At 67.2% G+C, this 228,727-nt stretch carries 190 protein-coding genes, 1 pseudogene and 1 riboswitch (1 of these 192 cut by a window edge); of the genes and pseudogenes, 113 read left to right on the top strand and 78 right to left on the bottom strand.

The genetic code is table 11. From position 1 onward, the window contains the following. The 3 genes from IAE24_RS00950 to IAE24_RS00940 all read left to right on the top strand — a co-directional run. Positions 1-747: the 3' portion of an efflux RND transporter periplasmic adaptor subunit gene (locus IAE24_RS00950; RefSeq protein WP_199959856.1), read on the top strand. It extends 537 nt beyond the left edge of the window; the window shows 747 of its 1,284 coding nt (coding positions 538-1,284); its start codon lies beyond the left edge, outside the window; it ends in the stop codon at positions 745-747. An 86-nt stretch (positions 748-833) separates the two neighbouring features. Continuing rightward, positions 834-4,085 (top strand): efflux RND transporter permease subunit, encoded by a 3,252-nt coding sequence (locus IAE24_RS00945; protein ID WP_013801083.1) that lies wholly within the window; start codon positions 834-836, stop codon positions 4,083-4,085. Between the two features lie 28 nt (positions 4,086-4,113). Beyond that, complete coding sequence (locus IAE24_RS00940) at positions 4,114-5,571, top strand: efflux transporter outer membrane subunit (protein ID WP_199959854.1); 1,458 nt, start codon at positions 4,114-4,116, stop codon at positions 5,569-5,571. Between the two features lie 7 nt (positions 5,572-5,578). Here the strand turns inward: IAE24_RS00940 and IAE24_RS00935 are convergent, their stop codons facing one another. Then, positions 5,579-6,598 (bottom strand): LysR family transcriptional regulator, encoded by a 1,020-nt coding sequence (locus IAE24_RS00935; RefSeq protein WP_063328582.1) that lies wholly within the window; start codon positions 6,596-6,598, stop codon positions 5,579-5,581. Positions 6,599-6,714: 116 nt separating this feature from the next. On the opposite strand from IAE24_RS00935, the gene IAE24_RS00930 reads away from it, so the two are divergent. Together IAE24_RS00930 and IAE24_RS00925 are read left to right on the top strand one after the other, a co-directional pair. Further along, positions 6,715-7,938 (top strand): M20 aminoacylase family protein, encoded by a 1,224-nt coding sequence (locus IAE24_RS00930; protein WP_199959852.1) that lies wholly within the window; start codon positions 6,715-6,717, stop codon positions 7,936-7,938. Between the two features lie 52 nt (positions 7,939-7,990). Next, complete coding sequence (locus tag IAE24_RS00925) at positions 7,991-8,995, top strand: Bug family tripartite tricarboxylate transporter substrate binding protein (protein WP_199959851.1); 1,005 nt, start codon at positions 7,991-7,993, stop codon at positions 8,993-8,995. Between the two features lie 53 nt (positions 8,996-9,048). Here the strand turns inward: IAE24_RS00925 and mutL are convergent, their stop codons facing one another. Then, positions 9,049-11,085, bottom strand: a complete 2,037-nt coding sequence (gene mutL, locus IAE24_RS00920) for a DNA mismatch repair endonuclease MutL (RefSeq protein WP_192366307.1) — start codon at positions 11,083-11,085, stop codon at positions 9,049-9,051. A gap of 164 nt (positions 11,086-11,249) precedes the next feature. Beyond that, positions 11,250-11,540 (bottom strand): glycine zipper 2TM domain-containing protein, encoded by a 291-nt coding sequence (locus tag IAE24_RS00915; RefSeq protein WP_013801089.1) that lies wholly within the window; start codon positions 11,538-11,540, stop codon positions 11,250-11,252. 273 nt (positions 11,541-11,813) lie between these two features. On the opposite strand from IAE24_RS00915, the gene IAE24_RS00910 reads away from it, so the two are divergent. Next, positions 11,814-12,464: a DedA family protein gene (locus tag IAE24_RS00910; RefSeq protein ID WP_043782650.1), complete on the top strand. Its 651-nt coding sequence runs from the start codon at positions 11,814-11,816 to the stop codon at positions 12,462-12,464. A 73-nt stretch (positions 12,465-12,537) separates the two neighbouring features. Here IAE24_RS00910 and IAE24_RS00905 read toward each other — a convergent pair whose 3' ends face one another. The 3 genes and pseudogenes from IAE24_RS00905 to tsaE all read right to left on the bottom strand — a co-directional run bounded on the left by IAE24_RS00905 (position 12,538) and on the right by tsaE (position 14,873). Then, entirely contained in the window at positions 12,538-12,762 is a 225-nt protein-coding gene (locus IAE24_RS00905; protein ID WP_012206927.1) for a glycine zipper domain-containing protein, read from the bottom strand. Positions 12,763-12,991: 229 nt separating this feature from the next. Then, positions 12,992-14,349: pseudogene (locus tag IAE24_RS00900) on the bottom strand (N-acetylmuramoyl-L-alanine amidase). Beyond that, complete coding sequence (gene tsaE / locus IAE24_RS00895) at positions 14,346-14,873, bottom strand: tRNA (adenosine(37)-N6)-threonylcarbamoyltransferase complex ATPase subunit type 1 TsaE (RefSeq protein ID WP_034396474.1); 528 nt, start codon at positions 14,871-14,873, stop codon at positions 14,346-14,348. The pseudogene IAE24_RS00900 and the gene tsaE overlap by 4 nt, the downstream one beginning before the upstream one ends. 12 nt (positions 14,874-14,885) lie before the next feature. On the opposite strand from tsaE, the gene queG reads away from it, so the two are divergent. The 3 genes from queG to IAE24_RS00880 all read left to right on the top strand — a co-directional run bounded on the left by queG (position 14,886) and on the right by IAE24_RS00880 (position 20,358). Continuing rightward, positions 14,886-15,941, top strand: a complete 1,056-nt coding sequence (gene queG / locus IAE24_RS00890; protein ID WP_199960108.1) for a tRNA epoxyqueuosine(34) reductase QueG — start codon at positions 14,886-14,888, stop codon at positions 15,939-15,941. 115 nt (positions 15,942-16,056) lie between these two features. Next, positions 16,057-19,104, top strand: coding sequence for a diguanylate cyclase (locus tag IAE24_RS00885; protein WP_199960107.1), 3,048 nt, complete (start codon positions 16,057-16,059; stop codon positions 19,102-19,104). 225 nt (positions 19,105-19,329) lie between these two features. Continuing rightward, positions 19,330-20,358: a helix-turn-helix transcriptional regulator gene (locus IAE24_RS00880; RefSeq protein WP_199960106.1), complete on the top strand. Its 1,029-nt coding sequence runs from the start codon at positions 19,330-19,332 to the stop codon at positions 20,356-20,358. On the opposite strand, the gene speB is transcribed toward IAE24_RS00880, so the two are convergent. After that, positions 20,355-21,425, bottom strand: coding sequence for an agmatinase (speB, locus tag IAE24_RS00875; RefSeq protein ID WP_199960105.1), 1,071 nt, complete (start codon positions 21,423-21,425; stop codon positions 20,355-20,357). The two genes, IAE24_RS00880 and speB, sit on opposite strands and share 4 nt — an antisense overlap. Positions 21,426-21,449: 24 nt before the next feature. Next, positions 21,450-22,838, bottom strand: a complete 1,389-nt coding sequence (locus IAE24_RS00870; protein WP_199960104.1) for a sodium:solute symporter — start codon at positions 22,836-22,838, stop codon at positions 21,450-21,452. 229 nt (positions 22,839-23,067) lie between these two features. Here IAE24_RS00870 and IAE24_RS00865 point away from each other — a divergent pair, with 229 nt between their 5' ends. Then, on the top strand, positions 23,068-23,961 hold the full coding sequence (locus IAE24_RS00865) for a LysR family transcriptional regulator (protein WP_012206919.1): 894 nt from the start codon (positions 23,068-23,070) through the stop codon (positions 23,959-23,961). Positions 23,962-23,982: 21 nt separating this feature from the next. Here IAE24_RS00865 and IAE24_RS00860 read toward each other — a convergent pair whose 3' ends face one another. Further along, a complete protein-coding gene (locus IAE24_RS00860) occupies positions 23,983-24,891 on the bottom strand; it encodes an AEC family transporter (protein ID WP_179217842.1) in 909 nt (302 codons plus the stop codon). A gap of 327 nt (positions 24,892-25,218) precedes the next feature. On the opposite strand from IAE24_RS00860, the gene IAE24_RS00855 reads away from it, so the two are divergent. The 3 genes from IAE24_RS00855 (at position 25,219) to IAE24_RS00845 (ending at position 28,371) form a co-directional block, all read left to right on the top strand. Further along, on the top strand, positions 25,219-26,181 hold the full coding sequence (locus IAE24_RS00855) for a tripartite tricarboxylate transporter substrate binding protein BugE (RefSeq protein WP_199138302.1): 963 nt from the start codon (positions 25,219-25,221) through the stop codon (positions 26,179-26,181). Between the two features lie 76 nt (positions 26,182-26,257). Continuing rightward, the gene (gene xerD, locus IAE24_RS00850; protein ID WP_199960103.1) at positions 26,258-27,241 is read left to right on the top strand and encodes a site-specific tyrosine recombinase XerD; all 984 of its coding nucleotides are present in this window, start codon (positions 26,258-26,260) and stop codon (positions 27,239-27,241) included. A 131-nt stretch (positions 27,242-27,372) separates the two neighbouring features. Next, entirely contained in the window at positions 27,373-28,371 is a 999-nt protein-coding gene (locus IAE24_RS00845; RefSeq protein WP_097201605.1) for a Bug family tripartite tricarboxylate transporter substrate binding protein, read from the top strand. A 78-nt stretch (positions 28,372-28,449) separates the two neighbouring features. Here the strand turns inward: IAE24_RS00845 and IAE24_RS00840 are convergent, their stop codons facing one another. The 3 genes from IAE24_RS00840 to IAE24_RS00830 all read right to left on the bottom strand — a co-directional run bounded on the left by IAE24_RS00840 (position 28,450) and on the right by IAE24_RS00830 (position 32,070). Next, positions 28,450-29,739 (bottom strand): EAL and HDOD domain-containing protein, encoded by a 1,290-nt coding sequence (locus tag IAE24_RS00840; RefSeq protein ID WP_012206914.1) that lies wholly within the window; start codon positions 29,737-29,739, stop codon positions 28,450-28,452. 58 nt (positions 29,740-29,797) lie between these two features. Further along, positions 29,798-31,075, bottom strand: coding sequence for an EAL and HDOD domain-containing protein (locus tag IAE24_RS00835; RefSeq protein ID WP_034396453.1), 1,278 nt, complete (start codon positions 31,073-31,075; stop codon positions 29,798-29,800). Positions 31,076-31,263: 188 nt separating this feature from the next. After that, positions 31,264-32,070, bottom strand: coding sequence for a ferritin-like domain-containing protein (locus IAE24_RS00830; protein WP_199960102.1), 807 nt, complete (start codon positions 32,068-32,070; stop codon positions 31,264-31,266). A 54-nt stretch (positions 32,071-32,124) separates the two neighbouring features. Between IAE24_RS00830 and IAE24_RS00825 the strand changes: the two genes are divergently transcribed. Then, positions 32,125-32,649 (top strand): gamma carbonic anhydrase family protein, encoded by a 525-nt coding sequence (locus IAE24_RS00825; RefSeq protein ID WP_012206911.1) that lies wholly within the window; start codon positions 32,125-32,127, stop codon positions 32,647-32,649. A 35-nt stretch (positions 32,650-32,684) separates the two neighbouring features. Next, positions 32,685-33,677, top strand: a complete 993-nt coding sequence (gene hslO, locus IAE24_RS00820; RefSeq protein ID WP_012206910.1) for an Hsp33 family molecular chaperone HslO — start codon at positions 32,685-32,687, stop codon at positions 33,675-33,677. Between the two features lie 12 nt (positions 33,678-33,689). Here hslO and IAE24_RS00815 read toward each other — a convergent pair whose 3' ends face one another. The 7 genes from IAE24_RS00815 to IAE24_RS00785 form a co-directional block, all read right to left on the bottom strand. Beyond that, positions 33,690-34,094 (bottom strand): hypothetical protein, encoded by a 405-nt coding sequence (locus tag IAE24_RS00815; protein WP_199960101.1) that lies wholly within the window; start codon positions 34,092-34,094, stop codon positions 33,690-33,692. Positions 34,095-34,269: 175 nt separating this feature from the next. Then, on the bottom strand, positions 34,270-35,001 hold the full coding sequence (locus IAE24_RS00810) for a hypothetical protein (protein ID WP_199960100.1): 732 nt from the start codon (positions 34,999-35,001) through the stop codon (positions 34,270-34,272). Between the two features lie 202 nt (positions 35,002-35,203). Next, positions 35,204-35,482, bottom strand: a complete 279-nt coding sequence (gene ftsB, locus IAE24_RS00805) for a cell division protein FtsB (protein ID WP_012206908.1) — start codon at positions 35,480-35,482, stop codon at positions 35,204-35,206. Positions 35,483-35,546: 64 nt separating this feature from the next. Then, the gene (gene eno / locus IAE24_RS00800; protein ID WP_012206907.1) at positions 35,547-36,833 is read right to left on the bottom strand and encodes a phosphopyruvate hydratase; all 1,287 of its coding nucleotides are present in this window, start codon (positions 36,831-36,833) and stop codon (positions 35,547-35,549) included. 234 nt (positions 36,834-37,067) lie between these two features. Beyond that, positions 37,068-37,358, bottom strand: a complete 291-nt coding sequence (locus IAE24_RS00795; RefSeq protein WP_012206906.1) for a DUF1330 domain-containing protein — start codon at positions 37,356-37,358, stop codon at positions 37,068-37,070. 3 nt (positions 37,359-37,361) lie between these two features. Continuing rightward, positions 37,362-38,219: a 3-deoxy-8-phosphooctulonate synthase gene (gene kdsA / locus IAE24_RS00790; RefSeq protein ID WP_013801105.1), complete on the bottom strand. Its 858-nt coding sequence runs from the start codon at positions 38,217-38,219 to the stop codon at positions 37,362-37,364. Positions 38,220-38,260: 41 nt separating this feature from the next. Further along, positions 38,261-39,919: a CTP synthase gene (locus IAE24_RS00785; protein WP_012206904.1), complete on the bottom strand. Its 1,659-nt coding sequence runs from the start codon at positions 39,917-39,919 to the stop codon at positions 38,261-38,263. A 102-nt stretch (positions 39,920-40,021) separates the two neighbouring features. Between IAE24_RS00785 and coaBC the strand changes: the two genes are divergently transcribed. The 4 genes from coaBC to IAE24_RS00765 all read left to right on the top strand — a co-directional run bounded on the left by coaBC (position 40,022) and on the right by IAE24_RS00765 (position 43,192). Then, positions 40,022-41,245, top strand: a complete 1,224-nt coding sequence (gene coaBC, locus IAE24_RS00780; protein ID WP_013801106.1) for a bifunctional phosphopantothenoylcysteine decarboxylase/phosphopantothenate--cysteine ligase CoaBC — start codon at positions 40,022-40,024, stop codon at positions 41,243-41,245. A 17-nt stretch (positions 41,246-41,262) separates the two neighbouring features. After that, on the top strand, positions 41,263-41,784 hold the full coding sequence (locus IAE24_RS00775) for a hypothetical protein (protein ID WP_017404377.1): 522 nt from the start codon (positions 41,263-41,265) through the stop codon (positions 41,782-41,784). Between the two features lie 70 nt (positions 41,785-41,854). Next, positions 41,855-42,304 carry a dUTP diphosphatase gene (dut, locus tag IAE24_RS00770; protein WP_034396440.1) on the top strand — a complete coding sequence of 150 codons (450 nt, stop codon included), beginning with the start codon at positions 41,855-41,857 and terminating at the stop codon, positions 42,302-42,304. A 63-nt stretch (positions 42,305-42,367) separates the two neighbouring features. Beyond that, positions 42,368-43,192 carry a hypothetical protein gene (locus IAE24_RS00765; protein ID WP_199960099.1) on the top strand — a complete coding sequence of 275 codons (825 nt, stop codon included), beginning with the start codon at positions 42,368-42,370 and terminating at the stop codon, positions 43,190-43,192. Between the two features lie 46 nt (positions 43,193-43,238). Here the strand turns inward: IAE24_RS00765 and IAE24_RS00760 are convergent, their stop codons facing one another. Genes IAE24_RS00760 through IAE24_RS00750 form a run of 3 tightly spaced genes read right to left on the bottom strand, consistent with a single transcriptional unit; the run spans position 43,239 to position 45,667 of the window. Further along, positions 43,239-44,687, bottom strand: coding sequence for a sensor histidine kinase (locus tag IAE24_RS00760; protein WP_099733035.1), 1,449 nt, complete (start codon positions 44,685-44,687; stop codon positions 43,239-43,241). Continuing rightward, the gene (locus tag IAE24_RS00755) at positions 44,684-45,355 is read right to left on the bottom strand and encodes a response regulator transcription factor (protein ID WP_012206898.1); all 672 of its coding nucleotides are present in this window, start codon (positions 45,353-45,355) and stop codon (positions 44,684-44,686) included. Before IAE24_RS00755 ends, IAE24_RS00760 begins: the two co-directional genes overlap by 4 nt. Positions 45,356-45,361: 6 nt before the next feature. Further along, positions 45,362-45,667, bottom strand: a complete 306-nt coding sequence (locus IAE24_RS00750; protein ID WP_012206897.1) for a PepSY domain-containing protein — start codon at positions 45,665-45,667, stop codon at positions 45,362-45,364. A 256-nt stretch (positions 45,668-45,923) separates the two neighbouring features. On the opposite strand from IAE24_RS00750, the gene IAE24_RS00745 reads away from it, so the two are divergent. Both IAE24_RS00745 and IAE24_RS00740 read left to right on the top strand, forming a co-directional pair. Then, on the top strand, positions 45,924-46,304 hold the full coding sequence (locus tag IAE24_RS00745) for a PepSY domain-containing protein (RefSeq protein WP_017404382.1): 381 nt from the start codon (positions 45,924-45,926) through the stop codon (positions 46,302-46,304). 145 nt (positions 46,305-46,449) lie between these two features. Further along, the gene (locus tag IAE24_RS00740) at positions 46,450-47,037 is read left to right on the top strand and encodes a glycine zipper 2TM domain-containing protein (protein ID WP_192366321.1); all 588 of its coding nucleotides are present in this window, start codon (positions 46,450-46,452) and stop codon (positions 47,035-47,037) included. 67 nt (positions 47,038-47,104) lie between these two features. On the opposite strand, the gene IAE24_RS00735 is transcribed toward IAE24_RS00740, so the two are convergent. Together IAE24_RS00735 and IAE24_RS00730 are read right to left on the bottom strand one after the other, a co-directional pair. Further along, complete coding sequence (locus tag IAE24_RS00735) at positions 47,105-47,626, bottom strand: FKBP-type peptidyl-prolyl cis-trans isomerase (protein ID WP_012206894.1); 522 nt, start codon at positions 47,624-47,626, stop codon at positions 47,105-47,107. Positions 47,627-47,778: 152 nt separating this feature from the next. After that, positions 47,779-49,230, bottom strand: a complete 1,452-nt coding sequence (locus IAE24_RS00730; RefSeq protein WP_199960098.1) for an aldehyde dehydrogenase — start codon at positions 49,228-49,230, stop codon at positions 47,779-47,781. A 260-nt stretch (positions 49,231-49,490) separates the two neighbouring features. Here IAE24_RS00730 and IAE24_RS00725 point away from each other — a divergent pair, with 260 nt between their 5' ends. From IAE24_RS00725 to IAE24_RS00715, 3 genes are all read left to right on the top strand, one after another. After that, a complete protein-coding gene (locus IAE24_RS00725) occupies positions 49,491-50,450 on the top strand; it encodes a helix-turn-helix domain-containing protein (RefSeq protein ID WP_013801114.1) in 960 nt (319 codons plus the stop codon). A gap of 103 nt (positions 50,451-50,553) precedes the next feature. Then, positions 50,554-51,684 (top strand): cupin domain-containing protein, encoded by a 1,131-nt coding sequence (locus IAE24_RS00720; RefSeq protein WP_013801115.1) that lies wholly within the window; start codon positions 50,554-50,556, stop codon positions 51,682-51,684. Positions 51,685-52,071: 387 nt separating this feature from the next. Next, complete coding sequence (locus IAE24_RS00715) at positions 52,072-52,356, top strand: hypothetical protein (RefSeq protein ID WP_012206890.1); 285 nt, start codon at positions 52,072-52,074, stop codon at positions 52,354-52,356. Between the two features lie 183 nt (positions 52,357-52,539). On the opposite strand, the gene bamC is transcribed toward IAE24_RS00715, so the two are convergent. The 5 genes from bamC to IAE24_RS00690 all read right to left on the bottom strand — a co-directional run bounded on the left by bamC (position 52,540) and on the right by IAE24_RS00690 (position 56,696). Continuing rightward, positions 52,540-53,652: an outer membrane protein assembly factor BamC gene (gene bamC / locus IAE24_RS00710; RefSeq protein WP_013801116.1), complete on the bottom strand. Its 1,113-nt coding sequence runs from the start codon at positions 53,650-53,652 to the stop codon at positions 52,540-52,542. A gap of 41 nt (positions 53,653-53,693) precedes the next feature. Beyond that, positions 53,694-54,590, bottom strand: coding sequence for a 4-hydroxy-tetrahydrodipicolinate synthase (gene dapA, locus IAE24_RS00705; RefSeq protein ID WP_012206888.1), 897 nt, complete (start codon positions 54,588-54,590; stop codon positions 53,694-53,696). Between the two features lie 75 nt (positions 54,591-54,665). Beyond that, entirely contained in the window at positions 54,666-55,235 is a 570-nt protein-coding gene (locus tag IAE24_RS00700; protein WP_034396418.1) for a class I SAM-dependent methyltransferase, read from the bottom strand. Positions 55,236-55,306: 71 nt separating this feature from the next. Beyond that, positions 55,307-55,456: a hypothetical protein gene (locus IAE24_RS00695; RefSeq protein ID WP_180319011.1), complete on the bottom strand. Its 150-nt coding sequence runs from the start codon at positions 55,454-55,456 to the stop codon at positions 55,307-55,309. 13 nt (positions 55,457-55,469) lie between these two features. After that, entirely contained in the window at positions 55,470-56,696 is a 1,227-nt protein-coding gene (locus tag IAE24_RS00690) for an MFS transporter (protein ID WP_012206885.1), read from the bottom strand. A 160-nt stretch (positions 56,697-56,856) separates the two neighbouring features. Here IAE24_RS00690 and IAE24_RS00685 point away from each other — a divergent pair, with 160 nt between their 5' ends. From IAE24_RS00685 to IAE24_RS00670, 4 genes are all read left to right on the top strand, one after another. Next, the gene (locus IAE24_RS00685) at positions 56,857-58,839 is read left to right on the top strand and encodes a DNA topoisomerase IV subunit B (RefSeq protein WP_012206884.1); all 1,983 of its coding nucleotides are present in this window, start codon (positions 56,857-56,859) and stop codon (positions 58,837-58,839) included. Positions 58,840-58,842: 3 nt separating this feature from the next. Continuing rightward, complete coding sequence (locus tag IAE24_RS00680) at positions 58,843-59,715, top strand: lytic transglycosylase domain-containing protein (protein ID WP_199960097.1); 873 nt, start codon at positions 58,843-58,845, stop codon at positions 59,713-59,715. Between the two features lie 39 nt (positions 59,716-59,754). Then, on the top strand, positions 59,755-62,142 hold the full coding sequence (parC, locus tag IAE24_RS00675) for a DNA topoisomerase IV subunit A (protein WP_034396406.1): 2,388 nt from the start codon (positions 59,755-59,757) through the stop codon (positions 62,140-62,142). Between the two features lie 127 nt (positions 62,143-62,269). After that, entirely contained in the window at positions 62,270-64,039 is a 1,770-nt protein-coding gene (locus tag IAE24_RS00670) for a methyl-accepting chemotaxis protein (RefSeq protein ID WP_199960096.1), read from the top strand. Positions 64,040-64,079: 40 nt separating this feature from the next. Here IAE24_RS00670 and IAE24_RS00665 read toward each other — a convergent pair whose 3' ends face one another. Continuing rightward, the gene (locus tag IAE24_RS00665; RefSeq protein ID WP_012206880.1) at positions 64,080-64,538 is read right to left on the bottom strand and encodes a RidA family protein; all 459 of its coding nucleotides are present in this window, start codon (positions 64,536-64,538) and stop codon (positions 64,080-64,082) included. 173 nt (positions 64,539-64,711) lie between these two features. Between IAE24_RS00665 and IAE24_RS00660 the strand changes: the two genes are divergently transcribed. The 3 genes from IAE24_RS00660 (at position 64,712) to IAE24_RS00650 (ending at position 69,792) form a co-directional block, all read left to right on the top strand. Beyond that, positions 64,712-67,210 (top strand): DNA internalization-related competence protein ComEC/Rec2, encoded by a 2,499-nt coding sequence (locus IAE24_RS00660; RefSeq protein ID WP_199960095.1) that lies wholly within the window; start codon positions 64,712-64,714, stop codon positions 67,208-67,210. Between the two features lie 143 nt (positions 67,211-67,353). Then, positions 67,354-68,823 carry a circularly permuted type 2 ATP-grasp protein gene (locus tag IAE24_RS00655; protein WP_012206878.1) on the top strand — a complete coding sequence of 490 codons (1,470 nt, stop codon included), beginning with the start codon at positions 67,354-67,356 and terminating at the stop codon, positions 68,821-68,823. Beyond that, positions 68,824-69,792, top strand: coding sequence for an alpha-E domain-containing protein (locus tag IAE24_RS00650; RefSeq protein ID WP_012206877.1), 969 nt, complete (start codon positions 68,824-68,826; stop codon positions 69,790-69,792). Between the two features lie 73 nt (positions 69,793-69,865). Here IAE24_RS00650 and IAE24_RS00645 read toward each other — a convergent pair whose 3' ends face one another. Continuing rightward, positions 69,866-70,408 carry an ureidoglycolate lyase gene (locus tag IAE24_RS00645; protein ID WP_034396397.1) on the bottom strand — a complete coding sequence of 181 codons (543 nt, stop codon included), beginning with the start codon at positions 70,406-70,408 and terminating at the stop codon, positions 69,866-69,868. A gap of 203 nt (positions 70,409-70,611) precedes the next feature. Here IAE24_RS00645 and IAE24_RS00640 point away from each other — a divergent pair, with 203 nt between their 5' ends. From IAE24_RS00640 to IAE24_RS00630, 3 genes are all read left to right on the top strand, one after another. Continuing rightward, the gene (locus IAE24_RS00640) at positions 70,612-71,946 is read left to right on the top strand and encodes an MFS transporter (protein ID WP_013801125.1); all 1,335 of its coding nucleotides are present in this window, start codon (positions 70,612-70,614) and stop codon (positions 71,944-71,946) included. Positions 71,947-72,084: 138 nt separating this feature from the next. Then, entirely contained in the window at positions 72,085-72,804 is a 720-nt protein-coding gene (locus IAE24_RS00635; RefSeq protein WP_043795813.1) for a FadR/GntR family transcriptional regulator, read from the top strand. 98 nt (positions 72,805-72,902) lie between these two features. Continuing rightward, entirely contained in the window at positions 72,903-74,201 is a 1,299-nt protein-coding gene (locus tag IAE24_RS00630) for a sensor histidine kinase (protein WP_199960094.1), read from the top strand. 94 nt (positions 74,202-74,295) lie between these two features. Here IAE24_RS00630 and bfr read toward each other — a convergent pair whose 3' ends face one another. Continuing rightward, positions 74,296-74,772, bottom strand: a complete 477-nt coding sequence (bfr, locus tag IAE24_RS00625) for a bacterioferritin (RefSeq protein WP_016447611.1) — start codon at positions 74,770-74,772, stop codon at positions 74,296-74,298. 368 nt (positions 74,773-75,140) lie between these two features. Here bfr and ahpC point away from each other — a divergent pair, with 368 nt between their 5' ends. The 5 genes from ahpC to IAE24_RS00600 all read left to right on the top strand — a co-directional run bounded on the left by ahpC (position 75,141) and on the right by IAE24_RS00600 (position 81,612). Next, complete coding sequence (gene ahpC / locus IAE24_RS00620) at positions 75,141-75,704, top strand: alkyl hydroperoxide reductase subunit C (RefSeq protein WP_012206871.1); 564 nt, start codon at positions 75,141-75,143, stop codon at positions 75,702-75,704. Positions 75,705-75,807: 103 nt separating this feature from the next. Then, on the top strand, positions 75,808-77,364 hold the full coding sequence (gene ahpF / locus IAE24_RS00615) for an alkyl hydroperoxide reductase subunit F (RefSeq protein WP_012206870.1): 1,557 nt from the start codon (positions 75,808-75,810) through the stop codon (positions 77,362-77,364). Positions 77,365-77,764: 400 nt separating this feature from the next. Then, positions 77,765-80,053, top strand: coding sequence for a TonB-dependent hemoglobin/transferrin/lactoferrin family receptor (locus tag IAE24_RS00610; protein ID WP_199960093.1), 2,289 nt, complete (start codon positions 77,765-77,767; stop codon positions 80,051-80,053). 66 nt (positions 80,054-80,119) lie between these two features. Next, entirely contained in the window at positions 80,120-80,491 is a 372-nt protein-coding gene (locus IAE24_RS00605) for a hypothetical protein (protein WP_034398862.1), read from the top strand. Continuing rightward, a complete protein-coding gene (locus tag IAE24_RS00600) occupies positions 80,488-81,612 on the top strand; it encodes a hemin-degrading factor (protein WP_199960092.1) in 1,125 nt (374 codons plus the stop codon). The genes IAE24_RS00605 and IAE24_RS00600 overlap by 4 nt, the downstream gene beginning before the upstream one ends. 48 nt (positions 81,613-81,660) lie before the next feature. Here IAE24_RS00600 and IAE24_RS00595 read toward each other — a convergent pair whose 3' ends face one another. Further along, complete coding sequence (locus IAE24_RS00595) at positions 81,661-81,951, bottom strand: DUF2798 domain-containing protein (RefSeq protein ID WP_199960091.1); 291 nt, start codon at positions 81,949-81,951, stop codon at positions 81,661-81,663. A 144-nt stretch (positions 81,952-82,095) separates the two neighbouring features. On the opposite strand from IAE24_RS00595, the gene IAE24_RS00590 reads away from it, so the two are divergent. Then, on the top strand, positions 82,096-83,040 hold the full coding sequence (locus tag IAE24_RS00590; protein ID WP_043819159.1) for a LysR family transcriptional regulator: 945 nt from the start codon (positions 82,096-82,098) through the stop codon (positions 83,038-83,040). A 15-nt stretch (positions 83,041-83,055) separates the two neighbouring features. Here the strand turns inward: IAE24_RS00590 and ppsR are convergent, their stop codons facing one another. Next, positions 83,056-83,877: a posphoenolpyruvate synthetase regulatory kinase/phosphorylase PpsR gene (gene ppsR / locus IAE24_RS00585; RefSeq protein WP_012206864.1), complete on the bottom strand. Its 822-nt coding sequence runs from the start codon at positions 83,875-83,877 to the stop codon at positions 83,056-83,058. 209 nt (positions 83,878-84,086) lie between these two features. Here ppsR and ppsA point away from each other — a divergent pair, with 209 nt between their 5' ends. The 4 genes from ppsA (at position 84,087) to IAE24_RS00565 (ending at position 89,669) form a co-directional block, all read left to right on the top strand. Beyond that, a complete protein-coding gene (ppsA, locus tag IAE24_RS00580; protein ID WP_012206863.1) occupies positions 84,087-86,477 on the top strand; it encodes a phosphoenolpyruvate synthase in 2,391 nt (796 codons plus the stop codon). Positions 86,478-86,494: 17 nt separating this feature from the next. Beyond that, a complete protein-coding gene (locus tag IAE24_RS00575) occupies positions 86,495-86,875 on the top strand; it encodes a DUF4212 domain-containing protein (protein ID WP_012206862.1) in 381 nt (126 codons plus the stop codon). Beyond that, entirely contained in the window at positions 86,868-88,958 is a 2,091-nt protein-coding gene (locus IAE24_RS00570; protein ID WP_034396370.1) for a VC_2705 family sodium/solute symporter, read from the top strand. The genes IAE24_RS00575 and IAE24_RS00570 overlap by 8 nt, the downstream gene beginning before the upstream one ends. 186 nt (positions 88,959-89,144) lie before the next feature. After that, positions 89,145-89,669, top strand: coding sequence for a hypothetical protein (locus IAE24_RS00565; RefSeq protein WP_199960090.1), 525 nt, complete (start codon positions 89,145-89,147; stop codon positions 89,667-89,669). 107 nt (positions 89,670-89,776) lie between these two features. Here the strand turns inward: IAE24_RS00565 and IAE24_RS00560 are convergent, their stop codons facing one another. The 6 genes from IAE24_RS00560 to IAE24_RS00535 all read right to left on the bottom strand — a co-directional run bounded on the left by IAE24_RS00560 (position 89,777) and on the right by IAE24_RS00535 (position 96,225). Beyond that, positions 89,777-90,130, bottom strand: coding sequence for an FKBP-type peptidyl-prolyl cis-trans isomerase (locus IAE24_RS00560; RefSeq protein ID WP_012206859.1), 354 nt, complete (start codon positions 90,128-90,130; stop codon positions 89,777-89,779). Between the two features lie 113 nt (positions 90,131-90,243). Next, complete coding sequence (locus tag IAE24_RS00555) at positions 90,244-90,549, bottom strand: winged helix-turn-helix transcriptional regulator (RefSeq protein ID WP_012206858.1); 306 nt, start codon at positions 90,547-90,549, stop codon at positions 90,244-90,246. Between the two features lie 220 nt (positions 90,550-90,769). Next, positions 90,770-91,858: a Bug family tripartite tricarboxylate transporter substrate binding protein gene (locus IAE24_RS00550; protein ID WP_043819155.1), complete on the bottom strand. Its 1,089-nt coding sequence runs from the start codon at positions 91,856-91,858 to the stop codon at positions 90,770-90,772. Between the two features lie 156 nt (positions 91,859-92,014). Continuing rightward, positions 92,015-94,543 carry a TonB-dependent siderophore receptor gene (locus IAE24_RS00545; protein WP_199960089.1) on the bottom strand — a complete coding sequence of 843 codons (2,529 nt, stop codon included), beginning with the start codon at positions 94,541-94,543 and terminating at the stop codon, positions 92,015-92,017. 126 nt (positions 94,544-94,669) lie between these two features. Beyond that, positions 94,670-95,713, bottom strand: coding sequence for a FecR domain-containing protein (locus IAE24_RS00540; protein WP_199960088.1), 1,044 nt, complete (start codon positions 95,711-95,713; stop codon positions 94,670-94,672). Continuing rightward, the gene (locus tag IAE24_RS00535) at positions 95,710-96,225 is read right to left on the bottom strand and encodes a sigma-70 family RNA polymerase sigma factor (RefSeq protein WP_013801139.1); all 516 of its coding nucleotides are present in this window, start codon (positions 96,223-96,225) and stop codon (positions 95,710-95,712) included. Before IAE24_RS00535 ends, IAE24_RS00540 begins: the two co-directional genes overlap by 4 nt. 225 nt (positions 96,226-96,450) lie before the next feature. On the opposite strand from IAE24_RS00535, the gene IAE24_RS00530 reads away from it, so the two are divergent. From IAE24_RS00530 to IAE24_RS00505, 6 genes are all read left to right on the top strand, one after another. Next, on the top strand, positions 96,451-97,089 hold the full coding sequence (locus IAE24_RS00530) for a PepSY-associated TM helix domain-containing protein (protein ID WP_013801140.1): 639 nt from the start codon (positions 96,451-96,453) through the stop codon (positions 97,087-97,089). Positions 97,090-97,109: 20 nt separating this feature from the next. Next, positions 97,110-97,637: a DUF2271 domain-containing protein gene (locus IAE24_RS00525; RefSeq protein WP_199960087.1), complete on the top strand. Its 528-nt coding sequence runs from the start codon at positions 97,110-97,112 to the stop codon at positions 97,635-97,637. A gap of 100 nt (positions 97,638-97,737) precedes the next feature. Continuing rightward, complete coding sequence (locus IAE24_RS00520) at positions 97,738-98,556, top strand: DUF4198 domain-containing protein (RefSeq protein WP_012206854.1); 819 nt, start codon at positions 97,738-97,740, stop codon at positions 98,554-98,556. Between the two features lie 41 nt (positions 98,557-98,597). Further along, positions 98,598-99,674 carry an FAD:protein FMN transferase gene (locus IAE24_RS00515; RefSeq protein WP_199960086.1) on the top strand — a complete coding sequence of 359 codons (1,077 nt, stop codon included), beginning with the start codon at positions 98,598-98,600 and terminating at the stop codon, positions 99,672-99,674. A 44-nt stretch (positions 99,675-99,718) separates the two neighbouring features. Continuing rightward, positions 99,719-101,104, top strand: a complete 1,386-nt coding sequence (locus tag IAE24_RS00510; protein WP_199960085.1) for a sulfite reductase subunit alpha — start codon at positions 99,719-99,721, stop codon at positions 101,102-101,104. 211 nt (positions 101,105-101,315) lie between these two features. Further along, complete coding sequence (locus tag IAE24_RS00505) at positions 101,316-103,496, top strand: TonB-dependent receptor domain-containing protein (RefSeq protein WP_097201629.1); 2,181 nt, start codon at positions 101,316-101,318, stop codon at positions 103,494-103,496. On the opposite strand, the gene IAE24_RS00500 is transcribed toward IAE24_RS00505, so the two are convergent. The 3 genes from IAE24_RS00500 to gabT all read right to left on the bottom strand — a co-directional run bounded on the left by IAE24_RS00500 (position 103,484) and on the right by gabT (position 107,387). Next, positions 103,484-104,461, bottom strand: a complete 978-nt coding sequence (locus tag IAE24_RS00500; RefSeq protein ID WP_199960084.1) for a ketopantoate reductase family protein — start codon at positions 104,459-104,461, stop codon at positions 103,484-103,486. The two genes, IAE24_RS00505 and IAE24_RS00500, sit on opposite strands and share 13 nt — an antisense overlap. Positions 104,462-104,588: 127 nt before the next feature. Then, on the bottom strand, positions 104,589-106,046 hold the full coding sequence (locus IAE24_RS00495; protein WP_199960083.1) for an NAD-dependent succinate-semialdehyde dehydrogenase: 1,458 nt from the start codon (positions 106,044-106,046) through the stop codon (positions 104,589-104,591). A 30-nt stretch (positions 106,047-106,076) separates the two neighbouring features. Beyond that, positions 106,077-107,387 (bottom strand): 4-aminobutyrate--2-oxoglutarate transaminase, encoded by a 1,311-nt coding sequence (gene gabT / locus IAE24_RS00490; protein WP_199960082.1) that lies wholly within the window; start codon positions 107,385-107,387, stop codon positions 106,077-106,079. Positions 107,388-107,532: 145 nt separating this feature from the next. Here gabT and pdxR point away from each other — a divergent pair, with 145 nt between their 5' ends. Further along, entirely contained in the window at positions 107,533-109,041 is a 1,509-nt protein-coding gene (gene pdxR / locus IAE24_RS00485) for a MocR-like pyridoxine biosynthesis transcription factor PdxR (protein WP_043819137.1), read from the top strand. A 41-nt stretch (positions 109,042-109,082) separates the two neighbouring features. Continuing rightward, positions 109,083-109,589, top strand: coding sequence for a GNAT family N-acetyltransferase (locus IAE24_RS00480; protein ID WP_199960081.1), 507 nt, complete (start codon positions 109,083-109,085; stop codon positions 109,587-109,589). Between the two features lie 85 nt (positions 109,590-109,674). On the opposite strand, the gene IAE24_RS00475 is transcribed toward IAE24_RS00480, so the two are convergent. The 5 genes from IAE24_RS00475 to IAE24_RS00455 all read right to left on the bottom strand — a co-directional run bounded on the left by IAE24_RS00475 (position 109,675) and on the right by IAE24_RS00455 (position 118,024). Next, on the bottom strand, positions 109,675-110,154 hold the full coding sequence (locus IAE24_RS00475; RefSeq protein ID WP_199960080.1) for a CYTH domain-containing protein: 480 nt from the start codon (positions 110,152-110,154) through the stop codon (positions 109,675-109,677). 151 nt (positions 110,155-110,305) lie between these two features. Then, a complete protein-coding gene (rpoD, locus tag IAE24_RS00470) occupies positions 110,306-112,747 on the bottom strand; it encodes an RNA polymerase sigma factor RpoD (protein WP_013801152.1) in 2,442 nt (813 codons plus the stop codon). 263 nt (positions 112,748-113,010) lie between these two features. Further along, positions 113,011-115,044 carry a DNA primase gene (dnaG, locus tag IAE24_RS00465; RefSeq protein ID WP_199960079.1) on the bottom strand — a complete coding sequence of 678 codons (2,034 nt, stop codon included), beginning with the start codon at positions 115,042-115,044 and terminating at the stop codon, positions 113,011-113,013. Positions 115,045-115,085: 41 nt separating this feature from the next. Next, entirely contained in the window at positions 115,086-117,302 is a 2,217-nt protein-coding gene (locus IAE24_RS00460) for a sensor histidine kinase (RefSeq protein ID WP_199960078.1), read from the bottom strand. Further along, a complete protein-coding gene (locus IAE24_RS00455) occupies positions 117,299-118,024 on the bottom strand; it encodes a response regulator transcription factor (protein WP_012206841.1) in 726 nt (241 codons plus the stop codon). The genes IAE24_RS00460 and IAE24_RS00455 overlap by 4 nt, the downstream gene beginning before the upstream one ends. Before the next feature lie 266 nt (positions 118,025-118,290). Here IAE24_RS00455 and IAE24_RS00450 point away from each other — a divergent pair, with 266 nt between their 5' ends. From IAE24_RS00450 to IAE24_RS00440, 3 genes are all read left to right on the top strand, one after another. Continuing rightward, positions 118,291-119,628, top strand: a complete 1,338-nt coding sequence (locus IAE24_RS00450) for an SPFH domain-containing protein (protein WP_199960077.1) — start codon at positions 118,291-118,293, stop codon at positions 119,626-119,628. Between the two features lie 3 nt (positions 119,629-119,631). Further along, positions 119,632-121,104, top strand: coding sequence for a hypothetical protein (locus tag IAE24_RS00445; RefSeq protein ID WP_199960076.1), 1,473 nt, complete (start codon positions 119,632-119,634; stop codon positions 121,102-121,104). Positions 121,105-121,575: 471 nt separating this feature from the next. Next, complete coding sequence (locus IAE24_RS00440) at positions 121,576-123,222, top strand: acyl-CoA synthetase (RefSeq protein WP_199960075.1); 1,647 nt, start codon at positions 121,576-121,578, stop codon at positions 123,220-123,222. Positions 123,223-123,249: 27 nt separating this feature from the next. Here IAE24_RS00440 and IAE24_RS00435 read toward each other — a convergent pair whose 3' ends face one another. From IAE24_RS00435 to IAE24_RS00425, 3 genes are read right to left on the bottom strand one after another with little or no spacing between them, the layout of a single operon-like run. Continuing rightward, positions 123,250-123,585, bottom strand: coding sequence for an SMR family transporter (locus tag IAE24_RS00435; RefSeq protein WP_199960074.1), 336 nt, complete (start codon positions 123,583-123,585; stop codon positions 123,250-123,252). Positions 123,586-123,587: 2 nt separating this feature from the next. After that, on the bottom strand, positions 123,588-124,394 hold the full coding sequence (gene map / locus IAE24_RS00430) for a type I methionyl aminopeptidase (RefSeq protein WP_034396318.1): 807 nt from the start codon (positions 124,392-124,394) through the stop codon (positions 123,588-123,590). Next, on the bottom strand, positions 124,391-124,666 hold the full coding sequence (locus IAE24_RS00425; RefSeq protein WP_012206835.1) for a ParD-like family protein: 276 nt from the start codon (positions 124,664-124,666) through the stop codon (positions 124,391-124,393). Before IAE24_RS00425 ends, map begins: the two co-directional genes overlap by 4 nt. A 397-nt stretch (positions 124,667-125,063) precedes the next feature. Here IAE24_RS00425 and IAE24_RS00420 point away from each other — a divergent pair, with 397 nt between their 5' ends. Continuing rightward, the gene (locus tag IAE24_RS00420; RefSeq protein ID WP_013801159.1) at positions 125,064-126,386 is read left to right on the top strand and encodes an NAD(P)/FAD-dependent oxidoreductase; all 1,323 of its coding nucleotides are present in this window, start codon (positions 125,064-125,066) and stop codon (positions 126,384-126,386) included. A gap of 16 nt (positions 126,387-126,402) precedes the next feature. Here IAE24_RS00420 and IAE24_RS00415 read toward each other — a convergent pair whose 3' ends face one another. The 5 genes from IAE24_RS00415 to IAE24_RS00395 all read right to left on the bottom strand — a co-directional run bounded on the left by IAE24_RS00415 (position 126,403) and on the right by IAE24_RS00395 (position 133,769). Next, complete coding sequence (locus tag IAE24_RS00415; RefSeq protein WP_199960073.1) at positions 126,403-128,046, bottom strand: phospholipase D family protein; 1,644 nt, start codon at positions 128,044-128,046, stop codon at positions 126,403-126,405. 23 nt (positions 128,047-128,069) lie between these two features. Then, on the bottom strand, positions 128,070-129,299 hold the full coding sequence (gene gltS, locus IAE24_RS00410) for a sodium/glutamate symporter (RefSeq protein ID WP_012206832.1): 1,230 nt from the start codon (positions 129,297-129,299) through the stop codon (positions 128,070-128,072). 137 nt (positions 129,300-129,436) lie between these two features. Beyond that, complete coding sequence (locus IAE24_RS00405; protein WP_197944001.1) at positions 129,437-131,071, bottom strand: alkaline phosphatase D family protein; 1,635 nt, start codon at positions 131,069-131,071, stop codon at positions 129,437-129,439. Between the two features lie 60 nt (positions 131,072-131,131). Further along, complete coding sequence (locus tag IAE24_RS00400) at positions 131,132-132,730, bottom strand: GGDEF domain-containing protein (protein ID WP_199960072.1); 1,599 nt, start codon at positions 132,728-132,730, stop codon at positions 131,132-131,134. Positions 132,731-132,788: 58 nt separating this feature from the next. Next, positions 132,789-133,769, bottom strand: a complete 981-nt coding sequence (locus IAE24_RS00395; protein WP_012206829.1) for an NADPH:quinone oxidoreductase family protein — start codon at positions 133,767-133,769, stop codon at positions 132,789-132,791. A gap of 117 nt (positions 133,770-133,886) precedes the next feature. Here IAE24_RS00395 and surE point away from each other — a divergent pair, with 117 nt between their 5' ends. The 32 genes from surE to IAE24_RS00235 all read left to right on the top strand — a co-directional run bounded on the left by surE (position 133,887) and on the right by IAE24_RS00235 (position 167,848). Continuing rightward, on the top strand, positions 133,887-134,690 hold the full coding sequence (gene surE, locus IAE24_RS00390) for a 5'/3'-nucleotidase SurE (RefSeq protein WP_199960071.1): 804 nt from the start codon (positions 133,887-133,889) through the stop codon (positions 134,688-134,690). Next, entirely contained in the window at positions 134,687-135,475 is a 789-nt protein-coding gene (locus IAE24_RS00385; protein ID WP_065346020.1) for a protein-L-isoaspartate(D-aspartate) O-methyltransferase, read from the top strand. Before surE ends, IAE24_RS00385 begins: the two co-directional genes overlap by 4 nt. Before the next feature lie 13 nt (positions 135,476-135,488). Beyond that, positions 135,489-136,367 carry a peptidoglycan DD-metalloendopeptidase family protein gene (locus IAE24_RS00380; protein ID WP_034396301.1) on the top strand — a complete coding sequence of 293 codons (879 nt, stop codon included), beginning with the start codon at positions 135,489-135,491 and terminating at the stop codon, positions 136,365-136,367. Continuing rightward, positions 136,367-137,437, top strand: a complete 1,071-nt coding sequence (locus IAE24_RS00375; RefSeq protein WP_034396294.1) for an RluA family pseudouridine synthase — start codon at positions 136,367-136,369, stop codon at positions 137,435-137,437. The genes IAE24_RS00380 and IAE24_RS00375 overlap by 1 nt, the downstream gene beginning before the upstream one ends. 110 nt (positions 137,438-137,547) lie before the next feature. Beyond that, positions 137,548-138,357: an SMC-Scp complex subunit ScpB gene (scpB, locus tag IAE24_RS00370; RefSeq protein WP_199960070.1), complete on the top strand. Its 810-nt coding sequence runs from the start codon at positions 137,548-137,550 to the stop codon at positions 138,355-138,357. Then, positions 138,354-139,757: a pseudouridine synthase gene (locus IAE24_RS00365; protein WP_199960069.1), complete on the top strand. Its 1,404-nt coding sequence runs from the start codon at positions 138,354-138,356 to the stop codon at positions 139,755-139,757. The genes scpB and IAE24_RS00365 overlap by 4 nt, the downstream gene beginning before the upstream one ends. 169 nt (positions 139,758-139,926) lie before the next feature. After that, the gene (ndk, locus tag IAE24_RS00360) at positions 139,927-140,352 is read left to right on the top strand and encodes a nucleoside-diphosphate kinase (protein WP_012206822.1); all 426 of its coding nucleotides are present in this window, start codon (positions 139,927-139,929) and stop codon (positions 140,350-140,352) included. A 92-nt stretch (positions 140,353-140,444) separates the two neighbouring features. Next, positions 140,445-141,569, top strand: a complete 1,125-nt coding sequence (gene rlmN, locus IAE24_RS00355; protein WP_034396288.1) for a 23S rRNA (adenine(2503)-C(2))-methyltransferase RlmN — start codon at positions 140,445-140,447, stop codon at positions 141,567-141,569. Between the two features lie 49 nt (positions 141,570-141,618). After that, positions 141,619-142,479, top strand: a complete 861-nt coding sequence (gene pilW, locus IAE24_RS00350; RefSeq protein ID WP_232245236.1) for a type IV pilus biogenesis/stability protein PilW — start codon at positions 141,619-141,621, stop codon at positions 142,477-142,479. Continuing rightward, positions 142,472-143,467: a RodZ domain-containing protein gene (locus IAE24_RS00345; protein WP_199960068.1), complete on the top strand. Its 996-nt coding sequence runs from the start codon at positions 142,472-142,474 to the stop codon at positions 143,465-143,467. The genes pilW and IAE24_RS00345 overlap by 8 nt, the downstream gene beginning before the upstream one ends. Before the next feature lie 2 nt (positions 143,468-143,469). Further along, positions 143,470-144,753 (top strand): flavodoxin-dependent (E)-4-hydroxy-3-methylbut-2-enyl-diphosphate synthase, encoded by a 1,284-nt coding sequence (gene ispG, locus IAE24_RS00340; protein ID WP_012206818.1) that lies wholly within the window; start codon positions 143,470-143,472, stop codon positions 144,751-144,753. Between the two features lie 186 nt (positions 144,754-144,939). Next, complete coding sequence (hisS, locus tag IAE24_RS00335) at positions 144,940-146,199, top strand: histidine--tRNA ligase (protein ID WP_212739077.1); 1,260 nt, start codon at positions 144,940-144,942, stop codon at positions 146,197-146,199. 70 nt (positions 146,200-146,269) lie between these two features. Beyond that, the gene (locus tag IAE24_RS00330) at positions 146,270-146,953 is read left to right on the top strand and encodes a YfgM family protein (protein WP_012206816.1); all 684 of its coding nucleotides are present in this window, start codon (positions 146,270-146,272) and stop codon (positions 146,951-146,953) included. A 20-nt stretch (positions 146,954-146,973) separates the two neighbouring features. Beyond that, positions 146,974-148,131 (top strand): outer membrane protein assembly factor BamB, encoded by a 1,158-nt coding sequence (gene bamB, locus IAE24_RS00325; protein WP_043819101.1) that lies wholly within the window; start codon positions 146,974-146,976, stop codon positions 148,129-148,131. Positions 148,132-148,146: 15 nt separating this feature from the next. Beyond that, positions 148,147-149,493: a ribosome biogenesis GTPase Der gene (gene der, locus IAE24_RS00320; RefSeq protein WP_012206814.1), complete on the top strand. Its 1,347-nt coding sequence runs from the start codon at positions 148,147-148,149 to the stop codon at positions 149,491-149,493. Between the two features lie 102 nt (positions 149,494-149,595). Further along, the gene (hfq, locus tag IAE24_RS00315; protein WP_012206813.1) at positions 149,596-149,847 is read left to right on the top strand and encodes an RNA chaperone Hfq; all 252 of its coding nucleotides are present in this window, start codon (positions 149,596-149,598) and stop codon (positions 149,845-149,847) included. Between the two features lie 67 nt (positions 149,848-149,914). Next, positions 149,915-151,129, top strand: coding sequence for a GTPase HflX (gene hflX, locus IAE24_RS00310; protein WP_012206812.1), 1,215 nt, complete (start codon positions 149,915-149,917; stop codon positions 151,127-151,129). 71 nt (positions 151,130-151,200) lie between these two features. Beyond that, positions 151,201-152,595, top strand: a complete 1,395-nt coding sequence (gene hflK, locus IAE24_RS00305) for an FtsH protease activity modulator HflK (protein WP_012206811.1) — start codon at positions 151,201-151,203, stop codon at positions 152,593-152,595. Between the two features lie 12 nt (positions 152,596-152,607). Next, a complete protein-coding gene (gene hflC, locus IAE24_RS00300) occupies positions 152,608-153,498 on the top strand; it encodes a protease modulator HflC (RefSeq protein WP_012206810.1) in 891 nt (296 codons plus the stop codon). A 200-nt stretch (positions 153,499-153,698) separates the two neighbouring features. Then, entirely contained in the window at positions 153,699-154,847 is a 1,149-nt protein-coding gene (locus IAE24_RS00295) for an ATP phosphoribosyltransferase regulatory subunit (RefSeq protein ID WP_012206809.1), read from the top strand. 39 nt (positions 154,848-154,886) lie between these two features. Further along, positions 154,887-156,263, top strand: coding sequence for an adenylosuccinate synthase (locus IAE24_RS00290; RefSeq protein ID WP_012206808.1), 1,377 nt, complete (start codon positions 154,887-154,889; stop codon positions 156,261-156,263). A 43-nt stretch (positions 156,264-156,306) separates the two neighbouring features. Continuing rightward, a complete protein-coding gene (locus tag IAE24_RS00285) occupies positions 156,307-156,831 on the top strand; it encodes a phosphoribosyltransferase (RefSeq protein WP_012206807.1) in 525 nt (174 codons plus the stop codon). Between the two features lie 182 nt (positions 156,832-157,013). Further along, the gene (locus IAE24_RS00280) at positions 157,014-158,246 is read left to right on the top strand and encodes a YncE family protein (protein ID WP_012206806.1); all 1,233 of its coding nucleotides are present in this window, start codon (positions 157,014-157,016) and stop codon (positions 158,244-158,246) included. Then, positions 158,246-159,064: a polysaccharide deacetylase family protein gene (locus IAE24_RS00275; protein ID WP_013801176.1), complete on the top strand. Its 819-nt coding sequence runs from the start codon at positions 158,246-158,248 to the stop codon at positions 159,062-159,064. The genes IAE24_RS00280 and IAE24_RS00275 overlap by 1 nt, the downstream gene beginning before the upstream one ends. Positions 159,065-159,103: 39 nt before the next feature. Then, positions 159,104-160,084 (top strand): sterol desaturase family protein, encoded by a 981-nt coding sequence (locus IAE24_RS00270; RefSeq protein WP_199960067.1) that lies wholly within the window; start codon positions 159,104-159,106, stop codon positions 160,082-160,084. Positions 160,085-160,099: 15 nt separating this feature from the next. Further along, positions 160,100-160,999 (top strand): EI24 domain-containing protein, encoded by a 900-nt coding sequence (locus IAE24_RS00265; RefSeq protein WP_199960066.1) that lies wholly within the window; start codon positions 160,100-160,102, stop codon positions 160,997-160,999. Then, positions 160,996-161,832 carry a competence/damage-inducible protein A gene (locus IAE24_RS00260; protein WP_088164064.1) on the top strand — a complete coding sequence of 279 codons (837 nt, stop codon included), beginning with the start codon at positions 160,996-160,998 and terminating at the stop codon, positions 161,830-161,832. Before IAE24_RS00265 ends, IAE24_RS00260 begins: the two co-directional genes overlap by 4 nt. Positions 161,833-162,068: 236 nt before the next feature. After that, positions 162,069-163,484 (top strand): type I glutamate--ammonia ligase, encoded by a 1,416-nt coding sequence (gene glnA / locus IAE24_RS00255; protein ID WP_012206801.1) that lies wholly within the window; start codon positions 162,069-162,071, stop codon positions 163,482-163,484. 180 nt (positions 163,485-163,664) lie between these two features. Further along, positions 163,665-164,168, top strand: coding sequence for a hypothetical protein (locus IAE24_RS00250; RefSeq protein ID WP_013801180.1), 504 nt, complete (start codon positions 163,665-163,667; stop codon positions 164,166-164,168). Between the two features lie 30 nt (positions 164,169-164,198). Then, on the top strand, positions 164,199-165,275 hold the full coding sequence (gene glnL / locus IAE24_RS00245) for a nitrogen regulation protein NR(II) (protein WP_012206799.1): 1,077 nt from the start codon (positions 164,199-164,201) through the stop codon (positions 165,273-165,275). A gap of 45 nt (positions 165,276-165,320) precedes the next feature. Beyond that, positions 165,321-166,892, top strand: a complete 1,572-nt coding sequence (gene ntrC, locus IAE24_RS00240) for a nitrogen regulation protein NR(I) (protein WP_199960065.1) — start codon at positions 165,321-165,323, stop codon at positions 166,890-166,892. A 143-nt stretch (positions 166,893-167,035) separates the two neighbouring features. Then, a complete protein-coding gene (locus IAE24_RS00235) occupies positions 167,036-167,848 on the top strand; it encodes a hypothetical protein (protein WP_325100472.1) in 813 nt (270 codons plus the stop codon). A gap of 15 nt (positions 167,849-167,863) precedes the next feature. Here IAE24_RS00235 and xth read toward each other — a convergent pair whose 3' ends face one another. Further along, entirely contained in the window at positions 167,864-168,640 is a 777-nt protein-coding gene (gene xth / locus IAE24_RS00230; RefSeq protein ID WP_199960063.1) for an exodeoxyribonuclease III, read from the bottom strand. Positions 168,641-168,772: 132 nt separating this feature from the next. Here xth and IAE24_RS30640 point away from each other — a divergent pair, with 132 nt between their 5' ends. The 4 genes from IAE24_RS30640 (at position 168,773) to IAE24_RS00215 (ending at position 174,334) form a co-directional block, all read left to right on the top strand. After that, the gene (locus IAE24_RS30640; RefSeq protein WP_325100471.1) at positions 168,773-169,708 is read left to right on the top strand and encodes a hypothetical protein; all 936 of its coding nucleotides are present in this window, start codon (positions 168,773-168,775) and stop codon (positions 169,706-169,708) included. Further along, positions 169,603-171,618, top strand: coding sequence for a site-2 protease family protein (locus IAE24_RS00225; protein ID WP_325100477.1), 2,016 nt, complete (start codon positions 169,603-169,605; stop codon positions 171,616-171,618). Before IAE24_RS30640 ends, IAE24_RS00225 begins: the two co-directional genes overlap by 106 nt. A gap of 288 nt (positions 171,619-171,906) precedes the next feature. Then, positions 171,907-172,962, top strand: coding sequence for a fimbrial protein (locus tag IAE24_RS00220; protein ID WP_199960062.1), 1,056 nt, complete (start codon positions 171,907-171,909; stop codon positions 172,960-172,962). 100 nt (positions 172,963-173,062) lie between these two features. Then, entirely contained in the window at positions 173,063-174,334 is a 1,272-nt protein-coding gene (locus tag IAE24_RS00215) for an amidohydrolase family protein (RefSeq protein WP_012206794.1), read from the top strand. Between the two features lie 24 nt (positions 174,335-174,358). Here IAE24_RS00215 and IAE24_RS00210 read toward each other — a convergent pair whose 3' ends face one another. Together IAE24_RS00210 and IAE24_RS00205 are read right to left on the bottom strand one after the other, a co-directional pair. Beyond that, positions 174,359-175,078 (bottom strand): Crp/Fnr family transcriptional regulator, encoded by a 720-nt coding sequence (locus IAE24_RS00210; RefSeq protein ID WP_016451304.1) that lies wholly within the window; start codon positions 175,076-175,078, stop codon positions 174,359-174,361. A 51-nt stretch (positions 175,079-175,129) separates the two neighbouring features. Then, complete coding sequence (locus tag IAE24_RS00205; RefSeq protein ID WP_199960061.1) at positions 175,130-176,041, bottom strand: LysR family transcriptional regulator; 912 nt, start codon at positions 176,039-176,041, stop codon at positions 175,130-175,132. Positions 176,042-176,192: 151 nt separating this feature from the next. On the opposite strand from IAE24_RS00205, the gene IAE24_RS00200 reads away from it, so the two are divergent. Together IAE24_RS00200 and IAE24_RS00195 are read left to right on the top strand one after the other, a co-directional pair. Next, positions 176,193-177,194, top strand: a complete 1,002-nt coding sequence (locus IAE24_RS00200; RefSeq protein WP_199960060.1) for a Bug family tripartite tricarboxylate transporter substrate binding protein — start codon at positions 176,193-176,195, stop codon at positions 177,192-177,194. After that, the gene (locus IAE24_RS00195; protein ID WP_199960059.1) at positions 177,191-178,489 is read left to right on the top strand and encodes a hypothetical protein; all 1,299 of its coding nucleotides are present in this window, start codon (positions 177,191-177,193) and stop codon (positions 178,487-178,489) included. The genes IAE24_RS00200 and IAE24_RS00195 overlap by 4 nt, the downstream gene beginning before the upstream one ends. A 22-nt stretch (positions 178,490-178,511) precedes the next feature. Here the strand turns inward: IAE24_RS00195 and IAE24_RS00190 are convergent, their stop codons facing one another. From IAE24_RS00190 to IAE24_RS00175, 4 genes are read right to left on the bottom strand one after another with little or no spacing between them, the layout of a single operon-like run. Beyond that, complete coding sequence (locus IAE24_RS00190) at positions 178,512-179,441, bottom strand: dihydrodipicolinate synthase family protein (RefSeq protein WP_199960058.1); 930 nt, start codon at positions 179,439-179,441, stop codon at positions 178,512-178,514. An 11-nt stretch (positions 179,442-179,452) separates the two neighbouring features. Next, the gene (locus tag IAE24_RS00185) at positions 179,453-180,625 is read right to left on the bottom strand and encodes an L-rhamnonate dehydratase (protein WP_199960057.1); all 1,173 of its coding nucleotides are present in this window, start codon (positions 180,623-180,625) and stop codon (positions 179,453-179,455) included. Positions 180,626-180,653: 28 nt separating this feature from the next. Further along, positions 180,654-181,682 (bottom strand): 4-hydroxythreonine-4-phosphate dehydrogenase PdxA, encoded by a 1,029-nt coding sequence (locus IAE24_RS00180; RefSeq protein WP_199960056.1) that lies wholly within the window; start codon positions 181,680-181,682, stop codon positions 180,654-180,656. Between the two features lie 7 nt (positions 181,683-181,689). After that, the gene (locus IAE24_RS00175) at positions 181,690-182,655 is read right to left on the bottom strand and encodes a Bug family tripartite tricarboxylate transporter substrate binding protein (protein ID WP_199960055.1); all 966 of its coding nucleotides are present in this window, start codon (positions 182,653-182,655) and stop codon (positions 181,690-181,692) included. Positions 182,656-182,770: 115 nt separating this feature from the next. Here IAE24_RS00175 and IAE24_RS00170 point away from each other — a divergent pair, with 115 nt between their 5' ends. Further along, positions 182,771-183,727: a LysR family transcriptional regulator gene (locus IAE24_RS00170; protein ID WP_199960054.1), complete on the top strand. Its 957-nt coding sequence runs from the start codon at positions 182,771-182,773 to the stop codon at positions 183,725-183,727. Here the strand turns inward: IAE24_RS00170 and IAE24_RS00165 are convergent. Continuing rightward, complete coding sequence (locus IAE24_RS00165; RefSeq protein ID WP_199960053.1) at positions 183,724-184,653, bottom strand: LysR family transcriptional regulator; 930 nt, start codon at positions 184,651-184,653, stop codon at positions 183,724-183,726. The genes IAE24_RS00170 and IAE24_RS00165 overlap by 4 nt on opposite strands. A 127-nt stretch (positions 184,654-184,780) precedes the next feature. On the opposite strand from IAE24_RS00165, the gene IAE24_RS00160 reads away from it, so the two are divergent. The 3 genes from IAE24_RS00160 to IAE24_RS00150 all read left to right on the top strand — a co-directional run bounded on the left by IAE24_RS00160 (position 184,781) and on the right by IAE24_RS00150 (position 190,853). Then, a complete protein-coding gene (locus IAE24_RS00160) occupies positions 184,781-185,563 on the top strand; it encodes a putative hydro-lyase (RefSeq protein ID WP_199960052.1) in 783 nt (260 codons plus the stop codon). A 241-nt stretch (positions 185,564-185,804) separates the two neighbouring features. Further along, a complete protein-coding gene (locus IAE24_RS00155) occupies positions 185,805-189,437 on the top strand; it encodes a hydantoinase B/oxoprolinase family protein (protein WP_199960051.1) in 3,633 nt (1,210 codons plus the stop codon). A gap of 126 nt (positions 189,438-189,563) precedes the next feature. Then, positions 189,564-190,853 (top strand): MFS transporter, encoded by a 1,290-nt coding sequence (locus IAE24_RS00150; protein WP_199960050.1) that lies wholly within the window; start codon positions 189,564-189,566, stop codon positions 190,851-190,853. A gap of 28 nt (positions 190,854-190,881) precedes the next feature. Here IAE24_RS00150 and IAE24_RS00145 read toward each other — a convergent pair whose 3' ends face one another. Continuing rightward, positions 190,882-191,391 carry a DUF1993 domain-containing protein gene (locus tag IAE24_RS00145; protein ID WP_012206773.1) on the bottom strand — a complete coding sequence of 170 codons (510 nt, stop codon included), beginning with the start codon at positions 191,389-191,391 and terminating at the stop codon, positions 190,882-190,884. Positions 191,392-191,507: 116 nt separating this feature from the next. Between IAE24_RS00145 and hxpB the strand changes: the two genes are divergently transcribed. From hxpB to IAE24_RS00110, 7 genes are all read left to right on the top strand, one after another. Continuing rightward, positions 191,508-192,203, top strand: coding sequence for a hexitol phosphatase HxpB (hxpB, locus tag IAE24_RS00140; protein WP_233626125.1), 696 nt, complete (start codon positions 191,508-191,510; stop codon positions 192,201-192,203). 162 nt (positions 192,204-192,365) lie between these two features. Further along, positions 192,366-192,986, top strand: a complete 621-nt coding sequence (locus IAE24_RS00135) for an RNA polymerase sigma factor (RefSeq protein ID WP_013801422.1) — start codon at positions 192,366-192,368, stop codon at positions 192,984-192,986. Further along, entirely contained in the window at positions 192,983-194,017 is a 1,035-nt protein-coding gene (locus tag IAE24_RS00130; RefSeq protein WP_199960048.1) for a FecR family protein, read from the top strand. Before IAE24_RS00135 ends, IAE24_RS00130 begins: the two co-directional genes overlap by 4 nt. A gap of 271 nt (positions 194,018-194,288) precedes the next feature. Further along, a complete protein-coding gene (locus IAE24_RS00125; RefSeq protein WP_199960047.1) occupies positions 194,289-196,895 on the top strand; it encodes a TonB-dependent siderophore receptor in 2,607 nt (868 codons plus the stop codon). 200 nt (positions 196,896-197,095) lie between these two features. After that, positions 197,096-197,599, top strand: coding sequence for a sigma-70 family RNA polymerase sigma factor (locus tag IAE24_RS00120; RefSeq protein WP_199960046.1), 504 nt, complete (start codon positions 197,096-197,098; stop codon positions 197,597-197,599). Between the two features lie 10 nt (positions 197,600-197,609). After that, the gene (locus tag IAE24_RS00115; protein ID WP_199960045.1) at positions 197,610-198,617 is read left to right on the top strand and encodes a FecR domain-containing protein; all 1,008 of its coding nucleotides are present in this window, start codon (positions 197,610-197,612) and stop codon (positions 198,615-198,617) included. 134 nt (positions 198,618-198,751) lie between these two features. After that, complete coding sequence (locus IAE24_RS00110; protein WP_199960044.1) at positions 198,752-201,241, top strand: TonB-dependent siderophore receptor; 2,490 nt, start codon at positions 198,752-198,754, stop codon at positions 201,239-201,241. Positions 201,242-201,247: 6 nt separating this feature from the next. Here IAE24_RS00110 and IAE24_RS00105 read toward each other — a convergent pair whose 3' ends face one another. The 3 genes from IAE24_RS00105 to IAE24_RS00095 form a co-directional block, all read right to left on the bottom strand. Beyond that, the gene (locus IAE24_RS00105; RefSeq protein WP_013801428.1) at positions 201,248-202,330 is read right to left on the bottom strand and encodes a metallophosphoesterase; all 1,083 of its coding nucleotides are present in this window, start codon (positions 202,328-202,330) and stop codon (positions 201,248-201,250) included. 95 nt (positions 202,331-202,425) lie between these two features. Next, a complete protein-coding gene (locus tag IAE24_RS00100) occupies positions 202,426-202,926 on the bottom strand; it encodes a dihydrofolate reductase (protein ID WP_199960043.1) in 501 nt (166 codons plus the stop codon). 21 nt (positions 202,927-202,947) lie between these two features. Beyond that, positions 202,948-203,772 carry a thymidylate synthase gene (locus IAE24_RS00095; protein WP_012206769.1) on the bottom strand — a complete coding sequence of 275 codons (825 nt, stop codon included), beginning with the start codon at positions 203,770-203,772 and terminating at the stop codon, positions 202,948-202,950. A 175-nt stretch (positions 203,773-203,947) separates the two neighbouring features. Between IAE24_RS00095 and IAE24_RS00090 the strand changes: the two genes are divergently transcribed. Continuing rightward, positions 203,948-204,532: a hypothetical protein gene (locus IAE24_RS00090; RefSeq protein ID WP_013801430.1), complete on the top strand. Its 585-nt coding sequence runs from the start codon at positions 203,948-203,950 to the stop codon at positions 204,530-204,532. A 114-nt stretch (positions 204,533-204,646) separates the two neighbouring features. On the opposite strand, the gene IAE24_RS00085 is transcribed toward IAE24_RS00090, so the two are convergent. Continuing rightward, positions 204,647-206,071, bottom strand: coding sequence for an FAD-binding oxidoreductase (locus tag IAE24_RS00085; protein ID WP_099733097.1), 1,425 nt, complete (start codon positions 206,069-206,071; stop codon positions 204,647-204,649). A gap of 43 nt (positions 206,072-206,114) precedes the next feature. Further along, positions 206,115-206,513 (bottom strand): DUF2069 domain-containing protein, encoded by a 399-nt coding sequence (locus IAE24_RS00080; protein WP_013801432.1) that lies wholly within the window; start codon positions 206,511-206,513, stop codon positions 206,115-206,117. Positions 206,514-206,620: 107 nt separating this feature from the next. Between IAE24_RS00080 and IAE24_RS00075 the strand changes: the two genes are divergently transcribed. Continuing rightward, positions 206,621-207,967, top strand: a complete 1,347-nt coding sequence (locus IAE24_RS00075) for a YihY family inner membrane protein (RefSeq protein WP_013801433.1) — start codon at positions 206,621-206,623, stop codon at positions 207,965-207,967. A gap of 14 nt (positions 207,968-207,981) precedes the next feature. On the opposite strand, the gene IAE24_RS00070 is transcribed toward IAE24_RS00075, so the two are convergent. Further along, positions 207,982-208,335, bottom strand: coding sequence for a DUF962 domain-containing protein (locus tag IAE24_RS00070; RefSeq protein ID WP_199960042.1), 354 nt, complete (start codon positions 208,333-208,335; stop codon positions 207,982-207,984). A gap of 218 nt (positions 208,336-208,553) precedes the next feature. Here IAE24_RS00070 and IAE24_RS00065 point away from each other — a divergent pair, with 218 nt between their 5' ends. Further along, positions 208,554-209,381, top strand: a complete 828-nt coding sequence (locus IAE24_RS00065) for an alpha/beta fold hydrolase (protein ID WP_199960041.1) — start codon at positions 208,554-208,556, stop codon at positions 209,379-209,381. Between the two features lie 13 nt (positions 209,382-209,394). On the opposite strand, the gene IAE24_RS00060 is transcribed toward IAE24_RS00065, so the two are convergent. Further along, positions 209,395-211,827, bottom strand: a complete 2,433-nt coding sequence (locus IAE24_RS00060) for an acetamidase/formamidase family protein (RefSeq protein ID WP_199960040.1) — start codon at positions 211,825-211,827, stop codon at positions 209,395-209,397. A 160-nt stretch (positions 211,828-211,987) separates the two neighbouring features. On the opposite strand from IAE24_RS00060, the gene IAE24_RS00055 reads away from it, so the two are divergent. After that, positions 211,988-213,463 (top strand): acetamidase/formamidase family protein, encoded by a 1,476-nt coding sequence (locus tag IAE24_RS00055; protein ID WP_199960039.1) that lies wholly within the window; start codon positions 211,988-211,990, stop codon positions 213,461-213,463. A 36-nt stretch (positions 213,464-213,499) separates the two neighbouring features. On the opposite strand, the gene IAE24_RS00050 is transcribed toward IAE24_RS00055, so the two are convergent. Together IAE24_RS00050 and IAE24_RS00045 are read right to left on the bottom strand one after the other, a co-directional pair. Next, positions 213,500-214,309 (bottom strand): alpha/beta fold hydrolase, encoded by an 810-nt coding sequence (locus IAE24_RS00050; protein WP_199960038.1) that lies wholly within the window; start codon positions 214,307-214,309, stop codon positions 213,500-213,502. A 22-nt stretch (positions 214,310-214,331) separates the two neighbouring features. Continuing rightward, entirely contained in the window at positions 214,332-215,630 is a 1,299-nt protein-coding gene (locus IAE24_RS00045; RefSeq protein ID WP_012206759.1) for an O-acetylhomoserine aminocarboxypropyltransferase, read from the bottom strand. 106 nt (positions 215,631-215,736) lie between these two features. Between IAE24_RS00045 and IAE24_RS00040 the strand changes: the two genes are divergently transcribed. Continuing rightward, positions 215,737-216,189 (top strand): CBS domain-containing protein, encoded by a 453-nt coding sequence (locus IAE24_RS00040; protein WP_012206758.1) that lies wholly within the window; start codon positions 215,737-215,739, stop codon positions 216,187-216,189. A gap of 154 nt (positions 216,190-216,343) precedes the next feature. On the opposite strand, the gene IAE24_RS00035 is transcribed toward IAE24_RS00040, so the two are convergent. Beyond that, positions 216,344-216,841 (bottom strand): helix-turn-helix domain-containing protein, encoded by a 498-nt coding sequence (locus tag IAE24_RS00035; protein WP_099733099.1) that lies wholly within the window; start codon positions 216,839-216,841, stop codon positions 216,344-216,346. A 199-nt stretch (positions 216,842-217,040) separates the two neighbouring features. Here IAE24_RS00035 and aroC point away from each other — a divergent pair, with 199 nt between their 5' ends. Next, a complete protein-coding gene (gene aroC / locus IAE24_RS00030) occupies positions 217,041-218,138 on the top strand; it encodes a chorismate synthase (RefSeq protein ID WP_199960037.1) in 1,098 nt (365 codons plus the stop codon). A 66-nt stretch (positions 218,139-218,204) separates the two neighbouring features. Here the strand turns inward: aroC and nrdR are convergent, their stop codons facing one another. The 3 genes from nrdR to IAE24_RS00015 form a co-directional block, all read right to left on the bottom strand. Then, positions 218,205-218,660: a transcriptional regulator NrdR gene (gene nrdR / locus IAE24_RS00025; RefSeq protein ID WP_012206755.1), complete on the bottom strand. Its 456-nt coding sequence runs from the start codon at positions 218,658-218,660 to the stop codon at positions 218,205-218,207. Positions 218,661-218,682: 22 nt separating this feature from the next. Beyond that, positions 218,683-219,930 carry a serine hydroxymethyltransferase gene (gene glyA, locus IAE24_RS00020; protein WP_034396192.1) on the bottom strand — a complete coding sequence of 416 codons (1,248 nt, stop codon included), beginning with the start codon at positions 219,928-219,930 and terminating at the stop codon, positions 218,683-218,685. A 34-nt stretch (positions 219,931-219,964) separates the two neighbouring features. After that, a riboswitch (ZMP/ZTP riboswitch) is annotated at positions 219,965-220,140 on the bottom strand. Positions 220,141-220,276: 136 nt separating this feature from the next. Continuing rightward, a complete protein-coding gene (locus IAE24_RS00015; RefSeq protein ID WP_088164096.1) occupies positions 220,277-221,188 on the bottom strand; it encodes a lytic transglycosylase domain-containing protein in 912 nt (303 codons plus the stop codon). Positions 221,189-221,956: 768 nt separating this feature from the next. Here IAE24_RS00015 and IAE24_RS00010 point away from each other — a divergent pair. Continuing rightward, positions 221,957-225,775, top strand: coding sequence for a DUF748 domain-containing protein (locus tag IAE24_RS00010; RefSeq protein ID WP_199960036.1), 3,819 nt, complete (start codon positions 221,957-221,959; stop codon positions 225,773-225,775). A gap of 154 nt (positions 225,776-225,929) precedes the next feature. Further along, entirely contained in the window at positions 225,930-228,557 is a 2,628-nt protein-coding gene (locus IAE24_RS00005) for a DUF349 domain-containing protein (protein ID WP_141834798.1), read from the top strand. Positions 228,558-228,727: the final 170 nt, after the last annotated feature.

Raw genomic sequence — 228,727 nt, 5'->3', positions numbered from 1 at the left:
CGCGCGGCCCAGGCATCCCTGCAATCGGCGCGGCTGAACCTGGGCTACACCCAGGTGCGCGCCCCCGTGTCGGGCCGCATCGGCAAGCGCGAGATCACCGTGGGCAACCTGGTGGCCGCAGGCCCGGGCGCGCCGGTGCTGACCACGCTGGTCTCGGTCAGCCCCATCTATGCGAGCTTCGATGCCGATGAGCAGGTCATCACGCGCGCACTCAAGGAGCTGGGCGGTGGCGCGGGCAACCGCGCCAAGATCGACAGCATTCCCGTGCAGATGGGCACGGCCACGGTCGGCAGCACGCCCTTCGAGGGCCGGCTGCAGCTGATCGACAACCAGGTCGATGCCCGAAGCGGCACGGTGCGCGTGCGCGCCGCCTTCGACAACAAGGACGGCGCCCTCATGCCCGGGCAGTTTGCCCGCATCCGCATGGGCCAGGCGCGCGACAGCAGCATGCTGCTGGTCAGCGAGCGCGCCATCGGCACGGACCAGAGCAAGAAGTACGTGATGGTGGTGGGCGGCGACAACAAGGCCGTCTACCGCGAGGTGGCCCTGGGCGCCTCGGTCAACGGCCTGCGCAACGTGACCCAGGGCCTGCAGCCCGGCGAGCGCGTGGTGGTCAACGGCCTGCAGCACATCCGTCCCGGCGCCCTGGTCGCGCCCAAGGAGGTGTCCATGGATGCGCGGGCCGATGCCCGCCAGCCGGGCACCCGGCAGGCAGCCGAACAAGTGGCTGACGCAACCAAGTCCTGATCTAGCCGCACACCTTTCCTGCCTCTGAAATGCCGCCTGACCGCAGGCGGCATGGGCCGCGCTTTGCCGTGGCGGAGCCAAACACCATGAACCTATCCAAATTCTTCATTGACCGGCCGATCTTCGCAGGCGTGCTTTCGCTGCTGATGCTGATCGCCGGCCTGATCGCCATGGGCGGGCTGCCGATCTCGGAATACCCCGAGGTCGCGCCGCCGTCCGTGGTGGTGCGCGCCCAGTACCCGGGCGCCAATCCCAAGGTGATCGCCGAGACCGTGGCCACGCCGCTGGAAGAGCAGATCAACGGCGTCGAAGGCATGCTCTACATGGGCAGCCAGGCCACCAGCGACGGCGTGATGACGCTGACCGTCACCTTCCGCCTGGGCACCGACCCCGACAAGGCGCAGCAGATGGTGCAAAACCGCGTCTCGCAGGCCGAGCCGCGCCTGCCGGAAGAGGTACGCCGCCTGGGCATCACCACGGTCAAGAGCGCACCCGACCTGACCATGGTGGTGCACCTGGTCTCGCCCAACCAGCGCTATGACATCAACTACCTGCGCAACTACGCGGTGCTGAACGTGAAGGACCCGCTGGCGCGCATCGAAGGCGTGGGCCAGATCCAGATCTTCGGCGGCGGCGACTACGCCATGCGCGTGTGGCTGGACCCGCAGAAGGTGGCGCAGCGCGGCCTGTCGGCCAGCGATGTGGTGGCTGCCATCCGCGGCCAGAACGTGCAGGCTGCGGCCGGCGTGGTCGGTGCCTCGCCGGGGCTGCCGGGCGTGGACATGCAACTGTCCATCAACGCCCAGGGCCGCCTGCAAAGCGAGGAGGACTTCGGCGACATCATCGTCAAGAGCGGCTCCGACGGCGCCGTGACCCGCCTGCGCGACATCGGCCGCCTGGAGATGGGCGCGGCCGACTATTCGCTGCGCTCGCTGCTGAACAACGACCCGGCCGTGGGCATGGGCGTGTTCCAGGCGCCGGGCTCCAATGCGCTGGAAATCTCGGCCAACGTGCGCAAGACCATGGAGGCCCTGAACAAGAACATGCCCGAGGGCCTGGAGTACCGCATTGCCTACGACCCCACGCAGTTCGTGCGCGCCTCCATCGAATCGGTGGTGCACACGCTGCTGGAGGCCATCGTGCTCGTGGTGCTGGTGGTGATCCTGTTCCTGCAGACCTGGCGCGCCTCCATCATCCCGCTGCTGGCCGTGCCGGTGTCGGTGATCGGCACCTTCGCCGTGCTGCATCTGCTGGGCTTTTCCATCAACGCGCTGAGCCTGTTCGGCCTGGTGCTGGCCATCGGCATCGTGGTGGATGACGCCATCGTCGTGGTCGAGAACGTGGAGCGCAACATCGAGGCGGGGCTGACGCCGCGCAACGCCACCTATCGCGCCATGCGCGAGGTCTCGGGCCCCATCATTGCCATCGCCCTGGTGCTGGTGGCGGTGTTCGTGCCGCTGGCCTTCATCAGCGGCCTCACGGGCCAGTTCTACAAGCAGTTTGCGGTGACGATCGCCATCTCCACGGTGATCTCGGCCATCAACTCGCTGACGCTGTCGCCCGCGCTGGCGGCCCTGCTGCTGCGCGGCCACGATGCGCCCAAGGACGCGCTGACGCGCGGCATGGACCGGGCCTTCGGCTGGCTGTTCCGCGGCTTCAACCGCATGTTCCACCGGGGCTCCGAGGCCTACAGCGGCGGCGTGGGCCGCGTGATCTCGCGCAAGGCGCTGATGCTGGCCATCTACCTGGCGCTGATCGCCGTGACCTTCGGCCTGTTCAAGGCCGTGCCTTCGGGCTTCGTGCCCGCGCAGGACAAGCAGTACCTGATCGGCTTTGCCCAGTTGCCCGACGGCGCCACGCTGGACCGCACGGACGAGGTGATCCGCCGCATGGGCGAGATCATGAAGGACAACCCCAACGTGGAGGACACCATCGCCTTCCCGGGCCTGTCCATCAACGGCTTCACCAACAGCTCCAACTCGGGCATCGTCTTCGCCACGCTCAAGCCCTTCGACGAGCGCAAGCGCGCCGACCAGAGCGGCGGCGCCGTGGCCGGCCAGCTCAACCAGGCCTTCGCAGGCATCCAGGACGCCTTCATCGTCATGTTCCCGCCGCCACCCGTGGCGGGCCTGGGCACGACGGGCGGCTTCAAGCTGCAGCTGGAAGACCGTGCCTCCCTGGGCTATGACCAGATGGACGCTGCCGTGAAGGCCTTCATGGCCAAGGCCTACCAGACGCCCGAGCTGACCGGCATGTTCACCAGCTGGCAGGTCAACGTGCCCCAGCTGTATGCCGACATCGACCGCACCAAGGCGCGCCAGCTCGGCGTGCCGGTGACGGACATCTTCGACACCATGCAGATCTACCTGGGCAGCCTGTATGCGAACGACTTCAACAAGTTCGGCCGCACCTACAGTGTCCGCGTGCAGGCCGACGCGCCCTACCGCGCGCGTGCCGAGGACGTGGGCATGCTCAAGGTGCGCTCCAGCTCGGGCGAGATGATTCCGCTGTCGGCGCTGATGAAGGTGGACTCCAGCTTCGGCCCCGAGCGCGCCATGCGCTACAACGGCTACCTCACGGCCGACATCAACGGCGGTGCCGCACCGGGCTTCTCTTCGGGCCAGGCGCAGGACGCCATCAAGCGCATCGCGGCCGAGACCCTGCCCAAGGGCATCGACTTCGAATGGACCGACCTGACCTACCAGGAGATCCTGGCCGGCAATTCGGCGGTGATCGTGTTCCCGCTGGCCCTGCTGCTGGTCTTCCTGGTGCTGGCCGCGCAGTACGAGAGCCTGACCCTGCCGATTGCCATCATCCTGATCGTTCCGATGGGCCTGCTGGCGGCCATGACCGGCGTCTGGCTGTCGGGCGGGGACAGCAATGTCTTCACGCAAATCGGGCTCATCGTGCTGGTGGGGTTGAGTGCGAAGAACGCCATCCTGATCGTGGAGTTCGCGCGGGAGCTGGAGTTCGAGGGCCGCACGCCCATACAGGCCGCCATCGAGGCCAGCCGGCTGCGCCTGCGCCCCATCCTGATGACTTCGCTGGCCTTCGTCATGGGCGTGCTGCCCCTGGTGCTGTCCACGGGCGCGGGCTCGGAAATGCGCCGTGCCATGGGCGTGGCCGTGTTCTCGGGAATGATCGGGGTGACGGCCTTCGGCCTGTTCCTGACGCCCGTGTTCTACGTGCTGATGCGCCGCCTGGCAGGCAACCGGCCGCTCAAGCAGCATGGTCCAGAGATGGAGGAAGAGGCCCCTGCACATGCACCCGCCCACGGCCATGCCTCGGGTGGCGGCGCGCTGCCCATGCCCTCTGCTGCGCGTGGCGAGCATGAATGAGCCCACACCACAAGAACAGGAACCGATCATGAAGATCCCATCGCTTTCGAAACTGTCCAGGCGTCTGCTGCCCCTGGTGGCGGCGCTGGCCCTGGCCGGCTGCGCCAGCGTGTCCCAGAGCCTGCCCGAGCTGCCGGCCGCCCCCGCCTTCAAGGAGCAGGGCGCCGCGCCGCAGGCGGGCTGGACACAGGCCCTGCCTGCCGAAGCCCAGGCACGAGGCCAATGGTGGCTGGCCTTTGCCGACCCGGCGCTGGATGCGCTGGTGGACAAGGCCACGCTGGACAACCAGAGCATCCAGGCCGCGGCCGCACGCCTGGCCGAGGCCCGCGCCCTGGCGCGCAGCGCCAATGCCGAGCGCATGCCCCAACTGGGCCTGGGCGCAGGGGCCACGCGCGGCGCGGGGCTGGACAAGGCCTCGGGCACGCGGCCGGCCACCCTGGTCAATGCGGGACTGAACCTGTCGTATGAGGTCGATCTGTTCGGCCGCATTTCCCAGGCGGCCGACGCATCGCGGCTGGACGCCGAGGGCCGCGAGGCCCTGCTGCAAAGCACGCGGCTGGCCGTGCAGGCCGAGGTCGCACAGACCTATCTGCAACTGCGCGCGCTGGACGCCGAGCGCGCCCTGATGCGCGAGACCGTGGAGGCCTACCGCGACACGCTGCGCCTGTCGGAGCGAAGGCTGCAGGCCGGCGACATTGCCGAGCTGGACGTGGCGCGCATCCAGGCCGAGCTGTCGGCCACCGAATCGGATGCGCTGGCGCTGGACCGCCAGCGCGCCCAGGTCGAGCATGCGCTGGCCGTGCTGGTGGGCGACTCGGCCTCGCGCTTCGGCCTGGGCGAAGGCGCCTGGACCACGGCTCTGCCCTCCATCCCAGCCGGCGTGCCGGCCACGGTGCTGATGCGCCGGCCCGACATCTCGGCTGCCCAGCGCGCCGTGTTCGCCGCCCAGTCGCGCGTGGGCGTGGCCAAGACAGCCTGGTTCCCCAGCATCTCGCTGACCGGCGCGGCCGGCCATGCCTCGCCCGAGGTCGGTGACCTGTTCAAGTGGTCCATGCGCTCCTGGGGCGTGGGGGCCCTGCTGTCGCTGCCGCTGTTCGACGGCGGCCGGCGCGAGGCCGGCGTGCAGGCCGCAGGCGCGCAGCTCGATGCCGCGCTGGCCGCCTACCGCCAGCAGGCGCTGGTGGCCTTCCAGGAGGTGGAGGACCAGCTGTCGTCCATCCGCATCCTGCAGGAGCAGTCCACCGTGCAGGGCCAGGCCGTGGTGGCCGCCAAGCGTGCCACCAGCCTTTCGGACACGCGCTACCGCAATGGCTATGTCAGCCAGCTGGACCTGCTGGATGCGCGCCGCAGCGAACTGCGCAACCGCCGCCAGGCGCTGCAGGTGAAGTCTGCGCAGTACCAGGCAGCCGTGGGCCTGATCCGCGCGCTGGGCGGGGGCTGGGATGTGCCGGCTGACGTGCCGGTGGCCCAGGCCGCGCTGCGCTGAGGCTCCCTCAGGCCAGCACGTCAATGGAGCGGAACACGCGCTGCAGCACCGGGTCCGGGCTGTGGCGGCAGGCGTGGACCTGCTCCATGAGGTGGTGCACGAAGCGCTCGGCCACCCAGGGCAGAGGGCCGTGGCCGCGCTGGACCACGCCCACCGTGTGGGGCTCGAACTGCTCGCGCAGGGACAGCGGCACCAAGGTGCCCTGGGGCACGCCCGATTCGATCAGCGGCCAGGGGCACAACGAGAGCATGTCGCTGTGCGCGATCAGGTGCAGCAGCAGCGATGCCGAATGCACCAGGTGGATGTGGCCCACGGGCACGGGCAGGCCGTGGCGCAGGAACAGGCGCCGCACCAGGTCGTCTTCTTCAGGCGGCGTGTAGTTGAGCAGCCAGTCGCAGTCCATCAGCTCGGCCAGCGAACGGGCGCCTGCCAGCGGGTGGCCGGTGCGGGCCACGACGGTGGCGTCATAGCGGAACAGCGGCGTGCCGTGCAGGTCGCCGCCCGAGGGACCCGAAGGCACGCGGCCGATCAGCAGGTCCAGCGTGCCTTCGCGCAGGCGCGGATGGGCCACGGCCGACAGGCCCTCGAACAGCTCCAGCCGTACCTGGGGCAGTTCGGCGCGGAAGGCGCGCAGCACATGGGGCAGCAGGCTCTGGCCCACCCAGGGCGTCACGCCCACGCACAGGCGCGCCACGGCGCAGGTGTCGCGCAGGCGGGCCATTTCATCCTCGGCCTGGGCCATCTGCCCGGTGATCAGCTGGGCGTGACGCAGCAGCGTGCGCCCGGCCGGCGTGAGGACGATGCCGCTGCTCTGGCGCTCGAACAGCGCAAGGCGGTGGCCTTCCTCCAGTTCGCGCAGGGCCTGGGTGATGGCCGACTGCGTGATGCCCAGCGCGCGTGACGCGGCGCGCACGCTGCCGCAGCCAGCCACGGCGACGAGGTAGCGCATCTGGTGCAGCTTCATGGCGGGACCGGCATCGGGGTGGGGCTGGGAATGCATGGGCCGATCTTGCAGATTTCGTGCCATGTCTGCCATCCATGCCATTGCTGTGATCGGCGCATGCCGGGGGATGACAGGCAATGCCTGGCAGGGCAGGCGCTGGCGGTCTTCCGCCCGCTGCCCACGCTTCCTAGACTGCGGGCATGAACATTGACCCGCCCGTTTCCACCATGGCCGAAGCCGCCGATCCGGTGCTGCCCGGCATACGCGCCACGCAGGCTGAGATGGTGGCCCTGCGCCATCACCTGCATGCCCATCCCGAGCTGGCCTTCGAGGAGTTCGCCACCAGCGACTTGGTGGCCGAGCGCCTGGCCTCCTGGGGCTATGAAGTGCACCGGGGCCTGGGAGGCACGGGCGTGGTCGGCACGCTGCGGGTCGGAGCAGGCACGCGCCGGCTGGGCCTGCGCGCCGACATGGACGCGCTGCCCATCCACGAGCAGACCGGCCTGCCCTATGCAAGCCGCCACGCGGGCCGCATGCATGCCTGCGGGCATGACGGCCATACCGCCATCCTGCTGGCCGCCGCGCGCGAGCTGGCCCAGGCGCGCGGCTTCGACGGCACGCTGCACCTGATCTTCCAGCCGGCCGAGGAGGGCCTGGGCGGGGGGCGCAAGATGGTGGAGGACGGCCTGTTCGATCTGTTCCCCTGCGATGCCATCTTTGCGCTGCACAACATGCCGGGCTTTGCCGAGGGGCAGTTCGGCTTTCGCGAGGGCTCGTTCATGGCCTCGTCGGACACGGTGATCATCACCGTGCGCGGCAAGGGCGGCCATGGCTCGGCCCCCCATCTGTCGGCCGACCCGGTGGTGGCGGCGGCCCATCTGGTGCTGGCGCTGCAGACCGTGGTCTCGCGCAATGTCGATCCCCGCGACATGGCCGTGGTCAGCGTGGGCGCCATCCATGGCGGCGATGCGCCCAACGTGATCCCCGGCGAGGTGGAGCTGCGCCTGTCCGTGCGCGCCTACCGGCCCGAGGTGCGTGCCCTGCTGCGCGAACGCATCACCGCGCTGGCCCATGCCCAGGCCGCCACGCTGGGGGCCGAGGCCGTGGTGGACTACCGCTGGCGCTATCCGGCCCTGGTCAACGATGCGGCCAGCACGGCCTTCGCCCGCGAGGTGGCGCGCGACTGGCTGGGCGAGCAGGGGCTGATCGCCGACCTGCAGCCGCTGACGGGCAGCGAGGACTTCTCCTTCATGCTCGAACAATGCCCGGGCAGCTACCTGATCGTGGGCAACGGCGTGGGCGACACGCATGGCACGGGCGGCTGCATGGTCCACAACCCCGGCTACGACTTCAACGACCGCATCCTGCCGCTGGCAGCCACCTACTGGGTGAAGCTGGCCCGGCGTTTTCTGTCCGCCGCCTGAGGCGCCGCGCCCGCACCGGATTCCTTTCACGACTTCACCTGCGATTGCCACCATGCGCACTGCATTTCCTCTCTCCTCCGAGGCCCACCAGGTCCTGAGCCGCCGCAGTCTTCTGGGCGCCGCCGCGCTGGGGCTGGCCTTGCCGGCTGCTGCACAGGTCGGCTTTCCTGCCAAGCCCTTGAAGCTGGTCGTCGGATACCCGGCCGGTGGTTCGGTGGACCTGGTCGCCCGCGTGGTGGGCGATGCGCTGGCCGCGCGGCTGCGCGGCACGGTGGTGGTGGACAACGTGGGCGGGGCGGCGGGTGCCATTGCGGCCCAGCGCGTGGCCTCGGCACCGGCCGATGGCTACACGCTGCTGGTGGGTGCCAGCAACGAGCTGGTGGCCACGCGCATCGTCAACCCCGCGCAGCGCTACGACGGCCGCCGCGATTTCACGCCGCTGGGCCTGGTGGCCACCGGCCCGCTGATCCTGGCCGCACGCCCGGGCCTGGGCGTGAAGAGCATGGCCGACTTGCTGGAGCTGGCGAAGCGCCAGCCCGGCAAGCTCAGCTACGGCAGCTCGGGCGTGGGGTCGACCCTGCATTTCGCGGGAGAGCTGTTCAAGCAGCGCGCGGGTGTTTCCATCACCCATGTGCCCTACCGCGGCGTGGCGCCGTTGACCAGCGACCTGGCGGGCGGCAGCCTGGACCTGGCCATGCTCTCGCCCACGGCGGCGCAACCGTTTTTGCAGAGCGGGCGCATCGTGCCGCTGGCGGTCACCAGCGCGCAGCGCCTGTCCGCCTTGCCCCAGGTTCCAGCCATGGCCGAACTGGCGCCGCTGCGCGGTTATGAATTGGTGGGCTGGTTTGCGCTGATGGCGCCGCGCGGACTGCCCGCCGCCACCGCGCAGCGCATTACGGCGGCCCTTCAGGAGGCGCTGGCCGAGCCCGCCGTGCGCAAGCGCCTGGAAGATGCCGGCATGGTGCCCGCCTCGGGCCGCGAGGACCTGGCGCGCCTGATCGCCGAGGAAGACCGCAAGTACGAGCAGCTCGCGGCCTTCGCGAACATGCGCGACTGACGGCGTTGACGGTGTGGACGGTGCTGACGGCGCTGACGGCAGCCAGGGCAGGTTCAGCGACCGCGCAGGAACAGCGCGTCCAGTTCCTTCATGCTCATCTGCCGCCAGGTGGGGCGGCCGTGGTTGCATTGGTCGGAGCGCTCGGTGACTTCCATCTGGCGCAGCAGGGCGTTCATCTCGTCCAGCGTCAGGCGGCGATTGGCGCGCACGGCGCCGTGGCAGGCCATGGTGGCCAGGATTTCATTGCGCGCGCGCTGCACCACGGTGCTGGCGTCGTGCTGGGCCAGCTCGGCCAGAACGCTGCGCGCCAGCTCCACGGCATCGCCCTGGGCCAGGGTGGCGGGCACGGCACGCACGGCCAGCGTCTTGGGCGAGAAGGGCGAGACTTCCATGCCCAGGGCCTGCAGCGTGTCGCCATGGGCCTCGGCCGTGGCCACTTCCTCGGGCGTGGCGGCGAAGGTGGCGGGAATCAGCAGCGGCTGGCTGGGGATCTGCTCTGCCGCGTTGACGGCATTCTTGAGCTGCTCGTAGACGATGCGCTCGTGCGCCGCATGCATGTCCACCACGACCATGCCCTGGGCGTTCTCGGCCAGGATGTAGACGCCGTGGATCTGGGCGACGGCGCGGCCCAGGGGCCAGATGGTTTCCTCAGCAGCGGCAGGGGTGTCCGCTGCCGGGGGCGTGAAGTTCGCAGGTGAAGGCTCGGAGAGGGTGACGGTGACGGTGACCGGCTGGGGCTGTGCAGCGGGTGCATAGCTGGCGGGTACATCGCCGGCAGGCCATTGCACGCCGGGCCTGTCCACCGGGTCTTCGGCAGCACCGGCAGTCTGCATGGCCGTCTGTGCGGGAAGCGCCACCGGGGCCGGCGCGGCTTCGCGCATGGGTGCCCACAGGCCCGCCATGTTGCTGACCTTGTGGCCGCCCTGTTCATCGCCAAAGCTCATGCGCGCCTGGGGCCAGGCGGGAGCCGCCACCTTGGGCGCGGTGGCCGGTGCGGCAGGGGCCAGCTCCGGGGTGCGGGCGGCTTCCTCGGCGGCAGCGGCGGCGGCGGCGGCCGCGCGCGGGGCGGCCAGCGCGTTCTCTATGGCGTGGCGCACGGCCTGGTGCACCTCGCGGCTGTCGCGAAAGCGCACCTCGATCTTGGTGGGGTGCACGTTCACGTCCACGCGCGCAGGGTCGATCTCCACATACAGCGCATAGACGGGCTGCTTGTGGCCGTGCAGCACATCCTCGTAGGCGCTGCGCGAGGCGTGGGTCAGCACCTTGTCGCGCACGAAGCGGCCATTGACGTAGCAGAACTGGTGGTCGGGCCGGGAGCGCGCCGCATCGGGAATGCCCGCGCGGCCCGTGACGTGGACGGCGCCCGACCAATGCTCCACCGCCACGGAGTTCTGCACGAAGGCGTCGCCCAGCACATCGCCCAGGCGGCGCGCAAGGGCTTCATCCGACATGCTGCCGGCGGCACGCCACTGCTCGACCAGCTTGCCTTCGTGCCAGATGGCAAAGCCCACGTCGGGCCGGGCCAGCGCATGGCGGCGCACGGACTCGATGCAGTGGGCCAGCTCCGTGGCGTCGCTCTTGAGGAATTTGCGGCGGGCCGGCGTGGAGAAGAACAGCTCCTTGACCTCGACCGTCGTGCCCTGGTTGCGGGCGGCGGGGCGCAGCTCGCCGCTGCGCGCATCGAGCAGATAGGCCGAGTCCTGGCCCGCAGGGCGCGAGAGGATGGATGCCTCCGACACCGAGCAGATGGCCGCCAGCGCCTCGCCGCGAAAGCCCATGGTGGCCACGGTCTCCAGGTCGTGCAGATCGGTGATCTTGCTGGTGGCATGGCGGCGCAATGCCACGGGCAGCTCGTCGCGCGGGATGCCGCCGCCGTCGTCCTCCACCGAGATCAGCCGCACGCCGCCGGCCAGCAGCCGCACGTTGATCTGGCGGGCGCCCGCATCCAGTGCGTTGTCCACGAGTTCGCGCACCACCGAGGCAGGGCGCTCGACGACTTCGCCGGCCGCGATCTGGCTGATCAGCTCGTCGGGCAGGTCGCGGATGGGGCGGCGGGGGAGGGTGTCGGAGGAGGGGATGGATGCGTTCACGCGGCAATTCTAGGGGCTCGCATCCACCGCTTGCGGGCTGTGGGAATGGGGTGTGCAGCGCCGGCGCCCACAAAAAAAAGGAGCCGCGAAAGCGGCTCCAAGAGGCGTCCCCGGCAACAAAGGCCGGAGCCGGGGGCACTCTTTGAATGAGGGTGGCTGCAGGGTCAGCGGCGGCGGCCTGCGCGGTCGCTGTTGCTGCCCATCTGGTTGCCGACCAGCGCACCGGCCGCGGCGCCGCCCACGGTGCCCAGCGTGGTGCCGAACAGCGCGCTGCCCAGCACGCCACCGGCCACGGCGCCCACGCCCGTGCCCAGTTGCGCATTGTTGGGACGGTGGGCGCAGCCGCCCATCGCGAGCGCGCCGGTCAGCAGGGCGGCGATGGCCAGGGTGCGGCCCATCGTGGAGCCGGACTGGCGTTCGGACTTGTGCGCGAAAGTGCGAAGGGTCTTGTTCATGGCTTGCTTCCTTGTGTCTTGGCGATGGTGGTGAGGCCGGGCCGGCATTGCCGACGGCATGGAAGCACTTTGCCTGCAAAAAGCTGACGCACTCATGAGTTTTTCGTAGAGTTTTATCAAGTTGTGTAACAAAACAAGCTTGATTTCAAGCATTTGTAGATTCCTGCAAGCGCCGGTGTGTGCGATGGCGTGACCGGCTCCGGCTCGGCCGTGGGGGCATGTCGGCGAAGTACAGTACGGGCCGGTGCGGCGCCCGCCGCGGAGGACTCTCTTTTGGAAATCATTCAGTTCCTGATCGACTTCATCCTGCACATCGACAAGCATCTGGAGGCCTTTGTCGTGGCCTATGGACCCTGGGTGTATGCGCTGCTGTTTCTCATCGTCTTCGTGGAGACGGGCGTGGTGGTCATGCCCTTTCTGCCTGGCGACTCGCTGTTGTTCATCGTCGGCGCGCTGTGCGGCGTGGGCCTCATGGACTATTCGATCGCCTGCACCGTGCTGCTGGTGGCGGCCGTGCTGGGCGACCAGTGCAACTACACCATCGGCCGCTACATAGGGCCCAAGGTGTTCCAGTGGGAGGACTCGCGCTGGTTCAACCGCCGCGCCTTCGACCAGGCCCACGCGTTCTACGAGCGCTATGGCGGCATCACCATCGTGCTGGCCCGCTTCATGCCGTTCATCCGCACCTTTGCGCCCTTCGTGGCCGGGGTGGCCGCGATGAACCGGGGCAAGTTCACTGCCTTCAATGTGGGCGGGGCGATTGTCTGGGTGTTCGGCATCAGCGCAGCCGGCTATTTCTTCGGCAACCTGCCCTGGGTGCGCGAGAACCTGGAGAAGATCATCTGGGGCCTGATCCTGGTGCCGGGCCTGATCGCGATCTTTGGCGCCTGGCGCGCAGGGCGCGCGCCCAAGACGGCCGCCTGAGCTTTCAGCGCACAGAAAAAACCCCTTGCACCGTCATGGCGCAAGGGGTTTTTTCATGGAGCGGGAGTGAGGATCAGCGGCGGTCGTTGCGCTTGCCCACCTCGTTACCGATCAGTGCACCGGCGGCTGCACCGCCCACGGTGCCCAGCGTGCTGCCGAACAGGGCATCCCCCACGACACCACCGGCCACGGCGCCTACGCCGGTACCGATCTGTGCACTGCTGGGATTGGTGGAACAGCCGGCAGAGAACAGGGCAATGGCTGCTGCGGCGGCAATGGAATAAAGGCGTGTCTTCATGTTCATCTCCTGTGATGGCCTGCCTTGTCGCCGTGAGTGGCGTGTGGCGCAAGCACTGTGTGGAACATGTTTGCATGCTCTCATTCAGGGCTTGCGTCAGCGGTAGGAGATCTGCCCGAGCTGCCGCCGGGCGGCTCGGAAGTGTCGCGTCTTTGCCGTCCGACAGTGGCTGCGGGCGGCATCGCCCGCGCCCTTCGTCCGTGCCCTGCGCTCGTGCCTTTTGGCTCTGTCAGACGGAGCGGCTGCGTGCCAGCGGCGGGTTGTGCGCGAAGTAGTTGCGGATGCCGCGCATCAGCGCGTCGGCCAGTTGCACCTGGTAGGCGCTGCTGCGCAGCCGGGCCTCTTCCTCGGGGTTGCTGATGAAGGCGGTTTCCACCAGCACGCTGGGAATGTCGGGCGCCTTGAGCACGGCAAACCCGGCCTGCTCCACGCGCGGCTTGTGCAGCTTGGCCATGTTGCCGATCTCGCCCAGCAGGGCGCCGCCGAGCTTGAGGCTGTCCTTGATCTGGGCCGTGGTGCTCATGTCCAGCAGCATGCGCTGCACATGCTGGTCCTGCGAGCCCATGTTCAGGCCACCGACGATGTCGGACTGGTTTTCCTTGTTGGCCAGCCAGCGCGCGGCCGTGCTGGAGGCGCCCTTGTCGCTGAGCGCAAAAACGCTGGCACCACGCGCGGCCGGCGTGGTGAAGGCGTCGGCGTGGATGCTGATGAACAGGTCGGCCTGCACGCGCCGGGCCTTTTCCACGCGCGTGGCCAGGGGCACGAAGAAGTCGGCATCGCGCGTCATGAAGGCGCGCATGGGGCTGCCGCCGATGCGGGTGTCGTTGATGCGGTCGCGCAGCAGGTGGGCGATCTTGAGCACCACATCCTTTTCGCGCGTGCCGCTGGGGCCGGTGGCGCCGGGGCCGGAGCGGCAGGGGAGGGTGCCTGTGCCACCACGGCGGGCGGTGCAGGCGTCTTGCCGCCGGAGCCGCTGCTGTGCTGGGCGATCAGGTCGCCCAACGGGTCGGGGGCTGGCGCCGTGGAGCCTGAGGGCCGGGGCAGCGGTGGTGGAGGCGGCGGTGCCGATGCGACAGCGGTATCGTCGCTGGAGGCATCGCGCAGGCGCTCGCTGATCAGCGCCTCCAGCGGGTCCACGGCCTTGGCGGGGTACAGGTCGAACACCAGCCTGTGCTTGTAGGCCGCCACGGGCTGCAGCGTGAAGACCTGGGGCTTGGCGGGCTGCTTGAGATCGATCACCAGGCGCACCACGCTGGGAGAGTTCTGGCCCACGCGGATGGAGGCGATGTTGGGATCGTCGGAGCGGACCTTGGCCACAAGTTCACGCAGCGCGGGATTGAGGTCGATGCCCTCGATGTCCACGGCCAGCCGCGGGGGCTGGTCCACGAAGAACTGCTTGGCAGCCAGCGGCCGGTCGGACTCTATGGTCACGCGCGTGTATTCGGGCGCGGGCCAGACGCGCACGGCCACGATGGTGGCGCCGTGCGCGATGTGCTGGCGGCCCAGCAGCAGCACGATGGAGCCCGCCTGCAAAAGATTGCGGCGCGACAGGCCGGACGGATAGGAGGAGGAGTTGGCGTCGCTCATGCCTTGAGTGCTTGGATCACGGCGCGTCCGACGGGCGTGCCGGCGAGCAAGGTCACCTGGCGCTGCGTCTCGTCGATTGCTTCGATATGAATAGCTATATCTGCCGCAGGCGTAAGCGCTGCGGCCTTTTCGGGCCATTCTGCCAGCTTGAGACCGGGGCTGGCGAAAATATCGCGAAATCCTGCATCCTCCCACTCGCGCGGATCATCGAAGCGGTAGAAGTCGAAGTGCCAGATGGCCAGGTCCGGCGCCTCATGCGGCTCCACCACGGCATAAGTGGGGCTTTTGATGCGGCCCTGCACGCCCAGTGCGCGCAGCCAGTGCCGCACCAGCGTGGTCTTGCCTGCCCCCAGGTCGCCGTGCAGCGTGACGTAGGCGTTGCGCAGCGCGGGATGGTCTGCAAGCTGCTGCGCAAACCGCTGCGTGTCTTCCTCGCTGCCCCATATCCAGCGACGGCCCGCAGTTTCCGCATCCTGCGGCTGGGCGCTTTCTACAATCGAGGGAGTATGTTGTGCAGCAGTCAATTGGTTCCTTTGATGCAAGGCTGGGCCCGCGAGCTGGGATTTTCCCAAATTGGCGTGGCCGGCGTGGATTTGTCTTCTGCGGAACCGGGTTTGATGCAGTGGCTGGCCCAAGGGTTCCATGGCGAGATGGACTATATGCAGGCCCACGGCCTGCGCCGCGCCCGGCCTGCCGAACTGGTGCCGGGCACGGTCAGCGTGATCACGGCGCGCATGGACTACCTGCCGCGCGACACGCCTGCCGATGCGCCGGGCGCCTGGCAAGCGGTGGAGTGGGCGCGGCTGCAGCGGCCCGACGAGGGCATTGTCTCCGTCTATGCCCGGGGGCGCGACTATCACAAGGTGCTGCGCAACCGGCTGCAGAAGCTGGCCGAGCGCATTGCACAGGAAGTCGGCCCCTTCGGGCACCGCGCCTTCACCGATTCCGCGCCCGTGCTGGAGGCCGAACTGGCCCGGCGCAGCGGCCAGGGCTGGCGCGGCAAGCACACGCTGGTGCTCAATCGCGAAGCGGGCTCCATGTTCTTCCTGGGCGAGATCTATGTGGACCTTGCGCTGGAGCCCACGGCGCCGGTGACCGCGCACTGCGGCAGCTGCGCGGCCTGCATCACGGCCTGCCCCACGGGCGCCATCGTGGCGCCGCACCGGGTGGACGCGCGGCGCTGCATCTCCTATCTGACCATCGAGCATGCGGGCGCCATTCCCGAGGAGCTGCGGCCGCTGATGGCCAACCGCATCTATGGCTGCGACGACTGCCAGCTGGCCTGCCCCTGGAACAAGTTCGCCCAGCCCAGTCGCCTGCCCGACTTCGATGCGCGCGAGGCCCTGTCCGGCGGGCAGCTGGTGCACTTCTTTGCCTGGGACGAGCCGACCTTTCTGCGCCTGACCGAAGGCAGCCCCATCCGGCGCATAGGCCATGCGCGCTGGCTGCGCAATGTGGCCGTGGCGCTGGGCAATGCCTGGCGTGAAACCGGCAACGCGGCGTTGCAGCAGGCGCTGGCCAGCCGCGCCCAACATCCGGACGCTCTGGTGCGCGAGCACGTAGCCTGGGCGCTGTCGCAAAGATCGGATTGAGCTGATAAGACCAGGGCGCTTGTGTGTGAAACAATTGTTGCGCTCTGTCGGAGTGCCCCCCGGCGGCCTGTTGCGGGCCACTGCCCTTGAAGGCGCGGGGCCTGTGTGACTCAACATGATGTTTGATATGCGCGCAAAGCCTCCCCGCAGCCTGTCCCGCCTGCTGAACGCAGAACCGCTGACCCAGACCACGGTGGCCGTCTGGGTGGGCCTGTGCTGCGTGCTGCTGGCCACGGTGGCGTACTGGACGGTGCTGGTGGACAGCCACCGCACGCAGCGCAGCTTTACCGAGTCCCAGTCCTGGCTGCGGGTGGGGCAAATGTCGCATGCGGTGTCGGTGCAGGTGCAGACCCTGCTGTCCGGCCTGGACTACACCATGCGCGGGCTGGAGTCCGACTTTGCCGATGGCGATGTCGACGGGTTCCGGCGCGCCGTGCAGACCACGTTCGACGCCTACCCGGCCGGCACCTTTCTGCAGATCGCCGTGGCCGACGAGAAAGGGGACATCGTGTACTCCAACCTCCAGCAGGAAGCGGAGACGCGGGCTGCCAAGGTCTCCATCCGGGACCGCGAGCATTTCCAGGTGCATGCCAACCGCGAGAACATGGGCATGTTCATCGGCCGCCCCGTACAGGGGCGTGTCTCCCACAAATGGACCATACAGCTGAGCCGCGCGCTGTACCGCCAGGGGCAGTTCTCGGGCGTGCTGGTGCTGTCGCTGTCGCCCGAATACATCTCGCGCTATTTCCAGTCCATCTTCGATGGCGCCAACGACGTCATCCTGCTGCTGCGCACCGATGGAGCCTACCTGGCGCGCTCGCAGGGGCAGGAGCAGGTGATGGGCCGCTCGGTATCCGATGTGCGCGTGGCGCTGTTCGCACCTGCCCTGGAGCGCGGCACCTACGAGGCCGAATCGTCCGTCGATGGCGTGCAGCGCATGTATGCCTGGAGCCGGGTGGAGGGCTATCCGCTGATCGTCAGTGCAGGGCTGGACAAGAAAGCCATCTTCGAGTCGCTGGAGGCATCGCTGGAGCGCGGCCTGCTGCGCAACGGCATAGGCACGGCCGTGCTGCTGCTGGGCATGCTGCTGACGCTGTGGCTGGCGCGCCAGCGCCAGCTCAGCGAGCGCATGCGGCTGCAGGGTGAGCGGCGCTTTGCGCGGCTGGCGCAGGAGGTGCCGGGCGGGCTGTTCCAGTTCCGCATAGGCGCGGATGGACAGTTCCGGTTCCCTTTCACCAGTCCCGGATTCTTCGAACTGCATGGCGCCAAGGCCGATGCCGCCCGGTTTGCCGACCATGAACTGCTCAAGCGGGTCCACCTCGAGGATCTGCCGGCCCTGGCGGCCTCGGTGCAGGCCAGCGTGGGCAGCAAGGGTGTCTGGGAGCACAAGTACCGCGTCTACGGCCCTGCAGGCGAGCTGCGCTGGCTGCATGGTCACGCCCGGCCGCAGCAGGAGGAAGACGGCTCCCTGCTGTGGCATGGCTATGTGCACGATGTGACGCAGGACCAGGCCATGCAGGAATCCATACGCCACAGCGAGGAACGCCTGCGCCTGACCGTGGGCGCCGTGCGCGACGGCCTGTGGCAGTGGGACTGCCGCAGCGGCCATGTGGAATGGGATGCCCGCTGCTACCAGATGCTGGGCTTCGAGGCCGCGCAGTTCCCCATGAACTATGACGCCTTCTGCGCCATGGTCCATCCCTCGGACAGGGCGCGGATGCTGGCGCGGCTGCAGCGCCATGCCGAGGCCGGGGCCGATTTCCGCGTGGAGATGCGGCTGCGCAGCTCGGCCGACAGCTGGCTGTGGGTGGAGTCGCGCGGCGAAATCACCCAGCGCGATGCCGACGGCAAGCCCGTACGCATGCTGGGCACGCACACCGACATACAGCAGCGCGTGGAGCAGTCCCGGCTCATCAAGGCCTTGCTGGACCGGGGAAGCGCCCTGATCGTCATGGCCGGTCCCCAGCGCGAAATCCTCTATGCCAACGAGCGCGCGGTGCAGACCTTCGAGATCGAGACAGACCGGCTGCCCGGCGGCGTGAACTTTCGCGCCCTGCATGTCAGCGACGAGAGCTTCGAGCGCTTCGGCCAGCTCTACGCACAGCTGAACGCACGCGGCACGGTGCGCACGGAATGGATTTTGCGCATGCCTTCGGGCTCGGGCCACTGGTTCGACATGCAGGGCTCGCTGCTGGACCCCGACGAGGACGACGGCCGCGTCATCTGGACCATGATCGATACCGACGCGCGCCGGCGCGCCGAGACCGCGTTGGCTGAGACCCAGCACCGGCTGGAGGCCATCATCGACCGCTTTCCCGCAGGCATTCTGGTCACCGACGCCCAGGGCCGCCAGGTGCTGGCCGCCAACCGCATGCTGGCGGCCGCGCTGCGGTTGGACATGGCGCCTGCCGCCCTGGTGGGGCTGGGCATGCCGGCGCTGATCCAGCTGCTGCCGCCTTCGGTGGCTGGCGTGCTCAGCGCCGGGCCCGTGGCTGGCCGCTCCCTGCATGCGCTGCCCGACGACCACTATGTGGAGATCGAGGGCATGCAGCTGCGCGACGGTGACCGCTCCATCGGCCACTGCTGGGTCTTCCACGATGCGACGGAGCGGCAGCAGCGCGAATCCCAGCTGGAGACCCTGGCGCTGACCGACGCGCTGACCGGCATTCCCAACCGCCGCGCCTTCATGGAGCGGCTGGCGATGGAGCTGGACCATCTGCGCAGCGGACTGGTGGCGCACTCCACGCTGATCATGCTGGACATAGACCACTTCAAGCAGGTGAACGACGGCTACGGCCACGCGGTGGGCGATATCGTGCTCAAGGAGCTGCTGGCCTCGGTGGCGCAGGAAATGCGCAAGGAAGACATGGTGGGCCGGCTGGGCGGCGAGGAGTTTGCCGTGCTGCTGTCCGACACCGATGCCGAGGTGGGCCTGCGCCGCGCCGAAAGCCTGCGCGAAACCGTTGCCGCGCGCGCCATCGATGCGGGCCTGGCCGGCGACCTGCGCATCACCATCAGCCTGGGCGTGTACGAACTGCAGCGCAGCGATGCCTCGGCCCAGGGCTGCCTGGAGCGTGCCGACGCAGCGCTGTACTACTCCAAGCGCAACGGCCGCAACCAGTCCACGCTGTGGAGCGAGCGGCTGCCTGCCATCGCGCGCTGATATGCGCTGATCCGGGCTGGTGCGGCGCACAGGCCTAGGAATTCACCCCGGTGAATTTTCAGAATCATCCAATGGCCTGATCGGGCCGCAATCCCGAAAATCCTGGGTTCATGCTGTCGCGTGGACCTGCCGCCTCTTGCCTGGCCCCAACACTCGGGTGCGGCCGACTCTCCGTGCAACCCATCACAAAAAGAGGCTGCGCGCCGAGCGCAGGGCGAGGAATGTATGACGTACAACCGCTGGTCCACGGTGCATATCGCGCCGCTTTCGCGAGCGCAGTTCTGGAGCGATGCCAGCCGCGAGGCGCAGATGCCGCACACGCCCTTGGTCGCGCAGCCCGAGAGCTTCGAGGCCGTGCTGACATCGCGCGGCGTGGGCGCGGTGGTGCTCAACCGCATACAGATGGCGGCCGAACATGGCATGGAGCGCCTGCATGCCGATGGCCAGCGCGCAGGCCCGCCCTGCCTGCTGTGCATGCTCTATGCCAAAGGTGGAGCCCAGGTATTTGCACCGGATGCACCTGACGTACCGGATGCCTCGGCGTCATCTGGGGAACCGGGCATGGCGGTTGCGGGCAGGAGGCTGCAGGCGCAACCCGGCCAGCTGTTCCTGCTGGATGAGCGGCGCGGCTACCGCATCTGGCAGAAAGAGGCCGTGGACCTGGTGGTGCTGGCCGTGCCGCTGGCACTGATCGATCCGCGTGGCGGCCTGGCTTCGCAACTGCTGGCACGCAGCCTGCCCGACTGTGCATCGCTTCAACTGCTGGTCCAGCAGATGCAATTGCTGGCCGCGTGGCAGGACCCCTTGCCCGAGGCCGAATCCGCCAGGCTGTCCGACTTGGTCATCAACACCGTGAAGACCGTGCTGCAGGCCAGCGCCGACATGGCGACGGCCCGACCCGGCGCGCCCATGCACGTGCTGTTGCGCAGGGTGCGCCAGCTCATTGCCCGCCAGTACCCGGACCCGGCGTTGGGGCCCGAGCGCGTGGCGTCCAGGCTGGGGCTGTCCGTGCGCTCGCTGCAATCCCAACTGTCGCGCGAAGGCACCAGCCTCAGCGCCGAACTCATGGCCTATCGCCTGGAGCGCGCCCATGCGCTGCTGCGTGGCACGGAGCCGGGAACGCTGGGCATCGCGGAGATCTCGCAGCACTGCGGTTTCAGCTCACCCGCGCATTTTTCCCGGCGGTTCAGGGCACGCTACGGCAGCACGCCGCTGGGGCTGCTGCGGGATGCGGAGGGCGGGCAGGGGGCCTAGGCAGGCTGGGCGGCGCCGCGCCCGGCGTGGCGTGCGCAGATCAGGCCGAGGATTTCGAACATCATCTGCGCGCCTGCGTGGGCGGTGTTGGTGGTGGCGTCGTAGGCGGGCGACACCTCCACCACATCGCCGCCCACGATGTGGATGCCGGCCAGGCCGCGCACCATGGCCTGTGCCTCGCGCACGGTGAGTCCACCGACCTCTGGCGTGCCCGTGCCGGGCGCAAAGGCCGGGTCCAGGCAGTCGATGTCGAAGGAGACGTAGACGGGCGCATCGCCCACCACCTCGCGTGCGCGGGCAATGACGCCGTCCACGCCCAGCGCGGGAATGTCTTCGGCATGGATCACGGTCATGCCCGACTCATAGGAAAACTCCCAGAGATATTCGGCCGCGCCGCGTATGCCGATCTGAATGGTCCGCGTGGGGTCGAGCACGCCGTCGAGCACGGCCTGACGAAACGGGCCGCCGTGGTGGAAGCGGCTGCCGTCGAAGGGGCCCCCGGTGTCGCAGTGGGCGTCGAAATGCACCAGGGCCAGTGGCCGCTCGCGGCCCAGCGCGCGCAATATGGGCAGGGTGATGGAATGGTCTCCGCCAGCGGCCAGCGGAATCACGCCGGCCGCATGGATCTTTGCGAAGGTCGACTCTATGTCGCGGTGCGACTGCTCCAGGCTGTAGCGGCTGGACAGCGGCACGTCGCCGATGTCCGCCACGCGCAGCTCGCGTGTGGGAGCGGATCGAAGCACATGGTTGTAGGGGCCCACGCGTTCGATGGAACGCAGGGCCCGGGGGCCGAAGCGGCAGCCGCTGCGGTTGCTGATGCCCAGGTCCATGGGCACGCCGATCAGTGCGGCCTGGAGGTCGCCGAAATCCGGGCGGCTCCAGTCCATGGGACGCATGGGCGCGTCCAGCAGCGTGGGCATGCCTGCGTAGGGCGCGTTGCGCGTGCCGCTGGCGTCGATGATGTGGGCGGCCACGGCGCGGAAATGCGGGTCGTGGATCACGGACTCGTTGGCGCCGCCGAAGCGTGCGCGCAGCGCCTGCAGCCTGTCTGGTGTGAAAAGCGTCATGTCGTCTCCGATTCAGTGCCGGGTTCAGGATTGAATGCCCGACAGCGAACGCTGCTGCGTGCGCTGCGCCAGGCTGATGAGGATGAAGCTGGCCATGCTCACGGCCAGGCTGGCATAGATGGGCGTGTTGGCGGCCAGGCCGTCCCTGACCATGAAGGCGACGGCCGTGGTGCAGCCCAGCAGCATGCTGGCGATGGCGCCCGCCGTGGTGGCCCGGCGCCAGTAGATGGCGCCGATCAGCGGCACCAGCATGCCGCCCACCAGCAGGTTGTAGGCGGTGGTCAGGGCATTGAGCACATCGTCAACCACCAGGGCGATGCCGAGCACGGCCAGCCCCACCAGCAGCGTCAGCAGCCGGTGCCAGCGCACATCGACCAACGGCCGGCCGCTCCGCAGCAGGGGCACGAGGTCCTCGGCCAGCACGGTGGAGCCGGCCAGCATGGCGGCGCTGGCGGTGGACATCATGGCCGCCAGTGCGGCAGCGATGACCAGGCCGCGGATGCCGTCCGGCAGGCTGGCCTGCACGATGGCGGCAAAGGCATTGTTGGCGTTGTCCAGGTCCGGCAGCAGCACGCGCGCTGTCATGCCCACCAGGGCGCCGACCAGTCCGTAGACCACGCAGTACACGCCGGCGAGGCTGCCCGCCACGGCGGCCACCCGTTCGCTGCGGGCCGTGAACACGCGCTGCCACACGTCCTGGCCGATCATGATTCCGAAGAAATAGATGACGAAGTAGGTGGCGATGGTGTCCCAGCCGATGTGGGTGACATCGAAGCTGGACGCAGGCAGCCGTGCAACCAGCTGGTCCCAGCCGCCCACGCGGTACAGGCAGATGGGCAGCAGGATCAGCATCAGGCCCGCGGTCTTGATCACGAACTGCACGATGTCCGTCAGCGTCAGCGACCACATGCCGCCCACGGCCGAGTAGATGACCACGACGCCCCCGCCCACCAGGATGGAGATCCACAGCGGCAGGTCGAACAGCACCTGCATCACGGTGCCGATGGCGATCACCGACGTGGCCGCCAGCATCAGCGAGTAGGCCAGCATCACCAGGGCGCTGGCCTGCTTGGTACGGGCGCTGTAGCGCCGCTCCAGCACCTGGGTCACGGTGCAGATGCGCAGCCTGAGAAGGGGCTTGGCCAGGAACAGATTCAGCACCAGCAGGCCCGCGCCCAGCGCCGCGCAAAGCCAGAATCCGGAGATGCCGTACACATAGCCCAGCCGCACCGTGCCCACGGTGCTGGCGCCGCCTATCACCGTGGCGGCCATGGTGCCCATGTACAGGCCCGGCCCGAGGTTGCGGCCGGCCACGAGAAAGTCCTCCTGCGTCTTCGCGCGGCGCATGCCGTACCAGCCCAGCAGCAGCATGGCTGCCGCGTAGATCACCACGACCGAGATATCGAGCAACATGGTTTGTCTCCCTTTTGTTGCGGCCCTGTTGGCAGGGCCTCTTGAAACAGCGGTATCCATGGAAGTGAATTCCCTGGCCCGCCCCTCTTGTTCTGTATTGCAGTCCCTCTTTGGACAATCCAGATGTGCTGCAACAGCCGTGGATGCTAGACAGCAGCCCGGATTGCATCCATTTCAAGTTCCATTTACAAACATCGATAAGAATCGATCTTTTCCGAGTGAAAACCCCATGCTCCATACCGTTTCAGATCTGGACCTGCGGCTGCTGCGCGTGTTTCTGGCCATCGTTGACGCGGGCGGCGTGTCGGCGGCGCAGGCCAGCCTTGGCGTAGGGCAGTCCACGCTCAGCAGTCAGCTGTCCACACTGGAGACGCGGCTGGGTTTCAGTTTGTGCGAACGGGGGCGCGGCGGCTTTCGCCTGACGGCCAAGGGCCGGCGCTTCGTCGATATGGCTCGCACGGCTCTGCAGGGACTGGAAGGCTTCAGTGCGCAGGCGCGCAACATGCACCGGCAGCTGGTCGGCAGTCTGGCCATCGGCCTGATCGGCAATGCGCCCATGGAATACAACGCGTTGATGGGGCGGGCCATACAGCGCTTTCGCCAGCGCGACGAGGCCGTGCGCCTGTCGGTGCTGGTGCGCGGGCCGCGCGAGCTGGAGGAAATGCTGCTGCGCGACGAGCTGCAGGTCGCCGTGGGCTATTTCCTGCACCGCGCGCCAGCGCTGGAATACACGCTGCTGTTCAGCGAAAGGCAGGTGGCCTATTGCAGCGCCAGCCATCCCTTTGCCGCACGCGCGGGTCGCATCGGCGCGCAGGAGGCGGGCGAGGCCGACTGGACCTGGCGCACCTATCCGCTGCCGCAGGCCCCGCTGACGGGGCGCCCGCGCCATGTCACCTCAGAGGCGGACAACATGGAGGCGGCCGCCATCCTCATCCTGTCAGGCGCCCACCTGGGCTACCTGCCAGAGCACTACGCGGCGCCCTATGTGGCTGCCGGCCTGCTGCATGCGCTGGACGAATCCCTCTTCAGCTATGACGTGGACATCACCATGGTGGCCAAGAAGCGCGCACGCCAGGATGACATCACGGCCGCGTTCACGGACGACATGCGTGCCGTGCTGTAGGGGCGCCGTGGCACAGCGGCATCAGAACTGCAGCAGGCTCAGCGCAAACGGCAGGCTGAGCACGCCCAGCAGCGTGGACAGCGTGACCAGCCCCGCCACATACGAGCCGTTGTAGCCCATGCGCGCTGCCAGCACATAGCACGACGATGCGGTGGGCAGGGCCGAGAAGGCCATGAGGATCAGGGCCTGCGCACCGCTCAGGCCAAACGCCCGCACCATGGCATAGGCGATCAGCGGCTGCACCAGATGCCGCACGGCCAGCAGGCACACTGCCAGCAGCTTGCCGGCGGCCAGCGCGCCGAACTGCATGCCGGCGCCGGCCGACATCAGGCCCAGCGCGATGGAGGCTGCGCCTATGCGGGAGATCGACGGCTCGATCAGCGCTGGCAGCTTCAGCCCCAGCGCGCTGAACACCAGGCCCGACAGCGTGCCCACGATCAGCGGATTGCGCACCAGCTGCCCCAGGAAGTGCTGGTTGCTGCCGCGCGCCATGGGCCAGACGGCCGCGATATTGCACAGCGGCACGCTGACGCCGATCAGCACCGAGATGAACAGCAGGCCCTCAGGCCCCGCCAGCCGGCTGGCCAGCGCCAGGCCGATGAAGGAGTTGAAGCGAAACGCCACCTGCACGGCACCCGCATGCTCGCGTGTGTCGATCCGGCCGCGCAGGCCCGGCCACCAGGGCAGGCTGTAGGCCAGGGCAATGCCCACCAGGGCCGCGCACACGCCAGCGGCCAGCAAGTGGGAGGTGGCACCCCAGTCCACCGGGCTCTTGACGATGGAGTGGAACAGCAGCACGGGGAACAGCAGGTAGTACACCAGCGCTTCCACCGCCTGCCAGACCGTGCGGTTGAGCTGTGTGAAGCGGCACAGCACGTAGCCAAGCACTATGAGCGAAAAATCGGGGAAGAGCAGCACGGCGTAGTTCACGGGGGCAGAGCATAAGCGCAACCCCGCAGTCGCCGCGTCTCCCGAGAAACCATGGCGCGAGGCTAGGGGTAAACACCGGGAAATCAGTGCTGCGACAAACTGTGACAACCGGGCCCCGGGCCTTAGCATCGCTGGGGTCCACACAGCCGATCCGAAAGCGCAGGTCCTGACGACCGTCAAGCGCACAGCGGGCTCCAGGCCCCACCATGGCTGTTCCGTGGCAGCGTTTGCGAGCCTTCGTTTCGCAGACCATCCATCCGCAGGCACGGCCTTGCGGATGTCCATGAAACCTTCTTCGTCAACACGACCCCCAAAAGGAGATCTTGTATGAATCGTCGCAGCTGGATGGGCCTGACCCTGGTCCTCGCAAGCACCGGAGCCCTGGCCCAGGCCTATCCCACCAAGCCGATCAAGCTGGTGGTGCCCTTCGCCCCCGGTGGCACGACCGACATCATCGCCCGCGTGATCGCCGAACCCCTGACCAAGGAACTGGGCCAGCCCGTGGTGGTGGACAACCGCGGCGGTGGCGGCGGCGTCATCGGCGCCATGGAAACCGCGCGCTCGCAGCCCGATGGCTACAGCCTGGGCATTGCCACGGTCTCGACCACAGCGACCAACCCCGCGATCAATCCCAAGATCTCGTACAACACACTGACGGACTTCACGCCCATCATCAACGTGGCGGCCACGCCCAACGTGATTGCGGTGAACCCCAAGTTCCCCGCCAAGGACTACAAGAGCTTCGAGGCCGAACTCAAGAAGTCCCAGGGCAAGTACTCCTATGCCTCCTCGGGCACGGGCGGCATCCAGCACATGCTGATGGAGTTGTACAAGAGCCTGACCAACACCTTCGTCACCCACATCCCCTACCGCGGTGCGGGCCCGGCGCTCAACGACGTGGTGGCGGGCCAGGTGCCCATGGTGCTGGACAACCTGCCCTCGGCCCTGCCGTTCATCAAGGACAACCGCCTGGTGCCCATCGTGGTGGCCGCGCCCCAGCGCCTGGCCGTGCTGCCCAATGTGCCAACCTTCAAGGAAGTGGGCCTGGAGCCGGTGAACCGCATGGCCTACTACGGCATCCTGGGCCCCAAGAACATGCCCAAGGACGTGGTGGACAAGATCAACGCCGCCGTGCGCAAGGTGCTGCAGGATCCGGCCGTGCGCAAGCGCATCGAGGACACGGGCTCCCTGGTCATCGGCAACTCGCCTGAAGAGTTCGCCAAGCAGATCAAGGACGAGTACGAGACCTACAAGAAGGTGGTCGTTCAGCAGAAACTCACGCTGGAGTAAGCACCGCCTTGAGCGGTTGGCTCAGAACCCGAGGCTCCTTGCGGACCTCGGGTTTTTTCGTTGTAGGCTTGACGGGATGTCCCAAGTGCCTGTTGCTTCCATCGCTTCCCTATCGGCTGCCGAAGCCGAATCTGCTGCCGATCCTGCATCCTGGCCGGCGCCGCTGCCGGCCAGCCTGGATGCGCTGGACCTGTTCATGGATGCGCTGCTGCTGGAGGACGGGCTGTCGCGCAATACGCTGGCGGCCTATCGCCGCGATCTGACGGCCTGGGGGCGGTGGCTGGCGCACCAGCAGCCGCCGCTGGCGCTGGATGCGGCGGGCGAGCTGGAGCTGCAGGGCTATTTCGCGGTGCGGGTGGAGCAGACCAAGGCCAGCTCTTCCAACCGGCGGCTGACGGTGCTGCGCCGCTACTACCACTGGGCGCTGCGCGAGCAGCGCATTGCCGCCGATCCCACGGCACGCATGCTGGCGGCCCGGCAGCCGCCGCGCGTGCCGCATACGCTGACGCAGGCGCAGGTGGAGGCACTGCTCAGGGCGCCCGATGTCGATACGCCACTGGGCCTGCGTGACCGCGCCATGCTGGAGCTGATGTATGCCAGCGGCCTGCGCGTGAGCGAGCTGGTGGATCTGCCCTTGCATGGCATCGATCTGCGCTCGGGCGTGTTGCGCGTGACGGGCAAGGGGCAAAAGGAAAGGCTGGTGCCCTTCGGCCAGGAGGCGCACTGGTGGCTGGAGCGCTATCTGGCCACGGCGCGCGGTGCCATCCTGGGCGGGCAGCGCAGCGATGCGGTCTTCGTGACCCAGCGCGCAGCGGCCATGAGCCGCGTGATGTTCTGGGTCATCGTCAAGCGCTGCGCGCAGGTTGCGGGCGTCACGGCACCGCTGTCGCCGCACACGCTGCGCCATGCCTTCGCCACCCACCTGCTCAACCATGGCGCAGACCTGCGCGTGGTGCAGATGCTGCTGGGCCATGCCGACATCTCCACCACCACCATCTACACCCATGTGGCGCGCGAGCGGCTCAAGGCATTGCACGCTTTGCACCATCCGCGTGGTTGATTGGGTGTGGAGGGTTCGCCGGTTTGGGTGTTTCTGCCGTCGAAATCGTCGAAGTGGCAAAGCCTGTCCCGGGGATATGCGCTTTGCAGAACAATCACCGCCGTGTTCGATGTGTTTCTGCGGAGTTTTCGATGACTGATTTCCTGCGCCGGCATGTGCTGGTGACTTCCATGCTGGCGGCGACGGTCGCTGCTGCGGCCTTGCCGATGTCCGCGTCGGCCGCCGATGCCGCCTGGCCCAGCCGGCCCATCCGCGTGGTGGTTTCCTATCCGGCCGGTGGCGTCAGCGACGTGGTGGCGCGCGCCCTGGGCGAGAAGCTGGCCGCCCGCCTGGGCCAGCCCGTGGTGGTGGACAACAAGGCCGGCGCCGGCGGCGCCATCGGTCTGGACCTGGTGGCCAAGGCCGCACCTGATGGCTATACGCTGGGCTTTTCCTCCATCAGCCCGCTGACGCTGAGCCCGCACCTGGGCAAGCCGCTGTTCGATCCGCAGCGCGATCTCGTGCCCGTGACCAGCGTGATGTATTCGCCCGTGCTGCTGCTGGGCACGGCGCGCTCCACGGCGACCGATTTCAAGGCACTGGTGGCGCAGGCCAAGGCCCAGCCCGGCGAAGTCCGCTGGGCCACGGCAGGCCTGGCATCGCTGGGCCACATCATGCTCGAGCAGATCATGTATGCCTCGCAGGCCAAGATCACGCACATCCCCTACAAGGGCGGCGGCCAGCAGCTCAATGATGGCCTGAGCGCCCAGTTCGAGGTGCTCTCCACCAACGCCGGGCCGGCCGTGCTGCAGCACATCAAGGCGGGCAAGTTCAAGGCCCTGGCCGTGGGCGCCCCCCAGCGCCTGGAGTCGCTGCCCGGCGTGCCCACGCTGGCCGAGCTGGGCTACAAGAGCGCCAACATGACCTCGGTGTTCGGCATCTTCGCGCCCGCAGGAACGCCAGCGCCCGTGCTGCAAAGGCTCAATGCCGAGATCAACCAGGTGCTGACCCAGCCCGACATGCGTGCCAAGCTGGAGGCCACCGACAACGTGGCCACGGGCGGCAAGGCCGAGGATTTCGCGCGCCAGATCGAGGGCGAGTCCCAGTCCAACGCGCGAATCATCCAGGCTGCAGGCATCAAGCTGAACTGATACCGCTGCGGCGCGCGGCATGCAAAAAGGGCTTGCGGCTTCCCGGCCGCAAGCCCTTTGCCATGGTGGCTGACCCGTTCAGACCGTGGCGTCGTCCGCCGTGAGGTTGTCGGCCCAGGCCAGGGCCTGCAGATGCGCCCAGTTGACCTGGTGGTTGGACAGCTGCAAGGCGTTGGCGGCGCGCGCAAAGCCTTCGTCGTCGCCGCTTTCGCAGGCGCGCGTCAGCTCCAGGAAGGGCGCGAACACGCCCTTGTTGTGCACCAGCGCATCGATCACGGGCTGGGGCAGGGCGATGGATTCCAGCGCCTTTTCCATGGGCTGGCCCAGCATCACGTCCAGCAGCGAGAACACGCCCACCACGAAGGCGTTGTCGCATTCCTCGGGCGAGAGCAGCTCGGCCGTCAGCAGCTCCATCAGGCGTCCGCGCACCACGGCGGTCTGGCCCACGGCCGGTGGCGTGCCGCCCGCGCGCGAGGTGGTCAGCAGCAGCGCGGCCCAGCGGAACAGCTTCTTGAGGCCCAGGATCATCACCGCATGGCGGAACGAGGTGATCTCGCAGGACAGGCCGAATCCCGAGGAGTTGATGAAGCGCAGCAGGTTGAAGGACAGCGTGGGGTCCTTCTTGAGCAGGGCTTCGATCTCGTCCGTGCTGGCCTGCTGGCGCACCAGGTTGATCAGCTGAATGATGGTCGCCTGCGTGGGGCGGATGGTGCGCGCCTGCACGAGTTGCGGCTGGGCGAACCAGAAGCCCTGGAACAGCCGCACGCCCAGGTCGCGCATGCGCTCGAACTGCTCGGAGGTCTCGACCTTCTCGGCCACGATCTGGGCATTGGTATGGGCGCGCGCGAAATTCACCAGGGTCTCGGCATCGGCCAGTGCAAAGGTCTGCATGTCCAGCTTGATGAATGCGGCCGCAGGCAGCCAGCTGGCATAGGCGCGGCGCAGCAGGTGCTGGTTGAAGGCCAGGCGGAAACCGCGCTGGCGCAGGGCCTGGAAGGTGGGCAGGCGCTCTTCGATATCGGCTGTGGTGGCGTTCTCGCCCAGTGTGGTCACTTCCAGCACCACCTTGTCGGGGTGGATCAGTTCCAGGTGGCCGCCGGCCAGGCTGTCATGCGTGCAGTTGATGAAGACCGTCTTCTTGCCCACCAGCGCCTCGGCTCCCGCATACGACAGTGCGTTGAACAGCAGGGCGGCATCGGAGGCCGCCGTGTGCGCATGCTGGGCTGTGGAGCGATCGAAGAGTTCATAGCCGAAGACATCGCGCGCCTCGTTGACGATGGCCTGGCGCGCAATGACGGCCACCTGTCCGTCCTCCACTCCTTCTGGCAGGGGTGGTGGCGGAGCGGAGGAGTTGTCGTTGGTAGTCATTTGGAAGCTGAGAAAGATGAAGGAGCGGCGGCGTTGAGTTGCGTGCGATAGCTCATGACTATAGCGAGCTGTCTGCCAGTTGATCGGTCCAGGCCAGGGCCTGCAGATGGGCCCAGTTGATCTGCTGGCTGCTCAGGCGCAGTGCGTCTGCGCTGCGGTTGAAGGCTGCGTCGTCGCTGGCTTCGCAGGCCTGGGCCAGGATCAGCAGCTCGCCCAGCACGCCTTCATGGCGCAGCACGGCGGCGGAGACGGCATCGGGCACGGGGATCAGGCTCATGGCCACGTCCTGGGGCAGGTCCAGCATGCTGCCCAGCAGCGAGAAGATGCCGACGACGAAGGCCTGGTCGGAGTCTTCCTCGCTCAGCGATTCCTGGGCCAGCAGCTCCATCAGCCGCCCGCGGATCACGGCGGTCTGGCCGATGGCCGGCGGCGGCCCGCCGTTGCGCGATGCGGTCAGCAGCATGGCCGCCCAGCGGAACAGCTTCTTGAGGCCCATGAGCATCACGGCCTGGCGGAAGGAGGTGATCTCGCGTTGCACGCCAAAACCCACGGAATTGATCAGGCGCATCAGGTTGAAGGCCAGGCCCGCATCCTTCTTGAGCACATCCTCGATGGCATCGGTGCTGGCCTGCTGGCGCACCAGATTCAGCAGCTGGACGATGCTTTGCTGCGAGGGCGACAGCAGCTTGGTGCGCACCACCGTGGGCCGCGCAAACCAGAAGCCCTGGAACAGCTGTATGCCCAGGCGGCCGACCTGCTCATGCTGCTGGGCGCTTTCCACCTTCTCGGCGATCAGCTCGGCGCGCGTGTGGCGGCCAGCGAAGTTGACCAGCACGGCCAACTGGTCAGGGGCCAGCACGGACAGGTCGAACTTGATGTAGTCGGCCAGGGGCAGCCAGGCCGCATAGGCGGACTCCAGCACCGTGTGATTGAAGGCCAGGTTGAAGCCGCGCGCGCGCAGATTGCTGAGGATGGGCAGGCGGGCCTGCACCTCTTGCTGTGCGGCCAGGCCCAGCGGCGGTATCTCCAGCACCACCTTGTCGGGGTTGAGCAGCTCCAGATGCCCGCCGGCCAGGCTTTCATGCGTGCAGTTGACGAACATCAACTTGGTGCCGACCAGATCCTCTTCGCCAGCATGCGACAGGGCCGTGAACACCAGGGACACGTCCGAGGCCGCCGTATGGTCCGGGTAGGCGCGAGAACGGTTGAAAAGCTCGTAGCCGATGATCTGCTGCACCCCGTTGACGATGGCCTGGCGCGCGATCATTCCCCGGTCTGTGGACGCGGGGCTGGCCGCAGGGGCATCGTTGAAGAGATGGACAGGCAATTCGGTCATGGAGTGTTCGGTCGAAGAGGCACGGTAAGCAGCAGATCTGATTGTAGGAATGTTCTGAATAAATATGCCGACAGGCAGTGTCTGCTGGGACAAGTCCGATTGCGGAGTCGGACCCATCCTAGTTTGTAAACCATTGTGCGGCCATGCGGACGGGACGGGCCTGTCCGCGCGGCTGCGGCAGTCTTTCTTCAGACCTGCTGCAGCCAGGCCAGTTCGGTATCGGTGAAGCCAGCGGCGCGGCGTGCGCGCTCGTTGAAGGGCGGGCGCAGGCGCGGTGCCTCGTAGCGCTGCGTCAGGTGCTGGTAGTGCGCCTCCGGCTCCAGGCCTTCACGCTCGCACAGCCAGCGGTACCAGTGGTTGCCTATGGCCACGTGGCCCACTTCCTCGCGCAGGATGATGTCGAGGATGTCCACGGCCGCCAGCGCATCGGGCGCGCGCGTGTTGCGCAGCTTGTTCTGTATCTGGGGCGTGGCGTCCAGGCCCCGTGCCTCCAGCGTGCGTGGCACCAGTGCCATGCGGGCCACCACGTCATGCGCGGTCTTCTCGCACATGGTCCACAGGCCCTGGTGGGCCGGGAAATCGCCATAGTCGTGGCCCAGGTGCGAGCGCAGATGCTCGCGCAGCAGGCGAAAGTGCTTGGCCTCCTCGGCGGCCACCTGCAGCCAGTCCAGGTAGTACTGCTGCGGCATGCCGTCAAAGCGCCAGACGGCATCCAGCGCCAGATTGATGGCGTTGAACTCGATGTGGGCAATGGCGTGGATCAGCACGGCCCGGCCTTCGGGCGTGGCCGGCGAGCGCCTTGCAACGGCGGTGTGGTGGCGCAGCTCGGGCCGCAGCGGGCGGCCCGGCAGGTCCGGTGCGGGATCGGGCAGGGCCGGTGCCTGCGCTGCTATTGAATAAAGCGCCTGCCGTGCATACATGTCCAACGCGGCGGCGGCCTTTTCTTCGGGGTCCGGGAGGCACAAAACCTCAAGGGCGCGGTGACGTAACTCCATCCCTACAATTCTAGGTTTCCTGCCATCACCAATAATTGACGGAGACAAAGACCCATGGCGATTTATGAACTGGATGGAGTGGCCCCTGAAGTGGCAGCATCGGCCTGGGTGGCCGACAGCGCCGAGGTCATGGGCAATGTGCAGCTGGCCGAAGACGCCAGCATCTGGTTCGGCGCCGTGCTGCGCGGCGACTGCGAGAGCATTTCCATCGGCGAGGGAAGCAACATCCAGGACGCCAGCGTGCTGCATGCCGACCTGGGCAAGCCGCTGGTCGTGGGGCGCCATGTGACCGTGGGCCACCAGGTCATGCTGCATGGCTGCACCATCGGCGACGAATCGCTGATCGGCATCGGTGCCGTGGTGCTCAATGGCGCGAAGATCGGCAGGAACTGCCTGGTCGGCGCAGGCGCTCTCATCACCGAGGGTAAGGAGTTTCCCGATGGCTCGATGATCATCGGCAGCCCGGCCAAGGCCGTGCGCCAATTGACGCCCGAGCAGATCGAAGGCTTGCGCCGCAGCGCCCAACACTATGTCGATAATGCGCGCCGGTTCAAGACCGGGTTGCGCAAGCTGGGCTGAGCGAGGCCCGGCACTTTTTTACGGAATCCATCAGCGTGTCTGAACTGCATAAATTCATCTTCGAAGGCCTGCCCGTGCGCGGCTCCATCGTCCGCCTCACCGACGCCTGGCAGGAAATCCTGCAACGCCGCGCGGGCAACGGAGAGACCGGCGCCTACCCCGCTGCCGTGCGCGAACTGCTGGGCGAAATGGCGGCTGCCGGCGTGCTCATGCAGTCCAACATCAAGTTCAACGGCGCCCTGGTCTTCCAGGTCATGGGCGACGGCCCGGTCAAGCTGGCCGTGGCCGAGGTGCAGTCCGACTTCGGCCTGCGCGCCACCGCCACCCTGATCGGGGAGGCGCCCGAAGGCGCCACGCTGGAGCAATTGCTCAATGTGAACGGTGGTGGCCGCTGCGCCATCACGCTGGATCCCAAGGGACGCCAGCCGGGCCAGCAGCCCTACCAGGGCGTGGTGCCGCTGCAGGATGCGCAAGGCCGCAGGTTCTCCAAGGTGTCAGATGCACTGCAGCACTACATGCTGCAGTCCGAGCAGCTGGACACCGTGCTGGTGCTTGCCGCCAATGACCAGTTGGCTGCCGGCCTGCTGATCCAGCGCATGCCGGTCAAGGGCGAGGCCAACCTGGCCTCCGCCACCGAAAGCGAGCAATCGGGCCAGGACGCCATCGGCCTGAACGAGGACTACAACCGCATCGCCACGCTGGCCGCCAGCCTGACGCGCGACGAACTGCTCACGCTGGATGTGGAAACCATCCTGCGGCGCCTGTTCTGGGAAGAAAAGCTGATGCGCTTTGTCCCCCAGCAGGACGAAGAGCGCCCGCGCTTTGCCTGCACCTGCAGCCGTGAGCGCGTGGGCGCCATGCTGGTGTCGCTGGGCATTGAAGAGGTGGACAGCATCCTGGAGGAGCGCGGCAATATCGAGGTGGGCTGCGACTTCTGCGGCAAGCAGTACGAGTTCGATCCCATCGATGCCGCCCAGCTGTTCACCGAAGCCGGCAAGCAGCCGCCGACCTCGACGAACGTCCAGTAAATACGCTCGAAGTCAGTCCCGCCCGCTGCGCAGCGCGTCGAACAATCGCCGCTCGCAGTCCGGGTCGCTGCATTGCTCGCAGCCGTAGGGGCGAAGGCGGGCGCTGCGTTGCGCTGGGCTTGCGGGCAGCCAGGACCAGTCTGCGACGGGAGCTTGCGCTCTGAGAGAATCTGCCAGTTGCTGCCATTGGCGATTTGGATTGCCATGAAGCACCACGTAGTCGCGTGCTTCGGAGTGCAAAAGGCTACGCCAGTGCTGTTCCTGGGCGGCATATTCCCCGTTGACATTGCGCCAGTCTGTGGCGAGCAGGTAGATTGTGAGGGCCGAGGGCAGCGATGTGGCTGGTGCGACAGCCACACAGCACCAATCCGCATTGCCTTGGTGCGTGAGCCAGGATCGGTTCAGCGCGTTAGCCATAGAACGTGCCAAAGCTGGTGGGCCCAGCAGGAGTATGCTGGGGAATGCGGTCGCGTAATGCATAGCGCCTGATGGTAGAGGCCTCATAGTATTCATGGGGCGCTGAATATCTCTGCTCTTATAAGAAAGGCGCCTCTTGAAGGTGCCTTTCTATCAGCGGATTAGACTCGAAAAATCAGTAATCTTTTCCATCAAGAGTCAGTTTGACGGTTTTTTCATAAATAGATTTCTCATCAATGCTGCTTCGCAAAACCGGCAAGCTTCTGTATATAAATTCACGAGAGCTGCTGTTGCCGGTTACGATGTCGAATTTGCATGCATTGACTTTTCGGTCGCCGATCATCACGGTTTCATCACCAAGATAGGTCTGGGTATAAGTTTCATCTACGGGATGTTTTTCAGTGTACTGATCGCTGGTTTGTTCCCCGCGTATGCGATAGCTCAGAGATTCGCCCTGCTTCAGCATGGCCCTTCGGTTGATGACAGGCTCGGAATATACAGTACTGTACTTTGCGGGGAAGTCGCCAAGTATCTCCGTGATGGAGCCGTAGGTCCAATAGACGAAAGGTGCCTCCGGAGTCAGATAGACAAGAGTTCTTCTGAGTTGAATCGATGGATCTTCTGCAATACTGATTGTTGCAGTGTATTCTATGAGATTCTTGTGGCCGCCGAAGTTGGTATTTCTTGTGGTGGTTTCTACTGTGCGCAAAAGAGGATATTTAAGGTTGCCTTCCAAATATTCTTGCTGTATCTTTTTTCCCAGCTGATATCTGGTGTCATCAAAGCAATGAGCAGCGGTTAGAGGTAAGGGCTCGTTGCTATCGTTGCCCCCGCCACCACAAGCGGTGAGAAAAAATGGTGCCAGCAGCGTGCAAAGAGCTGCGGCTGTGTTTGTTTTGAATTGCATTTGGATACTCCCTCCTTATTGAAGCCAAGGATTCTATCCGCGATACATGCACTCTGGAAAGTGCGGCCCGATTTATGAGGCCTGAAACAGACGCCTATCTCATGCAGTGAACCGGTCCCAGAACGCAGGGCGAGGAGCCGGCCAAACTGAGCGTGTAAAAAGGCCGGCATGAAGCCGGCCTTGATGCAGGAAAGCCCGACGCTCAGCGCCGCACGATCTGCACGAAGATTTCGTTGGGCTTGACCATGCCCAGCTCGCTGCGGGCCTTTTCCTCGACCATGGCCAGGCCGTCCTTGAGATCGTTGACCTCGGAGGCCAGGCGGTCGTTCTCGGCCTTTTCCAGGGCATTGGCCACGTTCTGGTCGTGGATCTGCTGCTGCAGTTCCTTGACGTAGGCCACGCTGCCATGGCCCAGCCACAACTGCGCATGCACGGCGGCGAGCAGGGCGAGCAGGACAAGAGGGACGACGCGGTTGACCATGGCAGCAGATGTTGCGGAAAGGAAAAAGGCTTGCAGGCCGGATGGCTTGCAAGCCTAACGCTTTTCAGCGCAGGTTGTAGAAAGCCTCGCGGCCGGGGTAGTGGGCGATGTCACCCAGGTCTTCCTCGATGCGCAGCAGCTGGTTGTACTTGGCGATGCGGTCCGAACGGCTCAGCGAGCCGGTCTTGATCTGGCCGGCATTGGTGCCCACCGAGATGTCGGCAATCGTCGAATCCTCGGTTTCGCCCGAGCGGTGCGAGATCACGGCCGTGTAGCCTGCGCGCTTGGCCATTTCGATGGCGGCGAAGGTTTCGGTCAGCGTGCCGATCTGGTTGATCTTGATCAGGATGGAGTTGGCGATCTTCTTGTCGATGCCTTCCTTCAGGATCTTGGTGTTGGTGACGAACAGGTCGTCGCCCACCAGCTGGACCTTGGCGGCCAGACGGTCTGTCAGGATCTTCCAGCCATCCCAGTCGCCTTCGGCCATGCCGTCCTCGATGGAGATGATGGGGTACTTGTCGCACCAGCCGGCCAGCATGTCGGTCCACTGGGTGGCGGTCAGCGTCAGGTTGCCTTCGCCGGCCAGCACGTACATGCCGTCCTTGTAGAACTCGCTGGCGGCGCAGTCCAGGCCCAGTGCGATCTGTTCGCCGGCCTTGTAGCCAGCGTTTTCGATGGCCTGCAGGATCAGCTGGATGGCGGCTTCGTGGTTTTCCACGGAAGGCGCAAAACCGCCTTCGTCGCCCACGGCCGTGCTCATGCCCTTGTCGTGGATGATCTTCTTGAGCGCGTGGAAGACTTCGGCACCCCAGCGCACGGCTTCGCGGAACGACGGCGCGCCCACGGGGATGATCATGAATTCCTGCAGGTCCAGGCTGTTGTTGGCGTGCGCGCCGCCGTTGATGACGTTCATCATCGGCACGGGCAGCTGCATGCCGCCCATGCCGCCCAGGTAGCGGTACAGGGGCAGGCCGGCCTCTTCGGCAGCGGCACGGGCCACGGCCATGGAGACGGCCAGCATGGCGTTGGCGCCCAGGCGGCCCTTGTTGTCCGTGCCGTCCAGGTCGATCAGGGTCTTGTCCAGGAAGGCCTGCTCGGAGGCGTCCAGGCCTAGAACGGCTTCGGAGATCTCGGTGTTGATGTGCTCGACGGCCTTGAGCACGCCCTTGCCCAGGTAGCGGCTCTTGTCGCCGTCACGCAGCTCGATGGCTTCGCGCGAGCCGGTGGACGCGCCCGAAGGCACGGCGGCGCGGCCCATCACGCCCGATTCCAGCAGCACGTCGCACTCGACGGTGGGGTTGCCGCGGCTGTCCAGCACTTCGCGGCCTACGATGTCAACGATTGCACTCATGGCATTTCCTTTGCGGTTTTTGAAATCGGTGTGCAGGCGGGTTCCGGTGAGGTTGCGCCCTGGTGCTTGCCGGGCAAGCGGTATGGGTGGTCGATGGCGTGGCAGGCTGCCGCGCCACCGGGCACAGCCGTGCTCCGCGGCGCAGTATCTGCGATCGGGCGGCGGCTATTGTGCACAAATTGGTTGTATGGCTTTGTATGCGCTGCGCTCTTGACGAGCCGGGGTGGCTGGCCGTCAGACGCCTTCCACGCAGACCATGCGCATGATGGATGCGCCTTCACGCGCCTCGCGGGCACGCAGGTACTCGGGCGTGTCGTAGAAGGCCCGGGCTGCCTCGAAGCTGGGGAACTTGAGGATCACGGTGCGGCCGGGGTTCCAGTCGCCTTCGAGCACTTCGACCTTGCCGCCGCGCACGCAGACTTCGGCGCCATGCACGCGCATGGCCTCGGTGCTCCACTTGCGGTATTCCTCGTACTGCTCGGGCTTGGTGACGGTGACGGACGCAATGATGTAGCCGCTGGCCATGGGTCAGACTCCAAAGTCGTTTTCGAGGAAGCCGTTCTTCTTGGTCACGTCGTCGAGCGCGACCAGGGTTTCGAGCAGGGCCTTCATGTGCTTGAGCGGCACGGCGTTGGGGCCGTCGCTGAGGGCGCAGGGAGGGTTGGGATGGGTTTCCATGAACAGGCCCGCCACGCCCACCGCCACGGCCGCGCGCGAGAGCACGGGCACCATCTCGCGCATGCCGCCGCTGCTGGTGCCGTTGCCGCCGGGCAGCTGCACGCTGTGCGTGGCGTCGAAGACGACGGGCGCGCCGGTCTCGCGCATGATGGACAGGCTGCGCATGTCCGAGACCAGATTGTTGTAGCCGAAGCTGGCGCCGCGCTCGCAGGCCATGAAGCTGTCCTCGGGCAGGCCGGCTTCCCTTGCAGCCGCACGGGCCTTGTCAATGACATTCTTCATGTCATGCGGGGCCAGGAACTGGCCCTTCTTGATGTTCACCGGCCGGCCCGACTGGGCGACGGCGCGGATGAAGTCGGTCTGGCGGCACAGGAAGGCCGGCGTCTGCAGCACGTCCACGACCTGGGACACGGCCGGGATTTCGGACTCGGTGTGCACGTCGGTCAGGATGGGGACCTGCAGGTCCTTCTTCACCTTGGCCAGGATCTCCAGGCCCTTGTCCATGCCCGGGCCGCGAAAGCTGGCGCCCGAGCTGCGGTTGGCCTTGTCGTAGCTGCTCTTGAAGATGAAGTGGATGCCCAGGGCCGCCGTGATTTCCTTGAGATGCCCCGCCACGTCCATCTGCAGCTGTTCGGACTCGACGACGCAGGGGCCTGCAATGAGAAAGAAGCGCCGGTCGAGGCCGACATCGAAGCCGCAGAGTTTCATGGTGGGGATTCCTTGGGAAATGGTGGGCGGCGTTGCGGGGATCAGGGCTTGCGCGGCGCCTTCTGGCGTTCGATCGCAGCCTTCACGAAGGCATTGAACAGCGGGTGGCCGCTCCACGGCGTGGACTTGAACTCGGGGTGGAACTGCACGCCGATGTACCAGGGGTGAACTTCCTTGGGCAGCTCGACGATCTCGGTCAGCTGCTCGCGCTGCGTCAGCGCCGAGATCACCAGACCTGCTTCGCGCAACTGGTCCAGATACTGGACGTTGGCTTCATAGCGGTGGCGGTGGCGCTCGGTGACCACATCACCGTAGATGCTGTGGGCCAGCGTGCCGGCCTGCACGTCGGAGGACTGCGCGCCCAGGCGCATGGTGCCGCCCAGGTCGGAGTTCTCGTCGCGGGTCTTGACCGTGCCGTCGGCATCCTTCCACTCGGTGATCAGGGCGATCACGGGGTTGGCGGACTTGGGGTCGAACTCGGTGGAATTGGCGCCTTCGAGGCCGGCCACATGGCGGGCGTATTCGATGGTGGCCACCTGCATGCCCAGGCAGATGCCCAGGTAGGGCACCTTGTTCTCGCGGGCGTAGCGGGCCGTGGAGATCTTGCCTTCCACGCCGCGCGAGCCGAAGCCGCCGGGCACGAGGATGGCGTCGTACTGCGAGAGCTTGTCGCGCGCATTGGCGTCGCTGATGGTCTCGGAATCGACGTGGGTGATCTTCACTGCCACATGGCTTTGCATGCCGGCGTGCTTGAGCGCCTCGTTGACGGACTTGTAGGCGTCCGACAGCTCGACGTACTTGCCGACCATGGCGATCTTGACCTCGCCCTGCGGGTGCTCGGTCTCGTGGACCAGGTCGTCCCAGCGCTTGAGGTTGGTGGGCGGCGTGTTCAGGCGCAGCTTGTCGCAGATCAGGCCGTCCAGGCCCTGCTCGTGCAGCATGCGGGGCACCTTGTAGATGGTGTCCACGTCCCACATGGAGATCACGCCCCACTCGGGAACGTTGGTGAACAGCGAGATCTTTTCCTTCTCCTCTTCCGGCACCTGGTGCTGCGCGCGGCACAGCAGGGCGTCGGGCTGGATGCCGATCTCGCGCAGCTTCTGCACGGTGTGCTGCGTGGGCTTGGTCTTGAGCTCGCCGGCCGTGGCGATCCAGGGCAGGTAGGTCAGGTGCACGAAGGCCGTGTTGTTGGGCCCCTGCTTGAGGGCCAGCTGGCGAACGGCTTCGAGGAAGGGCAGGGACTCGATATCGCCCACCGTGCCGCCGACTTCGCAGATGGCCACATCGACTGCGTCAGGCGTGCCCAGGCCGGCGCCGCGCTTGATGTACTCCTGGATTTCGTTGGTCACGTGCGGGATCACCTGCACGGTCTTGCCCAGGTAGTCGCCGCGGCGCTCCTTTTCCAGAACGCTCTGGTAGATGCGGCCGGTGGTGAAGTTGTTGGACTGCTTCATGCGCGTTTCGATGAAACGCTCGTAGTGGCCAAGGTCCAGATCGGTCTCGGCGCCATCATCGGTCACGAACACTTCACCGTGCTGGAAGGGCGACATGGTGCCCGGGTCCACGTTGATGTAGGGATCCAGCTTGATGAGGGTGACTTTGAGGCCGCGCGATTCGAGGATCGCAGCAAGGGAGGCTGAGGCGATTCCCTTGCCCAGGGAAGACACCACACCGCCTGTGACGAAGACAAATTTGGTCATGTCTTTTATTGGTGGTGGTAAAGCAGGATTATAGATGCGCCGCCGAATTCGCCGCGCCGCGCGGGGCTGCTCGGATGCTCCGGCTCTGCTAAATTGCGCGCCATGACTGAAGTGTTCGCAGGTAAACATCTGGTGCTCGGCCTCTCCGGAGGCGTGGCTTGTTACAAATCTGCCCAGCTGGTGCGCCTGCTGGTGCAGGCCGGGGCCACCGTGCAGGTGGTGATGACCGAGGCGGCAGAGCAGTTCATCACGCCGGTGACCATGCAGGCACTGTCGGGCCGTCCGGTCTATGGTTCGCAGTGGGATGCGCGCGAGCCCAACAACATGCCCCACATCAACCTCAGTCGCGAGGCCGATGCCATGCTGATCGCGCCCTGCAGCGCCGACTTCATCGCGCGCCTGGTGCAGGGCCGCTCCGACGAGCTGCTGAGCCTGATGTGCCTGGCGCGCCCCATGGACCGCGTGCCCCTGTTGCTGGCGCCTGCCATGAACCGCGAGATGTGGGCGCACCCGGCCACGCAGCGCAACCTGGCGCAGGTGGCGGCCGACGGTGCGCTGGTGCTGGGCGTGGGAACGGGTGACCAGGCCTGTGGCGAGGTGGGCGACGGCCGCATGCTGGAGCCCGAGGAAATCATGGAGGAGCTGGCTGCCTTCTTCACGCCCAAGCTGCTGCAGGGCCGCCAGGTGCTGGTCACGGCGGGCCCGACCTTCGAGGCCATCGACCCCGTGCGCGGCATCACCAACCATTCCAGCGGAAAAATGGGCTTTGCCATTGCGCGCGCCGCCCGCGAGGCGGGCGCCCAGGTGACCCTGGTGGCCGGGCCCGTGCACCTGCGCACGCCGCGCGGCGTGCAGCGCATCGACGTGCAATCAGCGCAGCAGATGTTTGATGCCGTGCACCAGCAATTGCCGCAAGCCGGGGTGTTCATCGCCACGGCGGCCGTGGCCGACTGGCGCCCGGCCACGGCGTCAGACCAGAAGATCAAGAAGGACGGCTCGGGCCAGACGCCCACGCTGACCTTCGTCGAGAACCCCGACATCCTGGCGGCCGCCGCGCAGTCCGAGCCTGCGCGCAGCGGGCGGCTTTATTGCGTGGGCTTCGCCGCCGAAAGCCATGACCTGCTGCAGCACGCCAGCGCCAAGCGCCTGCGCAAGCAGGTGCCGCTGCTGGTGGGCAATATCGGTCCCGCCACCTTTGGGCGGGATGACAATGCCCTGCTGCTGATCGACGAGGCTGGCACCATGGAGCTGCCGCACGCCTCCAAGTCCCTGCTGGCGCGCCAACTGGTGGCCGAGATCGCCCGGCGCCTGCCGCCCGTCCGTTGACACCACCGAAGGCCCGCATGTCACAGAACACCTACGAAGGCCCCCGCCACGGCGACTATGTGCGCTATGTGGATGAGCTGCTGCGCGCCAGCCCCCTGTACCGCTCGGCGGCCCACGGCTGGATGGCGCAGGGACGCAGCGATTTCACCGATGCCGTGGCCACGCCGGGCGCGCAGTCCCAGTCCGTGGTCGAGCGCGTGCGCGAGCAGGTGCAGGCTGCGGCCGAGAAGGCGCGCATCGCCGCGCAGCAGGCTTCGGTGCCTGCCTTGCCGGGACGCCAGCCGTCTGCAGGCGACAGGAATGGTGGCAGGGCCGATCGCGGCCGGCAGGCGGCGCGGGCACAGCAAGCCCAGGCGTCCTCCGCCGCCAAGGCCGTCAAGAAGACGGTCTTCAAGATAGGTCCGGGCCAGTTGCTGGGTATCGTGATCGGCCTGATCCTGGCCGTGGTGATTCCGGGCATCGGCCCCTTCATCCTGCTGCTCACCATCATCAATGCCATCGTCAAAGGCTTTCGCAGCGGGCTCAAGTCGTCCGGGTGACGGCGCGGGGCACAATGCGCGCTTTGCTTTTCAAGAGAGCCTGCCGTGAGGCGCTCCCCAGATTGTTTCCATGAACGTTGATATCAAGATCCTTGACGCGCGCCTGCGCGAGAACATGCCCGCCTACGCCACGCCGGGAAGCGCGGGGCTGGATCTGCGCGCCTGCATCGATGCGCCGCTGACGCTGGAGCCCGGCCAATGGCAACTGGTGCCCACGGGCATGGCCATGTACCTCAAGGACCCCGGCTACGCGGCCATGATCCTGCCGCGCTCGGGCATGGGCCACAAGCACGGCATCGTGCTGGGCAACCTGGTCGGCCTGATCGACAGCGACTACCAGGGCCAGCTCATGGTCAGCGCCTGGAACCGCTCGACCACGGCCTTCACGCTGCAGCCCATGGACCGCCTGGCCCAGCTGATCATCGTGCCCGTGGTGCAGCCCAGCTTCAATGTGGTCGAGGAGTTCGAGTCGGCTTCCGAGCGCGGCGCGGGCGGCTACGGCTCTACAGGCAAGCAATAAGGCGCTCAGCCAGAAAACGCCCGCAGCCGCGCTGCCCGGGCATCGCTCCAGGGAGGAATCCGCATGGCCAGGCCATCCCGGCGCACGCGCCACCGCCCATCCGCGTCATGGACGCGCGTGATGCTGACGCAGGAAGACCGCATGCGCCGCCGCCTGCAGCAGCGCCACTGGCTGCGGCTGCATGCGGCACTGACGGGCGGGTTGAGCCTGGCCGGCATGTCGCTGTTGAGCCTGGGCCTGCTGCACGCGGGCATGCACAGCATGGCGCTGCGCTATGGCGTGGCCCTGGCCTGCGGCTATCTGCTGTACCTGCTGCTGCTGCGCCTGTGGGCCGAATGCATGCTGCGCCGCGACTGGGAGGTGTCCGATGTTCCCGATGTGACGCCCGGCGGCAGCGGTTCTTCACCGGCCCGCACGCCGGAGGCTGGCGGATTCGACAGCGGGCAGGGCGGTTCGTATGGCGGCGGTGGCTCCAGCGGCAGCTGGGATGACGGCGGCGCCATGTCCGAGGCCGCTTCCTCGGCCTCGCAAGGCTTTGATCTGCCGGGCATCGATGGGCTGGACGAAGGCGCCGTCGTCCTGGTCCCCGTGCTGCTGGTGTTTGCGGCGCTGCTGGTCGCGGTCACGGGGGCAGGGTCGCTGCTGTGGCTGGTCTTTGGGGCCGACCTGTTCCTGGCCGTGGCGGTGGAGGTGGCCTTTGCGCTGCTGATGGCGCGCACGCTCTATGTGGTGGAGCGCGAGGGCTGGCTGCTGGCCGCGCTGCGCCTGAGCTGGAAGCCGGTGCTGGGCGCACTGGTGGCCGCCGTGGCGCTTGGCGCGCTGGCCGACTGGCTGTTTCCCCAGGCAGACACCCTGGTGCAGGTGCTGCGTGCGCTGAGAGGACACTGAAAGCACCCTGAGAGGGCACTGAGCCGCCGCTGCGCGGCTCCGGCCGTCACGCCTGTCTTTTTGCCCCCGGCAGGCGCAGCTGCATGCGCAGGCCGCCCAGCGGCGAGCGGCTGGCCGCGATGCTGCCGCCATAGGTCTGCACCAGGTCACGCACGATATCCAGGCCCAGGCCTGCGCCGGGCCTGCGTTCGTCCAGGCGCTCGCCGCGCTCGAAGATGCGGCCAAGGTCGGCGTCTTCGATGCCGGGGCCGTCATCGTCCACTGTCAGCAGCAAGGGGCCGCCGGCCTGATCGTGCTCCAGGCCCTGGACTTCCAGGCTCACGGCCTGGGCCGCCCATTTGCCGGCGTTGTCCAGCAGGTTGCCCAGGATTTCCATCAGGTCCTGGCCATCGCCCAGAAAGTCCCAAGGCTGCGCATCGCCCTTCAGCGCGAAGCGGATGCCGCGGCCGGCGTGCAGCCGCTCCATGGTGCGCACCAGCGAGGCCAGCGGCGGCTCCAGCGGCGTGCGCAGGCCTGTGGCCTGGCGGGCCGCAGCGCGGGCGCGTGCCAGATGGTGGTCCACCTGGCGGCTGGCGCTGGCGACCTGCTCGCGGACCAGTTCGGCCAGCGCACCGCCTTCCTGCGCGGCGGCATTGCCGAGGATGGACAGCGGCGTGTTCACCGCATGGGCCAGGTTGCCGGCCTGCGTGCGCGCGCGCTGCACCATGTCGGCGTTCACATCCAGCACATGGTTGAATTCCTGCACCAGGGGGCGCAGTTCCTGCGGAAACCGGCCTTCGAGGCGCGGCGTTGCCCCCTTGCGCACGTCGGACAGGCCCTTGCGCAGCAGCTGCAGCGGCCGCAGCGCCAGGCGCAGCTGCAGCACCACGGCCAGCACCAGCCCGGCCGCCAGCGTGCCCAGTGCGGCGATCAGCATGGTGGTGAAGCGCTGCATGGGTTCGGCCAGCAGGGCGCTGTCGGCCGCAACGATCAGGCGCAGCGGCGGCGCGTCGGCTTCGGGCAATTGCAGGGGGCGTGCCACGGCCACGAGCTGGTGGCCCTGGCCATCGGGCAGCATGCCGGTGTTCAGCGCCGTGTCCTCGTGGTGCTCATCCGGGCGGCCGGCATCGGCACGGAACTGGTGCCAGTCCAGCGTCTGGTCCCACAGCGAACGAGAGCGCAGCAAGCCGGCCTTCTCGGGTGGACCCGCGCCATCGCTCACCTGGTCGATCTGCCAGTACAGGCCTGACAGCGGCTGCGCCAGGCGCGGATCGCCCACGGCCAGTCCGACTTCGATGCGCCCGCCGGGCAGGCTGTTGACGGCTGCGCTGAGCTGGTCGAGCTGCAGCACCAGCTGCGCCTGCAACTGCTGCGCGATGTGGTCGCGGAACAGGCCGCGCAGCCCCCAGCCGGCCAGCAGCACGGCCGCCAGCACCCAGGCCAATGTGCCGGCCAGCAGGCGCAGGCGCAGCGAATCGCCAAGCCGGGATACCTGTCTTTCCTGTGGCGCGTTCATGCAGCGGGCGCGCCTTCCACCAGCCGGTAGCCCAGGCCGCGCACGGTCTCTATGCTGCCGGCCGGCAGCTTCTTGCGCAGGCGGCCGACGAAGACCTCGATGGTGTTGGAGTCGCGGTCGCTGTCCTGCGGGTAGATGTGTTCTGACAGTTCGGTGCGCGATATCACCTGCCCCACGCGCTGCATCAGCAGGGCCAGCACCTTGAATTCATGGCTGGTCAGCGTGAGCGGCTGGCCGGCGACGCTCACGCGGGCATGGCGCGAGTCCAGCACGATGGGGCCGCATTGCCACTGGGCGCTGGCGTGCGGGCTGAGCCGGCGCAGCAGGGCGCGCAGGCGGGCCATCAGCTCTTCCATGTGGAAGGGCTTGGCCAGATAGTCGTCGGCGCCGGCATCCATGCCGGCCACCTTCTCATGCCAGGCGCCGCGCGCCGTGAGGATCATCACGGGCATGACCCGGCCCTGCGCACGCCAGGCGCGCAGCACGGTGAGCCCGTCGCGCACGGGCAGGCCCAGGTCCAGCACGGCGGCGTCGAATTCCTCGACCTCGCCCAGGTACTGGGCCGTTGCGCCGTCCGCGGCCGTCTCCACCGTATGGCCTGCCTGCTGCAAGGCCTGTACCAGTTGCCCGCAGAGCGTGGGCTCGTCTTCCACCACGAGGATTCGCATCTGCGTCTAGTCCTTGCGCTTGAAACTCAGCACCTTGCCATCGCGTGCATCGATCTTGAGCTTGGCTACGCGGCCGCCCGATTGCAGCAGCCGGATCTCGTAGATGAAGCGGCCGTCGTCATGCTCGAACTCGACCTTGATGACCTGGCCCTGGTAGTCGCGCTCGACCTGATCGAGCACGGTGCGCAGCGGCAGCACGCGGCCTTGCTGCAGGGCCTGGCGAGCGAGTTCATGGTCGCTGTCGCCGGCGTCCGAGGGCGTGGTCCAGGAGGCCAGGGCCGCCGCCATCAGCAGCAGTGCGGCCAGCAGCATCCAGGACCTGCGAGGAATGGAGAAGGATGGAGTGGGCATGGAAAACTTTATAGCCCAGCGTGGATGAACCTCGGATGAACGGCTGCTTCAGCTTGCGTTCATGGCCTGCATCGAACAATGGCTGCACGCCGTCGCAATTCAACGGAAACGAAGGCGCAGCAGCCGGCAGATGCGGCCTTTTCAGATGCATCGCCAGCCCAATCGCCGACCCAATCGCCGGCCCAGTCGCCGACCTTCACATGCCAAGGAGAACCTCATGCCTTCCATCCGACAACTGATTTCCCGCGCTGCACGCCATGGCCTGACGGGCCTGGGCATTGTTCTGATCGCCACTGCCGGGCTGGTCGCCCAGGTGCAGGCCCAGGCAGCCGCCACGGGCGGGCCATCCGTGACCGTACAGGCCGGCGAGGCCGTGGCCACCACGGTGGCCTCCGTGCGCGGCGCCTTCCAGGGGCCGGGCCTGAGCATCCGCGAAGTCTTCGAGCGCATGGAAGTCCTGGGCTACCGCGACCTGCGTGAGATCGAGTGGGAGGACGGCCTCTACCAGGTCAAGGGCCAGACCGGCGATGGCCGCCCTGTGAAGCTCTACGTCGATGGCAACAACGGCAACGTGCTCAGCATCCGCGCACGCAATTGAGGCCTGGCGGGCAGGCTGATTTTTGTCAGCAAGTGTTCTGTCCGGTCGGCAGGCATGCGGCCTGGGACGTTGAAGCGGTATGCAGCCGCCGGCCGGGCCGGTGGCTGCCCTTGATCGATCCACGGACAGTACACAGGAGATTCTCATGCCTTCCATTCATCGCTTGAGCGCCTTGGGCGCCGGCTGCATTGCCGCGCTGCTGCTCAGCGCCTGCGCGGGCTACCCCCAGCAGGGCGGATACCCGGGTGGCGGCTACCCTGCCGGTGGCTATCCGGCTGGCGGCTATCCAGCCGGAGGCTATCCGACCAGCGGCTACCCCAGCGGTGGCTATCCCAACGGCGGCCAGCCCGGCACGGCCTACCCGGGCGGCGGTGGCTATGTGCAGCAGGGGCGCGTGACCAATGTGCAACTGGTGCAGATCCAGCAGCCCAGCGGCATTGGCGGCTCGGGCATAGGCGCCGGGGCCGTGGTGGGCGGCGTGGTCGGCGGGGTGCTGGGCCGCCAGGTGGGCAAGGGCAGTGGGCGCGACATCGCCACCATTGCGGGCGTGGTGGGCGGTGCCATGGCGGGCAATGCCATCGAGAAGAACACCGGCCCTGGCGACCTGCGCGATGTCTACCGCGTCACCGTGCAGTTGAACGACGGCAGCACGCGCGTGTTCGACTACCAGAACAATCCGCAGCTGCGCATAGGCGAGAGCGTGCGCGTGGACAACAACCAGCTGATTCGCTGAGTACCAGGCTCGCTCCATGCAAAAGGGCTCCCCGCAGGGAGCCCTTTGCCATTTCAGCGCGGCAATTTCAGTGCAGCGTGTCGTTGCCCGGCGCCATGGGCTGGATGCGGAAGAAGCCGGTACCGGCCGAGCCGCGGCCGATTTCTTCCTCGGTGGCTTCGCGCACGCCTTCGACCTTCAGGTGCAGGCGCAGCGCAATGCCGGCCAGCGGGTGGTTGCCGTCCAGCACCACGTGCTCTGGATAGATTTCCGTGACGGTGTAGAGCAGATCGGGCTGCACGGCGCTGCAGCCCTTGGGCAGAGCGCTGGCCTCGAAGCTCATGCCTTCTTCCAGCTCGGCCGGGAACAGGGCGCGCGGCTCCAGGAAGATCAGGCTTTCGTTGTAGTCGCCAAAGGCTTCCTCGGGCTCCAGGTGCAGGTCCAGGGTCTTGCCCTGGCCGTGGCCCTGCAGGGCTTCCTCGATGCGCTTGAGCAGATCGTCGCCGCCGACCAGGAACTCCACGGGCTCATCGAGCACGTCCAGTTCCTCGCCCAGGGTGTCCTTGAGGGTCCAGGTCAGAGCGACCACGCATTGTTCTGTGATTTCCATGGTGTGCAGCTTGTGCGGCCCATGCCGCGGTGGGGAAAAAGAAAGACCGCCGCGCGCGCCCGTGTTTGACGAAGGCGTGCCGGCGGCCGCGTTGGCGCGATTTTCCCACGGCTGCCCGGCTGCTGCGCAGGCCGGGCGGCGAGTCCTGCCGATCAGAACGGATAGTGGCGGGGGGTGGTCTGCATGGTGATCCAGCGAGTCTCGGTGAAGGCATCGATGCCTGCCTGGCCGCCGAAGTGGCCGTAGCCCGAGTTTTTCACGCCGCCAAAGGGCATCTGTGCCTCGTCATGCACGGTGGGGCCGTTGATGTGGCAGATGCCGGCCTCGATGCGGGCGGCCACGCGCCAGCCGCGTGCGGTGTCGCGGGTGTAGACGGACGAGGACAGGCCGAATTCGTTGTCATTGGCCATGGCGATGGCCTGCTCCTCTCCGCGCACGCGCACGATGGCCTTGACGGGGGCGAAGGTTTCCTCGCGGAAGATGTCCATCTCGGGCGTGACGCCGTCGATCAGCGTGGCCGCCATCAGGGTGTTGGTGGCCTTGCCGCCGCACAGCAGTTTTGCGCCCTTGGCCAGCGCGTCGTCGATCAGGCGGTTGGCGCGCTCCACGGTGGCCATGTCCACCACCGAGCCCAGCACCACGGGGCCCTTGCGCGGATCGCCCAGCGGCAGCGAGGTGGCGCGGGCCACCAGCTTGTCCAGGAAATCGCCGGCCACGGACTCGTCCACGATGATGCGTTCGGTGGACATGCAGATCTGGCCCGAGTTGGCGAAGGCACCGAAGGTGCAGCCGGCCACGGCGGCGTCGATGTCGGCATCGTCCAGTACCACGAAGGGCGCCTTGCCGCCCAGCTCCAGGATGGCGGGCTTGAGGTACTTGGCGCAGGTCTGGCCGAGGATGCGGCCCACGCGCGTGGAGCCGGTGAAGTTCACGCGGCGCACGGCCGGGTGGGCCACCATGGCTTCGACCACGGCACCCGCATCTTCGGGCGCATTGGTCACGAAGTTGACCACGCCGGGCGGCAGGCCGCCCTCCTGCAGGGCCTCGATGATCAGGCCGTGCGTGGCGGGGCACAGCTCCGAGCCCTTGAGCACCACCGTATTGCCGCAGGCCAGCGGCGTGGCAATGGCGCGCACGGCCAGGATGACGGGCGCATTCCAGGGCGCAATGCCCAGCACCACGCCAGCGGGCTGGCGCACGGCCATGGCCAGGCTGCCGGGCACGTCAGAGGGAATGATCTGGCCGTTGATCTGGGTGGTCAGCGATGCGGCCTCCAGGAACATGTTGGCGGCCAGGTGCACGTTGAAGCCGGCCCAGATGCCCGAGGCGCCCGTCTCGGCGGCCATGGCGGCGGCAAACGCCTCGGTCTTGGCCTCCAGCGCCTGCGATGCCTTCATCAGCATCTGGCGGCGTTCGGTCGGGCCCAGTGCGGCCCAGGCGGGGAAGGCCTTTTGCGCGGCCTCGACGGCGCGCACGGCATCTTCGGGGGTGGCGGCCGGGGCGCGCGTTGCCACCGATCCGTCCAGCGGATTGCGGCGCTCGAAGGTGGCGCCATTGCCGGCCTGTGCGGCCTGGCCTGCGATAAGCATGGTTTGTTCGATCATGACTGTCTCCTTGGTATGCGGTTGTGGCCTGGGCGTTGGCGCTGCCGGGCGTGCCCGTCATCGTAGAAGCAGGCGATGGCACAGGCAGCCCGCTGCGCGCACAAAGCGCATGACGGATCGTGCACAGGCTCCGGGGTTTACCCTTGTCCTGGCTGTCCGCGGGGAAAGCCATGGGGCGCGATGGGCCTGCACTTTCCCATAATCACGTCCATGGCCGCACACAGATCCTTCACCCGTGCGGCGAGCAGGAGAGACCGCACATGACCGATGCCATGGTGTTGAGCACCGACGGACTGCCGCCCGGCGAGACGGCGTCGGCCTGGCACGCCTGGATGTCGCGCCTGTTTGCGGGCCTGGATACCGATGTCTATGGCGATCGCCTGTTCGAAGGCCATGTGCGCGTGGCCAATGCCGGCGATGTGGTGCTGACCCGTCTGGAGGCGGGCCGCCACCGCGTCATGCGCAGCATGCAGGGCCTGCGCGCCCATGAGTCCCCCTATCTGAAGATCGTCGCGCCCTGGGAGGGCGTGGCCAGCGTGCGCCAGCACAACCGCGAGGCCAGCGTGCGCAAGGGCAGCTGGGTAATCTATGACACGGCGCAGGAGTACGAGGTCACCAACCCCGAATGGTCCGAACACCTCATCGTGATGCTGCCGCGCCAGGCCATCGTGGAACGGGGCATCCGGCTGGAAGGGCTGATGGGGCGCAACGTGGGCGGCAGCTCGGGCATTGCCCGCATCGCGCTGGAAACCATGCGCAGCACCTACCAGGAGCTGCCCGGCATGGCGCCGCATCTGGCGCGCCGCGCGGGCGAGCTGCTGGTGGACATGGTCCATCTGTCGCTGCAGGAACTGGCCGGGCAGGGCACGGCAGGCACGCAGCAACTGGCGCTGCAGGACCGCATCCGCGCCCATGTGGCGGCCCATCTGCGCGACCCGGGCCTGTCGGTGGAGTCCGTGGCCGCCGCGCTCAACTGCAGCAAGCGCCATCTGCACAACGCCTTCGCGGACAGCCAGACCAGCCTGGGCGCCTTCATACAGCACAGCCGCCTGGAGCTGTGCATGCGCGAGCTGCTGCAGCCCGCCCAGGCGCAGCGCACCATCACCGAGGTCGCCATGGATTGCGGCTTTGGCAGCACCGCGCATTTCAGCCGCGCTTTCAAGATCTATACGGGTCTGTCGCCCTCGGATTTCAGGGCCATGCGCAAGCCGGCCGGCTGACTGCCACGAAGCCATTGCGGGGCAGCTTGCGCTGGCGCCAGGACAGGGCAATGCCCGCATAGGACAATGCCGCCCTGTCTCTTCGCTCACTTCGGACCATTTCATGGACACCAACACACCGCTTGCCCTGCTGGGCGGGCTTACCGCTTCCCAATTCATGCGCCGCCACTGGCACAAGAAGCCCTTGCTGGTGCGCCAGGCAATCCCGGGCTTCAAGCCCCTGATTCCCCGCGCCAGGCTGCTGGCCATGGCAGGTGAGGACGGTGTGGAGTCGCGCCTGATCCAGCAGCAGGACGGTGGCCACTGGAAGCTCAGCCACGGCCCGCTGTCGCGCCGCAGCCTGCCCTCGCTGCAAAAGCCCGGATGGACCGTGCTCGTGCAGGGCGTGGACCTGCACGACGACGGCGTGCACCAGCTGATGCAGCAGTTCCGCTTCGTGCCCGAGGCGCGGCTGGACGATCTGATGATCAGCTTTGCCACCGACCAGGGCGGCGTCGGCCCGCATTTCGACAGCTACGACGTCTTCCTGCTGCAGGCGCATGGCCGTCGGCGCTGGCGCATCGGCCGCCAGAAGGACCTGTCGCTGCAGCCCGATGTGCCGCTGAAGGTGCTCTCGAATTTCGAGCCCGAGGAGGAGTTCGTGCTCGAGCCCGGCGACATGCTCTACCTGCCGCCCAAGTGGGCCCATGACGGCATCGCCGAGGGCGAATGCATGACCTACTCCATCGGCTTTCGCTCGCCCGCGCGCGACGAACTGGCCCGCGAGCTGCTGCTGCGCATGTCCGACGAGCCCGATGAGCCCGAAGCGCCCATGGTCTACCGCGACCCCGACCAGCCCGCCGTCGAGGCCCCGGGCGAGATTCCGTCGAGCCTGCACGACTTCGCGCGCAAGGCGCTGGAGCGCGCGCTGGCCGAGCCGCTGGCGCTGGAGCGCGCGCTGGGCGAGTACATGACCGAGCCCAAGGCCAATGTCTGGTTCGAGCATGGCGAGGAACACGGCATGTTCGAGAGCGTGGTCCTCGACCGCCGCACGCGCATGATGTATGACGCAAAACACATCTTCATCAACGGCGAAAGCTATCTGGCCGGTGGCCGCGATGCCACCCTGATGCGCAAGCTGGCCGATACGCGCGCCCTGTCCCGCGCCGATCTTGCCAAGGCCAGCGATGACGCGCTGGAGCTGCTGTCCTCCTGGTTTGACGCCGGCTGGGTGCGAGGCGGGCCGCTGTCCTGAACCGGGTAGACGCTGTGACGCAGTCATGCTAAGTTCGGGCATTCACCGTTGACAGCGTTCTGCTGATTCAAGGCGGACTCCGATAGATTTGTAAAGAATTGTCTTGGGTTCGTCAGTAAATTGACAGCAACCTGGTTTTGTTACACAGTGGACGCCAAGGCAGCTTCTTGCTGCCCCATTCGGACTTGGCAAGAGGATTTGTGCGGAATTGTTCAGAGGTTGTCAGTTTCAGTCAGCCTCGAAAAAATCTCCCTATAATTCGCTCCAAGTCGAATGAATGTGTTTGACGTGGCCTGGCCGCCGCGTACCGGTTGCCCGCATCCGGTGGCGCAAGTGGCGGGGCCCCTCCTGTGTACTGTCTTCTTACCTACTCTCTAGGAAACTGTGATGAAGAACTCTCTGATCCTGGCTACCGTGATCGCTGCTGCAGCTCTGGCCGCTTGCGGCAAGAAGGAAGAGGCTCCGGCCCCCGCTCCCGCACCCGCCGTTGAAGCTCCCGCACCGGCAGCTCCCGCTCCCGCAGAAGCTCCTGCTGCTCCCGCCGCCGACGCAGCCGCTCCCGCAGCGCCTGCCGCCGACGCTGCAGCACCTGCTCCCGCTGCTGACGCTGCCGCTGCAGACGCCGCCAAGGCTGCTGCCGACGCTGCCGCCAAGGAAGCCACCAAGCAGTAATTCGGCCCTCGCCGATGGCAGAGGTTTCGGCCTCTGCCGCGAAAGAACCGCATTCTTCGGGCTGCGGTTTTTTTTCGTCTTCGCTTTGCTTTGGTCCAGTAAAAAAGCCACCGGCAAATGACTGCGCGGTGGCTGCAAGCCAAGGGCGGACGCTGCCGCCCCAAGGCCCGAAAAGAGGCTTGCTTACTTCATGTCGTCGGTGATGACGCGCACGATGCGCTGGGCGTTGGCCGATGTCTCGGGCTGGCCCTGGGTGTTGAGCACGGTGACGGTGGACTTGTCGCCTTCGCTGCGCACCTGGATCTGGTACTTGACCGGCGCGGCCGCATCGGGCGAGCGGCTGAACAGCTTGCCGAAGAAGCCCTTGGGCTCGACCTTGGCGTCAGGCGCGACATAGCGCACGAAGTAGATGCCGCGGCTGCGGTCACGGTCCTCCACGGTGAAGCCCGTGCGGTCCAGGGCCACGCCGACACGGCGCCATGCGCGGTCAAAGCCTTCGTCGATCTGCAGCACAGGCTGTCCGTTGGCGGATTCCATGCGCACGCTGCCGGTGGCGGCTGCCGTGGTGGTGTTGGCCTTGGCCACGGCATCGGCCTGCTCCTGGCTTACGCCGAGCTTGACCATCAGGCGGCGCAGGAATTCGGTTTCCAGTTCCGGATCGGAGGGGCGCGGCTGCCAGATGGTCTGGTCCTTCTGGGCGCTGGTGTAGACCTCCTGCATGCCGCGGTGCGTGATGTAGACCTCGGTGGAGCCGTCGGCCGAGCGCTCCAGGCGTGTGCGGAAGCGGTCGCGCTCGCTGGTGGAGTACAGGCCGTCGAAGACCTTGCCCAGCGTCTTGCGGATCACGTCCTGCGGGATCTTGGCGCGGTTCTCGGCCCAGTCGGTCTCGATGATGCCCAGCTGGCGGTCTTCGGTGGTGAAGATGAAGCCGTTTTCCAGCCAGAAGTCACGCACGGGCTCCCACAGCTGGTCGGCCGGGCGCTTGATCACCAGCCAGCGCTGCTCGCCGTTGCGCTCGATGCGCACATCGCCCATTGCAACGGTGGCCGTGCGGCCTTCGCTGGGCTTTTGCGCCTTGGAGTTGGCTTCCATGGCTGCGGCGGAGACCACGCCGCCGGGCACGGCATAGCGCGAATCCGTGGACAGCTGGGTCAGATCCGGGGGAACTTCCAGGGTGGGCGCCTGCTGCTTGCCGGCGCTCTTGTAGTCGATCTTGCTCTCTTGGAACGTGGTCGTGCAGGCTGTCAGGCCGATGGCCAGGCTCAGCAGGCTCAGACGTGCAATGGGCTGTTTCACGCGAATATCCTTGGTGCGTTCGGTCGGTGGGGCGGGGCGCCTCACAGCAGGCCAGCGGAGCCCAGGGCGGCTTCCACGGTGGCTTCCAGGTTCTTGCTCAGAGGTGTCATCGGCAGGCGCATGGCCGGGCCGCACAGGCCCAGGCGCGCTGCGGCCCACTTGACGGGAATGGGGTTGGCCTCGACGAAGAGGTTCTTGTGCACGGGCATCAGGCGCAGCTGGATGTCCATGGCGGTGCGCACATCACCGGCCAGGGCCGCCTTGCACAGATCGCTCATCAGGCGTGGCGCCACGTTGGCCGTGACGCTGATGTTGCCATGGCCGCCGCACAGCATCAGGGCCACAGCGGTCGGGTCATCGCCGGAGTACACGCCGAAGTCCTTGGGCACTTCGCGGATCAGCCATTGGGCGCGCTCGATGTTGCCCGTGGCTTCCTTGATGCCGATGATGGCGGGGATCTGCGCCAGGCGCAGCACGGTGTCGTGCTGCATGTCGGCCACGGAGCGGCCGGGCACGTTGTAGAGCACCACCGGCAGGTCGCCCACCGCTTCGGCAATCGCCTTGAAGTGCTGGTACTGGCCTTCCTGCGTGGGCTTGTTGTAGTAGGGCACGACCTGCAGCTGGCTGTCGGCGCCGACCTTCTTGGCGTAGCGGGCCAGCTCGATGGCTTCGTGCGTGCTGTTGGCGCCGCAGCCGGCCATCACGGGCACGCGGCCTGCGGCCTGCTCGACGGACACGCGGATGATTTCGCAGTGCTCCTCCACGTTGACGGTGGGGGATTCACCTGTCGTTCCCACCACGCCGATGCAGTCCGTGCCTTCGGCCACATGCCAATCGATGAGTTTTCGCAGCGCCGGGTAGTCAACACTACCGTCCTCGTGCATGGGCGTGATGAGGGCAACGATGCTGCCAGTGAGAGCGACGGAGGAGGATGTCATGTCCGCAAGAAAAAACGGGAAAGGATCATTCTAACGAGTGTCGGAGGCAGGCCCAAGGCGGGCGCCTGTAGGGATTCAGGCGATTGCAGAGCCTGACGCCTTCTGATGCGCCAGCATGGCCACGGGTTCCCGGCCTGTTGCATCGGGGCGCAGTGCCGCAATGCGCTGGACCATGCGATCGGGCTCGCCCAGCTGGCCGTGCTCGTAGGCCACGATGTGCCAGCCCGCGCAGGCCTGCAGCAGCTCGCCGGGCGCCAGCAGGAAATCGGGGCGGGAAGGCTTGCCGAAAGCCTCATTGCCCTGGGCAAAGGTTTCGTACAGCAGCACGCCGCCGGGGGCCACGCTGTCCAGCAGCGCCGGCCACAGCGGGCGCCACAGATAGTGGGTCACGACCACGGCGCCGAACTGCCGGCCGGGCAGGGGCCAGGGGCCGTTTTCGATGTCGGCGCACAGCAGCTCGCCCACGCCCTGCAGGCCGGCCAGGGCCTGGGCGTCGCGGTCCACGCCGGTGACGGCGTGGCCACGCGCATGGAACCAGCGCATGTGCCGGCCGGGGCCGCAGGCCACGTCAAGCACCGAGGCCTGGGGCGCCAGAAGGTGCGACCAGCGTTGGATCCAGGGCGAGGGCGGCGTGGCTGCGTGCATGTGCAATTTTGGAAATAAAGTGAAAGCGGCCGACATTGTGCCGCCAGGCCTTCGCCGCTCCCGCTTCCATTTCAGAAGCAGGCCCAGATCTGGTCTGCCATGCCCAGCATGAACTGCGGCTGCAGATAGAGCATGAAGACCAGGCCCAGCACCATAAGCACGGCGGCCCACAGCGCCAGCCTGCGCAGGATGCGTGGGCGGGGCCTGGTGGATGTCGTCATGGATGTCGTCATGTCAGGCAGCGGCCTGGGCTGCGCGCAACCGTGCCACGGGGGCTTCGCGTATGGGCAGGTTCAGCAGGCCGGCGGCCACGCCCAGGCCGATGGCCAGGTACCAGACCACCTGGTAGCTGCCTGTGTGGTCATAGAGATAGCCGCCCAGCCAGACGCCCAGGAAGCTGCCCACCTGGTGGCTGAAGAACACCATGCCGCTCAACATGGACAGATGCTGCACGCCGAAGATCTGGGCCACGGTGGCATTGGTCAGCGGCACGGTGGACAGCCACAGCAGGCCCATGGCGGCAGAGAAGATGTAGACCGACCAGGGCGTCAGCGGCGCCAGCAGGAAGAGCACGATCACCACCGAGCGCGTGAAGTAGATGGTGGACAGCAGGTAGCGCTTGGGCAGGCGCTGGCCCAGGTTGCCGGCCACGTAGGTGCCAACGATGTTGAACAGCCCCACCAGCGCCAGCGAGATGCTGGCCACCTGCGGTGCCAGGCCGTAGTCCTTGAGGTAGCTGGGCATGTGCACGCCGATGAACATCACCTGGAAGCCGCAGACGAAGTAGCCGGCCGTCAGCAGCACGAAGCTGGGTGTGCGCAGGGCCTCGGCGACGGCCTGGCCCGCGCTCTGGTCGCGCACGGGACGGGCGTTGCCGGGCTGGAAGCCCGGCTCGCGCAGGCCGAAGGCCAGCGGAATGATCATCAGCGCGCACAGCGACAGCAGCAGCAGGGCGTTGGACCAGCCGAAGTTCGAGATCAGGCTGCCTTCCACGGGCACCATGAAGAACTGGCCGAAGGAGCCCGCCGCCGCCGTCACGCCCATGGCCCAGCTGCGCCGCGCCACGGGAATCTGGCGGCCCAGCACACCGTAGATCACGGCATAGGTGGTGCCTGCCTGGGCTGCGCCGATCACCACGCCAGCCGTCAGGGCGAACCAGGTTGTCGTGGGTGCCATGGCCATGCCGGCCAGGCCCAGCGCATACAGCAGCGCGCCCACCAAGAGCACGCGGAAGGCGCCGAAGCGGTCGGCCAGCATGCCGCCGAAGATGCCGAGCACGCCCCAGGACAGGTTCTGGATGGCGATGGCCAGCGCGAAGGACTCGCGCGTCCAGCCCATCTCCTGGGTGATGGGCTGCAGCCACAGGCCGAAGCCGTGGCGGATTCCCATGGACAGCGTCACGACTGCGCCCCCGCACAGCAGTATCTGCACCATGGACATGGGTTGGTTGTTTTTGTGCATGCGGCAAACTTTAGCGAAACTCCGGGTTTTGCGCTGTGCCGCTTGGGTCGCCCATGCGCCAGCGCGGCCCTTGATGGCAGCGGCTTTTTCGGGATAGTCACTGTCAATGACTGTGAATGCATCCAGCACTGAGCCGGGCCGCGCACTACAATCCGCCCCCATGGCAGTCAAACCATCTCCCACTTCCGCCAGCGAATACTCCGAAGGCTCGATACGCGTGCTCAAGGGCCTTGAGCCCGTCAAGCAGCGTCCCGGCATGTACACGCGCACCGACAACCCCCTGCACGTGCTGCAGGAGGTGATCGACAACGCGGCCGACGAGGCACTGGCCGGCTTCGGCAAGAAAATCCGCTTCACCCTGCATTCCGACGGCTCCTACAGCGTCGAAGACGACGGCCGGGGCATCCCCTTCGGCATGCATCCCGAGGAAAAGGCGCCCGTGGTGGAGCTGGTCTTCACGCGGCTGCATGCGGGCGGCAAGTTCGACAAGGGCAAGGGCGGCGCCTACAGCTTCTCGGGCGGCCTGCACGGCGTGGGCGTCTCGGTCACGAATGCGCTGGCCACGCGCCTTGAGGCCTGCATCCACCGCGAGGGCAAGGTGGCCACCATCGCCTTCTCGGGCGGCGACGTGGTCGAGCCCCTGCAGTCGCGGCCGCTGGCCGCGGGCGAACGCAAGCAGGGCACGACCGTGCGCGTGTGGCCCGATGCCCGCTATTTCGAATCGCCCCAGCTGCCCATGGGTGAGCTGATGCATCTGCTGCGCAGCAAGGCCGTGCTCATGCCCGGCGTGTCGGTGACCCTGGTCAACGAGAAGACGCGCGACACCCAGACCTGGCAGTTCAAGGGCGGCCTGCGCGACTACCTGCAGCAAAGCCTGCATGGCGAGGCGGTCATCCCCCTGTTCGAGGGCGAGGGCTTTGCCGACCGCCACCACGACAGCTTTGCCGAAGGCGAGGGCGCCGCCTGGTGCGTGGCCTTCACCGAGGACGGCGCACCGCTGCGCGAAAGCTATGTCAACCTGATCCCGACCACCGCTGGCGGCACGCATGACAGCGGCCTGCGCGACGGCCTGTTCCAGGCGGTCAAGGCCTTCATCGAGATGCACTCGCTGCTGCCCAAGGGCGTCAAGCTCATGCCGGATGACGTCTTTGCGCGCGCCAGCTATGTGCTCAACGCCAAGGTGCTGGACCCGCAGTTCCAGGGCCAGATCAAGGAGCGCCTGAACTCGCGCGATGCCGTGCGCCTGGTCAGCGGCTATGTGCGCCCCGCGCTGGAGCTGTGGCTCAACGAGCACGTGGAATGGGGCCGCAAGCTGGCCGAGATCGCCATCAAGGCCGCGCAGACCCGCCAGAAGGCGGGCCAGAAGGTCGAAAAGCGCAAGGGCTCGGGCGTGGCCGTGCTGCCGGGCAAGCTCACCGATTGCGAAAGCCGCGACCTGAGCCTGAACGAGGTCTTCCTGGTCGAGGGCGACTCGGCCGGCGGCAGCGCCAAGATGGGCCGCAACAAGGAAACCCAGGCCGTGCTGCCCCTGCGCGGCAAGGTGCTCAACACCTGGGAAGTGGACCGCGACCGGCTGTTCGCCAACAACGAAATCCATGACATCTCGGTGGCCATCGGCGTGGACCCGCATGGCCCCAACGACACGCCCGACCTGTCGGGCCTGCGCTACGGCAAGGTCTGCATTCTTTCGGATGCCGACGTGGACGGCTCGCACATCCAGGTGCTGCTGCTGACGCTGTTCTTCCGCCATTTCCCCAAGCTCATCGAGGCCGGCCACATCCATGTGGCGCTGCCGCCGCTGTTCCGTGTGGACGTGCCTGCGCGCGGCAAGAAGCCTGCGGCCAAGATGTACGCGCTGGACGAGGGCGAGCTGACCGCCATCCTGGACAAATCGGCCAAGGATGGCGTGCCGCGCGAGAAATGCCAGATCAGCCGCTTCAAGGGCCTGGGCGAGATGAATGCGGAGCAGCTGTGGGAGACCACGCTCAACCCCGACACGCGCCGCCTGCTGCCCGTGCAGTTCATGAACCTGGACTTCGCGGCGGCCGAGCAGGTCGTCACCAAGCTCATGGGCAAGGGCGAGGCCGCAGCGCGCCGCGAGCTCATGGAGCTCCATGGCGACGCCATTGAAGTCGACATCTGACCCATGACTGTGCTCCGCGCCGCCCCGAAGCACCGCCCGCACCTGGCGCGCGGCGCCGGGGTGCGCGCGCTGGCGGCGCTGGGCCTGGCCCTGGCGCTGTGGGGGCTGGCGCGGCCGGCGCATGCCGATCTCTGGGCCTTCGTGGACGAGCGCGGCATCACGCACTTCGCTGCCGAGGCGCTGGACGAGCGCTACAGGCTGTACTTTCGCGGCTCGGTCTATGACAGCGCCGAGCAGGGGCTCAAGCCCCCGATGGTGCAGGCCGAGGCCGCTGCCGACGCTGACGGCAGCGGCGATGCCGGCCGCAGGCTGCAGGCGCATACGCGGCTGCAAAGCTTCTTCGACATCTCGCCGCGCTACAAGAGCGTGCGCGGCCATCTGCGCAAGGCGGCGGACCACACGGGCGTGGACTACGACCTGCTCAAGGCCGTGATCGCCGTCGAGTCGGGCTTTGACGCGCAGGCCATCTCGCCCAAGGGGGCGGTCGGCCTGATGCAGCTGATGCCGGCCACGGCCCAGCGCTTCGGCGTGGAGGCCAGCCGCCAGTGCAGCGTGCAGCAGCAACTGGCCGATCCGGCCGTCAACGTGCCGGCCGGCGCGCGCTACCTCAACCATCTGATGGGGCTGTTCCCCGGCCGGCTGGACCTGGTGCTGGCCGCCTACAACGCAGGCGAGGGCGCCGTGCGGCGCGCGGGCCAGGCCATCCCTCCCTTCCAGGAAACCCGCAATTACGTGAAGGCCGTGCTCGGCATCTACGAGCAGCTGCAGGGCGGGCGCGAGCGCGCGGGCCCTGCAGCGCCTGCAGCAGCGGCGTTGCCGGGCACCACGCCCCGGGTGCGCATGACGCTGCCCACAGGACTGCCCACGCCGCAATGAGCGGTATTCATTGCATTTTTTGAGATCACGAATTTCTTCATGAGCGACCAAACCTCTCTGGATCTGGCACAACAGGCGGCCGGCGATGCACTGGACCTGGGCCAGTACGCGCAACGGGCCTATCTCGAATACGCACTGTCCGTGGTCAAGGGCCGGGCACTGCCCGATGTGACCGACGGCCTCAAGCCCGTGCAGCGGCGCATTCTGTACGCCATGGACCGCATGGGCCTGAGCTACAGCGGTCCCAACCACAACACGGCAGCCAAGCCCGTCAAGAGCGCACGCGTGGTCGGCGATGTGCTGGGCCGCTTTCACCCGCACGGCGACCAGTCGGCCTACGACGCGCTGGTGCGCATGGCGCAGGACTTCAACCAGCGCTATCCGCTGGTCGATGGCCAGGGCAACTTCGGCAGCCGCGACGGCGACGGCGCAGCCGCCATGCGCTACACCGAGGCGCGCCTGTCCAAGATCACGGGCCTGCTGCTCGACGAGATCGACATGGGCACGGTGGACTTCGTGCCCAACTACGACGGCAGCACGCAGGAGCCGCAGCAACTGCCCGCGCGCCTGCCGTTCGCCCTGCTCAATGGCGCCAGCGGCATTGCCGTGGGCCTGGCCACGGAAATCCCCAGCCACAACCTGCGCGAGGTGGCCGATGCCTGCGTGGCCCTGATCAAGCGGCCCCAGCTCAGCGACGAGGAACTGTTCCAGATCATCCCCGGCCCCGACTATCCGGGTGGCGGGCAGATCATCAGTAGCGCCTCCGACATCCAGGACGCCTATCGCACGGGCCGTGGCAGCCTCAAGCTGCGCGCGCGCTGGAAGATCGAGGAGCTGGCGCGCGGCCAGTGGCAGATCGTGGTGACCGAGCTGCCGCCCGGCGTCTCGGCGCAGAAGGTGCTCGAAGAGATCGAGGACATCACCAATCCCAAGGTCAAGACCGGCAAGAAGGCCTTGAGCCAAGAACAGACCCAGCTCAAGGCCAGCATGCTGGCCGTGCTCGACGGCGTGCGCGACGAGTCCAGCAAGGATGCGCCCGTGCGCCTGGTCTTCGAGCCCAAGACCGGCAAGGTGCCGCAGCAGGAGCTGATCACGGCGCTGCTGGCGCATACCAGCCTGGAGTCGTCCAGTTCCATCAACCTGACCATGATCGGCCTCGATGGCCGCCCGGTGCAGAAAAGCCTGCGCCTGATGCTCGAGGAATGGATCGCCTTCCGCCAGACCACGGTCACGCGGCGCAGCCAGCACCGGCTGGCCAAGGTGCTGGACCGCATCCACATCCTCGAAGGCCGCCAGGCCGTGCTGCTGAACATCGACAAGGTCATCGCCATCATCCGGGCCAGCGACGAGCCCCGGCAGGCGCTGATCGATGCCTTTGCGCTGTCCGAGCGCCAGGCCGACGACATTCTTGAAATCCGCCTGCGCCAGCTGGCGCGGCTGGAGGCCATCAAGATCGAGCAGGAACTCAAGGAACTGCGCACGGAGCAAGGCAAGCTCGAAGACATCCTGGGCAGCGAAAGCACCATGCGCCGCCTGATCTGCAAGGAGATCGAGGCCGATGCCAAGCAGTTCGCCGATGCGCGCCGCACGCTGATCCAGGAGGAAAAGAAGGTCGTCGCCGAAGTCAAGGTGGTCGATGAACCCACCACGGTCATCATCTCGGACAAGGGCTGGGTGCGCACGCGCCAGGGCCATGGCGTCGATGCGGGCACGCTGAGCTTCAAGGCCGGCGACAGCCTGCACGGCACCTTCGAATGCCGCACCGTGGACCAGTTGCTGGCCTTTGGCAGCAATGGCCGCATCTATTCGGTGCCGGTGGCCCAACTGCCCGGCGGGCGCGGCGATGGCCAGCCCGTGACCACGCTCATCGAGCTGGAGGCCGGCACCCAGATCCTGTACTACTTCGCCGGTGCCGAGGGCACGGCGCTGCTGCTGTCGGGATCGGGTGGCTACGGCTTCGTGGCCATGGTGAGCGACATGGTCTCGCGCCAGAAGGCGGGCAAGGCCTTCGTCACGCTGGCCGACGGCGAGACGCTGTGCGCCCCGTCCACGGCCTACGGCGTGCCCATGGGCGCACGTGCGGAGCCGCAGGAAGGCGAGCAGGGCGCGGGCCTGCTGCTGCCGGCCACGCATGTGATCTGCGCTTCCACGGGTGGCCGCATCCTCACCTTCGAGATCGCCAGCCTCAAGCACATGGCCAAGGGCGGTCGCGGGCTGATGCTGCTCGATCTGGAGGACAAGGACACGCTGGCGGGCGCTGCCGCCTACACGCGCAGCATCCGCATCGATGGCCTGGGCCGCGGCGGCAAGGAGCGCAGCGAGACGCTGGAGATCCGCAGTCTCAACAATGCCCGTGGCACGCGCGGCCGCAAGGGCAAGTCGGCCGACCTGGGCTTCAAGCCGCAGAGCGTGACGCGCGTGGAGTAAGAGCGCGGCCGCCCCTGCAATGCCCTCCGCGAAAGGGGCGGATCAGGGGTTTCCTCTGGGTTTTTCCGCCCACCAGGCCTTCTTCCAGGCCTCAACATGGAGTCTTCCAAAATGAGGGAGACTGGATATGCTGCGACTTCGCATGGCACACAAGCTGTGGCTTGCAGTGGCCGCCATCGTGGTGGCGCTGGTGGGCGTGGTCGGCTTGTCGGGCTATCGCTCGGCCCAGGTCCAGGCCCGGTCCGAGGCGGTGACCCAGGAGATGCAGGCGCGGGTCCAGGCCGCCGTGCGCTGGATGGGGCTGACCGAAACCAACGCGGCCCGCACCCAGGCCGTGGTGGTCAGCAGTGATGCCGCCGTCGAGGCCGAGTTCAAGGACGTGATCAGCGCCACCTCGGCGCGGATCACCGAGGTGCAGAAATCACTGGAAGCCATGCCCCTGTCCGACGCAGACAAGGCGCAGATGGCCAGGATCGCGGCAGCCCGCAAGACCATGATCGAACTGCGTGCCCAGGCGCGCCAGCTCAAGGCCGATGGCCGGCAGGAGCAGGCGTTGGTCCTGGTCAAGCAGTCCTACAACCCTGCCGTGGATGCCTACCTGCAGTCGCTGCGCGACTTCGTGCAGATGCAGGAGCAGGTGGCGCGTACCAGCCAGCAAGAGATGGCTGCCTCGCGCAGGCTCACTGTGGGCTTTGCCGCTGCGGCCGTGGGCCTGCTGCTGCTGTGCATCGTCATCGGCGCCCATTTCCTGATTGCCAGCATCCGCCGGCCCCTGGCCGAGGCCAGCGAACTGGCCGAACGCATTGCCGCAGGCGACCTGAGCGCAGGCGTGCAGGGACAGGCACAGCGTGCTGATGAATTCGGCGACCTGCTGCGCTCGTTGCAGGCCATGAGCGAATCGCTGTCGGGCATGGTGCAGCAGGTGCGCCAGAGCACGGACAGCATCGCCATCGCCAGCGCCGAGATCGCCACCGGCAACCAGGACCTGTCCGTGCGCACCGAGCAGACCTCCAGCAACCTGCAGGAGACGGCTGCCGCCATGGAACAGTTCACCAGCACGCTGCAGCAAAGCGCCAGCAGTGCCCAGCAGGCCAGCAGCCTGGCGGCGGGTGCGTCACAGGTGGCGCAGCGCGGCGGCGAGGTCGTGGCCCGGGTGGTCGAGACCATGAAGGGCATCAACGACAGCAGCCGGCAGATTGCCGACATCGTCGGCGTCATCGACTCCATTGCCTTCCAGACCAACATCCTGGCGCTGAACGCCGCCGTGGAGGCGGCCCGTGCCGGAGAGCAGGGCCGGGGCTTTGCCGTGGTGGCCAGCGAGGTGCGCACGCTGGCACAGCGCAGCGCGGCGGCTGCCAAGGAAATCCGCCAGCTCATCGGCGCTTCGGTGGAACGGGTGGAGGACGGCGCCCGCCTGGTGGGCGATGCCGGCACCACCATGGAGGGCATCGTGCAGTCCGTGCAGCGTGTGGCCGACACCATCGGCGAGATCACGGCGGCCTCTTCGGAGCAAAGCGCGGGCGTGGCCCAGGTCAACCAGGCCGTGGGACAGCTGGACCAGATGACGCAGCAGAACGCGGCCCTGGTCGAGCAAAGCGCAGCCGCGGCGCAAAGCCTGCGGGAGCAGGCCGAGCAGCTGTCGCGCACGGTGGCGGTGTTCAAGGTGGCGCACCTGGCGCCTTCGCCGACGACGCTCGCAAGGCAGGCTGCGTCGGCGGCGCGCACTGCGCACAGCGCGGCCGCAGTGCCAAGGCGGCCGGCAGCAGCCGTGGCGCCTGCGGCTGTCGGGCCGGTTGCCGCGCGGCCTGCCGCAGCAAGGGCGGCGGCGCCCAAGCTGGCCTCGGCGCCCCGGCCTGCCGCACCGGCAGCCGAGGATGGCCAATGGGAGAGTTTCTAGCCGCCTGCGAGCACGGCGGTGCCGTGCGGCGGCATGCCGATCAGGCCAGTTCGGCGATCAGCTCGATTTCCACGCAGGAGCCCAGCGGGATCTGGGCCACGCCGAAGGCGCTGCGCGCATGCGTGCCGGCATCGCCGAAGACCTGGCCCAGCAGCTCGCTGCAGCCGTTGGCCACCAGGTGCTGCTCGGTGTAGTCGCCCGTGGAGTTGACCAGGCACATCAGCTTGACGATGCGGCGCACGCGGCCCAGGTCGCCGCCGGCGGCATGCTGCAGCGTGCCCATCAGGTCGATGGCGATGGCGCGCGCGGCCTGCTGGCCGTCGGCAGTCTGCAGATCACGGCCCAGCTGGCCGGCCCAGACCTTGCCGTCCTTGCGCGCGATATGGCCGCTCAGGAACACCAGATTGCCCGTCTGCACATAGGGCACGTAGGCCGCCGCCGGGATGGCAGGCGACGGCAGTTCGATGTTCAGGGCCTTCAGTTGTTCGTAAACGCTCATCGTTGATTCCTTCGAGACAAGAAAAATCCGGCACCAGTGCCGGGGTGGCGGACAGTGTGACACAGCCCCTTGCACCCTGGCATGTCAGGGCCTGGGCTTCCGTCAGTCTGATTGTTGTCTGATTCCGAGGCGGTGCAGGGTGGCTGCGCGGCATCCGCTCCTAGCATGTGTGGATGCACCCTGCGGCACCTGCCCAAACCCTCTCGCCGTCTTCCTGGACGCCCCTGCTGCTCGGCTGCGTGGCCGGTGCGGCCTGGCAGGTCACGCAGTCGCGCCTGTGGCCGCTGTGGATGTATCTGCTCTTGGCGGGCTTGGGGCTGGCAGGCATGGCATGGAGGGCGTGGCGGGCATGGGCGGGCCGGCGCGGCCGTGGTGTGCACCGCCTGTGGGCCGCTGTCTGCGCCGCCTTGCTGGTGGGCGGGTTGACCGGCTGGCGGGCCCAGGACTTTGCGGGCCAGGCGCTGTCTGCGCCGTTGGAGGGGCGTGACCTGCGCATCGTCGGCGTCGTGGCATCGCTTCCCCAGAACATGGTCCAGGGCATGCGCTGGCGCATGGAGGTGGAGCAGGCTCGGATCGCCGGCAGCGAAGAGGTCTTGGCGCCGTTTCCTGCACTGATCGAACTGTCCTGGTACACCCCCCGGGGCCGGCAGTCCAGGGGTGTTGCCATGCTGCCCGATCTGCGACCGGGCCAGCGCTGGGCGCTGACCGTGCGGCTCAAGCGCCCGCATGGCGCGCGCAACCCCCATGGTTTCGACTATGAGCTGTGGCAGTGGGAGCAGGGCGTGCAGGCCACGGGCCATGTGCGCGAACAGCCCGCTGCACGCCAACTGGCCGACACCGGCAGCCATGCCCTGCAGCGCTGGCGCCAGCAGATGCGCGACGCCATCCTGGGCCGCACATCCGCGCTTGCGGCATCCCTGCAGCGCATCGGCCTGGACCCTGCCCATGCGCCGCGCATGCTGGGTGTGGTGGCCGCCCTGGCCATGGGCGATCAGCAGGCCATTGCGCGGGATGACTGGGCGCTGTTTAGGCATACCGGCGTGGCCCATCTGATGAGCATTTCTGGCCTGCACATCACCTTGTTCGCCTGGCTGGCAGCACTGGTGGTTGGGCGGCTGTGGCGCTGCAGCGCACGGGCCTGCCTGTGGTGCCCGGCGCCGCAGGCGGCCCTGCTGGCCGGCGTGCTGCTGGCGGGCGGCTATGCGCTGTTCAGCGGCTGGGGCCTGCCGGCACAGCGCACCGTCTGCATGCTGGCCAGCGTGGCTGCGTTGCGCGGCGCCGGACTGCGCTGGCCCTGGCCCGCCGTGTGGTGCCTAGCGCTGGCCGTGGTCGTGGTGCTGGACCCCTGGGCCCTGTGGCAGGCCGGCTTCTGGCTGAGCTTTGTGGCCGTGGGCGTGCTGCTGGCCACCGATGCGCGCATGCAGGGCGCGCAGCGGCCTTCGCTGCCTGCCCGTGCGCTGGCCTTGTGGGGCGAGCAATGGCGCATCTCGCTGGCGCTGGCGCCGCTGGGCCTGATGCTGTTCGGCCAGCTGTCGCTGTCGGGGCTGCTGGCCAATCTGGCGGCCATTCCCTGGGTGACCTTCGTGGTCACGCCGCTGGCCCTGCTGGGTGCCTTGTGGCCGCCCTTGTGGACAGGCGCGGCGCTGGCGCTGGCCCCGCTGCTGGAGCTGCTGCAATGGCTGGACCAGTGGGCATGGGCCGTGGTGCAACTGCCGCAGCCGCCGCTGTGGGCAGGGCTGGCTGCGCTGTGCGGTGGCCTGGCGCTGGTGGCTCCGCTGCCTGCCGGATGGCGCTGCTGGGGCCTGGCCATGTGCCTGCCGGCCCTGTGGTGGCCCTCGCCATCACCGGCGCATGGCGAGTTCGATCTGATGGCCGTGGACATAGGCCAGGGCAATGCCGTGCTGGTGCGCACGGCGCGGCACAGCCTGCTGTATGACGCGGGGCCGCAGTACGGCCTGGACAGCAATGCAGGCGACCGGGTGCTGGTGCCGCTGCTGCAGGCTCTGGGTCTGAGGCTGGATGCCCTGTGGCTCAGCCACCGCGACAATGACCACACGGGCGGTGCATTAGCCGTGCATGCCGCGCAGCCGCAAGCGGAGGTCTGGGGATCGGATTCCGTGATCCTTGACCCTGCGCTGGCCGGCCTGGGCGCTGTGCGCCGCTGCCAGGCGGGCCAGCACTGGGAATGGGATGGCGTGCGGCTGGAGGTGCTGCATCCGTCTGCCAGCGAACGGTTGCCCTCCGCACTGGCGCTGGCCCATGCCAATGCGGGCAGCTGCGTGCTGTTGCTGCGCTCGGCATCTGGCGTGCAGGCCTTGCTGGCCGGTGACATCGAGGCTGCGCAGGAGCGGTCCCTGGCAAGGGCCGGCGCCCTCACGCCCGTGCAGTGGCTGCTGGTGCCCCACCACGGCAGCCGCACTTCATCGAGCACCGCCCTGGTGCAGGCCCTGGCACCGCGCTGGGCCATGGTGCAGGCGGGATATCGCAGCCGTTATGGCCATCCTGTCCCCGAGGTGGTGCGCCGCTATGAGGCCCATGGCGCCGGCGTGGTGCAGTCGGCCCGCTGCGGTGCGGCGCACTGGCGCTCTTCGGACCCCGTGCACCTGGTCTGCGAGCGGGAAAGGGCACGCCGCTATTGGGATGTGCACGTCACGCAGGGGCAGGGCGGATAGGGCGTGCGCCGATGGCGAAGCAGGATGCATATGCTGGATACCGCTTGTCCGGATTGAGGTTACCTATCGCTACACTGGTGCGATACGAGGGCTGGCCCGTAGCTTGCTAGACCCCGTACACATGCAGCGACAGGAGGTGACGAATGCATCCATTTGACGAGATGTACACGATGACGCCGTTCGACGGCAGCGATGTGCGCCTGCACTACAAGGACTACGCGCAATGGCTTGCGCGCCAGTCCGAACAGACGCTGCGAGCGCGCAGCGCCGAGGCCGAGATCATCTTCCGGCGCGTCGGCATCACGTTCGCCGTCTACGGCGACAAGGACGAAAGCGGCGCCGGCAACGAGCGCCTCATCCCCTTCGACCTGATACCGCGCGTCATTCCCGCACATGAGTGGTCGCGAATGCAGGCGGGCCTGGTGCAGCGCGTGACGGCGCTCAACCGCTTCCTGCACGATGTCTATCACGACCAGGAGATCCTGCGCGCGGGCCTGGTGCCGCGCGAACTGGTGCTGAACAACAGCCAGTACCGGCCCGAGATGCGGGGCCTGGCGGTGCAGGGCGGCATCTACGCCCACATTGCCGGCATCGACATCGTGCGCGCCGCCAATGCCCAGGGCGAGGGCGTGTACTACGTGCTGGAGGACAACCTGCGCGTGCCCTCAGGCGTGTCGTACATGCTGGAGAACCGGCGCATGATGATGCGGCTGTTCCCCGACCTGTTCTCGCGCCATCCCGTGGAGCCCGTGGCCCACTATCCCGACATGCTGCTGGAGACCCTGCGCGCTAGCGCGCCGGCCGGCACGCCCGAGCCCACGGTGGTGGTGCTGACGCCCGGCATGCACAACAGCGCCTACTTCGAGCATGCCTTCCTGGCCCAGCAAATGGGCGTGGAGCTGGTCGAGGGCCAGGACCTGGTGGTGGACAAGGACGTTGTCTACATGCGCACCACGCGCGGCCCGCAGCGCGTGGACGTGATCTACCGGCGCGTGGACGATGATTTTCTCGACCCCGAAGTCTTTCGCCCCACCTCCACGCTGGGCTGCCCCGGCCTCATGCGCGCCTACCGTGCCGGCAACGTGAGCATCTGCAATGCCGCGGGCACGGGTGTGGCCGATGACAAATCGGTCTACCCCTATGTGCCGGAGATGATCCGCTTCTACCTGGGCGAGGAACCCATCCTGCAGAACGTGCCGACCTGGCTGTGCCGCAAGCCCGATGACCTGCGCTACGTGCTCGACCACCTGGACGAGCTGGTGGTCAAGGAAGTCCACGGCGCCGGTGGCTACGGGATGCTGATCGGGCCTGCCGCCTCGCGCGGCGAGATCGAGGATTTCCGCCGCGCGCTCATCGCCAATCCCGGCGGCTATATCGCGCAGCCCACGCTGGCGCTGTCCACCTGCCCCACCCTGGTGGAGCAGGGCATCGCACCAAGGCACATCGATCTGCGGCCCTTCGTGCTCAGCGGCAACCAGGTGCGCATGGTGGCCGGCGGCCTCACGCGCGTAGCGCTCAAGGAGGGCTCGCTGGTGGTCAATTCATCACAGGGCGGCGGCACCAAGGACACCTGGGTGCTCGGGGCCGGTGAGTCAAACGAGGGAGGACATTGAATGCTCAGCCGTACTGCCGATCATCTGTACTGGATGTCCCGCTACACGGAGCGTGCGGAGAACACCGCCCGCATGCTCAACGTCTCCTATGACACCTCCATGCTGCCCCAGGCGCCGCAGGTGGCGCGCAAGGCCTGGCAGGGCGTGCTGTCCATCAGCGAGCTGATCCCCTCCTACGCAGCCCGCCACGGCGAGGTGCAGCGCGAGGCCGTGCTGCACTTCATGGTGCGCGACGAGAGCAACTCCTCGTCCATCGCCTCCTGCCTGCGCGCTGCGCGGGAGAACGCGCGCGCCGTGCGCGGCGCCCTGACCACCGAGGCCTGGGAGACCCAGAACCAGACCTGGCTGGAGCTCAAGCGCCTGCTGGCCGAGGGCGACTGGGAGCGCGATCCGGGCCAGTTCTTCGAATGGGTCAAGCACCGCTCGCACCTGTCGCGCGGCGTGACGCTGGGCACCATGCTGCAGGACGAGGCCTTCCACTTCCTGCGCCTGGGCACCTTCATCGAGCGCGCCGACAACACGGCACGCCTGCTGGACGTGAAGTTCCACGCCATCGAGCGCGACTACCACGGCAGCGCACGCAATGGCGCATCGGGCAAGGCGGCCACGCCGTTCGACTTCTACCACTGGAGCGCGCTGCTGCGCAGCGTCTCGGCCTTCGAGGTCTACCGCAAGGTCTACCGCGACGTGATCACGCCCGAGCGCGTGGCCGAGTTGCTGATGCTGCGCAGCGACATGCCGCGCTCGCTGCTGGCCAGCATGCTGGAGGTGGTGGCCAACCTGGAAAGCGTGGCCAACGCCCAGTCGCGCGAGACCCAGCGCAAGGCAGGCCGCCTGCTGGCCGACCTGCGCTATGCGCGCATCGACGAAATCCTGGCCACGGGCCTGCACGCCTATCTCACGCAGTTCCTGGACCGCGTGCACGACCTGGGCCAGGGTATCAGCCGGGACTTTCTGGTGCCCGCCTGAGTCCGCCGGCCGCCATGCAGCACAAAGCCGCCCTCGGGCGGCTTTGTTCATTGGTTCATTGGGTGGGCCGAATTCAGGCCTGCGCGCTGTCCAGGTCCAGCACAACGCCCTCGGCGCCGCCGATGGGCAGCACGTCGCAGTTGTCGCCAGGGCCGCCACGGTCGATCACGATGAAGCGCGCCGGCGCATTCAACGCGATCAGCGAGTGGTGCCAGACGCCGCGCCGGTAGTTCACGCCCTGGCGTCCGTTGGTGATGAAGGCGCGCAGGTCGGCGGTTGCCACCTGTTCGCCCAGGGGGGCCACCACCACGATGAAGGGCTGTGCATCCAGCGGCATGAAGGCCTGGCTGCCCAGGGGGTGGCGCTCCATGCTGGTCAGCCGCAGGGGCAGCGCATAGGGCCGGGCATGGAACAGGTTGATCAGCCCATGGCCTTCGCTGCCGCCCGTGTCCACGCGGGCCAGGGCGTGGTAGCGCTCGGTCATGCCATCGTTGATGAGCAGCGGTGTGTGGCCTGTGCTGTCCAGGACCTCGCCAAACTCGGCAAAGGCCTCGGCGGTCAGCGGCTGGGCGCGCAGGCAAAGGCTGGCGGGGCGGGTCTCTGACAAGGTGTTCACGAAGTTTTGCCTCTTGTTTTCGTACTGGTAATACCAGTTTGCAGTTGGATCGGATTTTTGTCAAACCTCGGGGAATTAGTTTTGCTTGCGTTGAATTGGGGTAAATGCGAGTGCACATGGCAAAGCGCTGGGGGTACCGTTCGCTTCGTAATTTCATACCGGTAATACCAGTTGGTCGCAACTCCTAAACCAAGGACTCCCTGATGTCATCTCTTCCCGCATCTGCCGAGGTCGCCGGCGCGGCGCCGGCGCTGGCCAGCGAAACGCCGGCCGAGGCCGCCGTCTACCGCAAGGTGGCCTGGCGCCTGCTGCCCTTCATCATGGCCTGCTATGTGGCGGCCTACCTGGACCGGGTGAACGTGGGCTTCGCCAAGCTGCACATGCTGGCCGACCTGCAGTTCAGCGAGGCCATGTACGGCCTGGGTGCGGGGCTGTTCTTCATCGGCTACTTCTTCTTCGAGGTGCCCAGCAACATGCTGATGCACCGCATAGGCGCCAAGGCCACCATCTCGCGGATCATGATCATGTGGAGCCTGATCTCGGCGGCCATGATGTTCGTGAGCACGCCCACGCAGTTCTACGTGCTGCGCTTTCTGCTGGGCGCGGCCGAGGCGGGCTTCTACCCCGGCATGATCCTGTACATGACCTACTGGTTTCCGTCGTACCGGCGCGCCCGCATGGTGGCGCTGTTCATGTGCGCGATTCCGGTCTCGGGCATCCTGGGCGGCCCGCTGTCGGGCGGCATCATGGACCTGATGCAGGGCGTGGCGGGGCTGCGCGGCTGGCAATGGCTGTTCCTGCTCGAGGCCATTCCCTCGATGATCCTGGGCCTGGCCGTGCTCTGGTACCTGGACAACGGCATCCGCGCCGCACGCTGGTTGACCGAGGCGGAAAAGACCCTGCTGGAGCGCAACATCGCCCGCGAGAACGCCAGCAAGAGCGATAGCCATGTGACGCTGCGCGCGCTGTTCTCCGACCCGCGCATCATCAAGATGGCCCTGATCTGCTTTTGCACCGTCATGGGCCAGTACGGCCTCACGTTCTGGCTGCCCAGCCTGATCCGCCAGTCGGGCGTGGAAGGCGCCTTTCACATCGGCCTGCTGACGGCCGTGCCGTTCTCGGTGGCCGTGGTGTCCATGAACCTGGTCAGCCGCAGTTCGGACCGCATGCGCGAGCGCCGCTGGCACCTGATCGTGCCGTTCTGCGTGGGCGCAGCGGGCCTGATGCTGTCGGCCATCTTCAGCGGCAACGTCTATCTGTCGCTGGCCGCCCTGGCGCTGGCCGCGGGCGGCAGCCTGGCGACCTCTCCGCTGTTCTGGAGCCTGCCCACGGCCATCCTGTCCAGCGCGGGTGCGGCAGCCGGCATTGCGCTGATCAACTCCTTTGCCAACCTGGCGGGCTTCATCAGTCCCTACATGATCGGCCTCATCAAGGATGCGACACAGAGCACCAATGCCGCCATGTTCGTGCTGGCCGGCGTGCTGCTGTTCGGCGCCTTCCTGACCTATACGGTGCCGGCCAAGCTGGTCAACAAGTAGAGGCACCAACGCCGCACGACCACACGACCACACGACCACACGACCACACGACCACACGACCACACGACCGTGCGGCAGCGGTGCGCAGTCGCTAAGATCAGCGCACCTGCCGCCCCCGACCCTGAGACCTGCCAACGCATGGAACCCAGCACCGCTTCCAGTCCTTCCGCCAGCACCGCCGTTGCCGGCAATGCCGCCCGCGTGATCCGCGAGTGGATCGAGGGCGGCGTGTATCCGGTGGGCGCGCTGCTGCCGTCGCAGCGCGACCTGTCGGAGCAACTGGGCATCAGCCGGACCTCGCTGCGCGAGGCGCTGTCCACGCTGCAGGGGCTGGGCCTGGTCGTGGCGCGGCCCGGCAAGGGCATGTACGTGACCGAGGCCACCGACGCCCCGGCCTCTGCCGCAGAGGCCTGGCGCTTTGCCGACTCGCATGCGCTCACCGATGTCTATCAGCTGCGCTATGCGCTGGAGGGCTTTGTCGCCCGCCTGGCCGCCCTGGTGGTGCAGCCCGAAGACGTGGCGGCCCTGCAGGCCAACCTGCAGGCCATGCAGCAGAGCATCGAGCTGGCCGATTTCGTGCAGGCCACGCGCCTGGATTTCGAGTTTCACCTGCAGATCGCCACCATCTCGGGCAACCATGCGATTGCCGACGTGCTGCGCGGCAGCGGCGAGGTCATGCAGGAAAGCCAGCGCCTGCCGTATTACAAGCGCGGCGCGCGCCATGCGACCGCCGAGGAGCATGCCGCCATCATCGAGGCCCTGTCCCAGGGCCGGCCCGAGCTGGCGCAGCAGGCCATGGCCACGCACATCGTGCAGGCTGCCCAGCGCGCGGGCGTGCACTTTCCCACCGGCCTGTAGGCGCGCCGGCACGAGCCCGATCGGCCGGGTTTTTGGCCTTACCATCCTTGGCGCAACGCATTTTTTCCCTCTCTACAGACCGCCACGGATGCCGATCCATGACAAGCCAAGGAAATGAACTCTGCAGACTGGCAGACGCCCTCGCGGCGCAGCGCGAAGGACTCTTGCAGACATGGCGCAAGGCCGTCAGGCGGGACCCGGCACTGACCGCCGGCGAGGCGCTTCCCCGCACCCAGTTGAACGATCACATTCCGGCCGTGCTGGCCGCGTTCGAGCAGCAATTGCGGGCCCTCGGCGGTGCCCCGGCAGGCGCTGCCGAGCCGCCGGTCGATGGCGAGCAGGCCGCCGCCCACGGCCTGCACCGCTGGCAACAGGGCTATGACCTGCATGAAGTCGTGCGCGAGCTGGGCCTGCTCAACGAAGTCATGGTGGCGCAACTGGAGGCCTATGCCGAGGAGCATCCCGATGCGCATGGCGCCATGCCCGTTGCGCGCAAGGCCTGGGCCGCCACCTACACGCGCGACGTGCAGGACAGCAGCACCCAGTATTTCCGCCTGCAGCAGCAGGAGGCCGAGGGCCATGTGCGGGACCTGGAAGCGGCGCTGCATGACGTGAGCACGCTGGACCTGCAGCGCTCGCAACTGTGGGAGCAGGTCGCGCATGACCTGCGCAGCAACGTCGGCGTGGTGGCCAATGTGACGCATGGCCTGGGCATGCAGCATGCGCCGGCGCAGTCGCGCGAGAAACTCCTGCGCATGCTGGACCGCAACGTCCAGTCGCTGCGCCATCTGCTGGATGACGTGACGGAGCTGGCCAAGCTGCACGCCGGGCGCGAGCATCGCCAGCTGACCTCCTTTGACGCAGCCGAGGTGATCACCCATCTGTGCGAGGGACTGCAGGCCCTGGCCAACGATCGCGGCCTGTACCTGCACCTGCAGGGGCCGGGGACGATGCCGGTGGAAGGCGATGCCTTGAAACTGCGCCGCATCGCGCAGAACCTGATACTCAACGCGCTCAAGTACACCCAGGAGGGCGGTGTCACGGTGAAGTGGGCTCTGGGCGATGGGGAGGACCGGCGCCGCTGGATGCTCTCCATCGGGGACACGGGCCCTGGCATGGCGCCTGCGGCGCCTTTGGTTGCCGCCCTCAAGCAGGCCACGGACATGGACCCTTCGGGCCACCTGGGGACGGCGGCGTCCGGGGAGGTCCGCACCGGGGGCGTGCCGCAGCAAGGCGGTGTGGCGGCCAGCTACCGCAGCGGTGCAGGCGAGGGGATCGGCCTGTCCATCGTCAAGCGGCTGGCGGAATTGCTGGACGCCACCATCGAGGTGCAGTCGGCCGCGCAGACCGGCACGACCTTTCTTCTGTTGTTTCCGCTGCGGTATGCCGACGAGTGACCGATAGCCGGGCCAGAAGATGAAAAAACGGGCACACAGGCCCGTCGTTTCGAGTGCGGGGTGCGGCCTGTGCCGCCGCCCCTGAGTCCGATGCTCAGGACTCTTCGTCCATCTGCGACTGCAGGTAGTTCTGGATGCCGACCTTGTCGATCAGGTCCAGCTGGGTTTCGAGGTAGTCGATGTGCTCCTCGGTATCGTCCAGGATCTTTTGCAGCAGATCGCGCGAGACATAGTCGCGCACGCTTTCGCAGTGGGCGATGCCATCCTTGATGGTCTGCTGCGCGGTTTTCTCGCTGCTCAGGTCGCAAGCCAGGGCTTCGGGCACGTCCTCGCCGACTTGCAGCTTGCCCAGGTCCTGCAGGTTGGGCAGGCCGTCGAGCACGAAGATGCGGTCCATGAGCCAGTCGGCGTGCTTCATCTCGCCGATGGACTCCTTGTATTCCTTCTTGGCCAGCTTGTCGAAGCCCCAGTGCTTGTACATGCGGTAGTGCAGGAAGTACTGGTTGATGGCCGTCAGCTCGTTCTTGAGCTGGGCTTGCAGCCAGGTGATGACTTGTGCGTCGCCTTGCATGGGGAACTCCTTTGTTGTACGTGGGGGACCGCGCCGATCGCCGGCCGCTATAGGGGTGGATTGTCTAGGGTTTCTGCGTCAGATCAAGCAAACCCCTGTTATCGCGCATTGGCTGCTTATGAGGCGCGTTCTCGTTTGCGGGCCGGCTGCCGACGCGGCTGCGGGGTTGCTGCATTGCCTTGTCATATTTCGGCCCAAAATAGCCTCTTCAGGCCGGTGGCAGGCTGGTCAAGCCCGCAGGCCTGGAGACCAAGGATGTTCACATAGTTTTTGGCAATCGGACGAATTCAATCAATTCATTGGATCAATCGATTGCCTGGGCCTAGACTTCGTCCTGTGTTCACTCACCAACCACAAAGGAAACAGCAATGTCCGTGATCAACACCCAAATCAAGCCCTTCAAGACGCAGGCCTTCAAGAATGGCAAGTTCATCGAAGTGACCGAAAAGGACGTCCTGGGCAAGTGGGCCGTGTTCTTCTTCTACCCCGCTGACTTCACCTTCGTGTGCCCCACCGAACTGGGCGACGTGGCCGACCATTACGACGAACTGCAAAAGCTGGGCGTGGAAGTCTTCTCCGTGTCCACCGACACCCACTTCGTGCACAAGGCATGGCACGACACGTCGGACACCATCCGCAAGATCAAGTACACGATGCTGGGCGACCCCACCTGGGAAATCAGCAACAACTTCGAAGTCCTGCGCCCCGGCCAGGGCCTGGCTGACCGCGGCACCTTCATCGTCGATCCCGATGGCGTGATCCAGGCCGTGGAAATCACCGCCGAAGGCATTGGCCGCAACGCCGTCGATCTGCTGCGCAAGGTCAAGGCTGCCCAGTACGTCCGCAACCACCCCGGTGAAGTCTGCCCCGCCAAGTGGGAAGAAGGCGACAAGACCCTGGCTCCTTCGCTCGACCTGGTCGGCAAGATCTAAGCGGTACACCGCTTCCTGTTCACAGTTGAACTGTTGAAGACGCCCGGGTGCCTGGCGCCCGGGCTTTTTTTTCCGAAAATTCGTATTTCCCTAGGAGTCCGACATGCTTGACAACAACCTGAAAGCCCAATTGCAGGCCTACCTGGAGCGCCTGCAGCGTCCGGTGGAGCTGGTGGCTTCGCTGGATGACAGCCAGGGTGCGCGCGAGCTGAAGGAACTGCTGCTGGAAATCCGCGAGCTGAGCGACAAGATCACCGTCGTCGAGCACAACGACGCCGAGGTGCGCAAGCCCTCGTTCCTGATCACCAATCCCGGCGTGGACAGCGGCGTGCGTTTCGCAGGCGTCCCCCTGGGCCATGAATTCACCTCGCTGGTGCTGGCCCTGCTGCAGGTCGGCGGCCATCCGTCCAAGGAATCGGCCGAGCTGCTGGAGCAGGTGCGCAATATCGACGTGCCGCTGCACTTCGAGACCTATTACTCGCTGTCCTGCCACAACTGTCCCGACGTGGTGCAGGCGCTGAACCTGATGTCCGTGCTCAATCCCAAGATCAGCCATACCGCCATCGACGGCGGGCTGTTCCAGAAGGAAGTCGAGCAGCGCGAAGTCATGGGCGTGCCCACCGTCTTTGTGAACGGCGAGCGCTTCGGCCAGGGCCGCATGGAGCTGGCCGAGATCGTGGCCAAGGTCGATACCGGCGCCGCTTCGCGTGAAGCGGCCAAGATTTCCGCCAAGGATGCCTTCGACGTGCTGATCGTCGGCGGCGGCCCGGCCGGCGCGGCCGCTGCCATCTATGCGGCACGCAAGGGCATCCGCACCGGCATCGCCGCCGAGCGCTTCGGTGGCCAGGTGCTGGACACCGTGGACATCGAGAACTTCATCTCGGTCTCCAAGACCGAAGGCCCGCAACTGGCCGCCGCCATGGAGCGCCATGTGCGCGACTACGAGGTGGACATCATGAACCTGCAGACGGCGTCCAAACTGATTCCGGCCGCCACGGAAGGCGGGCTGATCGAGGTGCAGACCGCCTCGGGCGCCAGCCTCAAGGCCAAGACCGTCATCCTCTCGACCGGCGCGCGCTGGCGCAACATGAACGTGCCGGGCGAGGACAAGTACCGCACCAAGGGCGTGACCTACTGCCCGCACTGCGACGGTCCCTTGTTCAAGGGCAAGAATGTGGCCGTCATCGGCGGCGGCAATTCGGGCGTGGAAGCGGCCATCGACCTGGCCGGCATCGTGCGCAGCGTGACGCTGCTGGAGTTCGCCAGCGAGCTCAAGGCCGACGCCGTGCTGCAAAAGAAGCTGCGCAGCCTGCCCAACGTCACGGTCATCCTCAACGCCCAGACCACCGAGGTCAACGGCGATGGCAAGAAGGTCACCGGCCTGACCTACAAGGACCGCACGACGGAAGAGGTCAAGACCGTGGCGCTGGAAGGCATCTTCGTGCAGATCGGCCTGCTGCCCAACACCGACTGGCTCAAGGGTACGGTGGAGCTGACACGCTTCGGCGAGATCGTGATCGATGCCAAGGGCCACACCAGCGTGCCCGGCGTGTTTGGCGCAGGCGACTGCACCAACGTGCCGTACAAGCAGATCATCATTGCTGCCGGTGCCGGCTCCACGGCTGCGCTGTCGGCCTTCGACCACCTGATCCGCCACTGACCAGCCATTGACCAGTTGCTGCTCCGCCATGGCGCGGAGCAGGCCGGAGAAAGGGCCCGGATGCCATGGCATCCAGGCCCTTTTTTCATCGCCCGACCAGGGGCGGAAGGCCTGGCGCAGCAAGGGGAGGGCGGGGGCTGTTTTTCATGCCCGCGTCTTCAGGCGCGGGCCTTGTCGCTGTGGGTGTCGCACAGATAGCTGCCTGGCGGCACGCAGCGCCAGCAGGGTTTGTTCCGGGGCCCATGCGCCAGATCAAACCAATAAATGAGAACTATTCGCATATAATTTTTCTTCATCCAGCCAGCACATGACGCGCCAACGGCTGGCGGGCCACCCGCCAGCCGCTGCAAGCAGAAGCCAGCTCTCGCACATCCATGTTGATCAGAGAGAGGGCTTCGCAATGGCTTACGACTTCGCAATGCAATCAAGCGCCCGGCGGGCGCGCCATCCCCTGGCCGCCGCCTGCGCGCTGCTGTGCGCCTCCGCTGCCCTGGCCCAGGAGCCGGGGCAGGCCGCCGCAGACGTCGCAAACGTTGCAAATGCCGGAGATGCCGACACGCAATTGCTGGCGCAGGCCGCGTCCGGGGCACGGACCCGTGCCCCGGCCCTCAAGGAGATGGTGATCAGCGCCTCGCGCGAGGTGCAGGACCCTGACACCCTGCCCATGAGCATCGACGTGATCGACGCCGGCCGCATGGAACGCGAGCAGGCCAGCGACATCCGCGAGATGGTCAACCTCCTGCCCAATGTCGAGGTGCCGCGTGCCCCGGCCCGCTTCTCGCTGGCGGCCTCGTCGGCCGGGCGCGACCAGAACAGCGGTTTCAACATCCGTGGCCTGGATGGCAACCGCGTGCTCATGCTGGTCGATGGCGTGCGCCTGCCGCGCAGCTACAGCTTCAGCGCCAACAGCTTCGGCCGCGACTACCTGGACCTGGGCCTGGTGCAGCGCGTGGAAATCCTGCGCGGCTCCACGCCCGCGCTGTATGGCTCGGACGGCATGGGCGGCCTGGTCAACTTCGTGACCGTGCAGCCGGACGATCTGCTGGGCAAGGACAAGCGCATCGCCGGCCGCGTGGCTGCCGGCTACGACGGCTCGGACAACGGCCGCAAGCTGGGCGCCACCGTGGCGGGCCGTGCCAGCCCCGAATGGGCATGGCTGCTGTCGGCGGGCCTGGGCCGCTCGCACGCGCTGGAGAACATGGGCACGAACAACGTGACGGGCGCGGCGCGCACCACGCCCAATCCCGAGAAAGACCGCAGCGAATCGCTGATGGGCCGCCTGGTCTTCACGCCCAGCGCCGTGCAAAAGCATGTCTTCACCTTCGAGAACGTGGACAAGCGTGCCGACTACGCCCTGCTGTCCGTGCGATCGGCCACAGTGGCCAACTCGGACTCGCGCACCGACATGAAGCGCTGGCGGGCCAGCTGGCAGGGCCAGTGGCAGCAACTGGGCACGGCGCTGGCCGACGAACTGCAGCTGATGGCCAGCTACCAGAAGTCCGACGCGCGCGAATTCGTCACCGAGACGCGCATCGGCCTGCCCTACCGCGAGCGCGACGTGACCTATGACGAGGACGCGATCCAGCTGCACGCCCAGGCCAGCCGCCTGCTGCGCTGGAGTTCTTCGGCCAGCGGCAAGTTCACCTACGGGCTGGACTACCTCCGCAACAAGGTGGTCAACGCGCAAAACGGCATCACGCCGCCCGTGGGCGAAAGCTTCCCGCTCAAGCGCTTTCCCGACACCACCGAAAGCTCCACCGCCCTGTTCGCCCAGGCCGAATTGCACAGCGGCCCCTGGAGCGTGACCCCGGGCCTGCGCGCCGAGCACTACAGCATCAAGCCCCGGCAGAACGGCTTTGTGCCCACCGTGGTCAGCAACTCCGACTCCGCGCTCTCGCCCAAGCTGGGCGTGATGCTGCAGGCCAGCCCGGTCTGGTCCGTCTATGGCAACTATGCGGCGGGCTTCCGGGCGCCCAATGCCGGCCAGATCAACGCTTTCTTCGAGAACCCGGTGGCGTTCTACCGGAACATTCCCAACCCCAATCTGCGGCCCGAAAAGAGCCAGACCTTCGAGCTGGGCCTGCGCGGGCGCATGGACAGGCTGCGCCTGGACGCCGCCGTGTTCACGGGGCGCTACAAGGACTTCATCGTCGACCAGCAGTTGGTTGCGGGCCAGCCCGGCAACGCGGCCAACCCCGCCATCTACCAGTCCATCAACGTGGGCCGCGCCCGCATCAGCGGCTTCGAACTCAAGGCCGACTACGACTGGGGCCGCTGGGCCGGTGGCGACTGGCAGACGCGCCTGGCCTACGGCTACACCGACGGCAAGGACACCCAGACCGACAAGCCGCTGGACACCATCTCGCCCCAGCAACTGGTGCTGGGCGTGCGCTATGAGCGCTCTGCCGTGGGCGTGCAGTTCAACGTCTCGCACTGGAGTGGCAAGAAGGCCGGCGACGTGTCCAACGGCAGCGCCGCCTGGCTCAGCCCCTCGGCCACCGTGGCCGACCTGAGCGCCCAGTGGCGCATACGCCCCGACCTGCGCCTGAACGCCGGCATCTACAACCTGACCGACAAGAAGTACTGGCGCTGGGCCGATGTGCGCGGCCTGGCTGCCAGCACGGCGATTGCCGACGCCTACAGCCAGCCCGGCCGCCATGTGCGGGTGTCGATGGTCAAGGATTTCTGAAGCATGCGCCTGTGGCGCGGGCGCATGCATGTGCAACGCTGCCAACTGAAACGCAAGGAGAACCCCATGCATCCATCCAAGAGTGAGAGCCTTGCCCAGGACGAGGAATACCTGCTGCCTGAGAACGAGGCCGCGCTGGCTGCCACGCTGGCCCTGATGACCGGCTTCGGCCACGGCTGCTGCGACACCCATAGGCCGGCCATGGCCGCCCGGGTGGCCGAGCAGCTCGAAAACCTGGCCTGCGCGGGCGGCTTGTCCCATGACATGCGCGCCCTGCTGGGGCGGCTGCAGCAACGTTGGCAGGCAGTGGCCGATGCGGGCGCGCCGTCGCGCTCGCACCGCGCCGTGTCCGATGCCGGAGTCGCCCTGCCTGGAGTCCATGCAGCCCAGCCGGTGCCCCATGCGCTCTGGCACGCACCGCTGGACACCCTGCAATGAGCAGCGCCGTCCACGATGCCGAGGAGGGCGGGCTCCTGATTCCCGTCGATGCTCCCGCAGTCCGCCAACGTTTTGCGCGGGCGCGCCAGGGTGGCCTGCGCGCCAAGGAGGCCGCCGATTCCCTGGGCCTGCCGGAAGGCGCCGCCATTGCCGCGCATGCGGGCCAGCATGAGGGCAGCCTCCAGGCCGTGCCGCTGCGCGCCGAATGGCTGGCCATCCTGAAGGGCTTGCAGGACTGCGGCCCCGTGATGGCGCTGACGCGCAACGAGTCCACGGTCCACGAAAAGACCGGGGTCTACCAGAAGCTTTCGGCCAACGGCGGCGTGGGCCTTGCCCTGGGCCGCGACATCGACCTGCGAATGTTCTTTGCCCAATGGCATGCCGGCTATGCCGTGACCGAGCAGCCTGCACAGGCCGGCAGGCCGGCCATGCGCAGCCTGCAGTTCTTCAATGCGCAGGGCCGTGCCGTGCACAAGGTCCATGCGCGCGAGTCCACCGACCTGCAGGCGTGGGAGGCGCTGGTGCAGCGTTTCGCCGAGCCCAGCGCTGGTTACCTGTTCCGCCGTGCCCGCCCGCGTGCGCTGCCGCAGGCCGACGAGGCCATCGACGTGCCCGGCCTGAGCACTGCCTGGGCCGCCATGCAGGACACGCATGAATTCTTCGATCTGCTGCGCCGGTTTGGCGCCGAGCGCCAGCAGGCCTTCCGCCTGGTGCCCGGCCACTGCGCGCGGCTGGCGCCCGAGTCCGTGGCCCAGTTGCTGGGCGATGCGGCCATGGACGGCCTGCCCATCATGGTCTTCGTGGACAGCGGCGGCTGCATACAGATCCACACCGGCCCCGTGCACAACATCCAGCCCATGGACACGCCCGGCGGCGCACAGTGGATCAATGTGATGGACCCGAGTTTCAACCTGCATCTGCGCTGCGATCTGATCGCCAGCGTCTGGGCCGTGCAAAAGCCCACGGCCGATGGCGTGGTCACCTCGGTCGAGGCCTTCGATGCCCAGGGCGACCTGATGGCCATGTTCTTTGGCGAGCGCAAGCCGGGCCGGGCCGAGCTGCCCGGCTGGCGCGAACTGGTGGCGGGTCTGCCGCGCCTGGCAGTGCAGGCGCTGGCCTGAGCGCACCCAGGCCCTGAAAACAACGGTCCGGCCCTGCGTCGGGCCGCGTCAGAGGTGCACGGTGGCAGCCACCAGCTTGCCCACCAGCGGACGCACCACCATCACGCAGACAAAGGCCACGGGCATGGCCAGCGCATAGGCCTGTATCACGCGCCGCAGGTAGTCGGCGCCCAGGCCGCTGTTGGCGCCGACGATGGCGCAGCACATCAGAAACGCCATGATGGCCGACATGTAGAAGGCAAAGACGATGGGTGCGAAGCGGCGGTGCAGCTTGCGGCTGCGGGGGGCTGCAGGGGAAATGGAGGCAGAGGCAGAGGTAGATGCGGAGGTAGGAGGCATGGACGCGGATCCGGTCAGGCCGCTTGTCGATTCGGCGCGGCAAGTGCAGGACTGTAGGCAAGGCCCGTGCTGCCGTGTAGAGGGCTGCAGCTTGGTGCACTCGTAAGCTATATTGATGAATTGATTTTTCATCCATAGTTTTTTGTGCCTAATCTGCGCTCCATCGAGACCTTCGTCAAAGCCCTGGAAGGCGGCTCCATTGCCTCGGCTGCGCGCCAGCTGGGCATTTCTCCGGCGGCGGCCAGCCAGAACATCGCCCGGCTGGAGCGTGAGCTGGGCACGCGGCTGATCACGCGCACCACGCGATCCATGGCGTTGACCGAGGCGGGCGAGCGCTATCTGGCGCGCGTGGGTCCCGTGCTGCAGGAGCTGGAAAAAGCGCAGTCCGACCTGTCCCAGCTGCACGGCGAGTTGCAGGGCCGGCTGCGCATCGCCTGCATGGCAGCCTTTGGCCGCCATGTGCTGGCGCCGCTGCTGCCGGCCTTTGCCGCGCAGCATCCCCGGCTGGAGCTGGAGTTGCTGGTGGTGGACCGGCAGGTGGATGTGCTCAAGGAAGACGTGGACATCAGCGTGCGTTACCGCGATGTACTGGAGCCCGGCATGGCCGTGCGCCAGCTGGCGGCTGTGCCGCGCGTGCTGTGTGCATCACCGGCCTATCTGCAGGCCCATGGCAGGCCACGGACGGCCCAGGATCTGCTGGACCATGCCTGCCTGCTGTACCGGCGCGAGGCCGATGGCCGCTTCATGCGCTGGCCGTTCTCACGCGACGGCAAGCGTGTGGACCCGCAGCTGCGCGTGACCGCCATCGCCAGCGACGTGGATGCCCTGACCGAGATGGCCGTGGCCGGGGGCGGCATTGTCTGGATCGGCAGCTTCATTGCCCACCGCTACATGCGCGAAGGACTGCTTCAGCCGCTGGCCCTGGGCCCGGCGCGCAAGGGGCAGCTGCATTTCGAGGACACCACGCTGGATTTCTTCGCCTGCTTTCGCGACCGCCAGTACGTGCCGACCAAGGTGCGTGCCCTGGTGGACTACCTGGTCGAGACGCTGCCGCAGCAGCCCATGCTGCGCTGGAACGTACCGGCCTGAGCAGCGCAGGGGAGGCTAGTGCCCCAGGTGCTGGGGCAGCACCTCCTGCAGGATGGTGGTGGCGATTTCCTCGATGGACTTGGTCGTGCTCGACAGCCACGGTATGCCGCTGCGGCGCATCATGGATTCGGCCTCGGCCACCTCGTAGCGGCAATTGACGAGGCTGGCGTACTTGGAGTCGGGCCGGCGTTCGTTGCGGATGCTGGACAGGCGCTGCGGATCGATGGTCAGGCCGAACAGCTTCTTGCGCGAGGGAACCAGGGCGGGCGGCAGCTGCTTGCGCTCGAAATCCTCGGGGATCAGCGGGTAGTTGGCCACCTTGAGGCCGAACTGCATGGCCAGGTACAGGCTGGTGGGGGTCTTGCCGCTGCGCGAGACGCCGACCAGGATCACGTCGGCGCCCGTCAGGTCCTGGTGGGTCTGGCCGTCGTCATGGGCCAGCGTGTAGTTGATGGCCTCCATGCGCTCCAGGTATTCCTTGCTCTCGCTGATGTCGGCGAAGCGGCCCACGCGGTGCAGCGATTTCTGGCCCAGCTCCAGCTCCAGCGGCCGCACGAAGGTGCCGAACATGTCGAACACCTTGCCCTTGCACTGGCTCTCGATCAGGTCGAGCATGTCCTGGTTGACCAGGGTGGTGAAGACGATGGGCTTGTGGCTTTCCGACTCGGCCACATGGTTGATCTGGCGCACGGCCTGGTGGACCTTGTCCATGGTGTCCACGAAGGGGATGCGGACCAGGCGCGACTTGGTGTCGAACTGGGCCATGATGGCCGTGCCGAAGGTCTCGGCTGTAATGCCAGTGCCATCGGAGATGACGAAGATGGTGTGGGTGTGCATGGTGGTCGGACTCTGGACAGGGGGGCTGCCGTCGGTTCACGGCAAACGCCTACAATGGCGCCCATTATTCCCAATTTCCCATCCATGCTCGCTGCCGGCCTCCAACCAGAACAGCAAAGCCTCGCGCATGCCTGCGTGGATGGATCGACCGTGCCCGGCTTTGGCAGCCGGGGCGGCGCACGACGGTTTTCAACTTCTGGAGCTTTCCCATGTCTCAACTGTTCGAGGCCACCGCCCTCGTCGTTCCGTTTGAACAACTGAGGATGACCGATGTCGAGTCCGTAGGCGGCAAGAACGCCTCGCTCGGCGAAATGATCTCGCAGCTGCCGCAGGGCGTGCGCGTTCCCACGGGCTTTGCCACCACGGCACACGCCTTCCGCCAGTTCCTGGCCCACGACGGCCTGGCCGACAAGATCAGCGCCAAGCTGGCCGCCCTGGACGTGGAAGATGTCCGCGCCCTGGCCCAGGTCGGTGCCGAAATCCGTGCCCTGGTCGAGAACCAGCCCTTCCCGGCCGATCTGGAGCAGGCCATCCGCGAGGAATTCGTGCGCCTGCAGGGCGGCAACGAGGCGGCCTCGTTCGCCGTGCGCTCCTCGGCCACGGCCGAAGACCTGCCCGACGCTTCGTTCGCCGGCCAGCAGGAAACCTTCCTGAACGTGGTGGGCATCGAGTCGGTGCTGCACAAGATGAAGGAAGTGTTCGCCTCGCTGTACAACGACCGCGCCATCTCCTACCGCGTGCACAAGGGCTTTGCCCACGACGTGGTGGCCCTGTCGGCCGGCGTGCAGCGTATGGTGCGCTCCGACCTGGGCGCGGCCGGCGTGATGTTCACCATCGACACCGAATCGGGCTTCGAGGAAGTCGTCTTCATCACCTCCAGCTACGGCCTGGGCGAGACCGTGGTGCAGGGCGCCGTCAATCCTGACGAGTTCTATGTGCACAAGCCCATGCTCAAGGCAGGCAAGAAGGCCCTGATCCGCCGCAACCTGGGCTCCAAGCTGATCCAGATGGTCTTTGCCTCGCCCGAGGAAAAGGCCGCCAGCGGCAAGCTGGTCAAGACCACCGACGTCGCCCATGAGCTGCGCAACCGCTACTCGCTGTCCGACGAGGACGTGCAGCAGCTGGCCCACTATGCCCTGGTCATCGAGCAGCACTATGGCCGCCCCATGGACATCGAGTGGGGCAAGGACGGCACTGACGGCCAGCTCTACATCCTGCAGGCCCGCCCCGAGACCGTGAAGAGCCAGGCCAAGGGCCAGGCCGAGCAGCGCTACGCCCTCAAGGGCACGGGCAATGTGCTGGCCGAAGGCCGCGCCATTGGCCAGAAGATCGGCACGGGCCCCGTGCGCCTGGTCAATGACATCGCCAACATGGACCAGGTCCAGCCCGGCGACGTGCTGGTGACCGACATGACCGATCCCAACTGGGAGCCGGTGATGAAGCGCGCCTCGGCCATCGTCACCAACCGTGGCGGCCGTACCTGCCACGCGGCCATCATTGCGCGCGAACTGGGCATTCCGGCCGTGGTCGGCTGCGGCAATGCCACCGACCTGCTCAAGGACGGCACCCTGGTCACCGTCAGCTGCGCCGAAGGCGATACCGGCAAGATCTACGACGGCCTGATCGAGACCGAGATCACCGAAGTGCAGCGTGGCGAGATGCCCGCCATCAAGACCAAGATCATGATGAACGTGGGCAACCCCCAGCTGGCCTTCGACTTCGCCCAGCTGCCCAACGAGGGCGTGGGTCTGGCCCGCCTGGAGTTCATCATCAACAACAACATCGGCGTGCACCCCAAGGCCATCCTGGACTACCCCGCCGTCGATGCCGACCTCAAGAAGGCCGTCGAGTCCGTGGCCCGCGGACATGCCTCGCCCCGTGCCTTCTATGTGGACAAGGTTGCCGAAGGCGTGGCCACGATTGCCGCCGCCTTCTGGCCCAAGCCCGTCATCGTGCGCATGTCGGACTTCAAGTCCAACGAGTACCGCAAGCTCATCGGCGGCAGCCGCTACGAGCCCGAGGAAGAGAACCCCATGCTGGGCTTCCGTGGCGCCGCGCGCTACATCTCCGAGGACTTCGGCGAGGCCTTCCGCATGGAGTGCGAGGCACTGCGCCGCGTGCGCGAGGACATGGGCCTGACCAACGTGCAGATCATGATTCCCTTCGTGCGCACGCTCAAGCAGGCCGAGCGCGTCACCCAGCTGCTGGCGGCCAACGGCCTCAAGCGCGGCGACAACGAACTCAAGCTCATCATGATGTGCGAGGTGCCCTCCAACGCCATCCTGGCCGACGAGTTCCTCGAGTTCTTCGACGGCTTCTCCATCGGCTCCAACGACCTGACCCAGCTGACGCTGGGTCTGGACCGCGACTCCGGCCTGGAGCTGCTGGCTGCCGACTTCGACGAGCGCGACCCCGCCGTGCGCAAGATGCTGTCGCGCGCCATCAAGGCTTGCCTGGACCAGGGCAAGTACGTGGGCATCTGCGGCCAGGGCCCTTCGGACCACCCGGACTTCGCCCAATGGCTGGCTGACGAAGGCATTGCCTCCATCTCGCTGAATCCCGACAGCGTGGTCGCCACCTGGCAGCGCCTGGCGCAGTAAGGGCTGGCAGCGTCGCCATGCATACGCCGAAAGCGCACTTGCATGACGACGCGGTCGGGGGACCGTCCGAAGGCGAGACCTTCGCCCCCGACCTGCACGACATCCGCCATCTGTGGCTCAAGGCCGTGCTGTTCGCGGTCTGGGTGGCCGTCTCCTTTGGCGCCTGCTACTACGCGCGCGACCTGCAGGCGTTGATGCCGGACTGGCCGCTGGCCTACTGGTTCGCGGCCCAGGGGGCAGTCCTGATGTTCCTGGCCATCGTCATCGTCTATTGTCTGTCCATGGACCATTTCGAGCGCCGCGAGGCCCGGGCCGCTTTTGCGACGGCACCGGCTCCCGCATCCCCATCGGCCGATACGCAACCGTCCGCACCGCCATCGCCTCCCGGCCATGGCTGAGCGCGCACCGCTGACGGCGGCCTCCCACTGGCGGCTGCACCGCATCGTGGCCCTGTACACGCTGGGCGTGCTGGGTTTTCTGGCCCTCATGTTCTGGGCCGAGCAGCAAGGCCTGTCGCGCCACTGGATAGGCCCCATCTTCCTGTTCTTCACCGTCATGGTCTATGCGGCCATCGGCGTGTACCTGCGCACCAGCGACCCCGAGGAGTACTACGTCGCGGGCCGGCGCATTCCGCCCTTCTACAACGGCATGGCGGCTGCGGCGGACTGGGTCAGCGCGGCCTCGTTCATCAGCCTGTCGGGGGCGCTGTACCTGCAGGGCTTTGCCGGCGTGCCGGGCCAGGCCGGCGGACTGGCCTATCTGCTGGGCTGGACGGGCGGCTTTTGCCTGGTTGCCATGCTGATCGCGCCGCACCTGCGGGCGATGAAGCTCTACACCATTCCCGATTTCTTCCAGCAGCGCTACGGCGGGCGCTGGCCGCGCGTGATCGCGGCGCTGGCGGCCGTGATCTGCTCGTTCACCTATGTGGTGGCGCAGATCTACGGCGTGGGGCTGATCGCCTCGCGGCTGACGGGCGTGCAGTTCGAGATCGGCATCATGCTGGGCCTGGGCGGCGTGCTGCTGTGCTCCTTCCTGGGCGGCATGCGCGCCATCACCTGGACCCAGGTCGCGCAGTACGTGGTGATCCTGCTGGCCTTTCTGATCCCCGTGTCCTGGCTGGCCTACCGGCAGATGGGCAATCCCGTGGCACCGCTGGCCTATACGGCCCAGCTCAGCCAGATTGCGGAGATGGAGCAGCGCCTGCTGGACTCGCCGGCCGAGCAGGAGGTGATCGCCGCCTACCGCCTGCGCGCCGAGGTGCTGGAGGACAAGCTCAAGGACGTGCCGCGCGTTCTGGCCGCCGAGCGCCAGGCGCTGGCCGAGCGCATACGCGATCTGCGCACGCGCAGCGGCGATATCGGCGCCATCATGGCCGCCAGCCGCGAACTGGCCGCCATGCCGCGCGACGAAGCCGCCGCGCGCGCGCTGTGGACACGCCAGCTACAGGAAATGCGCGAGCGCGAGAAGCCGCTGGGCGGCATCCCGCTGCACAGCCTGCCATTCGCCGGCAACCCCGACGGATCGCCCCAGGAGCAGCAGATCTACGAGGACAGCCGGCGCAACTTCCTGGCGCTGATGTTCTGCCTCATGGCCGGCACGGCCGGCCTGCCGCACCTGCTCACGCGCTACTACACGGCGCCCTCGGTGTCGGGGGCGCGGGCCTCGGTGGGCTGGACGCTGTTCTTCATCGGCGTGCTGTACATGAGCGCGCCGGCCCTGGCCGTGCTGGTCAAGTTCGAGGTCATGAACAACCTCGTGGGCATCCGCTTTGACGAGCTGCCCAACTGGATGGCGCAGTGGGCCAGGGTGGATGCCTCCTTGCTGGCCGTGGAGGATGTCAACGGCGACGGCGTGCTGCAGTTCGGCGAAATCCGCATGGGCGCCGACCTCATCATGCTGGCCACGCCCGAGCTGGGCGGCATGCCCTACGTGGTCTCCGGCCTGGTGGCGGCCGGCGGCCTGGCTGCGGCGCTGTCCACGGCCGATGGACTGCTGCTGACCATCAGCAACGCGCTGGTGCGCGACCTGTACTTTCGCGAGCGCCGCCGCCGCGCCTCGCCCGAGCAGCGCGTGATCCTGTCCAAGTTCGCGCTGCTGGTGATGGCGCTGTCGGCCGCCTTCGTGGCCTCGCGCCGTTCCTCGGACATCCTGCCCATGGTCACGGCATCGTTCTCGCTGGCGGCCTCGGCCTTCGTGCCGGCCATGGTGCTGGGCATCTTCTGGCGTGGCACCACGCGCCGGGGCGCCGTGGCCGGCATGCTGGCCGGGCTGGGCGTCACGCTGTACTACATGGTCTCGCATGTGCCGGCACTGCAGCCCGTGCTGCCCGAAGCACTGCACGCGCGCCTGTGGTGGGGCATACAGCCGATTTCATCGGGCGTCTTCGGCGTGCCGGCCGGCCTGCTGGTGACCTGGCTGGTCAGCTGCCTGGACCCGCGCCGCCGGGCACCGGCGCGTTCCGTGCCCGCAAAAGCGTCCTGACGACAGAGGCCGCCGGGCGGGAGGATGGCCATTTTCTGCCCCGTTTTTGCGCTTTTGGCAGATCTGGATCATTGCCGGCCCCACTGAAGCCCGTGCGTGCTGGAAAACCCGCTTTTGGGAGCCGGAGGCTCATGACACGCTGCGAGCCGTGTCCGATCCGATCCCTTGCAGAGAATCCCGTCCGCCATGCATTTTGTGAAAACGTCCGCCGGCCAACAGGCATTCAAGGAACGCCATGCCGATCTCTCGCCCCGGTTGCGCTCGGCCTTTTTGCTGTTTGACGGGCAACGCAGCCTGGCGCAGGTGCTGCAGGCCGTTGCCGGCATGGGCGTGACGCAGGACGAGATCCTGGCGCTGGTGGAGCGCGAATGGCTGGCACCGCGCGACGCGGCCGAGCCCCGGCTGGGCGTGGTGGCCGTTGCGGTGCCTTCGGTCCCTGCCGCGCCTGCTGCAGCGGCTTCTTCCACGGATTCGGCTGGCGATGCCCCCACGCAGTCCGAGCCATCGCTGGCCGTGCGCTATCGCAACGCCTATCCGCTGGCCGTGGCCATCACGGCCAACCTGGGCCTGAAGGGGTTCCGGCTCAACCTTGCCGTGGAAGCGGCCATGGGCTACGACCAGCTGGTGGCGCTGGCACCGCGCCTGCGCGAGGCGGCCAGTCCTGCCAGCTACCTGCCGTTGCACGAGGCGCTGTTCGGCAAGGCACCTTGAATGAGGAATGGCCCGCACGCGGCCCGAGAGGGGTTGGGGCGTACCGTCCATGAAAAAGGGCAAGGCGCCTTCGCACCTTGCCCTTGCATGAATCCGTGGGTGCAGGCTCAGACGGCCAGCAGCTCCACGTCGAACTTCAGCGTGGCGTTGGGGGGGATCACGCCGCCGGCGCCGCGGGCGCCATAGCCCAGCTCGGCCGGGATGATCAGGGTGCGCTGGCCGCCCACCTTCATGCCTTGCACGCCTTCGTCCCAGCCCTTGATCACCATGCCGCCGCCCAGGGGGAAGACGAAGGGATCGTTGCGGTCCTTGCTGGAGTCGAACTTGGCGCCCTGCACGCCGTTGTTGTAGAGCCAGCCCGTGTAGTGCACGGTCACGCTGCGGCCGCGCTGGGCTTCGGCGCCGTCGCCCACGACGGTGTCTTCATACTGCAGGCCGGATGCGGTGGTGGTGAAAGCCATGGTGGTATTCCTTGAGAGAGAAACGGTAGGGGGAAAGGAGACGACCCGGCGGGCCGGACGGAGGCCCTGCGCGGGAAGAGGCCGTGGCGCCTGGTGCCGCGCCCGGCCTGACATCACTTCTTGGCGCGCGCGGCCACCCAGCGGTTGGCAAAGGCCTGCACATCGGACAGGCGCTTGAGCAGGTCCTGGCCGGCCAGCGTCACGGTGTAGCCGTCGGAGCCATGCTCCAGCAGCCCGCACTCGCGCAGCTCCTTGATGCGGGTGTTCAGCGTGTTGGGCGTGATGCCGCCCACGCTGTCTTGCAGCAGTCGAAAGGTCTGAGGATGGCCGTCCCGCAGCGCCCACAGCACGCGCAACGCGTAGCGGCATTCGAGTTTCTCGAACAGCTGGTTGATGGCGGCGTTTTCCTTGGAGCTCATGACGCTTCTCCTTGCGCAATGGTGTGGGTGAGCCGGCGGGTGCGTCCGGGTGGGACGCGCGCCGAGCCAAGTCCCGGGGAACTATAGCTCTGGATCCATTCTGCTACAAGTTTGGTAGCTCAAAACCCACAGCGGCAATGCCCCCCGCTAGAGGAATACGCGTATGACCAAGCCAGTGTTGCAGGCCCGCCACGTGGCCTGCCCGCTGCGCGGCGGTTTCTCAGCTCTTGAGTTTGAGCAGATAGGTCATCACGCTGGCCGTGGTGTGCTCCAGCTCCAGAAAGCCGTTGAAATCGCGGCCCGCCTGCCAGGAAGGCTCCCAGCGGTTCTGGCGCAGGGCGCGTTGCCAGCTCTCGTGCTGCGTGGCCTGCTCCACGGCGCCCAGCAGGGCCTGGGCACGTGCGGCGCTGACCTGCTTGCCGGTGAAGACGGCGCGCCAGTTGGCCATGTCAGCATCTAGCCCCTGCTCGCGGAACGAGGGCAGGCCGAACAGGCTGCGGCGCGAGGACACGCCGATGGCGCGCAGCTTGCCGCTGGCCAGCGCCTCGCTGAACTCGCTGTAGCCGGACACGCCCATGCGCGCATCGCCCTTGAGCAAGGCCTCCACCACCTGGGCGCCGCCTGGAAAGGGCTTGTAGACCAGTTGCTCGGGCGCCGCCTTGGCCGCGCGCGTGAGCAGGCCGGCGAACATGTGGTCCACGCCACCGGCCGAGCCACCCGCAAACGACTGGTGGGCCAGGTCGCTGCGCAGCGCGGCCACCAGGTCCTTGGCATTGCGGATGGGGGAGTCGGCCGGTACGGCCACGACGAGGTAGTCGCTGGTCAGGCGGGCAATCGGCTGCACATGCGACATGTTGACGGCCGGCTTTTGCAGTGCCACCGCGCCGACCATCACCATGCCGCCGATCAGCAAGGCGTCGGGGTCCTTGCCATGGCGCTCGGCAAACTGGGCCAGGCCGATGGTGCCTCCCTTGCCGCCCACGTTTTCATACTCCACGCGCTCGGCCGCGCCGCTGGCCACCAGGGCCGCGCCCAGCGCGCGGCCGGTCTGGTCCCAGCCGCCACCGGCATTGGCTGGAATGACGATGCGCAGGCTGGTCGCCACGCGCTGGGCGCTGCCGGCAGCCCGTGGCGCATGGGCTGCAGGTGCTGCCGCTGGCGGTGCGGCATGGGCCAGAGGAGAGCACAGCATGGCCAGGGCAGCGCCCTGGGCCAGCATCTGGCGGCGGTTCTGGCGCGTTCCATCGGCGGTATGGGCGGCGGTATGGGCGGCGTTGGCGGCGGTTTGCGAAAAGCTCGGAAGGCGCATGCAGTCTCCAATCGGGTTCGCGCGCCATTGTGGGCGCAAATGAATCAGAAAAGCAGATTATGTAAGCATGTGCGTCAGCTGCTTGACACAACACAGTACAGCGCAGTCCGGCCCGCGCGGCTCTGGGGTCCCTGGGCCGGTGCGGTCCTGCAACGCTCAGAAGTCGTAACGCATGCTCACGTTGACGCTGCGCGGCGCACCCCAGGTGTAGTACAGGCCCTGGGCATTGAAGTTGGTCACGCCAGAGAAGTAGTGCTTGTCGAACAGGTTGTTGACGTTGGCCGCGATGCTGAGATGGCGGTTGATCTGGTAGCGCGCCATCAGGTCCATCACCCAGTAGGCGTCCTGGCGCAGCGTGGCGGCGCCGCGGCTGGTGGAGATGGCGCTCTGCCAGCGCGCGGCGCCACCCACGGTCAGGCCGGACAGCGCGCCCTGCGCGAAGCGGTAGGTGGTGCCCAGCTTGAACTGGTGGCGCGGGCTGGTGGCGGCGTTGTCCAGATTGCTGTTGATGGTCACGTAGCTGCCCTGGGCCTGCCAGCCCTTGGCCAGCTCGCCAGACAGTTCCAGTTCGAAGCCGCGCCTGCGCGCGCCCTGGACCGCGCGGTAGGCCGTTTCGCCATTGGGCATGAGCCCGTCTTCCACGGCCGTGTTGTCGGTGCGCATCCAGAAATGGGCGACGCTGGCGTTCAGCCGCTTGTCGAAGAATTCGCCCTTGGCGCCGATCTCGTAGGTCAGACCCTCCTCGGGCGGCAGGGTGCGTTCCTGCAGATCCTTGGCGCTTTGCGCCTTGAAGATGCTGGCGTAGCTGCCATACAGCGAGATGTTCGGGCTGACGTCATACACCAGGCCCGCATAGGGCGTGACCACGCCGTGCTCGCGCATGTTGTAGTTGTACCAGCTGATGTCGGTCACATCCTTCTGGTCGTAGTTGGTCACGCGCAGGCCGGCGATCAGCTTCAGCGGATCGGCCAGATTGAAGCGTGCCGCGCTGTAGAGATAGCTGCGCTTGTTGCTGAACAGGTCGTTGGAATAGGGGATGTTGTCCGCTGGCGCCGGGATGGCTGCGCCGCCCTGGCTGAAGTCCACCTGCGGCAGGTCCAGGCCGGGGCGCGCGCCGCGCAGCAGCGTGGTGCGGTTGCGTGCGGCGCCCGCGCCCACCAGCAACTCATGCTGGCGGCCGAACAGCGTGAACGGGCCTTGCACGTCGATGCTGATGTTCTGGTTGCGGGACTCAATGTCCTTGTAGGCCGCGAACTGGGCCGAGCTGGGCAGGGCGTAGCGCAGCAGGCCGATCTGCATGTCGGGCGTCTTCACCTCTTCATGCGACATCTGCAGCTTGGCCTTCCAGCCGCTGGCAAAGCGGTGCTCCAGGCGCGCGAAGCTGTTGAGCGACTCCTGCTCGTAGCCCGACCAGGGCGCTGCGATGTTCAGCGAGCGCGGCATCCAGCCGACGAACTGGCCGGTGCCCGTGTAGCCCTGGATGGGCGTGGTGCCGCCCGAGCCGCGCAGCTCGCGCTGGCGGTAGGTGATGCCGGCGCTCAGCAGGGTGTCGGGGGTGAGGTCGTATTCCAGCGTGCCGTACAGCATGGAGCTGTTGCTGTGCTGGTGGTCGCGGAAGCTGTCGCCGCTCTTGCGCGAGGCCACCAGGCGGCCGCGCAGGCTGCCTTCCTGGTTCAGCGGACCGGCAATGTCGGCATCGGCACGGTAGGTGCCCCAGCTGCCCGCGCTGGCCATTGCGCTGGCCTGGAAGTCGCGCGTGGGGCGCTTGCGGATCAGGTTGACCGTGGCTCCGTAGGCGCCGTCGCCATTGATCAGGCCCGACGAGCCCTTGAGCACTTCAACGCGGTCGATCTCGGCCAGATCGTCCAGCGAGTACATGATGTGCGTGTTCCAGCCCCAGCCATTGGTGAGCTGGCGGCTGCCATCGGTCTGCAGGTTGACGCTGGAGCCGCGCACGTTGAAGGTGGTCATCTCGCTTTGGCGGACCACGGCCACGCCGGGCGTCTGCTCCAGCACGTCGGTCAGCGTCTCCAGCTTGAAGTCGTCCATGCGCTGGCGCGTCATCACGCTCACCGACTGCGGCGTCTCGCGCAGCGACAGGCCCAGGCCCGTGGCCGTGCTGCTGGCTCCGGTCGCGGTGTAGGCGCCCGTGCCTTCCGTGGCGCTGCCGACCTCGGCCTTGGCGGTGACGTGCACCTCGCCCAGCGTGGTGGCGCCCACGGCTGATGCGGCAGGCGCTGTCGAGGACGCAGGCGATGCCTGCGAGCGGCGCAGCGTATAGCCGCCGTTGCCCGAGGTCGCGGCCGCCAGGCCCGAGCCCGCCAACAGGCGGGTCAGCGCCTCGGCCGGCGCATGGCTGCCCTGCAGGCCCGGACTTTGCAGATCGCGCACCAGCTCGGGCGTATAGGCCAGCAGCACGCCCGAGGCCTTGGCGAAGCGCGTGAGCGCGGCCTCCAGCGGTCCTGCCGGAATGTCGTAGGCCTGGGTGCGCTCGGTACCTGTCTGGGCCTGGGCCTGGCCCTGGCCCTGGGCATTCGCGGGCAAGGGCATGGCGGACAGGCTGGCCAGTGCGGCTGCCAGGGCCAGGGTCAATGCGGACAGGTGGAACACGGGCGCAGGCTGCGCGCGGCGGAGGACGCGTGCCGCCGCGGTAGCGAGGCGGCGCTGGTGATGGAGGTCGGACATGTTGGTGCGGTCTTTGGATCAGGGAGGAAACATGGCGCCGCAAAGCGCCTCTCCCCTGCTTGTCACGCGAGATGGGAAAAGGTACAGACCGATGTCACCGGGCCGCGTTGTCCCGCCGCCTTCTCTTCATGCCGGACCTATGCGCACCCAGTAGCGCACCGGCACATGGATGCGCACGGGCAGCACCTGTACCAGGGACTGCAGGATGCGGTCCGTATCGGCGAGCGGGAAGACGCCCGACAGGCGCAACCCGGCCACCTCGGGTGCCAGCGTGATCAGCCCGGGTCGGTAGCGGCGCAGTTCGTCGATGAAGCGGTCCAGGCGCATGTCCGAGGCCACGAGCACGCCTTCGTCCCAGCCCGGCCCCTCGCCGGCCGCGCCGGCCGGCAGCGCCTGCGTGGCACTGAGCCTTGCCGCTTCGCCGCTGTCGACACGCAGCAACTCGCCCGTGCGGCTGCGGGCCTCGACCGCACCCTCGAAAACGGCCACGCGCGTATCCGCAGTCTCCATGTCATGGCGCACCGTGAAACGCGTGCCCAGGGCGCGCAGCCTGCCCGCGGGCGTGTCCACCACAAAGGGGCGCGCGGGCTGGGCCGTGTCATGGGCGGTGGTGACCATCAGCTCGCCGCGCAACAGCAGCACGCGGCGCAGCTGGTCGTCGAAGGCAAGGTCCACGGACGTCTCGGTGTTGAGCAGCAGCTGCGTGCCATCGGGCAACTGCAGGGGGCGCCGCTCGCCCTTGGCGGTGCTGACATCGGCATTCCAGGCCTGCCACGGCAGGCTCTCATGCGCAGTCCATGCCGCAGCACCTGCGCCGGCCAGGCCAGCGACGCTGGCCAGCAGGCGGCGGCGTGACTGGGCGGTCTTGAGGCTGCGCGCCAGCGTGGCCGTGGCAAGGGGTCCATTGAGGGGACCGCTGTCCGGGCGTGCGTCAGGCAGCCTGAGCCGCGCATTCGTGGCCTCGATGCGCTGCCAGGCCCGCTCATGCAGCGGATGGGCCGCGCGCCAGTCCAGCCATTGCGCGCGTTGTTCCTCTGTGCACTCGCCTGACCACAGCTGCACCAGCCAGTCCACGGCGCTGTGGACCACGTCAGGCGGCAGCGCGGGGTCGGCACTATGGGTGGAGCCATCGGCGCCATGGACGCGCCCGGCAGCGCAGCGCTGCGTCATGCCGCATGTTCCGGGAAGTAGCAATGCCGGATGGCGCGCGCCATGTACTGCTTGACCGAGCTGACCGAGACCTGCAGCAGCAACGCGATCTCGGCATAGGCCATGCCGTCCAGCTGGGCGTGCAAAAAGGCCGCGCGCACCTTGGGCGGCAGGCCGTCGAGCAGGCGGTCCAGCTCGCACAGCGTCTCCAGCACGATGGCGCGTTCCTCGGGCGAGGGCGCCAGCGGCTCGGGCTGCAGCGCCAGCGTGTCCAGATAGGCACGTTCAATTTCTCGGCGGCGCAGGTGGTTGGCCATCACGCGCTTGGCCACCGTGGTGAGGAAGGCGCGGGGCTCCCGGATCTCGGACAGTTCCGTGCGGGACTCCATCACGCGCACGTAGGTGTCCTGTGCGAAATCTGCCGCATCGCCTGCATGGCCCAGCCGGCGCTGCAGCCAGGTGCGCAGCCAGCCATGGTGCTGCTGGTAGAGATGGGCAAGGGCCTGGTGGGGAGTCACGGCGGGACAGGACACGAAGGGTGAAGAGGAGAGATGCAAGTGATAAGCATTCTTATTTTACTTTGGGTGATGCTGGCACCGCCTTGGCGTGGCGCACGATTAAGCCGGTAAAGCTTGTGTAAATGCGATCAATTCTTATTTGTGGGCGGTAGAATCCCCGGGCCTTTCCTTTCCTGGGCTCCCGTGCCCGCCATCCGTGATGGTTGACGCCGCGTGGCGCTGCCGCCTTTTTCTGTTGCGATGACATCCCCCAAACCGGACCCTCGGCGCCGTTCCTACTGGCTCAAGACACTGCACGAGTGGCACTGGGTCAGCTCCGCGCTGTGCCTGATCGGCATGCTGCTGTTCGCCGTCACGGGGTTCACGCTCAACCATGCGGGGCAGATCGAGTCCAAGCCGCGCATCGTGCGGGGCGAGGCGGCATTGCCCGATGCGCTGCGCGTGCAGTTGGTCCAGCAGCAGGCCAGCCAGCCGCGCGACCGGGCGCCCGTGCCTGCGCCGTTTGCGGACTGGGTGCGCGGCCAGTGGGGCCTTGAGGCCGAGGGCCGCGAGGCCGAATGGACGGCCGACGAACTCTATGTCTCCCTGCCACGCCCTGGCGGCGATGCCTGGGTGCGCGTTGCCCTGGCCGATGGCGAGGCCGAATACGAGCGCACCGACAGGGGCTGGATCGCCTATCTGAACGACCTGCACAAGGGCCGCAACACGGGCGCCGCCTGGAGCTGGTTCATCGATATCTTTGCCGCAGCCTGCCTGGTGTTCACCGTCACGGGCCTGTTCATCCTGAAGATGCATGCAGGCAACCGCCCCTTCACCTGGCCCATGGTCGGCATGGGGCTGGTGATTCCCATGCTGCTGGCCCTCCTGTTGATCCACTGAGAACCGAAAGAGCCTTGCCAATGAATCCGCACTTCTCTCTGCGCTACACCATGGCGCTTGGCGCCTGCCTGGGCGCGGTCCCGGTCTTTGCCGCCGGCCTGAACGTGGGCGTGGAAATTCCGCGCCTGGATGTCGCCGAATACCACCGCCCCTACGTGGCCGTGTGGATCGAGCGCGCCGACGCCTCGGTGGCCTCCACGCTATCGGTCTGGTACGACGTGAAGATGCGCAATGCCGAAGGCACGAAGTGGCTCAAGGACATGCGCCAGTGGTGGCGCCGCACGGGCCGTGACCTGACCCTGCCGATCGATGGCGTGACCAGCCCCACGCGTCCCGTGGGCAAGCACCAGCTGAGTTTCACCGAAGGCTCCAATCCCTTCGCCAAGCTGCCGCCCGGTGAATACAAGCTCGTGGTCGAGGCCGCGCGCGAAGTCGGCGGCCGCGAAGTGGTCACCGTGCCCTTCAAGTGGCCCGTGGCCAAGGCCGAGCAACTGAGCGCCAAGGGCAGCAGCGAGCTGGGCGAGATCAGCGTCGAGCTCAAGCCTTGAAATTGAAAGCCGCCGAGGCGCTGTGCGCCTTCCCTCTCACGAGGGGGACGACGCCATCGCTGCACGTGCCAGACCCATCCACGAACCAAGGAGATTTTTCATGAAGTCCAAGACCCGCTTTGCCGTCCGTCTGGCTGCCAGCCTCGCCATTGCCTGCGGCGCCTTCCAGGCCGCCCAGGCCCACAACCTGTGGCTGCTGCCCTCGACCACGGTGCTGTCCAAGGCCGAATGGATCACGGTGGATGCCGCTGTCTCCAACGACCTGTTCTTCTTCAACCACGTGCCGCTGGGCCTGGACAACCTCGTTGTCTCGGCGCCGGACGGCTCGGCCGTCGCGCCGCAGAATGCCCATCGCGGCAAGCTGCGCAGCGTGTTCGACCTGGACCTGCAGCAAAGCGGCACCTACCGCCTGGCCATCGTCAACGACGGCCTGTTTGCCTCCTGGAAGGACAAGGCCACGGGCCAGAACCGCCGCTGGCGCGGCTCGCCCGAGAAGTTCGCCGCCGATGTGCCCGCCGACGCGCAGGACCTGAAGGTGACCCAGTCCGTGGGCCGCATCGAGACCTTCGTGACCGTGGGCAAGCCCAGCGCCGTCAAGCCTTCCGGCAAGGGGCTGGAGCTGGTGCCCGTGACCCATCCCAACGACCTGGTCAAGGGCGAGAAGGCCACCTTCGCCTTCCATGTGGACGGCAAGCCTGCCGCCAACCTGGAAGTCGTGCTGGTGCCCGGCGCCACGCGCTACCGCGACAACAAGGGCGAGATCAAGGCCACGACCGACGCCAAGGGCGAGTTCAGCGTGACCTGGCCCACCGCCGGCATGTACTGGGTGGATGCCGACGCGCAGGACAGCAAGACATCGCTGCCCCAGGCCAAGGAGCGCCGCCTGTCCTACGTGGGCACGTTCGAGGTGCTGCCCTGAGCCTTGCGTCCCCACCCGGGGCTCCGTCTGCGCCCGCGCTCGTGCGCGTGAGCTTCGCGCCCGCCCTGTTGCAGGGCAGCGCAGGCCGGGGCCTTGCCGCGCCTGTGTCCACAGGCGCGGCGTCCTTTGCCGTCTCCGGCTACGCGCCGCAGGCGGTGCGGCGCGCAGACCCCGCCGCGCTGCAAACACTCACCGGCGAGGCCATGGGCACGACCTGGAGCGTGCGCCTGCACAACCCGGATTTCCGCCCGCTCGATGAGGCGCGCCAGGCCATAGAGGCTGCGCTGGCCCTGGTCGTGCGCCAGATGAGCAACTGGGAAGCCGGCTCCGACATCTCGCGCTTCAACCGCGCCGAGCCCGGCAGCTGGCATGCACTGCCGCCCGAATTCTTCACCGTGCTGACCTGTGCACTCGAGTGGGCACAGGCCAGCGGCGGCGCCTGGGACCCTACCGTGGGGCCGCTGGTTGATCTGTGGGGCTTCGGCCCGCGTGCGGAAAAGGCGCAGGGCGCCGGCATCCCCGATGCCGATGCGCTGCGGCGGGTGCGCGAGCGCGTGGGCTACCAGCGCATCGTGCTGGACCTGGCGGGCCGGCGCGCGCTGCAGCCCGGCGCCGTGCATGTGGACTTCAGCGGCATCGCCAAAGGCTATTCGGTGGACCTGGTCGCCGAGCGCCTGCAGGCGCTGGGCCATACCGATTTCCTCGTCGAGGTGGGCGGCGAGCTGCGTGCCTGCGGTCAGCGCCCTGGCAACCATCCCTGGCGCGTGGCCGTGGCCAGCATGGCGGACCCGTCCACGCCGCTGGCGCTGCCGCTGCGCGACATGGCCATCGCCACCTCGGGCGACCACTGGCATGCCTTCGAGCAGGGCGGGCGCCGCTATTCCCACACCATCGATCCGCGCAGCGGCGAGCCCGTGGCGCATGGCCTGACCAGCGTCACCGTGCTGCATGCCGAATGCATGCAGGCCGACGCCCTGGCCACCGTGCTCACCGTGCTGGGGCCGCGCGAGGGCCTGGACTTTGCCGAGCAGCGCGGCGTGGCGGCGCTGCTGTGCGAGCGCACTGCGCAAGGCCCTGCCATGGCGATGACAACGGCTTTTGCCGCGCTGCTGCCGTGAGCGTTTCCTTCCCTTTTTCCGACGTGTAGATTCCCGGTCCTGCCATGACCTTGTCCGACCCTGGGCTGCGCGTACTCGCAGCCGCCGTGCTGGTCCTGCTCTATGCGGCCATGTGCGCCGCCATCTGGTGGCGCGAGCGCCGCCAGCGCATGCGGACCCTGCAGGAAGCGGCTGCGCTGACCAGCGCACGCGAGGGCGCGCTGCCCCTGCTCGTGGCCTATGCCAGCCAGACCGGCCAGGCCGAGGAGCTGGCGCGCGAAACCGCCAGGCTGCTGCACACGGCCGGAGAAAGCGTGCACCTGTGCGCCCTGGACGCTGTGGATGCCGACCTGCTGGCGCGCACGCAAAGGGCGCTGTTCATCGCCAGCACCTATGGCGAGGGCGATCCGCCCGACAACGCGGCGCTGTTCCTGGCGCACGCCATGGCGCAGGCGCAGGACTTGTCCCATCTGCAATACGGCCTGCTGGCGCTGGGCGACCGGCAGTACGCGCAGTTCTGCGGCTTTGGCCGCGCGCTGGACAGCTGGCTGCGTGCCGGTGGCGCCAGGCCCTGGTTCGAGCGCATTGAAATGGACAACGGCGCGCCGCAGGCGCTGACTGCCTGGCAGCACCAGCTGACCCAGATCAGCAGCCTGGGCGACATGCCGGCATGGGAGCAGCCGGTCTTCAGCGAATGGACGCTGGCCGCGCGCCGGCACATGAACCCGGGCAGCGCAGGCGAGCCGGTGTTCCACATCGAGCTGCAGCCCCCTGCAACGGAGCCCGCGCTGTGGGAGTCCGGCGACCTGGCGCAGGTCTGCATTCCTGCGGACCCGCAGCATCCGCGCGAGTACTCCATCGCCTCCATCGCCCAGGATGGCTGCGTGCACCTGCTGGTGCGCCAGGCGCGGCGCGAGGATGGCTCGCCGGGCCTGGCCTCGGGCTGGCTCACGCAGGGCGCGCCCCTGGGTGCAGCCATCACCCTGAGGCTGCGTGCGCACCGCAATTTCCGGCTGGAAGACAACCTGCAGCGCCCGCTGGTGCTGATCGGCAATGGCACGGGCCTGGCCGGCCTGCGCAGCCACCTGCGCGCGCGTGCGGCGGCGGGCCTGGGTCCCAACTGGCTGCTGTTCGGCGAGCGCAATGCGGCGCACGACCGGCTGTACGGCGACGAGCTTCAGGCATGGTGCGATGGCGGCGTGCTGCAGCGCCTGGACCTGGCCTTCTCGCGCGACCGCAGCGAAGGCGCGCCGCGCGCCTATGTGCAGGACCTGCTGGCGCAGTCCGGCGATGTCTTGCGCCAATGGGTGGCGCAGGGCGCAGCCATCTACGTGTGCGGCAGCCTGCAGGGCATGGCCCAGGGCGTGGACCAGGCGCTGCACGCCGTGTTGGGCGAGGCGCAGATGGAGCTGCTGGTGCGCAGCGGCCGATACCGGCGCGATGTGTACTGAACCCCGCTTGCGCCAGCGCAAAGATGGGCCGGTTTGCTCCTAGGAACGTAGCATCGGCACGACAGATAAATCCTATTGTGATCATGAGAATGGAAATGATTCTCAATGTTCATATAATTTCGTTACATATCCCCATCCCATCGCATAACCAAACATTTCAAAGCGAGTTGCACGGGCCCCACAGCCCGTTTTCCGTTTCTGGAGTGTTTGCATGTCGTATCGCGATCTGCGCGGAGTTCTTCCGTCGCGTCCTTCCCATCTGGCCCTTGTGGTGGCTGCCGTCTGCGCTTCGGGCGCCGTCTCTGCACAGACGGCAACAGGCAATGCCGCGCCCGCCACGGAGCTGCGCGAAGTCGTGGTCTCCGCCTCAGGTTTCGAGCAGGACATCAAGGAGGCGCCGGCCTCCATCACCGTCATCCCGCGTGAGGAACTGGCCAAGGGCCGCTTCGGCAGCCTGACCGACGCGCTGGAAAGCGTGGAAGGCATCGACGTAGGCGCCCCCGCAGGCAAGACCGGCGGCCTGAACATCAGCATCCGCGGCATGCCCAGCGACTACACGCTGGTGCTCATCGACGGCCGCCGCCAGAACTCGGCCGGCAACGTCACGCCCAACGGCTTTGGCGAGACGCAGACCAGCTTCATGCCGCCCATCGGCGCCATCGAGCGCATCGAGGTCATCCGCGGCCCCATGTCCACGCTCTACGGCTCCGACGCCATGGGCGGCGTGATCAACATCATCACCCGCAAGGTCGGCAAGACCTGGACGGGCAGCGTCAGCGCCGACTACACGCTGCAGCAAGAGTCGGAGTTCGGCGACATCAAATCCGGCAAGTTCTACCTGAGCGGCCCCATCAAGGAGGACCTGCTGGGCCTGTCGATCCGCGGCAGCACGCAGCGCCGGGCCGCTTCGGACATCACCTATGCGGGCGCCAACGGCCAGCCAGCCGTTCCCCTCATGGGCGGCAACCCCGTCAAGTCCGAGATCAACAACCTGGGCCTGCGCCTGGCGCTCACGCCCAACAGGTACCACGACATCACTCTGGACCTGGACTCGGGCCGCCAGACCTATGACAACTCGCGCGGCCAGCTCGGCACGCTGGGGCTGCAGGGCGGCTACGGCCCCGAGCAGAAATACAACCGCGACCAGCTCACGCTGGCGCACACGGGCCGCTTCGGCTTCGGAACCTGGGACACCAGCTTCATGGTCAACCGCACCGAAACCATGGGCCGCACCGTTCCCCCGGGAACGCCGGGCGCGACACCGGGCGCTGCGCGCACGCTGGAGGTGGAAAGCAAGGTGCTGGACAGCAAGCTGGTCCTGCCCTGGGGTGCCCACCTGACCACGCTGGGCGGCCAGTGGTGGGATGCCGAGATGAAGGACGGCGTGGCGCCGAACAAATTCGCCTTCACTCAGAAGGCCCTGTTTGCCGAGGACGAATGGAGCCTGACCGACGCCTTCAAGCTCACGCTGGGCGCGCGCTATGACCGCCACAGTCTCTTCGGCGGCAAGCTCAGCCCGCGCATCTACGGCGTGTGGAATGCCGCGCCGCAGTGGACCGTGAAGGGCGGCATCAGCAACGGCTACAAGACGCCGCGCGTGGAGCAGCTGGCGCCCGGCATCAACGGCTTCGGCCAGCAGGGCCGCCTGCCGCTGGTGGGCAGCCCCAACCTCAAGCCCGAAACCAGCCGCACCACCGAACTGGGCGTCTATTTCGACAGCCCCACGGGCTTTGCGGGCAGCGCCACGGTGTTCAACAACGAGTTCAAGGACAAGATCACCAGCGGCCCGGGCCTGATCAACTGCGACTTCGCGGCAGCGCCCAACCGCCCAGGCTGCGTGAGCTTCGGCAACTGGCCCCTGGTGGATGCCTTCGGCCAGTCCATCAACGTGGACGAGGCCGTCACGCGCGGCCTGGAGCTGAGCGCGCGCATGCCGCTGGCGCGCGGCTGGAACGCCAGCGCCAACTACACCTTCACCAGGAGCGAGCAAAAGAGCGGCCCCAACCGGGGCAACCCGCTGAGCGACACGCCCAAGCATGCGCTCAACGCCCGCCTGAACTGGGAGCCGGGTGCCCAGTGGAACCTGTGGCTGCGTGCCGAATACCGCAGCGAGCGCTTCCGCGACCCCGGCACCAGCGCCAGCTCCCAGGCCGCCAAGGCCGCGCTGGGCAACTACAAGGCCTATACCCAGTTCCACCTGGGCGGCAGCTACCGCGTGAGCAAGCAGTTCACCATCAACGCGGCCATCTACAACCTGTTCAACAAGGATTTCGTGGACTACCAGCCCTACAACGTACCGGGCCAGGTCCAGGGTACCGTGATCTTTGGCAACCGCTACGCGAACAACCAGGAAGGCCGCCGCCTGTGGGTGTCCGCCAACTACGAGTTCTGAGGCGGGTTCCGGGGCGCCTGGCTGGCCTGCACGCGTGACGGGGCCAGCCTGACCAGCACCTGCAGCGTGCGGTTCAGCGGCGTGGGCACGCCCAGGGCCTCGCCGCGCCGCACCACATAGCCGTTCAGGTGGTCGATTTCGCTGGGTTTGCCCAGCGCCAGATCCTGGGCGGTGGACGAGAACTGGCCCGGCATGGTGGCCGGCAGTCCCCGCACGGCAGCGGGCACGTCGCCGGGCAGGGCCACGCCGTCGACCCTTGCCACGGCCAGGCATTCGGCCACCACATCGTCCACCACGTGCGCCACGCCGGGCGCCTGCACCAGCGGGCCGTAGGGCAGCTGGCACAGCGCCGACAGCGCGTTGTAGGCGCAGTTGATCACCAGCTTGGCCCACAGCGCGCCGCGCACATCGGGTGATACCTGCACGGCAATGCCCGCCTTGCCAAACTGCAGGGCCACCTGTTCGCTGAGTGCAGAGGGCGCGATGACCAGCTCGCCACGCCCGAAGTGGCGCACATGGCCGGGACCGGCCATGGCCGTGGCCACATAGACCACGGCGGCCGCCACGGCAACGGACGGGCCCAGCACGGCGCGCACGCGCTCGTCGTTGTCCACGCCGTTTTGCATGGTCAGCACCAGGGCGCCCGGCGCCAGGTGCGGCTGCATCTCGCGGGCCGCTTCCTCGGTGGCCGTGGACTTGACGCAGAACATCACCACATCGGCATCGCGCACGGCGCTGGCCTCGGTCGATGCCTGCATGGGCACCTGGATGTCCAGCGCCGCCGTCTCCAGCCGCAGGCCATGCTGCTGCACGGCCTGCACATGGGCGGGACGGCCAATCAGCGTGACCTGGTGGCCGGCGCGGGCCAGCAGTGCGCCGAAATAACAGCCCACGGCGCCTGCGCCCATGACGGCGATGCGCAGCGGCGCGGTGGGGGAGGAGGGGCTGGCGGAAGAAGCGTCCATGGTGCGAATCGGATAGGCCTTTGATGGCGCCCAGTCTAGCCAGGCTGCCGTCAAGGGCCCATGCTGTCTTCCCTGCCGGGAGGCACTGCGGACTTCAGGCCGTCCTCATGCCGTGCTCATACCGTGCTCATGCCGTCTGCAGGCACAGGTACTTGGTTTCCAGGTATTCCTCGATGCCGTGGCGCGAGCCCTCGCGGCCCAGGCCGGACTGCTTGACGCCGCCGAAGGGCGCGACCTCGTTGGAGATCAGGCCGGTATTGATGCCCACCATGCCGTACTCCAGCGCACGCGATACGCGCCAGATGCGGCGGTTGTCGTTGGTGAACAGATAGGCGGCCAGGCCGTAGATGGTGTCGTTGGCGCGGCGCACTACTTCGTCCTCGTCGTGGAAACGGAACAGCGGCGCCAGCGGGCCGAAGGTCTCTTCCTCGCAGACCCGCATGCTGTCGTTCACATCGGCCAGCAGCGTGGGCTCGAAGAACAGCTTGCCCGGCACCGGGCGCCTGCCACCGGCCAGCAGGCGTGCGCCCTTGGACAGCGCGTCGGCCACATGGCTTTCCACCTTCTGCACGGCGGCCTCGTTGATCAGCGGGCCATGCGTCACGCCGGGCTCCAGGCCGTTGCCGACCTTGAAGCCCGCCATGGCACGGGCCAGGCGGCGGGCCAGTTCGTCGTGGATGCCGTCCTGCACATAGATGCGGTTGGCGCATACGCAGGTCTGGCCGGCGTTGCGGAACTTGGAGGCCAGGATGCCGGCCACGGCCTGGTCGATATCGGCATCGTCGAACACGATCAGCGGCGCATTGCCGCCCAGCTCCAGCGACAGCTTCTTGACCGTGTCGCTGCACTGGCGCATCAGCAGCCGCCCGGTGGCCGTGGAGCCCGTGAAGCTGAGCTTGCGCACCACGGGGCTTTGGGTCAGCGCCTGGCCGATGTCCTGCGGGTGGCCGGTCAGCACCTGGAAGACGCCGGCGGGAATGCCGGCCTCCTGGGCCAGCACGCCCAGGGCCAGTGCGGTGAAGGGCGTGCTTTCGGCCGGCTTGACCAGCATGGTGCAGCCGGCGGCCAGCGCCGGGCCGGCCTTGCGCGTGATCATGGCGGCCGGGAAGTTCCAGGGCGTGATGGCGGCGCACACGCCAATGGGCTCGCGCAGCGTGAGCAGCTGCTGGCCGGCCGTGGGCGACTGCAGCAGTTCTCCGTCCACGCGCTTGCCTTCCTCGGCAAACCATTCGATGAAGGAGGCCGCGTAGGCGATCTCGCCGCGTGCCTCGGCCAGGGGCTTGCCCTGCTCCAGGGTCATCAGCCGCGCCAGATCGTCCTGGTGCGCCAGCATCAGGTCGAACCAGCGGCGCAGGATGCCGGCGCGCTGCTTGCCCGTCAGCGCGGCCCAGGCGGGCAGGGCGCGCTGTGCGGCGGCAATGGCGGCTTCGGTCTCGCCGGCCTGCAGGGTGGGTACCTGGCCCAGGCGCTCGCCCGTGGCGGGGTTGAAGACGTCGATGGCGGGGCCGGAGCCCACGGCTCGCCAGCCCTCGGCGAGCAGGCAGGCCTGGCGGAACAGATCGGGGCGTTGCAGTGAAAGACTCATGGTGCAGCAGGGTGTGGCTGGGATGGGGATTCAGGCGGCGACTGGCTGGGACGCGTTCTGGGTGATGGCGCTGTCGATGATGTCCAGGGCCCTGGCGAACAGCGGCTGTGGAATCGTCAGCGGATAGAGAAAGCGGATGGCGTTGCCGTACAGGCCGCAGGTCAGCAGCAGCAGGCCCTGCTCCTGCGCGTGCCGGACGACGGCGGCCACGCGCTGCGCATCGGGCTCGCCGCTGCCGGGAAGGCGGAACTCCACGGCCAGCATCGAGCCCAGTCCGCGCACGTCGGCAATGCCGGCATCCTGCGCCTGCAGGGCTTGCAGGCGCGCGCGCAGCTGGTTGCCCAGTGCATGGGCGCGCTCGCACAGCCGTTCTTCATCGATCACGTCGAGCACGGCATGGGCCGCGGCCACGGCCAGCGGGTTGGCGGCATAGGTGCCGCCCAGGCCGCCGGGGTGGGGTGCGTCCATGATGGCCGCGCGGCCCACCACGCCCGAGATCGGCAGGCCGCCGCCCAGGCTCTTGGCCATGGTGATCAGGTCGGGCTGCACGCCGTAGTGCTCCATGGCGAACAGCTTGCCCGTGCGAGCGAAGCCGGTCTGCACCTCGTCGGCGATCAGCAGCATGCCGTGCTGGTCGCACAGCTGGCGCAGGCCGGTGAACAGGGCGGCAGGCACGGGGTGAAAGCCCCCTTCGCCCTGGACGGGCTCCACGATGATGGCGGCCACGCGCTGCGGGTCCACCGAGGTCTTGAGAAGCATGGCAATGGCGTCCAGCGACTGCTGCACGCTCACGCCGGCCTGCTCGCCGGGGAAGGGCGCGTGGAAGACTTCGCCCGGCATGGGGCCGAAGCCCTGCTTGTAGGGTGCCACCTTGCCCGTCAGTGCCATGCCCAGCTGGGTGCGGCCATGGAAGGCGCCCTGGAAGGCGATCACGGCCGAGCGGCCCGTGGCATGGCGCGCGATCTTGACGGCGTTCTCCACGGCCTCGGCGCCCGTGGTGAAGAAGGCGGTCTTGGCCGGGCCGTCGATGGGCGCCAGCGCATTGATGCGCTCGGCCAGCGCAATCGCGCTTTCGTAGGGAACGATCTGGAAGGCCGTGTGCGTGAAGCGCTCCAGTTGCTGCTGCACGGCCTGGACCACGCGCGGATGGCGATGGCCCGTGTTGAGCACGGCAATGCCGGCCGCGAAATCGATGTACTGCCGGCCCTCGGCATCGGTCAGCAGGGCGTTGTCGGCCTGCACGGCATGGAAGCCGCACATCACGCCCACGCCGCGCGGCATGGCGGCGTTGCGCCGGTTCTGGAGTTGCTGGTTCGGGGAAGAGGCGGTGGCGCTGGACATGAGAGGGTTCTCCGTTGATGGGGATGCAAGGCTTCCCGTTATAGTGGCCATTGGTTCCATGACTGGAGCCATCTTTTGAAAAGATGGTGGTGCCAATTGAGCGCGCCTCCACCTCCACCTCTATCCTCACTCCACCAAGGCAGGCATGGCAAAACCCTCCGTGTGCGCGGATCTCATCCTCCAGATGGACTGGCGCGGGCTGGGCGGCGACCGCACCCATCTCAACCGGGGCCTGTACCTGGCCATCCGCCAGGCCATAGACAGCGGGGCCCTGTTGCCGCGCAGCCGTCTGCCTGCCTCGCGTGACCTGGCGCGCGAGCTGGGCGTGTCGCGCAACACCGTCAACCACGCCTATGAGCAGCTGCAGGTGGAGGGCTATGTGCGCAGCCAGGTGGGGCGGGGCACGCATGTGGTGGACACCCTGCCTGCGGCCTTGCTGCTGAGCGGCGGGCGTGCGCCCGCACGCCGCGCCACCGCTGCGGCGCCCGCACCGGGCGGCGGCCTGTCTGCACAGGCGCAGGCCCTGCTGAAAACGGCCCAGGCCTCCGAGCAGCAATGGGGCGCCTTCATGCCCGGCGTGCCCGACGTGACCGAATTTCCGCGCGCCACCTATGCGCGCATCCACAACCGCCTGCTGCGCCACGCCGGGCCGCAACTGCTGACCTACGGCACGCGCGGCGGCGTGGACGCGCTCAAGCAGGCCCTGGCCGAGCACCTGCGCGTGGCGCGCTCCGTGGACTGCGGGCCGGGCCAGGTGCTGATCACCGAAGGCGTGCACCAGGCCATCGACCTGGTGGTGCGCAGCCTTGCCGATCCCGGCGACTGCGTGTGGATGGAGGAGCCCGGCTACTGGGGCATTGCCAACGTGCTGCGCATGCAGCACGGGCTGCACCTGCACAGCGTGCCCGTGGACGAGGAGGGCATGCAACTGCCCGAAGGCCTGCCCGCGCCCCGGCTGATTTTCGTCACGCCCTCGCACCAATATCCCTTGGGCGCCGTCATGAGCATGGCCCGGCGCCGTGCGCTGATTGCCTATGCGCGCCGCGTGGGCGCCTGGATCGTGGAGGACGACTACGACAGCGAATTCCGCTTCTCCGGCAGTCCCGTGCCCAGCATGCAGGGCATGGAGGAGGGTGCGCCCGTGATCTACATAGGCACCTTCAGCAAAACCCTCTATCCGGGGCTGCGCATGGGCTACATGGTGCTGCCACCGGCGCTGGCCGAGCCCCTGCGGCGCATCCATTCCGAGCTGTACCGCGAGGGGCACCAGCTGCCCCAGCAGGTGATTGCCGAGTTGATCACCGAAGGCCACTACGCCGCCCACATCCGCAAGATGCGCCTGCTCTACGGCAAGCGCCGCCGCATGCTGCTGTCCCTGATCGAGCGCTACCTGGGCGCCGACCACCTGCCCTGGGTGGAAAGCAGCGCAGGCCTGCATTTCGTGATGCAGCTGCCGGGCCAGGACGACGATGTGGCGCTTGCCGAGGATCTCCGGCAGGCGGGCATCTTCGTCAAGCCGCTGTCGCGCTATTACGCAGGCCCGCACAAGCGGCGCGGCCTGCTGCTGGGATACGCCTGCGTCTGCGAGGAGGAGATCGGTGCCGCCTTCTTCCGTATGCTGGCGGTGCTCGCAGCCCGGCATGGCCGGGGCTGAGGTTCTCTTTCCCAACCCCTTTGCCTGACGCACAAAGCTCCATGATCTCCATCCGCCCCGTTGATCCCCATGAATGGCCGCAGTACCGCGATATCCGCCTGCGTGCCCTGCGCGATGCCCCCGACGCCTTCGGCAGCACCTGGGCGGCAGAGGCTGCAAGGGCGGACGCGGACTGGGCTGCACGGCTGCAGGCCGCTGCTGCCGGGGGCAGGGACAGGGTGCTCTTCGCTGTCAACGGCGAACAGGCCTGCGGCCTGGTCTGGTGCAAGCTGTGTGCCGACGAGCCCGGCGTGGCCGACCTCTTTCAGATGTGGGTCGATCCTGCCGCGCGTGGCCGGGGCGCGGGCCAGGCGCTGCTGGCGCAGGCCGTCGCCTGGGCCTGGCAGATGGGCATGCAGCGTGTGCGGCTGGGCGTGACCGCAGCAGACTCTCCCGCCATGCGGCTGTATCTGGCGCATGGCTTCCGGGCGCAGGGCGGTCTGCAGCCGCTGCGCGAGGGCTCCGGATTGCAGGTGCAGGCCATGGCCCTGGACCGCGCCGGCGGCTGAACTGCTGCACGGCGCAGGCAGTTCCGGCAGTCAGTCCCGGCAGTCAGTCCCTATAGCCCCGGGGCGTCCACAGGGCCGTCCTGCGTCAACCCGGCAGCACGGCCGGCGAAGGCAACTGCCGGGTCTTGGCCAGTTGCGAATTGCTGTAGCGCAGGTCGGAGGTGACCTCCGCGCCCAGCCAGGCGGGCGATGGCGGCTGGATATCCTCGCTGGCCAGTTCGATCTCTGCCGTGACCAGGCCGGCCAGGGGGCCTTCGAACACATCGACCTCGAAGTCGAAGCCGTCCACCGGCACGATGTAGCGCACCTTGTCGATGGCGCCATGTGCGCAGTGCTGGGCCAGCAGCGTCTCGGCATCGGCCAGCGGGATCCGGTATTCGAATTCGGCCCGGCTCATGCCGCGTGCCGGGCCCTTGAGCGTGAGAAATCCGGTGTCTCCGGCGATGCGCACCCGCACCCACATGCCGTTGTCGGCGATGTATCCCTGCGCCATGCGCACGCCCGTCAGGCCTGCCACGATGCCAGGGTCGGCCACCAGGTATTTGCGTTCGATTTCGAGAGCCATGCTGTTGCCCATGCAGACAAAGGCGGCAGTCTATCGCGCCACCGTCGCCCTGCCCGGCAGATGGCCCGCCACAAACAAAAAGCCCCGCAGGGGAGTGCGGGGCTTTCCAGGGGGCGTTTGCCGGCCCGGGGGGGCCGGCATCCACAGCGCCTTACAGCGAGTCGATGAAGCTGCGCAGCTTGTCCGAGCGGCTCGGGTGCTTGAGCTTGCGCAGGGCCTTGGCCTCGATCTGGCGGATGCGTTCGCGCGTGACGTCGAACTGCTTGCCCACTTCTTCCAGCGTGTGGTCGGTGGACATTTCGATGCCGAAGCGCATGCGCAGCACCTTGGCTTCGCGCGGGGTGAGGCCGTCGAGGATGTCCTTGACCACGTCGCGCAGGCCGGCCTGCATGGCGGCGTCCACGGGAGCGGTGTTGTTGGTGTCCTCGATGAAGTCGCCCAGGTGCGAATCGTCGTCGTCGCCGATCGGCGTTTCCATGGAGATCGGCTCCTTGGCGATCTTCATGATCTTGCGGATCTTGTCCTCGGGGATCTCCATCTTGGCCGCCAGGATGGACGCATCGGGCTCGAAGCCGAACTCCTGCAGATGCTGGCGCGAGATGCGGTTCATCTTGTTGATGGTCTCGATCATGTGCACCGGGATACGGATGGTGCGCGCCTGGTCGGCGATCGAGCGCGTGATGGCCTGGCGGATCCACCACGTGGCATAGGTCGAGAACTTGTAGCCGCGACGGTATTCGAACTTGTCCACCGCCTTCATCAGGCCGATGTTGCCTTCCTGGATCAGGTCCAGGAACTGCAGGCCACGGTTCGTGTACTTCTTGGCGATGGAGATCACCAGGCGCAGGTTGGCCTCGATCATCTCCTTCTTGGCGTCACGGCTGGCGCGCTCGCCATCGTTCATGCGCTTGTTGATGCGCTTGAGCTCGTCCAGCGGCACGACCACGCGCGATTGCAGGTCGATCAGGTTCTGCTGCAGCTCCTGCACGGGCGGGATGTTGCGCTCGAGCACGTTGCTCCAGGGCTTGCCGGCCGCGACCTGCTGCACCACCCACTGCAGGTTCAGCAGGTTGGGCGGGAACTGGGCGATGAAGGTCTCCTGCGGCATGCCGCACTTGTCCACGATGATCTTGCGCAGCTCGCGTTCCTTCTTGCGCACGTCATCCACCTGGGCGCGCACGAGGTCGCACAGCTTCTCGATGGTCTTGGCCGTGAAGCGGATGGTCATCAGCTCTTCGGTCAGGGCCTTCTGCACCTTCATGTACACGGGCGTGCCGTAGCCGTCCTTGTCGTACACCTTGTGCATCTTGTCGAAGTTCTCGCGCATGGCGTCGAAGCGGCGCAGCGCCTCGTTCTTGAGTTCTTCGAGCTTCTTGGTCAGCGCCTTGGAGCCGCCCTTGCCGTCGTCGTCATCCTCTTCGTCGTATTCGTCGAAGTCTTCTTCGGCCACGTAGTCGTCGTTCTCATTGGCGTTGACGAAGCCGTCGACGATGGTGGAGATGACGACCTTGCCTTCGCGGATTTCCTCGGACATGGCCAGGATCTCGGCGATGGTGGCAGGCGAGGCCGAGATGGCCTCCATCATGTCCATCAGGCCGCCTTCGATGCGCTTGGCGATTTCGATTTCGCCTTCGCGCGTCAGCAGCTCGACCGTGCCCATTTCGCGCATGTACATGCGCACGGGGTCGGTGGTGCGGCCGAACTCGGAGTCCACCGTGGACAGGGCGGCTTCGGCTTCTTCCTCGGCTTCCTCTTCGGTGGTGGCGGACTGGCCCGTGTTGTTCAGCAGCAGGGTTTCCGCATCGGGAGTCTGCTCGTAGACGGCCACGCCCATGTCGTTGAGCATGGAGATCACGACTTCCAGCGTCTCGGCATCGACCAGCTTGTCGGGCAGGTGGTCGTTGATTTCGCTGTGCGTCAGGTAGCCGCGCGTCTTGCCCAGCTTGATCAGCGCCTTCAGGCGCTGGCGGCGGGTGGACATTTCCTCTTCGGTCAGGACGGTTTCGTCCAGGCCGAATTCCTTCATCAAGGCGCGTTCCTTGGCCTTGCTGATCTTCATGCGCAGGGGCTTGACCTTTTCGGCCGGGGCCGAAGTGGTCTCGACCTCGACTTCCACTTCGGTCTCGACCTCGGACTCGCCTTCACCTTCGCCGTCGATGTCGCCATCGATATCGGACAGATCGGCATCATCGATGTCGTCGCCGCCTTCCTTGGCCTTGGGCTTGCGGCCGCGCTTGGCGGGGGTCTTGGCAGCGGCGGTGGAGCTTGCGGCTGCCTTGGCCGGCGCCTTCTTGGCGGCGGCAGGCTTCTTTTCGGTCTGGGCGGGGGCGTCGTCGCCTTCGGCTGCCTTCTTGCGGCCGCGCTTGGGGGTCGCGGCGGCGAGCAGCTCGTCGGCCATGGCTTTGAGTTCGGCTTGGGACTTGGTTACCACGTCGGTATCTTTCTTTGCTTTGGCCGCAGATGCGGCGCTCTTCGGTCCTGCAGCGGCTTTGCCGGCACCGGCCTTGGCCGGGGCTGAAGAGGTTGTCGAAGTCTTGGGCTTCGCTGGAGCTTCGGGGGCCTGCTTGGACTTCACGGACTTTGAAACGGGCATGAACACCTCACGGTCAGGAGCGAACACACACAAAGGGAAACTCAAACAAGCGCCGCCTAGGCGCACGCGCGGACGGACTAGGTCCGCCAGGGAAGCGAAAAACGTTCCAGGCAAGATGTCTGGGCGAACATTTGGTGTGCAGTCCTTGCGGGAAATTGGGCCGTGCAGTTGCTGCAATCACGTGAGTTCTTCACGGGGCCCGGTCCGGAGGTGCTGCTGTCGCTCTTGCCGATAGCCCCTAATTATATCTGCTTACCTCGATTTCAAGAGGAAGTACGCATCTGGTTTTCCAGGACCTGCTGTCGGGCAAAGAGATCGCGATAGCGCTGGGCGGCGCTGGGGTCCCGTGCCATGTCGCGCACGGCTTCGTCGATCTGGGCCTTGATGTGGTCGATGACGATGCGGTTGAGCACGCCGCGCAGCTCGCGGCGCAGCTCGGACAGCTCGCCTTCGGGATGGGCGTGGGGGCCGCTCATCAGCTTGTCGGCCAGCACCTCATGGGGCAGGCCGCGCAGTTGCTCGCGCAGCACGGCGAAGGGCCGGGGGCCGGATTCCTGGAACTGTGCTTCCATCCAGCGGAACAGCGCGCCGTGCCCGGCGGCGCAGCGCGCCAGCGCCTCGAAGTCTTCGTGGGTGAGTTCTTCCATGAACTCCATGTGCGCCATGAGCAGGCGCGCCGCCTGGTCCGTGCGCGTGGCGGGGGCTACGCGCGGCCCCATGGGCGGCGGGTTGAAGTCGCTGCGGCCATTCTTGTCCCAGGGCTTGCGCGGCCAGGGCTTTTTGCCGCCGCGCCCGGGCTCGCCTGCGCGCCAGCCGCCCGTGCCGCCGCCCTGGCTGCCCCCCTCGGGCCAGCCCGAAGGCGCGTTGTATTCGGCCGGCTGGCCCCAGTCGGCCGCGGCCGGTGCATGGCTGGCCTGGCCCGGATGGTGGGCGCCACCGGCCATGGAGCCCCGTGCGGGGCCGCTGCGGGCGGCTTCCTGCGACCACAGGTCCGAGAGATCGCGCGCATCCAGCTGCACGAGTTCGGCGATCTCGCCCAGCAGCTGGCGCTTGAGCGCGCCGTCGGGCAGTGCCGTCCACAGCGGGCGGGCATTGCTGGCCATGTGGGCGCGGCCTTCGGCCTGGCCCAGGTCGCAGCCTTCGCTGGCGGCTTCGATGAGAAAGCGGCTCAACGGCAGCGCGTCGCCCACGTAGCGGGCAAAGGCTTCGCTGCCGTACTCGCGGATGAAGCTGTCCGGATCATGCTCGGCGGGCAGGAAGAGGAATTTGACGCTGCGCGTGTCGCTGGCATAGGGCAGGGCGGCATCGAGCGCCTTGCGCGCGGCGCGCCGACCTGCCGCGTCGCCGTCGAAGCTGAAGACGACGGCTTCGGTAAATCGAAACAGTTTGTGAATATGGTCGGGCGTGCAGGCCGTGCCCAGCGTGGCGACGGCGTTGGCAAAGCCCAGCTGGGCCAGGGCCACCACGTCCATATAGCCTTCGGTGACCAGCGCATAACCCATGTCGCGCAGGGCGGTGCGGGCCTCGAAGAGGCCGTAGAGCTCGCGCCCCTTGTGAAAGACCGGGGTTTCGGGCGAATTCAGGTATTTGGGCTTCTCGTCGCCGAAGACGCGGCCGCCGAAGCCGATGCACTCGCCCTTGACGTTGCGGATGGGAAACATCAGCCGGTCGCGGAAGCGGTCGTAGCGCTTGTCGTCGCCCTCGCCAACGATGACCAGGCCCGATTCTTCGAGCTGGGGATCGTCGTACTGCGGGAACACGCTGGCCAGCGACCGCCAGCCCGCAGGCGCGTAGCCCAGGCCGAAGCGCTTGGCGGTCTCGCCCGAGACGCCGCGGCGCTTGAGGTAGTCGATGGCCTGGGGCGATGCCTTGAGGTGCTTGCGGTAGGCGTCGCCTGCCTTCTCCAGCACGTCGGTGAGGGTGGCCTGTTTCTGCTTTTGCGCGGCCTGGCGCTCGCGCTCGGCGGGGCTGATGTCGTCCTGCGGCACCTGCAGGCCGACCTGGCCGGCAAGATCCTGCACGGCTTCGACAAAGCCCATGCCGGCATGGTCCATCAGAAAGCCGATGGCGTTGCCATTCTTGCCGCAGCCAAAGCAGTGATAGAACTGCTTGCTGGGACTGACGGTGAAGGAGGGCGACTTCTCGCTGTGGAACGGGCACAGGCCCATGAAGTTGGCGCCGCCCTTCCTGAGCTGCACGTAGCGTCCCACGATATCGACCACGTCGACGCGCGAGAGCAATTCCTGGATGAACGATTGGGGAATGGACACCCGCGTATTGTGCCTTCGCGGGGCCATCCGGCCGTGCCCCGGGGGCACTGGCCGGCGGTGCCCGGCCCTCAGCCCAGGCGCTGGAAGGTCAGCGTGAAGGCCACGCCATCGCGCGTGTTGTGCGCCTTGATCGTGCCGCCCATCTTCGCCATGTAGGTCCTGGCCACGAACAGGCCCTGGCCCCGGTGCTCGGCGCCGCCGGCGGCCGCCGGCTCCTGGGGGGCGGACACGCCCAGCTCGAAGATGCGCTCCAGCAGGTCCTCCGCAATGGTGGCGCCCTGGTTGTGCAGCGTGGCGCTGGCGGCGGACTCCGAGGCCGACAGCGACAGCGTGATGGCCGTGCCCGCGGGCCGGTAGCTGTCGGCATTGCGCAGGATGTGGGTGACCACGTCTTCCAGCGCAAACTCGTCGGCGCGCACGATCACGGCGCCCGTGACGTCCCTGTTCCCGCCCCCGCTCCCGCCTTCGTAGACCACGTTGGCAATGCCCGCAAAGTGCGCGTTGGCGGCCACGTGGGACAGGAAGGCGTTCAGGTCCAGCCGGCCTTCGGGCACGTTGGCGGCCTGCAGCGCCTCGGCCGGCGATGCCGTGCCGTAGAGCACATGCACGGCCTGCTGCATGCGCTGCACGTAGCGGTGGCCGGGGTCGTCGGGGCCGTACAGCACCATCAGCGATTGCAGGGGCGACATGATTTCGTGGCCCACGGCATGCCACATGTCGCGTTCCTGCTGGGCGCGCAGCTGTTCGCGCTGCAGGTCGTCCTTCACGCGCTGCAGCAGGTCGGCCAGTCCGCCGGCCAGAATGCCCAGCTCGTCGGAACCACGAAGGTCCGACACTTCGAGGTCGCCCAGGCGTGGGCCGACATGGCCGTCCTGCACGTTGTACGACACGGCGGCGGCGCGCCGGGTGAGGGCGGTCACGCGGCGGATCAGCCCCAGCTCGACGATCAGCCAGGCCAGCGCAATGGCGGCCAGCATGGCGCCCAGGTACCAGGACAGGCGCGTGGCCACGGCGGCCAGGCCCTGCTCCACATCGCGCGGGTGGCCGGTGAAGCTGACGGTGTAGTTGCCCGTGGGCGTGTCCAGAATGTCCTGGCCCGTGGGCACGGCCGGGGTCATGGTGGCGGCGGAGACGCCGGCCGCATCCAGCGGCAGCCAGCTGATCAGGCGCAGCAGCCAGGGTGCCGACGGCGCGGCCTGCACATCCACGCCCTTGAGGGTGATGGCGCTGGCCTCGTCGGCACCCACCTTGCGGATCTGCACGCGCTCGCCGGGCAGCAGGCTGCGCGAGATGTCGTTGAGCGAGGCCGCAAGCTGCGCTCCCGGCGCATTGCTGTCGAACAGCGGCGGCTCCGTGTCGCCGGGGGCCAGCATTTCCACTCGCACACGCATGCGGCCCAGGTCTTCAGGCGGCCAGACGGGGCGCACGTCCCTGCGGAACAGGGCTTCGCGGAACAGCTCGACCGGCAGGCGGATGGAGTAGTGCGTGCGGCGCAGGCAGTCGGCTGCAGGGGACGTCTTGTCATTGCCCGCATTGCCCTGCACGCCAGGCGGCAGGTCGCGGCAATGGCCGTTCTGCCAGAGCCAGCCACGGAAATCGCGCACGGGCCGCGCGCGGGCCTCAAGCTGGGGCGTGCCGTTGTCCACAAAGCCGGTGAGCCGGCCGTGCTCGCCGTTGCCGGACTTGTTTCCCTGCTGCGGCATGGCCTCATAGGGCGCGATCCAGCGGTAGGTGCTGCCGCGCATGTCCAGTGTGATGCGGGCGCGGTGCGCCTGGGCGGGCTCGCGCGAGCCGCGCTCGCGCGGTGTCAGCTCGCCTGCGAAGAAGCTGCCCACCAGATAGATGAAGCCGCCTGCGTAGGGGTTGTTGCCAATGGCTGCGCACAGCGAGGCGCCATCGGGATACTGTACCGAGCAGCCGGCCATCTCCACGGCCTGCTGGGACTTTTGCGGATCGTCGAAGTCGATGGCCGCGTAGGGCAGCAGCAGCGGCGCCAGCGGCGTCACGCCCTGGCCCAGGTGGCCGGCGTTGAGCAGGGCCAGCCGGCCCGAAGGATGGCGCAGCCGCGCCATGACCTCGGCCTGGCTGCGCACAAAGCCGTGCTGGTAGGCCTGCCAGGCGCGTTCCTTCTCGTCCTTGAGCACCACCACGCTCAAGGACACCGTGGCCACGGCCAGCAGCACGAACACGCCGCGCAGCAGGATGCGCTGGCGGAAGGCGGCCAGGCCCAGGCGAGGCACTTCCAGCCGGGGCAGCTCCAGCCTGGGGTTGAGCAGGCGCTTCATGTGCGGACGGCGGCGCCGGCCTGGCCCACCCAGCGAAAGCCGCGCATGGGCACGTTCTCTATGCCTTCGAAGCCCGGGTCCACCTCGCGCAGGGCCTCGCGGATGGTGCTGACGTGCTTGCGCACGTTGTCGCGGTTGCGGCCGCTTTTGACCACCTCGAACAGCTCGTCGTAGGACACCACTTCGCCGCTGCGCTGGTGCAGCGTGGCAAGGATGCGCTGGGCCGTCAGCGGCAGGTTGATGCGCTCGCCGCGCCAGGTGGGCGTGCGCTGCCACAGCGGGTCCAGCACCAGGGCGTCGCCTGCGGGCGCTGCGGCGGCCTGCGCGGCCACGGGCGCCGCGCGCTGCGTGGTGCGCAGGATGTCCAGGAAGGTCTCGATGAAGTCCGCCTCCTCGAACGTGGTCTTTTGCAGGTAGTCCCAGGCGTCCAGCGCTTTCATGATGCTGCGGTAGATGGCGGCCGGCATGGCCGAGACCACCAGCACCGGCGTGCCCTGGCCCAGCTTGTTGATGGCGTTGATCAGGGCTACGCCCGCATGGCGCTCGCGGCCCAGCTCGATGTCCAGCACCACGGCGTCGTAGTGTTCGCGGGCCAGGGCGGCCTCGGCCTCGTCGCGCGTGAACCACTGGTCGATCACGATGCCGCTGCGCGCACTGCGTATCCATCCCGCCAACTGGTTGCTGGTGGGCAGGTCGTCTTCGATCACGGCGATACGGGTCATGGGGCTGTGCAGTGGTGGGGTCGGGGGAGGCCGCCGTGGCGGTGTTCGCGGGATTATCTCGGCCCTGCGCCGGCCCGGGTGTGAGTTTTTCTTCCGGGGCCGGAGCGTTTGCGCCGCCGGTGTGAGCGCTTTGGTCCGTGCGCTGCGTTGTTGCTTCCGGGGTGGATCCGAACAATCGGTCCTCAATGAGCCACCCCTGTTTCCGGTGCCTCAGAAACAGCCAACAACAGCCAACAACAGCCATCACAGCCGAGAGAGAGAACACCATGAAAGCCACCTGGAACCGCATCATGCAGGCCCTGACGGGCCGCAAGTCCGCCCGCCTGGACGAAGCCGGCTCTGCCGATTCCTCCGAGCCTGCAGCCGACGCCGGCACGCTGCCGGGCAACGCGCCCCGCCGCCAGCCCGTGGACTGGGCAGTCCTGCTGCCCACGGCACGTACCGTGCGCTGGCTGGCCATCGGCGCCGTGGTGGTGGCGGCCGGCCTGGTGGTGGTGCGCAACCCGCCCGTGCAGCACCTGGAGCAGGGCACGCTGGGCGTGCGCCTGAACCAGTTCACGGGCTCCGTCAGCCTGTGGCGCGATGGCAGCGTGTGGGTGGTGCCGGGCCTGCACACGGTGCGCGTGTTCTCCCTGCGCGACCAGAGCTACCGCCCGGAGGCCATGCGCCAGGCCAATGGCAGCGCACCCCTGCAGTCGGTCGAGGGCCTGTCCCTGGGCCTGGACCTGAACGTGCGCTATGCGCTTGATCCCGCATCGCCCGCCGTCAAGGCCGGCAACCTGCCTCTGGACATAGGCGGCGACATCGTGGAGCCCGCCGTGCAGGGCCTGGTCTACAAGGTGTTTGCGCGCTACACGGTGCGCGAAATCTTCTCGACCAAGCGCGCCGAGATCGCCCAGATCATGGAAACGGAACTGCGCACGCGCCTGGCGGCCGACGGCGTCACGCTGCGCAACATCCAGATCGGCAAGGTGGACCTGCCCGCCGAGTACCGCCGCGGCATGGACAGCCTGCTGGCCGAGGAGCTGGCCTCCGAGAAGATGCGCTACACGCTGGAGCTCAAGGACAAGCGCGTCAAGGAAACCGAGCTGGACGCCAATGCCGACAAGGTGCGCCGCGAAGTGGCCGCCGAAGCCGCCGCACGCGAGCAGGTGATTGCGGCGCGTGCCCAGGAAGAGGCCATGAAGCATGTGCTGCCCTTCAAGCAGCGCCAGATCGAGCAGCGCCAGCTGGAGGCCGAGGCCGAGCGCGTGGCCCGCGTGAAAGCCGCCGAGGGCAGCGCCCAGGCCCGCCGCATCGAGGCCAACGGCGAAGCCGATGCACGCCAGAAGCTGGCCGAGGCCGAGGCCTTCCGCATGGACCGCCTGGGCAAGGTCAACGCCGAGCAGATGGCGCGCGAAGGCACCCTGGTCACGCGCTACCCGCTGCTGATCCAGAAGACGCTGGCCGACAAGCTCTCGGACAAGATCCAGGTCATCATCGCGCCCCCGCCGACCAATGGCGACTTCATCGGTGCGGCCCTGCTGGGTGGCAGCCGCAATGCACAGGCCGGCGCAGCCTCCGTGGCGGCCGAAGATGCCAGCGCAGCCGTTCAGGAGCAATAAGCCATGCTGACCGTATCGACCTTGGCCGCCGCAGCGCTGGCCACCGGCATGGGCAGCGCCATCGTGGTGCAGGACCAGGCCAGCCTGCGCGCCGCGCCGCGCGATGGCGCCCAGCAGCAGGCCAGCCTGTGGCAGGGCGAGGTGCTGGAGATCAGGGGTGAACGCCTGGACTACCTCCAGGTCTGGGACCACAAGCGCGAGCGCGGCGGCTTCATCCGCGCCGGCGATGTGCGCCGCGTGGCCATGACCGAGGCCGATGCCCCCGCCTTGCTGGCCGTGCTGCGCTTCGTGCAGGACACGCCCGGTGCCGAGGCGCTGGGCATCGGCCTTGCGGCCGCCTACCTGCAGGCCGCGCCTGCCAGGACCCTGGCCGGCGCCGAAGGCGCGCAGGCCTTCGACGCACTGGGCGGCTTTGCCGACCGGCTGGCGCGGCGCGCCTCCGCCGCTGCGCCCGGCAAGGCCTCGGGCGCCACGCTGTCGGCCCACCTGGATGTGGCCAACGGCTACGGCATGCGCTTTGCGACCTATGAGGTCGAAGGCCGCATGCAGGTCTGCTATGAAGGCGAATTCTTCCGCCGCCTGCTGGCCATGCCCGCTGCCGACGCGCCGCAGCGCGCCCGCGCCGCCCTGGCGCTGACACGGCCCGAATGCGTGGACCCCGATCTGCCGGCCCATGAGCGCGCCCGCATGCATGCCTGGCAGGCCGATGTGCTGGAGCGCGTGGACGTGACCGGCCTGCCGCCCTACCTGCGCGGCCGCGTGCAGATGCGTCGCGCCAGCGTGTGGGCGGCGCTGGCCTTTCAGCAGGCGCGCAAGAGCATGGCCGACCCTGCCGTGGCGGCATCGGCCGCCCGGGCGCTGGCCGAGTTCACGGGCGTCAGCAAGTCCGAGCTGCCCGATGAAGACCAGAGCGCCTACAACGACGCGGCCATGCGGGTGAGCGCCGTGCGCTGGGCGCTGTCGCCTGTTGCTGCTGCGGCTCCTGCTGCCGGAGCCCGCCCGACGCTGCTGACCGAGCCCGGTGCTGCCGGCGAAACCTGCGTGCTGCTGGTGGACGCCCAGCACGGCGCCAAGGCCCCTTTGTTGCGCCGCTGCACCTATGGCGTGGTGTGGGCCGCATCGGCCAGCACCAACCGCGAGGGCACGGCCGTGGCCCTGGCCGTGCAGCCGCTGGAAGGCTGGCGCGAACTGTGGGTGCTGCGCAAGACCGAAGGCGGCTGGCTGGCCGACGTGCTGCCCCCGGCCGCCACCGCCCCGGAGACCGGCGTGGCCGAATGGGCGGGCTGGGTGCCTGGCGGCCAGCTGATGCTGGTGGCGCGCGAGGCCCGTGGCCAGGGCCGCTACCGCAAGAGCTTCGAAGTGGTGCGGCTGGACGGCCTGGCCACCGAGCGCGTGACCGGCGATGTATCGGCCCTGCCGCTGTTCCAGCGCTGGCAGGACCCAGCCTGGAAGCGCCAGTCCCTGAGCCTGCGCTGAAGCAAAAAAAAGCCTGCACCGGTGGGGTGCAGGCTCGTCTCCAACGATGCCTGGAGCGTTGCCAGGCGACTCCTCTAGGAACTCCTTGTTCGCCTTCCAGCGGTGCTGGCCGGCGAATCCAACCGGCGATTCTACGAGTGAAGCCGGGGCCGTGCGGCCGAGTCATCTGATAAATGATGTCTTATAGAGGACTGTGGTTGTGCAGTCGCCTGGGGGACAGCCGGAGGCGTGTCCGCACGCAGGTCAAGTGATTGTTCTGCATAGGTATTTTCAATTTCCATGAAATTCTGAAAGTTGTGATGCCCTGCAAAGACCATGCACGCCGCTTTGGTTGCCCGGGCCTGTGCGGTGGCGAGCCGGGTGGATGCGCATCAAGCTTGTGTAAGCCTGTCTTGCTATATCTTCAGGTTTCGCCAGCCTGCGGCGGCAGGCGGGCATCTCACCAGAAAACCCAGCGAACCGGAGACCACGATGACCCACATTTACGACCAGCATCTGGAGCGCAACAGCGCCAACCATGCGCCGCTCAGCCCCTTGGGCTTCATCGCCCGCACGGCCGAGGTCTATCCCGAGCGGCTGGCCGTGGTCCACGGCACGCTGCGCCGCAACTGGGGCGAGACCTATGCGCGCTGCCGCCAGCTGGCCAGCAGCCTGCACAAGGCGGGCGTGGGCAAGAACGACACCGTGGCCGTGATGCTGCCCAATACGCCGCCCATGGTGGAGGCGCATTTCGGCGTGCCCATGGCGGGGGCCGTGCTCAATGCGCTGAACACGCGGCTGGATGCGGAAACCATTGCCTTCATGCTGGACCACGGCGAGGCCAAGGTGCTGATCGTGGACCCGGAGTTCACGGGCGTGGTGGCCAAGGCGCTGAAGCTGCGCCAGCGCAGCGCGCCGCTGCTGGTGATCCAGGTCGAGGACGCGCTGTACGGCCCGGCCGCCGAGCAGGTCGGCAGCCTGGACTACGACGACTTCGTGGCCGGTGGCGATGACGGTTTCGACTGGCAGCTGCCTGCCGACGAATGGGATGCCATCGCGCTGAACTACACCAGCGGCACCACGGGCAACCCCAAGGGCGTGGTCTATCACCACCGGGGCGCGGCCATCAATGCCATCAGCAATGTGCTGGAGTGGGACATGCCCAAGCACGCCGTCTACCTGTGGACTCTGCCCATGTTCCATTGCAACGGCTGGTGCTTTCCGTGGACGGTGGCGGCGCGCGCGGGGGTCAATGTCTGCCTGCGCCGGGTGGAGGCACAGGCCATCTTCGACGCCATCCGCAACCACGGCGTCACGCATTACTGCGGCGCGCCCATCGTGCACGGCCTGCTGGTCAATGCGCCGGCCGCCATGAAGGAGGGAGTGCCCGCCGGAGTCAAGGCCATGGTGGCGGGCGCGGCGCCACCGGCGTCGATGATCGAGGGCATGGAGCAGCTGGGCTTCGACATCACCCATGTCTACGGCCTGACCGAGGTCTACGGCCCGGCCACGGTCTGCGCCAAGCACGCGGCCTGGGATGCGCTGGACATCGGCGAACGCGCGCGCCTCAATTCCCGCCAGGGCGTGCGCTACCACCTGCAGCGCTCGGCCAGCGTGCTCGATCCCGAGACCATGGAGCCCGTGCCCCATGACGGCCAGACCATGGGCGAGATCATGTTCCAGGGCAACATCGCCATGAAGGGCTACCTGAAGAACCCGCAGGCCACGGACGAGGCCTTCCGCGGCGGCTGGTTCCACACGGGCGACCTGGCCGTGCAGCATCCGGACGGCTATATACAGATCAAGGACCGCAGCAAGGACATCATCATCTCGGGCGGGGAGAACATCTCGTCCATCGAGGTCGAGGACGTGCTTTACCGCCACCCGGCCGTGCTGGCCGCCGCCGTGGTGGCCAAGCCCGATCCCAAGTGGGGCGAGACGCCCTGCGCCTTCATCGAGCTGAAGGCCGGCGCGCAGACCACGGCCGAAGACATCGTGGCCCACTGCAAGAAGCACCTGGCCGGCTACAAGGTGCCGCGCGCCGTGGTCTTTGGCGAGCTGCCCAAGACCAGCACGGGCAAGATCCAGAAGTTCGAGCTGCGCCGGCAGGCCGGATCGGTCCAGGCCATCACGGGCTGAAGGCCGGGCCGCAGCGCGGGCAGCGGCTCAGTGTCCGGCCGTCTTGGAAAACAGCTGGATGACCAGCACGCCCGCCACGATCAGGCCCATGCCCGCCAGCGCGGGCAGGTCCAGCGTCTGGCCCTGCCAGAGCCAGCCCACCAGCGAGATCAGCACGATGCCCGCACCCGACCAGATCGCATAGGCCACGCCCGTGGGCACGGTGCGCAGCGTCAGCGACAGGAAGTAGAAGGCCAGCGCGTAGCCCAGGATCGTGACCACGCTGGGCCACAGCCGCGTGAAGCCTTCGGACTGCTTGAGGCAGGAGGTGGCCGCCACCTCGGCGACGATGGCCAGGCCCAGGTACAGGTAGTTGGACGCCATGCTCAGATGGCCGCGTAGCTGCCCGTGCCCTCGGGCCAGCGCGTGAGCACGTCGAAGCCCGTGTCGGTCACCACCACCATGTGCTCCCACTGGGCGGACAGCGACTTGTCGTTGGTGATCACCGTCCAGCCGTCGGCCAGTTCGCGCGTGGCCGCCTTGCCGGCGTTGAGCATGGGCTCGATGGTGAAGATCATGCCGGCCTCCAGCACCATGCCCTGGCCGGGCTGGCCGTAGTGCAGCACCTGGGGGTCGTCGTGGTAGACCTTGCCGATGCCGTGGCCGCAGTACTCGCGCACCACGCTGAAGCGCTCGCGCTGGGCCACGGTCTGGATGGCATGGCCGATGTCGCCCAGCGTGGCGCCGGGGCGCACGGCGCGGATGCCGGCCAGCAGGGCCTCGTAGGTGGTCTCCACCAGGCGGCGCGCCTGGTTGGAGGGCTGGCCCACGTAGTACATGCGGCTGGTGTCGCCGATCCAGCCCTCGGGCGTGGTCACGGCCACATCGACATTGAGGATGTCGCCCTCGCGCAGGATCTGCCGGGCGTCGGGGATGCCGTGGCAGACCACGTGGTTGGGCGAGGTGCAGACCGTCTTCGGAAAGCCGTGGTAGCCCACGTTGGTGGGCACGCAGCGCAGTTCGTCGACGATGAAGTCATGGCAGAGCTTGTCCAGGTGCTCGGTGCTGACGCCCGGCTGCACGTGGGGCACCAGCATCTGCAGGACACGGGCGGCCAGGCCACCGGCCTTGCGTGATTGCCCGATATCGAGGGCGTCGTGCAGCGGGACGCTGCGCAGCTTGGCGCCCCTCATTGCAGGCCTCCCGACAGGCGCACGGGGCGCGGGCGGCGTGCTGCCGTATCGGCGGGAGCCGGTGCCGCTTCGGGCTCGCCCAGCTTCAGCGTGGCCGCGGCCTCTTGCAGCAGCAGGGCGCAGATGCCTGCGTAGTCGAGATGGGGATGGTGTTCGGCCAACTGGCCGACACGCAGCCAATGCTCGGCCTGGGCGTTGATGGATCGACCCAGGGCCGCGCTGGACAGGCGGATCTGGTCGTGCAATTGGTCGGATATTTTGACGATTCCCATGGGGTGGCGATCATACGGGGAATATACGTTTCGTATATTGACAATCGCAAATCGCGGGCCCGGCGGCGGGACATTCGTGCAGGCCTGCAGATGCAGGCCGCCATGTCGTCTGCCAGGCTGCGCGAAGGGCGGTGCGAGTGCTCTTGTGTTGATAGCGCAATGATCACGTCCGGCTGGCCATCCGGCAGGGATGATGTTTTTCCTGCAGCGCGGTCCTGTACAAGACTGGGCCTTGCGCGATCGGCGGTCTTCTATCAGATATCTGTTGCAGATCTGGGGCTTACCCCTAGCAAGTCGCCTGCTACCCAAACTGACAAGAATCAAGACTGTCTGGAAGCGAATGTCCTGCAAGCCGGCGCATGGTGCGGCCGGCCGGGCCTTCCGGCAGGGAGCAGCAATGGGCAAGGAACAAGAAGCGGGTTCGGCAACGGGATCGGGCGGGGCGCGCATCGTCGTCGTGGGCGGTGGCGTGGCGGGGCTGGAGATTGCCACGGCGCTGGGCAAGGGACGCACGGACGCCATCGGCTCGGTGACCCTGGTGGACAGCGATTCGGCCCATGTCTGGAAGCCCATGCTGCACACCATTGCGGCCGGCACGCGCGACCTGGCCCAGCAGCAGACCACCTACCTGGCCCAGGCCAGCGACGCCAGCTTTGCCTACCAGCCCGGCGAAATGTGCGGCCTGGACCGCGAGGCCCGCGAGGTGCTGCTGGCCCCCATCGAGGCGCCCGATGGCCGCGAGATCGTGCCGGGCCGGCGCATTGCCTACGACCGGCTGGTGATCGCCGTGGGCAGCGGCGCCAATGATTTCGGCACGCCGGGCGTGGACGAGCACTGCTTCATGATCGACTCGCGCCGCAAGGCCGATGCCTTCAACAGCGAGATCCGCCTGCGCATGGTGCGCTGCATGACCAGCGGCGAGCAGCTGCGCGTGGCCATCGTGGGCGGCGGCGCCACGGGCGTGGAGCTGGCGGCCGAGCTGGTGCAGCTGGCCGAGAGCGCCCGGGCCTATGGCGCGCTGGGCGAGGCCGCGCGCTTCGGCATCGTGCTGATCGAGGCCGGGCCACGCCTGCTGCCCGGTTTTCCTGAAGAGATTTCCGAAGCCACGCGCCTGCGCCTGCAGGCCCTGGGCGTTTCGGTGATCGTCAACGGCCGCGTGCAGTCGGCCAGCGAAGAGGGGTTCGTTCTGGCCAGCGGCGAGTTCGTCCCCGCAGGCCTGCGCGTCTGGGCAGCGGGCGTGAAGGCCCCGGCCTTCCTGGCGCAGCTGGGACTGGAGACCACGCAAGGCAACCAGCTCAAGGTCAACGGCCAGCTGCAGACCAGCGACCCCCATGTCTACGCCGTGGGGGATTGCGCCAGCTTCACCCTGCCCGGCGCCAGCGTGCCGCTGCCGCCCACTGCCCAGGTGGCGCACCAGCAGGCCCGCTATCTGGTGGAGACGCTGCCGCGCCTGCTGAAGGAGCCGGGTTTCCGTCCCGAAGGCTTTGCCTACCGCGACTTTGGCGCCCTGGTGTCATTGGCCCATTACGACGCCTATGGATCGCTGGGCAAATTCGGCCTGTTCAACGGCGGCGTGATCCGCGGGCGCATGGCCATGCTGAGCCACATCATGCTGTACCGCTCGCACCAGGCCCGCATCTACGGCTTTTGGCGCGGCGGGCTGCTGTGGCTGATCGATTTGATGAATTCGCGCCTGCGCCCGTCGATCCGGCTGGACTGAGCGGCCGGGCCCGGCATCAAAGCAGCCCCTCGATGGGCAGCCAGCCCAGCACGCGCAGCATCAGGCGCTTGAATGCACTGCTGCCGGGCTCGGTGGTGGTGGTGAGTGGCTCAGGCGGCGTGCCGCTTTCCGTGGTCCAGCTCAGGCGGCCCTGTGCATCGATCTGCACGTGGTAGGCGGCGGACGGCAGGCTCTGGTCGAGCATGCGGCTCATCTGCGAAGCCATCTCGGGGCTGTCGATCAGCAGGCCCATTTCGGTGTTGAGGTGGGCCGAGCGCGGGTCGAAGTTGAACGAGCCCACGAAGATGCGCTCGCCATCGACCGCAAAAGTCTTCGCATGCAGGCTGGAGCCCGAGCTGCCGGGGCGGCTGCCCGAACCCACGCCCGCCTTCCCGCCCGACTTCCCGCCCGAGGACGCGGCGGGCGATGGTAGCCCTTGCCGGGGCACGCCTGCATCGGCGGCGGGCGTGTCCGGCTCGCCGATCTGGCGGCGCAGCTCGTACAGCTGCACGCCTTCCTCGATCAGCGGGCGCCGGTACCGGGCATAGCCGGCGTGGACCACGGCCACGTCGGTCGCCTCCAGGCTGTTGGTGAGCACGCGCACGGCAATGCCCTGGCGGCGCAGGCCGGCCAGGGCGCGCACACCGGCCTCGGTGGGCACGAAGTAGGGCGAGACCAGGTCCAGCTGGCGCTGCGGCTGGCCGATGGCGGGTGCCAGCTGCGTGATCAGCAGCCCCTGCCTGGGCACCTGGCCCAGCACCTTGGCCGGGTCGTCGCTGACCAGGGTGGTGCGGGCCCATTGCAGTGGCAGGCGGCCGGCCAGCAGCTCTTGCGTGAACGGGCTTTGCGCCACGGCGCGCACATAGGCCTGGGCCTCGGGCCGCTGCACCTCGGTGGCCAGGGCCTCGCTGGCGCGCGCCACCGCATAGTCGGGCAGCGGCGGAAGCAGGCTGGCCACGGGGTAGGCCGAGGCGCTGGCCCAGTACTGGTCGAACGAGTGCGCGATATCGGCCACCACCGGCCCCATGGCGACCACGTCCAGGTCGGCGAACAGCACGCCGTCGGTGGCCGCGAAGTACTCGTCGCCGATGTTGCGTCCACCCACGATGCTGGCCTGGCTGTCGGCCGTGAAGCTCTTGTTGTGCATGCGCCGCTGCGTGCGCGAGAAATCCGTCACATAGCCCAGCGCCTTGGGCGTGCGCTGCGCAAAGGGGTTGAACAGCCGCACCTCGATCTGCGGATGCCGGTCCAGCGCGCTGAGCTGCGTGTCCAGCCCCGCCGTGCCGCCGTCGTCCAGCAGCAGGCGCACGCGCACGCCCCGGTCGGCGGCCTGGCGCAGTTCGTCAAGCAGCAGGTGGCCCGTGGTGTCGTCACGCCAGATGTAGTACTGCACATCCAGCGTGCGCTGGGCCACGCGGGCCAGCAGGGCACGCGCCGCGTAGGCGTTGCGTGCATCGGAAAGCGCGTGGATGCCGGTAAGCCCCGGATGCTGGTCCAGCAGCGGTGCCAGCGCCTGGCCCAGCAGCGTGGCCTGTGCGGCCTCGGGCGCCAGCGCCGTGGATTCGCTGCGGCCGGCCAGCGGCGGCAGGCTGCAGCCTGCCAGCAGCAGGGCCAGGACGAGCGCCTGGGTGGTGGCAAGGGCGCGGCGCAGCAGGGGCATGGTGCGTTCGGTGTTTGCGATGGTCAGTGCAGCCAGCGGATGAACAGCTGGATCACCGTGGCGTTGACGATGTCGACGAAGAAGGCGCCCACCATCGGCACGATGAGGAAGGCCTTGTGCGAGGGGCCGTACTGGTTGGTGATGGCCTGCATGTTGGCCACGGCCGTGGGCGTGGCACCCATGCCGAAACCGCAGTGGCCGGCGGCCAGCACGGCCGCATCGTAGTTGCTGCCCATGATGCGGAAGGTCACCAGCGCGGCATACAGGCCCATCACCAGGGTCTGGGCCGCCAGGATCACCATCAGCGGCGCCGCCAGCCCCGCCAGCTCCCACAGCTTGAGCGACAGCAGGGCCATGGCCAGGTAGATGGACAGCGAGGCATTGCCGAAGACGTCGATGGCCCGGTCGAATACCTGGAAGTGAAAGACATAGTCCAGCGTATTGCGGATCACGACGCCGCCTGCCAGCGCCCAGACGAAGGTGGGCAGGGAGAACAGGGTGCCGGCGGTGAACTGCGCCATGAACTCGGCAAAGCCCAGGCAGCCTGCGAACAGGGCCAGTGTTTCTATGGCCGCGCTGGTGGTGATCAGGCGCGTCTGCTCGGGGTTCTCGAAGCCGCCGTGGCTTGCACTTTCGCCCAGCGGTGGCTGTTTTTCGGGGGCGGCTGCGGGGTCGTGCACGGCAAGCCTGCGGCGCGTGATCAGGGCCTTGGCCAGCGGGCCGCCGATCAGGCCGCCGATCACCAGTCCGAAGGTGGCACAGGCAATGCCCAGCGTGACCGCGCCCTGGATGCCGTACTCGCGCTCGAAAACCTGGCCCCAGGCGCCTGCCGTGCCATGGCCGCCCGTCAGGGTGACGGAGCCTGCGATCAGCCCGAACAGCGGGTCGAGCCCGAGCATCGTGGCCAGGCTCACGCCCACCAGGTCCTGCAGGCCGATGAAGACGGCGACCACGGCCAGGAACAGCAGCAGCGAACGGCCGCCTTCGCGCAGCTTGGCGAAATTGGCGCTCAGCCCGATGGAGGAGAAAAACACCAGCATGAAGGCCATCTGCAGCTCGCTGCTGAAGCTGAAGGTGTAGCCCAGGGTCTGGTTGAGCACGAACAGGGCGACGGCGACGACCAGACCGCCGGCCACGGGCTCGGGGATGTTGAATTCGCGCAGCAGGCGCAGGTGCTGCACCAGCCATTTGCCCAGCAAAAGGACGAGGGCGGCGAAGATCAGGGTGTAGTAGGCGCTGAAAGTCAGGTGCATGGCTTCCGTGTTCTGGTGGGCGGGGCAAGGCAGCTCACCATACGATAGGCGGCATGCCGGGTGGCGATGTCAGGATAGCCACTGATTCCGAGGCCTGCTGAAAGTGCCCTTCGGTTGTGCCCTGCGTCAGTGCCCTGTCAGCTGGCTACGGGGCCGGGCCGCCTGTCCTCGACGGTGAAGCGGGCCAGCGTGTAGATGCGGCTGTCGGCGCGCATGGGGTTGGCCACGGCACGCAGCTCGCTGGTCCAGCGTTCGGGCGTGATGTCTGCCAGGCCATAGCCGCGTTCCTCGCAGCGTGCGTACAGCACCTGCGGGTTGTGGGCGACGATGGCATCGACCTTGGCCTGTGTGGTGCCGCTGCGCGAGGTGATCGAGGTGCTGCAGAACTCGCTGGCCACGATGGGGTTGCGCCGTTCGGGCGCGGCCTCGGGATCGGCATGCACGGCGCAGACGTAGTTCTGGTGCAGGTCGCCGCCCAGCAGCACGCTGTTGCGCGGCGTGGGCTGGGCGCCCGGCGTGAGGTGGCGCACCAGGCGCTGGCGCGCGGCCGGGTAGCCGTCCCAGCTGTCCGTGGCCTGCGATCCCGAGGGCGGCCGGTGCGCCGACAGCAGGGTGGGCTGGGCCAGGATGCTCCAGCGCGGCCCCTCGCTGCCCTGGTGGCGTGCGTCCTCGGCCAGTTGGCGGTACAGCCACTGCTCCTGGGTCCAGCCCAGGAAGCTGCGCGCCGTATCCGACAGGGCCGCACATTGCGCAGGGCGCACGCTGCCCTTGTCTGCCTCGCCCTCGGTGCGGCAGGCCTGGGCGCTGCGGTACTGGCGGCCGTCCAGCAGATGCAGCCGGGCCAGCCGGCCCCATTGCAGGCTGCGGTACAGCTGCAGTCCGCCGCCGCCATGCGATGCCCCGGCGCCCGTCAGCGCGCTGGCACGCAGCGGCATGTTTTCGTAGAAGGCCTGCCAGGCGGCCATGCGCCGGGCCAGGAAACGCGCGGCATCGCCCTGGCCCTGGTCGCCCGCGTAGTTGTTCTCCACCTCATGGTCGTCCCAGCCCACGGACCAGTTGCACAGGGCGTGCGCGGCCTGCAGCAGCGGGTCGCTCTTGTGCAGGGCGTAGCGGTCGCGGTAGTCCTGCAGGGTCTGCGCGGCGCGCAGGTTGTGCGTGCGGGCCAGGCCCAGCGTCATGGCGGGCGTGGCGTATTCGTAGATGTAGTCGCCCAGGAAGATCACCAGGTCCGGCGCGTCCTGCACCACCTGGCGCCAGGCCGCGTAGTAGCCGTGCTCCCAGCGCTGGCAGGAGGCATAGGCCAGGCGCAGGCGCTGCGGCATGCTGCCGGGGGCGGGCGCCGTGCGGCAGCGGCCCGTGCCGCTGACCGCCTGTCCCAGCATGAAGCGGTAGTGGTACCAGCGGTCGGGCGCCAATCCTCCCACCTGCACATGCACGCCGTGGCCCCATTCGGGCTGGGCCATGGCCTCGCCGCTGCGCACGATCTGGCGGAACAGCGGGTCGTGCGCCAGCTCCCAGCGGATCTTGAGCGCAGGCATGGCCGTGGTGTCGGTCTCGCCCAGCTGGGCCAGCGGTGGCGTCAGCCGCGTCCACAGCAGCACGTTGTCGGGTTCGGGGTCGCCGCTGGCCACGCCCAGCGTGAAGGGGTTGTGCGCAGGCCGCTCGCCCAGCCGGGCCCAGGCAGGCAACTGGCCCAGCGCCGTGGCCAGGCCCGAGCCGACCAGAAACTGGCGCCGCGGTGCAGGGACGGAGGCGCTGAAGGGCAGGTGCATGGCGGTTCGGGGCAGGTGGCGCAAAAAAGCGGGGAAAGACGGGGCGTGGCCCTGGGTGGATCAAAGGCCGGCGCCTGCATTTCCAACTGGCTGCCATTGTGCGCCTGATGCCGTGGCAATGCAGTGCTTGCCGCGCTCCTTGGCCTGCAGCATGGCGGTGTCGGCGCGGCGCAGCACGTCCATGCCGTTTTCGTGGCTTTGCAACTGGGCCACGCCCGCGCTGAAGCTCAGGGGCCGGGGTGCGGGCTGGCCTGGGGTCTGCGCAGATGCGGGCAAAGGCGCCTGCTCCAGCAGCTGCAGAAGGCGCTGCAGCGCCTGGGCGCCCGCCGTCTCCGGGGTCTGCGGCAGCAGCAGCACGAAGGCCTGGCCTTCATAGCGGCCCACCACGTCTTCCGGGCGCAGCCCTTGGCGCGCCAGCTGGGCCACATGCACCAGCGCGGCATCGCCCATGGCATGCCCCAGCTCGGCATTGAGGGCCTGCATGCCGTCCATGTCGACCAGGGCAACGCTCAGCGGCTGGCCATGGCGCTGGGCGCGTGCCACCTCGCGGTCCAGCGCCTCGCTCACGCCCAGGCGGTTGAGCTGGCCGGTCAGCGGGTCGTGGCGTGCGCGGCGCGCGGCCTCGTCCAGCTCCTGCTGCAGTGTTTCGATGCGGGCCTCGCAGGTATCGACATGGGCGCGCAGCGCCTGCAGCTCCTCCTGGGCCACGCGGCTGCCGGCGGCCATGGTGCGCGTGGCCTCCAGCACCTGCTGCAGCAGCGGGGCTGCGTCTTCCAGGCGCTGGATGCCGTCCAGCTGGCGTGCCGCCTCTTCCATGCGGGCGCCCAGCGTTTCGTTGCTGCTCGTGATCTGCGCCAGGTGCTGGACGAAGCCGCCCAGCATGTCCCTGAGCGCCTGCTGCGCGGCGGCCATGCCGTCCTGCAGCTGCAGGCGCCGGTGGATCACGGTCTGCAGCTCGCGCCGTGCATCGGCCAGAGGCGCGGGCGACAGCGGCGGGGTGATGGCCTGCTCGATGGCCGTGAGCTGCTGTACCAGCCAGCTGCCATGCGTGGGGTCCTGGGCCAGGTGCTGCACCAGGGTCTGCAGCAACTCCTGCATCAACTGCAGGACCTGAAGCTGGTCGGCGATGGCGAACGACAGCTGGTAGTGCTGGTCGTGCAGACGCCGCGCCAGGGCCTTGGCATCCACGGGCGGCGATTGCAGTTGCTCCATCAACTGCTGGTGCAGTTGCCCGGTTTTGGTGTCCTGGGTGTCCAGCAGCGTGGACAAGGCCTCGAAGCGCCGCGCCAACTGCTGGGTCAGGTCGTCGGGCAGGGCCTGGACGGGCGGCGGCACGGGCAGCTCCACGGGCCGGGCCTCATGGGCAGGCGGCTGCAGGGCCGCGTTGGCATAGGCGGTGATGACCTGCTGCAGCCCTTGCCAGTCGCTGCGCTCTATGGCGGCGCCCAACTGGTCGCGCAGGCGCTTCTGTCCGGGTGTCTGCGCAGGCAAAAGCGCATGGACATGGCGCAGCGGGCCCTGGGGAAAGCTGGCGGGGCCGGGCTCGCCGGCCGCCTGTTCATAGAGGCGGGTGTAGTTTTCCGGGGTGGGCGGCAGGCGGTTCAGCGCCAGTTGCCGCAGGGTTTCGCGTGCCAGTTCGGAAGCGGAGCGCTCGGCCATGGGTGGGCAGTTGTTTCAGAATGCAATGCCCTCCAGTGTGGCATGGCCAGCGCCCGGTTCACTGCTCGTTGACCATCACCAGTTTGCCCTGCACCTGGCGCGATCCCATGCGCGCATAGGCGGCGTGCAGCTCGGCCATGGGCATGGTGCGGTCGATCACGGGCTTGATCTTTCCCTGGCCGTACCACTGCGCCAGCTCCTGCATCATGGCCGCATTGGCCTTGGGCTCGCGCCGGGAGAACTCGCCCCAGAAGACGCCCACCAGCGATGCGCCCTTGAGCAGCGGCAGGTTCAGCGGCAGGGCAGGAATCGGGCCTGCGGCAAAGCCCACGATCAGATAACGGCCGCGCCAGGCGATGGAGCGGAAGGCCGGCTCGGCGAAGTCGCCGCCCACGGGGTCGTAGACCACGTCGGGGCCCTTGCCGTCGGTGGCTTCCTTGATGGCGGCGCGCAGATCGCCCTGGCTGTAGTTGATGGTGGCATCGGCGCCCTGTGCCTTGCACAGTGCGCATTTCTCGTCGGTGGAGGCCGCTGCGATTACACGCGCACCCGCCGCCTTGGCGATCTGGATGGCGGCCGTGCCCACGCCGCCCGCTGCGCCCAGCACCAGCACGGTCTCGCCCGCGCGCAGCTGGCCGCGGTCGATCAGCGCATGGTGCGAGGTGGCATAGGTCATGATGAAGGCCGCAGCATCGACGAAGCTGAAACCGTCTGGCAGCGGCATGCACAGCGCGGCCGGCGCCAGCGTATGGGTGCCGAAGCCCCCCGTGCCCGACAGGCAGGCCACGCGCTGGCCCACGGCCAGGTGGCTCACGCCTTCACCCACGGCCTGGACCACGCCCGCGTACTCCGAGCCCGGCACGAACGGCAGCTCAGGCTTCATCTGGTACTTGTTCTGCACGATCAGCAGATCGGGAAAGTTCAGGCTGGCCGCCTTCACTTCGAGCAGTACCTGCCCCGGGCCCGGCGTGGGCGTGGGCAGCTGCGTCCACTGCAGTTGATCGACGCCTGTGGGCGTGGTGCAAAGCCAAGCGTGCATGGTGGTTGTCTCCTGTGATTGAATGCCTGGCCGATGATAGGAGTGTGGTGGGAATGCCTCCTGTCCCTCGGGCGACGAGACGCCCGCCTACAATCGCCCGCAATCCCTGCTGTATCCATGAAGATTCTCATTTGTAACGACGACGGCTACCAGGCGCCCGGCATCCAGGCCCTGTACGAGGCGCTGCGCACGGTGGCAGACGTCGAGGTGGTGGCACCGGAGCACAACAACAGTGCCAAGTCCAACGCCCTGACGCTGAACGCGCCGCTGTATGTGCACCAGGCCCACAACGGCTTTCGCTATGTCAATGGCACGCCTGCGGACTGCGTGCACATCGCCCTGACCGGCCTGCTGGGCTACCGGCCCGACCTGGTGGTCTCCGGCATCAACAACGGCGCCAACATGGGCGACGACACCATCTATTCCGGCACCGTGGGCGCCGCCATGGAGGGCTTTCTGTTCGGCATTCCCTCCATTGCCTTCTCGCAGGTGGACAAGGGCTGGTCCGAGATCGAGGCCGCTGCCGCCGCCGCGCGCCAGCTGGTCATGGACATGCAATCGCAGGAGCTGATCGGCCTGTCGCCCTGGCTGCTCAACGTGAACATTCCCAACATGCCCTTGTCCGCGCTCAAGCCCCTCAAGCTGTGCCGGCTGGGCCGCCGCCATGCGGCCGAACGCGTCATCACCCAGGAGAGCCCGCGCGGCGAAATGATGTACTGGATAGGCAGCGCAGGCGCGGCCAAGGATGACTCGGAGGGCACGGACTTCCACGCCACGGCGCACGGCCATGTGTCCGTCACGCCGCTGAAGGTGGACCTGACCGACCATGACAACCTGGGCTACTGGGCACAGACGGCGGCCAGGCTGGCGTCGGCCGGCCAGGGCGTGCAGGCAACCCAGGGCGGGGCGGTGCAACCGTGAGCGAGCGCCGTCCCGGAGTTCCCTCGTGGGTGGCGCGCTCGGTGCAGACCCCTGCGCCGGCCTCGCGCGCGGCGCCTGCGCGCTCTGCGCTGGCGCCGGCCGGTGCCCGTGCCCCGCAACAGCCTTCGGGCATCGGCCTGGACTCGGCCGCCGTGCGCGCTCGCATGGTGCAGCGGCTGGCTGCCACCGGCATACAGTCGCCGGCCGTGCTGGCCGCCATGGGATCGGTGGAGCGTCACCGCTTTGTGGACAGCGCCCTGGTCAACCAGGCCTATGAAGACACCAGCCTGCCCATTGGCCTGGGCCAGACGATCTCCAAGCCCAGCGTGGTCGCCCGCATGACCGAGCTGCTGTTGGGTTCGGAGGCCGCGAAGTCGGGCCTGGGCCGCGTGCTGGAAATCGGCACGGGCTGCGGCTACCAGGCGGCGGTGCTGGCGCGCGTGGCACGCGAGGTCTATTCGATCGAGCGCCTGCGCGGCCTGCACGAGAAAGCGCGCAGCAACCTGCGTCCCTGGCGGCTGACCAATGTCCATCTGATCTTTGGAGATGGCATGGAAGGCTATGGCAGCGGCGCGCCGTATGCGGGCATCATCTCGGCCGCTGGCGGCGAGAGCATGCCCTCGGCCTGGTGCGACCAGCTGGCCGTGGGCGGGCGGCTTGTCGCGCCCATGGTGGTTACGGGTGGTAAGCAGGCACTGCTGGTGATTGACAAGAGTTCACACGGGTTTACGCAGTCGATTTTGGAGGCCGTGAACTTTGTCCCCCTAAAATCGGGCATCGCCTAGAAGGGAATAACTTATGTTGGTATCGCGAAGTCTTGGGGCTTGGGGAACGGTGGTGCTGGCCGGCATGGTTCTGGCAGGCTGCACATCCCAAGTGAACAGGGCTCCCGTGGAGGACCGTGGAACGACCACCACCTCCTCCACCTCTTCCTCGCCATCGGCAGCCGTCAAGCCGCTGCCCGGCGTCGAAAACGCCGGCAAGCCCGGCTACTACACGATCAAGCCCGGTGACACGCTGATCCGCATCGGCCTGGAAACCGGCCAGAGCTGGAAGGACATCGCGCGCTGGAACAATCTGGAGAACCCCAACCTGATCGAAGTCGGTCAGGTGGTGCGCGTCGTGCCGCCGACCAGCTCGGACAGCGTCGGCACGCGCCCCTCGTCCACTGCCTCCTCCACGCCCAGCGGCTCGCCCGTGGTGGCAACGCCGCTGCCGCCCGTGGCATCGTCGGGCGGCACCACGGCAACGCCTGCACCCGCACCGACCCCGGCACCCGCCCCTGCACCCGCAGCCGGCAAGGGCGCCGACGATGTGGACTTCATCTGGCCTGCATCGGGCAGCCTGATCGCCGGTTTTGACGAGGCGCGCAACAAGGGTTACGACATCGCAGGCAAGGCCGGCGATCCCGTGATGGCTGCTGCCGATGGCCGCGTGGTCTATGCCGGCGCCGGCCTGCGTGGCTATGGCAACCTGATCATCCTCAAGCACAACAACACCTACCTCACGGCCTACGCGCACAACCAGACGCTGCTGGTCAAGGAAGACCAGACCGTGCGCAAGGGCCAGAAGATCGCCGAGATGGGCAGCACCGACGCGGACCGCGTGAAGCTGCACTTCGAGGTGCGTCGCCAGGGCAAGCCTGTCGATCCTTCGCGCTACCTGCCTTCGCGCTGATGAGCCGCAGCACCAGGCAAACCGGACAAGCCCCTGCCCCGCAGGGGCTTGTTTCTTCTGCGCCCGGCGAATCGCCGTGGGAGCCGGTCGAGGACGAGGCCGAAGGCGGCGAGGTCGAGGCCGCCGCGGCCGAGCTGCGCGAGATCACCGTGCCGCCGGCCCAGCACGGCCTGCGCGCCGACAAGGTGCTGGCCGAATGCGTGGCCGAGTTCTCCCGCAGCTATCTGCAGCAACTGCTGGCGCAGGGCGCGGTCACGCTCAATGGGCGTGTGCTGGTCAAGCCGGCCACCAAGGTGGCCGCCGGCGACCGGATGGTGCTGGAGATGCGGCCCACGCAGCAGAGCATGGCCTTCCAGCCCGAGGACATGGCGCTGGACGTGGTGTATGAGGACGAGCACCTGCTGGTCGTCAACAAGCCGGCTGGCCTGGTCGTGCACCCGGCTCCGGGCAATTGGACGGGAACCCTGCTCAACGGCCTGCTGGGGCGCGACCCCAAGGCGCGCGAGGTGCCGCGCGCCGGCATCGTCCACCGCCTGGACAAGGACACCAGCGGGCTCATGGTGGTGGCGCGCAGCCGCGCCGCCATGGACGCGCTGGTGGCCATGATCGCCGCGCGCGATGTCAGCCGCCAGTACCTGGCGCTGGCCCACAAGGCCTGGGGCCCGCGCAAGCGCCGCGAGGTCGATGCGCCCATCGGCCGCGACCCGCGCAACCGCCTGCGCATGGCCGTGGTCGACCTGGCGCAGCATGCAGGCAAGACCGCGCGCACCGACATCGACCTGCTGGCCGGCAACGAGGAAGTCAGTCTGGTGCGCTGCACGCTGCACACGGGCCGCACCCACCAGATCCGCGTGCATATGGCATCGCTGGGCCACCCGCTGGTGGCCGATGCCGTCTACGGCGGCAAGGAGGCTGGCGGCATGGCGCGCCAGGCGCTGCACGCCTTCCGGCTGGCCTTCACCCATCCCATGACAGGCCAGGCCCTGGTGCTGCGCGCGCCGCTGCCGCCCGATATGGCACAGGCGCTGGAAAATTGGGGGCTGAGCTACAATCCCGCCGAAAGCCTCTGACCATCTCTCGCATGGCATCCGTGGAGCGCTTGCTTCCTCTTCTTTGATTCGGCGCACCCTGGCTGCCACCTCTGGTGGCACGCGCGCCTTTGTTCCCGAGACGCTGAGCCATGAATACGGTAGATGCCAAGCGGGTCCTGGAAACTGCATTGATCTGTGCGCCGCAGCCTGTCACGCTGCGTGAGCTGCGCTCGCTGTTCGATGACGTGCTGGGCTCCGACACGCTGAAGGACCTGCTGCTGGACCTGCAGAAAGACTGGGCGCAAAAGGGTGTGGAGCTGGTGCAGGTGGCGTCTGGATGGCGCTTCCAGAGCCGGCCCGAGATGCGGGTCTATCTGGACCGGCTGCATCCCGAAAAGCCGCCACGCTACACCCGTGCGACCCTGGAGACGCTGGCGATCATCGCCTACCGCCAGCCAGTGACGCGCGGCGATATCGAGGACATACGCGGCGTGACGGTCAACAGCCTGCTGATCAAGCAACTGGAAGACCGGGGATGGATCGAGGTCATTGGCCACCGGGAAACCGTGGGCCGGCCCTCTTTGTTCGCCACCACGCGCCAGTTTCTGGACGACCTGGGCCTGCAGTCGCTGGACCAGTTGCCCATGCTCGAGGAGCCCGAATCCCAGCAAAGCCTGTTCAAGGCGCTGGAAGAGTCGGGTGCGCAGGAATTGGTAGCGGACGAGGCCGCGCCAGCCGGTGACGCTCCCTTGCCCGAAGAGCCCCAGGGCGAGGCAGATGCCACGGAATCGGACGGGGCAGATGCCGCAATGGCAGCAGATACGGCTCAAGCAGATACAGCAGACCTGTCGGATGCGGCAGATGCAGCGGATGCGGCAGAGACAACAGACGCAACGGATACAGCGGATACAACGGATACGGACGGCGCTGCAAAGCAGGCCGAAGAAGGAAAGCCATGACGGGTAGTGATATCTCCAAAGACCAGGACGCCCAGCCGGCGTCCGATGAGGCCGGCGCGCAGCGCAAGGCCCGCCCTGCGCGCTCGCGCGCTCCTAAGGCCGGGGCGCGGCCCGGCGCCAAGCCTGTGCGCAAGCCGCGTCCGGCCGCCGAGGCGGTGCATGCCGAAGACACCGTGCAAGAGCTGGTGACGGCTGACGCATCAGAGTCAATCGACTCAGGGTCTGTCGAAGGCTACGGTTTTGCGGACGTCATCTCGGGCGAACTCGACGCCGCCGAAGAACGCGACGATGCCGCGCCTGCCAAGCGCGTGCTGCTGCCCCAGGTCGATTCGCCCAAGCTGCACAAGGTGCTGGCCCAGGCCGGGCTGGGATCGCGCCTCGAAATGGAGCAGCTCATTCTTGAAGGCCGCATCTCGGTCAACAACGAGCCTGCCCACGTGGGCCAGCGCATCCAGTTCGGCGACCAGATCAAGGTCAATGGCCAGCCCATCCGCTTTCGCATCGACCCGCCGCCGGCGCGTGTCATCGCCTATCACAAGCCCGTGGGCGAGGTCGTCACGCATGACGATCCGCAAAACCGTCCCACGGTGTTCCGCAAGCTGCCTCGCCTGCAGCATGGCAAATGGCAATCGGTGGGTCGCCTGGACCTGAACACCGAAGGCTTGCTGCTGTTCACCAGCTCGGGCGAGCTGGCCAACTCCCTGATGCACCCGCGCTTCGGCCTGGAGCGCGAATACGCGGCCCGCGTGCTGGGCGCGCTCAGCAAGGAAGAAAAGCAGCGCCTGACCGACGGCGTGCAGCTGGAAGACGGCGTGGCCGCTTTCGGCTCCATTGAAGACGGCGGTGGTGAAGGCGCCAACTGCTGGTACCGCGTGACCATTTCCGAAGGCCGCAACCGCGAAGTGCGCCGCATGTTCGAGGCGGTGGGCCATGCCGTGAGCCGGCTGATCCGCATCCGCTACGGCGCCATGGTGCTGCCGCGCGGCCTCAAGCGCGGCGCCTGGGTGGAGTTGGACCAGGCCGATATCCAGTCCCTGGCTTCGGCAGCCGGCATGCAGGCGCGTGCGCCCGCTGCACCCAAGCCACCGGCCGGAGGCCGCCGTGGTGGCCCGGCTGACCGCAACACCGTTCGCCGCGAAGGCGGCGGCCGCTACTTCGACGGCAATCGCCCGGCGCCCAACGCCATGCTCGACGGCCCGCGTGCCAAGCCTGCCGCCAAGGGCGGCAAGGCTGACGGCGGCCAGGGACAGGGAAAGGGGCAGGGCGGCGCAGGCGGGCGGGGCAAGGGCGGCGGCAGCCAGCAGCCCGATCCGATGCGTACATCGGTGGGCTACATCGGCTCCGACAGCCTGTCGCGTGCACGCCAGAACGCCAAGCGCAAGCCGGGAGGACGCCGCTGAAAGGCGGCCGGGCCGTCCGCCTTCTGTTTCATCCAGAGGTGGTCGGCCCGCCCTGTAAGCCTGCCATTTGGCAGCACCATGTCATCAAGGACTTTGATGGCACAGCTAGAATCAACGGTTTTGTCCAATTGACAAAAATCCATAGTAACCCTGATTAGGAACCATTCAAATGGCCATCGAACGCACTCTTTCCATCATCAAGCCCGACGCCGTTGCCAAGAACGTGATCGGCCAGATCTACGCACGCTTCGAAGGCGCTGGCCTGAAGGTCATCGCTGCCAAGATGGTGCACCTGTCGCGCGGCGAAGCCGAGCAGTTCTACGGCGTCCACAAGGAGCGTCCTTTCTTCAAGGACCTGGTGGACTTCATGGTCTCCGGCCCCGTGATGATCCAGGCTCTGGAAGGCGAGAACGCCATCCTGAAGAACCGCGAACTGATGGGCGCCACCGACCCCAAGAAGGCTGAGAAGGGCACGATCCGCGCCGACTTCGCCGACAGCATCGACGCCAACGCCGTGCACGGCTCTGACGCCGCTGAAACTGCAGCCGTGGAAGTGGCTTTCTTCTTCCCCGGCATGAACGTCTACTCGCGCTAATCCCCGCGTCTTCCGCGGCCGTCATGGTCTGTCCGGTGCAGGCCGTGCCTGCCGCGGAAGAGCCGAGAGCGGCGTGGCACCGGCCTGCCGACATGAATACCAATTTGCTAGATTTTGATCTCGACGGACTTGCCGCTTACTGCGAGCAACTCGGCGAGAAGCGTTTCCGCGCGACGCAGCTGTTCCGCTGGATCCACCAGCGAGGCGCCAGCGACTTCGACCAGATGAGCGATCTGGCCAAGTCCCTGCGCGAAAAGCTCAAGGCGTGTGCCCACATCACGGCCCTGCCGGTTCTGACCGAGCATGTGTCTGCCGATGGAACAGTCAAGTGGCTGTTCGACGTGGGAGGCGGCGATGCCGTCGAAGCCGTTTTCATTCCCGAAGATGACCGGGGCACGCTGTGCGTGTCGTCCCAGGCGGGCTGCGCCGTGGGCTGCCGCTTCTGCTCCACGGGTCACCAGGGCTTCAGCCGCAACCTCAGCACGGGCGAGATCCTGGCCCAGCTGTGGTATGCCGAGCATGCGCTGCGCAAGCGCCTGGGCACGGGCGGCGAGCGCGTCATCTCCAACGTGGTGATGATGGGCATGGGCGAGCCGCTGCAGAACTACACGGCCCTGGTGCCGGCGCTGCGCGCCATGCTCGACGACCATGGCTACGGCCTCTCACGCCGCCGCGTGACCGTGTCCACCTCGGGCGTGGTGCCGATGATCGACCGGCTGTCCCAGGACTGCGCCGTGGCCATGGCCGTGTCGCTGCATGCGCCCAATGACGAGCTGCGTGACCCGCTGGTGCCTTTGAACCGCAAGTACCCCATCCACGAGCTGCTCGATGCCTGCGAGCGCTACCTGGAATTCGCGCCCCGTGACTTCATCACGTTCGAATACTGCATGCTCGATGGCGTCAATGACCAGCCTGAGCATGCGCGCCAACTGATAGAGTTGGTCCGCGCGCGTGGCGATGGCCGCAGCTGGTGCAAGTTCAACCTGATTCCGTTCAATCCGTTCCCGGCATCGGGGCTGCTGCGTTCACCCGCAGCGCGGGTCACGGAGTTCGCCAGCCTGCTGAGCAATGCCGGCATCGTGACCACGGTGCGCAAGACACGTGGCGACGACATCGACGCAGCCTGCGGACAGCTGGCTGGCGATGTCAAGGACCGCACGCGCGCTGCCGAGCGCATGGCCAGGCAGCGCACCATTGTTCTCAAGCAGGTGCCTTGAGAAGACCTGGGGCATGCCTGGCATGCCCCGACGGAACAAAGGACAGTTCATGAAGTCAGTGGCTCGGCGGCTGCGAACGGGGGATTTCGGTACAGGCATGCGCTGGGCAGTGCCCGCGCTGGTTCTTTTCTTGGCGGGCTGCGCAGGCAAGCAGCCTTTGGTGCCCCCGACGAATTCTGGCTCCGGCAACGCTTCCTCCGTCTCCAATGCCTCGATGGCTTCTGCCGCCGAGGCCGATCCCCGCCGCCGCGCAAGCATCCGCCTGGAGCTGGCGGCTTCCTATTTCCAGGCTGGCCGCATCGATGTGGCCCTGGAAGAGGTGAACCAGGCGCTGGCCGCTGACCCCAGTTCCGCCGACGGCTACGGCCTGCTGGCCCTGATCTACATGCGCAACCAGGACTGGGACCAGGCCGACGCCAGCCTGCGCAAGGCGATGTCGCTGCGTCCCCAGGACGGCGACCTGCAGCACAACTACGGCTGGCTGCTGTGCCAGCGCAAGCAATACGCGCAAGCCCAGGAATGGCTGGACAAGGCCCTGGCCCAGCCCGGCTACCTGGAGCGCCCCAAGACCTGGATGGCCAAGGGCCTGTGCCTGCAGCAGGCCGGCCTGCTGGTCGAGGCCCAGCAGGCGCTGCTCAAGGGCTATGAACTCGATCCCGCCAACCCGGTGATCGCCTACCACCTGAGCAACGTGATGCTGCAGGGCGGCGACGCCAAGAGGGCGCAGTTCTACATCCGGCGCCTGAACAGCAGTCCCCAGTCCAATGCGGAAAGCCTGTGGCTGGGGATCAAGATAGAGAGGGCGCTGCAGCAATCTGCAGCGATGCGGCAGCTGGCTGACCAGCTGCACCAGCGCTTCCCCGAGTCCCGCCAATGGCTGGCCTACGAGCGTGGAGCATTCAATGAGTGAGGTGTTGGCGGTGCATGACGAAGCAGGTACGCAAGGCGAGAACGCACAAACTTCCATGACGGCGGGCACGCTGCTGCGCCAGGCGCGCGAGGCGGCGGGTCTGTCTCTGGCCGGGCTGGCGGCGGCACTCAAGGTGCCAGCCCCCAAGCTGGAGGCGCTGGAGGCGGATGACTACGCCGCATTCCAGGACCATGTCTTCATGCGGGCCCTGGCGCAAAGCGTCTGCCGCACGCTGCGCATGGACTCGGCATCGGTGCTGGCCCTGCTGCCGCGCACCCAGCTCAAGAGCCTGGCCGATGATCGCGGCAGCATCAACGCCACGTTCAAGGAGCGCTCCTTCAAGGCCACCGGGACATCGCTGGGGCGTGAAAACGGCTCGCGCAAGGTGGCCATCATCGTGCTGCTGCTGCTGGCTGCTGCCGCTGCCGTCTACTTCCTGCCCAAGCATGAAGGCGACGCCGAAGAGCCGCAGGCCGGCGCTTCCGATGCCGCTGCCCTGGTGCAGCCTGCAGGGACTGTGTCCGAGCCCGTGGCCGCCCAGGAGCCCGTTGCGCCTGCGGCGACGACGCCGGCCGATGTGCCGGCTGCATCTGCCCCTGCATCTGCATCTGCATCTGCACCGGCAACTTCAGCGCCTGCAGCGGCAGCCGTTCCGGCTCCTGCGTCCACCACAACGCCTGCTGCCCCTGCCGCCGATGCGCCTGCCGAGGGCGCCGCAGCGACATCGGCAGCCACTGCGGCGCAAACTCCTGGTGGCGTGCTGGTCATGAAGGCCAACGCACAATCGTGGGTGCAGGTCAAGGATTCCAGCGGCCGCGTGGTGCTGCAAAAGACGCTGGCGGCCGGTGAATCCATTGGCGCCGAGGGCGCACTGCCGCTGTCGGTCATCATCGGCAATGCCAGCGGCACCGAGGTGCGTGTGCGTGGCGAATTGCTGGAAGTCGCCAAGACCACCCGCGACAATGTGGCCCGCTTTGAGGTGAAGTGACCGTGCAAGATCTCCCCATCACGCAGCAGCCGATAGCGATTGCCTCGCCGCTGCCGCGCAAGTCCCGCCAGGCCCGTGTGGTCTGGCGCAACAACGTCGTCACCGTGGGCGGCGATGCGCCTGTGCGCGTGCAGTCCATGACCAACACCGATACGGTGGACGCGGTCGAGACGGCCATACAGGTGCGCCAGCTGGCCCAGGCCGGCTCGGAGATGGTGCGCATCACCGTCAACACGCCCGAGGCGGCCGCCGCCGTGCCCTATATCCGCGAGCAGCTGGACCGCATGGGCGAGTACGTGCCGCTGGTGGGTGACTTCCACTACAACGGCCACCGCCTGCTCACCGAATACCCGGCCTGTGCCGAGGCGCTGTCCAAGTACCGCATCAACCCCGGCAACGTGGGCAAGGGCGACAAGAAGGACAAGCAGTTCGGCCAGATGATCGAGGCGGCGGCCCGCTACGACAAGGCCGTGCGCATCGGTGTCAACTGGGGCTCGCTGGACCAGGAACTGATGGCCCGGCTGATGGACGAGAACTCGCGCCGCGCCCAGCCCTGGGACACGCGCCAGGTCATGTTCGAGGCGCTGATTTCCTCGGCCGTCGATTCCGCGCGCCTGGCCGAGTCCATGGGGCTGAACGGCGACAACATCATCCTGTCGTGCAAGGTCAGCGGCGTGCAGGACCTGATCTCGGTCTACCGGGCCCTTGCGCAGCGCTGCGACTATGCGCTGCACCTGGGCCTGACCGAAGCCGGCATGGGCACCAAGGGCACGGTGGCCTCGGCCGCCGCGCTGTCCGTGCTGCTGCAGGAAGGCATTGGCGACACCATCCGCGTCTCGCTCACGCCCCAGCCCGGCGAGGCGCGCACGCAGGAAGTGGTGGTCGCCTCCGAAATCCTGCAGGCCCTGGGCCTGCGCATCTTCGTGCCCAGCGTCACGGCCTGCCCGGGCTGCGGCCGCACTACCAGCACCACCTTCCAGGAACTGGCCAAGCAGATCGATGACTATCTGCGTGGCCAGATGCCGCTGTGGCGCATGAAGTATCCCGGTGTCGAGGCGATGAAGGTGGCCGTGATGGGCTGCATCGTCAACGGTCCCGGCGAGAGCAAGCACGCCAACATCGGCATCAGCCTTCCCGGCACGGGCGAGGCGCCCGCCGCCCCCGTCTACATCGACGGCGAAAAGGCGCTCACGCTGCGCGGCGAGCGGATTGCCGAGGAATTCCAGGCACTGGTCGAAAATTATGTGGCGCGCACCTATGGCGCCACCGCCGCTGCACCCGCCTGATCGGCTGCATCGAGCATTGCAGTTATTGCAAAATAGATAGCGCACCACGCTTTGCCTCATTGGCTTTCACGCGAAACAGGCGTTGAGAGCATGGGGCGAAAAAAAGCGGGGTCAGCGCCTGTTTCCGAGCATTCATCGAACGAGAACAACGTGGCCAAACCCGAAAAACTTTCCGCCGTCAAAGGCATGAACGACATTCTTCCCGCCGAGTCCGCTCGCTGGGAATGGCTGGAAGCGCAGGTGCGTGAATTGATGGCGCGCTTTGCCTACCGCAACGTGCGCACGCCCATCGTCGAGCATACGCAGCTGTTCGTTCGTGGCATCGGCGAGGTGACGGACATTGTCGAGAAGGAGATGTACTCCTTCGAGGACAAGCTCAACGGCGAGCGCCTGACGCTGCGCCCCGAAGGCACGGCCAGCCTGGTGCGCGCCACCATCGAGAACAATCTGCTGTACGACGGCGGCAAGCGCATGTGGTACATGGGCCCCATGTTCCGCCATGAGCGCCCGCAGCGCGGCCGTTACCGCCAGTTCCACCAGATCGGCGCCGAGGCCCTGGGCTTTGCCGGCCCCGATGTCGATGCCGAACTCATCATGCTGGCCGTTTCCCTGTGGAAGCAGCTGGGCCTGACCCAGTGGCGCCTGGAAATCAACAGCCTGGGCCAGCCCGAGGAGCGCCAGGCACACCGCCAGGCCCTGATCGCCTACCTGGAGCAGCACCAGGACGTGATGGACGAAGAGGCCAAGCGCCGCATGTACAGCAACCCGCTGCGCGTGCTGGACACCAAGAACCCCGCCATGCAGGAAATGGTCAACGGCGCGCCGCGCCTGCTGGACTTCCTGGGCGAGGGCTCGCTGGCCCACTTCGACGGGCTCAAGGCCATCCTGGACGCCAATGGCGTGCCATGGACCGTGAACCCGCGCCTGGTGCGCGGCCTGGACTACTACAACCTGACGGTGTTCGAGTTCATCACCGACATGCTGGGCTCGCAGGGCACCATCTGCGCGGGCGGCCGCTACGACTACCTGATCGAACAGGTGGGAGGCAAGAGCGCGCCTGCCGTGGGCTGGGCATTGGGTGTGGAGCGCGTGCTGGAACTCGTCAAGGAGCTCGGCACCGACATCCCCGCGCCCACGCTGCATGCCTACGCCATCGTCCCCGACGTGGCGGCCATGCCCGTGGCGCTGCGCACCCTGCAGCAGCTGCGCGAGGCCGGTGTGCGCGTGCAGATGCACGCGGCCAGCGCCGAAGGCATGGGCAGCATGAAGTCGCAGTTCAAGAAGGCCGATGCCAGCGGCGCACATTTCGCGCTGATCTTCGGCTCCGATGAGCTGCAGCAGGGCCTGGTCACCGTCAAGTCGCTGCGCGACGGCGCGGGCCAGCAGGTGCAGCAAGCCCTGGCTGATGCGGCCCAATGGGCTGCCACCCTACAATCGGCGGTTTGACCAGCATCCGCAGCTTTTCAAGCGACCGCTCCAGCGGCGACCTCCATACATAAAGCGACACAGGCGATCCATGGCAAACCATTTCGATCTCGAAGAACAAGAGCAGATAGAGCAGCTCAAGCATTTCTGGAATACCTGGGGCACGTTGATCACCGGCGTGCTCGTGGTCATCTTCGTCGGCTTTGCCGGCTGGAATGGCTACCAGTACTGGGAAAAGCGCCAGGCCACGCAGGCTGCCGCTCTGGCGCATGCCGTTGACGTGGCGCTGGCTGGCAAGGACGCGGCGCGCGCCGGCCAGGCCTTCGCCGATCTCAAGGACAAGTACGCCGGCACCACGCAGGCGGCCCAGGCCGGCCTGCTGCTGGCCAAGGCTGCAGTGGACGAAGGCAAGCTCGATGACGCCAAGGCAGCCCTGAGCTGGGTGGCAGACAAGGGCGACGAAGGCTACAAGGCCCTGGCCAAGCTGCGCCTGAGCGCCGTGCTGGAGCAGCAAAAGCAATACGACGAAGCCCTCAAGGCGCTGGAAGGCAGCATGCCCGAATCCTTCGCCGGCATCGTGGCCGATCGCCGTGGCGACATTCTTGCGGCCCAGGGCAAACAGGCCGAAGCCATTGATGCCTACCAGCGCGCCCATGCCGCCCTGGATAAGGGCGTGGACTATGGCCGTCTGATCGAGTTCAAGCTCAATGCGCTGGGTGCTGAACCCACCGTGCTGGCACAGGCCAAGACGTCGACTTCGGAGAAGCAACCTTGAAAACCTCGGCTGATCAATTGATGGCGATTTCGCGCCCGCGCGGCGTTGCGCGCTGGATGGCTCTGGGCCTGCTGGCCGGTGCCCTGGGTGGCTGCTCCACCGTGTCCTCGTGGTTCAGCAGCGACACCAAGCCCAAGCCCCAGGAGCTGGGTGCCAACCCCGGCCTGCTGGCCGTGCACCAGGCCTGGACCGCCAAGCTCGGCGCCGAAGTGCCGCTGGCCACCGACATCCATGTGCAGGGCGACACGCTGCTGATCGCTGCCAAGGATGGCAGCGTCACGGCCCTCGATGCACGCAACGGCAGCCAGCTGTCGCGCTTCACTGTTGGCGAGCCGCTGACCGCGGGCGTGGGCGGTGACGCCGAGCGCCAGGCCGTGCTCACGCGCAGCAACCAGGTCATCGTCTACTCGCAAGGCAAGCAGCTGTGGAAGCAGCCGCTGCCCGCAGCCGCCTACACGCCGCCGCTGGTCGCGGGAGGCCGCGTCTTCGTGCTGGCAGCCGACCGCTCGCTGGCCGCTTTCGATGCCGCCAACGGCCGCAAGCTGTGGACCGCACAGCGCCCGGGCGAGCCCCTGGTGCTGCGCCAGCCCGGCGTGCTGATCGCCGTGGGCAACACGCTGGTGGCCGGCCTGTCGGGCCGCATGGTGGGTATCGATCCCGACACCGGCGCCGTGCGCTGGGAGGCCCCGCTGGCCAGCCCGCGCGGCACCAATGACGTGGAGCGCCTGGTGGACCTCGTGGGCCGCGTCAGCCGTGTCGGTGACAGCGTCTGCGCGCGTGCCTTCCAGGCTGCCGTGGGCTGTGTGGATACGCAAAACGCATCGGTGCGCTGGACCCAGCCGTCCAAGGGTGCCGATGGTATCGACGGTGATGGTGATGCCGTGTTCGGCGCCGAGAGCAATGGCACCGTCCAGGCCTGGCGCCGCGGCGACGGCTCGCGCGTGTGGTCCATCGACCAGCTGCAGCACCGCCGCCTGACGGCGCCGTTGATGCTGGGCCGCTCGGTGGTGTTTGGTGATGACTATGGTGTGGTGCACCTGCTGTCCAAGACGGACGGACAGGCGCTGGCACGATTGAAGACGGACGACTCCGGCGTGGCCTCGCCCCCGGTATCGGCTGCCAATACGCTGGTGGTGGTAAGCCGCAGCGGAACTGTGTACGGCTTCAGGCCGGATTGATAGGTATTTTCGGGAATGAAGCCAGTTATTGCCCTGGTAGGGCGACCCAATGTGGGCAAATCGACGCTGTTCAATCGGCTGACCAAGTCGAGGGATGCAATCGTCGCGGATTTCGCGGGCCTCACGCGTGACCGCCACTATGGACAGGGCCGCCAGGGTAAGCACGAGTACATCGTGATCGATACCGGCGGTTTTGAGCCAGATGCATCCAGCGGCATCTTCAAGGAGATGGCGCGCCAGACGCAGCAGGCTGTTGCCGAGGCTGACGTCGTGGTCTTCGTTGTCGATGCGCGCCTGGGCATGTCCGCCCAGGACCACGACATCGCCAAGTACCTGCGCCGGCTGGGCAAGCCCTGCGTGCTCGTGGCCAACAAGGCCGAGGGCATGAAGGAAGGCGTGCAGCTGACCGAGTTCTACGAACTGGGCCTGGGCGATGTGCTGCCGGTTTCCGCAGCACACGGGCAGGGCGTGCGCGACCTGCTCGACCTGGCCCTGGGCCAGCTCAATCTGCCCGAGCCCGAGGAAGACGACCCCTTCGACGATGTGGCCCAAAAGCCCATCCGCCTCACCGTGGCAGGGCGCCCCAACGTCGGCAAATCCACGCTGATCAACACCTGGTTGGGCGAGGAGCGGCTGGTCGCCTTCGACATGCCGGGCACCACGCGCGACGCCATCTCGGTGCCCTTCGAGCGCGCCGGCCAGAAGTTCGAGCTGATCGACACGGCAGGCCTGCGCCGCAAGGGCCGGGTGTTCGAGGCCATCGAGAAGTTCTCCGTGGTCAAGACGCTGCAGGCCATCGAGAGCGCCAACGTCGTGCTGCTGCTCATCGATGCCACGCAGGGAGTTACCGACCAGGATGCGCACATTGCCGGCTACGTGCTGGAAAGCGGCCGTGCCGTGGTGCTGGCCGTGAACAAATGGGATGCGGTGGACGACTACCAGCGCCAGATGCTGGAGCGCTCGATCGAGACGCGCCTGTCCTTCCTCAAGTTCGCTCCCATGCATTTCATCTCGGCGGAAAAGCGCCAGGGCCTGGGCCCGCTGTGGAACTCCATCATCCAGGCGCACAAGGCTGCCACCTGCAAGATGCCCACGCCGGTGCTCACGCGCCTGCTGATGGAGGCCGTACAGTTCCAGACGCCCAAGAAGACGGGCATCTACCGCCCCAAGATGCGCTATGCGCACCAGGGTGGCATGAACCCTCCGGTCATCGTCATACACGGCAATTCGCTCGAGCATGTGACGGAAGCCTACAAGCGCTTCCTCGAAGGGCGATTCCGCAAGGAATTCAATTTGGTTGGCACGCCGTTGCGGATCGAGTTGAAAACCTCTCATAATCCTTTTGCCGACAAGGACAAGTAACAAGCTACGGGATTTCGGGAAAACCCTTGTGCGAACAAGGGCCCCAAAACACTGTGGTAAGGTGTCGGTTTACAACAACACTCTTCGAACACGGAGAATATCGTGAGCAACAAAGGCCAACTCCTCCAAGACCCGTTCCTGAACGCGCTTCGCCGCGAACATGTTCCGGTGTCCATCTACCTCGTCAACGGCATCAAGCTGCAAGGCCAGATCGAATCCTTCGACCAGTACGTGGTTCTGCTTCGCAACACCGTCACGCAGATGGTTTACAAGCACGCCATCTCCACCATTGTTCCCGGCCGCGCCGTGAACTTCTCCACGGCCGAAGCTGCCGGCAGCGACGCCAGCGCTTGAGCTCGCTGCGCCCTGATGCCTCCCCGCACTGCCGGGGAGCTTCCTCACCCTTCGGGAGAGGTTTTTCTTGAGTTCTGAATCTTTTGACCGGTCCACGCCAACGCCAGTGCTGCTGGTGGGCGTGGATTTCGGCTTTCCCCATTTCGATGGCGAGTTGGAAGAGCTGGGCCTGCTGGCCGGCACGGCCGGCCTGCGTCCCGTTGCACGCCTGACCTGCAAGCGCAAGGTGCCCGATGCGGCGCTGTTCGTGGGCAGTGGCAAGGCCGACGAAATCCGCATGCTCGCCCAGATGCACGGTGCCCAGGAAGTGCTGTTCGACCAGGCCCTGAGCCCGGCCCAGCAGCGCAATCTGGAACGCCATCTGCAGATGCCGGTCAACGACCGCACCCTGTTGATCCTGGAGATCTTCGCCCAGCGCGCGCGCAGCCATGAAGGCAAGCTGCAGGTGGAGCTGGCGCGCCTGCAATACGTGGCCACGCGCCTCGTGCGGCGCTGGACCCACCTGGAGCGGCAGATGGGCGGCATCGGCGGCCGTGGCGGCCCTGGCGAGAAGCAGATCGAGCTGGACCGCCGCATGATCGACGAGTCGATCAAGCGCACCAAGGAGCGGCTGCAGAAGGTCAAGAAGCAGCGCGCCACGCAGCGTCGGCGGCGCGAGCGCCATGGCATCTTCAATATCTCTCTGGTTGGCTACACCAACGCCGGCAAGTCCACGCTGTTCAATGCGCTGGTCAAGGCGCGCGCCTATGCGGCCGACCAGCTGTTCGCCACGCTGGACACGACCACGCGCCAGCTGTACCTGAATGAAGCCCAGCAATCGGTGTCCCTGTCGGATACCGTGGGGTTCATCCGCGACCTGCCGCATGGCCTGGTCGATGCATTCCAGGCCACGTTGCAGGAGGCGATCGATGCCGATCTTCTGCTGCATGTGGTCGACGCCTCCAATCCGAATTTCCCAGAGCAAATCCAACAAGTCCAGAAAGTTCTGAAGGAAATCGGTGCCCAGGAGGTGCCTCTGGTACTGGTTTTCAACAAATTGGACGCCGTCGATCCGGAGCGGCTTCCAGCGCAGTTGCAGGACCAGTACGAGCTTGACGGGCTGCCTGTTTCACGGGTGTTCGTCAGCGCCCGCTCCGGCGAGGGACTGCCACAGCTGCGGCAGTTGCTGGCCGAGCATGCGCTGCGCGCGGAGGCGGAACACGCCGAAGCGCACGGTGGTGATGAGCGGGATCAGGAGGAGGTGGATGGCGCGATGCCCCCTGGGCAGGACGCCGAATACTAGGGGCTAGCGCCCTGATTGGGCAAAATGCCGATTGGGTCCCTGTCTTTACCGAAGAAACCGAGACTTCTCGCATGAATCTTTCACAACGCGCCCATCGCTGGGCGATGCTGCCGCAGCGCCTTCGCGGGATGTTCAACCTGAATGATCCGCGATGGGGACGTGGCGACGACAAGAACGACGATGCTTCGCGCCCCGATGCCGACCGTCCCGCGCCGCCGCCCCCGCCTGCGGAGCCTGCACGCGACAACCGCGACAGCCGTGACAACCGCCCCTCGTCGGGCGGCGGCCAGCCGCCTGATCTGGATGAGCTGTGGCGCGACCTCAACCGCAAGCTCTCGGGCCTGTTCGGCGGCAAGCCGGGCGGCGGTCGTGGCCAGCCGCCCATCCGCAATGGCGGTGGCAGCCAGCCGCCGGACATGCGCAGCGCCGGCATGGGCGTGGGCCTGATCGCCGGCATTGCCTTCATCATCTGGATGGGCACGGGCATCTTCATCGTCCAGGAAGGCCAGCAGGCCGTCATCACCCAGTTCGGCAAGTACAAGAGCACGGTGGGCGCCGGCATCAACTGGCGGCTGCCGTACCCGATCCAGCGCCATGAACTGGTCTTCGTGACGCAGATCCGCTCGGCCGACGTGGGGCGCGACACCATCATCAAGAGCACGGGCCTGCGCGAGTCGGCCATGCTCACCGAGGACGAGAACATCGTCGAGATCAAGTTCGCCGTTCAGTACCGCCTGAGCGACGCGCGCGCCTGGCTGTTCGAGAGCAAGAACCCGTCCGAGGCCGTGGTCCAGGCCGCAGAGACTGCCGTGCGCGAAGTCGTCGGCAAGATGAAGATGGATACGGCGCTGGCCGAGGAGCGCGACCAGATCGCCCCGCGCGTGCGCGACCTGATGCAGACCATCCTGGACCGCTACAAGGTGGGCGTGGAAGTCGTGGGCATCAACCTGCAGCAAGGCGGCGTGCGTCCGCCCGAGCAGGTCCAGGCGGCCTTCGACGACGTGCTGCGTGCCGGCCAGGAGCGTGAGCGTGCCAAGAACGAAGCGCAGGCCTACGCCAACGACGTGGTGCCGCGCGCAGCCGGCTCGGCAGCGCGCCTGCTGGAAGAGTCCAACGGCTACAAGGCCCGCATCGTGGCCCAGGCCCAGGGTGATGCGCAGCGCTTCAGCTCGGTGTTCACCGAGTACCAGAAGGCGCCCCAGGTCACGCGCGACCGCATGTACCTGGAAACCATGCAGCAGATCTACGGCAACGTGACCAAGGTGCTGGTTGAATCGCGCCAGGGCTCCAACCTGCTGTACCTGCCGCTGGACAAGATCATGCAAGGCGTGAGCGGCAATGTGCCGGCAGCCGACAGCTCGGCGGCCCCCAGCACCCAGGCGCCTGCGCCTGCCGCCATTCCCGGCCTTTCGAACGATGCGCGCAGCCGCGACAGCAGTCGCAGCCGTGACCGCGAAGCACGCTGAGGAGCAGCCCAAGTGAACCGAGTTGGATTTTTCATCACCAGCATTCTTCTGGCGCTCGCGCTGCTCAGCTCCATGCTGTTCGTCGTCGATCAGCGCCAGTTCGGCGTGGTCTATGCCCTGGGTCAGATCAAGGAAGTGATCACCGAGCCGGGCCTGAACATCAAGATGCCGCCGCCGTTCCAGAACGTGCGCTACATCGACAAGCGCCTGCTCACGCTGGACAGCACCGACACCGAGCCCATGCTCACTGCCGAAAAGCAGCGCGTGGTCATCGACTGGTACGTGCGCTGGCGCATCTCCGATCCGTCGGAGTACATCCGCAATGTGGGCCTGGACGAGTCGGCTGGCGCCATGCAGCTCAACCGCGTGGTGCGCAATGCTTTCCAGGAGGAAATCAACCGCCGCACCGTGCGCGAACTGCTGTCCAGCAAGCGCGATGCGCTGATGAACGACGTCAAGCGCGAAGTGCTGGAGACCGTGCGCGGCGCCAAGCCCTGGGGCGTGGACGTGGTCGATGTGCGCATCACGCGCGTGGACTATGCCGAGACGATCACGGAATCGGTCTACCGCCGCATGGAAGCCGAGCGCAAGCGCGTGGCCAACGAGCTGCGCTCCACCGGCGCCGCCGAAGGCGAGAAGATCCGCGCCGAGGCCGATCGCCAGCGCGAGATCACCATCGCCAATGCCTACCGTGATGCCCAGAAGATCAAGGGCGAGGGCGATGCCGAGGCCGCCCGGACCTACGCCGAGGCCTTTGGCAAGGACCCGCAGTTTGCGCAGTTCTACCGCAGCCTGGAGGCCTACAAGGCCAGCTTTGCCAAGAAGAGCGATGTGCTCGTGCTCGATCCTTCGCAGACCGATTTCTTCAAGGCCTACCGCAGTGGTGGAAGCTCTGGAAAATAAGCGCGCCTGAGCGGCAACGCCGCCCGGCCCCTGCACGGCGCCCCTGTTGGGGCGCCGTTTTTTCTTGCGCCGCCGCGGTCGCCCGTGCACCGAATCGATTCGGAATACCGAACACCCGCCGTGGGCCTTGGGTCACCCCCAATTTGGGCTGGCCCGCAACAGCCGGTAGAATCACGTTTTTAACAGCCTCCCCCTTTTCCATGTCTGCTTGGGTCCTGCCGGATCACATCGCCGATGTCTTGCCTTCCGAGGCCCGGCACATCGAAGAATTGCGTCGAGGCCTGCTCGATACAGCGCGTGGCTATGGCTATGAACTGGTCATGCCGCCCATGCTGGAGTACCTCGAATCCCTGCTCACCGGCACAGGGGAGGCGCTGGACCTGCAGACCTGCAAGCTCATCGACCAGCTGACAGGCCGCACCATGGGTCTGCGTGCAGACACCACGCAGCAGGTGGCCCGCATCGACGCCCATCTGCTCAACCGCAAGGGCCTCACGCGCCTGTGCTACTGCGGCCCCGTCGTCCATGCCCGCCCTGACCGCCCCCGCGCCACGCGCGAGCCGCTGCAGTTCGGTGCCGAGATCTACGGCCACCAGGGCATGGAAGCCGACCTGGAGGCACTGCACCTGGCGCTGGACTGCCTGCGCAGCGCAGGCGTCACCAACATCAACGTCGATCTGGCCGATGTGCGCATCGTGCGCAGCCTGCTGGCTGGCGTGATGGTGGACATGCAGGTGCTGCGCGGCGTGCACGCTGCGCTGGCCGCCAAGGATGCGAGCGAGCTCGAGCGCCTCACGCGTGACTTCCCTGCCGCATCGCGCGAAGGCCTGATGGCCCTGCTGCAGCTGTACGGCGGCATCGAGGTGCTGGACCGCGCCGAGAAGCTGCTGGCCCGCACCGCAGGCGTGCAGCCTCTGCTGGACCAGCTGCGCTGGCTGGCGCAGCGCCTCGAAGGCGTGAGCGTGAGCTTCGATCTGGCCGATCTGCGCGGCTATGCCTACTACAGCGGCACGCGCTTCGCCATCTATGTGCCGGGTGCCAGCGATGCGCTGGTGCGCGGCGGCCGCTATGACGAGGTGGGTGCGGTCTTTGGCCGCAACCGGCCCGCCGCCGGCTTCAGCCTGGACATCAAGCAGCTCGTCGCCGTCGTGCCCGAGCGCCCGCTCAAGGCTGCCATCCGCGCGCCCTGGGGCGACGATCCCCAGGTTGCGGCTGCCATTGCTGCATTGCGCCGGCAGGGCGAGACCGTGGTCTGCGTGCTGCCAGGGCATGAAAGCGAAGTGGACGAATTCCACTGCGACCGCGAGCTCGTGCAGGTTGCCGGGCAGTGGGCCGTGCAAGCCATCTGACGCATTTGTCAATTTCTTCGGATTTCATCGGATTTGAATATGAAAGCTACCAAAGGTCGCAACGTGGTCGTGGTCGGCACCCAGTGGGGTGACGAAGGCAAGGGCAAGCTGGTGGACTGGCTGACCGAAAGCGCCCAGGGCGTGGTCCGCTTCCAGGGTGGCCACAACGCTGGCCACACGCTGGTTATCAACGGCGTGAAGACCGCACTGCACCTGATCCCCAGCGGCATCATGCGCCCCGGCGTGAAGTGCTATATCGGCAACGGCGTGGTGCTCTCTGCCGCCAAGCTGTTCGAGGAAATCGAAGGCCTGGAGAAGGCCGGCGTGCAGGTGCGTGACCGTCTGCGCGTGTCCGAAGCCTGCCCGCTGATCCTGCCTTTCCACTCCGCGCTGGACGTGGCGCGCGAAGCTGCGCGCGAGCAGGGCGGCACCGAGAAGATCGGCACCACCGGCCGTGGCATCGGCCCCGCCTACGAAGACAAGATTGCCCGCCGCGCACTGCGCGTGCAGGACCTCAAGTACCCCGAGCGCTTCGCCACCAAGCTGCGCGAACTGCTGGCCCTGCACAACCACATCCTGGTCAACGTGCTGGGTTCGAAGAACTTCACCTTCGGTGACGCGCTCAAGCCGTACATCAAGGATGGCGAAGTGCAATTCGACGCGGTGTACGAAGAGGCCATGCGCCATGCGGAGCTGCTCAAGCCCATGATGGCCGATGTCTCGCGCGAGCTGAACGCCGCGCACGCCGAAGGCGCCAACCTGCTGTTCGAAGGCGCGCAGGGCACGCTGCTGGACGTGGACCACGGCACCTATCCCTATGTCACCTCGTCCAACTGCGTCGCCGGCAATGCGGCTGCAGGCTCGGGCGTGGGCCCCGGCATGCTGCACTACATCCTGGGCATCACCAAGGCCTACTGCACCCGCGTGGGCGGCGGTCCTTTCCCCACCGAACTGGATTGGGAAAAGGAAGGCACGCCGGGCTGGCACATGAGCACCGTGGGCGCCGAAAAGGGCGTGACCACCGGCCGCTCGCGCCGCTGCGGCTGGTTCGACGCCGCGCTGCTCAAGCGCAGCGCCCAGGTCAACGGCCTGTCGGGCCTGTGCATCACCAAGCTCGACGTGCTCGACGGCCTGCAGGAACTGCTGCTGTGCGTGGGCTACGAGCTCGATGGCGAGAAGATCGATCTGCTGCCCATGGGCGCCGACGAGATCGCCCGCTGCAAGCCCATCTATGAGTCCATCCCCGGCTGGACCGATTCCACCGTGGGCGTGACCGACTACGACAAGCTGCCGGCCAATGCCCGCCGCTATCTGGAGCGCATCGAGGAAGTGACGGGCGTGCCCATCGCCATGGTTTCGACCAGCCCCGACCGGGATCACACCATCCTGATGCAAAACCCCTACGCTGCCCAGTGAACTGCTGGCGGCTGAACCCCAAGATTGAACCAGGAGCCATTCCATGCTGACGGAAGACGGTCAACACCTGTATGTGAGCTACGACGAATACCACGGACTGATCGAAAAGCTCGCGATCAAAGTGCACCAGTCCGGCTGGGAATTCGACACCATTCTCTGCCTGGCCCGTGGCGGCCTGCGTCCCGGTGACATGCTCAGCCGCATCTTCGACAAGCCGCTGGCCATCATGTCCACCAGCTCCTACCGCGCCGAAGCCGGCACGGTGCAGGGCCATCTGGACATCGCGCGCTTCATCACCACGCCCAAGGGCGAGATCGCCGGCCGCGTGCTGCTGGTCGATGACCTGGCCGATTCGGGCCACACGCTGAACGCCGTGATCGCCATGCTCAAGACCAACTACCCGCCGATCACCGAGCTGCGCAGCGCCGTGATCTGGACCAAGGGCCTGTCGGCTTTCACGCCCGACTACTCGGTGGACTATCTGCCGACCAACCCCTGGATCCACCAGCCCTTCGAGCACTACGACACCCTGCGTCCCGAAAAGCTCATGGAGAAGTGGAAGATCTGATCGCCACTGCGCCTTTGGGCGCATGCCAGCGAAGGGAGCCTGTAGGCTCCCTTTTTCGTTGTGGCGGGTATTTCCATGCGCCGTTGTCATGCCTTGATGCAAGTCACGGATTGGCGCGCTTGCCGCGATATCTCGGGCCAACGTCGCGCAAATGTCGGTTTTTTGCACAGCAGCAAAAGCCGATGCCCCAGAGCGTCCGAGGGGCTGATTGGCGCAGCTACACTGCGCAGATTCTCAGAAGGTGGTGCTTTGTGAAACGTCTTTCCGTCGGGCGCTTGAGCGCGGCTGTGGCTTTGGTTGTGGGCGGCGGTGCGCTGGCCTGGCTGGCCGTGGCATCCCTGCCCGGATCCAAATCGGCCCGCGCGGCCTCGGCCACGTCTGCTGCCGTGCAGGCGCAAGCCGCATCGGCCCAGGCGGCGGCCGTTCCTGCCGCGCCTTCCGTTCCATCGGCTACGGCCGCTCCCGCGGCCCCGGTCGCGCGTGTCACGCCGCCACCGCAGACCCAGGGCCCCACGCCCATCTTTGTGCTCAACTCGCTTGATGCCAACATCAGCATCGTGGACCCGGTCACCTGGCAGGAGACGGCACGCATTCCCACGGGCAAGGAGCCGCATCACCTGTACCTCACGCCGGACGAGAAATCGCTGGTCGTGGCCAATGCGCTGGGCGACACCCTGACCCTGGTCGATCCGCGCACGGGCGAGGTGCAGCGCGTGATCCGCGACATCATCGACCCCTATCACCTGCGCTTCAGCCCGGACATGAAGTGGTTCGTCACGGCGGCCAACCGCCTCAACCACATCGACATCTATCGCTGGGATGGCCAGAACCCGCAGCTGGTCAAGCGCGTGCCCACGGGCAAGACGCCCAGCCATCTCTGGATCGATGCCAAGAGCACGACCATCTATTCCACCATGCAGGACAGCGATGCCCTGGTGGCCATCGACATCGCCACCCAGACCATCAAGGCCCGCGTGCCCACCGGCCCCATGCCGGCCGATCTCTATGGCAGCCCGGACGGCACCAAGCTGTTCATCGGCCTGACCGGCAGCGATGGCGTGGAAGTCTTCGACATCACCGGCCCCGAGCCGCGCAGCGTGGCCCGCATCAAGACAGCCGCTGGCGCCCACGCCATGCGCGCGGCCGGCGACGGCCGCCACCTGTATGTGAGCAACCGCGTGGCCAACACCATCAGCAAGATCGACATGCAGACCAACCAGGTCGTGGCCAACTACCCGGCACCGGGCGGCCCCGACTGCATGGACGTCTCCGCCGACGGCCGCTACCTGCTGGTCAGCTCGCGCTGGGCGCGCAAGCTGTCGGTGATCGACACCGTGGAAAAGAAGGTGGTCCAGCAGGTCAAGGTCGGCAAGTCGCCGCACGGCGTGTGGACGCTGGCCCACGCGCAACGCTGATGGACCGCCGTCTCTTTGCGCAATCGCTGGCCGGTGCGGCGGCTTTCGGCCTGCTGCGCCCCGCGCTGGCGGCAGGGCAGGGCACAGGCTGTGCCAAGACCGTGTATCTGACCTTCGACACGGGCCACATGGGCATTGCCGACCTGGTGGCCGATGTGCTCAAGCGCCATGCGGTGCCAGTGACGTTTTTCGCGGCCAACGAGCCCACCCAGCAAGGCGATGGCAGCCTGGGCGAGACCTGGGCGCCCTGGTGGCGCGCACGCGCTGCCGAAGGCCATGAATTCGCCTCGCACACCTACGACCACATGTACTGGCGCGGTGATCTGCGCGCCTCGAAGAACGGGCCGGTCACGGGTTTTCGCGTGCGCCCCTCGGCAGGGCCTCGCGCCAACGAGAACTTCACGGTCGATGCGGCAGGCTATTGCGACGAGATCCGCCGATCCGCACAGCGGCTGCAGCAGATCACCGGGCGCAAGCCCCTGCCGCTGTTCCGTGCGCCCGGTGGCAAGACCTCGCCCGCGCTGCTGGATGCCGCGCGGCAGGGCGGCTACATGCATGTGGGCTGGGCCAGCGCGGGTTTTCTGGGCGATGAGCTGCCCAGCGACCGCTACCCGAATGCGCAGCTGCTGGCCCAGGCGCTCAAGAACATCCGCAGCGGAGACATCCTGCTGGCCCATCTGGGCATCTGGTCACGCAAGGACCCCTGGGCACCGGCCGTGCTGGAACCTTTGGTCACGGGCCTGCTCAAGCAGGGGTTCTGCTTCCGCACGTTGCGGGAGCATCCCGACTATCGGGATTGGGTAGCAAAATTCGCATAGTGTCCGCGCGCGCAGCGCGGCGGGCGATGGGAGCGTGGTGTGGACTGGTGGATTCAGTGGTTCGGTAATGCGCAGCAGCGCCTGTTCGAGGGCGTTGTCCAGCCCCTGCTGTTCGGCCTGGGGCAGGCCAGCCTGCTGGAGGACGCCTATGGCGCCACGGGCTGGCTGCTGGTGGGCCTGCTGCAGATCTTCATCATGGTGGCGGTGATCGCGCCGCTGCAGTACTGGCGGCCGGTCGAGCCCGTCACCGACCGGCGCGCCATCCATGTGGACATCATCTATACCGTGGTGCACCGGCTGGGTCTGTTCAGGCTGGCGCTGTTCTTCACGCTGGACCCGCTGTGGGACGAGCTCATGGGCCGCCTGCACGTCTGGGGCCTGCCGAGCTTTCACCTGGACGGTGTCTGGCCCGGCGTGACCGATCTGGCCTGGGTCAGCCTGATCATCTACCTGCTGGCCTTCGACTTCCTCGACTACTGGATACACCGGGGCCAGCACAGCATCGGCTGGTGGTGGAAGCTGCATGCGCTGCACCACTCGCAGCGCCAGATGACGGTGTGGAGCGACAACCGCAACCACCTGCTCGACGATGTGATCCGCGACACCATCATCGTGCTCGTGGCCCAGCTCATCGGTGTGGCTCCAGGCCAGTTCGTGGCCATCGTGGCCTTCACCCAGCTCAGTGAGAGCTTCCAGCACGCCAACCTGCGCGTCTGGTTCGGCACCATCGGCGAGCGGCTGTGGATCAGCCCGCGCTTTCACCGCCGCCACCACGCCATCGGCATAGGCCATGAGCCCATGGCGCCCGTGCGCAACAAGAAGGCGCATGGCAACAACTTCGGCGTGCTGCTGCCCTGGTGGGACATACTGTTCGGCACCGCCAACTTCGAGCTGCGCTTCGATCCCACCGGCGTGCGCGACCAGGTCCAGCCCAATGCCCAGGGCCAGCTGCGCGACTACGGCCAGGGCTTTTGGGCCCAGCAATGGCGTGGGTTCCTAAGGTTGATGGGTCGCGCTTGAGGCTGGGCTCGGGGTATGCTTGCCGGCATGGGCTTGCTACTCGATTCCTTCTGGCGTGCGACGGCGTATTGCCTGCATAAGCGGGTGATTGCATGGTCGCTGTTTCCCTTGCTGTTCATGGCCATCACGGCCTGGCTGCTGGGCTATTTCTTCTGGGCCGATGCCGTCGTCTGGACGGAAGGGGTCCTGCAGGGCGTGGGCTGGCTGCACACCGTCTGGTCCTGGATGGGCGTGCAATCGCTGCCCGAGCTGGTGGCGCCGGTGCTGGTCGTGCTCTCGGTCACGCCGGTGCTGGTCGTGGTCTCGCTGCTGCTGGTGGCGCTGTTCATGACGCCGGCCCTGGTCGAGCTGGTGGCCCAGCGGCGTTTTCCCGCGCTGGAGCGCAGGCAGGGCGCCACCCTGGTCGGCAGCCTGGTGTGGTCCGCAGGCTCTTCGCTGATTGCCTTGATCGCGCTGCTGGTGTCGGTGCCGCTGTGGTTCGTGCCGCCCCTGGTGGTGGTGATCCCGCCGCTGATCTGGGGCTGGCTGACCTACCGCGTCATGGCCTTTGACGCGCTCTCTGCCCACGCCAGCAAGCCCGAGCGCCGCAGCTTGTTCCTGCGCCACCGCCTGGCGCTGATGCTCATGGGCGTGGTCTGCGGCTATCTGGGCGCGGCGCCGGCCATTGTCTGGGCCTCCGGCGTGGTCTTCATCGCGGCCTTCTGGATACTGATTCCGGTGGCCATCTGGATCTATGCGCTGATCTTCGCTTTCTCCTCGCTGTGGTTTGCCCACTTCTGCCTGGCCGCGCTGCAGCGCATGCGCGAGGAGGAACCGGCGCTGCCCGACACCCCCATCGTGCCCTACGCTCCCGACGCGCCGCTCGGAGCCAGCGCGGCCTCTCCCCCCTCCACCCCGCAAGAAAAGACCTCATGACCCTTCAAGTAGGCGCACTCATCATCGGAGACGAAATCCTGTCGGGCAAGCGTGCCGACAAGCACCTTCCCAAGCTGATCGAGCTGCTGGGCGCGCGTGGCCTGTCCCTGGCCCATGCCGAGTACGTGGGCGATGACAGGGCGCGCATCACCGACGCCCTGCGCCGCGCCTTCGCATCGCAGGCCGTGGTCTTCAGCTTTGGCGGCATAGGCGCCACCCCCGACGACCACACGCGCCAATGCGCGGCCGAGGCCTTGGGCGTGCCGCTGGCACTGCACCCGGAAGCCGTGGCCCTGATCCGCGAGCGCATGCGCGATGTGGCCACCGAAGAAGGCAAGCCCTACGAACCCCAGCGCGCCGACAACCTGCACCGGCTGCAGATGGGCAACTTCCCCGAAGGCGCGCGCATCATCCCCAACGTCTACAACAAGATCCCGGGCTTTTCCTGCTCGGGCGCAATGGGCAAAACGGGTGCAGCGGGCACCGTGCACTTCGTGCCCGGTTTCCCTGTCATGGCCTGGCCCATGGTCGAGTGGGTGCTGGAGCAGCGCTACGCCAAGCATTTCCACAGCACGGTGCAGCGGGAGCATTCGGTCATCGTCTACGGCGGCATGGAGGCCACGCTGACGCCGCTGATGGTGGCCATAGAGCGCGACCACCCGGGCGTCAAGGTGTTCAGCCTGCCCAGCGTGGATGATTCCAAGCACGGCCGGCACATAGAACTTGGTGTCAAGGGCGAAGCTGGTGCCGTCACCAAGGCCTGGCCCACGCTGCTGGAAGGTTTGCACTCATTTGGTGCAAGTCTTGGCCCTGAATTGGTGCGCAATATCTGATTTACGGGCCGGTCCCTGAATCTGCACCGATTTGGTGAAGATGCCGGGCGGTGGATCGAATGCCGACAGAGGCCTCAATGTCATCCACAAGCCCTTCCCAAGGCGGCAGAATCACGGGGCTGGCGCGCCAAGCAGGTGCCAGTCTGCAGGCATGCACTCAATGGATGCAGCCTGGCACGCAAACTGCTTAAGAGTATTTATCTTTTTTGATCAGCCAGATTGGCAGGAGAGATCTGATGGCAAAGACCGTTGCAGACGTGTTGAACATGGTGAAGGAGAACGAGGTCAAATTCGTGGACCTTCGTTTTACGGACACCCGTGGCAAGGAGCAGCACGTCACGGTGCCGGTGTCGCACTTCGACGAAGACAAGTTCACCTCGGGCCACGCCTTCGACGGCTCGTCGGTGGCAGGCTGGAAGGGCATTGAAGCATCTGACATGCAGCTGATGCCCGATCCCGCTACCGCGAACATCGACCCCTTCTTTGAAGAGACCACGCTGTTCCTGCAGTGCGATGTGATCGAACCCGGTGATGGCAAGGCCTACGACCGCGATCCCCGCTCCGTGGCCAAGCGCGCCGAAGCCTATCTGAAGGCATCGGGCCTGGGCGACACCGCCTACTTCGGACCCGAACCCGAATTCTTCATCTTCGACGGCGTGCGCTGGAACACCGAACCCGGCAGCACCTTCTACGAAATCGAAGAGTACGAAGCACCCTGGAATTCGGGCGCCAAGTTCGAATCCGGCAACCGCGGCCACCGTCCGCGCAACAAGGGCGGCTACTTCCCCGTGCCCCCCGTGGACAGCACCCAGGATCTGCGCGCCGAAATGGTGCTGCTGCTCGAACAGCTGGGCATTCCCGTCGAAGTGTTCCACCATGAAGTGGCTGGCGCCGGCCAGAACGAGATCGGCACCCGCTTCAGCACCCTGGTGGAGCGCGCCGACTGGACACAGGTCATGAAGTACGTGATCTGGAACGTGGCCAACACCTACGGCAAGACCGCCACCTTCATGCCCAAGCCCTATCCGGGCGACAACGGCTCGGGCATGCACGTGCACCAGTCCGTCTGGAAGGATGGCAAGAACCTGTTCGCAGGTGACGGCTACGCCGGCCTGTCCGACTTCGCGCTGTACTACATCGGCGGCATCATCAAGCACGCCCGTGCCCTGAACGCCATCACCAACCCCGGCACCAACAGCTACAAGCGCCTGGTGCCCGGCTTCGAGGCTCCGGTCAAGCTGGCCTACTCGGCCAAGAACCGCTCGGCATCGATCCGCATTCCCTACGTGGCCAACCCCAAGGGCCGCCGCGTCGAGGCACGCTTCCCCGATCCGCTGATGAACCCCTACCTGGGCTTTTCGGCCCTGCTGATGGCAGGTCTGGACGGCGTGGAAAACAAGATCCATCCCGGCGAAGCCGCGACCAAGGATCTGTACCACCTGCCCCCGGAAGAGGACAAGCTGGTGCCCACGGTCTGCCACAGCCTGGACCAGGCCCTGGAAGCGCTGGACGCGGACCGCTCGTTCCTGACCAAGGGCGGCGTGTTCTCGGACAGCATGCTCGATGCCTACATCGAGCTGAAGATGGGCGAAGTGACCCGTTACCGTCAGGCCGTGCATCCGGTCGAGTACGACATGTACTTCTCGCTGTAAGGCGAGTCGGCAAAAAGGCGGCGCAAGCCGCCTTTTTTGCTTTCGGCCAGGACCTGGGTATGCTGGGCGCGGAACCAAAAGGGGTTGGCCCGCTCAAGAAATGACGTCCAGCCCGGAAGATGGAGCGATACTTGCCCGGATAAGCTGGGCCCTTCCGATCTGGCTACCCGAGGGAATGGAATGAAGAAACTGTTTGTGTCACTGCTGCTGCCCCTGCTGTCGGTGGGAGCCTGGTCCCAGGACGTGATCTACCGCTGCGGCAACGAGTACACCAACAACGTCAGCCAGGCCAAGGCCAAGGACTGCAAGCCGGTGGATGGCGGGCATGTGACGGTGATCCATGGCGGCAGCAAGCCGGCGGCCTCGGGCGGCAGCCAGGCACCGCGCACCTCCGCCGCTCCGGCCGCAGGATCGCCCGCTCCGGCCAAGGTCAACAGCAGCGCCCAGAAGGCCCGCGACTCCGACGCGCGGACCATTCTGGAAAGCGAGCTGGCCCGCGCCCAGGAGAAGCTGACACAGCTGCGTCAGGAGTACAACGATGGCAATCCCCAGCGCACCGCATTGGAGTTGCGCAATCCCCAGGGCTATCTGGAACGTGTCGAGCAGCTCAAGAGCAGCATCTCGCGGCAGGAAGGCGATGTCGCCGGCATCCGCCGTGAGCTGGATCGACTTCCCAAGAACTGACGGGCCCGCGCGGCCCACCGGAGCCCGGCCATGATCCAGGACGACCGGCCGGCGCCCCCGGCCTCCTATCAGGCGCTTGACCTGCTGTGCACGCTGATGACCGTGCTCGACGAGCAGGGTGCCGTGCTTTTCGCCAACGCCGCCCTTGAAAACGCACTGGGCCTGTCGCGCCGCATGCTCGAAGGCAGCGAGCTGGCTGCCTGCTTCACCGAGCCGGCCTTGCTGGACAAGGCCTTGCGTGGCGCCCAGGACAACGACTTCGCGGCCCTGCGCTTCGAGGCCAGCCTGCACCGCGTGGGCGGCGATGCGCTGCCCGTGCACGTCACGGTCTCGCTGGCCGAGCGGCCCGGCCATGTGCTGGTCGAGTTCTGGCCGCTGGAGCAGCAGGCCCGCCAGGACCGCGAGGAGCGGCTGCGCGAGCAGGCCCAGGCGCACAAGGAGCTGATCCGCAACCTGGCCCACGAGATCAAGAACCCGCTGGGGGGCATCCGTGGCGCAGCCCAGCTGCTGCAGATGGATCTGGACGCCCCCGAGCTGCGCGAGTACACCGAAGTCATCATCCACGAGGCCGACCGGCTGCAGGCGCTGGTGGATCGGCTACTGGCGCCGCACCGCCATCCGCATGAGGTGGGCGACGTCAACATCCACGAAGTCTGCGAGCGCGTGCGCTCGCTGGTGCTGGTCGAGCACCCTGCCGGGCTGACCATCACGCGCGACTACGACATCTCCATCCCGGAGTTCCGGGGCGACAGCGCCCAGCTGATCCAGGCCGTGCTCAACATCGTCCAGAACGCGGCGCAGGCGCTGCAGGAGCGCATCGCCGCCGGTGATGCCGAGATCATTTTGCGAACGCGCGTGGCCCGGCAGGTAACTTTTGGTCGCCAGCGCTATCGGTTGGCATTGGAATTGCATGTGATCGACAACGGGCCAGGCGTTCCCGATGCCATCAAGGAGCGGATCTTCTATCCGCTGGTATCGGGAAGGGATGGCGGTTCGGGACTGGGGCTGACGCTGGCGCAGACCTTCGTGCAGCGCCACCAGGGGCTGATCGAATGTGAAAGCCAGCCGGGCCGCACGGATTTCCGCATCCTCATTCCCCTGCCTTGAGGCCCACGGAAGTCAACACTGCAACAAGGGAAGGATGCACCACCAATGAAACCGATCTGGATCGTGGATGATGACCCTTCCATCCGCTTCGTGCTGGAAAAGGCACTGGGCCGGGAAGGCTGGGCAACGCGCAGCTTCATCCAGGCGCGCGATGTGCTCACGGCACTGTCCGATGTCGATGCCGGCGACCCGGCGCGCCAGCCACCCCAGGTGCTGGTGAGCGACATCCGCATGCCCGGCGGCTCGGGGCTGGAGCTGCTCGAGCAGATCCGCGCCCAGCAGCCGGGCCTGCCCGTCATCATCATGACCGCGTACTCCGACCTGGACAGTGCCGTCTCGGCCTTCCAGCGCGGAGCCTTCGAATACCTGCCCAAACCCTTCGACCTGCCCAAGGCGGTGGAGCTGATCCGGCGCGCCGTCGAGGAAAGCCTGCGCGAGGATGTGGCGGAGGCCCAGGCCCCGCTGCAGGCCGAGATGCTGGGCCAGGCGCCTGCCATGCAGGACGTGTTCCGCGCCATCGGCCGGCTCAGCCAGAGCCAGGTCACGGTGCTGATCACGGGCGAGTCGGGCTCGGGCAAGGAGCTGGTGGCGCGCGCGCTGCACAAGCACTCGCCCGTGGCGGGCGGCCCCTTCGTGGCCATCAACACCGCCGCCATCCCCAAGGACCTGCTGGAGTCCGAACTGTTCGGCCACGAGCGCGGCGCCTTCACGGGCGCCCAGACGCAACGGCGCGGACGCTTCGAGCAGGCCGAGGGCGGCACGCTCTTTCTCGATGAAATCGGCGACATGCCCTTCGACCTGCAGACGCGCCTGCTGCGTGTGCTGTCGGACGGGCACTTCTACCGCGTGGGCGGCCACCAGGCCGTCAAGGCCCATGTGCGCGTCATCGCCGCCACCCACCAGGACCTGGAGCAGCGCGTGCGCAACGGCGGCTTCCGCGAGGATCTGTTCCACCGCCTCAACGTCATCCGCCTGCGCCTGCCCGCGCTGCGCGAGCGCAATGAAGACGTGCCCATGCTGGCTCGCCACTTCCTGCAGCAAAGTGCGCGGCAACTGGGCGTGGAGCCCAAGCGCATGGGGGTCGATGCCATGCAGCGGCTGCAGACCTTCGCCTTTCCCGGCAACGTGCGACAGCTGGAGAACATCTGCCACTGGCTGACCGTCATGGCTCCTGCCCAGGTCATCTCGGTCAAGGACCTGCCCCCCGAGGTGCTGGGCGAAGCCGCCCCGCCCGTGGGCGGTGGCAACGGCGTCGTGCCTGCACCGGCCACGCTGCCGCATGCGCCTGCACCGCTGGCGGAAGAGGGCCTTGGCCGACTGGCCGTGCCCGTGTCCGCGCTGGCCCCGCCGCATGACACCGCCCTGGCCGCTTCCGACCTGGACTGGGTCCATCTGCTGGGGCTACAGGCGCGCCAGCTGCTGGAGCACACCCACGCCCAGGGGCATGGTGAAGTCTGGGACCAGCTGTCCCGTCGCTTCGAGGCGCAGTTGATCCGCTCGGCCCTGGCCGTCACCCACGGCCGCCGGGTCGAGGCCGCCCAGCGCCTGGGCATTGGCCGCAACACCATCACCCGCAAGCTGCAGGAGCTGGGCATGGACGAGGACGCCTTCGAGTAAGGCAAGCCGGCGGGCGGCCGGGCCCTTGCCTTGGCAAGGGTCCCGCTCCTACAGGCCGGCGCCCGGGGTGCTGACGGGCCGGGCCGCCCGGGCTTGGGACAATGGAGTCCTCTTCGCTGGAACGGCCTACGTCCCGACCTATCGTGCCCACAGTCCTCTCCAACCTCTGGCAAAAAGCCAAGCCCGCTCGTCCGGGCCTGATGTACCCATCGACACCGCGCACGCTTGGCGAGCCGGTCGATGCGTACTGGCATGACCGCTACTTCCTGGAGCCTTACTTCGTTGCGGGGCGTGGTTACGACCAATACCGTCCCGCCTACGCACTGGGCTGGAAAGCGTCACTTGAACCCGAGCACGCGCAGCAGGATTTCGACGATGTCGAATTCGAGCTCGAAGAGCGCTGGGAGCAGGTTCGGGGCAGCAGCCTGCTGCGCTGGAGCCAAGTGCGCGAGGCCGTCGAGGCCTCATGGCTGCAGGCGCGCCAGCGCACGCCCACACAGCCAGTGGCCACCACGCTGGAATTGCAGAGCACGGCCCTGCTCAATGCCGTTCTGGCCCTGGGCCGCCAGGCCCATGCACGCCTGGGTGAATGCATGAATCCCATGCCCCAGGGGCTGATCGGGCAGGTGCTGGCGCGGCACTTCAATGCCAGCCAGATCCTGGTCGAGGACCTGGAACGCGCCATCGGCTCCAGCGGCGGCGTGGTCCTGCCCGTGCGCGACAGCCGTGCCGCACTGCGTCGCAACGCCTTCTGGGACGGGCTGCTGGGCAGGGAAGAGGGCGCGGACTACATGCTGGACCAGGCCGAGTCCTGCCAGCAGCAATGGCTGAGCGCCTATGAGGCTGCCGAGCAGGTACGTCTGCCGGGGCCGCTCAGCGAAGTGCTGCATCGCCAGTCCCTGATGCTGCGCGGGCAGATCGAGGCCATCCACTGGCTGCGCCGGTACATGCTGTAGCCGGCTGGCTGCAATTCAGCCCAAGGTCACGACCACGGGCGCGTGATCGCTGGGCTGCGGGTTCTTGCGCGGCGCACGGTCCACGCTGCAGGCGCTGACGCTGGGGCGCAATGCCTCACTGACCAGGATATGGTCGATGCGCAGGCCCCGGTTCTTCTGGAAACCCAGCATCCGGTAGTCCCACCACGAATAGCTTTTCTCGGGCTGGTCGAACATGCGGAAGGCATCGGTCAGGCCCAGTTGCAGCAGCGCCTGGAAATGCGTGCGCTCTTCCACCGTGTGGTGGATCGTGTCCTTCAGGCCGATGGGATCGTAGGAGTCGCGGTCCTCGGGCGCCACGTTGAAGTCGCCCACCAGCACCAGGCGCGGGTGGGCCGCCATTTCGCTTTTCACCCAGTCCTGCAGCGCCTGCAGCCAGCGCATCTTGTAGGCGAACTTGTCGGTGCCCGGCGCCTGCCCATTCACGAAGTAGCCATTGATCAGGCGCACCGGGCCGCCTTCGGCATCGAGGGTGGCGGCAATGATGCGGGCCTGCTCGTCATCCAGGCCCGGAATATTGCGCACCACGTCGCGCACCGGCGTGCGCGTCAGCCAGGCCACGCCGTTGTAGGTCTTCTGCCCATGGCTGACTGCGTGGTAGCCGGCCTCCTGCAGCGCCTGCAGCGGAAACTTGTCGTCGGTGAGCTTGAGTTCCTGCAGCGCCAGCGCATCGACAGGGTTGGCCTGCAGCCAGGCCAGCACCTGCGGCAGGCGCACGGACAGGGAATTGACGTTCCAAGTGGCGATTTTCATTTGAAGAATGGTCCTTTGATTTGATTGTCGCATCACGGGTGGCAAGGCTACGATCCCGATGCTGATCTGCCTGGAGGAGCTTTTGGGAGGGCACATCAGAACCGTCACACTCCATCGACAAGACTATTCAAGATGATGAACTGGCTCTCACAAGCCGCGCCCTGGCTGGCGCTGCTGGGCGCGATTCCCTTGCTGTATGCGCTCTCGCTGCTGCTGGCCACTTTGAACTGCATGCGCCTGCGCCTGCGTGCTGCGCCCATGGCCGTGGTGGAGCGCCAGGCGCTGGAGCCCGAATCACGGGCGGTGCTGGATGCCATGCCGCCGGAGTTGCAAGCCTTGGGCTTCACCTGGTGTGCCAGCCTGCAGGGCACGCATCCGCAGGCCATGGATCCCGACCTGCCTCTGGAGGTGGACTTGTTCGTCCATGCCGACGGGCGGGCCTGGGCGATGGTCCAGGCCGAACAGGCGGGAAGCGCCAGGCATGGCCGCACCGTGGGCTCCGTGACCTGGCTCACATTCTTTGCCGACGGGCGCAATTGGATGGGCTTCAATGGCCTACCTCAGACAAGCCTGCCTGCGCCGCCCGGCTGGACCTACCTGGACGATGCCCAGCCCGATACCGCATCGGCCTGGGCCGCCTACGCCGAGCGCCTGTCCGGCGACCGGGCTCCCGTGGTCCAGGGCCTTGACCAGGCGGTACAGCGCCTGGATGAGTGGGGCCGGAGCCAGGTCCCTGCATTGGTGGCCCAGGGCCGTGCGCTGCCTGCCGGGCCAGGGTTCTGGCGGCTCAGCTGGCGCGAGTCGCTGCGGCTGGCCTGTCTTCCTTGCGCCAGGTGCGCAAGGAAGACAGGCCGGTGCCCGCCAGCCCATCTGCCGGCGCATGCCTTCATGAGCCGCAGGTCCGGCAAGTGTCCGAGGCGCTGCGCTTTCGCTACCAGAAAGCCGTGCAGCGCGGGCTGGGCATGGCGCACAACCGCCACCGCAGTTTCTGGATCACGGCGGCGCTGTTCCTGGCAGCAGGCGCCGTGCTGTTTTCATGGGACATGGCGTGGATGCTTCTGGTGGTGATCGCCGTGCATGAAGGAGGGCATTGGCTGGCCATGCGCTGGGCGGGCTACCAGCGTCAATCCGTCTTCTTCATTCCTGGCCTGGGCGGCATGGCCACCGGAGAAAAGGCGGACGCCACGCCGCTGCAAAAAGTGGGCGTCTATCTGGCCGGTCCCATGCCTGGGCTGTTGCTGGCTGTGGGAGCGCTGGCTGCCGTAGGCTGGGGCCTGGTCCCGCAGCCACCCGCCTGGACCATGCAATTGCTGCTGCTGACCCTGGTCGTCAACGCCTTCAACCTGTTGCCCCTCACGCCGTTGGATGGCGGCCGCGTGGTGGAGAGCCTGCTGTTCGCTCGCCTGCCCGCAATGCGGCTGGTGTTTGCACTGGCGGGCATGGCCGCGCTGGGTGGGCTGGCCTGGTTCAGCCGGGACCCTCTGATCTCCATCCTCACCGGCGTGCTGCTGATGGGGCTGCCTTGGCAATGGCGGGTGATGCAACTGGAGCGGGCCGTGCATCGCACCCTGCACACGCTTCCTCAACAGGAGGCATGCCAGGCCCCGGTCAGCGAGGCCGATGCCGTACACCGCGCATTCGGCGTGCTGCAGCAACCCGCTTTTGCGCGCTGGCCCTTTGTCCGGCGCGCGGCCGTTGCAGGCGCGCTGCTGCCTGCCTTGCAATCGCGTGCGCCCGGTTGGGCCGAAGGCGCAGCGGGCCTGGCAATCTACCTGGCCTGCCTGCTGCTGCCGGTGGCCATGGTCATGGGCATTCATCAAGCTGCGCCGCAGGGGCGGCAGGTTCTTGCTGCGCTGTGGGATGTGGAGCTGTATGCCCGCCGTGATTACGTACCGGAGCAGCACCTGGCCGAGATCGAGGCCCGCCTGGCCCAGGCCGATCAACTGCCCCCGTCTGCCCAAGAGCAACGGGTGGAGATTTACCTGGAGGCCGCCCGGGAACTGCAACTCATGGACGACCATCCTCCGGCCGAGGCGCGCGCCAAAGCGCTTTACCAATCGGCCTGGGCGATGACGCAGTCCCGGGCACAGAGTGATCTGCAGCGTGCCCATGCATTGAAAGGCATGGCCGACACGGCGGATACCGCCGAGCAGGCAACGAATTTGCGCCAGCAACTGGTGGCCGACCTGCGGGACGTGCAAGGCCCTGCACGCCGGGTGCTGGCCAGCGTGCAGGAAGTTCTTGCGTTCTGGGGGCCGCCTGATCAGACCGTGGCGCAAAGGCTTGATCGGATGGTGCAGGCCGTGGAGATCCGCCGCGCCGACGCCGATGCGCCGGACGATTTCCTGCTGCTGCACGCGCGCATCAAGCTCGCCCGGTTGCTGGATGCCAGCGGCCACCCCGAAGCGGCGCAAGCCCAGTTGCAGGCCAATGTTGTCGCGCTCCAGGCCGCGCTTCAGGCAGCGCCGCAAGCTGCACATGCCGTGACTGCGGATTCGGCTCAGCGCCGTGAATGGAAAATCTTCTCATTGATGCAGGCCGAAACCCTGCATGCCCGGTTCATGGCCGAGCACGGCCAGACTGGCGCTGCCGTGGCACTGGCCCGCCAAAGCGTGGAGCGCATCCCGCCGAAGAAGGCCGGCCACTACGCCTCCCAGGACAGCTGGATCGCCTGGCTCTGGATTGCCATAGGCATGGGTGATGCCGCTGAAGTGCGCCAGGCCCTGGCGCAACAGCTGCCTGCACCCCGTGCATATGCCGAAATCGGAATCGCCCAGGCCCGGCTGGCCGCCGCGCAACTGCTGAACGACGATGCCCTGCGCATGCAGGCACTGGCCGCGTTGCAACCGCTGTCCCAGGCGCGCCACGTTGCGCTTTGCAGGAGCCCGCGCGTGGCGCGCGACCTTCATAGCGACTGGCAAAACCTGGAGCGCAGGCTCCAGCACGAGTCTGCGCAGGCCGCAGGACTGTGCCCCTGATAGGTATCGTCGGGGGAGGGCGCGCGCATGCCGGCAGCACAGGGCCAGCTATCCGCAGGCCCTGATGAAACCCCACCGAAAGAGAGAACGCCGGGCCCTGCCCGCAGCATACGCAAATGCTTGATCTACTCGTCATTCACGCCACGCTGCCCGATGGCCGCCAGGACATGTCCATCGCCTGCCTCGCCACGACCTTCATGGCACCGGGCAGACCTTGAATCAGATTGATCTGATTTCATCTCGGATGAAAGGTGTCTACGATTGAAAATTTGCCAAGGAAATGCGGCCTTGGAATTTTTTCATTATCCGGAGGTATTCAAAATGCATATATTCATAGGTGCTTTTTGCAGAATAAACAAGGCTGTCATGATATTTATTTTGGCAATGATGGCCACCTCCGCATGGTCCGCATGCGCAATTGAAGATACAAGTGATGGGTCAGGCTATTACAAGTATATGTTCAGTAATTTCAATCCTCCAGAATTCAATCCCAATGTGGCCAAGAATACGGTGATTTACTCAAAAACCGCTGTAGCGGTAATAAGTAATGGGTTTGGCTATAGATTGATGAATTGTGTTCCATCGGTCACGGGCTATATTTTAGGTAAATCTACACCAGTCAATAATATATACCCGACGACAGTCGAGGGTATTGGCATGAGGGTTTCGACTAGATATGGTGCTGCGCCTGTAAGTGGTTTGGGGTATTCCAATCACCCCGGATCTTTTGCATATACACTTGTCGATGTCACAGTTGAGTTGATCAAGACCGCAGATGGCGATATCACTGCAGGTGGCGTGCTGGACAGCGATTTCATGTACGAACGCGCGAATGATGCATTTGGCCAGCTTCTCGCTCAATACAACTTTTCCTCGCCCGTCGTCCTCCGGCCCAAGGTGCCCACCTGTACCCCACAGGCGCCGGAGCCCGTGCGCATGGCCCAGACTGTCACTCAAAAACTCACCTCAATCGGCTCAACCGGTGCTCCCCGCTCCTTCCTCATCTCGTTGTTGTGCAAGGGCGGCATCCCAGGTTCGTTGACCAACGCCTATGTCACGCTGACGGATGTGGCAAATCCTGGAAATATCGGCAATGCTCTGACCCTGTCCAAAACCTCGGTGGCAAAAGGTGTGGGAGTCCAGATTCGCAAGGGTGAGCAGATCCTGGGATTTGGCCCGGACTCCAATGCCGCCGGCAACAGGAATCAATGGTTTGCAGGGGCTGTTGCCTACGGGCAGGCGCGGTTGGATATCCCGCTGACGGCGCGCTATGTCAAGACCGGAGAGAACGTGACCATAGGCAGTGCCAATGCGGCGGCGACCTTCACCATCAGCTACCAGTAGTTCCCCCTGATCCCTTGCGCTTTCGGTCTGACCGCTGGCAGGCCATTCAGCGTGGTCAGGCAAGTCTGCGGTTGCGCGGCCATGCCCGCAGAATACGCAGATGCTTGATCTACTCGTCATTCACGCCACGCTGCCCGACGGCCGCCAGGACATGTCCATCGCCGTGCAGGGCGGGCGCATCGTCGAGGTCGCGGCTGGCCTTTCAGCGCCTGCCCACCAGGTGGTCGATGCACAGCACCAGCTGGTGTCGCCGCCCTTCGTCGATCCGCATTTCCACATGGATGCCACGCTGAGCCACGGCCTGCCGCGCGTCAACCGCAGCGGCACGCTGCTGGAGGGCATTGCGCTGTGGGGCGAGCTCAAGCCGCTGCTCACGGCCGAGGCGTTGATCTCGCGCGCGCTGGAGTATTGCGACTGGGCGGCGGCCAAGGGGCTGCAGGCCATCCGCAGCCATGTGGATACCAGCGATGCCCGCCTGCTGGCCGTCGATGCGTTGCTGGAGGTCAAGCGCCAGGTGGCTCCCTATATCGACCTGCAACTGGTGGCGTTTCCGCAGGACGGCGTGCTGCGCTCGCCCGGCGGCGTCGCCAACCTGCGGCGGGCGCTGGACAAGGGCGTGGACGTGGTGGGCGGCATTCCCCACTTCGAGCGCACCATGGCCGAGGGTGCCGACAGCGTCAGGCTGCTGTGCGAGCTGGCGGCCGAGCGCGGCCTGCTGGTGGACATGCACTGCGACGAGTCCGACGACCCGCTGTCGCGCCACATCGAAACCCTGGCCTTCGAGGCGCAGCGCCTGGGCCTGCAGGGCCGCGTGACGGGCTCGCACTGCACCTCCATGCACAGCATGGACAACTACTACGTGAGCAAGCTGCTGCCGCTGATCGCCGAAAGCGGCGTGGCCGTGATTGCCAATCCGCTGATCAACATCACGCTGCAGGGCCGCCAGGACAGCTATCCCAAGCGCCGCGGCATGACGCGCGTGCCCGAGCTGCTGGCCGCAGGCGTCAACGTGGCCTTCGGCCATGACTGCGTGATGGACCCGTGGTACGGCATGGGCTCGGGCGACATGCTGGAGGTCGCCCACATGGGCCTGCATGTGGCGCAGATGACCAGCCAGGACGGCATGCGCGACTGCTTCGACGCCGTGACCACGCGCGCGGCGCGTGTGATGCACCTGGACGGCTATGGCATCGAGGCCGGCTGCGATGCCAGCTTCGTGCTGCTGCAGGCGCGCGATGCGGCCGAGGCGATACGGCTGCGCGCCACGCGCCTGAAGGTGTTCCGCAAGGGCCGGTTGCTGGCCGAGGCGCCTGCTGCAACGGCTGCGCTGCATCTGCCGGGCCGCCCGGCAAGAATCGACTGGCGGCGCTGAACCGCAGCTGAACCGGCGCCGGCCTCAGGCGCCGGCCAGGCTGGCCTCGCGCACGATGGTCTGCAGGGCCACCAGGTCCCTGACCACCAGGCCCTGGGCTTCCACGCGAATGCAGGCGTCGCGCTCCATGCGCTTGAGCTCCTGGTTCACGCGCTGGCGCGAGGCGCCCAGCAACTGGGCCAGCTCCTCCTGCACCAGTTGCAGGCCTATGCGCAGCTCGCGCGGGTCGTCCAGCACCTGTGTGCCGTAGCTGCGCGACAGGTGCAGCAACTGCTTGGCCAGGCGTGCGCGCAGGGGCAGGGTGTTGAGGTCTTCCACCAGCCCGTAGGTCTGGCGTATGCGGTGGGCCTGCAGGCGCAGCAGGGCGTCGTAGAACTCCACATGCGTGGCCAGGATGGCGTGAAAGCTCTCCTTGTCCACGCACAGCAGCGTGGTGTCCCCGTGGGCATAGGCATCGCGCGTGCGCGGCTCGTCAAGAAAGGTGGACATGGCACCGAACCAGGCACCCGGCTCCACATAGGCCAGCGTGGTCTGCCGACCCGACAGGCTGGTCGAGCTCATGCGCACGGCGCCCTGCGCACAGGCATACCACCTGTGCGGCACATCGCCGCGTGCATAGATCAGTGCCCCGTCCTTGAGCCGCCGGACCGTGGTCTGGCGCAGGATGTCATGGCGCAGCGAGGGCGAAAGGCTGCAGAACCACTGGCCGGAATTGATGGCCTCGCGCTCGGCGGGGGTGAGCATGGGCTCGTGGGTACTCGTTTGCAAACCGCTTGTCTCCAATCGGCCGCAATTTTAGGGCGTGCGGGCCTGCGGATAGGCGTGCAATTGCTCGCGCAGCAACTGCACGAAGCAGTCAGCCCTTTCGGTTGGCGCGTATTGGGGCGGCAGGGCCAGCACCACCTCCACCGCGCAGGCTGGAAGCAGTGGCAGCACACGCAGGTCGCGCGCGAACACCGAGGCCACGTAGGGGTTGACCACGCCCAGCCCCAGCCCCTGTGCGGCCAGGCTGCAGATGGTGGAGGAGTAGGTGGTCTCCATGGTGGAGCCGGCTTCTATGCCCTGCTCCTGCATGGTGCTGCGCAGTTGCAGGTAGATGTCGTCATCGGCGTTGAGGGTCAGCAGCAACTGGCCCTGCAGATCGCGCACATGTAGCCGCGTGCGCATGGCCAGCGCATGGTCCGGGTGCATGACGCAGACGGCGCGGCTGCGGTGCAGCACGGTGGCATCCAGCTCGGGCGTGCTCAGCGCCATGGTGCTGACCACCAGGTCGAAGTGGCCATGCAGCAGGCCCTCGCGCAAGGGCGTGGAGCCCAGGGTCTGCAGGCTGATGTGGGTGCCCGGGTAGCGCTGCGCGAAGCTGCGCACCACGGCCGGGATCACGCTCAGGCCCAGGGCCGGCGTGCAGCCTATGCGCAGCGTGCCGGCGCCGGACTGGCGCAGTGCGGCCAGGTCGCGCTCTATGCGCTCGCGCCCCAGGAAATGCTGCTGCACGGTGGCGAACAGTTCCACGGCCTCGGCCGTGGGGCGCAGCCGGCCCTTGTGCATGTCGAACAGCTTGAGCCCTGCGGCCGCCTGCATCTGGGCCAGCAGCCGGCTGACCGAAGGCTGCGTGGTGTGCAGCAGCCGCGCCGCGGCCGTGGTGGTGCCGGTCTGCATGACGGCACGGAAGGCTTCGATCTCTCGGGCGCTCAGGGGTCTGGACATGGCGATTCGGTCCTGCTCGGGGTGGCTGGCAATGTATATCTTTTTTGTATAGAGGCCACGGAAAAATGCATTTTTCCAAAGATGCCCGGATTTCTACACTGGCCCCATTGCATCGTTTGCCCAGGCGCAGCAGCGCCATCGAAAGGATTCCATGATCAAGACAAGCGCAGGCCGCAAAGCCGCCATGCTCGCTGCGGCCATCTCCGCCTCGGTGGCAGGCACGGCGCCCGTCGCCGCCATCGCGCAGGATGGCTTTCCCCAGCCAGGGCGCCAGCTGCGCATCATCGTGCCTTTCACTGCCGGCGGCAGCTCCGACGTGCAGGCACGCATGCTGGCCGACCGCCTGAGCAGGCTCTGGGGCCAGCCGGTGGTGGTGGAAAACAAGCCCGGCGCGGGCGGTCATCTGGGAGGCCGATATGTGGCCGATCAGCCGGCCGACGGCTACACGCTGATGGTGGGCTCCATCGGCCTGCATGCCGCCTATGGCGTATACGGCAAGCTGGCCTATGACCCCGCAAAGGATCTGCGCGTGGTGACCGTGCTGGCCGAGATGCCGCATGTGGTGGTGGCCACGCCCAGCCTTGCCGCCAGCAACCTGGCCGAGCTGACGGCGCTGGCCAAAAAGGCGCCTGGCACGGTCAACTTCGGCTCGGCCGGCGTGGGCTCGTCCGTGCACATGATGGGCGAGCTGTACAAGCTGCAGGCGGGCGCGCCTATCGTGCACGTGCCTTATCGCGGCAGCTCGGCCGCGCTCAACGACCTGCTGGGCGGCCAGATCCAGCTCATGTTCGAGAACCCGCCCACGGTGCTGTCGCACATACGCGGCGGCAAGCTCAAGGCGTTGGCCGTCACGGGCAGCCAGCGCCTGGCGGCCCTGCCGGACGTGCCCACGGCGGCCGAGTCCGGGCTCAAGGACTATGTGGCCACCTCCTGGACCACGGTGGCCGTCTCCTCCAAGGTGCCCGAGGCCATCGTCAAAAAGCTCAATGACGACATCCGAAAGGTCGTGGCCACGCCCGAGTTCCGCAAGGGCCTGCAAGAGCAGGGCATGAGCGCCGTCGCCAACAGCCTGCCTGAGGCGCAATCCTTCGTTGCCCGCGAAAAGCAGCGTTGGGACCGCGTGATCGCCGAAGGTCACATCTCTGCCCAATGAAACGCTCCATGACTTCGAACCCCCCCGCATCCTTCGTCCCCTGCCGCCGCCTGGGCGATGGCCGCCAGCACCACTTCTTCGGCTACTACAACAAGTCCAGCTGGGACCGCAGCAATCGCCTGGTGCTGGCGCAGCAAACGCCGTGGATGGACCAGTACCTCACGCCCCAGGCGCGGGCGTCCATCGGCTACTTCGATACCGAAAACGGCGACCGCTTCCACGCCGTGGGCGAGACCGGCGCCTGGAACTGGCAGATGGGCAGCCAGCTGCAGTGGCTGGACGGGCTGGCGGGCCGGCAACTGATCCACAACGACAGGACGGCAGATTCCGGGGGGCGCTATCCGGGGTTCGGCTCCGTGGTCATCGATGTGGACAGCGGCGAGCGGCGCACCCTGCCCATGCCCGTCTATGTGGTGGCGCCCAGCAGCGCCTGGGCGCTGTGCGTGGACTACCGTCGCCTTTACATCACGCACGAAACCATTGGCTACAGCGAAGAGGGTGGTCCCTTCGCCTTGCCCCTGGCGCCCGAGGACGACGGCATCTGGCGCATGGAGGTCGCGACGGGCGAGGCAAGGCTGCTGGCCAGCTATGCGCGGCTCAAGGCCTTTCATCACCGTACATCGATGGACAAGGCCATCCACTGGGTCAGCCATATAGAGGTCAACCCCTCGTCATCGCGCATCCTGTTCCTGCACCGCTGGACCGAACGCGTCAAGGACGAAACCTGCTTTCTGCACCGCCTGGTCACCATGGCGCCTGATGGGTCCGACATGCGCCTGCTCGAATGCTCGGACCATCCGCTGCCCCAACTGGCCGACGACTTCGACCCGATGGCCGTGGGCACCTTCGACTACGAAAAGTCCGAATACCAGATCTCGCATCCGCTATGGCAGGACGACAGCCACATCATTGTGTGGGGCCCGCATGCCGGGGAGATCCACTATCACCTCTATGACGATGTGGAGGGCGGTGACGTGCAAGTGGTGGGCGCAGGCGTGCTGGTGGAGAACGGCCACATGAGCTTCTCGCCCGTGGACACGCGCTGGCTGCTCAGCGATACCTACCCCGACGACCGCACGCACGAGCGCTTCCTGTTCCTGTACGACATGCACACGGGCGAGCGCCACGACCTGGGCAGCTTCTACGCCTCGCCCGATCTCAGCAAGGAAAACCGCTGCGACCTGCACCCGCGCTGGAGCCGTGACGGGCGCCAGGTCTGCATCGACTCCGTGCACGAGCACCAGCGGCAGATATATGTGCTGGATGTGTCGGGGATCGTGGAGGCCCCGAGATAGCTATTTGCGGGGCCTTGGAACCTCAGCGCCCCCAGCGCAGCACCAGCGGATCGAGCCGCCGCGCAATGTCCAGCAGCTGGCGGCGCACCTCGGGGTGCATGGGCGGCCAGGGCGCGCGCGGCGCGTCGCAGGCGATCACGCCGCCCGCCTTCATCAGCGCCTTGGCGGCCAGGAAGCCGGCCTGGCGGTTTTCGTGGTTGATCAGGGGCAGCCAGCGCTGGTAGAGGGCGAATGCGGTGTCGGGGTCACCGTTTCTGTGGGCTTCGATGATGGGGCGTATGCCGTCGGCAAAGCCGCCGCCCGTCATGGAGCCCGTGGCGCCGGCCTGCAGGTCGGCCAGCAGGGTGATGGCTTCCTCGCCATCCCAGGGGCCTTCGATGGCGTCGCCACCCAGGGCGATGAGTTCGCGCAGCTTGCCGGCGGCGCCTGCGGTTTCCATCTTGAAGTAGCAGACCTGCTCGATCTCGCGGGCCATGCGCGCGAGGAAGGCGGGGGACAGCGGCGTGCCTGCGGCCGGCGCGTCCTGCACCATGATGGGAATGGCGATGGCATCGGACACGGCCTGGAAGAAGCCCTGGATCTGGGGCTCGCCGAAGCGGAAGGTGGCGCCGTGGTAGGGCGGCATGACCATCACCATGGCCGCGCCCATGTCCTGCGCGCGGCGGCTTCGCTCGGCGCACACGCGCGATGAGGTGTGCGTGGTGGTGACGATCACGGGCACGCGGCCCGCCACATGCTCCAGCGCCGTGCGCGTGAGGACCTCGCGCTCGTCATCGGCCAGCAGGAACTGCTCGGAGAAGTTGGCCAGGATGCACAGGCCGTCCACGCCCGAGTCGATCATGAAATCCAGGCAGCGCCTCTGGCTGGCCAGGTCCAGCGTGCCGTCCTCGTGGAAGGTGGTGGGGACCACGGGGAAGATGCCGCTGTAGCGCGGCCGAGAAATTCCGGGCATGGCGTGCTCCCTCATTCGACGATGCGGAACTGGTCCAGGTACTCGGTCTTGAGCGTGAGGCCCAGGCCCGGCACATCGTCCCTGAGCTGTAGGAAGCCGTTCTCGGCCACGGGCTCGCCGTCGAAGATGTACCAGAACAGCTCATTGCCCACCTCCACGTCGAAGATGGGGAAGTACTCGGCCATGGGCGAGGCCAGCGTGCTCATGGTCAGGTGGTAGTTGTGCATCTGGCCCGCATGCGGGATCACGGGCACGCTGAACGCCTCGCACAGCGCATTGATCTTGTGCGCGGCCGTGATGCCGCCCACGCGGTTGGTGTCGTACTGCACGACGCTGACGGCCTTTTTGTCCAGCAGCTGCTTGAAGCCGTAGAGGCTGAACTCGTGCTCGCCGCCCGAGATCGGAATGCTGGTGAGCCGGCTGAGTTCGGCGTAGCCGTCGATGTCGTCGGCGATCACGGGCTCCTCCAGCCAGCGCGGCTCGAACTTCTCCAGCTTGGGCAGAATGCGCCTGGCGTACTCCAGGTTCCAGCCCATGTAGCACTCCAGCATCAGGTCGCAGTCGTAGCCTATGACTTCGCGCACGGCCTCGACCGAGCGCAGGTTCTCGCGCACGCCTTCCTGCAGATGGGCCGGGCCGTAGCCGAAGCGCATCTTGAAGGCCTTGAAGCCCTGGTCCAGGAATTTTTGCGCCTCTTCCTGCATGGCCTTGAGGTCGGTGCGGTAGAGCTTGCTGTAGTAGCAGGGAATCCTTTCCTTGGTGCGCCCGCCCAGCAGCTTGAACACAGGCTTGTTCACGCTCTTGCCCAGGATGTCCCAGATGGCCAGGTCCACGGCCGAGATGGCGGCCATGGTCACGCCCTTGCGGCCCCAGGCGTGCGTGGCGCGGTACATGCGCTGCCACAGGTATTCGTAGTCCCACGGGTCGTAGCCGATGACCAGGGGCGCCAGGTACTCGTCGATGATGGCCTTGGCGATGCGCGGCGCCAGCGCCACGTTGCCCAGGCCGACGATGCCGTCGTCGGTCTCGATCTCCACCACCGTCCAGGAATGGAAGCGGAAGGTGGACATGGTCTCCTGCGGCGCATAGAGCAGGTCCATGGCGTTGGAGCAGAAGTTGCCCTGGGGCGGCACGGTCTTGCCTTGCCATTCGTAGACGCGGGCGCGGACGGATTTGATTTTCATGATGGTGATGGCGAGGGAGTGAAGTCAGTCAGCACAGGCGCGCGGCGCCCATGCGGCAGGCGATCAGAAAGGCCTGCCAAGTGGCCTCCACGCTGGCCCGGCCCTGGCCCGCGATGTCATAGGCCGTGCCGTGGGCCGGCGTGGTGATGGGGATCGGCAGGCCGCCCTGCACGGTCACGCCGCGCGAGAAGCCCAGCAGCTTGATGGCGATCTGGCCCTGGTCGTGGTACATGGTCACGATGGCCTGGTACTCGCCGGCCTGGGCCTTCAGGAAGATGGTGTCGGCCGGGAAGGGGCCGTGGAACGGATCGGGCGTGGGCCAGTCGCGGGCCTGCAGCGCGCGCACGGCCGGCGCGATGATGTCGATCTCCTCGCGCCCGCAGGTGCCGCCATCGCCGTTGTGCGGGTTGAAGCCCGCCACCGCCACCTTGGGGGCCGCCATGCCGCTGGCCAGCAGCGCGCGGTAGATCAGCTCGGCCGCCTGCGCGATGCGCTCCTGGCTCAGATAGCCGGCCACGTCCCTGAGCGGCACATGCGACGAAATGCGCGAGGTCCACAGATTGCCCAGCGTATTGAATTCGCAGAAATAGCCGGTCACGCCCAGGTGCTCGGCAAAGTGGTGCAGCTCGTCTTCATGGCGCAGGCCGCCCAGCTTCATGGCCTGCTTGTTGAGCGGCGCAAAGCAGATGGCGTCGATCTGGCCGGCCTGGGCCGCGTCCATGCACCGGTCCAGCACCTGCAGCACCGAGCGCCCACCTGCGGCTTCGGCACGGCCCTGGTGCACGGCTTCGGCGGCCACCGTGTCCAGGGCCAGGAAGGCGGGCAGGGCGGTATCGGTGCGGCCACGTGCATGGGCCATGCCGGCGATGGGTGTGGTGGCCACCTGCAGGCCCGCGATGCGCTGGCCCTGCTGCCACAGCCAGGGGTCGCCGGCCAGCACGATGTTGGCCTTTTGCATGGCCTCGGGCTGCGCCAGCAGGCGTGCGATCAGTTCGGCGCCTATGCCGGCGGGATCGCCCAGGGTCAGGGCGACGACGGGAAGTTCGGATGCGGGCATGTGCGGCTCAGTCGATCTTGATGTGGTTCTTGCGGATGATTTCGCCAAAGCGCTGGTACTCGGCGTTGTGCAAGGCGATGAACTCCGCCTGGCCCATGGGCTGCAGCTCGGCGCCCACGGCCTCCAGGCGCGTGCGCGTCTCGGGCAGGGCCAGCACCTTGTTGACCTCGTCGTGCACCCGGGCCTGCACGGCGCGGGGTGTGGCCGCTGGCATGTAGATGCCGTACCAGGCGCCTATCTCCACGCCGGGCAGGCCGGCCTCGGCCAGCGTGGGCACCTGGGGCAGCTGGGCGTTGCGCCGGGCCGATGTCACGCCCAGGGCGCGCAGCTTGCCGGCCTTGATCTGGCCGATCACCGAAGGCATGGTGTCAAAGCTCATCTGCACCTGGCCGCTGACCAGATCCACCAGGGCTGCGGCGCTGCCCTTGTAGGGCACGTGGGTCAGTTCAATGCCGGCCGCGTCCTTGAACATCTCGGCCGCGATGTGCTGGGTGCTGCCCGTGCCGCTGCTGGCGAAGTTGATCCTGCCGGGCTCCTTGCGGGCCAGGGAGACCAGTTCCTGCACCGAGTTCGCGGGCAGGTTGTTTCCCACCACCAGCACATTGGGCACTGCGCCCACATAGGCCACCGGCACCAGGTCGCGGTTGCTGTCGTAGCCCAGCTTGAGCAGGTGCGGGGCAATGGCATGGGCCGTGACGACGCCCATCACCATGGTGTGCCCGTCCGTGGACTTGGCCGTCATGTCCACGGCCAGGGTGTTGGAGACGCCGGGGCGGTTTTCCACGATCACCGGCTGGCGCAGCAGCGGCGCCAGCCGGTCGGCCACGGCGCGGGCCATGGCGTCGGTGCCGCCGCCCGGGGCCGAGCCCACAAGCATGCGCACGGGCCGCGTGGGCCAGTCCGGCGGGGTTTGGGCCAGGGCGATGGCGGGCAGCAGGGCAGCTGCGGCCAGCAGCAGGGGGCGGCGTTGCATGTCTTGTCTCCGGTGCTTTTGTTGTGGACCCATGCTAGGCAGATGATTGATTGCCGTAAACTGAAAGTTGCTGATGAATCAATAACCTTGGGTAATCAATTCGCGGGATATTCCTATGGGCTCCATCGACCGCAGGGACAGCACGCCGCAACTGCTCAACCGCCTGCGCATGCGGCAGGTGGCGCTGATGCTGGCCATCGACCAGAAGGGCACGCTGCGCGGCGCTGCAGCCGAGCTGGGACTGAGCCAGCCGGCCGCCACCAAGATGCTGCATGAGCTGGAAGGCGCGCTGGGCCTGCCCCTGTTCGACCGCGTGGGGCGCGGCCTGCAGCTGAACGCGGCGGGCGAGCGCGTGACGGGCTACTTCCGCCACCTGCGCGGCGGCATGGAGGCGCTGAACCGCGAGCTGCAGGAACTGCGCGAGGGCTGTGCGGGGCGGCTGGCCGTGGGCAGCATCATGGCGGCCTCGCCGGGGCGGCTGACACAGGCGCTGCTGGCGCTCAAGCGCCAGTGGCCGCTGCTGTCCATCGAGGTGGCCGTGGACACCAGCGACCGGCTGCTGGCCCAGTTGCAGGACGGCGTGCTGGAGGTGGTGGTGGGCCGGCAGACCGGGCAGGCCGATCCCGCCCATCTGTTCCGCACGATTGATGACGAGGCCTTGTCCATCATCGTTGGCTGCAACCATCCGCTGGCGCGTGCCCGCAGCGTGGGCTTTGCGCAGCTGCAGGCCCATGGCTGGGTGCTGCAGCCGCCCGGCAGTCCCATGCGCGCGCTGATCGACCAGGAATTCCAGGCCCATGGCCTGCCGCTGCCGCGCGGCCTGATCGAGACGGGCTCCATCCTCACCACCATGAACCTGGTGCGCAATTCCGACCTGATCGCCGTGATTCCGCAGGCCGTGGCCCGGGACAGCGCCGCGCACGGCATGGTCCGCATCCTGCCCTATCGCATGCGCCGCAACCTGCAGGCCTACGGCAGCCTGGTGCGCCGCGACCGGCCGCTGAGCCAGGCGGCCGACAGCTTTCTGGCGCTGTTGCACGGGCAGGAGCCGCCGCCGGCATCCGCGCCCTAGCCGATGTACCGCGCCAGATGCGGGCTGACCCGCTTGCAGTAGTTCTTGCAGACGCGGCGCAGCACCTGGGCGGTGTCGGTGACGCCGGGCGACGGGCTCTTGGGGTACCAGGTGGTGATGCGAAAGGAAGGCGGCGTGGGCAACTCCAGCTCCACCAGCTCCCCGCTTTCGAGCTGCGGCGCCACCAGCATGCCGTGCATGATGGCGACGCCCAGGCCCTCGCGCACCAGCGAGACCAGGGCCGCCAGCGAGGGCGATCCCGAGATGCGCAGGTCGCTGGAGACCATGCCGCTTTGCACGGCCAGCTGCTGTGCCATGGCCACGGCCTGCTCGTAGGGGCCGGTGCCGCGCATCTGGGTCAGCAATTGCTTGCCCAGCGCCTTGTGCAGTCCATCCTTCCTGGGTACCAGGCCCCGCCTGGCAATCCAGTGCACAGGCACTTCCAGCAGGTTCTCGACCACGGCGAACTGGGGGTCCACGCCGCTGCCGGTGCGCACGATCAGGTCCAGGTCGCGCCGCATCATCTGCTCCGCCAGGTGGGTGCTCAGATCGACGGTCAGGTCCAGCTCGATGTGCGGCAGGCTGGCGCCCATCGCCTTGACGAATTCGGGCAGGAAGGTGTGTACCGCCGTCTCCAGCACGCCGACCCGCAGGCGGCAGCCGATGGCGTCGTCGGACCTGGCGGCACGCTCCAGGGTGCGTGTGGCTTCGATGACGGCTTCCGCATGCCGCAGCAAGCGGGCGCCGGCATCGGTGATCTGCAGCGTCTTGCGGTCCCAGTGGAACAGGGTCACGCCCAGGTCCGACTCCAGCCCGCGTATGCGCATGGAGACGGCGCCGGGGCTGGCGTGCACCAGTTCGGCCACGCGGCGCACGCTGCCGATGCGTGCCAGCAGCACAAAGGTTTCCAGAAAGCGGATGTTCATGGGGAGGCTGCGCGGGCTGCAGTGGCTGTTCAGTTTTCCTGGGGGAGGCTGCGCACAATTCCTGAATGGACCGGTGGCCTGCTGCTTTTTACATTGGGGGGCATCTCCATTCAATAGAGGCTCCCCCATGACGCATTGGACCCATCCGACCGAATTCCGCCAGGAGGTGCGCGCCGGACGCTTTCGCGGGCAGACGGCCGGGCAGTGCCCCGGCTACACCCAGGGCAATCTGGCGATACTGCCGCGCGAGTGCAGCGAGGAGTTCCTGCGCTTTGCCCGGCTGAACCCCAAGTCCTGCCCGCTGATCGGTGTGACCGAGCCCGGCAGCAGCCGCGTGCCCGAGCTCGGCGATATCGATCTGAAGACCGACCTGCCCTCGTACTGGGTGTTTCGCGATGGTCACAGGGCCGAGCAGGTGAATGACCTCACGGACCTGTGGCGCGACGACCTGGTGGGCTTCGTCATCGGCTGCTCCTATTCCTTCGAAGACGCGCTGCGCGATGCCGGCGTGCCCGTGCGCCACATCGACGAGGGCCGGGGCGCGCCCATGTTCATCACCGACATTGCCAACGGCCAGGCGGGCCGGTTCGGAGGCCGGATGGTGGTCAGCATGCGGCCCATGACGGCCGCCCAGGCCATCCGTGCGATCCAGGTGACTTCGCGCTTTCCCAGCGTGCATGGGGCGCCCGTGCACCTGGGCGACCCCGCGCAGATCGGCATTGCCGATATCGAGCGGCCGGACTTCGGCGAGCCCATGGCGCTCAAACCCGGGGAGATCCCCGTGTTCTGGGCCTGCGGCGTGACGCCCCAGCAGGCCATCCTCTCGGCGGCCCTGCCATTCGCCATCACGCACGAGCCGGGCCACATGCTGGTGACGGAGTTGCGCAACAGCCATCTGGCCGCGTTCTGACGGCCTGCCTGCCTGGCTGCCTGGCTTGGGGCCCGCTTCGGCGGGCCTTTTTCTTTGCATCGCCGGCCGGCAAGGGGCCGCTCCTGTTCAGTTTTCGTGAACAGAGGGGGCGAAAACTTCTCGATGGACGCGGTCCAGGGTCACTTTTAGATTGGACGCCAGTGGTGGGCACCGGCGGAGGGCCGTGCTCCAGGCCACGGTTTTCCTGACTTCAACTTCGAGACAAACGGGTTCCGACACCATGCAAGAACGCTCCACTCCCCATGACAGGCGCTGGCAATTCTGGATAGACCGCGGCGGCACATTCACCGACATCGTGGGCAAGCGGCCCGATGGCAGCCTGGCCACGCACAAGCTGCTGTCGGAAAACCCCGAGCAGTACCGTGATGCGGCCGTGGCCGGCATCCGCCACCTGCTGGGCCTCAAGCCCGGCGAGCCGGTCACGCCGGACCTTGTGGAGTGCGTGAAGATGGGCACCACGGTGGCCACCAATGCGCTGCTGGAGCGCAAGGGCGAGCCCACGCTGCTGGTGACCACGCGGGGCTTTCGTGATGCGCTGCGCATTGCCTACCAGAACCGCCCGCGCTTGTTCGACCGGCATATCCAGCTGCCCGAGCTGCTGTACAGCGAGGTGGTGGAGGCGCTTGAGCGCGTGGATGCCCGTGGGCAAGTGCAGCAGGAACTGGACGTGCTGCACCTGCACACCGCACTGCTGCAGGCCCATGCACGGGGCCTGCGCAGCGTGGCCATCGTCTTCATGCATGGCTACCGCTACATGCGGCACGAGCAGATTGCGGCGCGCATTGCGCGGCAGGCGGGATTCACGCAGATCAGCACCTCGCACGAGACCAGCCCGCTGATGAAGTTCGTGAGCCGGGGCGACACCACGGTGGTCGATGCCTACCTCTCGCCCATCTTGCGCCGCTATGTACAGCAGGTCGCTGGCGAGATGCCGGGCGTGCGGCTGTTTTTCATGCAGTCCTCCGGCGGGCTGGCCGATGCGGGCAGCTTCCAGGGCAAGGATGCCATCCTGAGCGGTCCGGCCGGCGGCATCGTGGGCATGGCCCGCACGGCGGGGCTGGCCGGGCACGACAAGGTCATCGGCTTCGACATGGGCGGCACCTCCACCGATGTCAGCCACTACGCTGGCGCCTTCGAGCGCGAGTTCGAGACCCAGGTGGCCGGTGTGCGCATGCGCGCGCCGATGATGAGCATCCACACGGTGGCCGCCGGTGGCGGCTCCGTACTGGCCTATGACGGCTCGCGCTTTCGCGTGGGACCGGAGAGCGCGGGTGCCAACCCCGGCCCCGTGAGCTACCGCCGTGGCGGGCCCCTGGCCGTGACCGATGCGAACGTGATGGTGGGCAAGGTCCAGCCCCGCTACTTCCCCAGCGTGTTCGGCCCGGCCGCCAACGAGCGGCTCGATGGCGAGGCCGTCCGGGCGCGCTTCGATGAACTGGCGGTGCAGACGGGGCGCAGGCCCGAGGAAGTGGCCGAAGGCTTCATCCGCATCGCCGTGCAGCAGATGGCCAACGCCATCAAGAAGATCAGCGTGGCGCGCGGCTATGACGTGACGCGCTACACGCTGCAGTGCTTTGGCGGCGCGGGCGGCCAGCATGCCTGCCTGGTGGCCGATGCCCTGGGCATGACCCGTGTGTTCGTGCATCCGCTGGCCGGCGTGCTCAGCGCCTACGGCATGGGGCTGGCGGACCAGACCGTCATCCGTGAACAGGCGATGGAGGTGGCGCTGTCTGCGGCGGCCTTGCCGCTGATCGCGGAATCGCTGGATTCGCTGGGCGACGCGGCCAAGGCCGAGCTTGAGCGCCAGCAGGTCGGCGCCAGTCCCGTGCAGGTACGCTACAACGTGCATGTGCGCTATGAGGGCACGGATTCCGCCCTGGCCGTGCCCTTCGGCGGGCTGGACGACATCCAGGCGGCCTTCGAGTCGGCCTATCGCCAGCGGTTCGCCTTCCTGATGGCGGGCAAGGGCCTGGTGGTGGAAGCCGTTTCCGTCGAAGCCGTGATTGCGGGCGATGCGCCCAGCGAGCCGGTGCTGCAGGAGCATCCGCCGCGCGAGCATCCGCGCCGCGAAACCGTGCGCATGTATTCCGACGGTGCCTGGCATGACGCGGCCCTGGTGGTGCGCGAGGACCTGCGGCCCGGCGACGCCATTCCCGGCCCGGCCATCATCGCCGAGCGCAATGCCACCACGGTGGTCGAGCCCGGGTGGCTGGCGCGGCTCACGGCGCTGGATCATCTGGTGCTGGACCGCGTGGTCGCGCGCAAGGCCGAGTACGCGGCCGGCACCTCGGTGGACCCGGTGCTGCTGGAGGTCTTCAACAACCTGTTCATGAACATCGCCGAGCAGATGGGCCTGCAGCTGCAGAACACGGCCTACTCGGTGAACATCAAGGAACGGCTGGACTTCAGCTGCGCGCTGTTCGACGCCGAGGGCCACCTCATCGCCAATGCGCCGCACATGCCCGTGCACCTGGGCTCCATGGGCGAGAGCATCCAGACGGTGATCCGCAAGAACGCCGGGCGCATGGCCCAGGGCGATGTCTATGTGCTCAACGACCCCTACCAGGGCGGCACCCACCTGCCCGACATCACGGTCATCACGCCCGTGTACGTGGCCGACGAGGCCTCCCCCACCTTCTACGTGGGCAGCCGGGGCCACCATGCCGACGTGGGTGGCATCACGCCCGGTTCCATGCCGCCGTTTTCCACGCGCATCGAGGAAGAGGGCGTGCAGATCGACAACTTCAAGCTGGTCGATCGCGGCGTGCTGCGCGGCCAGGAGATGGTCGAGCTGCTGCAAAGCGGCGAGTACCCGAGCCGCAACCCGCACCAGAACCTGGCCGACCTGAAGGCCCAGATCGCGGCCAATGAAAAAGGCGTGCAGGAGCTGCGCAAGATGGTGGCCCAGTTCGGCCTGCCCGTGGTGCAGGCCTACATGGGCCATGTGCAGGACAACGCCGAGGAGTCGGTGCGCCGCGTCATCACGCGGCTCAGGAACGGGCAGTTCACGCTGCCGCTGGACAACGGCGCGCAGATCCGCGTGGCCGTCACCGTGGATACGGCGGGCCGCAGCGCGGTCATCGACTTCTCGGGCACCAGCGCCCAGCAGACCAACAACTTCAATGCGCCGCGCGCCGTGTGCATGGCGGCCGTGCTGTACGTGTTCCGCACGCTGGTGGACGACGACATCCCGCTCAACGCGGGCTGCCTCAAGCCCTTGAAGGTCATCATTCCCCAGGGCTGCATGCTCAACCCCAATGCACCGGCCTCGGTGGTGGCGGGCAATGTGGAGACCTCCACCTGCATCACCAATGCGCTGTTCGGCGCGCTGGGCGTGATGGCGGGCAGCCAGCCCACCATGAACAACTTCACCTTCGGCAATGCGCGCCACCAGTACTACGAAACCATTGCCGGCGGCAGCGGCGCGGGCGCGGTGCTGGACGCCGAGGGCCGGGTGGAGCGCGGGTTCAACGGCACCAGCGTCGTCCAGACGCACATGACCAATTCGCGCCTGACAGATCCGGAGGTGCTGGAGTTCCGCTTCCCCGTCATGCTGGACAGCTATGCCATCCGCGAAGGCTCGGGCGGCAGTGGGCGCTGGCATGGGGGCAGCGGCGGTGTGCGGCGCGTGCGCTTCCTGGAAGCCATGACGGCCAGCATCCTGTCCAACGGGCGCCTGAACCCGGCCTTCGGCATGGCGGGTGGCCAGCCGGGGCAGCCGGGCATCAACCGTGTGCTGCGCGCAGATGGCCAGGTCGAGGCGCTGGAGCACATCGGCGCCGTGCAGATGCAGCCCGGCGATGTGTTCGAGGTCTGCACGCCGGGGGGCGGCGGCTACGGAACGGCGGCCTGACACGCCGCCTGCAGGGGTCTGTCCGGGTGGTGGATGAGGGCCGCCCGGCCAGGCCTGGTTCATCACCGATGCAATGCCATTGAAGGCAAGACGCTTCTTCATACCGAAGCGCAAGGAGACTGAAAAATGACAAGCCTTGACAATGCCAAGCCCCTGGCTGGCGAGCAGTCGCAGGGCAGCTGGCTGGGCCAGCTCGAACCCCGGGAAAAACGCGCACTGACGGCCTCGTTCGGCGGCTACGCGGTCGATTCCTTCGACTACTACACGCTGCCCCTGGTCACGCCCATCCTTCTGTCGCTGTGGGGCATGAGCAAGACCGAGGTCGGCCTGATCGGCACCTCGACCCTGGTGGCCTCGGCCGTCGGCGGCTGGATGGCCGGCATCCTGGCGGACCGCTACGGGCGTGTGCGCGTGCTGCAGTGGACCATCCTCGTGTTCGCGCTTTTCACCTTCGCCTGCGGCCTGGCGCAGACGCCGGGCCAGTTGCTGCTGGCCCGCACGCTGCAGGGGCTGGGCTTTGGCGGCGAATGGGCCGTGGGCTCGGTGCTGATCGCCGAGACCATACGGCCGGCTTTCCGTGGCAAGGCGGTGGGGCTGGTGCAAAGCAGCTGGGCCATAGGCTGGGGGGCGGCCGTGCTGGTGTCCATGGCGCTGTTCTCGTTTCTGCCGCCCGAGATCTCATGGCGGGCCATGTTCCTGCTGGGTTTGCTGCCGGCCTTGCTGATCCTGTTCATCCGCCGTTCCGTCAAGGACCCCGAGGTCTACCTGAAGACCCGCGCCGCCGTGGGCCGGGGCGAGCGCAGCGGGCACTTCCTGGACATCTTCAAGGGCAGCATGCTCAAGACCACGGTGCTGGCCAGCCTGATGTTCACGGGTATGCAGGGCGGCTACTACGCCATCGCCGTGTGGCTGCCCACCTTCCTGAAGAACGAGCGCCATCTGACGGTGCTGGGCTCGGGCGGCTACCAGTTCATGTTCATCTTCGGCGCCTTTGCAGGCTACCTGTGCGGTGCCTACGCCTCCGACCGGCTGGGCCGGCGCTTGGCCTTCACGCTGTTCGCCATCGGCGCCGGCAGCCTGGCCTATGCCTATACGCTGCTGCCCATCACCGATGCCTGGATGCTGGTGCTGGGCTTTCCGCTGGGCTTTTTCATGTCGGGCATCTTCAGCGGCGCCGGAGCCTTCCTGGCCGAGCTGTTCCCCAACGAACTGCGCGGCTCCGGCCAGGGCTTTTGCTACAACTTCGGCCGCGGCATCGGGGCCACCTTCCCCGCGCTGGTGGGCGTGTTCAGCGACCGGCTGGGCCTGTCGCTGGGCACGGCCATCGGCATCTGCGCCACGGCCGGCTACGTGATGGTGGTGATGTTCGCCATGTGCCTGCCGGAGACGCGAGGCCGGGATCTGGCCGCGCAGTGAAGCGCTGGCCAGACCGGCCACGGCACGCTCAGTAGCTGCCCATGTAGTCGCGCTTGCCGACCTCGACGCCGTTGTGGCGCAGCAGGGCATAGGCGGTGGTCACATGGAAGAAGAACTGCGGCAGGCCGTAGTGCAGCAGATAGGCGCTGGCGCTCAGCTTCTTTTCCTTGGGCGTGCCGGGGCGCAGCACGATCTCGCGGGACTCGCTTTGCGCGAACTGCTCGGGCGCGAACGAGCCCACATGGTCCAGCGCCTTGGTGATCAGCGCCTGCAGGTCGGCAAAGCTGGTCTGCGTGTCGGGCCACGAAGGCACCTCGGCGCCGGCCAGGCGCGAGGCGATGCCCTTGGCGAAGTCCGCAGCAATCTGCACCTGGCGCACCAGCGGGAACATGTCGGGGAACAGGCGGGCCTGCAGCAGGGCGTCGGGATCTATGTTCTTCTGCGCGGCGTGTTCCTCGGCCTTTTTGAGCACGTCGGACAGGGCCTTCAGCATCTGCTGCAGGACGGGAATGGAGGCGGTGTACAGGGGGCTGGTCATTGCGGGCTCGCTAAGGATTGTGAAGGGCTGGCAATCGCATGCATCTGCATCCATCGCCAGCCGGCACAGGCTAACAGCAACTGCTTTCACTTGCCGCCTGCGCTAGCATGCGCGCCATGCAAATCCCTGAAGCCGCTCCCTCGTTCGCAGGTCTTGGCCAGGCCGGATTCGGCGCCGCCATCTTCGACATGGACGGCCTGCTCATAGACTCCGAGCCCTTCTGGAAGCGTGCCGAGCGCGAGTCCTTTGCCGAGGTCGGCATCGACATCACGGCCGAGATGTCCCGCGTGACGGCGCCCATGACCACGGCGCAGGTTGCCGCGCACTGGTATGCCCACCGGCCCTGGCAGGGGCCCAGCCAGCGCGATCTGGAGAGCCGCGTGGTCGCGCGCGTGGCGGCCCTGGTCAGCGCGCATGGGCAGGCCCTGCCCGGCGTGCGCGAAACACTGAGCGCCTGCCGCGCCCTGGGCTGGCGCGTGGCGCTGGCCTCGAACTCTCCTTTGTCTTTGTGCCACCACACCTTGGATGCGCTGGGCCTGCGGCCGGCGTTCGACGCCATCGTCTCGGCCGAGCAGGTGGTGCGCGGCAAGCCCGCACCCGACATCTACCACTTCGCGGCGCAACGCCTGGGCGTGCCGGCCGGGCGCTGCCTGGCGTTCGAGGACTCCGTCTCGGGGACACATGCGGCGCGGCAGGCCGGCATGACCGTCATCGCCGTGCCGTCCGAGGACCAGTGCTTCGACGGGGCGCAGCCTGCGCCGCACTGGGTGGTGCCCACGCTGGTGGCGCTGCATGGGGCAGCGGGCCGGTAAGGCATCCGCAGCACCCGCATCGCATGGCGCGTGCTGGTCGCAAAGGCGTTGATGAGAACCATTCTCAGTACAATCGCCGCCCGTGCCGTTCTTCTTCGTCCTGTCCGTTTCCCATGCTGGCGTGCCTGCCCGCGTCCAGACCGCCGTGCCGGGAGCCTGCCCGTGAGCGCGCGCGTGCCTGGTGCGGACGATGATGCCGCTCCCTCGCTGCTGGCCCGCGTGTATGCGCGCTGGCACCAGCCTCTGCGCCGCCTGCTGGGCCGGCAGATGCGCAACCGCGAGGATGCCGAGGATGCGGTGCAGGAGGTCTTCGTGCGCTATGCGGCCTCGGGCAAGGCCCTGCCGCCCGAGGAGCAGGAACCCTATCTGCGCGTGATCGCCCGCCATGTCTCGCACGATGCCTGGCGCCGCTCGGCGGGCGCGCCGGGGCGCGAATCGGTCTCGCTGGATGAACACATGGAACTGGCGCAGCAACTGCCGGCCGGCGAGGGCTCGGACCCCCTGCAGGCGGCGCACCACCGCGAGCGGCTGGGCCGGCTGGAGCAGGCCATGGCCGAGCTGCCCGAGCGCCGCCGCGAGGCCTTCGTGCTGCACAGCATCGACGGGCTCACGCAGACCGAGGTGGCGCAGCGCATGGGCATCTCGCGCCGCATGGTGCACAACCATGTGACGCTGGCCATGGCCTATTGCGAACTGCGCGTGCAGTACGGCAGCGCCGAAGACATGCGCCTGATGCAGGGCCTGCTGGCGCAGGCCGCGACGGACGGGGAGGGCCGGGAATGACGCTGACCCCGCAACGCCTGCAACTGCACGCCCGCGCTGCCGACTACTTCGCCCGCCGCCGCGAAGCCGACTGGACCGGCGCCGATGAGCGCGAACTCGACGCCTGGCTGGCCGCCGACCCGCAGCACCGCAGCATCTTCGAGAGCCTGGGGCGCACGGTGCTGGACCTGCAGCAGTTGCGCAGGCCGGCGCTGGCCTGCGACGCGGCTGCTGCGCCGCAAGCCAGGGCGAGCGGGCCGCGTGCGCAGACACAGGCCCACTTGCCCGCGCCGGCACGTCAGCGCACACGCCGCGGCCTGATGCCTGCGTTGCTGTCGGTGGCTCTGGTCACGACGCTGGCCGTCGGCGGGGGCTGGTATGCCTGGGACAACCACGCAAGCCATGTGATCGAGATGGCCACCGGCCCTGGCGAGGTGCGCGAGGCCGAACTGCCCGATGGCACGCGGGTCACGCTGAATTTTTCCTCCAGGCTGCAGGTGCGCTACTACCCGCGCCGCCGCGAGACGGTGCTGGACCAGGGCGAGGCCTTCTTCCAGGTCGCCGCCGACCGCTCGCGGCCCTTCACCGTGGACAGCGGCGCCAGCCAGGTCCGGGTGGTGGGCACGGCCTTCAATGTGCGCGCCGGGCCGCCCGCGCTGGTGGTGAAGGTGCTGGAGGGCAAGGTGGAACTGCGTCCCGACCGCCATGCTGCGGACGGCAGGCGCCTGCTGCTGGGCGCGGGTGCCGGCATGTCCGTCGATGCCCGCGACGGCACGCAGCATCCGCTGGCGGCCGGCGCGGACGCGGTGGGCGACTGGCGCAGCGGCCAGATGGTGTTCCAGCAGGCAACGCTGGCCGAGGTCGCCGCCGATCTGGCGCGCTACCTGGGCCAGCCCGTACGGGTGGATGGCGATGCGCGGCTGGCCGCGCTGTCCGTGTCCGGCGTGGCGCTGACCGGCAAGCCCGAGGTGTTTCTGCGCTCGCTGCCGCACTTGTTGCCGGTGCGGGTGCAGGCCGAAGCGCAGGGCGGCTGGCGAATCTCGGCGCACTGAGTGCCTTGTCTATTTGTAAATTAATGTAAACAACTCGCTTTCTCGGTTCGGCCACGTTCCCACTTTGGCGAGGTAGCGGGTTTTACCTTCATGGAGGCCGGGTTTTCTCGCGCCTCCATGGTTGCCAGCCAGGCCGCTGCCCAGTGCACAGCTCAGCCAACAACCGCGACGGCCGCGCACGCGCGTGGCGGGTGGACGCTCAACTGTCTGCCCGCCACCCGCCGCGCACACCGCGACAGCGGGCAATGGACACAGTGCAGCAGGAGCAGGGATGCAAGCAGGAAAAGAACACGGCAGCGCCGCCATGGGCGCGGGCATTTGGGGAGGAGAGTTTCAGCACAGGGGCAGGCCATGGCGGCGGGCAAGGATGCCCTCGCTGGTGGCCGCAGCCCTGGTTGCGCTGGCGCAGCCGGCGGTGCAGGCGCAGCAGCCATCGTCCGTGCAGGCGGGGCAGGCAGGGGAGCTGGCCTTCAGCATCGCGCCCCAGCCGCTGGCCGGCGCGCTGCGCCAGTTCACGCAGCAGGCCCAGCACCAGGTGCTGTTCGATCCGCAGATCGTTGCAGGCCGCACTTCGCCGGCCTTGCAGGGCCGCTTCACGCCGCGCCAGGCGCTGGACCGGCTGCTGGCCGGCACGGGCGTGACCGTGATCGATGCCGTGCCGGGCGCCTACACGCTGAAGGCACCCGCCAGGGAGCCGTCGCCGGCAGCCGATGCTGCGCTGGGCACGGTGCTGGTCACGGCCCAGGCACACGCTGGCGATACCACGGAGGGTTCGGGCTCCTATGCGGCCTCGCGCGTGTCGCTGGGCAAGGGGCAGAGCGTGCGCGAGACGCCGCAGTCCATCTCCGTGGTCACGCGCCAGCGCATCGAGGACCAGGGCCTGGTCTCCGTGGGCGACGTGATGCAGCAGACCACGGGCGTGACGGTGGACTACGCGGGCTCGGGTGGCCTGGGCGGCACGGCCAACAGCTTCTACGCGCGGGGCTTCCAGATCAGCAATGTCCAGATCGACGGAGCGGCGGTGGATGCCTTCAGCCAGGGCACCTTCGACCCCAACATAGCCATGTACGACAGCGTGCAGGTGATCCGCGGCGCGGACGGCCTGTACAGCGGCAATGGCGAGCCCGGCGGCTCCATCAACCTGGTGAGAAAGCGCCCCACGGCCCAGCCCCAGGTGCTGGCCTCGGCCTCGGTGGGCAGCTGGAACCAGCGCCGGGCCGAACTTGATGTGGCGGGTCCCCTGGCTGCCGATGGCCGGGTGCGCGGCCGCGCCGTGCTGGCGCACAGCGACCGCGAGTTCTTCTATGACTACGCCGATGCGCGCAACACCTTGCTCTACGGCATCGTGGAAGCCGATCTCACGCCTGCGACCAAGCTGACCCTGGGCGGCAGCTACGACAAGTCGGCCAGCCTGCCTTGGCGCGGTGGCCTGCCGCGCGCGGCCAATGGCGACGATCTGCACCTGCCGCGCCATACGGCACTCATGGCGGGCTGGGGCCATTACGACAGGACCAACAAGGAGCTGTTCGCCCAGCTGGAACAGAAGCTGGAGGGCGACTGGCGCGTCCGCGCCCATGCCAACTATGTCAAGGTGGACAGCGACAGCCGGTTGGCCGACGTCACCGGCGCGGTCGATCCGACGACGGGCCTGGGAGCCACGCTCAACGGCTTCTCCAACGACTTCTATTCCACCAAGAAGGCGTTGGATGCCAACGTCAGCGGAACGTTCTCCCTGCTGGGGCGCAGGCACCGGCTGCTTTTAGGCGCGGACTGGGCCAAGATCCGTGACACGCAGGACACCTTTCTGTCCGAGGTGGACATGCCGGGGGGCATCAACGTGTTCGGCTTCGACCCGGGCGCCATTCCCCTGCCCAGCTTCGTCTGGAAGACACGCAGCTTCGCGGGCTATGGCGCCACGCAGAAGGGCCTGTACGGCCGGCTCAACCTGAGCCTGACGGACCGGCTGACGGCCATCGTCGGCGCACGCCGCGCCAGCTATGCAACGCAGACACCCTGGCTGCGCTTCGACCAGGCCGGCAATCTCACCAGCCGCATCGTGTCGTCCAATAGCGAGAGCGGTATCTTCACGCCCTATGGCGGCCTGGTCTACGACATCGACGACCGCTGGACGGCCTACGGCAGCGTCGCCGAGATCCACAAGTCCCAGGCCAGCAATCTGGGCGGGCCCTTGCCCGGCACGCCGCTGGACCCCATCAAGGGCCGCAATTTCGAGCTGGGCGCCAAGGGCGAGTTCAACGAGGGCCGGCTGATGGCCTCCATGGCCCTGTACCGCATAGAGCGCAATGGCGAGGCCGTGGCCGATCCCTCCTACCCCAACACCGACATCGGGGACGCGGGCCTGAACTGCTGCTGGCTGAGCAAGGGCAAGGTGGTCAGCCAGGGCGTGGAAGGCGAGATCTCGGGCGAGCTGGCGCGCGGCTGGCAGCTGTTTGCCGGCTACACCTTCAACCGCAACCACAACAAGACGCCGGGCATCGAAGGCATCTACCACTCCGTCACGCCCAAGCATCTGTTCAAGCTGTGGAGCACCTACCGCCTGCCGGGCGAGCTGTCGCAATGGACGATTGGCGGCGGCGCCAATATCCAGAGCGCACATTTCGTCAGCGGCACGGCCAAGGCCTTCAATCCTGACTCGGGCAAGTTCGATGGCGCGGCCGTGCCCTTCAAGTTCAGCCAGGGTGGCTATGCCGTGTGGAATGCCAGCGTGCAGTACCGCATCAACCGCAACTGGCAGGCCGTGCTCAACCTGAACAACCTCTTCGACAAGGTCTACTACCGCACAGTGGGCACCAGCGGCGGCAACAACTGGTATGGCGAGCCACGCAATGTAATGCTGACGCTGCGCGGTAGCTTTTGAAGACCCCCTGAGGCGCTGCGCGCCTTCCTCCTGAAGGGGGACGACACCCTCGGTGCGAGGCGGCTCTTCCTCGGTGTCTCTGGTTCTGGAGCGCGCCGGTTTGCGAAGGGGAGGTCATCAAGGCCTAATCCTTATAGAATGAGAATCTTTCTCATTCATGTGGCGCACGCCTGCACGTGCTGCCGCACCAGGAGCCTGTCTTGCCCGCCGCCCCCGCCGCTTTGCACCAAGAGGTCGATACGCTGTACCGCGTCCACCATGGCTGGCTCCAGGGCTGGCTGCGGCGGCGATTGGGCAATTCCACGGAGGCGGCCGATCTGGCGCAGGACACTTTCATGCGCCTGCTCACGCGCTGCGAGCCCATTGCCGCACGCGAGCCGCGTGCCTTTCTGACCACGGTGGCGCAGGGCGTGGTGGCCAATTTCATGCGGCGCAGGCAGATCGAAGAGGCGTATCTGGCCACGCTGGCGCATTTGCCCGAGCCGCAGGTGCCGGGCCCCGAGACGCGCGCCATCCTGCTGGAGACGCTGGTCGAGCTGGACCGCCGCCTGGACACGCTGGCACCCCCCGTGCGCCGTGCCTTCCTGCTGTCGCAGCTCGACGGCATGAAGCAGGCCGACATCGCGGCCGAGCTGCAGCTGTCGCTGGCCACCGTGCAGCGCCATATCGCCAAGGCCGCGCACTGCTGCTTCTTCGGCGGCTGAGCGCCAGCCCATGACCGAATTCCGCCACGCATCCACCGGCCTGCCCGTTTTTGAAGGCCCGCCCGTTTCAGAAGCCGTGAGCCTGCAGGCCGTGCAATGGCTGGTGGCCCTGCAGGCCTGCGAGGCCGGCGAGGACACGCAGGCCTCGTGGCGGCGCTGGCGTGCCGATCATCCCGACCATGAGCGCGCCTGGCGGCACATCGAGGCCTGCGGCCTGCACCTGCGCGATCTGCCCGCACCGCTGGCGCATGGGGCGCTGCAGCCGCGCCGCAGCCGTGCGCGCGGCCGGCGCCAGGCCATGAAGCTGCTGGCCTTGGCCGCGTTCACGGGCAGCAGCGCCTGGTGGATACAAGGCGGCGATTGGCGCGAATGGTCGGCCGACCACCGCACGGCCACCGGCGAGCGCCAGGCACTGACCCTGGCCGATGGCACGCGCATCCACCTGAACACGGCCAGCGCCATCGACGTGCGCTTTGACGCCAGCCAGCGCCTGCTGCGGCTGCTGGGCGGCGAGGTGCTGGTCACCACGGCCAGCGACCCGCAGGCCCGCCCCTTTCTGGTTGAAACCGCGCAAGGGCGGCTGCGTGCGCTGGGCACGCGCTTTGCGGTGCGCCAGCGCGATGGCGCCAGCCATGTGGCCGTCTATGAGGACGCGGTCGAGGTGCGGCCGGCCAACGCCCCGCAGGCCGTGCGCATTCTGGCCGCGGGCGAGCAAGCCGGCTTTGACCGCCTTGCCGTGGACGCGCCCCAGCCCGCCGACGAACTGGCCGCCGCCTGGAGCACAGGCCTGCTGGCCGCGCGGGACATGCCGCTGACCGACTTCATTGCCGAGCTGGCGCGCCACCGCAGGGGCCGCCTGGCCTGCGATCCCGCGCTCGCCTCGCTGCGCGTCTCGGGCATGTATCCGCTGGACGATACCGACCGTGTGCTCGACATGCTGGTGCGCACACAGCCCATCGAGCTCACCGGCTTTGGCCGCTACTGGCTGACCGTGCGTGCCCGGCAGAGCAGGACATGAGCCAAGACAGGCTGGATGGCTGTTGTTGCGAATTGTTGCAATTTGATCGATGCCTGAGACCCGTTGGCATGAGGTGTTTTCTTTTCTCGCGTGGCAAGTCCTGAAGAAGCCACTTTTCAGGGAAGAGATATTTCATGGTCCAACGACTTGCTCACACTGCGGCACCGGCCTTCCGGCGCCATTCGCTGGCACTGGCTGCCAGCACCACGCTGGCGCTGTGCGCCGTCAGCGCAGCCCTTGCGCCGCAAACCGCGCAGGCCCAGGCCCAGGCTCCCTCCGAAGTGCGCAGCTACGCCATACCGGCAGGCCCGCTGGAGGGCGCGCTGGCCCGCTTCGCCCAGGAAAGCCGCGTCATGCTGTCGTACACGGCGGCCGACATCACGGGCAGGCGCAGCGCGGGCCTGAGTGGAAACCATGCAGCGCCTGCGGCCCTGGATGCGCTGCTGGCCGGCACGGGGCTGGCCGCCCATGCGCAGCCCAATGGCGGCTATGCGCTGCGCCCCTTGCCCGAGGTGCGCACATCGCGCGGCCAGGCCGCCGCTGGGGCAGAGGCGGGCCTGCCGGCCGTCATGGTGACCGACACGCGCATCCGTGACGGCGTCACCGAAGGCTCGGACTCCTACACCAGCGGCACGGTCACGCTGGGCAAGACCGCGCAGGCGCTCAAGGATATTCCGCAATCGGTCAGCGTGCTCACGCGCCAGCGCATGGATGACCAGGGCATGACCAACCTGCCCGACGCCATCCACAACGCCACCGGCATGGTGGCCGTGCAGGGCGTGGGCGCAGGCCTGGCCATCAATGCGCGCGGCTTTGCGGTGGACTCGCTGCAGTACGACGGTCTGCCGTTCACGCGCAATACCTACAGCCTGGGCAACTGGGAGCAGGAGTCGCTGGTGTTCTATGACCGCGTGGAGATCCTGCGCGGCGCGGCTGGCCTGCTGCAGGGTGCGGGCAGCCCCGGCGGCGCGATCAACCTGGTGCGCAAGCGCCCGGGCCGCGAGCGCTCCGTGGTCTTCACGGGCAAGCTCGGCTCCCATGACCACTACGGCCTGCAGATGGATGCCAGCACGCCGCTCAATGCCGAAGGCACGCTGCGCGGCCGCGTGGTGCTGGACGGGGACTACAGCCACGGGTTCACCGAATACACGCGCGACCGCACGCGCAACATCTACGCGGCGCTGGACTACGACATCAGCGCCAGCACCACGGTGGGCCTGGCCGTGGGACAGCGCCACAGCCGATCGCGCCCCATGATCGTGGGCCTGCCGCGCTTTGCCGACGGCAGCGACATCGGCCTGCCGCGCTCCACCTACACAGGCGCCATGTGGAACCGTGCAGGCAATGACCAGAACATGCTGTTCGCCGACCTGGAACACCGCTTCAATGCGGACTGGCGCTTCAAGATGGTGGGCATGGCCATGAACGAGAAGAACACCAACGTGCACCAGCGCGCTGTGGGCCCCATCAAGCCCGATGGCAGTGGCATGAGCTACGGCGATTTCGGCGTGGACTTCAACAACCAGCAGCGTGGCCTGGACATGTCGCTGTCGGGCCGTTTCAAGGCGCTGGGCATGGAGCAGGAAGTGCTGCTGGGCGCCAACTACGCTGGCTACACCACCAGCGACCGCTTCGTGCGCGCCTGGACCGCGGGCGGCAACATCTTCGATATAGACCACAACCGCCCCTGGCAGGACATGGAAAGCATCGCCGCGCGTGGCGCGGATGTGCGCAGCAATTACGACATCACGCAAAAGGGCCTGTACGGCACCTGGCGTGTCAGGCCCACGCAGGCGCTCACGCTGATCGCCGGGGGGCGCCTGGGCTGGTATGACTTCGCCTACCGTGCGCAATCGGGCGATTCTTCCACCAGCAAGACCACGGGGCGTTTCATCCCCTACGCGGGTGCCGTCTATGCGCTCAACGACAACTGGTCGCTGTACAGCAGCTACTCCACAGTCTTCGAGCCGCAGACCGCGCGCACCGTGCAGGGCGACCTGATCAAGCCGGTGCAGGGCCGCAACTACGAGGCCGGCATCAAGGGCGAGATGGCCGACGGCCGCCTGAACATGGCATTGGCCGTGTTCCGCTACGAGCACAAAAACCGCGCCGTCAATGATTACGACAGCGGCTTTGCATGTGATGACTGGTACTGCTCGCGCTCCTCGGGCAAGGTGCGCAGCCAGGGCCTGGAGGCCGAGGTCTCCGGCAAGGTCGCCACAGGCCTGGAACTGGCGGCCGGCTACACCTACAACACCACGCGCTACCTGTCCGACCCCGACTACCAGGGCCAGATCTTCAACACCTGGACGCCCCGGCACATGCTGCGCCTGTGGGGCAGCTACCGCCTGCCGGGCGAGCTGGGCCGCTGGACGGTGGGCACGGGCGTGAATGCGCAGACCGACACCCTCAGCTCCGACCGCGCCTTCCGCCTGGCAGGCTTTGCGCTGTGGAATGCACGCGTGGCCTACCAGGTCTCGCCCGAGCTGAGCGTGGCGCTCAACGTCAGCAACCTGCTGGACAAGCGCTACTACGTGCCTTCTTACAACACGGTGTCGGGCAACAACTACTACGGTGCGCCCAGGTCGCTGTTGCTGACGCTGCGCTACGCGCCGCGGATCTAGCGCGTGTTATGCGGCAGCGGCCGCCGCAACGCCAAACTCCTCGCTGTCCGCCTGGGCACCGTCGTCGAAGACCAGGCGGCGCTCGGGCCAGCGCATGGCGGCGAGCTTGAAGCGCTGCTGCGGGTCCTCGCCGGCCAGGCGGGCGTTCCAGCGGCCGCCGACCGAGTAGTCCACGCAGAACACATTGCCGCGCCGGCCGTGCCAGGACAGCGGACCGGTCTGGCCGAACAGGTTCTCGGCCTGGGCGCCATGGAAGGACGGGCCGCCCCGGTTCAGGCGCCGCCAGTAGTGGCCCACGACCACGGCCTGGGCATCCTCATATTCGTTCCACCAGGCCACGCGCTCGACGAAGCGCCACTTGCCGCCCGCGTAGAAGGGATTGCGGCATTCGCGCTCCACGCCCGAGGTCAGCACCTTCAGTGGGTTGACCATGGCCTTGGCCAGTTCGCTCTCGCTGTGCGCGGGCAGGAAGGGCGGCAGCCAGTTGCGGTCTTCCAGGTCATGCGGCCATTGCTGGCGTTCGGCACGCATGCGCTCGGCCACCTTGTTGACCTGGGCCTGCTGGGCAGCCAGGGCCTCGTAGTGGTCGTAGGCGCTGCGTGCGCTGCCCAGCGGCAGCTCGCGCGCCATGGCGATCTGCTGCGGGCGCCAGGCCGCGTGGACCACGCGCAGGTCCTCGCGCTCCATGGCGATCGGCAGGCGTTCCAGCAGGGCCAGGGTGTCAGGGATATCGCACAGCGGCATGCGCGCGAACGGCGCGTACTTGGGCGTATCGGAGGCCACGCGGCTGTCGAAGAACCAGCCGGAGCCGTCCTTGGCATCCTCGCGCAGCAGGTTGATTTCATGGTTGCCGAGCACGGCCAGCGCATGGCCCGACTCCAGCATGGGCACGACGCGGGCGAGCACGCCCGGGCTGTCGGGCCCCCGATCGCAGAAGTCGCCGACGAAGACCAGGCGCCGACCCTGGGGATGGCGGCCCAGCGCGTCGTAGCCCAGGTGCCCCAGCAGCTGGTCCAGCGCCTCGGACTCTCCATGGATGTCGCCGACGATGTCGAGCGGACCGGGGGGCAAGGGCTGGACGAGGCTCATGGCGAAGAGGCGCGAAAGACGGCGAAGGCGTGGAAAAACGACATTATTTGCACAGACCCGCCGCGCCCGCCAGCCCCGTGTGCGACAGGGGTATGTCAGCGTCGTTGCAGGCGCACAAAGCTGTAGGGCAGCCCGTTGGCAGCCACATGGCGGCTGCGTGACGCTTCCTGCCACTCGGGGCCGAGCGTGGGGGCGAAGGCATCGCCTTCGTAGTCGCGCTCTATCTCGGTCACCTCGATGCTGTCGGCCAGCGGCAGGGCCTGGGCGTAGATCTGGGCACCGCCCATGACCCAGACGTCGGCCGATGCCTGGCGGCCCAGTTCCATGGCCTGCTCCAGGCTGGTGGCATGCAGCACGCCGGGGGCGGCCGGCTCGGGCGCCCAGTCCGCCTGTCGCGTGACCACAATGTTGGTGCGCCCGGGCAGCGGCCTGAAGCGGGCCGGCAGCGACTCCCAGGTCTTGCGGCCCATGACCACGGCCGAGCCCTGGGTCAATTGCTTGAAGTGCGCCAGGTCCTCGGGCAGGTGCCAGGGCATGGCATTGTCCTTGCCGATGACGCCGTTGGCGGCGCGTGCGTAGATGAGATGGATGGCCATCGGGCGGGTCTTTCTGCAGCCTCAGACGGCCACGGGGGCCTTGATGGGCTCGTGGTGCTGGTAGCCGACGACCTCGAAGTCCTCGTACTCGTAGCCGAAGATGGAGTCGGGCCGGCGCTTGATCTGCAGCGTCGGGTAGGCGAAGGGCTGGCGCGCCAGCTGGGTCTCGACCTGGGCGAAGTGGTTGTTGTAGATGTGGCAGTCGCCGCCGGTCCAGACGAAGTCGCCCACCTGCAGGTCGCATTGCTGGGCCAGCATGTGGGTCAGCAATGCGTAGCTGGCGATGTTGAAGGGAACACCCAGGAAGATGTCCGCGCTGCGCTGGTACAGCTGGCAACTGAGCTTGCCGTCGGCCACATAGAACTGGAAGAAGGCGTGGCAGGGCATGAGCGCCATCTGCGGCAGGTCGGCCACGTTCCAGGCGCTGACGATGATGCGGCGGCTGTCCGGGTTGCTCTTGAGCTGTTTGACCACTTCGGCGATCTGGTCGATGTGGCCGCCGTCCGGCGTGGGCCAGTTGCGCCATTGCACGCCGTAGACCGGGCCCAGGTCGCCGTCCTCGCGTGCCCATTCGTTCCAGATGGTGCAGCCGCGCTCCTGCAGCCAGCGCACGTTGCTGTCGCCGCGCAGGAACCACAGCAGTTCCAGGATGATGGATTTGAGGTGCACCTTCTTGGTGGTGACCAGCGGAAAGCCTTCGGACAGATCGAAGCGCATCTGATGCCCGAACACGCTGCGCGTACCCGTTCCGGTACGGTCGGTCTTGGACACGCCATGTTCGTAGACATGGCGCATGAAATCTTCGTACTGTGAGCGGGCAGGGCGGGGCGCGGCAGTCATGTTCATGGCGGGGATTATCCCTTGATGAATACGGCGCCTTGTCCGACGGTATCCATGCCCCTCGAAACAAGGTTTGCAACCCCCGGTGCGAAAATGGCTGCCGACGGGCGCCGGTGTCTTGCCTGGGCTTTCACACCGGCGCCATGGTTTTTTCGCATCCGCTTTGACAAGGAGCTTGCGCATGTCTTCCATGCTCTCCCCCTGGCAGGCCGGAATCGCACTGGGTGCCGCCATGCTGGCGCTGACAGCCTGTGATCCGCGCTCTCCCACCGTTCCCACTCCCAAGGCCGTGCAGTCCGTGGCACTCGATGTGGCCGCGCCCGCGCCCGCATTGACGCTGAACTTTCCCGAGCGCACGCGCCTGCCGTCCACCGCCAAGGCGGGGGAGCCCGGCCTGGACAGCCTGGCCGAGTACGTGGGCAAGTATCCCTACGACGGCACCAACTACCTGGAGCAAGGCGTGCTGGCCGAGCGGCTCAAGGCGCTGCTGGGCACCAGCTACCCGACCCTGCTGAGCAATATGCGCACCGTGGGCCCGCTGACCAAGGAAGGCGATGTGTGGAGCATCGTCGGCCTGCGCCCCCACCAGGGCGGCGAGGAGATGGGCGCCATCGTGATCGATCCCGCGCGCAACGCACTGCGCGTGTGGCTGCTGACCGATGGCAAGCAGACCGACTTCTCCGACGCGGCCGGTGCCGACATCGCCTGGCCCAGCCAGGTGCAGAAGTCCTTTGCCGTGGTCGAGAGCAACAAGCCCGCTTCCTGATCTGCACCTGGCCGCACCTGGCCGAGTTTGGCCGCACCTGACCACGTTTGGATGCAAGAAGGGGCAGCGCCGCCACGCGGCCCCGCCCCTTCTTGATAAGCCGGCGCTGCCGGATCAGGCGCGCGCCAGGATGCAGCCGGGATTCATCAGGCCTTGAGGATCCAATGCCTGCTTGATGGCGCGCATCATGCCAAGGGCCACGGGCGACTGGTACTTTTCCAGCTTGTCCACCTTGAGCGCACCCACGCCGTGCTCGGCAGAGAACGAGCCGCCGAATTCGGCCACGGCCTCGTAGACCAGGTGGTTGACCAGGTGCTCGCGCTCATTGAGGAAGGCCTTGGCGTCGCCGCCCACGGGCGCCTGCACGTTGTAGTGCAGGTTGCCGTCGCCCAGGTGGCCGAAGTTGACCAGGCGCACACCCGGGATCTCGCGCTGCAGCACGGCATCGGTGTGCTCGACGAAGGCGGGAATGCGCGATGCCGCAATGGAGATGTCGTGCTTGATGTTCAGGCCTTCCTCGGCCTGGGCCAGCGGAATGCTTTCGCGGATGTGCCACAGCTCATGGGCCTGCGACAGGCTTTCGGCCACCACGGCGTCGAGCACGCAGCCGTCCTCGAAGGCCAGCTCCAGCAGCGCCTCGAAACGCTCGCGCGCATGCTGCTCGGACTCGCTGTCCGAGTTCTCGACCAGCACGTAATAGGGCGGCGCGCCGTCCAGGCCCGCAAAGGGCACGCGCAGCTGGGGCATGTGCTTGATCACCAGCGACAGCGCGAACTGGCCCATGACCTCGAAGCCCGTCAGGCCCGCGCCCAGGTACTGGTGCGCCATGCCCAGCAGGCGCACGGCCGCTTCCATGGAGGGCACCGCTGCAAAGGCCGTGAGCTGGGCCGCAGGCTGGGGGAACAGCTTCATGGTGGCGGCGGTGATGATGCCCAGCGTGCCTTCGCTGCCGATGAACAGGTCGCGCAGGTCGTAGCCGGTGTTGTCCTTGCGCAGGCCCTTGAGGCCGTCCCAGATCTCGCCCTGCGGGGTGACCACTTCCAGGCCCAGGCACAGCTCGCGCGTGTTGCCGTAGCGCACCACCTGGGTGCCGCCCGCGTTCGTTCCCAGGTTGCCGCCAATGGTGCAGCTGCCTTCGGCGGCCAGCGACAGCGGGAACAGCAGGCCCTCTTTCTCGGCAAGCTCCTGCAGGCTTTGCAGGATGCAGCCGGCCTCGACGGTGAAGCTCAGGTTGTCGCGGTCGATGTTGCGCACGGCATTCAGGCGCGTGAGGCTGAGCACGACCTGCGTGCCGCTGTCGTCCGGCGTGGACCCCACCGACAGGCCGGTGTTGCCGCCCTGGGGAATGATGCTGGTGCCTGCGGCCGCGCATTCGCGCACCACGGCAGCCACCTCGGCCGTGCTGGCCGGGCGCACCACGGCCAGGGACTTGCCGCGCACGCGGCGGCGCCAGTCCTGTTCATAGGCCACGAGGTCGCCCTCGGTGAGGACATGGGCTTCGCCGACGATCTGGCGCAGGCGTTCAAGCAGTGCAGTCATGTTGCAACTTCTTTCAAAGACGTGAAGGCATGAAAACGGGGACTCAGCCGCCGGCCGCCTGGGCCGCGCGGCGCGCGCTGCGCTGGCGCCAGCGCACATGCAGGGCGCAGGCGGTGAACAGCATCAGGCACAGGAAAACTTCGAGCAGCGCCAGCCAGCGGCCGGGCGCCGCGTCGCTCCAGGCGCGCACCACGCCCTCGGTGAAATAGATCCACACCAGCAGGCTGACCCAGCGGTAGGTATACATGCGGTGCTTGAGCAGGCCGATCAGCGGAATCGCCAGCGGCAGGGCCTTGAGCACCAGCCAGGAGCCCCCTGGCCGCATGGGCGCCAGCCACAGTTCCCAGGCCAGGCTCAGCACGATCAGGCCCATGAGGCTGGAGACCGCCAGCCAGCGGGTGGCGGCGACATCGGCGCCGGGGCGAGAAATGGAATCAGTCATCGGGGTGGCATCATATCGGCCATGGTCTTGTCCTTTGAACATGTGATTGCTTGGATGGTCACGCGCGTTCCCGTTTCAGGCACGCGCGTTGCAGCGGAGATATGGCGATGAGCGGCGGCCCCGGGCAGGAGCCTGCCGGTGGCCTGGAGGACGGTGCCGTTGCACTGCCCGCGCCCGAACAGGAGCGCAGCCTTTCGCTGATGGAGCGGCCCGAGCCGGTGGTGCCCCCATCCTGGCGCGAGCGCCTGCGCTGCTTTCCCTGGCGCAATACCGCGCACACGCTGCGCGAACGCTTTCGCGAGGACCGGCTGGGCGTCACCGCCAGCAGCCTGACCTTCACCACGGTGCTGGCCCTGGTGCCGTTCTTCACGGTGGCGCTGGCGCTGTTCACGGCGTTTCCCATCTTCTCGCGCGTGCAGATCGTGCTGGAGCGCTGGCTGATCGACAGCCTGATTCCGGAGACCATTGCGCGCCAGGTGCTGGGCTATCTGACGCAGTTCGCCTCCAAGGCCAGCCAGCTGGGCATGGCCGGTTTTTCCATTCTGGTGATCACGGCGGTCGCGCTGATCCTCACCATAGACCGCACGCTCAACAACATCTGGCGCGTGCGCCAGCTGCGGCCGCTGGGCCAGCGCGTGCTGATCTACTGGGCCGCGATCACGCTGGGCCCGCTGGTGCTGGGCCTGAGCCTGGTGCTGTCGTCCTATGTGATGTCGGCCTCGCGCGGGCTGGTCAATGCGCTGCCCGAAGGCTTGCGCTTCATCTTCGATTCCATCGAGTATTTGGCGCTGGCCGCAGGCATGGCGGGCCTGTACCACTACGTGCCCAATACGGCGGTGCGCTGGCGCCATGCCTGGGTGGGCGGCCTGTTCGTGGCCACCTGCATGGAGCTGGCCAAGAAGGCGCTGGGCCTGTACCTGGCCTCGGTGCCTACCTATTCGGTCATCTACGGCACCTTTGCCACCTTGCCGATCCTGCTGATCTGGATCTACATGGCCTGGATCATCGTGCTGCTGGGCGCCGTGGTCACCGCGTATCTGCCCATCGTCATGGCCGGCGTGCAACGCATGCCCGGACAGCAGGGCTGGCAGTTCGAGATGGCCGTGGAAATCCTCCAGTACCTGGAGCAGGAGCGCGAGTCGCCCGCCAAGGGCCTGTATGCCAGCGATCTGGCACGCCGCCTGCATGTGGACTGGCAGCAGATCGATCCGGTGCTGCAGGCGCTGTCCGTGCTCGACTGGGTGGGAACGGTGCAGGCGCCAGGCGTTGCGGCGGGCAGCGAGGGCACCGAGCCCCGCTACATGCTGCTGGTGGACCCGCAACACACGCCCTTGGCCCCCCTGGTCGAACGCCTGCTGCTGGCGCCTTCCGCGGCCGTGCAGCCGCTGTGGGAGCGCACGGGCCTGGCGGGCATGACGCTGGCCAGCCTGCTGGAGAGCCGGCCCCGGCCGTAGTGCCCGGCGCGGCGCTAGAGCGCAATGCGTCCGGTGAGGATGTCGCGCCACATCACCCAGTCGCCGCGAAAGCTGTACAGCGGGCGCTTGAAGCTGGCGGGCCGGTTTTTCTCGAAGCCGAAGTGCCCTATCCAGGCAAAGCCGTAGCCGAACAGCAGGCCGCCCAGCAGGAACCAGAAATTGCCGCTCAGGAACAGCGCGAACAGGCACAGCAGCGCCAGCGTGGAGCCGACGAAGTGCAGGCGCCGGCAGGTACGGTTGCTGTGTTCCTGAAGGTAGAACGGATAGAACTCGGCAAAGCTCTTGAACTGGCGCGGGTCCACGGCAGCCTGTGCGGCGCCGGGCAGGGGAGCGGAAGCGTGTGACATGGCAGGCCTTCGCGTGCATGGGGTGGCTTCAACTTATACGCCGCTGCCTGGCCTTTCACCATCGGAGGAACCCGCGCGCCCGGGTTCGCAAAAGCTGCCCCGAGAGAAACAAAAGCTGCCGCATTCCGCCCCGCGCGTCGCCACGGTGTCGCCCTCTGGCGGCATGCAGGCGCATGATGTCTGCCGGGCCGGCGCCGACCGGCATGGAGTTTTTTTCGATGCCTTCCTCGTGCATGACCGACATCCCCGCATCCTTGAACGAAATCCGCATTCCCACGCCGCAGGGCAGCATCTACGTCAGGCGCTGGCAGGCGCCAGTGGCCGGCGAAGGCGAACAAGGCCCGGCGCGCGCGCCCATCGTGCTGCTGCACGACTCGCTGGGCTCGGTGGCGCTGTGGCGCGATTTCCCGCAGCAACTGGCCGAGGCCACGCGCCGCGATGTGCTGGCCTATGACCGGCTGGGCTTTGGCCAGTCCGATCCCTACCCGGGCACGCTGGGGCCGGGCTTTGTGGCCCGGGAGGCAGAGACCGTGTTCCCGGCCGTGCACCAGGGGCTGGGCCTTGGGGATTTCATTGTGCTGGGCCACAGCGTGGGCGGCGGCATGGCCGCCATGGTGGCGGCCCGATATGGCGCGCAGTGCAAGGCGGTGATCACGGAGTCCGCCCAGGCCTTTGTGGAAGATCGCACCTTGCAGGGCATTCGCGCGGCCCAACAGGATTTCGCCCGGCCCGGCCAGCTGGCGCGCCTGGAGAAATACCACGGCGACAAGGCGGCCTGGGTGCTGTCTGCCTGGGTCGATACCTGGCTGTCCCCGCCTTTTGCCGACTACCGGCTGGATGAGGCGCTGGAGCGCGTGCGCTGCCCGGTGCTGGCCATCCATGGAGAGCTCGACGAGTTCGGCTCCCTGGTCCACCCCGAGCGCATCCGCGACCGCGCCAGCGGCCCGGTGGAGGTGGAGATTGTGGCCGGTGGCGGCCACGTTCCCCACCGCGAGCAGCCCGAGCGCATTGCCCAGCGCATCGCCCGCTTCCTGGCACGGGTCTGATCCCGGGTGGGCTTCATGGGCCCGCCTGGGCGGACGCCGAGAGTTCCGGCGGAAACAGCGTCTTCTTGATCACGGCGTGCACGCCCCAGTTGCCGTCCACCACCTGCGTCACGGCGAAGTCCACGGCCACGGAGATCAGCGATACGGCCTCGTCCTCGTCCAGCCCGTGGGCCAGCATCAGATAGCGCCTTGCCTTGTGGAAGGCGTCACGCATGGCGCCTTCCAGCGATGACTTGCGATAGACCTGGGACTGCGCCTGGCTGCCCAGTTCGGCCAGGTGGTCGGTGAAGCTGAAGCCCTGTATCACCCATTCGGAGCCGGTCTCCAGGAAAGGGTGGTCCAGCTCTGCAAGGAAGCGGTTGTCCAGCGCGGCGCGCTTGTGCACCCGCAGCTCGAAGCTGCCGGTCAGCGAGCATTCGATGGCCGTGCCGCACAGTTCCGAGTCGCCTTGGGATGCATGCGGGTCTCCCACCGAAAACAGCGCGCCTGGCACCGATACGGGCAGGAAGAGCGTCGCGCCCTTGCCGGCGCGCCAATTGTCCAGGTTGCCGCCGAAGTAGCTCGGCGGTATGGAGTCGATCAGACCGGCCTCTCGCGGTGCCACGGCCAGCATGCCGAAATGCGGACGCAGCGGCACGCGTGCCTTGTCCAGCACACCAAAGCGCCGGGTGATGCTGGCGGGGTCCACGGGCACGCCCGGGTAGTCGATGGTCGGATGGACCACGCCGAACGGGTCGGTCTGCGGCGTCCAGCGGTAGTTGTAGACAGCGCGGGCCGTGGGCTCCTCGGGCAGTGCGTGGTCGATTTCGTAGATGGTGACCACTTCGCGCTGGCGGGGCTCCGTGATCTGGTCGCGGTAGTGAAAGCCCCACCAGGCGGCGGCGTTGCTGCCGAAGACACGGCCGTGGTGGGCGGGGCTGCAGCTGGGGCGTGGCTGCACGTCGAGGATGCGTATCTCCAGCAGGTCGCCGGGTTCGGCCTCATGCACATAGACGGGGCCGGTGCAGATGTGCACGCCGAAGCCCTCGCCCGCGCCGCGGCCGTAGATCGAGGCATCCATCGGGCCCGCACCGCGCCGGTCCACGGCCTTCTGGGCTGCGGTCCAGTGGAACACGCTTTCGGCACCCGGATCGCCTTCGATCATGCGCTCCCAGTCGTCCGAGGCATGCTGGGTCAGCGTCTCCATGGTCACCACGTCACCCGAGCGCACCGAAAGCACCGGCTTGAGTGAACGGCTCAGGTAGCCCCAGTGCACGGTCTTGTCGGAGACCGGAAGGTAGTAGTGCTGGGGCGACGCACCGCCATTGTCTGCGTGCGCCGAGCGCTTGGGCACAAGGGCCAGCGCCTGGGCGTAGCGTGCATGGTCGCGCAGCAGGGCCTGGAACGGGCTGTGTGCCAGGCGCGCTGCGGCCGGTTCTGCAGCCTGCGCAGCGCTCTCGGCGGGCGAGGGGCGTCCGCGCTGGCCGGGCGGCGCATCCTGCACGCGCGCCGGACTGGCGCGATAGGCCCTGGGGGACAGACCATAGCGGGCCGTGAAGGCGCGGCTGAAGTTGGCGGCATCGCCAAAGCCCCAGCGAAAGCACAGCTCGGCGATGGAGAAATGCTGCAGCGAGCGGTTGCTCAGGTCCATGCGGCAGCGCTCCAGCCGGCGTTCGCGCAGGTAGGTGCTGAAGCTGGTGGCAGCCCCCTTGAACAGCTTTTGCAGATAGCGCGTGGACAGCCCCTCGGCGTCGGCGATGGCATCGATGGACAGCTCGGCATCGCCCAGCCGGGTTTCGATGGCGCGGCAGATGCGGCGCAGATGGCCAAGCTGTACGGCGCTGGGCGGCTCGGTCGCCTCGGCCTGTTCCTGATCGGGGTTGCCGGCGCGCGGTGTCAGGCAGGTGACCAGCATGTCGGTGAGCGTGGCCTCCACCGACAGCAGATCGTCCTGTGCCAGTGTGTCGATCTGCTCTGCCAGTGAGGCCGCCATTGCCATGCACATGGCCCCCACACCGCCTGTCCCGCCGATGTGCCTGGCCTCGGGCGGGCACGAGCGCAGCAGGCGCAACAGAAAGCTCGAGGACTCCAGCCGCGCAAGCAGCAGGCGGCCGTCGCCGGGCAACTGCAGCTGCCAGTCCCGGTCTGACTCCAGCAGCAGGGCCGAGCCGGCCTTGAGCGGGAACGCGGCGTCCTCGATCACCGCATCGGCGCTGCCTTGCAGCAAGGCGCACAGCAGCAGGCCTGGGCCGCGCAGCCGCTTGGCCACGGCCTGCAGCGTCAGCGGCGAGGTGGCCAGCGTGATGAACACCGATCCCAGTGGCGAGCTGCGCAGCGCCAGGTGGGTGGCCGGCGGCGTGGGCGCTTCGCCATGGATTTCTGCCCTGGACAGCGCCTCATTGAGCGCAGCCTGCCGCAAGGCATCGGGAAATGCGTGGGTGGAAAAGCGTCTTGGATCGTCGTGCATCAGGGGCGAACTATGAACTGCCGCGTACTGCCTGTCCAAGCCCGGCGCACCGGATGGCAGCCGCGACAAGTTTTTGTGCGCGCAGGAACAACCGGCCTGGACATGCGCGCCTGGACACTGGCGCTGCCGGCACCGATCCACAACAGCAGGAGTATTTTCGATGACCATCCCCCACCAAGAACATATCTGCGGCCCGGGCTGCCAGCACGGTGCTTCGCCAGCCGACGAGAAGCTGATCCGCGAGGAATTCCAGGTTGCACGCCGCTCCTTCCTGCGCGACGCCATGGTGGTCGGTGGCGGCGCGGTCTCGGCCGGCGCCATCAGCGGTGCGATGGCACCGTCCCGGGCCTTTGCCCAGGGCGCGCCTGGCGCCCGGGCCGGCCAGGGCATGGCCAGCCACTACTACATTCCCGCCTCTGCCAGCACCGTGCTCTGGGGCTACTTCAGCAGATCGGCCAAGCCGGTGGTCGAAGTCGAATCGGGTGACTACGTGACCATGGAGACGCTCACCCACCATGCCAATGACGATGCCGAACGCATGGTCCGGGGCGACCCGGGCGCCGAGAGCGTGTTCCACTGGGACAGCCAGCGCAAGAACGTCGATCGCCGGGGCGCCGGTCCCATGGATGCCAAGAACGGCGCAGGTGGCGGCCAGGGCGTGCACATCTGCACGGGGCCGGTACGCATCAAGGGCGCCCAGCCCGGCGATGTGCTGGAAGTGCGCATCATTGATGTGGTGCCACGCCCCTCGGGCAACCCGCAGTTCAAGGGCCGGACCTTCGGCAGCAATGCGGCGGCGAACTGGGGCTTTCACTATGGCGACACGCTCACCGAGCCCCGAAAGCGCGAGGTGGTCACCATCTATGAGGTGGATGCGACCGGCGAGCGCAACTGGGCCCGCGCCGTCTACAACTACCGCTGGACGCCGCAGACCGACCCCTTCGGCGTGGTTCACCCGACCATCGACTATCCGGGCGTGCCCGTGGACCACCGCACGATCAGCAAGAACGAAAACGTGCTGCGCAATATCCGCGTTCCCGTGCGCCCGCACTTCGGCACCATCGGCGTGGCGCCGGCCGAGGTGGAGATGGCCAGCTCCATTCCGCCCAACCACACGGGCGGCAACATCGACAACTGGCGCATCGGCAAGGGGGCGACCATGTATTTCCCCGTGGCCGTGCCAGGGGCCAACTTCACCGTGGGCGATCCGCATGCCTCGCAGGGGGACTCCGAGCTGTGCGGCACGGCCATCGAGTGCTCGCTGACCGGCACCTTCCAACTGGTCCTGCACAAGAAGGCGGATCTGCCTGGAACGCCGCTGGCCGAACTGGCCTATCCGCTGCTCGAAACCCAGGACGAATGGCTGCTGCACGGCTTCAGCTACGCCAACTACCTGGCGGAGCTGGGGCCAGATGCGCAAAACCAGATCTTCAAGAAGTCTTCCGTGGACCTGGCGCTGCGCGACGCCTATCACAAGATGCGCCACTTCCTCATGACCACCCAGAGGCTGGGAGAGGACGAGGCCATCTCGCTGATGTCGATTGCCGTGGACTTCGGCATCACCCAGGTGGTGGATGGCAACTGGGGCGTGCACGCGCTCGTGAAAAAGAGCATCTTCCCCGCGCGCGGCGCGTGACTGCGTCCGGGCCCTGCGGGCAGGACCCGGCCGGGCTCAGCGCGCCAGGAAATCCCGGATGGCGAACAGCGTCTGGTCGGGCGCCTCGGTCATCTGGTTGTGGCCGCTGGGCAGGTGCACGATGCTGACCTGGCGCTGCGCGCCCCGGGCCGCCTCGATCAGGCCCTTGGCGGCCTTGGGCGGCGTCATCTGGTCCTGCTCGCCCAGGGCGAACAGGACCGGACATTGCAGCGCCGCCATGGCCGCCTCGCCGCCCGCATAGCTGTCGCAGGCCTTGAAGCCGGCGTGCAGCAGGTTGGTGCGGTCATTGCTGGCCAGCACGCGCCGGCCCAGCGCCATTCCGGCGCCGAATACCCAGCTGCCTGCGCCGCTGGGTGGCGCCAGCGTGGCGCGCGAGAACACATTGACCATGCGGATGGCCTGCTCTGGCGTGCTCAGTGCGGAGTCCAGCAGGGCGGGCGAGACCTTCATCGGATAGGCCGTGCCCACCAGCACCAGGTGGCTGACGCGCGCGCCCAGCCGCGCGGCCGCTTCCATGGCGATCAGGCTGCCCCAGCTGTGGCCGACCAGCGCGGCCTTTCCGATGCCTGCCGCATCCATGAGCTGGCCGATGAAATCCGCCGCTGCCTCCACGCCGGCGGGCGCGTCACCCGCGCTGCGGCAGTGGCCGGGCAGGTCTATGGCCAGCACGTTCCAGCCGTGGTTGGCCAGGTAGCGGCTTTGCAGGGCCCAGACGCTGTGGTCGCACAGCACGCCATGGATGAGGATGGCCGTGGGCTGGGCGGGGTTGAAGGCCTTGCCGCCGGTATAGGCGTAGATGGCGTGGCCCTGAACATCGATCTTCATTGTTGGTGTCTCCCTTGTCGGCTCACGCTGCCTTTTCAGCGGCCTTGAGGGCGCGCTTGAGGTCATCGATCAGGTCGTCGGCATCCTCCAGTCCGATGGACAGGCGTATCGTGCCCTGGCCGATGCCGGCCTGGGCCAGTGCTTCGTCGCTCATGCGGAAATGCGTGGTGCTGGCCGGATGGATCACCAGGCTGCGGCAGTCGCCCACGTTGGCCAGGTGGCTGAAGACCTTGAGCGTCTCGATGAACTTGCGCCCCTGGTTGCGGTTGCCCTTGATGTCGAAACTGAACACCGAGCCCGCGCCGCGCGGCAGCAGCTTCTTTGCCAGTTGGTGCGAGGGATGGGTCTCCAGCAGCGGGTGGCCCACGCGGCCCACCAGCGGATGGCTGGCCAGGAATTGCACCACCTTCTCGGTATTGCGGATGTGGCGCTCCATGCGCAGCGGCAGCGTCTCTATGCCCTGCAGGATCAGCCAGGCCGTGTGCGGGCTCATGCAGGCGCCGAAGTCGCGCAGGCCTTCGCGGCGGGCGCGCAGCAGGAAGGCGCCGGTGCTGCTTTCCTCGCTGAACACCATGTTGTGGAAGCCGTCGTAGGGCTCGGTCAGCTCGGGGAAGCGCCCCGATTTTTCCCAGTCGAAGCTGCCGCCATCCACCACGATGCCGCCGACCACGGTGCCGTGGCCCGACAGGAACTTGGTGGCCGAGTGGTAGACGATGTCCGCGCCATGCTCCAGCGGCTTCATCAGCCAGGGCGAGGTCAGCGTGGAGTCCACCAGCAGCGGCACGCCGGCCTCATGTGCGATGGCGCTGATGGTGGGAATGTCGAGCACGTCCAGGCCCGGGTTGCCCACCGTCTCGCCGAAGAACAGCTTGGTGTTGGGGCGCACCGCGGCGCGCCAGCCGTCGATGTCGCCGGGCTTGACGAAGGTGGTTTCTATGCCGAAGCGCGCCAGCGTGTAGTGAAGCAGGTTCTGCGAGCCGCCGTACAGCGCCGTGCTGGCCACGATGTGGCTGCCCGCGCCCATGAGCGTGGCCACCGACAGGTGCAGCGCCGCCTGGCCGCTGGCCACGGCGATGGCGCCCACGCCGCCTTCCAGGGCCGAGACGCGCTGCTCCAGCACGGCATTCGTGGGATTGGAGATGCGGCTGTAGACGTGCCCTGGGCGCTCCAGGTTGAACAGCGAGGCCGCATGGTCGCTGGACTCGAACACGAACGAGGTCGTGAGGTGGATGGGCGTCGCGCGCGCTCCGGTGGCGGGGTCGGGCTGTGCGCCCGCGTGCAGCGCCAGGGTGTCAAAGCCGGGGTCCGAGTAGCCGGGCATTCCTGTCTCCATGGTTGTCAAGGCAAGCGGGCATTGTGGGCTATATTTCCTGTCAGACACGGGCTTGCCGCAACCACGGCGACACAGACAAATTTGGAGATACGGCATGAAAGTAAGTGACATCCTGCGCGTCAAGGGCAACACCCTCTACACGGTGTCGCCGGACGAAAGCCTGGCCAGCGCGGTGCAGGTGATGTCGGAGCGCGATATCGGCTCCCTCGTGGTCATGGAGCATGGCGACGTGGTCGGCATGCTGACCTTCCGCGAAGTGATCCAGGGCTTCGTCAAGCACGGCGGGGTGGGCGAGACGCTGGTGCGCTCGGCCATGGATGACGCTCCCATGACCTGCACCATGGAAACCGACATGGATGAGGTGCGCCGCATGATGCTGGACCGCCACGCACGCTACATGCCGGTGATGGACAAGCGCATGCTCATGGGCGTGATCAGCCTGTACGACGTGGCCAAGGCCGTGGTGGACAGCCAGAACTTCGAGAACCGCATGCTCAAGGCCTACATCCGCGACTGGCCCGAGGGCGAGCGCCAGGGCGCGGACTGATCGTCGGGGCGATATCGACCTTTCGACCATTCGACCGTTTCACCTTGGGCAGCAAGGCCTCCGAACGCAAAATGCGGCGGAGGCCTTTGTCTTTGCGCGCAGGACGCAAAGCAGACAGTCGCGTGAACAGCGAATGGATGGGCCGCAGGACCTGTCAGTGCACGCGGCGGCGTTTGGGCTTGAGCAAGGCGCTGGGCGGCACGTCATAGGCCTGTCTGAAGACGCGGCTGAAGTGCGAGAAGCTGGTGAAGCCACAGGCCAGCGCCACATCGGTCACGCGCCGCGCATTGTCTGCCCGAAGCAGCAGGTGCGCCTGGGCCAGCCGTTCGTTCCAGAGCCAGCGGCTAGGGGTCAGGCCTTCGGTGGCAAACAGCCGCGCCAGGCTGCGCAGCGACATGCCCATGTCCTGGGCTACCTGCAAGGGCTTGAGCTCGGGGTCGTCGAGCCGGGCCCGCATGTACTGCTTGGCCTGGGCAAGCCTGTTGCGGGTTCTGAAATCGCCAGGGCTGGACGATGTCAGCAGCACATTCAGCAGCGAGGGGCGAAGGTCCTGCTCCTCGTCCTTGTGCTGAAGGCCTGGCGATGCCGGTGGAGTGCTGCGCGCAGGGTCGCTGTGATCCTGGCTTTGCGTTGAGTCGTAAGAGGCCTGCATTTCACGAACCTCCCGCAGTTTGCGGCTGGTGCCTGTGTGGTGATCCGCAGGCGGTTGAAAAAGGGTAGATTGCAATTTTAACTATGAATATTTGCAATCTGATAGTTATATTTGTTATCGCCGGGCGATGGCTGCCTGCGCAATGCACCGCCGCCGCAGGCACGGCGCTTGCGGGCTACCCGGGCATAATCGTCGGCCTATGAGCGGCAACACCTTCGGCACCCTATTCACTGTCACCAACTTCGGCGAATCGCATGGCCCTGCCATAGGCTGCGTCATCGACGGCTGTCCGCCCGGCATGGCGCTGAACGAAGCGGATATCCAGCAAGAACTGGATCGCCGCCGCCCCGGCACCAGCAAGTTCGTGACCCAGCGCAACGAGCCCGATGCGGTGGAAATCCTCTCGGGCGTCTACGAAGGCCGCACCACGGGCACGCCGATCGCGCTGCTGATCCGCAATACCGACCAGCGCAGCAAGGACTACTCCAACATTGCGCAGAGCTTTCGTCCCGGCCATGCCGACTACACCTACTTCCAGAAATACGGCATCCGTGATCCGCGCGGCGGCGGCCGTTCCTCGGCACGGCTGACGGCCCCCACGGTGGCCGCTGGTGCCGTGGCCAGGAAGTGGCTCAAGGAAAAGTTCGGCACCGAGTTCCGCGCCTGCATGACCCAGGTGGGCGAGCTGTCGCTGCCCTTCGAGAGCTGGGAGCATGTGCGCAACAACCCCTTCTTTGCGCCGGTGGCCGATGTGTCCCAATACGAGGAATACATGGATGCGCTGCGCAAGTCGGGCGACTCCTGCGGCGCGGCGCTGCGCGTGCAGGCCAGCGGCATGCCGGTGGGCCTGGGCCAGCCGCTGTATGACCGCCTGGATGCCGACGTCGCCTACGCCATGATGGGCCTGAACGCGGTCAAGGCCGTGGAGATCGGTGCCGGCTTCGACAGCGTGGTCCAGCGCGGCACCACGCACGGCGACTCGCTGAGTCCCGAAGGCTTTCGCAGCAACAACGCCGGTGGCATCGTCGGCGGCATCAGCACGGGTCAGGATCTGGAAGTGCGCATAGGCATCAAGCCCACCAGTTCCATCATCACGCCGCGCGAATCCATCGACGTGCAGGGCCAGAGCACCGAGGTCATCACCAAGGGTCGCCACGACCCCTGCGTCGGCATCCGCGCAGCGCCCATCGCCGAGGCGCTGCTGGCCCTGGTGGTGATGGACCATGCGCTGCGCCACCGCGCACAGTGCGGTGACGTGGATTCGGGCCTGGCTCCCATCCCTGCCGCCGCGCCCTGAAAGCACTGCCAGGCCACCAAAGAAAAAGCCGCCCAAGGGCGGCTTTCTTGCGTCCTGCCGGCCTGATCAGCCGGGATTGCGCACCTCATCCATGACGTTCTTGAAATCGTCCACATCCTCGAAGCTGCGGTAGACGCTGGCGTAGCGGATGTAGCCGACCTTGTCGAGCAGCTTGAGCTCGCGCATCACCATCTCGCCCAGGCGGCTGGAGAGCACTTCGCGCTCGCCCAGGTTGCGCAGCCGCTCCTCGATGCGCTCGATGGCGGCATCGATCTGCTCTGTGCTCACGGGGCGCTTGCGCAGCGCGATCTTGAACGAGCCCAGCAGCTTGGCGCGCTCGTACTCGATGCGCCGCCCGTCCTTCTTGACGATGGCGGGAAAGCTGACCTCGGGCCGCTCGTAGGTGGTGAAGCGCTTGTCGCAGCCGCCGCACTGGCGGCGGCGGCGGATGAAGCCCCCATCCTCGGCCTCACGGGTCTCCACGACCTGGGTGTCCGGATGGCTGCAGAACGGGCACTTCATGGCAGGCCTCTATGCGTGCAACTCAGGCGCCGTAGACCGGGAAGCGGGCCGTCAGCTCGGCCACCTGGGCGCGCACGCGGGCCAGGTTGGCTTCGTCGGCGGGGTTCTCCAGCACGTCGGCCAGCAGGTTGGCTGTCAGGCGGGCTTCCTCTTCCTTGAAGCCGCGCGTGGTCATGGCGGGCGTGCCCACGCGGATGCCGCTGGTCACCATCGGCTTTTCGGGATCGTTGGGGATGGAGTTCTTGTTGATCGTCATGTGGGCGGCGCCCAGCGCGGCTTCGGCCGCCTTGCCGGTGATGCCCTTGGCGCGCAGGTCCACCAGCATGACGTGGCTTTCCGTGCGGCCGGAGACGATGCGCAGACCGCGTGCCGTCAGCGTTTCCGCGACAACCTTGGCGTTCTTCACGACCTGTTCCTGGTAGGTCTTGAACTCGGGCGACAGCGCTTCCTTGAAGGCCACGGCCTTGCCGGCAATGACATGCATCAGCGGGCCGCCTTGCAGGCCGGGGAAGATGGCGCTGTTGATGGCCTTCTCGTGCTCGGCCTTCATCAGGATCACGCCGCCGCGCGGGCCGCGCAGGCTCTTGTGCGTGGTGGTGGTGACCACGTCGGCATGGGGCACGGGGTTGGGGTACACGCCTGCGGCGATCAGGCCGGCATAGTGGGCCATGTCCACCCAGAAGATGGCGCCGACTTCCCGGGCGATCTTGGCGAAGCGCTCGAAGTCGATGGCCAGGGCGTAGGCAGATGCGCCGGCCACGATGATGCGGGGCTTGTGCTCGCGCGCCAGCGCTTCCATCTTGTCGTAGTCGATGGCTTCTTCGGCGTTCAGGCCGTAGGAGACCACGTTGAACCACTTGCCCGACATGTTCAGCGGCATGCCGTGCGTCAGGTGACCGCCTTCGGCCAGGCTCATGCCCATGATGGTGTCGCCGGGCTTGGCAAAGGCCATCAGCACGGCCTGGTTGGCCTGGGAGCCGGAGTTGGGCTGCACGTTGGCAGCTTCGGCGCCGAACAGCTTCTTGACGCGGTCGATGGCGAGCTGCTCGACCACATCGACGTTCTCGCAGCCGCCGTAGTAGCGCTTGCCCGGATAGCCTTCGGCGTACTTGTTGGTGAGCTGGGAGCCCTGGGCTTCCATCACGGCAGGCGAGCAATAGTTCTCGCTGGCGATCAGCTCGATATGTTCTTGTTGACGCAGGTTCTCGGCCTGGATGGCGGCAAAGACTTCGGCGTCGACCTTCTCGACGGTATTGGTGCGTTGAAACATGGCAGTCCTGTGAACTTGAAATTCCCTTGAGGCCAAGGGCTGCCCAGGCGAACGGCGGAACACTCCAGATCCCGCGTGCGCATGGAGGCTGGGCGGTACGCTCCCCGGTGGTTCACAGAAGGTGGTCCTTCTCGGGCCTTCTGCTGGTTTCCACGTCAGCGGCAGCGGTGCGTGAAGCGGCTGCGCCTATCGCCAGTTGCGTACCCCGCTAGTGTAGCTGAGCCGGTGGCGCCGAAGACCTGGCAGGGGCGTTGCAGAAGGCGTTTGCGTGAGCCAACTGCAGTTGGATCGGGCATGAAAAAAGCTGGCCTTGGCCAGCTGTGCGTTCACTATGCCGGGAAGTAGGCTACAGCGCCGGCTCCTGGGACTGAAGGGCCACCTGCTCGGAGCGGGCAGAGGTGTTGCTCGAGCTGACCGGCACGGCTGCAGGCGCAGCCGATGCTGCCGGGCCCGAGGCCTCGGCCACGGGGGTGGCCGGCTTGGTGGAGGCGATCTGTACGGCCTGCCGGGGCTGATCGACCTTGGCGGTCATCAAAGGCACGGCACGCAGGCCGGCGGCCATGCGCAGGCGCTGATGCTCGGCCAGCACCTTGGCGGCGTAGCCACCGTCGGTGGGCAGGTTGGCCGCGCCCACGTAGTAGCGCAGGCCTCCTTCGATGGAGCCGGCGCGCTCGATGCATTCTTTGAGCACGCGCACGCCCACGCGCAGATTGCTGACCGGGTCGAAGGCAGCATTCTGGCCACCGAAGTTCTCATACTTGTCGGTATGCACCGTGGTCATCACCTGCATCAGGCCCTGCGCGCCGACAGCGCTTTGCGCAAACGGGTTGAAGCTGGACTCGATGGCCATGATGGCCAGGATCAGCGTCGGGTCCAGGCGGTTGACCTTGCCCAGGTCATAGGCCTCGCTGACCAGTGCCGCGATGGGCTCGGGCGCCACGCGGTACTTCTTGCTGAGCCAGAAGGCCACGGCCGCCTGCTCCTTGGGCAGGTTCTTGGGGTTGGTCGCCGTCGCCCGATCGCTGGCAGCGAGTTCGACGGGAACACCCAGTTCGGCCATCTGGCGAGCGGTCAGCCAGGAGCGCAGCTGGCTCTCTCCGGCATCGCGCAGGTCAGGACGGGCGAACAAGGTGATGGCCATGAAGGCCACAGCAAGGCCCAGCAGGGCGAAGCTGTTGTGGATGATGGCAAGAAAACCGTTGGCCACATCGATGGCGAACGTTCGCGCGGCGGCGAAAAATTTTCCTGACGCTGGCATAGCTTTTTCCTTTCTAGGGGCACCAACCCGAAACGGCCTTCGCCGAAGCGAAGGCCGGTGAGGCTGACACCCTGGATTGGGTGCTGCGGATCCGGGAGGCTGGCGCTTGGTGCGCCATTGCGTTGTAGGCCTGCGGGATCTGCTCAGTCGTGAGGCAGCAGAAACAAAAAACGCTCTATTCGAGCGCTGGCGGATTCTAGGAGTTCACCAAATACACGGTCAACACTATGAAATCAACTTTTTAGATCAATGAATAATAACAAACCATGGATGCAAACACAGTTTTGAGGTCTTGAAGAGCGGGTGGCGTGCTACCGATGTACGCCGCTTCCGCCGTTTTCAGAGTGCGTCATGAAATTGCAATGAAATGCAAAAGCACTGGCAGGCCGACCCTGCGTCCTTCTATATTGGAGGCGACTGCTCCTGCAGTCGTCTCGCCAAGGTGGAAGACAGGTAAAAGTGGTGTTCGATAGTGCGGACACCGTGGTTCAAGTCTTCTTCCGCGGCCTTCCTGGAAGCAATCTCTTGCTTCCAAGCAGCAAGGACCATCCTCTCCTTGACTGCGGAAAACGGTCGGGACTTGTGCCCGCCGTAAAGCCCGGAAGCCGGTTCACGGCTTCCGGGCTTTGTCGTTCAAGGATGGCCGCAACGTCAAGAAATGTGCCGTGGTGCGGGCCCAGCCGTTGCTGCCGCCCCAATTTCTGGTGCAATGCAGCCGTTGCCCTGTCCTGTGTCCCAGGATGGGGCTGTACTAGTTACCAGAGCCCCATGCAATCTCTCTTCAAGCACCGCTGGCTGCGCAGGCTGGCCATCGCCCTTGTGGCGTTCCTTTTGCTGTGGCTGCTGCTGTGGGCGCTGGTGCCCGTTGTGGCCAAGAGTCAACTGGAAAAGCAGGCATCGGCCAAGCTGGGCCGTCAGGTCCGTGTGGGTGCAGTGGAGTTCCGGCCCTGGTCGCTGGAGCTGACCCTGCGGGACCTGAGCATTGCCAGGAGCCAGGCGGAAGGCGCGGCGCCGGAGTCGGTGCCATCTGCATCTTCGTCCCCCCAGCTTCAGATCGACCGCATCTATGTCAATGCCAGTATCCAGTCGCTGTTTCGGCTGGCGCCGGTGCTGGATGCCATCGAGGTCGATGCGCCGGTGCTGCGCCTGACCCAGCAGAGCCTGGGGCATTTCGATGTGGACGATGTGCTGGCCAGGCTGGCCGAACCCGGCGACACGCCGCCCTCCAAACCAGTGGGCTTTGCGCTGTACAACATTGCGCTGCGCGACGGCCGCGTGGAATTGCAGGACGAGGTCCAGCAGCGCCAGCACATGCTCGAGCAGTTGCAGCTGCGCCTGCCCTTCATCAGCAACCTGGAGTCCAAGCGCGAGATCAAGGTGCTCCCGCACCTGTCCTTTGCGCTCAACGGCAGCCGGTTTGAATCCAGCGCCCAGAGCACGCCCTTCACCGAGCAGCGCCAGACCGCTGTCGATCTGAGCTGGCAGGGCGTGGACCTGACACCTTATTTGGGCTATGTGCCCGTCACCGCTCCTGTCAAGCCGCGTTCCGGCGTGCTGGATGCCAACCTGCACATCTCCTTTGAGCAGGCCGAGCAGGCCGTGGTCCGCATCACTGGGGAGGTCAGCCTGTCCGGCGCCGAGCTGCACGACCGCGAGGGCGCCCCACTGCTGCGCTTCGAGCGCCTGGCCGCCGTGCTCAAGAACGTGCAGCCGCTGCAGTCGGTTGCGGAGCTGGAGTCCGTGCAGTGGAGCGCTCCCGAGATTTTTGCGGCCCGCGATGCGCAAGGCCGCATCAATTGGACGGCGATGGGGGGTGCTTCCTCCCCGGATGCCAGGCCGGCAGCGGAAAAGCCTGCCCCCGACGCGCCCCAGCCGTGGAAGGTCAGCCTGGACAGGCTGTCCGTTGCCAATGCCACGGTGCACTGGCGCGATGCCGCTCCCGACGCTGGAAAGTCGGGCGCTGCGCTGCAGGCGCGCGAGCTGTCGTTGCAGGTGCGCGATATCCGCTGGCCCCTGGAGCAACCGCTGCAGCTTGCTGCCAGCATGCAGGTGCAGCCCGAATCGGCGGGGGAGGGGGCGAAACCTGCCGAGTTGCAGCTGCGCGGCGCCTTGACCGACAAGCAGGGCCAACTGGCCATCTCCGCGCGGCAATTGCCGCTGCAACTGGCAGCACCGTACCTGTCTGCCCATCTCAAACCCGAGCTGACGGGTCTGTTGAGCACCGACGCCGGCCTGGGCTGGAACGGCTCCGCCATGGTGGTTCAGGTGGCCGGGCTGGGCGTGGAGCAGTTGAGCCTCAAGGACAAGGCCGCGCCCGTCGATATCGCGCACCTGCAGCTGGAGCAGGTGCAGGTCAATCTGGCCAGCCAGCAGGTCTCCGTTGGCCGCCTGGCACTGCAAAAGCCCCAGCTGGCCGTGTTGCGCGATGCCCAGGGCCGGTGGATGTACGAGCAATGGCTGCCGCCCGCCTCCTCGGCACCCGCATCGCAGGACGCCGGCAAGGACAAGTCCCGGCCCTGGGGGCTGAAGCTGCAGGCGGTGGAGGTCGATGGCGGCGCCATTGCGCTGCGTGACGAAGCGCCCGTGCGCAACGCGGATTCGGCGCGCACCGTGTCGCTGGACCTGGGTTCACTGCGCCTTCGCATGGGCGCCATCGAGCCGCTGGCCGCCAAATCCGCGCCCACGCCGCTGGAGCTGTCCGCCCAGGTCGGCTCGGGCCGGCGTGTCCAGGCGGGCTCGCTGAGCCTGCGGGGGGATCTGGGGCTGGCGCCGCTGTCGCTTCAGGGCAAGTTGCAGGCGCGCAGCCTGCCGCTGCATGCGCTGGAGCCCTACTTTGCCGACATGCTCAATGTGGAGTTGGTGCGTGCCGACGGCAATTTCCTCGGACAACTGCGCTTTGTCAGCCAACCGGCCGGCCCCGAGTTGGCGGTGCAGGGGGATGTCGAGCTCGTGGATCTGCGCATGCGCTCCGCGCTGGCCTCTCCCGTGCAAGCGGCAGGCGAGGCCGCAGGGCAGGGCGCGCCACGCACGGCGGCAGGCGCCGTGGCTGCCGTGCTCAGCGAGTCCACGGCCGACCGGGCCAAGGCCCAGTCGGTTGCCTTGGGACTCGGCCTGCGCGATGAACTCGTGGCCTGGAAGACGCTGGCCGTGCGCGGCCTGGACCTGCAGATGCAGCCTGCCCAGCCGCTGCGCCTGAGCGTGCGCGAGACGGCTCTCAGTGACTTCTTTGCGCGCGTCATCGTGCAGCGCAACGGGCGCATCAACCTGCAGGACATCGTCAAATCGGCGAAGTCCCAGCAGTCCCTGGAGCAGAACGCCGCGCCGGCCGCGGATGGCACGGCGGCTTCCGCCGAACCGGCGCCGCCGCAGGCTGCCTCCGGGCCTGCGCCCGTCATCAAGATCGGGCCGATTGCGCTGACGGGCGGCAGGGTCCAGTTCTCCGACTACTTCATCCAGCCCAACTACTCGGCCGACCTCAGCGAGCTGGCGGGGCGCCTGAGCGCCTTCTCGTCCGAGCAGCCTGCCAGCCAGCAGGCGCCGCAACTGGCGGATGTGGAACTGCGCGGCCGCGCCCAGGGCACGGCTTCGCTGGAGATCACCGGCCAGGTCAATCCGCTGGCCAAGCCGCTGGCCCTGGACATACGTGCCCAGATGCGCGACCTGGAACTGCCCCCGCTGTCGCCGTACTCCATCAAGTACGCGGGCCACGGGATCGAGCGCGGCAAGCTCAGCATGGACGTCAACTACAAGATCGAGCCCGATGGCCAGCTCACGGCGCGCAACAAGCTGGTGCTGCATCAGCTCACCTTCGGCGAAGCCGTCGAAGGCGCGCCCGCCTCGCTGCCCGTGCGCTTGGCGGTGGCGCTGTTGGCTGACCGCAACGGAGTCATCGACCTGGACCTGCCGGTCAGCGGCTCGATCAACGACCCGCAATTCAGGCTGGCGCCGGTCATCTTCAAGATCATTGGCAACCTGATCATGAAGGCCATCACCTCGCCTTTCTCGCTGCTGTCGGGCGCTTTTGGGGGCGGCAGCGAATCGGGCGTGGTGGCCTTTGCGCCGGGGCGTGCCCAGATTGACGGCAAGGCCCGCGAGAGCCTGGACAAGGTGGCTGCCTCCCTCAAGGATCGCCCGGCCCTCAAGCTCACCGTGATCGGCGAGGCGCGCGAGGCGCAGGACAAAGAGGCCTGGAAGCAGGCGGAGCTCGATCGCCTGCTGCTCGCCCAGAAACGCCGCCAGGTGCTGCGCGACGGCAAGTCGGCAGAGTCCGTGACCGAGTTGCCCGCCTCCGAAGTGCCGGCCTTGACCAAGGTGCTGTACAGTCGCGCCGACTTTGCCAAGCCGCGCAATGTCATCGGCATGGCCAAGGACCTGCCCACCGACCAGATGCGCAGTCTGCTGCTGGAGCAGATTGCCGTGCCCGACGATGCCATGCGCGAACTGGCGCTGGCCCGCGCCGTGGCCGTGCGCGACTACCTTGCCCAGCAGCAGTTGCCGCTTGAGCGCCTGTTTCTGGGGGCTCCAAAACTGGACTCCGACGACCAGGAATGGAGTCCGCGCGCCCAGCTCAGCCTGTCCACGCAGTAGCCCGGTTTTGGCTCCGCTTCAAATAACGGCGAGAATATGGTTTTCCCGGTCCGGCTAGCATGCCCGCATGCGGCCTGGCCGGCCGCGTCTGGCGGCCCGCGGCAGCCAGACATTCAACGATTGATTCATGTCTTCTCTTTCCCCCCGCAGCACCATGTCCGATGCACCTGAAGTGAGCCCTGCTTCTGCCAAGAATCCCGAACAACACCCCTTGGATGTGCTCACGGGCGGTGCCTTCTCCGCCGAAACCTCGGGTGATCGCGCCGCGCGCATCCGCGACTGGCTGGCAACCCAGCCTTCGGTCGAGCAATTGCAGGACGTCCTCAAGGAACTGAGCGCGCGCGACAAGGGCGCGGCCCGTGCCGTGCGTGAGCGCCTGGACGAGATCCGCCGCACCAAGGACCAGGAAAAGATCGCAGTGGAGTGGGCTGAAAAGGCCCAGGCGCTGCTGGTCGCATCGCCCTTCAATGCCGCCGACGCCATCGCCTGGCAGCGCGACGCCGCCAAGGCGGGTGCCCCGCTGTCGCGTGAACCTCTGTCGCAGCACAAGGCCCAGCTGGCCGAGCGTGTCAAGGCCATCGAGGAGCTGCAGCACCGCGTGCAGGTCCAGCGCGAAGTGGCCGTTTTGCTGGCCCAGCGCATCGAGGTCCTGTCCACCAAGCCCTGGCGCGATGCCCAGGCTGTGCTCGACAACCTGCGCGCCGACGTGGCCCGTTGGCAGGAGCAGGCCGGCGAACTGACTGGCGATGACAACTGGGCCAGCGTGGACGGACGTTTCCCGCCCCAGCTGGAAGCCGCCAGCGCACAGCTGATCCTGGTCTGGGATGCCTTCCAGTCTGCACTGGCGCTGACCGAAGCTGCCGCCGCCGACGAAGCCGCTCCGCTGCCCACCGTGCCCGTGTGGGCCGATGAGCTGCGCGTGGCACGTGGCCTGCCTCCCGAGGCAGCGGCTGCCGAGCCGTCCAAGCCGGCTCCCGCTGCCCGCAGCGCAGCCCAGCCCAAGGCGAAGACATCGCCTGAGCAAGTGGCTGCCGCCAGCAGTGCACTGACCCAGGCGCTGGAGCAGCTCCAGGCCGAGACGGCTGCCGGCGAAAGCAAGGCCGGTTCCGCCGCCGTGCAGGCCGTGCGCGCCGCCATCAAGGCCCATGGCCGCCTGGTGGACGATGCACTGGTCACCAAGGTGCATGAGGCCCTTCTGGCAGCTGGCGAGTCCGAAGGCTGGCCGCGCCAGAACGCCGACAAGCTGCGCGAGGAACTGGTTGCCAAGGCCGAAGCCCTGCTGAACCGCCCTGAAGGCCAGGCGCTGGGTGGCCGCAAGATCCAGGAATCGTTGCGCAGCCTGCGCGAGCAATGGAAGCTGGCCGACCAGGGCAGCGCAGCCAACCACGCACTGTGGAAGAAGTTTGACGAAGCCTGCAACACGGCCCACAAGGTGGTCGAGTCCTGGCACGACAAGCTGCGCACCGAAACTACCCAGTCCAAGGCACAGCGCCTGGCGCTGATCGAAGAGATCAAGGCCTGGGCAGCACAGCAGTCCGCCAGCGAAGATCTCAAGGGCGCGGCGCGCGCACTGCGCCAGTTCGCTGAACGTTGGCGTGAAAGCGGCCACATCGGCGAGAAGCTGTTTGCCGAACTGCAACCCCAGTTCAAGCAGGCCATGGCCCTGGCCGAGGCTCCGTTGCATGCCGCGCAAAAGGCCAGCCTGCAGCGTCGCCACGCCATGATCGACGAAGCCACGGCGCTGGGCGCTGCGCCCAACCTGCGCATCGACGCCGTCAAGGCCCTGCAGCAGCGCTGGCAGGCCGAGGCGCAGGCCGTGCCTCTGGACCGCAAGCACGAGCAAAAGCTCTGGGATGCCTTCCGCAAGCCACTGGACGAAGCCTTCAACCGCAAGGGCACCGAGCGGGGCCCCCGTGCCGCAGCCGTGGCGCTCAGCGACCATGATCGCCGCGTGCTGGAAGCGTCTCAGGCCGTGGAAGCTGCCAACACCTCGGGTGACGTGCAGCAAATCCGCGCTGCGGTGGAGGCCCTGGAGCAAGCGCTGCGTGGCCGTGCCGATGCTTCCGTGAATGCGGCCCAGCCAGCACAGGAACCTGCCGCTGCTGCTGCTGGTTCGGAAGAATCCGAAGCCAAGCCGGTGCCGGTGCGCCCCGTGGTTGCCGTGCGCGGCGACGATCGTCCTGGCATGAAGAAGGAAGAGGGCGGTGCACGCGCTGCCCGTCCTGGCGACCGTCGCGATGGTGGCCGTGGCCGCGACGGCCGGGATGGCCGAGACAGCCGCGACAGTGGCCGCTTCAGCCGCGAGCCGCGCGAAGAGCGCGGACCGCGCCTGGCGGATCCCGCCTTCCGCGCCCAGCGTGAAGCCATGGAACATGCCCAGGACGCCCTGCGCAAGCTCGCGGCCCAGGCCCATGGTGAGGCACTGACCCAGTTGATGGCGGCGTGGGAGTCGCGTGATGCTGCCCAGATGCCGGCTGCCCAGCAGCTTGGCGGCCGTGTGTCTGCACAAGTGCGCAGTGCCTGGTCGCAGGCCTTGGGCCAGGCTCCCAAGGGAGACGCGGGCGAAGCCCTGCTGCGCCTTGAAATGGCCGCCGACGTTCCCACGCCTGCGGAACATCTGAGCGCCCGCCGAGCCCTGCAGCTGCAGCTGCTGACGCGCCGCAACGATCCTGCTCCGCAGGAAACCTGGGGCAACGATGCCGCCCGGGTGCTGGCATCGCCGCGCGATGATGCCAGCGCGCGCCGTCTGCAGAACGTGCTCAAGCAACTGCTGCGCAAGTGATGCGTGGGAGGTGATCCTCTCATCCAGGAAGGGAGCCGCTGGCTCCCTTTTTTTTGCGCCATGGATGCGGCCTTCTGGGGTCGATGCGTCTGCAGCGCCCAAGAAAAAAGGCCGTTGCATGTGCAACGGCCTTTTCATGTTTGGTGCCCAGGAGAGGACTCGAACCTCCA

It is taken from the genome of Delftia sp. S65 (assembly GCF_016516495.1).
GTDB classification, from domain to species: Bacteria; Pseudomonadota; Gammaproteobacteria; order Burkholderiales; family Burkholderiaceae_C; genus Comamonas; species Comamonas acidovorans.
This window is presented reverse-complemented; position numbering and strand designations above follow the sequence as displayed.

What these genes read in the sequence shown, in the direction of transcription:
- IAE24_RS00445 (WP_199960076.1), top strand. Translation starts at nt 119,632, where the DNA reads ATGCTGACCGTATCGACCTTGGCCGCCGCAGCGCTGGCCACCGGCATG.
- IAE24_RS00065 (WP_199960041.1), top strand. Translation starts at nt 208,554, where the DNA reads ATGCCTTCCTCGTGCATGACCGACATCCCCGCATCCTTGAACGAAATC.
- IAE24_RS00180 (WP_199960056.1), bottom strand. Translation starts at nt 181,682, where the DNA reads ATGCCCGCATCCGAACTTCCCGTCGTCGCCCTGACCCTGGGCGATCCC.
- IAE24_RS00940 (WP_199959854.1), top strand. Translation starts at nt 4,114, where the DNA reads ATGAAGATCCCATCGCTTTCGAAACTGTCCAGGCGTCTGCTGCCCCTG.
- IAE24_RS00330 (WP_012206816.1), top strand. Translation starts at nt 146,270, where the DNA reads ATGGCAAACCATTTCGATCTCGAAGAACAAGAGCAGATAGAGCAGCTC.
- IAE24_RS00205 (WP_199960061.1), bottom strand. Translation starts at nt 176,041, where the DNA reads ATGTCCAGACCCCTGAGCGCCCGAGAGATCGAAGCCTTCCGTGCCGTC.
- IAE24_RS00935 (WP_063328582.1), bottom strand. Translation starts at nt 6,598, where the DNA reads ATGGCACGAAATCTGCAAGATCGGCCCATGCATTCCCAGCCCCACCCC.
- IAE24_RS00275 (WP_013801176.1), top strand. Translation starts at nt 158,246, where the DNA reads ATGGACCGCCGTCTCTTTGCGCAATCGCTGGCCGGTGCGGCGGCTTTC.
- IAE24_RS00165 (WP_199960053.1), bottom strand. Translation starts at nt 184,653, where the DNA reads ATGAACATCCGCTTTCTGGAAACCTTTGTGCTGCTGGCACGCATCGGC.
- IAE24_RS00510 (WP_199960085.1), top strand. Translation starts at nt 99,719, where the DNA reads ATGACCTTGTCCGACCCTGGGCTGCGCGTACTCGCAGCCGCCGTGCTG.
- ftsB (WP_012206908.1), bottom strand. Translation starts at nt 35,482, where the DNA reads ATGGTCAACCGCGTCGTCCCTCTTGTCCTGCTCGCCCTGCTCGCCGCC.
- IAE24_RS00440 (WP_199960075.1), top strand. Translation starts at nt 121,576, where the DNA reads ATGACCCACATTTACGACCAGCATCTGGAGCGCAACAGCGCCAACCAT.
- kdsA (WP_013801105.1), bottom strand. Translation starts at nt 38,219, where the DNA reads ATGAAACTCTGCGGCTTCGATGTCGGCCTCGACCGGCGCTTCTTTCTC.
- surE (WP_199960071.1), top strand. Translation starts at nt 133,887, where the DNA reads ATGAAGATTCTCATTTGTAACGACGACGGCTACCAGGCGCCCGGCATC.
- IAE24_RS00195 (WP_199960059.1), top strand. Translation starts at nt 177,191, where the DNA reads ATGAAACGCTCCATGACTTCGAACCCCCCCGCATCCTTCGTCCCCTGC.
- IAE24_RS00380 (WP_034396301.1), top strand. Translation starts at nt 135,489, where the DNA reads ATGTTGGTATCGCGAAGTCTTGGGGCTTGGGGAACGGTGGTGCTGGCC.
- ppsA (WP_012206863.1), top strand. Translation starts at nt 84,087, where the DNA reads ATGTCTCAACTGTTCGAGGCCACCGCCCTCGTCGTTCCGTTTGAACAA.
- IAE24_RS00545 (WP_199960089.1), bottom strand. Translation starts at nt 94,543, where the DNA reads ATGTCCGACCTCCATCACCAGCGCCGCCTCGCTACCGCGGCGGCACGC.
- IAE24_RS00720 (WP_013801115.1), top strand. Translation starts at nt 50,554, where the DNA reads ATGGACACCAACACACCGCTTGCCCTGCTGGGCGGGCTTACCGCTTCC.
- rpoD (WP_013801152.1), bottom strand. Translation starts at nt 112,747, where the DNA reads ATGCCCGTTTCAAAGTCCGTGAAGTCCAAGCAGGCCCCCGAAGCTCCA.
- IAE24_RS00565 (WP_199960090.1), top strand. Translation starts at nt 89,145, where the DNA reads ATGCATTTTGTGAAAACGTCCGCCGGCCAACAGGCATTCAAGGAACGC.
- IAE24_RS00670 (WP_199960096.1), top strand. Translation starts at nt 62,270, where the DNA reads ATGCTGCGACTTCGCATGGCACACAAGCTGTGGCTTGCAGTGGCCGCC.
- IAE24_RS00155 (WP_199960051.1), top strand. Translation starts at nt 185,805, where the DNA reads ATGCAAGAACGCTCCACTCCCCATGACAGGCGCTGGCAATTCTGGATA.
- IAE24_RS00045 (WP_012206759.1), bottom strand. Translation starts at nt 215,630, where the DNA reads ATGCCCGGCTACTCGGACCCCGGCTTTGACACCCTGGCGCTGCACGCG.
- IAE24_RS00880 (WP_199960106.1), top strand. Translation starts at nt 19,330, where the DNA reads ATGACGTACAACCGCTGGTCCACGGTGCATATCGCGCCGCTTTCGCGA.
- IAE24_RS00070 (WP_199960042.1), bottom strand. Translation starts at nt 208,335, where the DNA reads ATGTCACACGCTTCCGCTCCCCTGCCCGGCGCCGCACAGGCTGCCGTG.
- IAE24_RS00600 (WP_199960092.1), top strand. Translation starts at nt 80,488, where the DNA reads ATGAGCAGCGCCGTCCACGATGCCGAGGAGGGCGGGCTCCTGATTCCC.
- IAE24_RS00460 (WP_199960078.1), bottom strand. Translation starts at nt 117,302, where the DNA reads ATGAAGCGCCTGCTCAACCCCAGGCTGGAGCTGCCCCGGCTGGAAGTG.
- IAE24_RS00690 (WP_012206885.1), bottom strand. Translation starts at nt 56,696, where the DNA reads ATGCACAAAAACAACCAACCCATGTCCATGGTGCAGATACTGCTGTGC.
- IAE24_RS00715 (WP_012206890.1), top strand. Translation starts at nt 52,072, where the DNA reads ATGAAGAACTCTCTGATCCTGGCTACCGTGATCGCTGCTGCAGCTCTG.
- IAE24_RS00750 (WP_012206897.1), bottom strand. Translation starts at nt 45,667, where the DNA reads ATGCTGCTGGCCGCACTGCTGCTGATGGCGGCGGCCCTGGCCTCCTGG.
- IAE24_RS00765 (WP_199960099.1), top strand. Translation starts at nt 42,368, where the DNA reads ATGGCCAGGCCATCCCGGCGCACGCGCCACCGCCCATCCGCGTCATGG.
- IAE24_RS00290 (WP_012206808.1), top strand. Translation starts at nt 154,887, where the DNA reads ATGAAAGCTACCAAAGGTCGCAACGTGGTCGTGGTCGGCACCCAGTGG.
- IAE24_RS00280 (WP_012206806.1), top strand. Translation starts at nt 157,014, where the DNA reads ATGCCCCAGAGCGTCCGAGGGGCTGATTGGCGCAGCTACACTGCGCAG.
- IAE24_RS00680 (WP_199960097.1), top strand. Translation starts at nt 58,843, where the DNA reads ATGACTGTGCTCCGCGCCGCCCCGAAGCACCGCCCGCACCTGGCGCGC.
- IAE24_RS00225 (WP_325100477.1), top strand. Translation starts at nt 169,603, where the DNA reads ATGGCGCACAACCGCCACCGCAGTTTCTGGATCACGGCGGCGCTGTTC.
- nrdR (WP_012206755.1), bottom strand. Translation starts at nt 218,660, where the DNA reads ATGAAGTGCCCGTTCTGCAGCCATCCGGACACCCAGGTCGTGGAGACC.
- IAE24_RS00775 (WP_017404377.1), top strand. Translation starts at nt 41,263, where the DNA reads ATGTCACAGAACACCTACGAAGGCCCCCGCCACGGCGACTATGTGCGC.
- IAE24_RS00455 (WP_012206841.1), bottom strand. Translation starts at nt 118,024, where the DNA reads ATGACCCGTATCGCCGTGATCGAAGACGACCTGCCCACCAGCAACCAG.
- pdxR (WP_043819137.1), top strand. Translation starts at nt 107,533, where the DNA reads ATGGCAAAACCCTCCGTGTGCGCGGATCTCATCCTCCAGATGGACTGG.
- IAE24_RS00415 (WP_199960073.1), bottom strand. Translation starts at nt 128,046, where the DNA reads ATGCCCCTGCTGCGCCGCGCCCTTGCCACCACCCAGGCGCTCGTCCTG.
- IAE24_RS00250 (WP_013801180.1), top strand. Translation starts at nt 163,665, where the DNA reads ATGAAGAAACTGTTTGTGTCACTGCTGCTGCCCCTGCTGTCGGTGGGA.
- IAE24_RS00495 (WP_199960083.1), bottom strand. Translation starts at nt 106,046, where the DNA reads ATGAGTCTTTCACTGCAACGCCCCGATCTGTTCCGCCAGGCCTGCCTG.
- rlmN (WP_034396288.1), top strand. Translation starts at nt 140,445, where the DNA reads ATGAATACCAATTTGCTAGATTTTGATCTCGACGGACTTGCCGCTTAC.
- IAE24_RS00560 (WP_012206859.1), bottom strand. Translation starts at nt 90,130, where the DNA reads ATGGCTTTCACCACCACCGCATCCGGCCTGCAGTATGAAGACACCGTC.
- IAE24_RS00210 (WP_016451304.1), bottom strand. Translation starts at nt 175,078, where the DNA reads ATGCTCACCCCCGCCGAGCGCGAGGCCATCAATTCCGGCCAGTGGTTC.
- IAE24_RS00885 (WP_199960107.1), top strand. Translation starts at nt 16,057, where the DNA reads ATGATGTTTGATATGCGCGCAAAGCCTCCCCGCAGCCTGTCCCGCCTG.
- IAE24_RS00655 (WP_012206878.1), top strand. Translation starts at nt 67,354, where the DNA reads ATGCATCCATTTGACGAGATGTACACGATGACGCCGTTCGACGGCAGC.
- IAE24_RS00105 (WP_013801428.1), bottom strand. Translation starts at nt 202,330, where the DNA reads ATGAGCCTCGTCCAGCCCTTGCCCCCCGGTCCGCTCGACATCGTCGGC.
- parC (WP_034396406.1), top strand. Translation starts at nt 59,755, where the DNA reads ATGAGCGACCAAACCTCTCTGGATCTGGCACAACAGGCGGCCGGCGAT.
- IAE24_RS00840 (WP_012206914.1), bottom strand. Translation starts at nt 29,739, where the DNA reads ATGACTACCAACGACAACTCCTCCGCTCCGCCACCACCCCTGCCAGAA.
- ppsR (WP_012206864.1), bottom strand. Translation starts at nt 83,877, where the DNA reads ATGCACACCCACACCATCTTCGTCATCTCCGATGGCACTGGCATTACA.
- IAE24_RS00170 (WP_199960054.1), top strand. Translation starts at nt 182,771, where the DNA reads ATGGGCTCCATCGACCGCAGGGACAGCACGCCGCAACTGCTCAACCGC.
- IAE24_RS00060 (WP_199960040.1), bottom strand. Translation starts at nt 211,827, where the DNA reads ATGCACGACGATCCAAGACGCTTTTCCACCCACGCATTTCCCGATGCC.
- scpB (WP_199960070.1), top strand. Translation starts at nt 137,548, where the DNA reads ATGAATACGGTAGATGCCAAGCGGGTCCTGGAAACTGCATTGATCTGT.
- IAE24_RS00865 (WP_012206919.1), top strand. Translation starts at nt 23,068, where the DNA reads ATGCTCCATACCGTTTCAGATCTGGACCTGCGGCTGCTGCGCGTGTTT.
- IAE24_RS00745 (WP_017404382.1), top strand. Translation starts at nt 45,924, where the DNA reads ATGCCTTCCATCCGACAACTGATTTCCCGCGCTGCACGCCATGGCCTG.
- speB (WP_199960105.1), bottom strand. Translation starts at nt 21,425, where the DNA reads ATGACGCTTTTCACACCAGACAGGCTGCAGGCGCTGCGCGCACGCTTC.
- IAE24_RS00050 (WP_199960038.1), bottom strand. Translation starts at nt 214,309, where the DNA reads ATGAAGATCGATGTTCAGGGCCACGCCATCTACGCCTATACCGGCGGC.
- dut (WP_034396440.1), top strand. Translation starts at nt 41,855, where the DNA reads ATGAACGTTGATATCAAGATCCTTGACGCGCGCCTGCGCGAGAACATG.
- glnL (WP_012206799.1), top strand. Translation starts at nt 164,199, where the DNA reads ATGATCCAGGACGACCGGCCGGCGCCCCCGGCCTCCTATCAGGCGCTT.
- glnA (WP_012206801.1), top strand. Translation starts at nt 162,069, where the DNA reads ATGGCAAAGACCGTTGCAGACGTGTTGAACATGGTGAAGGAGAACGAG.
- IAE24_RS00660 (WP_199960095.1), top strand. Translation starts at nt 64,712, where the DNA reads ATGCACCCTGCGGCACCTGCCCAAACCCTCTCGCCGTCTTCCTGGACG.
- IAE24_RS00375 (WP_034396294.1), top strand. Translation starts at nt 136,367, where the DNA reads ATGAGCCGCAGCACCAGGCAAACCGGACAAGCCCCTGCCCCGCAGGGG.
- IAE24_RS00400 (WP_199960072.1), bottom strand. Translation starts at nt 132,730, where the DNA reads ATGGCCGAGCGCTCCGCTTCCGAACTGGCACGCGAAACCCTGCGGCAA.
- IAE24_RS00575 (WP_012206862.1), top strand. Translation starts at nt 86,495, where the DNA reads ATGCATACGCCGAAAGCGCACTTGCATGACGACGCGGTCGGGGGACCG.
- IAE24_RS00265 (WP_199960066.1), top strand. Translation starts at nt 160,100, where the DNA reads ATGCTTGCCGGCATGGGCTTGCTACTCGATTCCTTCTGGCGTGCGACG.
- ahpF (WP_012206870.1), top strand. Translation starts at nt 75,808, where the DNA reads ATGCTTGACAACAACCTGAAAGCCCAATTGCAGGCCTACCTGGAGCGC.
- IAE24_RS00530 (WP_013801140.1), top strand. Translation starts at nt 96,451, where the DNA reads ATGACATCCCCCAAACCGGACCCTCGGCGCCGTTCCTACTGGCTCAAG.
- bfr (WP_016447611.1), bottom strand. Translation starts at nt 74,772, where the DNA reads ATGCAAGGCGACGCACAAGTCATCACCTGGCTGCAAGCCCAGCTCAAG.
- pilW (WP_232245236.1), top strand. Translation starts at nt 141,619, where the DNA reads ATGAAGTCAGTGGCTCGGCGGCTGCGAACGGGGGATTTCGGTACAGGC.
- ndk (WP_012206822.1), top strand. Translation starts at nt 139,927, where the DNA reads ATGGCCATCGAACGCACTCTTTCCATCATCAAGCCCGACGCCGTTGCC.
- IAE24_RS00040 (WP_012206758.1), top strand. Translation starts at nt 215,737, where the DNA reads ATGAAAGTAAGTGACATCCTGCGCGTCAAGGGCAACACCCTCTACACG.
- IAE24_RS00085 (WP_099733097.1), bottom strand. Translation starts at nt 206,071, where the DNA reads ATGACTGCACTGCTTGAACGCCTGCGCCAGATCGTCGGCGAAGCCCAT.
- IAE24_RS00035 (WP_099733099.1), bottom strand. Translation starts at nt 216,841, where the DNA reads ATGCAGGCCTCTTACGACTCAACGCAAAGCCAGGATCACAGCGACCCT.
- IAE24_RS00650 (WP_012206877.1), top strand. Translation starts at nt 68,824, where the DNA reads ATGCTCAGCCGTACTGCCGATCATCTGTACTGGATGTCCCGCTACACG.
- IAE24_RS00480 (WP_199960081.1), top strand. Translation starts at nt 109,083, where the DNA reads ATGATCTCCATCCGCCCCGTTGATCCCCATGAATGGCCGCAGTACCGC.
- IAE24_RS00285 (WP_012206807.1), top strand. Translation starts at nt 156,307, where the DNA reads ATGCTGACGGAAGACGGTCAACACCTGTATGTGAGCTACGACGAATAC.
- IAE24_RS00685 (WP_012206884.1), top strand. Translation starts at nt 56,857, where the DNA reads ATGGCAGTCAAACCATCTCCCACTTCCGCCAGCGAATACTCCGAAGGC.
- IAE24_RS00295 (WP_012206809.1), top strand. Translation starts at nt 153,699, where the DNA reads ATGTCTGCTTGGGTCCTGCCGGATCACATCGCCGATGTCTTGCCTTCC.
- IAE24_RS00795 (WP_012206906.1), bottom strand. Translation starts at nt 37,358, where the DNA reads ATGGCCAGCGGCTACATCATTGCGTCCGTCACCGTCACCAAGCCCGAG.
- IAE24_RS00570 (WP_034396370.1), top strand. Translation starts at nt 86,868, where the DNA reads ATGGCTGAGCGCGCACCGCTGACGGCGGCCTCCCACTGGCGGCTGCAC.
- IAE24_RS00610 (WP_199960093.1), top strand. Translation starts at nt 77,765, where the DNA reads ATGGCTTACGACTTCGCAATGCAATCAAGCGCCCGGCGGGCGCGCCAT.
- gabT (WP_199960082.1), bottom strand. Translation starts at nt 107,387, where the DNA reads ATGTCCAGCGCCACCGCCTCTTCCCCGAACCAGCAACTCCAGAACCGG.
- IAE24_RS00125 (WP_199960047.1), top strand. Translation starts at nt 194,289, where the DNA reads ATGCAAGCAGGAAAAGAACACGGCAGCGCCGCCATGGGCGCGGGCATT.
- IAE24_RS00420 (WP_013801159.1), top strand. Translation starts at nt 125,064, where the DNA reads ATGGGCAAGGAACAAGAAGCGGGTTCGGCAACGGGATCGGGCGGGGCG.
- IAE24_RS00825 (WP_012206911.1), top strand. Translation starts at nt 32,125, where the DNA reads ATGGCGATTTATGAACTGGATGGAGTGGCCCCTGAAGTGGCAGCATCG.
- IAE24_RS00540 (WP_199960088.1), bottom strand. Translation starts at nt 95,713, where the DNA reads ATGACGCAGCGCTGCGCTGCCGGGCGCGTCCATGGCGCCGATGGCTCC.
- IAE24_RS00605 (WP_034398862.1), top strand. Translation starts at nt 80,120, where the DNA reads ATGCATCCATCCAAGAGTGAGAGCCTTGCCCAGGACGAGGAATACCTG.
- IAE24_RS00150 (WP_199960050.1), top strand. Translation starts at nt 189,564, where the DNA reads ATGACAAGCCTTGACAATGCCAAGCCCCTGGCTGGCGAGCAGTCGCAG.
- IAE24_RS00100 (WP_199960043.1), bottom strand. Translation starts at nt 202,926, where the DNA reads ATGGCCATCCATCTCATCTACGCACGCGCCGCCAACGGCGTCATCGGC.
- IAE24_RS00930 (WP_199959852.1), top strand. Translation starts at nt 6,715, where the DNA reads ATGAACATTGACCCGCCCGTTTCCACCATGGCCGAAGCCGCCGATCCG.
- IAE24_RS00010 (WP_199960036.1), top strand. Translation starts at nt 221,957, where the DNA reads ATGCAATCTCTCTTCAAGCACCGCTGGCTGCGCAGGCTGGCCATCGCC.
- IAE24_RS00080 (WP_013801432.1), bottom strand. Translation starts at nt 206,513, where the DNA reads ATGACTGATTCCATTTCTCGCCCCGGCGCCGATGTCGCCGCCACCCGC.
- aroC (WP_199960037.1), top strand. Translation starts at nt 217,041, where the DNA reads ATGAGCGGCAACACCTTCGGCACCCTATTCACTGTCACCAACTTCGGC.
- xth (WP_199960063.1), bottom strand. Translation starts at nt 168,640, where the DNA reads ATGAAAATCGCCACTTGGAACGTCAATTCCCTGTCCGTGCGCCTGCCG.
- IAE24_RS00595 (WP_199960091.1), bottom strand. Translation starts at nt 81,951, where the DNA reads ATGCCTCCTACCTCCGCATCTACCTCTGCCTCTGCCTCCATTTCCCCT.
- queG (WP_199960108.1), top strand. Translation starts at nt 14,886, where the DNA reads ATGCAAGGCTGGGCCCGCGAGCTGGGATTTTCCCAAATTGGCGTGGCC.
- IAE24_RS00915 (WP_013801089.1), bottom strand. Translation starts at nt 11,540, where the DNA reads ATGAACAAGACCCTTCGCACTTTCGCGCACAAGTCCGAACGCCAGTCC.
- IAE24_RS00695 (WP_180319011.1), bottom strand. Translation starts at nt 55,456, where the DNA reads ATGACGACATCCACCAGGCCCCGCCCACGCATCCTGCGCAGGCTGGCG.
- map (WP_034396318.1), bottom strand. Translation starts at nt 124,394, where the DNA reads ATGAGGGGCGCCAAGCTGCGCAGCGTCCCGCTGCACGACGCCCTCGAT.
- IAE24_RS00395 (WP_012206829.1), bottom strand. Translation starts at nt 133,769, where the DNA reads ATGCACGCTTGGCTTTGCACCACGCCCACAGGCGTCGATCAACTGCAG.
- IAE24_RS00345 (WP_199960068.1), top strand. Translation starts at nt 142,472, where the DNA reads ATGAGTGAGGTGTTGGCGGTGCATGACGAAGCAGGTACGCAAGGCGAG.
- ntrC (WP_199960065.1), top strand. Translation starts at nt 165,321, where the DNA reads ATGAAACCGATCTGGATCGTGGATGATGACCCTTCCATCCGCTTCGTG.
- IAE24_RS00500 (WP_199960084.1), bottom strand. Translation starts at nt 104,461, where the DNA reads ATGGACGCTTCTTCCGCCAGCCCCTCCTCCCCCACCGCGCCGCTGCGC.
- IAE24_RS00855 (WP_199138302.1), top strand. Translation starts at nt 25,219, where the DNA reads ATGAATCGTCGCAGCTGGATGGGCCTGACCCTGGTCCTCGCAAGCACC.
- IAE24_RS30640 (WP_325100471.1), top strand. Translation starts at nt 168,773, where the DNA reads ATGATGAACTGGCTCTCACAAGCCGCGCCCTGGCTGGCGCTGCTGGGC.
- dnaG (WP_199960079.1), bottom strand. Translation starts at nt 115,044, where the DNA reads ATGGCCCCGCGAAGGCACAATACGCGGGTGTCCATTCCCCAATCGTTC.
- IAE24_RS00145 (WP_012206773.1), bottom strand. Translation starts at nt 191,391, where the DNA reads ATGACCAGCCCCCTGTACACCGCCTCCATTCCCGTCCTGCAGCAGATG.
- IAE24_RS00405 (WP_197944001.1), bottom strand. Translation starts at nt 131,071, where the DNA reads ATGCACCTGCCCTTCAGCGCCTCCGTCCCTGCACCGCGGCGCCAGTTT.
- IAE24_RS00095 (WP_012206769.1), bottom strand. Translation starts at nt 203,772, where the DNA reads ATGAACATGACTGCCGCGCCCCGCCCTGCCCGCTCACAGTACGAAGAT.
- bamB (WP_043819101.1), top strand. Translation starts at nt 146,974, where the DNA reads ATGGCGATTTCGCGCCCGCGCGGCGTTGCGCGCTGGATGGCTCTGGGC.
- IAE24_RS00475 (WP_199960080.1), bottom strand. Translation starts at nt 110,154, where the DNA reads ATGGCTCTCGAAATCGAACGCAAATACCTGGTGGCCGACCCTGGCATC.
- IAE24_RS00435 (WP_199960074.1), bottom strand. Translation starts at nt 123,585, where the DNA reads ATGGCGTCCAACTACCTGTACCTGGGCCTGGCCATCGTCGCCGAGGTG.
- hxpB (WP_233626125.1), top strand. Translation starts at nt 191,508, where the DNA reads ATGCAAATCCCTGAAGCCGCTCCCTCGTTCGCAGGTCTTGGCCAGGCC.
- xerD (WP_199960103.1), top strand. Translation starts at nt 26,258, where the DNA reads ATGTCCCAAGTGCCTGTTGCTTCCATCGCTTCCCTATCGGCTGCCGAA.
- IAE24_RS00055 (WP_199960039.1), top strand. Translation starts at nt 211,988, where the DNA reads ATGACCATCCCCCACCAAGAACATATCTGCGGCCCGGGCTGCCAGCAC.
- IAE24_RS00740 (WP_192366321.1), top strand. Translation starts at nt 46,450, where the DNA reads ATGCCTTCCATTCATCGCTTGAGCGCCTTGGGCGCCGGCTGCATTGCC.
- IAE24_RS00090 (WP_013801430.1), top strand. Translation starts at nt 203,948, where the DNA reads ATGTCTTCCATGCTCTCCCCCTGGCAGGCCGGAATCGCACTGGGTGCC.
- IAE24_RS00835 (WP_034396453.1), bottom strand. Translation starts at nt 31,075, where the DNA reads ATGACCGAATTGCCTGTCCATCTCTTCAACGATGCCCCTGCGGCCAGC.
- IAE24_RS00550 (WP_043819155.1), bottom strand. Translation starts at nt 91,858, where the DNA reads ATGCGCCTTCCGAGCTTTTCGCAAACCGCCGCCAACGCCGCCCATACC.
- IAE24_RS00845 (WP_097201605.1), top strand. Translation starts at nt 27,373, where the DNA reads ATGACTGATTTCCTGCGCCGGCATGTGCTGGTGACTTCCATGCTGGCG.
- IAE24_RS00665 (WP_012206880.1), bottom strand. Translation starts at nt 64,538, where the DNA reads ATGAGCGTTTACGAACAACTGAAGGCCCTGAACATCGAACTGCCGTCG.
- IAE24_RS00075 (WP_013801433.1), top strand. Translation starts at nt 206,621, where the DNA reads ATGAGCGGCGGCCCCGGGCAGGAGCCTGCCGGTGGCCTGGAGGACGGT.
- eno (WP_012206907.1), bottom strand. Translation starts at nt 36,833, where the DNA reads ATGAGTGCAATCGTTGACATCGTAGGCCGCGAAGTGCTGGACAGCCGC.
- IAE24_RS00260 (WP_088164064.1), top strand. Translation starts at nt 160,996, where the DNA reads ATGACCCTTCAAGTAGGCGCACTCATCATCGGAGACGAAATCCTGTCG.
- IAE24_RS00130 (WP_199960048.1), top strand. Translation starts at nt 192,983, where the DNA reads ATGACGCTGACCCCGCAACGCCTGCAACTGCACGCCCGCGCTGCCGAC.
- IAE24_RS00185 (WP_199960057.1), bottom strand. Translation starts at nt 180,625, where the DNA reads ATGAAAATCAAATCCGTCCGCGCCCGCGTCTACGAATGGCAAGGCAAG.
- IAE24_RS00905 (WP_012206927.1), bottom strand. Translation starts at nt 12,762, where the DNA reads ATGAAGACACGCCTTTATTCCATTGCCGCCGCAGCAGCCATTGCCCTG.
- IAE24_RS00810 (WP_199960100.1), bottom strand. Translation starts at nt 35,001, where the DNA reads ATGCAATTCAAAACAAACACAGCCGCAGCTCTTTGCACGCTGCTGGCA.
- IAE24_RS00640 (WP_013801125.1), top strand. Translation starts at nt 70,612, where the DNA reads ATGTCATCTCTTCCCGCATCTGCCGAGGTCGCCGGCGCGGCGCCGGCG.
- IAE24_RS00505 (WP_097201629.1), top strand. Translation starts at nt 101,316, where the DNA reads ATGTCGTATCGCGATCTGCGCGGAGTTCTTCCGTCGCGTCCTTCCCAT.
- IAE24_RS00925 (WP_199959851.1), top strand. Translation starts at nt 7,991, where the DNA reads ATGCGCACTGCATTTCCTCTCTCCTCCGAGGCCCACCAGGTCCTGAGC.
- IAE24_RS00520 (WP_012206854.1), top strand. Translation starts at nt 97,738, where the DNA reads ATGAAGTCCAAGACCCGCTTTGCCGTCCGTCTGGCTGCCAGCCTCGCC.
- coaBC (WP_013801106.1), top strand. Translation starts at nt 40,022, where the DNA reads ATGACTGAAGTGTTCGCAGGTAAACATCTGGTGCTCGGCCTCTCCGGA.
- IAE24_RS00725 (WP_013801114.1), top strand. Translation starts at nt 49,491, where the DNA reads ATGACCGATGCCATGGTGTTGAGCACCGACGGACTGCCGCCCGGCGAG.
- IAE24_RS00190 (WP_199960058.1), bottom strand. Translation starts at nt 179,441, where the DNA reads ATGCCCGGAATTTCTCGGCCGCGCTACAGCGGCATCTTCCCCGTGGTC.
- IAE24_RS00760 (WP_099733035.1), bottom strand. Translation starts at nt 44,687, where the DNA reads ATGAACGCGCCACAGGAAAGACAGGTATCCCGGCTTGGCGATTCGCTG.
- IAE24_RS00215 (WP_012206794.1), top strand. Translation starts at nt 173,063, where the DNA reads ATGCTTGATCTACTCGTCATTCACGCCACGCTGCCCGACGGCCGCCAG.
- dapA (WP_012206888.1), bottom strand. Translation starts at nt 54,590, where the DNA reads ATGACATCCTCCTCCGTCGCTCTCACTGGCAGCATCGTTGCCCTCATC.
- IAE24_RS00200 (WP_199960060.1), top strand. Translation starts at nt 176,193, where the DNA reads ATGATCAAGACAAGCGCAGGCCGCAAAGCCGCCATGCTCGCTGCGGCC.
- IAE24_RS00110 (WP_199960044.1), top strand. Translation starts at nt 198,752, where the DNA reads ATGGTCCAACGACTTGCTCACACTGCGGCACCGGCCTTCCGGCGCCAT.
- IAE24_RS00115 (WP_199960045.1), top strand. Translation starts at nt 197,610, where the DNA reads ATGACCGAATTCCGCCACGCATCCACCGGCCTGCCCGTTTTTGAAGGC.
- ahpC (WP_012206871.1), top strand. Translation starts at nt 75,141, where the DNA reads ATGTCCGTGATCAACACCCAAATCAAGCCCTTCAAGACGCAGGCCTTC.
- gltS (WP_012206832.1), bottom strand. Translation starts at nt 129,299, where the DNA reads ATGCACCTGACTTTCAGCGCCTACTACACCCTGATCTTCGCCGCCCTC.
- IAE24_RS00785 (WP_012206904.1), bottom strand. Translation starts at nt 39,919, where the DNA reads ATGACCAAATTTGTCTTCGTCACAGGCGGTGTGGTGTCTTCCCTGGGC.
- IAE24_RS00735 (WP_012206894.1), bottom strand. Translation starts at nt 47,626, where the DNA reads ATGGAAATCACAGAACAATGCGTGGTCGCTCTGACCTGGACCCTCAAG.
- IAE24_RS00730 (WP_199960098.1), bottom strand. Translation starts at nt 49,230, where the DNA reads ATGATCGAACAAACCATGCTTATCGCAGGCCAGGCCGCACAGGCCGGC.
- IAE24_RS00815 (WP_199960101.1), bottom strand. Translation starts at nt 34,094, where the DNA reads ATGGCTAACGCGCTGAACCGATCCTGGCTCACGCACCAAGGCAATGCG.
- IAE24_RS00830 (WP_199960102.1), bottom strand. Translation starts at nt 32,070, where the DNA reads ATGGAGTTACGTCACCGCGCCCTTGAGGTTTTGTGCCTCCCGGACCCC.
- IAE24_RS00175 (WP_199960055.1), bottom strand. Translation starts at nt 182,655, where the DNA reads ATGCAACGCCGCCCCCTGCTGCTGGCCGCAGCTGCCCTGCTGCCCGCC.
- IAE24_RS00755 (WP_012206898.1), bottom strand. Translation starts at nt 45,355, where the DNA reads ATGCGAATCCTCGTGGTGGAAGACGAGCCCACGCTCTGCGGGCAACTG.
- IAE24_RS00450 (WP_199960077.1), top strand. Translation starts at nt 118,291, where the DNA reads ATGAAAGCCACCTGGAACCGCATCATGCAGGCCCTGACGGGCCGCAAG.
- IAE24_RS00365 (WP_199960069.1), top strand. Translation starts at nt 138,354, where the DNA reads ATGACGGGTAGTGATATCTCCAAAGACCAGGACGCCCAGCCGGCGTCC.
- hflK (WP_012206811.1), top strand. Translation starts at nt 151,201, where the DNA reads ATGAATCTTTCACAACGCGCCCATCGCTGGGCGATGCTGCCGCAGCGC.
- IAE24_RS00005 (WP_141834798.1), top strand. Translation starts at nt 225,930, where the DNA reads ATGTCCGATGCACCTGAAGTGAGCCCTGCTTCTGCCAAGAATCCCGAA.
- IAE24_RS00015 (WP_088164096.1), bottom strand. Translation starts at nt 221,188, where the DNA reads ATGCCAGCGTCAGGAAAATTTTTCGCCGCCGCGCGAACGTTCGCCATC.
- IAE24_RS00700 (WP_034396418.1), bottom strand. Translation starts at nt 55,235, where the DNA reads ATGCACGCAGCCACGCCGCCCTCGCCCTGGATCCAACGCTGGTCGCAC.
- IAE24_RS00870 (WP_199960104.1), bottom strand. Translation starts at nt 22,838, where the DNA reads ATGTTGCTCGATATCTCGGTCGTGGTGATCTACGCGGCAGCCATGCTG.
- der (WP_012206814.1), top strand. Translation starts at nt 148,147, where the DNA reads ATGAAGCCAGTTATTGCCCTGGTAGGGCGACCCAATGTGGGCAAATCG.
- IAE24_RS00555 (WP_012206858.1), bottom strand. Translation starts at nt 90,549, where the DNA reads ATGAGCTCCAAGGAAAACGCCGCCATCAACCAGCTGTTCGAGAAACTC.
- IAE24_RS00635 (WP_043795813.1), top strand. Translation starts at nt 72,085, where the DNA reads ATGGAACCCAGCACCGCTTCCAGTCCTTCCGCCAGCACCGCCGTTGCC.
- hisS (WP_212739077.1), top strand. Translation starts at nt 144,940, where the DNA reads ATGAACGACATTCTTCCCGCCGAGTCCGCTCGCTGGGAATGGCTGGAA.
- IAE24_RS00630 (WP_199960094.1), top strand. Translation starts at nt 72,903, where the DNA reads ATGACAAGCCAAGGAAATGAACTCTGCAGACTGGCAGACGCCCTCGCG.
- IAE24_RS00425 (WP_012206835.1), bottom strand. Translation starts at nt 124,666, where the DNA reads ATGGGAATCGTCAAAATATCCGACCAATTGCACGACCAGATCCGCCTG.
- IAE24_RS00160 (WP_199960052.1), top strand. Translation starts at nt 184,781, where the DNA reads ATGACGCATTGGACCCATCCGACCGAATTCCGCCAGGAGGTGCGCGCC.
- glyA (WP_034396192.1), bottom strand. Translation starts at nt 219,930, where the DNA reads ATGTTTCAACGCACCAATACCGTCGAGAAGGTCGACGCCGAAGTCTTT.
- IAE24_RS00945 (WP_013801083.1), top strand. Translation starts at nt 834, where the DNA reads ATGAACCTATCCAAATTCTTCATTGACCGGCCGATCTTCGCAGGCGTG.
- IAE24_RS00525 (WP_199960087.1), top strand. Translation starts at nt 97,110, where the DNA reads ATGAATCCGCACTTCTCTCTGCGCTACACCATGGCGCTTGGCGCCTGC.